The sequence below is a fragment of the Ruegeria sp. AF1 genome (assembly GCF_056542125.1).
Map to the genome: position 1 here is coordinate 1 of NZ_JBQFZG010000004.1, position 223,219 is coordinate 223,219.

A 223,219-nucleotide genomic window follows, 5' to 3' on the forward strand; every position below is an offset into this window, starting at 1 on the left:
GAAATCGCCCATACGCTGGGCTGGATCAACGACCACGACCTCGAAGCCCGCGCCCAAAGATTCGGCAAAAACGAATACGGAAAATACCTCAAAAACCTGCTCAACCAGTAGACTAAGCCAGCGGCATCTGCTTCGGTAAGGCGATCCCAGAAACTTCGTAAATTGAATAAAGAGGATTTCGTTCCTGATCCCGCAACTGAACATTATGGCTTTCACTGGCGGTAAGGTGTCTCGCGCGCTCTCCTGCGCTTGCCGGTGGATCGTCAATCATGATCTGTCGGACAAACCGGATCAAAACCAAACTGATCGGCATAAGAGAAGAGCCACTAAACACTAACAGATCCCGTTCAATTTTCGTGGAGCGGTTCAGTCTTGCTTTGCCCAGTCACAGCCGGAATCCTGAAGCCTGTTTACTTCACTGTATATGAGCTTCCGCGTCTTGGCGTACTATTCTGGATGCTTCTTGTTGAATGTCCTGGCCCACCGGCCCTTGGATTCGGGAAATAATTGCCAACATCAACCCAGCCCCCTTCGGAGATAGCCACAGCGGAGACTTTTTGAGAAACTGAAAACCACGATTAGACAGGGTGTAGGCTGGCAGGCAATACGCACAGGCGTAACGCGACACAGTTGTCAGGATAAAAGCAATACGATCGGAACGCCCATCTGCGCTGTGTGCGTCAAGGCTCAAAACTTGCTCTTTTACTGTATCCAAGGCAACGTCGCCGGGAATGATAAGTTCCCGCGCAACCCTATCGACTTCCTTGTCCGTCAGGGCTGCCAATTCGCGGTCAAGCGCATCAACCTCGCATGTGGCACGATGCGTATACCCATGCTTCAGAATCCATTGTGACAACCCAATTTCGCCACGGCGTACCGTTCTTGTTTTGTCATTTCGAATTTCGAGTTTTCGCCAGTACTTTACAAAATCTGGGTTTCTTAAGATGGCTGGACCAATACCAAGCGCATAAGAAGCATAGTGGAAATTTCGATGCGTCACTCGAAACTTCCACGTAATTTCCCGAAAATTCGCCGGATCGACCCGAGGCATCGCAAAATTGGATGTAGCAGCTGCGAAATCGACATTTAAATCGCGGGCGTCATCAAACCAACTGCGTTGCTGTGGGACCAACCATGCGGAATCATTTAAGAGCCAAAGCCGAGTCAGCTCTGGGAAACGATTGGCCACCTCCAGTACGCCATCCCGGTACCCGCCAAAATCATATCCGAAGTTTGGACGTTCTATAATCAGTGAAGCGTGAGGGGTAAGTTCAGCAAAATCTGTCGTGCTGAGCGGGAGATTGGATACGACGATTGGGGAAATACCTGCCTGAACCATCTGCTCCAAGGCATACAGATGGGAAGGCAAGACTCCCGTTTTAGGAAAGATAAGAAATATCCCGATTTCTGAACCAAATGAAATTGCGCCTGGAGAACGCTTCACTTGGCGAGACAACACCCAATCGTAATACCGGCGGAGATATACATGCCGCAGAAGTTCGGCGGGTAGGTGCATGAGCTTGCGACCCGCGCGCGCGAATTCTCGCTGAATTTTCCATACCGGTGGTAAATTCATCCACTCTCGTCCAATTGTCGTTTCGATTTCTGTTTCCAGCCAGATCCGCCTGTCACCAGCAGACCGAAAACAGCAGTGAAAAGCAACTTTATCACTCTTGATCTATGTCTCAGCTGATACTGATTGGTTTGGGTTGCCTCTAACACACGACCTTGGGTTTCAAAACCCCAAACAAGAAAGCGGGCAACGCTAACGGCGGTTTCGGACTTTTCCTTAGTTTGCAGGTTAACTATTTTGCGGAATTTGTACTTAGTTCCCGAGCGGTTGTAGACAATGTCGCGCCCCGCCAAGGCCTGCAAATGCCTTTCCAGCCAATGAGGGTACTAGTAGTCGTCTCGGCCCTCGCCAGATGCGTTTGCAGGTATAATAAATTTGGGTCGTAAAAAAACATCGGTCGCGAAGAAGTCGCTAATTGCCAGCTTGCCTTGGTGTCTGTGTTATAGGTTGGCCTTGTTACGGGCGGCGCGCCTGGCTGGGCTATGAGTTACAGTCGCCGCTGGTTACTTGCGAAAAGGTGGAGGGCTGGCGCAGATGTTACAACCACGAAGCATCAGCACGAGCATTCCTCGTCGAAGCCGATTAAAAATGTGAAAGTTCCGACGCGACCTGATGAAAATGCGGGACACTCTGATCTAGGTGGCGAAAGATTGCTTAACAGCTCAATATGGTGGGTTGCAACATGCCTCACCTTCTGGGACATAGGGCCGTTCCGGTTGAGTTTTGAGCCTTGAAATTTAGTTATTATAACGGTCTGCGCGGGAAAACATTAGGCTCCTACGACACCGGCAATGAATATCACGGAGACCCCAAATGCATAAAGTCACATTTGATACTGAGACTTCCTCTGCTCCAAACGCTGGTACGTGCTACGTGTGCGGTGCGACTGAGTTTGAACCCGTTCTGACCGTCTCAAAAGCGCAGTTCCTTAAAGATGACCTAACCCTGGTAAAGTGCAAATCTTGCGCCAGTGTGTATTTTTTGGGCGACGATCCCGTAGTTGGTTACGACTTTGAGGGCTTCAACGAAAACTATTGGTACAATTACGTACAGAATGGTGCGGGAATTTCGGCTATGTTGGAACCCCTGCTGGGGCTCGACAAACCGCGACAGGGATCCGTGTTGGATGTTGGTTGTGGTTTTGGCTTTGTGCCGCATTTTTGGCAGGAAATGGGTTACGGCGAAGCTGTAGGCCTCGAGACCAGCAGGTACGGCCAGATTGGTCGGGAAATGCTAGGTACCAATATCATTCACAAGTACTACAATGATGCCGAGGAAATTCGCGGTCGGAAGTTTGATTATGTCTTCAGTAGTGAAGTGATCGAACACGTGACACGCCCACGTGAGTTTCTGGATGAAATCAGTCAAGGCCTGTCGGATGATGGCGTTTTAGTTCTGACCACACCGAGTGCGACGACGATTACTCCGGACTGCGAACCGACAACACTGATCGCCACGCTGTCCCCGGGTTTTCACTATTTCATCGCGTCCCGAAGTGCGCTGGAAAACCTTCTGAAGAGCGTTGGCTTTAAACATGTCGTAGTAAGAGACGCCGGACACAGGTTGTTTGCCTGGGCGTCGCACGCGCCGTTACCCAAGATATCAGACGGATTCCGCGACTGGGATGTTTACTTGGAATACCTGGAGAAGCTTTCCAACCATCCGGACAAGCACATTGCCAGTGGTGGAATGTACCGTTTGTTCAAGGACAGCCTGAATCTTGGCCGGACGAAACAGGCTGAAAAAATCTATCCTCGCTTCGAGGCATTGTTGAAATCAGAATTCAATATCGACTTCATGGACGTCGCTGCGTCCGAAAACTGGCGCCGCAAGCGCACCGGTCTTGAAAATGAGACCTACCCTTCATGGATGGGATGTGCCTTTTATTTTGCTGGCTTGCATGCTCAAAACTGTGGCCTAAGCAAACAGGTTCAGTTTGAGTTGTTTTCCGCCGCTGTGGAAACTATGCACCAAGAGCTGGAATTAGCTGCGCAGTTTGCCGGAGAGCCGGCACACTTTCTTCCATTTGCACAAAAACGCCTGTCGGAACTTCAGAGCACTTTTAAAAATACGCCTCCCTTTGCCATTGAGGAGGTTGCCCCGATTGAGCCATTGGAAGACGCAGAAGTATGCATTCTTTCGATTTATGCACCTGACGGCAAAATACTCCCTACAACTCAAGCTTACATCAAATCGCTGGCTGCAAACGGCATTAAGGTTGTCGCAGGTGTTGCTCTGGAAGGAAAACCTGCGTCAATACTTGCCGCAAAAGATCAATCAACCGACACAGCGCAGCTAATCGTGGACGCGGTGGATCGGGAGTCACTGGATGGGTCTTCCCTCATCGTTTTTCGCCAGAATTCCGGCTACGACTTCGGCATGTGGGCAGATATCTTGCGTGAATGCCCGCATCTCTGGCGCTCCAAACGGCTGTTTTTTGCAAATGACAGCGTCTTTGTTATCCCCAAACTCTTTGGTCCGATGATCCGGAAGATCCGAGAGTCTGAGGCCGACTTTGTCGCGTTGACTGACTGTAGCCTGCCCAAACCACACACCCAGAGCTACTTCTTTGCCTTGCAAAACAATGCGCAGAAGTCTGAAAAGCTGAGACGTTTCTGGGATCGCGTTGAGAATTTGAGGAACAAGTCGGACGTAATCGAAAACTACGAAATCAACCTCGGAGAGGTCGTAGCCGCCGATCCCGACCTCAGATCTGCAACGCTGTTTGGGTGCGATACTCTATTCGGATCGGCCCCTGTCGATCAGCTCCGGAAGTGGAATCCGTGCCATTTCTTCTGGGACCGTCTTGTCGAAAGTGGATTTCCGTTTGTAAAGGCTGAGCTTCTGCGGGACAATCCGATGAAGCTGCCTCTCGACACAGTGTATGATTTGTTGGAGCACTTTGGCGCTGACGTTACCATGTTCAAGGACAGCATCAAAACCTCGCGGAAAATTCGGTCTCCGCGCAGGGGTTCTTCTAAAAACAACACAGGAACGGGTTTCTATAGCTTGTTGCGCGAACTGAATCGTGCCCGCCTCAAAGTGAGAAAGCGGAGGCTTGCTGAGAAAGGTAAATCTTCCTAAAGGTCAGACGACCGGGAGATTCCTCCAGTCTTATCAAACTCCGAGATGTAAATGAACGGATAAGCATTGGAACCGCGTGTTACGATTATCAGTGTAACCTATAACAGCGCCAGCACTCTTCCTCAGATGCTGGCGTCGGTACCCGATGGTGTTCCGATAGTGTTGGTCGACAATGGTTCAGGCGATTTAGAAGAGCTAAAGCGGCTTGCACAACTCAAGAACGCCAAACTCATTCTAAACGACCAAAACATGGGTTTTGGAGTAGGGTGTAACCAGGGTGCAGCCGGGGTAGAGACCGAATACTTGCTGTTTTTGAATCCGGACGCGCGCTTAACGAGCGGCAGCTTGGAGAAGTTGCTGGCCGGTGCAGACCGTCACAAAACTGCTTCAGCGTTCAACCCCGCATTTACTCAAAAGTCTGGCAAAGGATTGCTGAAACGATCCAGTGTCTTGCTACCACGTAATAAGTGGTTGCGCGGGATTGAAACCGATACTGATTTACAGGTTCCGATATTGTCTGGCGCAGCGCTGCTTGTGCGCCAGTCGGCGTTCGAAAAGGTCGGTGGATTCGATGCAAATATCTTCTTGTACCACGAAGATGACGACATCTGTCTGCGTTTGAATGAACAAGTGGGGCCTTTGATATTCCTTCCCGACGCGGAAGTGACCCATATTGGTGGAGAATCTTCTCCCAAGAACCCAAAGATAGCTGCGATCAAAGCCTGGCACATGGGTCGCTCACGTGTTTACACAGCGCGCAAACACAAACGCCCGGCTCCTTTTTTGAATGCATTGATAAGTGCTTTGCTGCAGGTGGCTTCTCCTCTGGTTTTGTTTTCAAAACGAAAACGCGCCAAACAGGTGGCTTTTCTACGAGCTGTATGGTCAACGCGGAACTTGTCTTCATCGACTTCGGGCAAACAGCACGAGTAAAAACACACGGCTTTTTTCAAGCTTTCCGGCCCCCAACGGACCTCTGACATTGGGGTTTGACTGTTTTGCAGACAACCGGCCTGAGTCTGCATAAAACAGTCGGCGTGGTATTTCTCTAAATCCACACATTTATCTTGAATACGAGGTAATGTAAGATTTTTCTGTTGTATTTGGGTGGTTTTGTGGGATTACTGTGGAAACTTGTGGTGGAATTTGAGGACCCCGATGCAGCAAGACTCACTTCAGACAAAAAGTGAGTGTCAAAGGCTTTTGTTTGGGCTTTACCCAAACCGACGCCGACAAGGGGCTTTCTAACTTATCGCCTCCAATACCCGCGCTTCATCGCTAAACAGGATAGAATCGAATGCTGAATCCAAGGACCTCACAGACCGACGAAAGCGCCGACCTGCTGTCTCATGCGGTAAAGATAGCTGACCTGGCCAGCGAAGCAGCGCGGGGGTATTTTCGTGGCGCGCTGGGGGTCGAGTTCAAATCGGATGAAAGCCCGGTGACACAGGCCGACAAGGGTGTTGAATCCCAGGTTCGCGCCTATCTTGAACAGTATTTCCCCGATCACGGCGTCTTTGGAGAAGAACATGGGTTCAAAGGGCAGGATTGCCGCGAGGTTTGGATCATCGACCCGATCGATGGAACCCGGTCATTCCTGTCAGGTCATCCGCTGTTTGGATTTCTGTTGGGGCATCTGGTTGACGGCAAACCCGATATCGGCGTGATCGGCATGCCGGCGATAAATGAAGTGTTTACCGGCGTTTTTGGCCAGGGCGCCACGTTGAATGGCCATGCGATCACGACTTCGGCCCAAACGCGGCTGGATCAGTCCATTCTTTTTGTAAACGAAGGGGACAAGATCTATCGCGATCATCCGGCGTTATTCGACAGGCTGATGCAATCTGGACAGACCAGACGGTTCGCCTATGATTGCTACCCCCATGCCCTGCTGGCGGCGGGTCATGTGGATGCTGTGATCGACTATGATCTACAGCCCTATGATTACCTGCCAGTGCTGGCCGTGGTTGAAGCTGCGGGTGGGGTGATGACAGATTGGCAGGGTCAGCCGCTTGACTTGAATTCTGACGGCCGGGTGATTTCAGCGGCTACACCCGAGCTGCACGGGGAAATGTTGGACTTGGTGAACGGGTAGGATCATGGCGATAGTAAGCTTTCTCATCAGCCTGGCCGGAGCCACGATGCTGCTGCTTTACGCAGTGCGGATGGTCCGCACAGGGATCGAGCGCAGCTATGGGGCTTCGTTCCAGCGCCTCATGACAGGCCAAAGCCATTACGCGCAGGCGTCAATGGTCGGCATTGTGATGGCGGTGGTTCTGCAAAGCTCGGCAGCGGTTGCCCTTTTGACATCGGGTTTTGCTGCTGGGGGGTTCCTGACCTTTCCCACCGGCCTTGCAATCGTGCTGGGCGCTGATCTCGGTTCGGCGCTGATTATTCAGGTGTTGTCATTCCAGCTGGGTTGGCTGATACCTTTGCTTCTGGCGGTTGGCGGGTATCTGTTTGTCAAGACCGAGGCCAAGAGGCCCCGGCAATTGGGGCGCATCCTGATGGGGATTGCGTTCATCTTGATTTCATTGCGCTTTTTGCGCGAAGCCATGGACCCGATCCGGGACAGTGCCTTTTTGCCTGCCGTCGCCGAGTATCTGGCACGCGACTATATTACAGCGTTTCTGGTCGGCGGCGCGCTGGCCTTTGTCATGCATTCCTCGGTCGCGGCAATCCTGATGTGTGTGACGCTGGTCCAGATTGGTGCGATTCCGTTTGCCGCCGGGCTGTCGCTGGTATTGGGGGCCAATTTCGGTTCAGCCTTCATACCTGTTTGGCTGAGCCGGGGGATGGAGATGCCTGCCAGGCGCATACCTTTTGCCAACCTAGCCTTGCGCGGCAGCTGGGCGATAGTCACCCTTTTCGCGGCGACTGCGGCACTGCGTGCCGGTGTTCTGGGGGATTTGCAGGGCGGTCAGATGCTGGTCAATGCGCACCTGGCATTCAATGCCTCGTTGCTGGTGCTGGCGCTGCCCTTCTGCGGGCGATTGCGCGCGCCGTTCGAGCAGTTTTTTCCGGACCCGAAATCTGCGAACGCGCTGGCCCAGGCAGGTCGCCCGGCCAGCGCGCTGGATGTGCGCACCGCCGGCAGCCCCTCCCAGGCGCTGTCCAGCCTCAAGCGTGAACTGCTGCGGATGAGCGATCTGGTCGAGTCGATGTTCCGCCCGTCACTGGAATTGTACCGCAGCGGCGACAAGGACCAGATACGCGCCGTAAGGGACATGGACGAAGATGTGAACGACTGCCTGTCGGGTATTCGAAAATTCGTGGCCGCCATTCCCGAGGAGACATTCGGAAAGCAGAACGCAAAAGTGGCACGCGACCTGATGGAATACGCAATCCGTCTGGAAACTGCGGGCGACGTTGTTGCCAAGCGGTTGACTGTTCTGGCGGGCGACATGCGGAAGAAAGGTGCTTCATTTTCAAAAGACGGCTGGTCGGAACTGGTTGAGATGCACGAAGGCATCCTCGCCAACCTCAAACTGGCCTCAAACGTTCTGATCTCGGACGATCTGGAAAGCGCCCGTCTGCTGAGCCTTGAGAAAACCGAAATCAAACGGGCCGAGCGTGACAGCCGCAAACGCCACCTCAAACGCTTGCAGCACGGCAGTACGGAAAGCTTTGAGACCAGCGATATCCACCTGGAAACCCTGCGCGCGTTCCGGGAATTCAACAGCCACATCGCTGCGGTGGCCTATCCGATCCTGTATCGAAACGGGCAATTGCTGGAAACACGCCTGATCGAAGAAATGCCGCGCAAAGAGCAGGGCGAGGACACAGAGGTCTAGGCTATCGGTACCGGCAAAGGTCGGTTTCGTAGGGGTACGGTCTGTTACAGATTGTACCCGCTCAGGCCGGTTTCTGCCGCTTTTGCGCGTGCCGTGCTGGACGCGGGATTAGAATAAGGTAGCGTGTCGGCACTTGTTTCCGGGGGCTATCCGTGCTGCGTTTCTTAATCTTCATTCTGTGTCCGGTCGTGCTGGCGGCCTGCGTCGACCGGACGGTATCCGAAACGGTCCCATCTGCATTGAAAATCGGAACTCCCGAAACGGTTTTTGCGGCCACCACACGTGCGCGCGAGCCCGATGGCGCGTATGGATTCCGCCGCGCAGAACGCCTGCAATTTCTGGAAACGACCGTGTCGATACCACCGGGCCGTTCACCGGGAAGCCTTAAATTTTCATACGCAAACCCTGACCCGAGAAAGCAGTTCGTACTGGCAGAGGTCGATCAGCTAAGCGGGCCGCAACAGTTGAAGGACAGGCTGAGTGGGGCTGACGAAGTCACGATTTTTGTGCATGGCTATAACTCCACTCAGACAGAGACATTGTTCAGGGCTGCTCAGCTGTCACATGATATCGGTATTCCCGGTCAAATCCTTGTCTATTCATGGCCCAGCCGCGCGACAGGCTATGGTTATGCCTATGATCTGGACAGCATGTTGTTTGCCCGTGATGGGCTGGAGGAAACCATTCGTCTTCTCAAGTCGATGGGGGTCAGGCGGGTGGCCCTTGTGGCGCATTCAATGGGCGGCGCGCTGGCTATGGAGATGATACGGCAAACCGAACTGAAACAGCCGGGCTGGGCAAAGCGAAATCTGGAAGGTGTTATTCTGATCTCTCCCGATCTGGACGTGGATGTTTTTCGGTCGCAGATGAACAGTATCGACAATCCTCCTGATCCTTTTGTCGTGATGGTGTCCAAGAAAGATAAGATCCTGAACATTTCAGGTCGGCTGAGGGGAACCGCCGATGGTGAAAGGCTGGGCAATATCGGATCGGCCGAGAAACTGTCCGAATATCCGATTGAAATCGTGGATACGACTGCCTTCAACAGCGATGCGGAATCTTCCCATTTTGTGGCCGCCACTTCTCCGGCCCTGTTGACTATCCTCCGCTCCGTGCGCCGGGTCAGCGAAACCTTTGGGCGCGATGACCGGCGCGGAATCGACATCCTCGTACCGCCAAGCCAGCGCAATCCTGTTGGCGCAACAGAAATCGTGCTGACTGAAACCGGCCAGGCCCAGGTGAGCAATCCGTGACGCGGGTTTCCCTGCACCGGTTTCTTGTGGACAACGCGACCTGGCTTGCGACCGGCGTTCTGCTGACATTTCTGTCCAGTTTCGGGCAAACCTTTTTCATCTCGGTCTTTGCTGGTGAAATCCGCTCTGAATATGGCCTCAGCCACGGCGCATGGGGTGGGCTGTACACGTTAGGCACGACCCTGTCTGCAATCGTGATGATCTGGGCTGGGGGGTTGACGGATATCTTCCGCGTACGGGTATTGGGCCCAGTTGTGTTGGCGGGACTGGCGTTGGCCGCCATTGCAATGGCGCTGAACACCTGGCTGCTGCTGTTACCACTGGTGATCTTTCTGCTGCGGTTATTTGGGCAGGGGATGAGCACGCATCTCGCCGTGGTCGCAATGGCCCGCTGGTTCACGGTTACGCGGGGCAAAGCACTTTCCATCGCGTCCACCGGCTATGCGCTTGGCGAGGCGCTGTTGCCGCTGATTTTTGTTGGCGCCATGGTCTATCTGGATTGGCGCTGGCTGTGGGTTGCCGCGGCGGGCATCACGGCGCTGGGTATTCCGGTTCTGATGCGGCTGCTGCGAGAAGAGAGAACTCCACAAAGCCTCGCCAACGCGTTTTCAGCATCGGGAATGCAGGGAAAACACTGGACCCGGCGGGACGCTCTGTTCCATCCTTTGTTCTGGTTTATGGTGCCATCAGTGCTTGGGCCATCCGCATTCATCACCGCATTTTTTTTCCATCAGGTTTTTCTGGCTGATGTGAAGGGTTGGCAGCATATCCAACTGGTGGCTCTATTCCCGATCTTTACCGGAATATCTCTGTTTTCCATGTTTGTCGCAGGCTGGGCGCTGGATAAATGGGGGACCGCCCGGATCATGCCCTACTACCAGCTTCCGATCGCACTTGGGTTCGTCATTCTGGGCACAACCAATTCGATCAGCGGCGCGACCCTGGGGCTGGTCTTCCTGGCTTTGACCGTTGGAGCAAACAGCACATTGCCCAGCGCATTCTGGGCCGAATTCTACGGAACCCGGCATATCGGTGCGATCAAGGCGATGGCCGCGGCTGTCATGGTGCTGGGATCGGCCATCGGCCCCGGCCTGACCGGCGTTCTGATTGACCTTGGCGTTTCGCTGAACACACAGTTCATCTGGGTTGGGGTGTTCTTCGTGCTGGTTTGCGTTCTGGTCCGAACAGGTATTTCCCGCGCCCGTCGGGATTTTTAGCGCATTCGCCTGAGATAGACGTAATAAGCACCCTCGCCGCCATGACTGATATGCGCGGGGTTGATCTGCATCACCGCCTGCGCCAACGGCGGTATGGACAGCCAATGCGGCACTTGATTGCGTAATACGCCACGCGGCGTCGGGATTGGGCCGGGTTCGTCGCGGTCCTTGCCCTTGCCGGTTACCACCAGAACCAGTCGTTTACCTTGTGCCTGCGCGCTCAGGATAAAACGGATCAACGCAGGATGGGCCGTATCAACCCGCATACCGTGAAGATCCAGCTTGCCTTCGGGCTTTAGCTTACCGCGCTTCATCCGGCCAAAAGCCTTGATATCCATCTGAACAGGCGCGGCACGCAGCGCGTCCGTCAACGATGGTTTCAGATCGTTTGGCTTCGAGTTCGGCTGAAGGTTCTGACCAAGCTCAAACACCTCAAACCGGGGTTTTGGTGTTTTTCTGGGCCTGGGTTTCGGCAGGGTGGTCGGATGGACGGTCTGAGGACAGTCCGGATGCAGACGCTCGGCCTGTTTGGTGACCTTGCGCCAAAGCTCGATCTCATCGGTTGTCAGTTTGCGCCGGGTCATCAGAATTCATCCGGCAACAGGGCATAGGCGCGCTGAATAGGCAACAACAGAACCATCCGACCCGGATCTTTCAGCCTGCCCGCAGCCTGTCCGGCTTCTTCACCGGTACCGAAAAAGATGTCCGCCCGTTGCGCACCTTTGATGGCCGCGCCTGTGTCCTGCGCGATCATTAGCCGTCGCAACGGGTTTTCACCGTCCTTTTCCACCCAGACAGGTGCGCCCAATGGTGTATAGGTGGGGTCCGCCGCAATCGAGCGCATTGTCGTGATCGACCGGTTCATCGCCCCCAAAGGTCCAAATTCGGGGGCAACGCGTGAAACTTCGCGAAAAAACACGTATGACGGGTTGTGAAACAGCAACTCGGCACCGGCCTCGGGGTTCTTGCGCACCCAGGCGCGGATCATCTGGGCGCTGACCTCATGCGCACCCAGAACCCCGCGTCGCACCAACTCGACACCGATCGACCGATAGGGGTGACCATTCGCACCACCATATCCAACCCGCAGCGCACCGCCATCCGACAATCGAATACGCCCCGAGCCCTGAATTTGCAGAAAGAACAGCTCAACTGGGTCGTCGACCCAGGCAATCTCTAGCCCGCGGCCCTGCATCACATCGCCGGTCAGGATGTCACGACGGCTCAGCCATGGTCCTTCCGCACGGGCTTCGGGCGGCATCTTGTAGATCGGGTATTTGAAACGGTCTGTCCGGGTGCGCGCGCCGTCAAGCTCGGGTTCAAAATAGCCGGTAAACAGGCCCTCTTTGTCATCCTCGACCAGAACAGGGCGGAAGAATAACTCGAAAAAGGCGCGGGCAGCATCCGGTTCATATGTTCTGGCCACACCACACAAGGCGCGCCAATCCGGGTCATCCAGATCACCGCACGTGTTCAGAAAAACGGAAAGGGCCGAGCCGTGGTCGTCCTCCGCCCAGCCCTGCAGATCGTCAAACGACAGAATGGATCGCGTTGCCTCGGCTCCGGCAGCACTGGCGGTGGTCATTGCGCCCACCAGTAAAAGCGACCGAAGCGTTGCAATCATGCGTCCGTGGCGACAAGCAGCCAGTTCGGATCGTCCTTGCCCATGACACGGGCAAAGGTCCAGCTGTCCTTCTGGCGCTTCACGGTATTCGGGTTGCCTTCGACGATGTCGCCTCCGCGATCGCGCACGACCGAGGTCAGCTCTCCCACGAACTTCATCGTGATTTCGGCCTGGTTTGAGTCCTTGTCGAATTTCACATCCGTCAGGGTAGTTTCCCGCACGCCGATGAATTCGGCCTCGATGGTCAGGCCCTGATCTTCACGTGCTGCCACGACCGAAACGAAAGTCTCGAACACTTCTTCCGACAGGAAAGGCTGGATTTCATCCAGATTGCCCCTTTCAAACCCCATCACGATCATCTCATACGCACCGCGCGCACCCTGAACGAACTCGCCGACCGAGAAGCCGGGCTCGACACGTTTCATTGCAGCCAGGGTTTGCGCCTGTTCGCTGTCTTCGGCGACATGGTCGGTAATGTCATGATCCGGGCCGCCATCGATCACCTCGAAACCGCGGCGCGATTTATGGGCTTCGGGCTGTTGCTGCACAGGCGGTTTTTCAAAGCCTTCACGCGTGCCCAATACGCTTTTGAGGCGCAGGATCAGGAAAATGGCAATTCCGGCCAGGACCAGGAGCTGGATCATAGGGTTGTCGCTCATTTCATTCTCTTTTCAACGCCGCGACTTTGTATACACGGCCTCATGCCACTATGTAGGTGACAGTGAGTGGCAAGTCCACAGCCCGGCCTAAGGGAAAGGATAACGCAAATGTATCTGTTCTTGGCATTTTTGTTGGTGCCCATAATCGAAATCGCGCTGTTTATTCAGGTTGGTGGTTTGATTGGGTTGTGGCCGACACTTGCCATCGTAGTGCTGACCGCGGTTCTGGGCACGGTTTTGGTGCGGACACAAGGTCGCATGGCGCTTGGACAGCTGCAACGGTCCTTTGCCGAATTGGACGATCCGACCGAACCCCTGGCCCATGGGGCAATGATCCTGTTGTCGGGCGCTTTGTTGCTAACACCGGGCTTTTTCACTGATGCCGTTGGTTTTGCGTTGTTAGTTCCCGGTATCCGCGTCGCCGTTTTCCGGTACCTGAAATCCAAGGTTACAGTAACCCAGTTCCAGATGGGGCCGGGCCCCGGATATCAAACCCGGGGGAACCCTTTCGATCAGGGCGATATCATCGATGGGGAATTCACCGAAGTTCGGCCAAAAAAAGACCCCTCGAAGCCTTCGAAATGGGTGGAAGGCCCCCACCAGCATTGAGGTGCCGCGCCCAACTTGCTAAGCAGTGGCGAATTTCATTTTTGGAGTAGATCCATGGCCGAAGAAAACGCTGCAGAAAACACTGCGGCCCAAGCCGCCCCGCAGGTTCAGATGCGTGTTCTGGGGCAGTTCATCCGTGATATGTCCTTTGAAAACGTGATGGCGCAAAAGGGCGTTTCCGGAGACGTACAACCGGAAATCGCCGTTCAGGTGAATCTGGATGCCAAAAAACGCGCGGCGGACCATCAGTTCGAAGTTTCGATCAAGCTGAACCTGACATCCAAAGCCAAAGGCATGGATGACATCTTGTTCCTGTGTGAACTGGACTATTGCGGAATGTTCCACGTGGAAGGTGTGCCGGAAGATCAGCTGCACCCGTTCCTGATGATCGAGTGCCCGCGCATGTTGTTCCCGTTCCTGCGCCGCATCGTCAGCGATATCACCCGCGATGGCGGCTTCCCGCCGGTCAACTTGGACAATATCGATTTCGTAGCGCTCTATCGCAACGAGTTGATGCGCCGTCAGGCCGAACAGGCCCAAAAAGCCGACGCGTAAGGTTTTGACCTGCGCCTGTCCGGATCAGGCGCGGGTCCACAAGGCGTTCTCGCCCAGTTTTTCCACGAAAGCTTCATGTGCTGCGCGTTCATCCTCGGTGATCCGGGATGGCAATGGTGTGCTGCGCGGTGTAGCTCGCCAATCATCGCTGCCACCGTCCGCAGAAGATGTGGATGTCGACAGACCAAAATCCGGCTGCCGCCCACCGATCAATTCCAGGTAAACCTCGGCCAGAATTTCCGAGTCGAGCAACGCGCCGTGCAACACACGGTTCGAGTTGTCGATATTGAAGCGACGGCACAGCGCATCCAGTGACGCTGGCGAACCGGGGAACCGTTTACGGGCAATTGCCAGTGTATCCAACGCCTGCTCCATGGGGATAAGCGGGGCACCCATCCATTTCAGCTCGGCATTCAGGAACTTCATGTCGAATGAGGCGTTGTGGATCACCAACCGCGCATCGCCAACAAATTCGCGAAATCCATGGCCAACCTTTGCAAAGACCGGCTTGTCTTTCAGAGTCACTTCGCCCTTTTCAGGCGGGCGCGGGGTTTCCAGCAGATCGGGACCTATACCATGCACGCCAAACGCCTCTTCCGGCATCGAGCGTTCGGGGTTGATATAGACGTGGTAGGTTTCACCGGTGGCAACGTGGTTCCACAGCTCAACGGCGCCGATTTCCACGATCCGATCTCCGCTTTCGGGATCAAACCCGGTGGTTTCGGTATCCAGTACAATCTCACGCATGTGCCATCCCCGCCCGTATCTGCTTGACCACATCCTGCACCTGCGCGCGGGCGTGGTCCAGAGTATCGGTCACGATCACAAAATCCGACCGCGCGCATTTTTCATCGTTCGACATCTGCTTGGCGCGGATCTGCTCGAACTGCGCCTCGGTCATTGTACCCCGTTCCATAACGCGCCGCTTTTGGACTTCGGCTGGGACCGAAACGCAGGCCACTGCGTCCATTGCTGCATCAGCGCCCGTTTCAAACAAAAGCGGAATATCGAACACCAGGATGTCGCTTGTAGCGCTTTCGCGAAATTCCGCACGATCAGCAGCGACAAGTGGATGCACAATCGCCTCAATCGCTTTCAACGTGGCCGGGTCATTCGCGATGATCCGTTTCAACGCGTCGCGGCTGACCACCCCATCAAGTATCGCATCGGGAAAGGCTGCCCGCATTGGTTCAACCGCTGCTCCACCAATGGCATACAGCCGATGCACCGCCGCATCCGCATCCCACAATGCGCAACCTTCTTCGACAAACACCTGTGCCGTGGTGCTTTTCCCCATACCGATTGAGCCTGTCAGGCCAAGCGCAAAACTCATGCCAGGGCCGCCGCGCGCGTATCCGCGTCTACTTCGGGGCGAACACCAAACCAGCGTTCAAACCCGGGAACGGCCTGATGCAGCAACATCCCAAGACCATCGACTGTGGTGCATCCGGCCTCCTCGGCGGTTTGCAACAGGCGGGTTTTCAACGGGGCATAGACCAGGTCCGTTACCACGGCACCGGGTTGCAACCCGTCCAACGGCACGCGCAGCTCTGGCTGGCCCTGCATCCCCAGTGAAGTCGTATTGACCACCAGTTCGGCGTTTTCAATGACATTTCCCGCCTGAACCCAATCGACCACGCGAATGCGTTGGCCGAACTCTTCCTTCAGATGATCCGCGCGGGCGCGCGTCCGGTTGGTCAGCAGGATTTCCGGCACCCCGGCATCAGACAAAGCCTGCAAAACGGCACGGGCAGCGCCCCCGGCACCAAACACAACCGCCGGGCCATCTTTCGCATTCCAGTCAGGTGCGCCATTGCGCAGGTTCTCCATAAACCCGTACCCGTCGGTGTTATCTGCGTGGATCGAACCATCAGTTCGGAACACCAGCGTATTTGCGGCACCAATCACCGTTGCGCGGTCGGAAACGTGATCTGCGATCTTCAGCGCAGCTTCTTTGTGCGGAACGGTCACGTTGGCCCCGACAAAGCCCGCTTTGGGCAGGGTTCGCAGCACAGTCTCCAGATCAGCAGAGGCGACGTCCATCGGGATATAATGCCCGACAAGCCCATAGGTCTTTAACCAATGCCCGTGCAGCTTGGGTGAACGCGAATGCCCGATGGGGTGCCCGATCACTCCGGCTAAAGGAACCCGGTTGTCTGTCATTGCTCGATCACCCCTTTGACAGCCAGAAAGTTGAGAAGCTCTAACAGAGGTATACCCAAAACGTTAAAATAGTCGCCGTCAATGGTGGCGAACAGGCGGACGCCTTCTTCTTCCAGCTTGTAGGCTCCGACGGCATGGCGAATGCTGTCCCAGTTCCGCGCAACATAGTCTTTCAGGTAGGCATCAGAACTGGCCCGCATACGCAAACGCACCTGCCCCACATGCCGCCAGATCGGCTCACCATCCTGATAGATCACAGCAGCGGACAAAAGCATGTGCCGCTTGCCGCGCATATCTTTCAGTTGGGCCAACGCCTGTTCCGGGGTTTCGGGCTTTGACAGCAGCTGCCCTTCGAAATCCAGCACCTGATCGCAACCGATCACCATGGCGTCAGGTTTTTTGTCACTAACCTTACGCGCTTTGATCTCAGCCAGCGTATCCGCAATATCGCGTGGTGAGGCATCCTCTGCCAGCAACGCCCGTTTGACCGTCTCTTCATCCACGCGCGCAGTTTGAACCGCAAACGGCACACCTGCGTTCCTTAGCAGTTGCGCGCGAATAACAGATCCTGAAGCCAGAAGAATGGGGACAGACATGTGGAAAACCCCGTGTGCAAATCGATGAGAGTTCTGGGGTGTTTTGTATGGTTTTCCGGTTGACACGCAACCCCGGGAATTTTGTGGCAAAGATCCCCGAGTCGCTCAAATCTCATCCTGTCGGGATAAGGATAACTCTAACTCGTGGGATAACAGATGTATCCAGCGATACCCATCGGGTTATCCACAGACCAGATTTACCTGATCCAACTTAAATAATTGATTTATATATATAATTTGTACTATCAACAGAATCTGTGGGAACCTCAGGTATTTTGTCCCCTTGGGGAAAACGCTAGGGTAATAATAATAATCCACGGATATTTAGCACCCTACAAAACCATCATCCTTTTTCTTTTCTTATTTTTTTATTAGGGAGAGTTCCGAACAACGTTCGGAGCCGGCATGACAGACCTTCTTTTCACGATTTACCCGTGGGTGAAGTCATTACATATCATGGCCGTGATCTCATGGATGGCGGGCTTGTTCTATCTGCCCAGACTGTTTGTTTATCACGTCGAAAAAGCGCAGGCCGTAGAGGGCGCGCAAGACATCTTCTTTGAAATGGAAGACAAGCTGCTGCGGGTGATCATGCGCCCCGCGATGGTTGTGACCTGGTTATGCGGACTGATCATGGTGTTCACACCGGGGATCGTCGGATGGGATTTCGCATGGCCCTGGGTTAAAGGCGCGGGCGTGATCGCGATGACCTGGTTCCACCATTGGCTTATGGCCCGAAGAAAGGATTTTCTGGCAGGCCAGAATAAGCTCACTGGGCGGCAATATCGCATGATGAACGAGGTTCCGACCATTCTGATGGTTACCATCGTTCTGGCGGTCATTCTGAAGTTCTGAACGCCTATTTGACTCCGAACGACGCTGCGCTTATGTAGATTACAACACGCCCGTCCGGGCGGCGTATTTTCCGTACTGAAATTCCACTTCAAGCCGCGTTTTCAGCGGTGAAGGTATGTATCATGTCCAATGAATCCCTGAATCTGGCCGACCTGAAAGCCAAAAGCCCCAAAGACCTTCTGGCAATGGCCGAAGAGCTGGAGATCGAAAACGCCTCGACCATGCGCAAAGGCGAGATGATGTTCCAGATTCTCCGCGAACGTGCCGATGATGGCTGGACCGTCGGCGGTGATGGCGTACTGGAAGTGCTACAGGATGGGTTCGGCTTTCTGCGCTCGCCCGAGGCAAACTATCTGCCGGGTCCTGACGATATCTATGTCTCGCCCGACATGATCCGTCTGCACTCACTGCGGACTGGGGACACGGTCGAGGGCGAGATCAAGGCGCCGGACGAGAGTGAGCGTTATTTCGCGCTGACAAATGTCACCATGATCAACTTTGAAGATCCCGAGAAGGCCAAGCACAAGATCCTGTTCGACAACCTGACGCCTCTGTACCCGGATGAGCGTCTGAAGATGGAAATCGAAGATCCCACCATCAAGGATAAGTCCGCGCGCGTGATCGATCTGGTTGCGCCGATCGGTAAAGGTCAGCGTTCGCTGATCGTGGCACCGCCGCGGACTGGTAAAACCGTGATCCTGCAGAACATCGCGCATTCGATCGAACAGAACCATCCGGAGTGTTACCTGATCGTCCTGCTGATCGACGAACGCCCGGAAGAAGTGACCGACATGCAGCGCTCGGTTAAGGGTGAGGTTGTGTCGTCAACCTTCGATGAGCCCGCAACGCGTCACGTGGCCGTGTCGGAGATGGTCATTGAAAAGGCCAAGCGCCTGGTCGAACATAAACGAGATGTTGTTATTCTACTCGACTCAATCACAAGACTTGGTAGGGCTTTTAACACCGTTGTACCATCCTCGGGCAAGGTTCTGACCGGTGGTGTGGACGCAAACGCGCTGCAGCGGCCCAAGCGTTTCTTCGGCGCGGCCCGGAACATCGAAGAGGGCGGATCGCTGACCATCATCGCCACGGCGCTGATCGATACCGGCAGCCGGATGGACGAGGTGATCTTTGAAGAATTCAAAGGTACTGGTAACTCGGAAATCGTTTTGGACCGCAAGATTGCAGACAAACGCGTGTTCCCGGCGATCGACATCCTCAAATCCGGTACACGGAAAGAGGACCTGCTGGTCGACAAGGGCGATCTGGCCAAAACCTTCGTTCTGCGCCGTATCCTCAATCCGATGGGCACCACCGACGCAATCGAGTTCCTGTTGTCGAAGTTGAAACAGACGAAGACAAACGGCGAGTTCTTCGATTCAATGAACACCTGACACAGGTCTTAAGCGACGCGAGGCCTACGAATGGATACGATATTCGCCTTGGCCAGCGCGCAAGGCAAAGCAGGGGTGGCGGTCATTCGCCTCTCTGGCCCCGAAGCGCATTCCGCAGCTGCATGTCTGAGCGGCGCGGAACTGCCCAAGCGGGGAATAGTCTTGCGCACCCTGCGGGATCAGGACGGATCACGTCTGGATGATGGTCTGGTTCTGACCTTTCAGGCACCGGCAAGTTTCACCGGGGAAGACGTGGCAGAACTTCAGATCCATGGCAGCACGGCCTCGGTCAATGCGGTTCTGCGCTGTTTGTCGAACACCGATGGGCTGCGGCTGGCGGACCCGGGTGAATTCACACGCCGGGCCCTTGAAAATGGCAAGATGGATCTGACACAGGTCGAAGGCCTGGCAGACCTGATTGATGCGGAAACCGAGGCACAGCGTAAGCAGGCCCAGACCATTCTTGCCGGTGAGCTTGGCACGCTGGCCGAGCGCTGGCGGCGCGATCTGATCCGCGCGGCATCGTTGCTGGAAGCCGTCATCGATTTCGCTGATGAAGACGTCCCCACCGACGTCACGCAGGAAGTCCGCGATTTGACAAGCGGCGTTCTGGCAGATCTTCGTCGAGAAGCAGATGGGGTGAAGATTGCCGAGCGTATTCGTACCGGATTTGAAGTGGCTATTGTTGGTCTTCCCAATGCAGGAAAATCAACCCTGTTGAACGCGCTTGCAGGACGTGAAGCCGCAATTACCTCGGAATTCGCAGGCACAACCCGGGATGTGATTGAGGTTCGTATGGATCTGGCTGGCTTGCCGGTGACATTGCTGGATACGGCCGGGTTGCGGGAAACCGAAGATCACGTCGAGAATCTTGGGATCGAGCTGGCTCGAAAACGGGCAGAAGCGGCAGACTTGCGTGTTTTTCTGACCGAAGTCCCGGAAGAGCTGGATGTAGCTGTGCAGGATGGCGATATCCATGTTCTGCCCAAAGCAGACCTGCGGGAAGATAAGAGTGAAGGTGTTTCAGGAAAGACAGGACAGGGGATTAATGCGCTTGTCGACCAGATTTCGTGGGTCTTGAGTGAAAGAACCACAACACATGGTATAGCCACGCGTGAACGCCATCGCGCTGCGATGAACAAGGCATCGGCTTCACTTGTTGCTGCGATCACGGTTCTGGAATCAGGCCCGGACCTGTATGATATCGCTGCGGAGGAGTTAAGGACTGCCATACGGGCGCTTGAATCTCTGGTCGGCAGAATTGATGTCGAGACACTGTTGGATGAAATCTTCTCCAGCTTTTGTTTAGGAAAATAAGGATTGTTTCACGTGAAACATTCAAACTTTGATGTCATCGTGGTTGGGGCCGGTCATGCCGGTACGGAAGCCGCGCACGCCGCTGCCAGGATGGGTGCGAAAACCGCTTTGGTGACATTATCTGCGACCGATATCGGCGTCATGTCCTGCAACCCGGCTATCGGTGGGTTGGGGAAGGGACATCTGGTTCGAGAGATTGACGCGCTGGACGGTGTAATGGGTCGCGTCGCTGACCAGGCTGGTATTCAGTTTCGACTGTTGAACCGGCGAAAAGGTCCGGCTGTTCAGGGTCCCAGAACGCAGGCTGACCGCGCCCTTTATCGTGCGGCAATGCAAAACGAAATCAGCAACCAGGAAAACCTGTCCATTATCGTTGGGGAGGTTGTAGACTTCCTGATGGACGGACTCCATGTCGCCGGTGTCCTGCTTGGAGATGGGTCGGAAGTGCATGCCAAAGCCGTTGTTCTGACTTCCGGAACCTTCCTGCGCGGCGTCATCCATATCGGCGACGTGTCACGGGCTGGTGGGCGGATGGGAGATCGCCCGTCGATAAAACTGGCCGAGAGGTTGGATAGCTATAACCTTCCGCTGGGACGCTTGAAAACCGGCACACCGCCGCGTCTGGATGGGCGCACTATCGACTGGTCAGGTTTGGAAAGACAGGACGGGGATGAGGACCCGACCTTGTTTTCTTTCCTGTCAACATCGGTTGTCGCGCCTCAGATTTCCTGCGGTATTACACATACCAATGCCAAGACGCATGAGATCATCGAAGCAAACCTCTCAAAATCGGCGATGTATGGGGGCCATATCGATGGCATAGGTCCAAGATATTGCCCTTCGATCGAAGATAAGATTGTTCGCTTTGCAGATAAGGACTCGCATCAGGTTTTTCTTGAGCCCGAAGGCGTCAATGATCACACGATTTATCCCAACGGTATTTCAACGTCACTGCCTCAGGACGTGCAATTGGAATACGTTCGGTCGATCAAAGGGCTTGAAAAGGCGGACATTCTTCAACCGGGCTATGCGATCGAATATGATTATGTGGACCCACGTGTCTTAACCGCGTCCTTGTCGCTACCCGACGTTCCGGGACTATATCTGGCAGGGCAGATCAACGGAACCACAGGATATGAGGAAGCTGCGGCACAAGGGATGGTTGCTGGCCTTAACGCGGCGCTGGACGTACAGGGCCGCGAACCGGTCATTTTCACCAGATCAGACAGCTATATCGGCGTGATGATAGACGACCTGACGACACGTGGTGTGGCAGAGCCTTATCGAATGTTCACCTCCAGGGCCGAGTTCCGACTGTCTCTGCGTGCAGATAATGCAGATCAACGGTTGACGCCGATTGGGTTGGAACTTGGCTGTGTCGGAGAGGGGCGTCAGGCGCATTTTGAGAAGAAAATGAGCCAGCTTGATGCAGCGAAATCCAAGCTGACCGCTCGCACATACACACCCAAGGAAGTTCTTTCAGCCGGGATCAACGTCAACCAGGATGGAAACCGCCGAGATGGAATGGCGATTCTGGCATTTCCGGATACATCTTTCGAGGACTTGTTTCCCTTGATACCAGATCTACAAGATGTAGACGTGGCGATCCGGCTTCAAATCGAACGTGACGCACTTTATGCGAACTATATCGACCGGCAAAAGCGCGATGTTGAGGCTATGAAGCGGGATGAATCCTATGTTATCCCGCGTGAATTTGACTATTTTGGCCTGGACGGGCTGTCTTCTGAGATGAAGCAGAAACTGTCACAGGCCAAACCGTCGAACATAGCGCAAGCAAGCCGAGTCGAAGGCGTTACACCGGCTGCGCTCACCCTTGTCCTGGCGAAATTGCGCCGCGATCAACGAGCGCGTCAGGCATGATGGCCGATTTTTCCAAGTTTGATGGCTTGAATGTTTCACGTGAAACATTCGAACGTCTGAAAATCTATGTTGATCTGGTGAACCGCTGGAATCCCAGGATAAATCTTGTTTCACGCAATAGTCTGGAATTCATGTGGGATCGGCATATTCTGGATTCTGTCCAAGTTTTTCGATGCGCTGAAACGTTTGAAACCTGGGTGGACCTTGGCAGTGGCGGCGGGTTCCCCGGAATGGTATGCGCCATTATTGCTGCCAAGGAAGCTCCGACCGCCAGTTTCTCTCTGGTGGAAAGCGACCAGAGAAAATCGGCTTTTCTGCGTAACGTCGCCCGTGAATGTGGCGTGTCGTGTAAAGTGATTTCTAAGCGGATCGAGGTGGTTGAACCCCTGGGCGCAAACATCGTTTCGGCGCGCGCGCTGGCGGATCTGCGTACATTGTTATCATTCTGTGACAGGCATTTAGGTGAAAACGGGACCGCGCTGTTGCCCAAAGGTGCAAACTGGAAAAAAGAGCTGGATGAGGCGCGTGAGGAATGGAATTTCGATGCTGAGGCCATTACAAGTTTAACTGAACCTCAGGCCGTTATCCTTAAGATCAAAGGAGTATCACGTGGTTGATCTGTCTCGACCGTCCGGACCCCGGATAATTGCGGTTGCCAATCAGAAGGGCGGAGTAGGGAAAACAACCACAGCAATCAACCTAGCGGCAGGGTTGGCCGAAGCTGGCTGCAGGGTATTGGTGGTTGACCTCGATCCACAAGGGAATGCATCAACCGGTTTAGGGGTCGAAGATCGGGATTGGACCACTTATGATCTCATCCTGGATGACGCGCCCTTGGAGGCAGTGGTTCAGGAGACGGAGATCAAAAACCTTCTGGTTGTCCCTGCAACGGTTGACTTGAGCTCGGCAGATATCGAGCTGATTTCCAACGAAAAACGCAGCTATTTGCTGCACGATGCGCTGCGTCAGACGGCAGTGGACGCGTTTGAGCTGGATTTCATCCTGATAGATTGCCCGCCGTCACTGAACCTCTTGACCGTAAATGCGATGGTTGCCGCCCATTCTGTCCTTGTGCCGCTGCAAAGTGAGTTCTTTGCGTTGGAGGGTCTTTCGCAATTGATGTTGACGATCCGGGAGGTCCGGCAAACCGCGAATCCAGACCTGAGAATCGAAGGTGTTGTGTTAACCATGTATGACAACCGCAACAACTTGTCCCGCCAGGTCGAAAAGGATGCGCGTGACAATCTGGGTGAGATGGTTTTTAAAACAAAGATACCCAGGAATGTGCGGGTCAGCGAGGCGCCATCCTATGCGCTGCCGGTATTGCAGTATGACTCGGGATCACTTGGTGCGATGGCGTATCGGCATCTGGCCCGTGAGATCATGCATAAGAACAACAAAACCGCAGCATGAGCGGTGGTGAGGAGGCCGACATGAGCACCAGGAAAGCGAAATCCAGAGGGTTGGGCCGGGGATTGTCCGCACTCATGGCGGATGTTAATCCGGAAGCGGGCAACCGGGTATCATCTGACGCGCGCAGACCTGATCTGAAAGTTCCGATCGAAAAGCTGAAGGCAAACCCAAATCAGCCGCGACGCACGTTTCAACCCGAACAACTGGATGAGCTTGCCGCGTCGGTCCGGGAAAAAGGTATTATCCAACCCTTGATCGTACGTCCGGCGGGGGCCGGAGAATATGAAATCGTCGCTGGTGAACGCAGGTGGCGGGCGGCTCAGATGGCGCAGCTGCACGAGATCCCAGTGATCGTGCGTGAGTTTGATGATACCGAAGTACTGGAAGTTGCAATTATCGAAAACATCCAGCGTGCTGACCTGAACGCGGTGGAAGAGGCCGCCGGCTACAGGCAGTTGATGGATCGCTTTGGGCACACGCAAGAAAAGCTTGCCGAGGCATTGGGGAAAAGCCGCAGCCACATTGCGAACCTGTTGCGGCTTTTGTCTCTGCCAATAGACGTACAAACACTTGTTATTGAAGGGAAATTATCGGCCGGCCATGCGCGTGCGCTGATTACGGCGGAAAACCCCTCGGAATTGGCAAAACAGATCGTCAAGGATGGCCTGTCTGTGCGTGCAACCGAAGCGTTGGTCAAGAAACAACAGCAAGGCGACACTCCACGACCTGCTTCCAGATCCAGGAATCTGGATGCTGGAAAAGATGCTGATACGCGCGCGCTGGAAAAAGACCTGTCCGCTATTTTGGCTATGAAAGTCTCAATCAATCACAAGGCGGGAACGGAATCCGGTCAGGTTGTTCTGACATATGAAAACCTGGATCAGCTTGACGATCTTTGTGCAAAGCTCAGCCGTTAGGGCGCGTCCAGATAAATATCAGGACGCCACCCAGAACAATGATCTGAATGATCAGCACGAAGGGCGGAACGGATAGTAGCAAAGACACCCCGAAAACGGCGGCGACCGAAAAGGTTGCTGCCTTTTTTGCGGCCGGGCGTATTGCGCCCGAACTCTGCCAATCCAGTATCATTGGCCCGAAAATCCGGTGCGACAGTAGCCAGTTATGCAACCGTGAAGAGGATCGCGCAAAGAAAAACGCTGCCAGCAACAAAAACGGAACCGTTGGAAGAAGAGGCAGAACAACCCCAATCGCGGCCATCGCAACGCAAAGCAATCCCAGCCCCGCCCAAAGATACTGCATATTCAGCCCATTAATTCCCGGATTACAGCATTCAGCACGGCGCGCCCCGCTGGTGTTGCTCTGAGTCTGTTGTTTTCACGTTCAATCATATTAATGCCGACCAGATGGTCCACGGTTTCGTCAGAAAGTGGACAGCCTGACAGGGCCTCCCACCTATCTACATCTAGTCCTTCTGAGATCCTCATGCCCATCATAAGGTATTCGTTCGCCTGATCTTCAGGCGAAAGGACGTAGCGTTTCTTTTCTCCGTCACCCTTCGTGGCGGCGTCAAGCCAACGCTGCGGGTTCAGATGGGTTTCGGTCGCGTGTCTTTCACCACCCACCGTTATTCGCCCATGAGCACCGGGACCAATGCCGACATAGTCCCCGTAACGCCAATAGACCAGATTGTGCTGCGACTCTGCACCGGGGCGGGCGTGGTTGGACACCTCATAGGCGGGCAGGCCGTGTTTCTCGCAAATCTCTTGTGTTGCAAGGTACATGTCGGCCGCACTGTCATCTTCGGGCAAGCCGCGCAGTTTTCCGACAGCATAACGATCGCCAAAAGCCGTGCCTTCTTCGATTGTCAGCTGATACAGCGACAGGTGATCCACGGCCATGGACAGAGCTTCGTTCAACTCGGCCCGCCAGGCGTCCAACGTTTGGTGTTGCCTGGCATAGATCAGGTCAAAGCTCACCCGTTCAAAACAATCACGGGCGATGTCAAAAGCAGCGCGGGCCTCGGCCAAAGTGTGAATTCGCCCCAAGCGGCGCAGGTCTTCGTCGTTGAGCGCCTGCACGCCCATCGATATCCGGTTGACGCCTGCATCACGATAGGCCGCGAACCGCCCGGCCTCGACTGATCCGGGATTTGCCTCCAGCGTGATTTCCATGGTGTTGGAGGGGTGCCAGAGCGCACGGGCCTCACCGATCACGGCGGCAACGATTTCCGGGTCCATCAAAGACGGGGTTCCACCGCCGAAAAAGATCGTGTTCAGCACCCGATCCGGGGTTTCGGCAGCCGAGCGCCGCAATTCGCTTAGATAGGCGTCAAGCCATTGTTTTTGATCAATGTTTCTGGAAACATGGCTGTTGAAGTCGCAATAGGGGCACTTGGCCTCGCAAAAAGGCCAATGCACGTAAAGGCCAAAGCCTCCGTTGCGCCAATCATCCGCCAAAGCAGCCTTTCACGAACTTCTCAACCGCGCGTCCGCGATGGCTGATCTTGTTCTTTTCCCAGCGATCCATCTCGGCAAAGGTAATGTCGTACCCTTCGGGAACAAACATCGGATCATAGCCGAATCCACCTTCGCCGCGGATGGGCCAGACAAGATGACCGGGGGCAACACCTTCAAACACTTCATCGTGCCCATCAGGCCAGGCCAGCACCAGTGTGCTGCGGAATTGCGCGGTGCGGGGGTGGGGGGCGCTCTTTGCCTCAAGCTCATTATGGGCGCGGGTCATCGCCATCAGGAAGTCGCGACCGTTGCCGGTTTCGGCCCAATCAGCGGTATAAACACCCGGCGCGCCGTCCAGCGCGTCGATTGTGATTCCAGAATCGTCTGACAGGGCGGGCAGCCCGGTGGCCTTTGCGGCGGCGTGGGCCTTGATCCGGGCGTTGCCGACAAAGGTGTCCTCGGTCTCTTCCGGTTCAGGCAGGTCCATGTCCGCCGCACCCACAACCGTCACGCCAAAAGGTTCGAGGAGATGCGCCATCTCCTCAAGCTTGCCTTTGTTGTGGGTCGCAACCAGAAGCCTGTCGCTGTCAAACTTACGGGTCATGTGGTGGCGGCTTTCTGGGCTGCGGCCAGCTCGGCAACACCTTTTTCCGCAAGATCCATCAGCTGATCCATCTGGGCACGGCTGAATACAGAACCTTCGGCGCTCATCTGGACCTCGATCAGTTTGCCTGACCCGGTCATGATAAAGTTGCCGTCGACACCGGCCTCGCTGTCTTCGGGATAGTCGAGATCCAGAACAGGCTGGCCCGCATAGATACCGCAGGACACGGCGGCGACCGGATCAACCAGCGGATCTGAAATCACGTCACCTGCCTTCATCAGTTTGTTGACGGCCAATCGCAGAGCAACCCAGCCGCCGGTGATTGAGGCACAGCGGGTGCCGCCATCGGCCTGGATCACATCGCAATCAACGGTGATCTGACGTTCGCCAAGTGCAACCCGGTCGACGCCGGCCCGCAGGGCGCGACCGATCAGGCGCTGAATTTCCACCGTACGGCCACCTTGCTTGCCCGAGGCCGCTTCACGCCGCATCCGGGTGTTGGTGGCGCGGGGCAGCATACCGTATTCGGCGGTGACCCAGCCAAGCCCCGAACCCTTAATGAAAGGGGGTACCCGATCTTCGATCGTGGCGGTGCACAGCACATGGGTATCGCCCATCTTGATCAGGCAGGAACCTTCGGCATGTTTGGTGAACCCCGTTTCGATTGAAACGGTGCGCATTTCACTTAAGTCTCTTCCAGAGTGTCGCATGGGAAATCCTTTGTTTGCTGGGTTGGGGATACCGCCCCGCAGCGTTACGATGCAACCCCGATTGACCTTTCATTTGCCTGCTATTTAATGATGAACCAGCAGGGGAAAACGCATGAGTGAAGCGAGCAAAATTCTGGACGAGATGAACGACCGGTCGCGCGAGGTGTTCCGGCTGATCGTTGAAAGTTATCTGGAAAGCGGAGAGCCGGTCGGAAGCCGAACCCTGACGCGCAGCCTGTCGGAAAAGGTCAGTGCCGCAACCGTGCGCAATGTGATGCAGGACCTGGAGTTTCTGGGTCTTCTGGACAGCCCGCATATCAGCGCGGGTCGGGTACCGACGCAGCAAGGACTGCGTATGTTCGTGGACGGTTTACTTGAGGTTGGCGATCTGGGCGTCGACGACAAGCAAAAACTGGAAGAAACATTAGGCTCTAACGCGGGCGATGTTGGCGGAATGCTGGATCGGGTCGGGTCAGCTTTGTCACACCTGACGCAAGGTGCGTCGCTGGTCCTGACACCAAAGCATGAAGCAGAAATCAAGCATATCGAGTTTGTTTCCTTGGGGCATGACAAGGCATTGGTGGTTCTGGTCTTTTCGGACGGCCATGTCGAAAATCGTCTGTTCACACCACCACCCGGCCAGACGCCCAGTTCGATGCGCGAGGCCGCGAATTTTCTGAATGCTCTGATCGAGGGGCGCACGCTTAGCGAAGTACGCCGTCAGATGCAGAAACAGATTCAGGCGCGCAAGCAGGAAATCGATGTATTGGCGCGCGAGCTGGTCGAAAGCGGGCTGGCCGCTTGGGACGGAGACGGAGCCGACTCGGCCCGTCTGATCGTGCGGGGACGGGCGAATCTGTTGAACGAACCCGGCCAGGCCGGAGAGCTGGAGCGTATTCGCAGCCTGTTTGATGATCTGGAACGCAAGCGCGACATCGCGGATTTCCTTGAATTGACGGAAAGCGGCGAGGGTGTGCGCATTTTTATTGGGTCTGAGAACAAACTTTTCTCACTTTCGGGTTCCTCTTTGGTGGTGTCTCCATATATGAACGCTGATCGAAAGATAATCGGTGCGGTCGGGGTCATCGGGCCCACGCGTCTGAATTATGGACGGATCGTGCCGATCGTGGATTATACGGCGCAACTGGTCGGCAAGCTGATATCCGACCGGAGCTAGAGGGTAAGAGATGGCAGAGCCCAAGAACGAAGATTTTCTGGACGATATCATGGCGGCAGAAGCGGAAGAGCTGGCCGAGGAGTTTGCTGAGATCAGTGACGAGGCGCTCGAGCTGGACGAGCTGCGCGCCGAGCGGGATGAGTATAAAGACAAATTCATGCGCGCGCTTGCCGATGCCGAGAACGCACGCAAACGTGGCGACAAGGCGCGCCGCGATGCCGAGCAGTATGGCGGTTCCAAGCTGGCCCGTGATATGCTGCCCGTTTACGACAACATGAAGCGCGCACTTGAGGCCGCGACTGACGAGCAGAAAGAGGTCGCCGCCGGGCTGCTGGAGGGCGTCGAACTGACCATGCGTGCCCTGAAGGATGTGTTCCAGAAACACGGGATCGAAGTGATTACGCCCCAGGTTGGCGACCGGTTTGATCCGAATGTGCACGAAGCAATGTTCGAGGCCCCGGTGCCGGGCACGCGGGCAGGGGACATCATTCAGGTGTCTGCCGAGGGTTTCATGCTGCACGACCGCCTGTTGCGTCCGGCTCAAGTCGGGGTCTCTTCAACGCCAGCAAGCTGATTGGCTTTTCAAAGCCAAGCCTTCGGCGAGAGTATTTTTGAAAAGATGAAGGGCGGTCAGGATCTGGCCGCCTCTTTCAGTTTGTAGATCAGATCCAGCGCTTCGCGCGGGGTCAGTTCGTCGGGCAGGACACCCTCCAATATCTTGGTCACTGGCGAAGTTTTCGGTGCGGGTGGGGGTGGCGGCGCGGCTACAGAGAACAGCGGCAGGTCATCAATCAGCGCTTTTTGCTTGCCGCCTTCGCGTTCGGTTTTTTCAAGCTGGTCCAGAACCATCCGGGCACGTTCGACAACAGAAGCGGGTAAACCGGCTAGTTGCGCAACCTGCACCCCATAAGACCGGTCAGCCGCGCCCTTGTGAACCTCGTGCAGGAAGATGACTTCGCCATCCCACTCTTTGACCGCTACGGTGGCGTTATCGACACCTTCGAGTTTACCGGCCAAAGCCGTAAGCTCATGATAATGCGTGGCAAACAAAGCGCGACATTTGTTGGCCGCGTGCAGGTGTTCCAATGTGGCCCAGGCGATGGACAGGCCGTCATAGGTGGCGGTACCACGGCCGATTTCGTCCAGGATCACCAATGCACGGTCATCGGCCTGATTCAGGATGGCGGCGGTTTCCACCATTTCGACCATGAACGTCGACCGCCCCCGCGCCAGATCGTCCGAGGCTCCTACGCGGCTGAACAGCTGACTGACGACGCCAATATGCGCCTCTTCGGCCGGGACATAGCTGCCCATTTGGGCAAGCAGTGCGATCAGGGCGTTCTGGCGCAGAAAGGTTGATTTACCGGCCATGTTCGGACCCGTCAGTAACCATATAGCCGCACCGTCTTGGACACTCAGATCGCAATCATTGGAAATGAATGCACCGCCACTTTGCTGCCGGAGGGCGTGTTCCACAACCGGATGGCGACCACCCTGCACATTGAATGCGCGAGAGCCGTCAACCTTTGGGCGGCACCAGTTTTCACCCCGTGCAAGATCAGCCAAGGCGGTCGTCAAGTCCAGTTCGGCAAGCCCGCGGGCGGCCTGATTCAATCGGGCAGCGAGGTCCAGTATTGTGCTAGAAAGCCTTTGATAGAGCCGCTTTTCAATCTCCAGCGCCAAATTTCCGGCGTTCAGGATACGAGTTTCGATCTCGGACAGTTCGACGGTTGTAAACCGCACCTGGTTGGCTGTCGTCTGGCGATGAATATAGGCTTCGCTAAAGGGTGGGTTCAGCATCTTTTCGGCATGGGTGGCCGTGGTTTCGATGAAATAGCCCAGCACGTTGTTGTGCTTGATTTTCAGCGAGGTGATGCCGGTGTGTTCGACGTATTTTCGTTGAAACCCGGCGATAACGGACCGGCCTTCGTCGCGCAGGGTGCGGGCCTCGTCCAATTCAGTATCAAAACCTGGCGCGATAAAGCCTCCGTCGCGGGTCAGAAGCGGGGGTTCGGCCACCAGCGCTTCGTCCAGCAAAGTCAGCAAGTCATCGAAACCAACAAGGTTCTGAAGCGCGGTCGCCAGCAACACAGGCAAATCCTGATCGGTGCAGATTTCGGCAATCGTGGCCGCCTGTGTCAGCCCGTTGCGTATGGCTGTCAGGTCACGAGGTCCGCCGCGCTCGAGTGACAAACGCGACAGGGCGCGGTCCAGATCCGGGGTTTTGCGCAAGGCTTCGCGCAGATCAGACGCGATCAAGCTGTCACCAGCGGTGAAACTGACTGCGTCAAGCCGGGCATGGATCACATCCAGATTTCGAGAAGGGCTTGAAAGCCGCTGTTCCAGCAATCGCGCGCCGCCGGGGGTAACGGTCCGGTCAACGACAGAAAGAAGCGATCCTGCGCGCCCGCCAGATAGGGAACGGGTCAGCTCAAGGTTTCGACGCGTTGCAGCGTCGATCTGAACGACCCGATCCTCAGATTCTTTCAGCGGCGTTTGCAGCAGGGGCAGTTTGCCCTTTTGCGTAATCTCCAGATAGTCGATCAGCGCGCCCATCGCGGACACTTCGGCGCGGCCGAAATTGCCGAACGCGTCCAAGGCACCCACGTGAAACAGCCCGCAGATGCGCTTTTCCGCCGCCGTGCTGTCGAAACTGGCGCGCCCGACCGGCGTCAGTGAAATCCCCAGATCAAGCAGCGTTTCGTTCAGCTTTTCCTGCGTTCCATCGGCCACGATCAGTTCGGAGGGCGCAAGCCGGGCAAGCTCGGGGCTGAGCCGGACCGAGGTCAGTGGCATCACGTGAAACGCGCCCGTCGAAATATCGGCCCAGGCAAGCGCGGCGTCGTCCCGGACCTCGGCATAGGCAGCCAGAAAGTTGTGTCGGCGCGCCTCAAGCAACGCATCCTCGGTCAGTGTTCCGGGCGTGACGAGTCGCACGACATCACGTTTTACGACCGATTTAGAGCCTCTTTTCTTTGCTTCAGCCGGGCTTTCCAACTGTTCACAGACCGCAACGCGAAAGCCCTTGCGGATCAGGGTCAAAAGGTACCCTTCGGCCGAATGCACCGGCACGCCACACATCGGGATGTCTTCGTCATTGTGCTTGCCGCGCTTGGTCAGCGCGATATCCAGCGCCTCAGCAGCGTTGACGGCATCCTCGAAAAACATCTCGTAGAAATCACCCATGCGATAAAACAGCAGGGCATTCGGGTGGGCCTCTTTGATTTCGAGGTATTGCGCCATCATTGGCGTGACTGTGGACAAAAGCGGCCCCCTTTTGGCGTATTCCGGGCGCGACCTTACAAATCCCGCATCTTCTGTAAAAGCCGAAAACTCATTCTCGTTGAGGCGGGCGTTCTCCTGCGCTATGAGGCGTCAGCCCTGAAGTCATGGAAACGACATTTAAGATGCCCAAAGCGAAGATCACCAAAGAAGAGGCATTGGCCTTTCACCTGGACCCCACCCCCGGCAAGTGGGAGGTGCAGGCCACCGTCCCCATGACAACGCAGCGAGATCTGTCGCTGGCCTACAGCCCGGGTGTGGCCGTTCCCTGCGAGGCTATCGCGGAAAACCCGGAAACGGCCTATGATTATACCAACAAGGGCAACCTGGTGGCCGTAATCTCGAACGGGACGGCGGTGTTGGGCCTTGGTAACCTCGGCGCGCTGGGCTCGAAACCGGTGATGGAAGGCAAATCGGTCCTGTTCAAACGGTTCGCCGACGTGAACTCGATCGATATCGAGCTGGACACCGAAGACCCGGACGAATTCTGCCGTGCAGTGCGTCTGATGGGGCCAACCTTTGGCGGCATCAATCTGGAAGACATCAAGGCGCCCGAGTGTTTCATCATCGAACAGCGACTGAAGGAAGAGATGGACATCCCCGTCTTTCACGATGACCAGCACGGCACGGCCGTGATCTGTGCGGCGGGCCTGCTGAACGCGCTGCATATCTCGGGCAAGAAGATCGAGGACGTGAAAATCGTTCTGAATGGCGCAGGTGCCGCGGGGATTGCCTGTATCGAACTGCTCAAGGCAATGGGCGCGCGGCATGAAAACTGCATTGTCTGCGATACCAAGGGCGTGATCTATCAGGGCCGGACAGAGGGCATGAACCAGTGGAAATCGGCCCACGCGATCACAACCGACTTGCGCACATTGGAAGACGCGATGAAGGGGGCGGATGTGTTCCTGGGCGTTTCGGTGAAAGGCGCGGTCACGCAGGATATGGTTGCCAGCATGGCCGACAATCCTGTCATCTTTGCGATGGCCAACCCCGACCCCGAGATTACTCCAGAAGAAGCGCACGAGGTTCGCGTGGATGCGATCGTTGCCACCGGGCGCAGCGATTATCCAAACCAGGTGAATAACGTTCTGGGCTTCCCCTACCTGTTCCGAGGCGCGTTGGACATTCACGCCCGCGCCATCAATGATGAGATGAAGATCGCCTGCGCCCACGCACTTGCCAATCTGGCGCGCGAGGATGTGCCGGATGAGGTCGCCATGGCCTATGGCAAGTCGCTGACCTTTGGGCGTGACTATATCATCCCTACTCCGTTCGACCCGCGTTTGATCCACCGTATCCCGCCGGCCGTTGCAAGGGCGGGGATGGACACCGGTGCCGCGCGCCGTCCGATCATCGACATGGACGCGTATGAGCTGAGTCTGAAATCCCGGATGGACCCGACCGCCAGCATCCTGCGCGGTTTGAACGCCCGTGCGCGTCAGGCGCAAAGCCGCATGATTTTCGCCGAGGGCGACGATCCCCGGGTATTGCGCGCAGCGGTCATGTATCAGCGGTCAGGTTTCGGCAAGGCGCTTGTGGTGGGTCGGCCAGACGATGTTAAGGCCAAACTGGAAGCCACGGGCCTGGGCGACGCTGTACGCGAAATCGAGGTCGTGAATGCCGCCAATACCACGCATCTCGAAACCTATTCGAACTTCCTGTATCAGCGCTTGCAGCGTAAGGGATTTGACCGCAAAGATATTCACCGTCTGGCCGCACGGGACCGGCATGTGTTTTCGTCGCTGATGCTGGCCCATGGGCATGGTGATGGTCTGGTCACCGGCGCAACCCGCAAGTCTGCGCATGTGCTCGACCGGATCAACCATGTGTTTGATGCCGATGCCGCCAATGGTGCCGCCGGTGTGACAGCTTTGCTGCATAAAGGCCGGATTGTCCTGATTGGCGACACACTGGTGCATGAATGGCCTGACGAAAACGATCTGGCGAATATTGCCGAACGTTCGGCCGCAGTTGCCCGGCATATGGGGTTGGAGCCCCGCGTGGCTTTTGTCAGCTTCTCAACTTTTGGCTATCCGGTGTCAGAACGTGCTGAAAAGATGCACCGGGCCCCGGCTGTGCTGGATCGGCGCGGCGTTGACTTTGAATACGAGGGTGAAATGACGGTGGACGTTGCCCTGAACGTCGAACAGCAAACGGCCTATCCGTTCTCGCGCCTGACCGGTCCGGCGAATATCCTGATCGTTCCGGCCCGGCATTCGGCATCAATCTCGACCAAGCTGATGCAGGAAATGGGTGGAGCCACCGTGATTGGCCCGATCCTGTCAGGCATCGACAAGCCGATCCAGATCTGCTCGACCGTCTCGACCGCGAACGATATTCTGAATATGGCCATTCTGGCCTCTTGCGACATCGGATAAATCATGACGATCTGGAATCTCGGCTCGATCAACGCGGATATGGTCTATGACCTGCCGCATCTGCCTGCGCCGGGGGAAACCCTGGCCGCCCGTCGGCTGGATCGGTTTCTGGGCGGCAAGGGGGCCAACATGTCGGTGGCCGCTGCGCGTGCGGGATCACGCGTCAGCCATATAGGTGCCGTGGGGCCCGATGGGCGCTGGGCCAAGGATCGACTAACAGAATATGGTGTGGATACACGCCATATCTCTGAGGTGGATGTTCCCACGGGCCACGCCATCATTGCGGTGGATGCCGAGGGTGAAAACCTGATTATCCTGTATCCCGGCGCCAATCACGCATTGGAACCCGCCCATCTGGGGCAGGTGCTGGCCTCGGCAAACACCGGTGATCTGCTGATCTTGCAGAATGAAACCAATGCCCAGGTCGAAGCGGCGCAGCTGGGGCGCAAGCTTGGCTTGACCGTCTGTTATGCCGCAGCCCCGTTTCAGGCACAGGCCGTTCAGGGCGTTCTGCCTTTTCTGGATTTTCTGATCCTGAATGAGGTGGAGGCCGAGCAACTGCGTCAGGAAACCGGTCTGAGCATCGCCGATCTGCCTGTTCGGCATGTCATCGTTACCCTCGGCTCAAAAGGCGCGAGGTACTTGCAGCAGGGCAACGATCCGGTCGAGTTTCCCGCGCATAAGGTGCGGGCGGTGGATACCACAGGGGCAGGCGACACCTTCACCGGCTATGTGCTGGCAGGCATGGATCGCGGAATGCCAATGGAACAGGCCATATTGCAGGCAAACCGCGCCGCAGCTCTGATGGTCATGCGGCACGGAACGGCGGATGTCATTCCCGATCTGAAAGAAGTGCGTGACGCATCCTTTGACTAGGACCCTGCAAATGGCGCTTCCCCGCCCCAAAGCTGCTTGACGCGCGCGTCACGACCACAGGCTTTGCGATACGCTTTGTAGGCGTTGTGCTGACGCTTTGGTCCAAAGCGGGTAAGGACCAGTTTGTTGCCTTTGTAATAATTCTGATGATACGCCTCGGCGGGGTAAAAGGGTCCTGCGCTCAGAACCGGGGTGACAATGGTCTGCCCCAGCGCTTGCTGCGCGTCTGTTTTGGCTTGTTCCGCCAGCGCCTTTTCTCCTGTGTTAGAGACGAATATCGCGGTTCGATAGCTTTCGCCCCGGTCGCAGAACTGGCCACCGGCGTCTGTCGGGTCAACCGACCGGAAATACATGCTCAGCAACGATGCGCGAGAAACCCGCGCCGGATCGAACGTGATCTGAACCGCCTCGTAATGGCCGGTCCCCCCTTTTGAAACCTGATCATATGTCGGGTCCGCAGATGTCCCGCCGGTGTACCCCGACACCGCATCGATAACGCCGGGCACGGATTCGAAATCGGATTCCACGCACCAGAAACACCCTCCGGCCACCGTCAGCGTTTCGGTTCCTGCAGCCGGGGCAGGCAGCGCGCGCAACAGGGCAGCCAATGCAATCAGTGTAAACAGAAGGGCTGGTCTGACGGTTTCGAAATAAGCAGTCCGCATCATGTCAGGTCTCCTTTTAAGATGAGATTGACGCGGGTTCGACCGCCTTGCAATTGCCTGTCATGCAATGTCACGCGCTGGTGAGACGAGTTTATCGTCTGCGATCACCTGTATACGGCTCATTTGATGGGTGGGCGAAACCTCCGCTCATTTGCAACAGATCATGCGCGACAGGTATCCCGATGCGGAACTGCGATACACCGCGGGTGGAACCGCCAGTCTGGCTGGACTCGGACCAAAGGCCAGCTTTGCGGCAAATTCAGCCCAGCAGTTGCCCCAGCTTCATCGCAACACCCATATTGCCCGAGATCTTGAGCTTGCCCAAAGCAACGCCGGTCATCGGGTTCAGCTTTCCGGTCAGCAGCTTGGTCAGGTTTTCCTGCGAGATGCGGATTGTGCAATCCGTGTCCCGGTCCTGCGTCGATGCCTGATTGTCCGCCAGAACAATCACACCGTCCGCGCCGCAATCGAATTTGAGCGAACCGTCAAAGCTTTTGCCGTTCAGCCCTTTTTGAATTCCATCGGCGATGTCCTGAAGCATTCGGGATCCTTTCACGGTTTCCGAATGCGTAATGCGTCAGGTGCCGAACAGGCAAGGCTGACCCAACTGGAACTTCTGATCACGATGCGCCGAGGATCTGAACCGTCCGGTCACAAGGCTTACCGCCATAGAAGGCGTCCAGAACAGCACGAAACTCGGGCGGAGCATCTGCCACAGACGAAAACAATGTCATCGAAGATCGCAGCTTTTTCGCGTCAATCCCGCCCAGAATGTCGCTGGCATCGCGTCCTGCGTGCAGCAACATCAGCGAGGCCGCCTGCCTAAGCCGGTCGCGCAGTTCCGGGTGGTTCAGATAGCGTGTCGCCTCGTCCAGATCTTCAATGCCGTAGAGCTGTGCCATATGGGATTGGCCTAGCTCGGCCAGTTGCGGAAACACGAACCACATCCAGTGGCTGGTTTTCTGCCCCTGTTCAAGTTCGCGCAGGACATCGGCCCAAACCGTGTCCTGCGCCTCGATGAACATGTCGAGTTCGTCGTCGCTATCGTCTTCGTCGATCACTTGGACAGGCGCTTGTTGCGCGCAGCCAGCAGTTTCAGACGCAGCGCATTCAGTTGGATAAAGCCTGCCGCATCTTTCTGATCGTACGCACCTGCATCCTCTTCGAAGGTCACATGCGCCTCAGAGTACAGCGAATGATCCGACCAGCGACCCACGGTCGAGGCCAGACCTTTGTACAGCTTCACGCGAACGGTGCCGGTGACATGCTCTTGCGACCTGTCGATGGCGGCTTGCAGCATCTCGCGCTCGGGGCTGTACCAGAAACCGTTATAGATGAGTTCCGCATATTGCGGCATCAGCTGGTCTTTCAGATGCATCGCGCCACGGTCCATGGTGATGGATTCAATGCCACGGTGCGCTTCCAGCAGGATGGTGCCGCCGGGTGTCTCGTAGATACCGCGCGACTTCATGCCTACAAAACGGCCTTCGACCAGGTCCAGACGGCCAATACCGTGCTTGCCGCCGTATTCGTTCAGCTTGGTCAGGATCGTAGCCGGGCTCATCGCCTCGCCGTTGATGCTGACCGCGTCGCCTTTTTCAAAGCCGATCTCGATGAACTCAGGCTCGTTCGGGGCGTCCTCGGGGTGGACGGTTCGCTGATAGACATAGTCGGGCGCCATATCGGCAGGGTCTTCCAGAACCTTGCCCTCGGATGAGGTATGCAGCAGGTTCGCATCGACCGAGAACGGCGCCTCACCCCGTTTGTCCTTGGCAATCGGAATCTGGTTCTGCTCGGCAAACTCCAGCAGCTTGGTACGGCTGGTCAGATCCCATTCACGCCAGGGGGCGATCACCTTGATGTCTGGGTTCAGCGCATATGCTGCCAGTTCGAACCGGACCTGGTCATTGCCTTTGCCGGTTGCACCATGGGCGACGGCATCAGCACCAGTTTCGTCAGCGATCTCAATCAGGCGTTTCGAGATTAGCGGCCGCGCGATCGAGGTGCCCAGCAGGTACAGACCTTCATATTGCGCATTGGCACGGAACATCGGGAAGACGAAATCGCGGACGAATTCCTCGCGGATATCCTCGATATAGATGTTCTCGGGCTTGATCCCCAGCAATTCGGCCTTTTGGCGCGCGGGCTCCAGCTCCTCGCCCTGACCCAGATCGGCAGTGAAGGTCACGACCTCACAGCCATACTCGGTCTGCAGCCATTTCAGAATGATCGAGGTATCAAGGCCACCGGAATAGGCCAGAACAACTTTCTTGGGCGCGGACATCTGACTTCCCTTTATGCGTAGAACGATTGGCCCCTAGCGGGTTTTGGACGCGGGGGCAAGTTGTGAGGATTGACGCAGTACCTGAAATGGGGTGAAACGGGTGCAGAGAATAACAAGCATTGGTTGAAGGGGCGGTTTAAAATGTTGGGATGGCAGATTTTCTTGCATTCTGTGCGGATGGTATTTGGAAACATCAAGCAGGTGCTACAGATAACGGTTGGCCCTGCTCTAATTGCGACAATCATCATCGTGGGCGTGTTTTTGGCGCTTGGTATTCCGCTTGAGGCGCTTGAAGACAACACAGGCGCGTTGCCGCCAGGTGCAACCGCAGGTTCAGCCTTTGTCTTTGTGGTCGTTTTACTGGCGGTAATGTCCGTTACCATGTTCTGGATCGCGGTGTCATGGCACCGCTTCATCCTGATGGAAGAATATCCCACGGGAATACTCCCGACATTCCGCTTCGACAGGATTCTGGCCTATTTCGGTCGCTTTCTGATGTTGGGAATTTTGATGGTGATCGCGTATATCCCCATGGGTTTGGTCGCTGCTGCACAAGGCGAAGGTCTTGCGGGGCTTTGGTTCATTCTGATGATTGTTTACACTGTTTTTCTGGTCGTGTGCTTCTATCGCCTGTCAATTATTCTGCCCGCAGCGGCGATAGGAAATCCCATATCGCTCGGTGAGGCTTGGAACAACACATCCGGGGTCAGTGGTGCAATCTTGTTGCTGCTACTCGTCGCCCTCCTATTCCAGATTCTGGTGCAGCTGGCTTTCACCGCCTTGGCAATAATACCGGTTCTGGGCGTTTTGCTGACCGTGTTCTTTGGCACGCTCATTCTGCCGATGATCAACGTCAGCATCCTGACTACGATGTACGGCGTCTTCATCGAAAAACGCCAACTCTCCTGAGCGGCGTACACATATGTATTCCTTGCCCTTGTCGTACTGATGCGGCAGTGAAGCGGTCATGACCGACTTCATGACCCGCGCCCGAGCCGCCGAAAAGGCGATGCGCTCTGTCTTCCCGGCAACGCCGTTGCAGCGCAATGCCCACCTGTCCGAACGTTATGGGGCGGATATCTGGCTCAAGCGCGAAGACCTGAGCCCGGTGCGCTCCTACAAGATCCGCGGTGCGTTCAACGCAATGCGCAAGCAGCAGGGGCAGGACCTGTTCGTCTGTGCCAGCGCGGGCAATCACGCGCAGGGCGTGGCCTTCATGTGCAAGCATCTGGGCGTCCGGGGCGTGATCTTCATGCCGGTCACGACGCCTCAGCAGAAGATCCAGAAAACCCGCATTTTTGGCGGGGATAACGTCGAGATTCATCTGATCGGTGACTATTTCGATGACACGCTTGCTGCCGCTCAGGCGTGGTGCGTACAGCAGGGCGGGTATTTCCTGTCGCCTTTTGACGATGCCGATGTGATCGAAGGGCAAGCCTCGCTGGCGGTTGAAATCGAAAGGCAGATGGGTGGTGCGCCCGATCACGTTGTGCTTCCCGTGGGCGGAGGCGGCATGTCCGCCGGCGTGGCCACATGGTTCGGGGACCGCACCCATTGCCTGTTCGTCGAACCGGCCGGAGGGGCCTGTCTGCGCGCAGCCCTGGCAGCAGGACATCCTGTTTCGCTGGATCGAGTAGATACCTTTGTCGATGGCGCGGCAGTCGGGCGGATCGGTGAAAAGCCGTTCGAGTTGTTGAAATCACGTCACCTGTCGGACGTTCTGGTCCTGTCCGAGGACCGTATCTGCACCACCATGATTGAGATGCTGAATGTCGAAGGCATCGTGCTGGAACCTGCGGGGGCGCTGGCGATCGAGGCAGTAGGCGATATCCAAAGTTTTGTGCGTGGAAAGACCGTGGTCTGCCTGACATCCGGCGGCAATTTCGATTTCGAACGCTTGCCCGAGGTCAAGGAACGTGCGCAGCGGTATTCCGGTGTGAAAAAGTACTTCATCCTGCGCCTGCCGCAGCGACCCGGTGCCCTGAAGGAGTTCCTGAATATTCTCGGCCCCGAGGATGATATCGCGCGGTTTGAATACATGAAGAAATCGGCGCGCAATTTCGGTTCGGTTCTGATCGGGATCGAAACCCGCAAGCCCGAAAACTTCATGCGCCTGTTTGCCCATCTGGATGATGCCGGGTTCACCTATACCGACATCACCGAGGACGAGACGCTGGCACAGTTCGTGATCTAGCTCAGGTTCTTGTTCAGCTCAGCTTCAAACATGGTTTTCGAGCTGTTGAAAGCCGCCAAAAGCGCCGGCAGATCAACCTCGGCCCCTTGCCCTGCTGCGGCCTGCCGTTCCCCATCCTGGCAGAGTTTCGAGAATTGATCGAACCCCAGGCTCAACGCGCTTCCTTTCAGGAAATGCAGGTTCTGTTCCAGCTCGGCCCAGTTGGTATCGCGGCGCAGGCGGGTGATCACGTCCTGCACCTCTTCCAGAAATATCTCCACCACCTCATCGAATTCCTCGGGGCCGACTTCATCCCGCAACTGCCTGACTCTGGCCCAGTGGATCATCCTATACACCAGCTAATGAATGGTCATGGTTCTGAATAGACGCGTCCGGTAAAAAGCAGGTTAACGGGGCCACGCTTCGGCAATCGTCACTCTTCACCGGATGTTAAATCAGTCGGCGATAGGTTCGCCATAAGTGACGAAACTCATCAGAGCAGAGGGTAAATGGTGCCGGGGGCGAGTCTTGAGGAAACCAGAACTGATCTGGATTTCGGCGCGATCCGCACGGTGCTGGTGGTGGATGACAGCCGCCTGCAACGGCGCATTCTGGTGGCCTCGCTCAGGAAATGGGGGTTCGAGGTGATCGAGGCCGATACAGGCCATGCCGCTTTGGCGCTTTGTGTCGATAATCCGCCCGATCTTGTGCTGAGCGACTGGGTCATGCCGGGGATGAGCGGCCTTGAATTCTGCTGTGCCTTTCGGGCCTTGGAAACGGATCAATACAGCTATTTCATCCTTCTGACATCCAAAAGCGAAAAGCAGGAAGTCGCGCGCGGTCTGGATGCCGGGGCCGACGATTTTCTGATCAAGCCGCTTGAGGCGGACGAACTGCGCGCCCGGATTTCAGCTGGTGCGCGCATTCTGGACATGCAGCGCGAGCTCTCCCAGAAAAACCGCCTGATCGAATCCGCGCTCAAGGAACTCAGGCTTGCGCATGACGCGATCGACAAGGACCTGATGCAGGCGCGGAAAATTCAGGAATCGCTGGTTCCCGAACTGACCCGGACATTCGGCAAATCGCGGGTCAGTCTGTTGCTGAAACCCTGTGGTCATATCGGCGGTGATCTGGTGGGGATGTTCTCGCCCGGGGTGAACCGGCTAGGGTTCTACAGCATCGACGTATCCGGGCATGGTATCACCTCGGCCATGATGACGGCGCGATTGGGGGGATATCTGTCCAGCAAGCATTTCGATCAGAACGTCGCGATGGAGCGGAGGTTCGACAAGTTTTTCGCACTTCTGCCACCAGAACATGTGGCTGAAACGCTCAATTCCCGGCTGATGGCCGATGAAGGTATCGAAGAGTATTTTACGATGGTCTATGCCATCGTCGACCTGCGCAACGGGCATCTGAAGATGGTGCAGGCCGGGCATCCGCATCCCCTGCTGCTGCGGCAGGGTAGCCGCGCTGAGTTTCTTGGTGACGGAGGCTTGCCCATAGGATTGATCGAAGATGCGAGCTTTCAACAAATCGAAACGCAGATGCAGCCCGGCGACAAGCTGCTTTTGTACTCGGACGGGTTTACCGAATGCCAACTGGCTGGTGGCGGTTTGTTGGACGAAGACGGTTTGCGTCAGATGGCCCAACAGAGCATCTCGGAAAGGGGCGGGTCAGAGTTTCTGGACGACTTGTTCTGGCGTTTGACGCAAGTGATGTCACCGAAAGACGGTATCGGAGACGACGTCTCGGCCGTCTTCTTTGAATATAACGGACCTTAAAGCGAGCCGAGGTGTATTTCGGCAAAATGCCGGTCACCGTCATTTCCCAGTAAACCGACGGCGTCGGCGGTTTCCATCCACAACGCTTCGTGAAACGCCTCGGTCGGCGGTCCTATGCGGCGTACGGGGCGGGCGCGATAGATTAGGCAGACCTTCTCGGCCCACAGGTCGTATTCCGGCATATAGGTGAAGCGTCGAAAGGCGCCAATCCGTCGGGGTGCAGCAATAAGCCACCCGGTTTCTTCAAAGACTTCACGATGCAGGGCGGTAACAGGTGATTCGCCCGGATCAATACCCCCGCCGGGCAATTGCAGGTCGGGTCCGGGTTCTGTCTGGCAGGTCAGCAAAAGGTGACTTCTGCGGGGCAAAAGTGCGTAAACACCGACCCGTCGCGTGTATTTCCGCCCCGGCTCTGGGGTTTCACCGAACCGCCTGATCATGTATGGCCCCTTAAAACCTAATCTGTTCGACCTATATGGTGCCGGTATGCCAACCTGTGGCGCGTAAGGAAACCCCATGTCTCTTGGAACGAAAATCGCGTGGGACGATACCGTCCTGCCCTTTCAACTCGATGTATCGGATATGCGTGGCCGTGTGGCTCGTCTGGATGGTGTGCTGGATGGCATCCTGAAGCAGCATGACTACCCCGAACAGGTCGAGGCGCTGGTGGCCGAGATGGCCCTGCTGACCGCATTGATCGGGCAGACGGTTGCGCTGCGCTGGAAGCTGTCGTTGCAGGTGCAGTCCAAGGGGCCGGTGCGCATGATTGCGACCGACTATTACGCACCCAAGACCGAAGGCCAGCCTGCGCAGATCCGGGCCTATGCCAGCTTTGACCGTGACCGGCTCACCGATACGGCCCCCTTCGATCAGGTGGGCGAAGGGTATTTTGCCATCATGATAGATCAGGGCAAAGGCACGCAGCCCTATCAGGGCATCACTCCGCTGACCGGAGCCTCTCTCAGCGCCTGCGCCGAGGCCTATTTTGCGCAGTCCGAACAGCTGCCAACCCGGTTCTCGCTGAGCTTTGGCAAATCGACCGAGCCCGGCGTGAATGAACACTGGCGTGCCGGTGGTATCATGTTGCAGCATATGCCCAAAGCCTCGCCATTCGCCGCCTCGGGGGAAGGCAATGGCGAGATTCTGACCGCCAGCGATCTGGTCGACGGCGAAGAGGGCGAAAACTGGGGCCGGGTCAATATCCTGCTGGACACAGTCGAGGATCTTGAGTTGATCGGTCCTTCAATTGCGCCGACTGAATTGTTGGTCCGGCTATTCCACGAAGAACAGCCACGGGTCTATGATGCGCAGTCCGTGCAGTTTGGCTGCACCTGCTCCGAAGACCGGGTGCGGCAGAGCCTGTCGATCTATTCGGCAAAGGACCTCGAAAAGATGACGACGCCCGAAGGTCAGGTCACTGCCGATTGCCAGTTCTGCGGAGCACATTACGTGCTCGATCCGTCAACAGTTGGCTTTGAAGCCGAAGACCGCAAGGGTGCTTGACCCGATTGAACAGATCCGGACGGCGCTGCGCCGTCCCGGTCACGGGTCCAGCGACTTTGACCTGAACCCGGACACTTCCCTGCCGCCCGGGCGTCGCCTGCGCCCGGCGGGGGTTCTGGTTGCAATCTCGCTTGCAGATGACACCCCTCGGGTGATTCTGACGAAACGGTCCTCGGCCCTCAAACACCACCCGGGTCAGATCGCGTTCCCCGGCGGCAAACAGGATGAAGGGGATGCAGATGTCACGGCTACGGCCCTGCGCGAAGCACAGGAAGAGATTGGTCTTCCCGCGGATCTTCCAGAAATTCTGGGTTACCTGCCGACGCATGAAACAGTCACCTCTTTCACGGTTACACCCGTGGTGGCCGTTCTTCGAAAGGGATTCCAACCTGTTCCGGAACCCGGCGAAGTCGACGAAGTCTTTTCGACCCCCCTTGCGCATCTCTTGAATCCCAAGAACTATCTGGTTGAATCTCGCCGCTGGCGTGGCCAGAAACGCAGATATTACACAGTTCCGTACGGCCCTTATTACATATGGGGCGCGACGGCCCGCATATTGCGCGGGCTTGCTGCACGGGTGAATGAATGATGCAGATTGAAGAACTTTGGGTCAGCGAACCGGCGACCCAAAAGGTATGCGCCGCCCTGACCTCATCCGGGGCGCAAGCGCTTTTTGTGGGCGGGTGCGTGCGCAATGCGCTGCTGGGCGCGCCGGTGTCGGATATCGACATTGCCACTGACGCCCGGCCTGAACAGGTTGTCGAGATGGCGCAGGCAGCGGGCCTCAAGGCCATCCCCACCGGTATCGACCATGGCACGATTACAGTGGTCAGCGCCGGTATCCCGCACGAGATCACCACTTTCCGGCGTGACGTCGAAACTGATGGCCGCCGCGCCGTCATCGCCTTTTCCGATAACGTCGAAGAAGATGCCGCGCGGCGCGACTTTACCATGAATGCGCTTTATGCACTGCCAGATGGCACCGTGTTAGACCCCCTTGGCGGGCTTCCCGACCTTCAGGCCCGGCGCGTGCGGTTCATCGGCGAGGCCCAAGATCGCATTCGCGAAGACTATTTGCGGTCACTGCGCTATTTCCGGTTTCACGCTTGGTATGGTGACCCGGATGCCGGTTTCGACCCGGACGCGCTGGCTGCCATTGGTGCCAATCTTGATGGGCTGACCTCGTTGTCGCGGGAACGCGTCGGGGCCGAACTGCTGAAACTGCTGGGCGCGCCTGATCCGGCCCCGGCCATTGCGACGATGCGCAGCACCGGCGTATTGGCGCAATTGCTGCCGGGCGCGGATGACCGGTCGCTGGCACCGCTGGTCGCTTTGGAAAATGCGGCAGGTGCCGAGCCGAACCCCCTGCGTCGTCTGGCGGCTATCGCGACGCCCGATGATGCCGCAACCCTGCGCCTGAGCCGTTCGCAACTGCAACGCCTGACCGGAATGCGGACCGAAGCGCAGTCAACCACCAGCGTGGCTGAACTGGGCTATCGGTATGGTGACGAAGGCGGTTTGAACAAAACCCTTTTGCGGTGCGCCTTCTTTGAACAACCCTGGTCCGAAAACTTCAGACAGGACCTGCACGCAGGTGCAGCCGCGCGTTTCCCGATACAGGCCAAGGACCTGATCCCCGGGTTCACCGGCCCGGCGCTGGGCCAGAAACTGGCCGAGCTTGAAAGCCTCTGGATCGCGTCGGGTTTTGAGCTGTCACGCGAAGACTTGCTTGCAAGCTGATGTTTAGTCTCAAAAGGGGATGACAACTTTTGCCCATTGTGGTTAGGTGCGCCCGTCATATGGATGGAGGAATGCGAATGTATTACGGGATCTGGTTCGGCTAAAGCCGGGACACTTGCCCCGTAAAGGGTGGTGTTCAGGCGCCATCTGTCTTCGCACGTCTTTTTCTCTGCTCAATCGGAGCACACTCCATGTTTCGCTATTTCGAAAACCTTGTTGACCCTTTTGTCGCCTATCATGAGGCTGACACGCCGCCGACCCGGCTGTGGCCGTTCCTGCTGGACTATTCGCGCCCGTTCTACCGGGTCTTTGTCTGGGCTGCGCTGATTTCCATTATCGTCGCCGGTGTCGAGATCGGGTTGATCTATTATATGGGTCGTGTCGTCGACCTGTTGGGCGGTACCCCAACCGAGGTTTGGCAGAACCACGGGACCGAGCTGCTGTTGATCGCGGCCTTTGTCCTGTTTCTGCGCCCTTTGTTGCATCTGGTCGACGTACTGATCCTGAACAACACGATCCTGCCGAACTTTGGCACTCTGATCCGATGGCGCGCCCATAAACACGTTCTGCGTCAGTCGGTTGGCTGGTTCGAAAACGATTTTGCAGGGCGAATTGCCAACCGGATCATGCAGACACCGCCCGCAGCGGGTGAGGTGATCTTTCAGGTCTTTGACGCGATTTCCTTTTCACTGGCCTACCTGGTCGGTGCGGCGATCCTGCTTTATGTAGCGGATGCGCGCCTGTTGATCCCGCTGCTGATCTGGTTTGTGTTCTACGCGATGCTGGTGCGCTGGACGGTTCACCGTGTCGGGCCGGCCTCCAAGGCGGCCTCCGATGCGCGGTCAACTGTTACCGGCCGCGTCGTGGACAGCTATACCAACATTCATTCCGTCAAGATGTTCGCCCATGGCCCGCAAGAGCTGGACTATGCCCGCGAAGCAATCGAGGAAACCCGCCGGACATTCCAGATCGAGATGCGGATTTTCACCATCATGGATGCGGTTCTGGTTACCCTGAACGGGGTGCTGATCGTGGGTGTCGTGGGCTGGGCAATTGCCTTGTGGATGCAGGGTTCCGCTTCGGTCGGCGTCGTCGCGGCAGCAACCGCACTGACCCTGCGCCTGAACGCCATGACCGGATGGATCATGTGGGCGTTGACCAGCTTTTTCCGCCAGCTTGGTATCGTGGCTGAGGGGATGGAGACCATTGCCCAACCCATCGATCTGCTTGACGCGCGCGAGGCCAAACCCCTGCGGTTGACCAGGGGTGAGATCCAGATCCGCAATCTCTCGCACCATTACGGGCGCGAGGCCGGTGGGCTTGACCACATCAACCTGACCATTCAGCCCGGCGAAAAAGTCGGTCTCATTGGGCGGTCGGGTGCCGGGAAATCGACTCTGGTAAAGCTGCTTTTGCGGTTTTATGACGTCGAACGCGGTGCCATTCTGATTGATGATCAGAACATAGCGGATGTCACACAGGACAGTCTGCGCAGCCATATCGGCATGGTCCAGCAAGATAGTGCGTTGCTGCATCGCTCTGTGCGTGACAACATCCTTTACGGTCGTCCGGACGCGACCGAGGCGCAGATGATTGCCGCAGCCAAACAGGCCGAAGCGCACGCGTTCATCCTTGACCTGCAAGACCCGCAGGGGCGCACCGGGTATGATGCGCATGTGGGTGAGCGGGGCGTAAAGCTGTCTGGTGGTCAGCGGCAGCGGGTAACGCTGGCCCGGGTGATCCTGAAGGACGCGCCAATCCTCTTGCTGGACGAGGCGACATCGGCGCTGGATTCCGAGGTCGAAGCATCAATTCAGGAAACGCTCTACGGAATGATGCAGGGCAAGACCGTGATCGCAATCGCCCACCGTCTCAGCACCATTGCGCAGATGGATCGCATTCTGGTGATGGACGGGGGCCGCATCGTCGAAGAGGGCGCGCATTCTGATCTATTGGCGCAGGGTGGCCTTTACGCGCAGTTCTGGGCGCGGCAATCTGGCGGCTTCATGAACCCGGAGGCCGCTGAATGAAGATTGCCGATCTCATCTATCCGTTCAGGACCACAGAAACGCCCCCGCCGCAGACATTGGGGGCGTTCATTCGCTGGAGCCTTTCGGGCGCGTGGCCCATGCTGTTTGTCGCCGCGTTCTTTTCGGCCCTGGCTGGCGCGATGGAGGCTGGAACAGCGTGGATTCTGGGGCGTGTGATCGATGTGGCAACATCCAGCGGGCCCGAGCATTTCATGACCGCCGGGAATATGTGGATGATCTTTGGGGCGGTGGTGTTCTTCATGCTGCTGCGCCCGATCCTGTTTGGGCTGTCTTCGATTTCGAACAACTATATCGTGATGCCCAACATCACGCCTTTGGTGCTGGCCAAGCTGAACCGCTGGACGCTGGGCCAGTCTGTCACCTATTTCGACGATGATTTCGCCGGGCGCATTGCCCAGAAACAGATGCAGACGTCGAACGCCATGGCCTCGGTCGTGTCCGAAACGATCAGTGCGATTGTGTTTGCGTTGGCGTCGCTAGCGGGCTCTTTGCTTTTGTTAGGGTCTATTCATCCTTTGGTGATGCTGCCCTTTGCAGCCTGGCTGGTGGTCTATTTCCTTCTGGTGCGCTGGTACCTGCCGCGTATTCGCATACGCTCGGCTGCACGTGCAGGGGCGCGGGCGATGGTTTCGGGGCAGGTGGTCGACACGATCACCAACATCAAAACCGTCAAGCTTTTTGCGCACTCGGATTTCGAAGATCAGGCCGCGCGGCACTCGATGGTCGAGCTGCGGAAAAAATCACTGGCGTTCGGCAAGCTGTCGGCCAGTTTCCGGTTCGTCCTGATGGCGCTTGCCGGCATTCTGCCTGTTCTCCTGCTGGGGGCGACGCTGTGGTTATGGCAGTTCGGAATGGCAACCGCCGGTGACATCGTTGCCGCTGGCGCGGTGTCGGTTCGGATTTCGCAGATGACCGGATGGGTCAGCTTCACGTTGATGGGGCTCTATGCCAATGTGGGTGAGATCGAAAACGGGATGAAGACGCTGGCCAGACGGGACAGGGTCGAGGATGCGCGCAGCGCGAAAGATCTTGATGTAACCGAAGGATCCATCTCGTTCGAAGATGTCAGTTTTGCTTACGGCCGGGACGTCGGCGGTGTTACGGACCTGACGCTCACCGTGCAACCGGGCGAAAAGCTGGGAATTGTCGGTGCCTCAGGGGCGGGCAAATCAACACTCGTTTCGCTTCTTCTTAGGCTCTATGACAGGGAAAACGGCGCTATTTGCATCGATGGGCAGGACGTGTCGCAAGTCACGCAGGACAGTTTGCGCCGCCAGATCGGCATGGTCACGCAGGAAACGGCGATGTTCAACAGGTCCGCCCGCGAAAACATCCTCTATGGCCGCCCGGACGCGTCCGAGGCCGAGTTGATCAAGGCCGCAATCAAGGCCGAAGCGCATGACTTCATCCTGAGCCTCAAGGACGCCCAGGGCCGTACCGGCTATGACGCTCATCTGGGCGAGAGAGGTGTAAAGCTCAGCGGTGGTCAAAGGCAACGGATCGCCCTTGCACGCGCTATTCTTAAGGACGCACCCATTCTGGTTCTGGACGAGGCAACCTCAGCCCTTGATTCCGAGGTCGAGGCGTCGATTCAATCGGCGCTTCACCGGGTGATGCAGGGCAAAACCGTTCTGGCCATCGCCCACAGATTGTCAACGCTCAGCGAGATGGACCGGATCATCGTTCTGGATCAGGGGCAAATCGTGGAAACCGGAACCCACGAAGACCTTTTGGATCAGGGCGGGCTTTACGCTCGGTTCTGGCATCGGCAATCTGGTGGCTTCATTCAGGCAGAAGCTGCCGAATAAGGGTTTTGTTGCACCCAAAGCCCGGATATCAGGCCCCTCATGACGCAGAAATACACAATCACCCGGCTTGGCCATCAGGGCGACGGCATCGCTGATGGGCCCGTTTATGCCCCGCGCACCCTTCCGGGTGAGGTTGTCAGCGGCACCCTTGTTGATCAGGTGCTGACCGATATCCGCGTCGAGGTGCCGTCTGATGACCGGGTAAAGGCCCCGTGTCGCCATTACAAAGCCTGCGGTGGCTGTCAGTTGCAACACGCCTCTGATGCGTTTGTCGCCGACTGGAAGCTGAGCATTGTCCGCAACGCCCTGTCCGCGCAGGGGGTTGAGGCGCCGATGCGTCCGATACACACATCTCCCGAACACTCACGCCGACGCGCCACGATTGCCGTCAGGCGGACCAAGAAAGGCACATTGGCCGGGTTCCATGGACGTGCATCGGATACGATCACCGAAATCCCGGACTGCCGTTTGCTTGACCCGGCCCTGATCGCCGCAATTTCCGTGGCCGAGGCGCTGGCGGTTCTGGGCGGCAGCCGCAAGGGCGTCTTGGCCGTCACGCTCACCCTGTCCGAAGGCGGGCTGGATGTGGCCGTCAAGGGCGGCAAGCCCTTGGATGGGCCGCTGGAGCTGGCACTGGCGCAAGAAACCGAAAAACACGGTCTAGCGCGGCTCAGCTGGGATGGTGAAGTGATCGCCATGCGCCACGCTCCGGTTCAGCGCTTTGGGGCCGCCGTCGTCACGCCGCCGCCCGGTGCCTTCCTTCAGGCGACCAAAGACGGAGAACAGGCTCTATTACAGGCCGTTTCCGAGGCGGCGCAGGGTGCGAAACGAATTGTTGACCTGTTTGCGGGCAGCGGCACATTCTCATTGCCGCTGGCGGAAAAAGCCGAGGTTCACGCGGTAGAAGGTGCGGCAGACATGGTGCAGGCACTGGATCAGGGCTGGCGCAGGGCGCAAAGTCTGAAACGCGTGACGACCGAGGCCCGCGACCTGTTCCGTCGTCCGTTGATGCCGGATGAACTGAAATCGTTTGACGCAATCGTACTGGACCCGCCCCGCGCCGGTGCCGAGGCGCAGGTGGCCGAGCTGGCACAGGCCAGACGCCCGGTGATTGCCTATGTCTCGTGCAACCCCGTCACCTTCGCGCGCGATGCAAAAATATTGGTTAACGCTGGCTATACCCTTGAATGGGTGCAGGTCGTTGACCAGTTTCGATGGTCGTCACATACGGAACTTGCTGCGCGGTTTACCCTGAACGCCGCATCTTGATCAGACAGGAGAAAGCGACCCATGGGTTTCAGACAGCGTTTGCTGAACATCATCGAAGCGCCTGCATTCGGGCAATTCATAACGGCTGTCATCATCTTTAACGCAGTGCTTTTAGGGATGGAGACGTCGCCGACCCTGATGGAAGCCGCCGGGCCGCTGATCGTGATGCTGGACAAGCTGTGCCTTGCGATCTTTGTGGCGGAAATTACCATGAAACTGATCGCGACTGGGCGCAGGTTTTTCACAAACGGCTGGAACAATTTCGATTTCCTGATCGTCGGCATTGCGCTTGTTCCCAGCGCCGGAGGCCTGTCCGTTCTGCGAGCCCTGCGAATCCTGCGGGTATTGCGCGTGATTTCCGTTGCGCCAAGACTGCGCCGGGTGGTTGAAGGGTTCATCTCGGCCCTGCCGGGAATGGCCAGTGTGTTCCTGCTGATGGCAATTCTGTTCTATATCGGTGCCGTGATCTCGACCAAGCTGTTCTCGGCAACCTTCCCGGATTGGTTCGGCGATCTTGGCCGGTCAGCCTATACACTGTTTCAGATCATGACGCTGGAAAGCTGGTCGATGGGGATCGTCCGCCCGGTGATGGAGGTTTATCCCTATGCCTGGCTGTTCTTCGTCCCCTTCATCATGGTCACCACCTTTGCGGTGGTGAACCTATTGGTGGGTCTGATCGTAAATTCCATGCAGGACGCGCACCATGCAGAGGATGAGGTCAAAACTGATGCGTATCGTGATGAGGTTCTGGAACGCTTGGAGAGCATCGAGCGGCATCTGACCGAAAACTTGAACATCAAAAAGTGATTTCAGTTTTCGCATTTTTTGGCATAATAAGCCCCAAAAAACAAAGCAGGCAGTGAAACATGGATCGTCGAGCATTCGGATTGGGGGCGATGGCAACGCTGGGCCTTTCGGCTTGTGCATCAGCCCGACCAAATTTTCTGACTTATGATGGGCCCGAGGTCACCTCGCTGGTGGTCAACAAGGGCGCGCGCAAACTTTATTTGTTGCACCACGAAAAAGTCCTCAAGGAATATGATGTGGATTTGGGGTTTGCGCCGCAGGGCACAAAAACCAAACGCGGAGACGGCCGCACGCCCGAAGGAAGTTACCTGATCGATCGGCACAACCCCAACAGCCGGTATCACCTGTCTATCGGGATATCGTATCCCAACTCTCAGGACATCGCCAAGGCCAAGGCTGAGGGAGTTGATCCGGGTGGGGACATCTTCATTCACGGGCAGCCAAATCTGCGATCCGAGTTCAAACGCGCCAAGAAAACTCCGGATTGGACCGCGGGATGCATCGCGGTCAAGAATGACGAGATCGAAGAAATCTATGCGATGGTCAACCGAGGGACGCTGATCACTCTGCGCCCTTAGGGGGCACAGGCGCCCACGCTGCAATCCCGAATGTTTCATAGTCGTGCTGGTAGACCTCGGATGCCAGCGCTTCAAGCTGTTCGTCATAGATCTGATCCAGCGTATACGGAACATCTTGCGCGCACGGGCCGGGAACCGGCGGATTGGGGTGGCCTGTTGAGCGGGCCAGATCCGGCAGAGCCGTGATCAGCTCCTCTTCCCGCAGAATCACGTCGGGCATCAGAAAGCTGGCAATGCCATCCAGCGTGCGGGACTGGCTGCACCACGTCCCGTCAACGCGGATCGGCGTCTGACCGTTGAGGTTCATGCGCAGGAACCCGAGGAACGCCAGAAATGCATCCCGATGCTGTTCGACCGAGTAATTGTTGTCGCGTACCTGCCCGGGGATTGGCAGGTCGAGGCGGTTGCGCAGATAATTGCGGACCATCTTGTAACTGCCCGGCCCGGTATCCAGAATGTACTGGCAGAACGCCGAATGCGCCCGTGCCAACGGGTGGCGCAACACGGTGAACTTTCGGTGTCCGGGGTGGTCTTGCATCCAGACGCGGATTTCCTTGCGGTTCCGGTTTGTGACCAGATCGTCCGTAGAACAGCCATCCAGGCTGGCCATCCATTGCGCAATAACAGGCTCTATGCCGCCGCGAATGGGCAAATACATCAATGCTGATCTGGCTGCGGCGACGTATTGCGGCACCGCCGCGCCCCGGTTTGGTTCGAAACGGGCGGGCTGGTGCAATCCGAACCTGTCCAGCTTGGACAGGGCGTCTTGCATCTCATCGGGGTTGGTGACTTTCGATACGGCAGGAGCCGGGTTTTGCGGTTTCAGAGTATCGTCAAGTTTGCTCAGCCGCGCCTCAACCCCCAGCCATGCGGCCAGACCGTTCAGAACGTCCAACTCGGCCAGGTCGTCATAGGTAATGAAAAAGGCAGTCTGACCGGTCTTCTGTAAATGCCGCCGCAACATGTGCTGGTGGCTGTGGACCTGATCCAGATACTCAGAAAACTCGGCCCCGTCGAACGCAACCTGTGCATCGACGCGGCGCTTCACGTTCTTCAGCTGCCATTGCTGCGTGGCGCGCGCGATCTTCAGGGACAGAAAACTGTCCAGCGGATTGCGCGTGAGAATGATCTTGGCACAGCGCGGATCGTTCAGCACTGGCTTCAGAATGCGTGGATCGTGGTCCTGGAAATACCGAAAACCGTTCAAGTCGCCCGGTGCCGAACGGATTGCCGTCAACAGCCGCATCGGATCTGCATCGCGGTCTTCCAGCGACAGACCCAGAAGGGTATCGGATTTCAGGTTGCCGGCAAAATGCGGGTTGAAGGCTTCGCCGTGGCAGGAAACCCCGTCCAGCGCGTTCAGATTGGCCTCAAGCAGGTTCGACCCTGTGCGCATGGCAGCCAGAACAACGAAGTAGTCAAAATTGGCTGGCATGGATGATTACTGCACCAGATAGGGTTTGCGATAGGGTTTCGTCTGACGGCCGAACACATCGTCCGAAGGAAAATCGCCCATCAGGTAAGGGTGCATTCCCTGGTTCTTGAGGTTTTGCAGGAACTTCCCGAACCCGGACAGATCGACCATGGTGGGCACTTCGGTCAGGTGGCTGGCCTGATGCGCGCCAATCTCGTCCAGGATTGTCTGCAAGGGCTCCATCGGTGCTTCAATGAAATCGGCCAGAGACCAGCTGCGCATCCGCGCTTTGGTCCAGACCGAGGTCAGTACCTCAAGCTGTTTGGTTTCGATCTGTTGCAGACGCGCGGCCTCGCACCGGATATCCGAAAAATTCAGGTTCGACCGGAATAGCGGAATCGCCCAGGCCCCGGTGATGACCGAGATTTGCGCATTCTTGTCCCGCGCCAGAAACCAATTGATGTCCTGCGTGTCGCGGGGGCTGAACTGGAAACACTGGCGTTCGCCGCGTGTGTTCCAGATCAGATTCGACAGAAAGGCCGTCGGATTGTAATCGCGCAGCAAAGCACAATCGCTAAGCGCACCGTTTGTGATGGTTTCACCCTTTGCAAATTCCGCACGCTCGGGTCCAAACAGATGCCCGTGCACGCGTGTGCCAGTGGCCGCGGCCAGCCAATCTTCGAAATCTTCAAACAGTTCGGAAAAGCCCTGAAATACGGAATAGGGTGACGAGGTAAGGCCGTTTTCACTGCCGTGCCGGGGAAACCGGCTTTGCATGTAAAGCCCGTCACGCCCCCGTGTCCGCCGCTCGACCGCCTTGGAAAACACGCGGTCAATCTTGCCGGGATTGGGTTCTGCCGGTTTCATCGCACTGGCCTGATCGGTCAGAAACGCCTGATACAGCCGTTCCGCACGGGGCCAGATCTTGCGGGCAACAAAACAGTCTGATCGCCGCAGCAATTGCAGATGATCGTCGTAAAAAATGTGCGGTCGGCCCTGATAGTCGAACTTGGACAGGGTCAGGGATCGGCTCTCGATATGTGTAGAATACAGCCGCGCCAATGTCTGGAAATAGCTTTCATCCGGAATCCACACATGGCGGAAGTAGCTGTCATATTGTTTGCGCTTGGGGTCCTGTAGAATGGCAGACAGTGTTTGACGGGTCAGGCACCACCACTGGCTGCCCATATGCGGGACGAGACCGTCGGGGATTTTCCTGCGAAACCCGACCGCGCGCTGAAGCTTTACATATGCGTCGAACAATCCGCGCTGTTTTCGCCAGGAAAACGGGAACCGTAGCGTAAACCTCTCATGATCCAACCCGCCGATTGTCCAACTGACATCAGACGTTGTCGCGCTTTCGATGAAATCGACACGAGGCCGGTCGGCCAGGTAATCGATCAGCTCCTGAACCGGGCGCAGCGGCAGGCAGGCCCCCGACGACAGGAATATGTGGCGCGTTTCCGGAAACCGCTCCAGCATCAGTTCGGACGCGCTTTGTGAAGCAGCAACGATGCCCCACCCGCCCCAGTCGCATTGATGCCGGTCAGAAAATGCGATCCGGGGGTTGTCGGAACAGGACGCGACGCATCGCGCAAATTCTTCACCGGGCACCTTGCGATCCACATGGATCACAACCGGGCATCCGGCAGCGGTCCAATGGCGCGCGACCTGTTCGGCCCGGTCCAGCGAGGTATGAACCAGCATGACGATGCCCAGACCGCTCATGCCCAGTTTCCTTTTGACATCAGGCCCAGAATCTCAAGCTGCCGCCAGTTGATATAGGCCTCAGACCATTCGCACCAGAATACGGGCTTGTCTTCAAGCTGTGCGGCATAGGCCTTGTATTCGCCAGAACCGCTATAGTGCTGGCTGCGCTGCAATTCTTCGCGTGCCTTGTCGCCAAGGGTGTCGATCAGCTTGGCATGAAGCAACGAACCGCTGGCCTTTTCCCCACCCCATTCGTCGTAAACCTGATTCAGTCCGCGCGGCAAAAGCGAGTGGGTCGAGCTGACATAGACATACCGCCGATCCCATTTGACCAGCGGGATCTTGTTCAGTGCCGGGGCTTTGGATGGCTTGTCGCGAAAGAACACCCGCGCCCGCGCGCCCCCCTGAATCCACAGGTTCTTGTAATCGGGGTTCTTGGTGATCGTGTAATTCCCCGGATCGAACCACCGTGCGATTTCAAAGGGATCCTGCCCCTCGCGATAGGTTTCGGCATCGACAGGCCCTTCGGGATACATGTCGATCAGCATGGTGCCAAAGCTGCGCACGGCGCTTCCGTCCAGCCAGTCTGTCAAGGCGCGGATCGGGCGGGTGTCGCAGAAGGGGTAGATAAAAAACTCATCCGGGTCGACGCTCAGAACCCAATGTCCATGCGCGTATTTGCGCAATAGGTAATTCGACCAGTCAAGACCATAGCTTGCACGTTTGTAGCTGCTTGTTGTCCGCCAGACCGATACATCGGCCTGCTCTTTCAGGAATTCGAAACTGCCGTCATCGCTGTCATTGTCGATGAACAGAAAATGGTCGATGCCCAGTTTGCGGTAATATTCCAGAAAGTAGGGCAGGCGAATTTTCTCGTTTCGCACAACGCTCATCAACAGGATATCGTCACGGCGGATGGCAGACGTGTTGGTGCTGGCGGGCTTAAGTTCGCGCCGACGTCTGAGGCAGCGCAGAATACGGCGCTTGCGCCGCAATCTCATCTTGTATGAATCAAACAGGCTCACGCGACTGCCCAACCTTTATTATGACGCGAGCTTTCCCCGAACCTGCCGTGACCGCTGGTGCGACAGGACATTGTGGGTTTATGCCACTTCTACCTCTTCTGAGGCAACTTTTTTAAACCCCGGAAATGGTAAAGGTGCCGTTGATCCCCCTCGATTTGTTTTCAACGCCAGCCGCCGTCGCGCATCAGCCCCATTTCCAGCAACTGCGACCAGCCGGTATAGCGCACCGATTGCGGGGTCCACATGTCTGGTTGATTGAGTATCTGATCGTAATACGCGCCGAACTGGTTCGGGTCATGAAAATGCTGGCGGCGCAGCATTTCAGTTTTGGATTTTTCAATAATGTCCGGTAGAAATTTCGTGTGCAGCAGCACGCCGGACGGGGTGTCGCCGCCCGGCCCGTCATACTCTGCGTTCAGACGACGGGGCAGGGCGGAATGGCACGAGTTTACATAGGCATAGCGCCGCGACCACCGCATGAGCGGGATCTTGTTCAGCGTCGGGGATCGCTGCTGCGCTTGGGCAAAAAACACCCGCTCGCGTGCGCCGCCCTGAACCCACAGGTTTCCCATCGGGCTTTGCCGCTGCGCACGATACGGGCCTGCGTCAAACCAGTTCAGCACCTTGATCGGATCCGTTTCCGGGTCATAGGTTTGGTCGCCCAACGGCCCCTTTGGATACAGATCCAGCATCAAAGCGCCAAACCCGGCCCGCCCCTGCCGGTCCAGCCATTCTGTGAGCTCATGCAGAGATTGGCGGTCGTGCCGGGCATAAACCAGCAGCTCATCCGCGTCGACCATCAGGCACCAGTGGCCATGGCCGTATCGCATCTGTAGCCAGCTCAGCCAGTCCAGCCCAAAGCGTGATCCGCGATAGCTGGACCGGGTCTGCCAAAGGGAAACATCCGGTTGCCCTTGCAGGTATTCAGCCGAGCCGTCATCGCTGCCGTTGTCGACGATCAGAAAATGGTTCACGCCCAGCTGGCGATAGTGACGGAAGAACCAGGGCAGGCGGGTGATTTCATTCCGCAAGGTGGTAAAGGCCAGAATGTCGTTGCCCCGTATCCTGCTTGTCTGATCTTTCAGGCAGGTCAGTTGATGTCGGCTGCGCATCGAGCGCCAAAGAAGGCGTCGCCGTTTCCAGCGCAACCGGTATTCCTGTCGCCAACCGATATCAGGGAGTGTCTGAACCGTATTGGACGTCACCGGGGCCTCATTTCTCGTAGTGGCCGTTCTGATGCCAGCGCCAGGCATCCGCAATCATCGTCTCTAACGTTGACCTTTTCGGCTTCCATCCCAGTTCGGTTTGGGCGCGGACAGAGCCGGAAACCAGCTTGGTGCAATCGCCCGCCCGACGGGCACCGACCGAATACGGCACCGGGCGGTTGGTGACGGACTTGGAATGCTCGATCACCTCAAGCACGGAAAACCCCGAGCCGGTGCCCAGATTGAAAACACGGCTTTCTTTACCCTGCTCCAGCCAACCCAGCCCCAGAACATGCGCGTCGACCAGATCACAGACATGGACATAATCGCGGATACATGTGCCGTCGGGCGTATCGTAATCGGTGCCAAAAACGGTCAAACCCTCGCGCTTGCCTTCAATCGCATCCAGCATCAGGGGGATCAGATGGGTTTCAGGCCGGTGAAACTCGCCCACTTCGCCCTCGGGATCGGCGCCAGCAACGTTGAAATACCGGAAAATGACATGGCGCAGCCCATGGGCCGCTTCGAAGTCCCTCAGGATATCCTCGATTGCGCGCTTCGATGCACCATAGGCATTTAGCGGGTGTTGGGCGGTGGTCTCGTCAAGCACCACATTGTCATGCTCGCCATAGGTGGCGCATGTGGACGAGAACACGAAATCCAGACAGCCCGCCGCAACCGCAGCCTCGATCAGCGTCAACGATCCGGTGACATTGTTCGACCAGTACAACCCTGGCTGCCGCATCGCGTCGCCCACCTGGCTGAGCGCCGCAAAATGCATCACCGCAACCGGCTTGTGTTTGGCAAATATCTCGTCCAGACGTGCCCGGTCCAACAGGTCGCCCTGTTCAAACGGACCGTATTTCACCGCATCCTGCCAGCCGGTGACCAGATTGTCATAGGCCACGGGAACATAGCCCGCCTGCGCAAGCGCCTTGCAGGCATGCGACCCGATATATCCGGCACCACCGGTCACGAGGATTGGTTTCATGAAGCGTCCTTTGGAACCAGATTGCCTGTCATCAAGATATGGAAACCTCGGGGCGTCATGGCAAAACCAGCTATTCCAGCCCCATCGCCGCCATCATCTCTTCGATCTTGGGTACGTCCTGCGGGTTGTTCAGCTCCCAGAACTGACGGCCCTTGGCGTCAACCTCGACGCACAGAACCTTGCGGCCATTTTCCATGAACCTAAGCTGTTCAAGACCTTCCAGTTTTTCCAGAGGGCCCGTTGGCCAGCCCGGATAGGCCGCCAACGCATCAGGTCGATAGGCATAGACGCCAACATGGTGAAACACCGGTGTGGGTTCATCCCCGCCATAGGTCTCCGAGGTGAAAGGCACGACCTCTTTCGAGAAATACATCGCGCAGTTATCGCGCCCGAACACGGCGGTTGTTCCGCCAACGCGGCCATGTTTGCGGTCGTTCAGAAGGCTGTTCAAGGCGTCCCCGTCGCAGCGCAAGACCGGTGTGGCCACGCCAGCGTCGGGTGCCGCGCGCAGCCCTGCGATCAGATCCTCGACAAACCAATGCGGTGTCAGGGGTGCATCGCCCTGAAGGTTGACCACGATGTCATAGCCGCTGCCCAGAACCTTGTACGCCTCGGCGCAGCGTTCGGTGCCGTTCTGGCAATTTTCCGAGGTCATCACCACCTCGGCGCCAAAGCCTTCGGACAGCTCGCGGATGCGGTCGTCATCGGTTGCGACCACAACCCGGTCCACGCCCGCGACAGAAGTGGCTGCTCGCCAGGACCGTTCGATCAGTGTCATCGAAACGCCGGTCGCGCCGGTCAGCGGCACCAATGGCTTGCCCGGATAGCGGGTCGAGGCATAGCGGGCGGGGATGGCGATCAGAACTGACATCAGGCCTCCTTCAGCTTAACACCCGGAGCGTACGCGATAAAAAACGGGTTCGCATAGCCCTCTTTGCCATAGAGAAGCGGCGAGTGATCGTCAAACCGCACAACCCGGCCTCCGGCCCCGGCCAGTACCGCGTGCCCTGCCGCCGTGTCCCATTCCATCGTGCGCCCGACCCGCGGATAAAGATCCGCCTCGCCTGTCGCAACCAGACAGAACTTGAGCGACGATCCCGCGCTTTTGCTGTCCTTGACCTGATACTTGTTGATGTAATCCTCGGTGGCCTGATCCCGGTGCGACTTTGAAGCCACGACCAAAAGCGCGGAATTGTCCGGGTTAGAGACTGATATTGGCGTCAGGGTGCCGGGCGCATCCTTGTCAAACGCGCCTGTTTCCTCGACCGCCTGACCATCGGCCTGCGTGTAGAACATGCGGCCCCGCGCCGGGGCGTAAACCACACCCCGTGTCGGCGTTCCGTTCTCGACCAGCGCGATGTTGACGGTGAAATCGCCACGGCGGTTGATGAATTCCTTGGTGCCATCCAGCGGATCGACAATCAGAAAGGTATCCCCTTTTTCGGAATGCGAGGCGGCCTGTTCTTCGGTGATCAGCAGGATATCGGGGAATGCCTGACGCAACCCGGCTGAAATCAGCGCATCGGCTGCCTCATCCGCTTCGGTCACAGGGCTGGAGTCTGATTTGACTTTGACGTCGAAATCGTCTGCCTCATAGATTTCCATGATCTTGTCGCCGGCCTCAAGGGCCAGACGCCGGATGACGGGAATAAGCGCGTCGTAGGTCACAAAAATGCTCCGTTCCTGTGGTTTGTTGATCCAAACTCGTGACCGACTTATGATGCGACGGTTACCGAACGGCAAGATATTCATGCCAGGTTAGGGACGACGAGGCAGGAAAGACCCTTTAAGTGTTCTATTACAAGCGCAATCAAACGCTGCTGGGCGGTGCACTGACGACTGCGGAACTGGTGTTCCACGCGGTGGTCCGGAACGTGCGCGCGCAGCATCCGAATGCGGTGATCGCGATTATGCTCAACGTTGTGCAATTGCTGGTGATGATGGTCACCTTCTATCTACTGATGTCGCTGATGGGCCGGGGCGGGGTCGCCAGGATCAGGGGCGAATTTCTGCTGTATGTCCTGTCGGGTGTGTTCCCGTTCATGTTGCACATACAATCGATCGGCGCGATTTCCGGGGTTGGATCCTCCAATAACCCGATGATGCTGCATTCGCCGATGAACGTGATGGTCACGATTCTCGCGGCGGCCTTCAGCACTTTCTATAAGTTCCTGCTGGCCATGTTCATCATCCTGTTCGTCTACAGTGTCGCGGTTGCTCCGCTTGAGGTGCAGAACCCCGGCGGCGCCTTCGCAATGCTGGTGCTGGCCTGGTTTACCGGCTGCGCGGTGGGGCTTGTGTTTATGGCGTTGAAACCGTGGGCCCCGACGACCGTTTCGATGCTAACCAATATATATCGCCGTCTGAACATGGTGTTTTCCGGTAAGATGTTCATTGCGAACGCATTGGGTGGCGGGCTGTTGATGATGTTTGCCTGGAACCCGCTGTTTCATATCATCGACCAGACCCGCGGGTTCGTGTTCCGCAACTATTATCCAAGAAACACCAGCTGGGAATACGCGGCCTGGGTTGGAATCGCCCTGTTGATGATCGGCCTTATGGGTGAATTCTTTACCCGTCAGCACGTCTCAAAAAGCTGGAATGCACGCCGCTAACGCGCCACCCGCAGCGTAAGATTTATGCGCCCGCCTTTGGGCAACAGGCGCGAGGATCCGAACCTGATCCGATCCACGCCGTGATATGCCAGCCGCGCCGGACCGCCCATGACGACCACATCCCCCGAGCTCAGCCAGATCGACTCGGTCTTGCCGCCGCGCGTCGTGCTGCCAATCCGAAACAAGGCATCGTCGCCCAGCGAAACCGACAGGACGGGCCATGAAAAATCTGCCTCGTCCTTGTCCTGGTGCAGGCCCATTTTTGCGCCTTCCCCGTAGTAGTTGATCAAACAGCAATCGGGCGCTCGCTCGGTGCTGACCAGATCGCGCCAGATATCCAGAATGGCGGCGGGGATTTCCGGCCAGTCACCACCTTTGGGGTGCTGATCCTGATACCGGTACCCGGCCTTGTCGGTCACCCAACCCAGATCGCCGGCCGAGGTCATCCGAACCGACATCTCCTTGCCCGAGGGGGTAACAGGCCGGAACAGGGGCGCAGCTTTCAGAATCGGGCGCAAATCCGCGATCACCCGCGACTGGGCCGCAGGATCAAGATAACCTTTCCTGATATCGAACCCCCGCAAAACCAATCGCGCCATTCCGGAAACCCCAATCCTTTCCAATTCCTTGCCAAAAAAGGCATCAGAATCCCTAAAACCTGCGTTCTACGGTGCTTGCAGGCCTCAGGTCTCGCCCTTATATACGCCGGGACGCGCGATGGTAGTGCTGTCGCGCACATCAGATCGGGGGCGGGATGCCGTAACGGGTCCTGTCGTCGAGACATCGCCTTGAAGAGAAAGGGATTGCAAAAATGGGAAAAGTAATCGGGATTGACCTCGGGACCACAAACTCGTGCGTGGCCATCATGGACGGTTCGCAGCCGAAGGTTATCGAAAACGCCGAAGGGGCGCGGACCACGCCCTCGATCGTCGCCTTCACTGAAGATGAGCGACTGGTCGGTCAGCCTGCAAAGCGTCAGGCGGTCACCAACCCCGACAACACGATCTTTGGCGTCAAGCGTCTGATCGGTCGTCGTGTGGATGATGCCGAAGTCGAAAAAGACAAGAAAATGGTGCCTTATACCATCGTTGATGGTGGCAATGGCGACGCATGGGTTCAGGCCCGCGGTGAAAAATACTCCCCAAGCCAGATTTCGGCCTTCACTCTGGGTAAGATGAAGGAAACCGCGGAAAGCTATCTGGGTGAGGAAGTCACGCAGGCGGTCATCACCGTTCCGGCATACTTCAACGACGCACAGCGTCAGGCCACCAAAGACGCCGGTAAAATCGCCGGTCTGGAAGTGCTGCGGATCATCAACGAACCGACAGCTGCCGCGCTGGCCTACGGTCTGGACAAGCAGGAAACCCAAACCATCGCGGTTTATGACCTTGGTGGCGGTACCTTCGACGTGACCATTCTGGAAATCGACGACGGCCTGTTCGAAGTCAAATCGACCAACGGTGACACTTTCCTGGGTGGTGAAGACTTTGACATGCGCATCGTCAACTACCTGGCGGATGAGTTCAAAAAGGAACACGGTGTCGATCTGTCTGCTGACAAGATGGCCCTTCAGCGTCTGAAAGAAGCCGCGGAAAAAGCCAAGATCGAACTCAGCTCGACCTCGCAGACCGAAATCAACCAGCCGTTCATCTCGATGGGTTCGAACGGTCAGCCGCTGCACATGGTCATGAAACTGACCCGTGCCAAGCTGGAATCTCTGGTCGGCGACCTGATCAAGAAGTCGATGAAACCGTGCCAGGCTGCTCTGAAAGACGCCGGTCTGTCGGCTGCTGACGTGGACGAAGTTGTTCTGGTCGGTGGTATGACCCGGATGCCGAAAGTGATCGAAGAAGTCACCAAGTTCTTCGGCAAAGAGCCGCACAAGGGTGTGAACCCGGACGAAGTGGTTGCCATGGGCGCCGCCATTCAGGCCGGTGTTCTTCAGGGCGACGTCAAGGACGTGGTTCTGCTGGACGTGACCCCGCTGTCGCTGGGCATCGAGACGCTGGGTGGCGTGTTCACTCGCCTGATCGACCGCAACACCACGATCCCGACGAAAAAGTCTCAGGTCTTCTCGACTGCCGAGGACAACCAGAACGCCGTGACCATCCGCGTGTTCCAGGGCGAACGTGAAATGGCTGCGGACAACAAGATCCTGGGTCAGTTCAACCTCGAAGACATCCCGCCCGCACCGCGCGGCATGCCCCAGATCGAGGTGACCTTCGACATCGACGCCAACGGCATTGTCTCGGTTTCGGCCAAGGACAAAGGCACCGGCAAAGAACAGAAGATCACCATCCAGGCATCGGGCGGTCTGTCCGACGAAGACATCGAAAAGATGGTAAAGGACGCCGAAGAGAACGCGGAAGCCGACAAGGAACGCCGCGAGCTAGTCGACGCCAAGAACCAGGCGGAAAGTCTCATCCACTCGACCGAAAAGTCGATGGAAGAGCATGCCGATAAAGTCGACCCGACCACGATCGAAGCCATCGAACTGGCCATCGCCGCACTCAAGGACGAGCTGGAAACCAACAATGCCGACAAGATCAAGTCTGGCATCCAGAATGTCACCGAAGCAGCGATGAAGCTGGGTGAGGCCATCTACAAGGCGCAGTCCGAAGAGGCCGAGGACGAGCCTGTCGCAGCGGATGCCGCACATGGTGATGACGATATCGTCGATGCCGAGTTTGAAGATCTGGACGACGAAAAGCGTAACTAACGGGTAACCGGGCCAATGTGGGCCGGTCCGGATGCCGGGCCGGCCTATTTACGTTGAGGCAGAAGGAAATACTGATGTCAAAACGCGACTATTACGAAGTGCTCGGTGTGTCCAAGGGCGCTTCGGCGGATGAGATCAAGAAAGGTTTTCGCACGAAAGCCAAAGAGTTGCATCCGGACCGCAACAAGGACAACCCGGATGCCGAGGCGCAGTTCAAGGAAGCCAACGAGGCTTATGACGTGCTGCGCGATGCCGATAAAAAGGCGGCCTATGATCGCTTTGGCCATGCCGCATTTGAAAACGGCATGGGCGGCGGTGGTCGGCCTGGCGGCGGCTTTGGGCAGGGCGATTTCTCCAGCGCGTTCTCGGATGTATTCGACGATTTGTTCGGCGATTTCATGGGCGGGCAACGTGGTGGTGGCGGCCGACGCGCCGCGCGCGGCTCTGACCTGCGCTATAACCTGCGCGTATCGCTGGAAGAGGCGTTCTCGGGCCAGCAGAAAACCATCAATGTACCTACAGCCGTGGCTTGTTCCTCCTGCGAAGGAACCGGTGCAGAAGGCGGGGTCGAGCCGACAACCTGCCCCACCTGTTCCGGTATGGGTAAGGTGCGGGCGCAACAGGGCTTCTTTACGGTCGAACGAACTTGCCCCACCTGTTCGGGTCTGGGTCAGATCATCAAGAACCCATGCAAATCCTGTAAGGGTGCAGGCCGCGTCGAAAAAGATCGCGCTTTGTCGGTCAACATCCCTGCCGGTGTCGAAACCGGCACCCGTATTCGACTGGCGGGTGAAGGCGAGGCCGGAATGCGTGGTGGCCCTCCGGGCGACCTCTACATCTTTGTGGAAGTGTCTGATCACAAGTTGTTCGAACGCGACAGCGTAAACCTTTATTGCCGTGTACCGGTCAGCATGGCCAAGGCCGCGCTGGGCGGATCGATCGAGGTTCCGACAATCGATGGCGGGCGTGGGCGGGTGCAGATCCCGGCTGGCAGCCAGTCGGGTCGGCAAATGCGTCTTCGCGGCAAAGGCATGCCCGCATTGCGCGGCGGCGGTGTTGGCGACATGTTCATCGAACTGGCGGTTGAAACCCCGGTCAACTTGACCACCCGCCAGAAAGAACTTCTGCGCGAGTTTGATGACCTGGGCGAAGACAACCACCCGGAATCAAAAAGCTTTTTCTCATCCGTCAAATCCTTCTGGGACGGTATGAAAAGCTGACAACCAGGGTTACCCGGGGGCTCTGCCCCCGCCGCCCGTTCCGGGCGCCTCCCCCGGGATATTTCCAGCCAGATGAAGCAGGGATCCGTTATTCATCTGGCTCTAAATATCCCGGAGCGCGAGGCAGAGCCTCGCAAAACACTCCCTAAAGACACTCAATTGGCCTTATCAGATGACCAAAAGTGGCAATGCATTTGCCAAATTGGGTCTTGATTCCGACCGTCGACCCTGAAATTGTCCACGACAACCGTTGGGGTGCCCGTATCAGGGCTGAGAGGCGCAGCCGCGCTAACCCATCGAACCTGATCCGGGCAATTCCGGCGTAGGGAACGGTCTTATGAACACAGACGTTTTCCTTACCTCGTTGCCCAAAAAAGATGGAGCGACGAAATGGCGGCAATTGCCCTGACCATTGCTGGGTCTGACAGTGGCGGAGGCGCCGGGATTCAGGCCGATCTGAAAGCGATGTCCGCGTTGGGTGTATTCGGCGCAAGCGTCATTACCGCCATTACAGCGCAGAACACGCAAGCCGTCACTGCGGTGCATGGGGTTCCTCTGGATGTCATTGCTGCTCAAATCGACGCGGTGCTGAGTGATCTGGACGTGAAGGCCATTAAGATCGGTATGCTTGCCACGCCAGAGATCATTCACGCAGTGGCTCGAGGTCTGGAAACGTTCAAGGGCCCCATAATTCTTGATCCCGTCATGATCGCAAAATCCGGAGATGCCTTGCTGGCGCAGGAAGCGGTCCGGACGCTGCGCGAAGTGATGGTGCCAGCAGCGACTGTGCTGACACCCAATCTGCCCGAAGCGGCGTGTTTGCTGGATGCGACACCGGCGCAATCACCGGACGAGATGGCCGCACAAGGCCAGGCCCTGTGTGATCTGGGCGCAGGTGCGGTTTTGATGAAGGGCGGGCATGGGTCCGGCGATGTCTGCCACGATCTGCTGGTCGACCCCTCAGGTATCGTGGCCGCGTTTCAGGCCCCGCGTCAGAACACGAAGAACACCCACGGAACCGGATGCACCCTGTCGTCATCGATCGCCGCCGGACTGGCCAGGGGCCTGCCGCTGAGGGATGCGGTCGCGCAGGCGCATGATTATCTCCAAGGGGCCATCGCGCGGGCGGATGAGCTGAAGATTGGTGCCGGGCACGGCCCTGTGCACCACTTCCATCGGATCTGGCCCGCGTGACGCTCTGGTCGGTCATAGGTGCAGGCGTTGCGGGTCTGGCCGTGGCCAGTGAGCTTGTGTCACGCGGCGCAAGGGTGCAGGTTTTTGATCCGGGCGGCCCGCCCGGCCCGCATGGGTGTTCCTGGTGGGCCGGTGGGATGCTGGCGCCGTGGTGTGAATATGAAAATGCGGAAGAACCGGTTCTGCGGCTGGGGCAGGAAGCCATTGAATGGTGGGTGCAGCGAACGCAGGTAAACAGAAGTGGAACCCTTGTTGTTGCCAACGCACGTGACCTGCCCGACCTGCGTCGGTTTGCACGCAGGACCGAAGGGTTCAGCGAGTTTGATCGCGCGAAAATAATCAAATTAGAGCCTGATCTGAGCAAGTTTAGCAAAGCTCTGTATTTTGAAAACGAAGCGCACCTTGATCCTCGCCAGGCATTGCGCGATCTGCATCGTCACCTGCAAGGCGCAGGCGTGGAATTCCACCGAAAGCTGGCTCCGGCGCAACTGGACAACGCCATTGACTGCCGGGGCCTGCACGCGCGCGAATATCTGCATGACCTACGCGGCGTGAAGGGTGAAATGCTGGTTCTCCGCTGCCCCGATGTGAACCTTTCGCGCCCGGTGCGGCTGTTGCATCCGCGGATGCCGCTCTACATCGTTCCGCGCGGGGACGGCGTCTACATGCTGGGTGCAACCATGATCGAATCCGAGGACAGCAGCCGCATCACCGCCCGCTCGATGCTGGAACTGCTCAGCGCGGCCTATGCCGTGAACCCGGCCTTTGGCGAGGCCGAGGTGCTGGAGATCGGTGTCGACCTGCGCCCCGCTTTTCCGGACAACCTGCCGCGTATCCGGCGCTTGGGTCGGACAATCTATGCCAATGGGCTGTATCGCCATGGCTATCTGCTGGCCCCTGCATTGGCGCGGGGTGTCGCTGATCTGGCATTGGACAACACACATTCGGAGATGGTCGATGAAGATCGTGCTTAACGGCGAGACGCGGGACGTGCGCGCTGAAACCCTGTCGGATCTGTTGCTGGAATGCGGCTTCTCGGGCCGTGTGGCCACCGCAGTGAACGAAGATTTCGTGCCGTCAAGCCTGCGCATTGCGCACAAACTGACCGATGGCGACCGGATCGAAGTTGTCGCGCCGATGCAGGGGGGCTGAGGATGAGAACGTTCTACGGCATCGAGTTGCCGAACCCGCTGATGCTGGGCACCGCCCAATATCCCAGCCCCGCCATTCTGGAACAGGCCTTTCGTGAAAGCGGTGCGGCGGTTGCCACGGTATCGCTGCGGCGGGAATCCGGCGCAGGGCAGACATTCTGGCAGATGATCCGCGAGCTTGGTGTCCTGATCATGCCAAATACGGCTGGCTGTCATACGGTGAAAGAGGCGGTGACCACAGCCCATATGGCGCGCGAAGTGTTTGACACCAAATGGATCAAGCTGGAACTGATTGGCCACACCGACAGTTTGCAGCCGGATGTGTTCCAGCTGGTCGAGGCTGCGCGAATCCTGACCGAAGACGGGTTTGAGGTGTTTCCCTACACCACCGATGATCTGATCGTGGGCGAACGCCTGCTGGACGCGGGGTGCGAAGTGCTGATGCCGTGGGGCGCGCCTATCGGGTCTGGGCGTGGGCTGAACAACGAATACGCCCTGCGGTCGATGCGGGCCGAGTTCCCTGACACGCCGCTGGTGGTGGATGCCGGGATCGGCCTGCCCAGCCACGCGGCCCACGCGATGGAACTGGGCTATGATGCCGTTCTGCTGAACACAGCTGTGGCCCGTGCCGGTGATCCCGTTCTAATGGCCAAGGCGATGGCGCAGGCAATCCATGCCGGACAACTGGCCCATCAGGCAGACCCGATCGAGGCGCGTGATATGGCCGAACCTTCGACCCCCGTTGTCGGAAAGGCCTTCCTGTCATGACGCTGGACCGTTTCTATCCGATCTTCGATCACTCGGACTGGCTGCGGCGGATGCTGCCCCTGGGTGTCAAACTGGTGCAGCTGCGTATCAAGGATCAGCCGGTTGAGGTGGTGCGCGATCAGATTGCCGCCTCGCGTGATCTGTGCCGCGACTACGGGGCGGTTCTGGTGATCAACGATTACTGGCAGCAGGCCATCGATCTGGGTTGTGACTGGGTTCATCTGGGGCAAGAGGATCTGGATGATGCGGACCTGAAAGCCATGCGAAAAGCGGGTCTAAAGCTGGGTGTTTCCACTCATGACGATGATGAGCTTGAGCGGGTTCTGGCCATGGATCCTGATTACGTGGCGCTGGGCCCGGTCTATCCGACCATCCTGAAAAAGATGAAATGGCATCAGCAGGGCCTGCCCCGCGTGACAGAATGGAAGGCGCGGGTTGGGGACATTCCTCTGGTCGGTATTGGCGGCATGAGCGTCGAGCGCGCAGCAGGGGTGCTGGCAGCAGGGGCCGACATTGTCTCGGCTGTCACGGACATCACGCTGAACGCCGACCCCGAAGCGCGGGTGCGTGCTTGGATCGAGGTCACGAGATGAGCCGCTATGCCCGCCAGACTCTGCTGCCCGAGGTTGGGGCCGAAGGACAGGCCCGCCTGACTGCGGCCCGTGTTCTGGTGGTCGGCGCAGGTGGTCTAGCCGCGCCGTTGCTGCCGCAATTGGCCGGGGCCGGGGTGGGGCATATCACAATTGTCGATGGTGACATCGTCGATCTGTCGAACCTGCATCGCCAGACATTATTTTCAGAAGAAGATTGCGGGCTGTCAAAGGCCGAACGCGCCGCTGACCGATGCCGTGCGTTGAACGCCGAAATCGACGTGATTTCCAGGAAACAGGCTCTAACAGGGAAAAATGCACCCGATCTGGTGTCGCAGGCGGATATTATCCTGGATTGTGCCGACAGCTATGCGGTCAGTTATATGCTGTCGGATACCTGTCTGGCACAAGGCAAGCCGCTGATCAGCGCCTCGGTGCTGGGGCTTTCAGGTTATGCAGGCGGCTTCTGTGGCAGCGCGCCTTCTCTGCGTGCCGTTTTCCCCGATGCACCGGAAAGTGGCGCAAGCTGCGCCACGGCGGGTGTTCTGGGTCCCGTTGTCGGTGTGATCGGGTCCATGCAGGCGCAGATGGCGCTGAGCCTGATCTTGCGGCTTGACCCATCTCCCCTAGGGCAGATGGTGCAATATGATGCGCGAACCCTGCGCAGCACCGGGTTTCGTTTTGATGACGCGCCGGAACCGTCAAGCTGTTTCCGCTTTCTCTCCGCCAGTCAGTTGAGGGAGACAGACCAGATTATCGAACTGCGTGACCCGAACGAAGCTCCGGTTCCGGCTCACCCGAATGCAACGCGCATTTCACCCGAAGAAATACAAAAAATAGACCCAAACAAGGGGCAACGCCTCGCCCTTTGCTGTGCCACCGGGCTGCGCGCATGGCGCGCTGCCGAGAAAATCCAACCGATTTGGCCGGGCGAGATTGTCCTCGTCGCGGCCTCAGCCTCCTGAGAAAAGGAAACGTGAGATATGAAAAAGCTGATGACAGCCCTTGCCCTTCTGGCCGCCGCGCCGGCCTGGGCCGAAGACAAGATGACCGTCCTGCTGGACTGGTTCATCAACCCCGACCACGGGCCCATCATCGTGGCACAGGAAAATGGCTATTTCGCCGAGCAGGGGTTGCAGGTCGAAGTCGTTGCCCCCGCCGACCCATCCGCACCGCCGCGTCTGGTGGCTGCCGGTCAGGCGGATCTGGCGGTATCCTATCAGCCGCAACTGCATTTGCAGATCCACGAAGGGCTGCCGCTGAAACGGGTCGGCACGCTGGTCGCGACGCCCCTGAACTGCCTGCTGGTTCTGAAAGACGGCCCGATCAAATCGCCCGGTCACCTCAAAGGCAAGAAAATCGGCTTTTCCGTCGCCGGTGTGGAAGAGGCCATTCTCAGCACCGTGCTTGGCAAATACGACGTCGCGCTGGATGATGTTGAGATGATCAACGTGAATTTCTCGCTCTCACCCTCGCTGATGACCGGTCAGGTGGATGCGGTGATCGGCGCCTATCGCAACTTCGAGCTGAACCAGATGGATATCGAAGGTCGCCCCGGCACCTGTTTCTATATCGAGGAAGAAGGCGTGCCGTCTTATGACGAACTGATCTATGTCGCCAACCCCGATACGATGGACAAAGACAAGATCGCCCGTTTCCTGGCCGCGACCGAAAAAGCGACTCAGTACATCGTCAACAACCCGGAAAAAAGCTGGGAGGTCTTCTCAGCCACTTCACCCGAACTGCAGGACGAGCTGAATGCACGCGCATGGGTCGACACGCTGCCGCGCTTTGCCCTGCGTCCCGCCGGGTTTGACGCTGGCCGTTATGCCCGGTTCGAGGCATTCCTGAACGACAGCGGCATGATCGACACCGTCCTGCCCGTCAGTGACATTGCCATCGACGTAACCGCGCAATGAGCGATTATGGCAAAGCCTTTGCGCTGATGCGCGATGCGGCGCAGGGGCCGTGGCGGGATTACACCCGCCACGCTTTTGTCGAAGCCCTGAAAGACGGCACCCTGCCACGCCCGGCGTTCCTGCACTATCTGCGTCAGGATTACGTGTTCCTGATCCATTTTGCGCGCGCCTGGGCGCTGGCCGTGGTGAAATCGGAAACACATGCTGAAATGCTGGCAGCGTCGCGTACCGTGAACGGCCTGATCAGCGAAGAGATGAAGCTGCATATCGGTATTTGCGAAGCAGAAGGCATTTCGCAGTCCGATCTGTTTGCAACGCCGGAACGGCCCGAGAATCTGGCCTATACCCGCTTTGTTCTCGAGGCGGGCTATAGCGGTGATCTGCTGGATCTTCTGGCAGCACTTGCACCCTGCGTCATGGGATATGGTGAGATAGGCACCCGCCTGGCTGAGGAGGCAACATCAACGACCTACCGTGGCTGGATCGATACCTACGCGGACGAGGGCTACCAGAGCGCCTGCACCGCCGTGGGCGAATTGCTGGATTCGGCTCTAACAAGGCGGATTGGGGCGGATTTCCAAACGTCGCCTCGCTGGGATCGTCTGTGCAGGACGTTCCGCACGGCCACGGAGTTGGAAGTCAATTTCTGGCAGATGGGTCTGACCCCATGACCCCGGCGCCCGATCTGACCATCAGCGGCACAGCCATGATCGATGGCGCGACTCTGTTCGCGCCGCTGACCCTGACGCTTGACGCAGGGGCGTGGACCTGTCTGCTGGGTGGATCGGGTGTTGGCAAAACCACGGTTTTGCGGCTGATTGCCGGGCTGGAAACCGGGGCTGAATTCACGGGCCGGATCACCGCCAGCGATGGCCAGTCGGTTTCAGACCGGGTTGCTTATATGGCGCAGGACGACCTGTTGCTGCCTTGGGCGAGTGTTGCGCAAAACGTCTCACTGGGCGCGCGGCTGCGGGGCGAGAAAGTTGACGTTGACCGGCGTGACCGCCTGATCGAACGGATGCGGTTGCAGGACCATATGACCAAGAAACCGCCCGAGCTTTCGGGCGGGCAGCGTCAGCGCGTGGCACTGGCCCGCACCTTGATGGAAGACCGGCCGATTGTGTTGCTGGATGAACCCTTTTCAGCCCTTGATGCCCGAACCCGTGCCGATATGCAGGATCTGGCCGCCGAGGCGCTGCGGGGCCGCACTGTCCTTCTGGTAACCCACGATCCGGGCGAGGCCGCGCGTCTGGGGCAATCCATCGTCGTCATGACACAGCACGGGCTGACGCCGTGCGATCCGCCGGTTGCTCCAGCCCCGCGCAGCGTGGACGATCTGCAGACGCTGGAAACACAAGGCGCGCTTTTGCGGCTGCTGCGGGAGGGCGGGGTATGAAGTCCCTCTCTGTTCTGGCAGCAACCCTGTTTGCCATTGCCATCTGGCAGGGGATCGTGACCCTGACCGGATTGCCAAAGTTCATCCTGCCCGGCCCCGTGGTGGTTGCCGAGACCTGGTGGCAGAACCGCTGGCTGATTGCCGAACACACCTGGATCACAGCCATTGAGGTCATTATCGGCCTTGCCTGCGGCACGCTGCTTGGCGTTGTCACTGCATTGCAGCTGGCCAATTCCCGCGTCGCACGAGTTTTGGTGCAGCCAATGCTGGTGTTCACGCAGGCCCTGCCGGTCTTTGCACTGGCCCCGTTGCTGACCCTGTGGCTGGGTTATGGCCTGTTGTCCAAGGTCGCGATGGCGGTCCTGATCATCTATTTCCCGATCACGTCGTCCTTTTTTGACGGTTTGATGCGGACACCGCAGGGGTATCTGGACCTTGCACGCACGATGCAGGCCAGCAAGCGCACTGTGTTGTGGCACATCCGTATCCCTGCGGCGTTGCCGTCTCTGGCCTCGGGGATGCGGCTGGCGGCGGTGTATGCGCCGATCGGTGCCGTGATCGGTGAATGGGTCGGTTCATCGCAAGGTCTGGGATATCTGATGCTGCTGGCCAATGGCCGTGCCAAGACGGACCTGATGTTTGCGGCGATGCTGACGCTGGGCGTATTTTCGATCCTTCTGCACATGATTGTCCGCCGCGCCACCGCGCGTATGGCAGGAGAGGCTCATTAACCTTTCGGAAAGTGATTCTGCGTCAGGGTAAACGCATGACACAGGACGCCTTTGCCGAAGCCCCCATGCTGTTTGATACGGACGAAGCGCCAGCGCAGCCGCTGCCGAATGGTCGGTTACCCTCCTACATCAAAGACCATCGCAAGCGGCTGCGCGAACGGTTCATGGCGGGCGGATCCGCAGCGATCCCGGATTATGAGTTGCTGGAACTGGTTTTGTTCCGGTCCATCCCTCGGCAGGATGTGAAACCATTGGCGCGGGCATTGATGAATGCCTTTGGCGATTTCAACCGTGTGTTGACAGCACCCGAAGAACGGCTGCGGCAGATCAAGGGCGTTGGTGATACGGTCATCACCGATTTGAAAATCCTCGAAGCCTGCGCGCATCGGATGGCACGGGCGCGGGTGATGCAACGACACGTAATATCCAGCTGGGACGCGCTGCTGGATTATTGCCACACGACAATGGCGCATCGCGAGACCGAGCAATTTCGCGTTTTCTATCTGGATCGCAAGAACGTCCTGATCGCGGATGAGGAACAGGCCAAAGGCACCGTGGATCACGTGCCGGTCTATCCGCGCGAAGTGGCGAAACGGGCGTTGGAACTGAATGCCTCGGCCCTGATATTGGTGCACAACCATCCTTCGGGCGATCCAACGCCGTCACAGTCAGATATCGACATGACCAACCGCATTCAGGATGCCTGCTCCGCCCTGGGGCTGACCCTGCATGACCACCTGATCATCGGCAAATCGACCGAGCTCAGCTTTCGTTCCGAAGGGTATCTCTAGCGGCTACTGCACCCAAATCTCGACCCGCCGGTTGACCTTGCGACCCCATTCGGTGTCATCGCAGGCCATGGGCATCGCTTCACCAAATCCTTCGGCGGTGACCGTGATACTATCAGGGATCGGGGCTTCAAGCGCGGCGATAACCGCGTTTCGCACGGTTTGCGCGCGCCGTAGGGCGATGCGGGCATTTGAAACGGCACCCCCGTCCCCATCGCTGAAGCCTGCAAACACCACCTTGCGCGCCTGCAACGTACCCGCGTCCAGCATTTGCGCCAGTTGCTGAATATTGGCGCGCGACTGCGCGTCCGGGCGGGACGATCCGGGTTCGAACCGGACCGACAGGGACAGGCGCGACAGCGGGCGCAAGGTTTCGATCATGCGCTGCAACTCCTCCAGTCCGACCTCAGTTCCGCCGGTGACGACCGCATTGGCAAGCCGGTCCCCCTGCACGCCAACCGGCAGGGTTTCAGCAGATTGATCCACATATCCTGCGTCACGTATCGCCACCTGTGCCTCGGGGCTTTGGCTATAGGCCAGAAACTGTCGCGCAATCCGGGGCAGGCGGCGTTCCGGCAGATACAGGAACATGGGCATATTCAGCGGGTAATCTTCGGTCTTGATTGACTGGCGGGTCGCGGCCAGAGGATGCCCGCACCCGCCAGTCAAAGGCACAGCGCGGGTGCCATGGGCCGATGCCTTGCTGGCGATACCGATGGAAAACGGATCCTTTGCCACAGCCGCGGTCAGGTCATGTATGCGATTGTGGCGGATCGCCGTATCGGTCAGCACCACACCGGCGGTTTTCAGAACCTGATCCTCGACCGCCTGCGCCAGACCCGACCCGGCCTCTGGCACATGCAGTGCAATAGGGGCATCCGGCCCACCCAGCTGCGCCCAGTTGCTGACCTCGCCGGACAGAATGCGGGCCAGATCCGCGAGCGAAACCTGTCGCATCACGCTGTCGGGGGCCACGACCGGGACCATGGCATCCAGTGCAATGACCCGTGATCGCCGCGAGCGTTTCAGATCACCCAACCCCGCAGCTTCGGCAGCCTCCCGCTCGGCCTCGCGCATCTCGCGCAGGGCCATCACGATATCCGCCCGGTCTGCGATCAGGTCGCTGAACCCGCGATCCGTTGTGCCCACGTCAAAGAAAAACCGCGCAAGCGGCGCCGACCGGCCTGCCTGATGCAACTCGTAAACAAAGGTGTCCTCATCCACGCGGGCGGGGGTCGCGGTCAGGTCTTCCTGACGGGCAAAGCCGATGATCAGGGCGGGCAGCACCGTTTCGGCCATCACCGATGATCCGGAAAACTGCACTTCGGCGACGAAATCGATCAGGTTGGGGCAGGCGGGTCCCTCGCATGTGACGCCGGAACCATCCACGGTCAACGTCCCGAATTGCGTATCGACGCGATAAAACTCACCGTCAAAGCTCAGCAGATTGCCTGTCACTTCGACCTTGCCATCATGCGAGGTCAACGTGATGTCCTGCCCAAAAGCACCGGTCGCCACCGTCACGGAAAACAGCGCAGCCACCGCCACACGGAAAAATGTCATAAGAGGTTCAAGCCTGCCTGCGGATTACTTTGCCGCGATTGTCAGGTCTGAGAGCAGATTATTCAACACCAGAAACTCGCCCGAGCGCGAACAATCCGGCAAGGTCACGGACATGTCGCGCGACCGCAGGCGGCGGTCCGACAACAGCTCCAGCGACTGCACGTTCAGCGTGTGGCCGCAGTTTGCATCGGTCACTTCGGCCTCGACGGTCAGGTCAATCGTGCCCGACTGATCCGAAGTGCTGGCCGGGAAAGAATACACTTCGACATTCTGAGTAATCCCGGAATCGGATTGACCCAAGCGCATAACCTTACCGGCGCCTTCGGCAGATGCGTCATCCCAGACATGGCCATCCGCGCCATAGCTGGCGCCAAATTCCAGCGCGTGAATCTGCAACTCGGTATCACCCTGCCATTGCAGGACAACACGATCAAAACCGGCGATTTCGGGGACATGAGTGGTGGCGACGGTGCCTGTTTCATCTTCGAAGGAAAACAGGAAAATCGCATATTCCGAAAGGGCCGGGATCGTCATATCCAGCGCGCCGCTGGCGTCAGTCATCTGGCTAACAGTGAGGCCGCTATGGTGAATTTCAATCTGCTCATTCTTGTGGCACGGCGCTTTCAGCGACAGGTGCGCCAAGGCACCGGGCGCTGCGGTCGCGTGCGCGCTGATCCTGCAATTCGATGTTCTGGGGACAGCGGGTACAGCGCGGGGTGCCGGTGTGACATTGACCGGATCGGCATCTGATACTGTAGCCGACGTCAGCACGATACCGTCCAGCCCCGACAGAATCGAAGACTGATCGGCAACGGAGGCCACATCAACACCGCCCTGCGCGCGGTTCTGCTGCGCAGCCGGTCCGTTCTGCATCAGATAGCCTATGCCCAAGGCACAAGCGACCGTTCCGCACATGGTTACGTAGTTGCGAACTACAAACAAGACACCCTCCCCAGTTGAAGGAGCAGCTTGCACTCTCGCCACCAATCGCGGCCAATTTGTGGCCGCGAGACGGACTCATTGTGATGAAAGGGTGTTAACGTTAGGTCAATCTGCCGTGGCAGTGTTTGAACTTCTTTCCGGATCCGCAGGGGCACAGGTCGTTTCGCGACGGGTTACCCCAGGTTGACGGATCGCCCTCATCAAACCCCGGCAGGGCATCGCCTGACGCCGCCGCTTCGGCCTTGGCCTCGGCTTGGCTTGCGGCTTTGTCCACGGCCTGTTGTGCCTGCGCCTGTTGCGCCGCCATCTGCGCCAGCATTTCCTTCTGCTCTTCTTCGGTCAGTGGCCGCACGCGCGACAATTGCTGTGTCACGGTTTCCCGCAAACCGTCCAGCATGGTTTCGAACAGCTGGAAGCTTTCGTTTTTGTATTCGTTCAGCGGATCGCGCTGGGCATAGCCGCGGAAACCCACGACCGAGCGCAAGTGTTCCAGCGTCAGCAGATGCTCGCGCCATTTGGCATCGATGGTCTGCAACAGCACCTGCTTTTCGATGTTGCGCATGTTTTCGGGACCAAAGGCAACCGCCTTCTGGGCCATCATCTCATCTGCGGCCTTAACCAAGCGCTCCCGCACTTGCTCATCATCCACGCCTTCTTCGGCAGCCCAGTCCTGAACCGGGGCGTCGATGGTCAGCTTGTCCTTGATCGCCGCATGCAGACCGTCGGTATCCCACTGATCCGCATAGGATTTCGGCGGCATGTATTCGTCAATGAGATCGTCAATCACCTGCTCGCGCATATCCGAGACGATCTCGGACAGGTCATTGGCCGACATGATTTCGCGGCGCTGGCTAAAGATCACCTTGCGCTGATCGTTCATCACGTCGTCGAATTTCAGAACGTTCTTGCGCATGTCGAAGTTGCGGCCCTCGACCTTGGACTGCGCGCGTTCCAGCGACTTGTTCACCCAGGGGTGAATGATTGCCTCGCCTTCTTTCATGCCCAGCGTGGTCAGCACCTTGTCCAGCCGTTCCGAGCCAAAGATGCGCATCAGGTCGTCTTCAAGGCTCAGGTAGAACACGGTACGGCCCGGATCGCCCTGACGGCCCGAACGGCCGCGCAGCTGGTTGTCGATGCGGCGACTTTCGTGGCGTTCGGACGCCATCACATAAAGGCCTCCTGCGGCCAGAACCTTTTCTTTTTCTTCCGCGTGGCGTGCTTCTTCTGCGGCACGCAGGTCTGACGGATCAGCCTCGGGGTTGTCCGCCATCGCTTGCAGCACCTTCATTTCGACATTGCCGCCCAGCTGAATGTCTGTACCGCGACCGGCCATGTTGGTGGCGATGGTCACCGCGCCCAGACGGCCGGCATCGGCAACGATCTGCGCCTCCTGCTCGTGCTGGCGGGCGTTCAGAACATTATGCGCGATGCCTTCCTTGGTTAGCATCTGGCTCAGCAGTTCCGATTTCTCGATCGAGGTCGTGCCCAGCAGGACCGGCTGGCCCGTTTCCTGCGCCTTCTTGGTTTCTTCGATCATCGCGCCGTATTTTTCCATGGCGGTGCGATAGACCTGATCGTCCTCGTCCACACGGGCAATCGGCTTGTTGGTCGGAACCTCGACCACGCCCAGGCCGTAAATCTCGGCAAATTCCTCGGCCTCGGTCAGGGCGGTCCCGGTCATGCCGCCCAGCTTTTCGTATAGGCGGAAATAGTTCTGGAAGGTCACGCTGGCCAGCGTCACGTTCTCGGGCTGAATCTGCACGTTTTCCTTGGCTTCGATGGCCTGGTGCAGACCCTCGGACAGGCGGCGGCCCGGCATCATGCGGCCGGTAAACTCGTCGATCAGAACGACATTGCCGTCGCGCACGATGTAATCCTTGTCGCGCTGGAACAGCTTGTGCGCGCGCAGACCCTGATTCACGTGATGCACAACGGTCGTGCTTTCCGGGTCATACAGCGAATGGCCTTCGGGAATCAAACCGGCAGCCAACAGCTGCTGCTCCAGAAACTCGTTGCCCTCATCCGTGAAGGTCACGTTGCGGGCCTTTTCGTCCAACGTGTAGTGTTCGTCGGTCAGGCTCGGGATCAGCGCATCGATGGCTGTATACAGGTTCGAGCGGTCCTGTGCCGGGCCCGAGATGATCAGCGGCGTCCGCGCCTCGTCGATCAGGATCGAATCGACCTCGTCCACGATCGCGAAATTGTGGTGCTTCTGGTAAACCTGCTCCAGATCGGCCTTCATGTTGTCGCGCAGATAGTCAAAACCCAGCTCGTTGTTGGTGGCATAGGTGATGTCGCATTTATAGGCGGCCAGTTTCTCTGCATCGGGCTGGCCCGACCAGATCACGCCGGTGGTCATGCCCACGGCAGCAAACACCTTGCCCATCCATTCCGCGTCGCGCTTGGCCAGGTATTCGTTCACCGTGACCACATGCACGCCCTTGCCGGTCAGCGCGTTCAGATACGCCGGGAAGGTCGCGACCAGTGTCTTGCCCTCACCCGTCTTCATTTCCGAGATGTTGCCCTGATGCAGGAACACACCGCCCATCAGCTGCACGTCAAAGGCGCGCAGCCCCAGCGCGCGGCGGGCACCTTCGCGCACGTTGGCAAAGGCTTCGGGCAGCAGATCGTCAAGGCTTTCGCCATCCAGCGCGCGTTTGCGCAGGTCTTCTGTCTTGTCGATCAGGTCCTGATCGGACAGCTTCTCGAACTCGGGTTCCAGCGCGTTGATCTTTTCGATCAGGGGGCGGGTCGCCTTGATCTTGCGGTCGTTCGGTGTTCCGAACACCTTTTTGGCGAGCGTTCCGAGTCCCAGCATGTTCACTCCAGCGGATCTGTTCTTGTCTTGGTTTTTGACAGGCTTGCCCACCTTGCGCGCAACCCATAGATACGGGGGGTGAAAGGCGGCCCTGTCCAAGGCTTCAAAGCGATGTAAGCGGCAGGTTCCAGAGTGTCAACGCTGCGCCCTGCCGCGGCAAGGAAATAGGATGATTCAATGCCCAAAGGCCTCACTTTTCTGCCATCGCTGGCTCTGACCGCCATGATGGCCTTGCCGCTGGCCGCCGAAACCCAGCCGGATGCATCCACCGTGGTGGCGCGTGTGAACGGGGATGAGATCACTTTGGGTCACGTGATCGCAACCGTTGCCGCCCTGCCGCCGCAATACCAGCAGGCCGAAGATGATGTATTGTTCGACTTCGTACTGGAACAGCTGATCCAGCAGCAATTGCTGGGGCAACAGCAGGATGGGCTGAACAAACTGAACACGCTGCGGCTGAAAAATGAAGAACGCTCACTTCTGGCGGTTCAGACCGTCACAGCCCTGACCGATACCGTTGTCACGGACGAGGCCATTCAGGCAGCCTACGACGCGCAGTACAACGATTTCGCGGGTGAGGACGAATTCGATGCCAGCCACATTCTGGTCGAGACCGAAGAACAGGCCAACGACCTTAAGGCGCAGCTTGATGACGGCGCCGATTTCGCCGAGCTCGCGCGCGAGCACTCCACCGGTCCGTCCGGTCCCAATGGCGGCGCGCTGGGCTGGTTCGGCAAGGGCCAGATGGTACCGGAGTTCGAAACAGCCGTGGTCGCGCTTGAAAAAGGGCAGGTGTCCGATCCGGTTCAGACGCAGTTTGGCTGGCATGTGGTCAAGCTGAACGACAAGCGCAAAACCGAAGCGCCCGCGCTGGACGCCGTGCGCGAAGAGCTTGCACAAACCGTTCAGCAGGACGCCATTCAGGCGCGCATCGATGAACTGACACAGCAGGCCCAGATCGACCGCCCCGCTCTGGAAGGTGCCGGACCCGAAGTCCTGCGCCAGCTGGACCTGATTCAGGAGTAACCCCCGTGGCCAAGATCACCAAGGTTTCGCCGCTGGCGCCAGCGTCCTTCCCTGATTTGCCTGCAATTGACGGTGTGCGGTTTGCCACCGTCGCGGCGGGCGTGCGATATCAGGGCCGCACCGATGTCATGCTGGCCGTGCTGGACCCGGGCACATCTGTGGCCGGGGTCTTTACCCGTTCGGCCACACGGGCGGCACCGGTTCTGGATTGTCAGGACAAGATCGGCGGGCCCAGTGACGGCCCGGCGGCGATCCTGGTGAACTCGGGCAATGCCAATGCCTTTACCGGGCATTATGGTCAGACCTCGGTGGCCGAAGTAACGCAGGCCGTCTCGAAGGCGACTGGTGTTCCGGTCGAGCGGGTCTTTACCTCCTCAACCGGCGTGATTGGTGAGCCGCTGGCTCATGACCGCATCATTGCCAAGCTTGAAACGCTGAAGGCGGGTCTCAGCCGTCACGCGATCGAAGACGCTGCACGCGCGATCATGACCACGGACACCTTCCCGAAAGGGGCCGTGGCGCAGGTCGAAATTGATGGCAAAACAGTCTCTATTGCGGGGATTGCAAAGGGTTCGGGCATGATTGCGCCAGATATGGCGACGATGCTGGTCTATATCTTCACCGACGCGCAGGTCGAACAATCAGCGTTGCAGGCGATGCTGAGCGCGCAGACAGACCGGACGTTCAACTGCATCACCGTGGACAGCGATACATCCACCTCGGACAGCCTGCTGCTGTGCGCCACCGGCGCTTCGGGTGTGGACGCCACCGGCAACGCGGCTTTCGCCGAGGCGTTGGAAGCCGTGATGCTGGATCTGGCCCAGCAAGTGGTGCGCGATGGCGAAGGTGCCACGAAATTCGTCGAAATCCGCGTAAAAGGGGCCGCAACAGACGCTGACGCCAAGATCCACGGCCTTGCCATCGCCAACTCTCCGCTGGTCAAAACCGCCATCGCGGGCGAAGACCCGAACTGGGGTCGTATCGTCATGGCCATCGGTAAATCCGGTGCCGCGGCGGACCGCGACCTGCTGAGCATTTCCTTCGGCGACATCCTTGTGGCCGAAAAAGGCTGGGTCAGCCCCGATTACAGCGAAGACGCAGCTGCCGCTTATATGAAAGGTCAGGATCTGGTCATCGCCGTTGATCTGGGCCTGGGCGAAGGCAATTCCACCGTCTGGACCTGCGATCTGACGCACGGATATATCGAGATCAACGCGGATTACCGCTCGTGAAAACCGTGTTGGTCTCTGCTGTCGCCCTGATCGACATCGAGGGCCGGGTGCTGTTGGCCCAACGCCCCGAGGGCAAATCCATGGCCGGTCTTTGGGAGTTTCCCGGCGGCAAGATCGAGCCCGGCGAAACCCCCGAGGCCGCCCTGATCCGCGAATTGCACGAGGAACTGGGCATCGACACCTGGGCCTCGTGCCTTGCCCCCCTGACCTTCGCCAGCCACAGCTATGATGATTTCCACCTGCTGATGCCTCTGTTCGCCTGCCGCAAATGGCAGGGCATCCCACAGTCGAAAGAGGGGCAGGCGCTGAAATGGGTCCGCGCAAATGACCTGCGCAATTACCCCATGCCGGCCGCGGATGTGCCCCTGATCCCGATCCTGCGGGATTGGTTGTAGGGGCTCAAAAGGCGTCAGGCGCTAACGGCCCGAATTTCGGCTTGGCGGATTTATTTGCCGATTTGTGGTAGTGTTCGAGTGCTTTCTCAATGGTGAAGGAGTACCTCGTTATGATTGCAAGTCGAGTTGGAAAGCTTTGGGGGTCCAGGATTGCTTTGATTTTGGCCTTATTTGTTTTGGCGGTTCATAGTGCCAAAGCAGATGATGCGAAGACTGCGATAACGGTCATGATCGAAGAACAGGCCCGAATTGACCGCTACGTCGAACTCGATTTTGCACGGCAAGATCTTTTGTTTCACCAGACGAGCACGATCCTGGCCCTATACGGTGATTACAACTCCTACACCAAATCGGACGGCACTCAGGCCAATGGCTCTGACATGACGCGATTCAGAAATCGGGTCACTGAATACGTGCCTGCTGCCATCGTGGATTTCCGCCGAAAGTCCCAAAGAGACAAAACAATTTCAGAGGATGAGGCAAGCAAGGCGGAAGCCGCCGAAGCCTTGATGGAAGAGATGCTTTTGGCCGCAGGTGAAATCATTGAACTTTGCGACGCCAACAAGCCCTATGAGGCAAGTCTCGTTTACCGCGATAAGACAATGCCCTTGAACACGAAACTTTTGGGGTTGCTGTACACGTTGCGCTCAACATCTGTTGGTCGTTTTAAAAATGCAGCATTAAAAGCTAAGTATCAGTAACCGCGCCAACCTGCCGAAGGTCGAATTCTGTTTGCCGGTCCGGCGTCCCTGCTGCACACAGGACCTGTTTGGTACGGTAATTGCGTGGTACGAACGGGTTCCTCGTAACAGTCTGCATTTGTACATATTGTACAAAACGTAACATCACCCTTCTGCACCTGTTACAATTCGTAAGAATTGAGAAAACATCAGGCAAAACTTGACGCTGATCGTGCGGGTGTCCCAAATCGGGGCACTGGCATCCGGGGGCTTTCCCGGATCCGCCATTTCCGGCTTAGAGGAGGCCGGATGGGGAGGAGAAAAAGATTGGCTCAGACGCAGTCTGGCGCCGAAGGGTTGCACTCCCTTCCGGCGCTTCTACACCGCAACGCGACCCAGTTCGGGGATGCCCCGGCCTATCGGGAAAAAGAATTTGGGATCTGGCAATGCTGGACCTGGGCTGAAGCGGCCAAGGAAGTTCGTGCTCTCGCCCTTGGATTTCTTGAAATTGGCGTTGAGCGCGGTGACCACATTGCCGTGGTCGGACGCAACCGGCCAGCGCATTACTGGACCATGGTCGCGGCACAGATGGTCGGTGCAATTCCGGTGCCTCTGTATCAGGACGCAGTCGCCGAAGAGATGACCTATGTGATGGAACATTGCGGCGCGAAATATGTCGTCTGCGGTGATCAGGAACAGGTCGACAAGGTCATCGAAATTCAGGAAAAAGTGCACCAGATCAAGCACATCCTCTATACCGACAAGCGGGGGATGCGGAAATACGACCACAGTCAGATGAACGCGCTGGAAGACCTCATGGCCGAAGGTCAGGCAGGACATCAGCGGTTTGATGCAGAGCTGGACAAGCGCATCTCTGAGATCACCTATAACGACACCTGCGTCATGCTCTATACCTCGGGCACAACGGGCAAGCCCAAGGGGGTGGTTCTGTCGAACCGCAACGTGATCGAAAGCGCCAAGAATTCAGCGATCTTCGACCATCTGACCCGCGATGAAGATATCCTCTCCTACCTTCCGATGGCATGGGTTGGGGATTTCATCTTTTCCATCGGTCAGGCCTATTGGTGCGGGTTCTGCGTGAACTGCCCGGAAAGCGCCGACACGATGATGACCGATCTGCGCGAAATAGGGCCAACCTATTTCTTCGCCCCGCCGCGCGTGTTTGAAAGCCAACTGACCAATGTGATGATCCGGATGGAGGATGCGAGCAAGCTGAAGCAGCGCATGTTCCATCACTTCATGGCGCATGCCAAAAAGGTGGGCGGCAAGTTGCTGGATGGCAAACCCGTCGGCTTTGGCGACCGGATGAAATACGCGCTGGGTAACCTGTTGGTCTATGGGCCGCTCAAGGATACGCTGGGCTATGGCCGGTTCCGGGTTGGCTATACAGCGGGTGAAGCGATCGGACCGGAAATCTTTGATTTCTATCGATCTTTGGGCATTAACCTGAAACAGCTTTACGGTCAGACCGAAGCAACCGTGTTCATCACCGTGCAGCCGGATGGTGAGGTTCGGGCCGATACGGTTGGCGTGCCCGCGCCGGATGTTGAGATCAAGATCGACGACAAGGGCGAGATCCACTACCGCTCGCCCGGCGTGTTTGTCGAATATTACAACAACCCGGATTCCACGGCATCAACCAAAGATGCCGAAGGCTGGGTGGCAACGGGTGATGCCGGGTTCATCGAGGAAAGCTCGGGCCATCTGCGGATCATCGACCGGGCCAAGGACGTGGGCAAAATGGCCGACGGGTCCATGTTCGCGCCGAAATATGTCGAGAACAAGCTGAAGTTCTACCCCGATATTCTCGAGGTCGTTCTGTTCGGAAACGGCAAGGATCGCTGTGTGGCCTTCATCAATATTGACCTGACGGCGGTCGGCAACTGGGCGGAACGCAACAACGTGGCCTATGCGTCCTATCAGGAACTGGCGGGCCATCCGCGTGTGTTAGAGACGATCAAGGCGCATGTGGAAGAGGTCAACAAATCGGTAGCAGCTGATGAAATGCTGTCCGGTTGCCAGGTGCATCGCTTTGTGGTGCTGCACAAGGAACTGGATGCTGATGATGGTGAGATGACCCGCACCCGGAAAGTTCGGCGCGGGTTTGTCGAAGAGAAGTTCCACGACATCATTGCGGCGCTTTACGACGGGTCCGAAAGCGTCTCGACCACGACCGAAGTGACCTATGAGGATGGGCGCAAGGGATCGATTAGCGCGACGCTGAAAATCGTGGACGCGCCGGTTGTACCGGTTGCGCAGCACAAGGTGGCAGCGGAATGAGGGCCGCCACAGCACCGCGCGACCTGCGGCCATCGCCCTGTCCGCCATCCCGTTTTTGCGCAAGTCAGGGAGTGACTGATGCTGGATAACGCCGAAGGATATGTCACCGAAGACGGTCGCAAGATCGGCGGCGTGGTGATGGAGATGAAGAACATCACTCTGCGCTTTGGCGGCGTCGTGGCGATCAAGGATATCTCGTTCGATATTCGCGAGGGTGAGATTCGCGCCATCATCGGGCCGAACGGGGCCGGAAAATCATCGATGCTGAACGTCATCTCGGGGTTCTATGTCCCGCAGGAGGGCGAGGTCTGGTTCCACGGATCAAAACGCCCAGCGATGCGGCCCTTTGAGGTGGCGCAGCAGGGGATCGCGCGGACGTTCCAGAACATCGCCCTGTTCGAGGGGATGAGCGTTTTGGACAACGTCATGACAGGGCGTTTGAATTTCATGCAGACCAACATCCTCCAGCAGGCCTGGTGGAAGGGAAAGGCCGAGGCGGAAGAGGTTGAAAACCGTGAGGCGGTCGAGAAGATTATCGATTTCCTTGAAATCCAGCACATCCGAAAAACGCCCGTGTCGCGCCTTCCATACGGGTTGAAAAAGCGGGTGGAACTTGCGCGTGCTCTGGCGGCAGAACCAAAGCTCTTGCTGCTGGATGAACCGATGGCGGGCATGAACGTTGAAGAGAAAGAGGACATGAGCCGCTTTATCCTCGACGTGAATGACGAATTCGGCACCACCATCGCCCTGATCGAACACGATATGGGCGTGGTGATGGACCTGAGCGACCGCGTGGTCGTGATGGATTACGGCAAGAAGATTGGTGACGGCACGCCCGACGAGGTGCGCAACAATCAGGAAGTCATCGACGCCTATCTGGGAGTCAGCCATGACTGAGACCAAAGCAGATATCCGGGGAGGCACATATGCCTGAGCAGTTAATCTTTGCCACGGAGGTCATCCTTAACGGTCTGATGGCCGGGGTGCTTTATGCGCTGGTCGCGCTGGGCTTTGTGCTGATCTACAAGGCGTCGGGAATTTTCAATTACGCGCAAGGGGTTATGGCCCTGTTTGCGGCGATGACACTGGTCGGGATCATGAACGGGCAAGTGCCTTTCGCGCATTTGATCAACGCGACCTTCGGCACACATGTCTATAACTTCGGCTGGACCATCCCCGCCCTGTTGGCGATCATCCTGACAATGGGCGTGATGGTTCTGTTGGCCTGGTGTGTGCAGCGCTTTGTCATGCGGCATCTGGTTGGGCAGGAGCCGATCATCCTGTTCATGGCCACGATCGGTCTGGCCTATTTCCTTGAAGGCGTGGCCGACCTGATGTGGGGATCCGAGATCAAGACGCTGGATGTGGGTCTGCCCCAGGGCATCAACCTGTGGATCGACGAGGTCACCTTTAACATCTTCGGCTATGGTTTCTTCATCGACAACCTCGACATCGTGGCAACCGTGATCGCGGCGCTTCTGGTGGCGGCGCTGGTGGCCTTTAGCCAGTACACAAAGCAGGGGCGGGCCATGCGCGCTGTGGCGGATGACCATCAGGCGGCACTTTCGGTCGGGATCTCGCTCAACTTCATCTGGGTCATGGTCTGGTCGGTGGCCGGATTCGTGGCGCTGGTCGCGGGGATCATGTGGGGCACAAAATCGGGCGTACAGTTCTCGCTGTCACTGATCGCACTCAAGGCGCTGCCGGTGTTGATGCTGGGCGGGTTCACCTCGATCCCCGGTGCCATCGTCGGCGGACTGATCATCGGTGTGGGCGAGAAACTGTTCGAATTCTCGATTGGCCCGCTGGTCGGCGGCGCGACCGAGAACTGGTTCGCCTATGTGCTGGCGCTGATCTTTCTGGTGTTTAGACCACAGGGTCTGTTCGGCGAGAAGATCATCGAGAGGGTGTAACGCATGACCAAACTCATCGCCATCATCAACGTGATCGCATGGGCGGGGTTCTGGGCCTTTGGATATATCGCGCTGACCTCGAATGACCTGACAGACAGCCAGTTGACGATTGCCGCGATCCTGGCCTTTGCCGGGCTGATCATGGGCGTTCTGGCCTACCTGAAACTCGTGCGCGCCTCTGAGGCGAGCGGATATGCCAAAGGGTCCAGCCAGCTGGACGCCGCGACCCGTAACCGGGCGCAGGAAGAATGGGGAAAGTAACAGATGTTCTATCGTGAGGCCGGAGATTTCAAAACCTCCTACGTGGATGACAGCCAGACTTTCCCGATCAAGTTCGACCGGTACCGGTACTATGTCGTTCTGGCGGTGGCGTTTGGGATCATTCCGTTCATCATCAACGACTATTGGGCAAACGCCCTGCTGCTGCCCTTTCTGATCTATGCCATCGCGGCGATCGGATTGAACATACTTGTGGGCTATTGCGGGCAGGTCAGCCTTGGTACAGGCGGTTTCATGGCGGTGGGTGCTTATGCCTGCTACAAGTTGATGACCGCATTTCCAGACGTCAGCATGTTCATTCATGTCCTGCTGGCTGGTGGCATTACCGCGATTGTAGGCGTTTTGTTTGGCCTGCCTTCCCTGCGGATCAAGGGGTTCTATCTGGCGGTGGCCACGCTTGCGGCACAGTTCTTTCTGGTCTGGCTCTTCAACCGGGTGCCGTGGTTCTACAACTACTCGGCCTCGGGCCAGATCAACGCGCCGGAACGTGATGTGTTCGGCATTATCATCTCGGGTCCGAACGCCCCGGCCTGGGCGACATACCTGTTCTGCCTGATCTTCCTGGCCTTCAGCGCCATCATTGCGCGCAACCTGACCCGTGGCACGACCGGGCGGACATGGATGGCGATCCGCGACATGGATATCGCCGCCGAAATCATCGGGGTGAACCCGCTGAAAGCCAAGATCAGCGCTTTCGCTGTCAGCTCGTTCTTTGTGGGCATCGCAGGCGCCTTGTTCTTTGCCGTTTATCTCGGCGCGGTCGAGGTGGGCGAAGCATTCGGCATTCAGAAGTCATTCCTGGTGCTGTTCATGGTGATTATCGGCGGATTAGGATCGATTTTCGGGTCTTTTGCCGGGGCGGCCTTCCTGGTGCTGCTGCCGGTTCTGCTCAAACTGGTTGGCGTCGATCTTCTGGGTTGGCCGACCGATATCGTTGCCCATCTTCAGCTGGTGATCGTGGGCGCGCTGATCATCATGTTCCTTATCCTGGAACCCCACGGTCTTGCACAGTTGTGGCGCGTGGCGAAAGAGAAACTCAGACTCTGGCCGTTCCCGCACTGAGGGCTGGCCCAATCATAAAGACGGGTGATCAAGCCCGAACTCAATATCGGATCAATCAAGGGAGGAGACACCCGATGAACAAGAAACTGGCAACTGTGGCGCTGAGCGCCCTGATGGCGGCAGGACCTGCGATGGCGGATCTTGTGTTCCCGTCGCTCAGCTATCGAACCGGGCCCTATGCGGCTGGTGGTATTCCATTCGCGGACGGTTACGCCGACTATTTCACGCTTCTGAACGAGCGGGACGGTGGCATTGGCGGTGTACCAGCAAACGTGATCGAATGCGAAACCGGGTATAACACCGAAAAAGGCGTGGAATGCTATGAATCCACCAAAGGTGAAGGCGCGCTGGTGTATCAGCCGCTGTCGACCGGTATCACCTATCAGCTGATCCCCAAAGTGACCGCCGACGGCATTCCTCTGCACACGATGGGGTATGGCCGGACCTCGGCTGCGAACGGCAAAGTGTTCAGCCATGTGTTCAACTATCCGGCCAACTACTGGAACGGTGCGTCCGGTGCGATCAACTATCTGCTGGATGAAAATGGCGGTGACCTGAGCGGCAAGAAGATTGCGCTGGTCTATCACAACTCGGCCTATGGCAAGGAACCGATCCGGACGCTGGAAACTCTGGCTGAAAAGCATGGGTATGAGCTGTCCTTGCTGCCGGTTGATCACCCGGGCCAGGAGCAGAAGTCGCAATGGCTGCAAATTCGCCGCGAAAAGCCTGACTATGTCATCATGTGGGGCTGGGGCGTCATGAACCAGGTTGCGGTTCAGGAAGCGGCCAACATCCGTTTCCCGATGGAAAACTTCATCGGTGTCTGGTGGTCTGGCGCGGAATTCGACGTTCAGCCTGCTGGGGAAAAAGCGACCGGTTACAAGGCGCTGACCTTTACTGGCCTTGGCATGGACTATCCTGTCTATGACGACCTGAAAAAGTACGTCGTTGACTCGGGCAAGGCTGCAGGTGCCGGCGATCAGCTGGGTACAGTTCAGTACAACCGTGGTCTTTATGCCGCCATGCTGGCAGCCGAGGCTGTGAAAACGGCGCAGGCGATGCACGGAACCGCTGATATCGACGCATCGATGATGCGCGATGGCATGGAAGCATTGGAAATGACCAACGCCAAGATGGAAGCTCTTGGCATGTCCGGGTTCGGCCCTGAATTCTCGGTTTCCTGCGAAAATCACGGCGGCCCAGGCCTTGTCGGTGTTGTTCAGTGGGATGCGGCGACTGGCGCCTGGAACCCGGTACAGGACTTCAAACCGACAGATGCCGAAGTTATCGGCGCGTTGATCGATGAAGATTCCGGTGCCTACGCAACCGAAAACAGCATCTCGCCACGTTGCGAGTAAGGCATGTTGCGCCACGGATGTGATCCGGGGCGTTCAGACAACCGGAGCGGCGGGTCGCCTGCCGCTCCTCACGAACAGCCCCGGAACGGGCAGGCATGAGGAAACGCGCTGATGCTGGATGCGGCACAAACCACTGACGTGCAGGCGGAAACCCTGCTTGAGGTCAATAATATCGAGGTGATCTACAACCACGTGATCCTCGTGTTGAAAGGCGTCAGCCTGAACGTTCCAAAGGGCGGCATCACAGCACTGCTGGGCGGCAATGGCGCGGGCAAGACAACCACGCTCAAGGCCGTTTCGAACCTGCTGCATTCCGAACGCGGAGAAGTCACCAAAGGTTCGATCAAGTATCGCGGCCAGAACGTGCATGAAAGCGATCCGGCCGATCTGGTTGAAAAGGGTGTCATTCAGGTGATGGAAGGCCGCCACTGTTTCGAGCACTTGACCGTCGAGGAAAACTTGCTGACCGGCGCATATACTCGAAAAGACGGGGCTGCTGCGGTCCAGCGGGATCTTGAGATGGTTTACGCATATTTTCCCCGGCTCAAGGAACGCCGCCGGTCGCAGGCAGGCTATACATCGGGTGGGGAACAGCAGATGGTTGCCATGGGGCGGGCGTTGATGTCGCGGCCCGAGACGATTTTGCTGGACGAACCCTCAATGGGGCTTGCTCCGCAGCTGGTCGAAGAGATTTTCAGTATCGTGAAGGACCTCAACGAAAAAGAGGGCGTGTCCTTTCTGCTGGCAGAGCAGAACACCAACGTCGCCCTGCGCTTTGCACATTATGGTTACATTCTTGAATCCGGGCGTGTCGTGATGGATGGCCCGGCAGCCGACCTGCGCGAAAACCCGGATGTGAAAGAGTTCTACCTGGGTATGTCCGATGAGGGCCGCAAAAGCTTTCGCGATGTGCGGTCCTATCGTCGTCGCAAAAGGTGGCTGTGAGCGGATGGAGGATATGGCGATGACCTATTTCGACGCACTCGAAACACGCTCGACAGACGAACGCGCCTCGGATCAGGCCAGGGCACTAGTGGAGCAGATTAAACGCGCGATGTCGGCCCCTGGATTTGCGTCGCATTTGTCAGAATCAGACACTAATAAGGTAATGTCAGCAGAAGATTTGCCGACATTGCCCGTTCTGCGGAAATCGGATCTGACCCGAGCACAAGCCAAACGCCCCCCGTTTGGCGGATTTACGGTAAAACCGGCGCGGCATTTCCATCATGTGTTCCAGTCACCCGGACCGATCTATGAGCCGGGCAGCACTGATCACGACTGGTGGCGCATGGGCCGTTTCCTGAATGCTGCGGGTGTTGGCGCAGGGGACATCGTCCAGAACTGTTTTGGGTATCACCTGACCCCGGCCGGTATGATTTTTGAAAACGGCGCACGCGCTGTTGGCGCGGCTGTTCTGCCCGCAGGAACCGGACAAACCGAGTTGCAGGTGACTGCCGCCCGCGACGTTGGCTGTACGGCCTATGCAGGCACGCCGGATTACCTGAAAGTCATTCTGGACAAAGCCGACGAGATGGGCGTTTCACTGCATTTCTCGAAAGCCGCCGTTGGCGGAGGCGCTTTGTTCCCGTCTTTGCGACAGGAATATGCCGATCGGGGTATCTCGTGCCTGCAATGTTACGCGACAGCGGATCTGGGCAATATTGCTTATGAAAGCGCCGCGATCGACGGGATGATCATCGACGAGCACGTGATTGTCGAGATTGTTACACCGGGAACCGGAACTCCGGTGGCGCCGGGTGAGGTGGGTGAGGTCGTGGTAACCTCACTCAACCCCGATTACCCGCTGATCCGCTTTGCGACGGGCGACCTGTCCGCCGTGATGCCGGGAATTTCTCCTTGCGGTCGCACGAACACCCGGATCAAGGGTTGGATGGGGCGTGCAGATCAGACAACCAAGATCAAAGGTATGTTCGTGCGTCCGGAACAGGTTGCCGCTTTGGTCGACAAGCATGAAGAGATCGTCAAGGCTCGAGTCATTGCCACCCGTCAGGGCGAGATGGATTCGATGACTGTCCAGATCGAAAGCACAGGCGGGGATGATACGGCATATGCCAGATCGGTGGCCGAAGTGCTGAAACTGAAAGGCGCAATCGAAGTCGTCGCCCCCGGCTCGCTGCCCAAAGACGGGCTGGTGATTGAGGATCAGCGCGTCTACGAATAGCAGTGAAAATCAGGTCTGCGGCAGTTTGTGTCGCAGATTTGTTGACCGACGCACTGGTGTTTCCGAGCATTTTGGTCGATTAAAGGCAGACCCTAAGCCTTTGCCAATCAAAAGCCGGGATGATGGCCCAGATCGACTATTCAGAAAACGGATCACGCAATCGCGGTGTACGCGGCACACGGCTGTTGGCCGCTGTCGCCTATCTTGTGGCTGCCGCGTGCCTGCTGCCCATGGTGGCCGTGGTCTTGGCAGCGGTGACCGGCGGAACAGATACGATCTCGCACCTGATGGACACGGTGTTGCCCGGCTATACCGTGACGACCCTGATCCTTGTGGTTCTGGTTGCGTCGGGTACGTTCAGTATCGGCACGGGCGCTGCCTGGTTGGTGACGATGACCCGCTTTCCCGGTGTCAGGATCCTTGAGATCGCGCTGGTCTTGCCGTTGGCCTTTCCTGCGTATGTGCTCGCCTATGCGTACACCTTTATTCTGGATCATCCGGGTATTGTTCAAAGCACCTTGCGAGATGTAACGGGCTGGGGGCCGCGCGACTACTGGTTCCCTGAAATCCGCTCGACCGGGGGCGCGGCGGTGATGCTGATTCTGGTGCTTTACCCCTATGTCTACCTGCTGGCACGGGCTGCGTTCCTGCAACAAAGTGCTACGGCGTTTCTGGCGGCGCGGGCGCTGGGCAACAACCCATGGCTGGCGTTTCGGCGCGTCTCGCTGCCGATGGCGCGCCCGGCAATCGCCGGTGGCGTGCTTCTGGCCATCATGGAAACCATCGCCGATTTCGGAACCGTGTCGTATTTCGGTGTGCAGACCTTTGCGACCGGGATCTACACCAGCTGGTTTTCCATGGCCGACCGAGCGGCGGCGGCGCAGCTGGCGTGGTGCCTGCTTGTCTTTGCACTGATCATGGCTGTGGCCGAGCGCACCCAACGCGGTAAGGCAAAATACTATCAGGCAGGAAAGAAACATGCTGCCCAACCGGCGGAAGATCTGACCGGTCTTCGCGCCGTCGCGGCATTCTTGTTATGTACGATACCCGTTATCTTCGGGTTTCTGCTGCCCGTTATCATACTGGTCGAGATGGGTTTGGAATCGGAACAGAACCTGCTGTCGCGGCGCTATATCGGTTTCATCCAGAACTCGCTGACCCTTGCCGGCACGGCCGCGGTCGTCACTGTCTTTGCGGCGATCTGTGTCGGGTTCTTTCAACGTCTGAGACCCGGGCGCGCGTCGTCTGCGACGGCCTACATGGCGCGGCTGGGATATGCCGTGCCCGGTGGCGTCATCGCAGTCGGCTTGATTGTACCTTTCGCCAGCTTTGACAACGCGCTGGATGCCTGGATGCGGCAGACCTTCGATGTATCGACTGGGTTGTTGGTTACAGGCTCGATTTGGTTGCTGGTTGCCGCTTACATGGTGCGATTCCTTGCTGCCGCGCTCAGCGCATATGAAGGGGGGCAAAGCACGGTTCATGCCAATATGGATGCCGCGGCCCGGTCGTTGGGGCAAACACCGCTGGGAACATTGCGGCGCGTTCACCTGCCCATTCTGACACCGTCGCTGCTGACTGCGCTGTTGATCGTCTTTGTGGACGTAATGAAGGAATTGCCTGCCACCCTGATCATGCGCCCGTTCAACTTCGACACACTGGCCGTACAGGCATACAGGCTTGCCTCGGATGAGAGGCTTGAGGGTGCCGCCGTGCCCTCACTGGTCATTCTGGCAGTCGGCCTGCTGCCGGTAATCCTGATCTGCCGTCAGGTTGGTCGGCGGTAACACTTGTGTTGTAAATGCCGGACAACCGCGCATCAGGCTTGATTCAAACATAATTTCCGGCAAGGCTGGCGGTATGAACATGCAGCCTCCCAACCGGTTTGCGGCAAGCGCAGCGCAGATGCCCGTGGCCTTTGACCGGCACGAGATGTCGCAAATCCTGTCCGTTTATGGACGGATGGTCGCCGCCGGAGAGTGGCGGGACTATGGTATCTCAAACCTGCGCGACATGGCGGTGTTCTCGATCTTCCGGCGCACTGCTGAGCACCCGATCTACCGCGTCGAAAAGCACCCGCGCCTGAAATCCCGGCAGGGGATGTACTCTGTCATCGGTATGGATGGCCGCATCCTGAAACGCGGCCACGATCTGCGAGCCGTCCTGCGGGTGCTGGAGCGCAAACTCATCCGGGCCGTAAACCCGGATTAGAGCCTTTTTTGCGCTGTAACAGGCCCGTCGCCCTGATCCTGAATGCGTTGAATCGCCCGGTCCATCGGCTCGTACACAACCGCCATATGGCTGGCGTTCGCATGCAAAATCATGTTGTCGCCCAAAACCCAGGCCACGTGCCCTTTCCAGAACAGCAAATCCCCGCGCTGCGCAGGTGTTCCAGCAGACAGGGCAGCGCCCAAGGCTTGTTCCTGATCGCCGCTGTCGCCGGGGCAGGGAATACCGCAGGCCAACAACGCGGCCTGAACAAGCCCTGAACAATCGATGCCGAACCGGCTGTTGCCGCCCCACAGATAGGGCGTACCCAGGAACAACTCGGCCACGGCAACCGGATCGTGCGGTTTTTCTGCAATAGGGGCCATGTGAACCTTTGGGACAAAACCCAATTCGGTCTGCACAAACCGATCCGTTTCGGCAGTCGCGTGGATTTTACTTCCGAAACTCAGAGACACGAGATCGCGGCTTTTGATATCAGGGGTCAAGTATGCATGTGTTGCGGGCGCATTGATCCAATGCGTTGCAGGTATATCCTCGGACAGGTGGTCTGTTTCCAGCCAACCAGCATATCCGTCTTTTTCTGCGACGATCCTGCTCCACCCGCCGTGGTTTTCTTTGACGTGAACTGTGTCTCCCAGCAGCAATTGACGATCACGCGGCCCGTCAGGAGCACGCAACAGGTCGACGACCGGTTTGGATACGCGGCGCTTGGTCATAATCCCAATACCTCCGGTAATGCCGCCAGCACAGCGCGTGATCCCTGACCCAGACCGCCTTTTGTGCGGCCGGGTTCATTGCTGGGTTGCCATGCGTAAATGTCAAAATGGATATAGCGGCTGGACCCTACGAACCGGCGCAAAAACAGCGCGGCGGTGATAGACCCGGCAAACCCGCCCGAAGGGGCATTGTCCAGATCGGCAATGCCGGGTTCGATCATCGCCTCGTAGGGTGTGTGAAACGGCATTCTCCAGACCGGATCGGCAGACGTTTTGGCCGCTTGTGCCAAGGCCATCGCGCAGCTTTCGTCGTCGGTGTAAAACGGTGCCAGATCAGGGCCCACGGCCACGCGCGCCGCACCGGTCAGCGTCGCCATCGAGATCACCAGATCGGGATTCCCCTCATCCGCCAAAGTCAGCACATCAGCCAGAACCAGACGCCCTTCCGCGTCGGTGTTGTTGATTTCAACGGTCAGGCCCTTGCGTGACGTCAGGATATCACCGGGGCGAAAGGCATTGCCTGAGACTGCGTTTTCAACGGCCGGGATCAGAATCCGCAGTTGCAGGGGAAGGTCCAGCGCCATGATCATCCGGGCCAGTCCCAGCACATTGGCCGCGCCGCCCATGTCTTTTTTCATCAGGCCCATGGAAGCGCCCGGTTTCAAATTCAGCCCGCCGGTGTCGAAACATACACCTTTGCCCACTAGTGTCAGTCTGGGGCCACTGGTGCCCCAGTTCAACTCGATCAGCCGGGGGGCCTGCGCCGCGGCCCGTCCTACTGTGTGAATCATGGGAAAATTCTGATCCAGCAGCGCATGGCCGGTGATCACCTTGCAAGACGCGCCGAACTCATTCGCCAGAACCTCGACCGCTTGCTGCAACTGATCCGGTCCCATGTCCGAAGTGGGCGTGTTGACCAGATCGCGCGTCAGAGCCTCGGCATTTGCCATGGCCTCGATACGGGCGGCGTTGATGCCATCAGGTGCAATCAATGCCGCTGACCCTCCGGTCTGGGACGCGTATCGATCGAAGACATAGCCAGTCATCAGCCAGCCAAGACACTCCATCTCCAAAAGATCCGCAGGAATGCCCGAAGCAATGCCGTAAGTGCCTTCCGGCAGCGCCATGGCCGCTGCGGCAAGGGGGAACCGTTTGCGCGCACGTTTTTCTTCGGTTCCGTAACCAGCCAGCGCGAATTCAATTGCGCCGTTCGTTGCCGGCACAAGCAGGGCCTGCCCCAGAGCGCCGGAAAACCCGTTTGCTGCGACCCAGGACTGCACGCGCTCAGGCTGATCCAGAAGCCAGCCGTCCAAATCCGGCTGCGCGATCACATGAAGCGGTACGGAAGGGTCAGAGGATGGGGCGAAGGACAGAGTCATGGGCGCCTCGGCAGATTGTTTCTGTGCACAGACTAGCCGCGCATAATCTGCCCGCAACCCCTGTCAGACGGAAAGGTTCTGTTGGTCCCAGACGGCTGTCAACGACCGCTCACCAACGCGGATCAGACGTCCCAGCGTCGCGCCCGCTGCTACCGCGTCACCGGCATCGACGGCCTGCGCTACGTCACCTGCAACCCTGGCCAGAACCGTCATCCCGACCTGTTCGGAAATCGCGACCAGCGACCTTGCGCATTTGCGCAGGTCGGCCCACTTGCGCTGACGCCAAAAGCGTTCGCAGTTCGACAGGCGCACTGCCAGTTCTTCGATGGTGCGGCACAGCACATCCAGCGCGTTCTTGTCGCCCAGTTGACGGTAAAGGCCACTTAATTGATCCGAATCCAGACGGACGGATTCCTTGTGTTCAAGCGTGATTATTTTTTCCACCACATTCACCCTAATTCTGACGCCCCCACGGCGCAGGTTTGATACTGGTGGCAAATTCCTTTGCAAAACCTTGCAGAGAAATCGGATAATTGCTCGAATTTTCCTAGAATTCGGTTTAGAGGATCGATCAGCGACAAGAACGGGGACACCGTAATGGAATTTGCCAAACCTTTGCCGAGCTATCTGGTCACGCGGTATCACGGCTGGAAAGCGACCACGTATTCGGAAAACCAGGTCTGGTTCAAGCGGCTGGCAGATGAAGGGCAGCGGCCCCGGGCGATGGTGATCTCCTGCTGCGACAGCCGGGTCCATGTGACTTCGATGTTCGGTGCGGATCAGGGCGATTTCTTTATCCACCGCAATATCGCCAATCTGGTGCCTCCCTATGCGCCGGACGGCGATCATCACGGTACCAGCGCAGCAATCGAGTATGCCGTCACTTCTCTCAAGGTTGCGCATCTGATGGTTCTTGGCCATTCGCAATGCGGTGGCGTTCAGGGCTGTATCGACATGTGCAAGGGTCAGGCGCCGCAACTGGATGCAAAAGAAAGCTTTGTCGGCCGCTGGATGGACATTCTGAAACCAAAATTCGAACTTGTCGCTGATATCGAAGACAGCCTCGAACAAGCCCGACAGCTGGAACGCCAATCGGTTGTCGCGTCGCTTGAAAACCTGATGACGTTCCCGTTTATCTCGTCAGCGGTCGAACAGGGCACTCTGAGCCTGCACGGGTTGTGGACCGATATCGGCGCTGGCGGGTTAGAGAGTTACGATCCCATACAGAAGAAATTCGTTCCGGTCTGACGACAGTTCATAGTGAATAAACGATGAGGAATACGGCTCTGATTCAGAGCCGTTATTTCGTATACTCCATTCATGACGTTTGAATTTGGAGCTTGCTATGAAGATGCTTAAGCGATTTCTCGCAGGGTTGTGCCTCCTTGTTTTACTGTTCATCGCAGTCTCTTACGTGTTGCCCGGCAAGGCGGAAGTGTCCCGCAGCATCACCATCGACGCCCCGGCCGCAGTGATCTTTCCGTTTGTGAATTCCATGCAAGCGACTGAGAAATGGTCCCCCTGGCTGTCACGCGATCCGGAGACGAAACTAAGCTACAGTGGCCCCGATGAAGGTGTCGGCAACAAGTTGAACTGGAGCTCTGATCACGCACAGGTTGGCAGCGGTACGCAGGAAATCGTCGAAAGCGTGGAAAATCAACTGGTCAAAACAGATCTGGACTTTGGGCAGATGGGCACGGCCTCGGCTTCGTTCACACTGAAACCCGATGGTGACGCAACCATCGTGACTTGGGGGTTCGAATCCGATCTGGGGCTCAATCCCATGTCCCGCTGGATGGGGTTGATGATGGATAAATGGGTTGGCGGCGATTACGAGCGCGGGTTGAATAATCTGAAAGTGCTGATCGAAAATAACACCTAGACCCTTCTTGAGATCGCAACATGCGTTCTGGTTTGCCCACCAAGGCAGCGGGGACCTCGCGGATCAATCCAAACGAAACCGCGCGAATTTGCCGAAGTGGTCGGATCCCATGAAGGGGCGCAGTTCGACTGTTCCGGTTGTTCCTTTTGGGAACAAAAGGTTGTCGATTGGCAAGGGTAGGTGCCAGCTGCCAAGATTATGCGTATTCAGGACAGCCCCAAAACTCTGGTTGTCGGCTGCCGCTGCGATCCGCCGGACGCTTGCGCCCCATGGAACCATGTTGAAATCCCCGGCAATCAGAACCGGGCCATCCAGATCCGCAATGCGTTCTGCAATGATCCGGCTTTGGGTTGATTGGTCGTAAGGAAAAGGCCAGCTCAGGTGGATCGATACGATCCAGACCAAAGACCCGTCCGGGGCTTCGACTTGTATTCCGACAAGACCATGACCTTTCAGGCAGAACCCGGACCCTTCGACAATCGGCAAAGTTGTCAGGATGGCAACGTTTTGTTCGGAACGAAACTCACAGATCACCTTTTCGGGGTAATGCTCGAACAGGTTGCTCATGTATTCGCGGTTGTGACTTGAGACTTCCTGCAACGTCACGATCTGAGCATGGGATGCTATGATGTCGTCGGCCAGCGAATACCGCGGCCACGCCCTGCTCATGAGGTTCTTTTGATACAGGGTCAGACACGGACCGTCGCAGTCCTTGGGCGGGGCGGCGAAACTGGTTGCGATTGATCCGACAGCAACAGCGGCAAAGGCCAGGGTCACCAAAGCAAGGTATCCGGCGCGCATATACAGCAGGATCGCGGCACACGGCAAAAGCAGAACGCCGGCTTGCGGGCGGAAAAGCGCAAAGGAATCTCCCACCGCCAGGAATTGCCCAGAAAAGCCGATGAGGATAAGCCCGACCAGAATGCCTGCACATCCAATGATCAGGTATTTTCCAATTCTGCGTTTGGTCGAAATTCCCATACTATACCTCTGATGCCCTGTGCAGGGCACCACCTGTTGTCTGTTCTGGCCCATCCGTCGCGTTCAGGTCCGTGCTTAGCTGGCAAGCACGCCTGAATTTGTCAACAGGTCGGCAATTTGGATTGCCGTCAGCGCTCTGCCGAAGCTTGGGGTCCAGTCGGTGCCTTGATGGGTGCGGCTGATGAAATAGACGGCAAAAGCCGAGCGTCTTTGGAAACTACCTCAGGTCCATCCCCTCAGGCCAATTCAATTCAAGGTTCAAGGTGATGTTTGCCTTTTGATCGGGGGCAATATCCATCTCCCAAGCCAGAATTCCGCGTTGGTTGTCCACATTCTCTTCATTCGGGCGTGGATTGGCGTTCCACGTGATTTCCAGATCGTCCTGCTCGGAATATGGAACCCGGTCCAAAAGGCGCAACGGCCAGGTTTGGTCCGTCAGGTTTTCAATGCTGATTTCAGCCTGTTCGACCCGTTGATTGGACCGCGAAATAATCCCGGTGTCACCGCTGCTGCGGTTCAGGATCTGTCGGGAAAGTGTCAGACCATGGATGGGGCCAAACCCCATCTCGATTTCTTCCCGAGGACCAATTTCCTGCGAGTCTCCGGCAGCAACCAGAACATCGTCTACAAACCACCGTGCGGCAGCAGACTCCAGAAGCCTTTGATCCATTGGGTTGGTGAACCGAGCGGTCCGATACGCCGTGTCATCGCGCCAGGGCACGCCAAGCGCAAAAACCTCGGCAGATTGGGTGATTGCGTCCAATGCGACCTCGGTAATCTCATAACCAGTGGAAACCGAGATGAGATTTGGCAAAGTGTAAGTGATGCCGGTGCCTTCTACTGACGAGGTCAATATCGTGCCAATGGATGTCTCTTCTACCACAACAGGTGCCTCGACAACCGCTTCTGCCAATTTCCCGAAATTTCCCTGTTCTGGTTGCGGTGGCGGTGTTTCGCGTATCCAATGTCGTAATGAAGGCAGCCATGATGCAGCGTTCTGTCCAGTTGGGGCAATGGTCGACACATGCATCGTAACATCGCGCCAGTTTTCACCGGTGTCCTGCGTGATCAGGAGGTTGCGGTCGATCCGAACTGTGGGCGCGTCGCCTGTTGCCAAATGAAACTCGTATCCCGGCGACCATTCTGCGGCATAGGAGTCGATGTACGACACGGTCAAAGCACCTTTTGTTGATGTTTCGGCGGTCACGTCGACGGCAACGAAAACATGGTCATCAGCTTCGGGGATCAGTGCAGCCAGATCAGCTTGAGCAATCAACAAATCTTCTTCCAGCTGTTCCAGTTGCCGCTCGACACCTCGGGCTTCGATTTCAGCCGTTTGGGCTTCTTGCTCGGCGCGCAGAGATTCCTCGGCAATCATGCGGGTGATCTCACGCAGCGTGTTTGGGTCGGCAGGCAGACCTTCATTCTGTCCCAATTGACCAAGAAACAATAAGGATTGGCGTGCAGCCTCGGCGCGAAGACGGGTGGCTTTCGCCTTGTCAGTGACAGCAGTGATCTGATCTTCTATTGCTTCGATCCGGTCCTCGGCCTGCATTACAGCTTCGCTTTTGCGGTCCTGTACCGGAAGGTTTTCAAAGCGCCGGAGCAACGCGGTTTGTGTCAGGCCTTCGGTCAGAATCTGAATTGAAAACAACTGATTTTCGTCACGTGCGGGAATGCCCTGCAAGATCAGACGATGGTTGCCAGCAGGAATTTCGTAGACCCCTGTGCGGATTATGTCGGCTCCTCTGGGGTAAACCGTGACCTCACTGACTTTGGTGTCGATCAAAAATGTTTCAGCATGCAGGACGGTGGGCGCAAGGGCCAGAAGGTAAATCAGGGGTCTCATAATCACTCGCGGAAATCAGGTGTTATATTCCCGCAAAGGTTGCAGCCCGGATGGACGACTGCAAGCACAAAAAAGGGCCGCCTGCAAAGGGCGACCCTTGGGGGTTTTCAGCTTCGCGAGCCTTCAGCCCTTTTTCAGGACTTCCCGGCCCAGCAGTTCGGCGATCTGAACCGCGTTCAGGGCGGCACCCTTGCGCAGGTTGTCGCTGACGCACCACAGGTTCAGACCGTTTTCGATGGTCGAATCCTGGCGGATGCGGCTGATGAATGTGGCAAAGTCGCCTGCGCACTCGATGGGCGAGACGTAGCCACCGGCTTCGCGCTTGTCGATCACCATGATGCCCGGCGCTTCGCGCAGGATATCGCGGGCTTCGTCTTCGTCCAGAAATTCCTCGAACTCGATATTCACGGCCTCGGAATGGCCGACGAAGACCGGAACGCGGACGCAGGTTGCGGTGACCTTGATCGACGGATCGACGATCTTCTTGGTCTCGACAACCATCTTCCACTCTTCCTTGGTCGAGCCGTCTTCCATGAAGACGTCGATCTGCGGAATGACGTTGAAGGCGATCTGTTTCTGGAACTTCTTCGGAGCGACTTCGGTGGTTGGGTTGTAGACGGCCTTGGTCTGATCCCAAAGCTCATCCATACCTTCCTTGCCGGCACCCGAAACCGACTGATAGGTCGACACAACAACGCGCTTGATCTTGGCGCGGTCATGCAGCGGCTTCAGCGCGACAACCATCTGCGCGGTCGAGCAGTTGGGGTTGGCGATTATGTTCTTGTTTTTGTAGTCGTGGATCGCCTGCGGGTTACATTCCGGCACGATCAGCGGAATCTCCGGGTCATAGCGATAGAGCGACGAGTTATCAATCACCACGCAACCCGCCGCCGCCGCTTTTGGAGCGTAGACTTTGGTCGCCTCGGAACCCACGGCAAACAGCGCCATGTCCCAGCCGGTGAAATCGAACGTGTCCAGATCTTTGGTCGTAAGGGTCTTGTCGCCAAAGCTTACTTCGGTACCCAGCGAGCGACGGCTTGCCAGGGCGGCAAGTTCATCAACCGGGAACTGGCGTTCAGCCAGAATGTTCAGCATTTCGCGGCCCACATTACCCGTGGCGCCGACGACTACGACGCGATAGCCCATTTCATGTCTCCAAAGTTAAGGACGCGCGTTCATAGCCGCGTTGCGGCGAAGAAAAAAGGTCTATCAGCGGGGTTTTCAACGACTGATGCCGAATTCAAACGGTTCAATCGTTCAAAAGTCGTTCATAAAGCGCAACCAGCGTCTTTGCCTCGCCCTGAATGTCAAAATTCTGCTCGACATGGGCGCGGGATGCCTGGCCCGCTTGTGACAGGGAATCATTGCTTTTCAGCATTAGGGCAATCGCCTCGACCAAGGCAGGAACATCATCGGGGGTCACCACCTTGCCAAAGGATGGATCAGTAATGATTTCGGAAAACGCGCCGACATCTGTGGCCACGACCGGAACACCGCAGGCCATTGCTTCGAGAGGGGTCAAACCAAATCCCTCCCACCTTTGTGGCGCAACAAACAGGTCCAGGACCTGATACCATTCAGCAATCTGATCTACGGTCACCTCGGGCTTGAAAAGGATGCGATCAGACAAGCCAGCTTTGGCGACTTTAGTCTTCAGTTCGGCCAGAAAAGCGGTGTGTTTCTCGGTTGCCCGGCCCATGACGATGCCTGACACTGTTTCGAACCGTCCGCACACGTCAATCATGGCGTCGACAAAGGCATCCGTGCCTTTTTGGTGTCGGATACGGCCATAACACCCCAACAGTACCCCATCCGGCAGCCCCAGTCGGGCACGGACAGTGGCCTTGTCTGAAGGTGGAACAAAGTCCTGGAGGTTAATGCCATGCATTACCACCTGTGAGTCTCGCTCAAGATACCCTGCGGTTTTGCGCGAGGTTGCAACGACAGCATCCATCTTGCCGATCAGCCATTTGGTATAGCCTGTGTGCGGCCTTTGGGACGCGCTTGTGAACAGCATTTTGAGTTTCAACCGGAACACATTGCGCAGGATGAGCCCCAGCAACATCTCGGTGTTGCGGCGTGCGTGCCAGACCCGCCTTTTACGACGCGACAGGAAAGGCAGTCGACCCAGCGGGATGTGCGGAGTGTCGGCGGGCAGACCCGGACCAGTGGCGGCGATATCGATCCATTGCGCTTGCAGCGGAACCAGCCTTGCTATGGTCGCCGTTACGCCCGAAAGTCTGCGTTTCAGATTTGGGGCTATGACAACGGGGTCGTTCAACGGACTCTCCTGATGGCTGCGTCAATCCACACTATCCCGGCTGAATAGATAGATCACGCAACCAATGGCAAGGGTAACCGCAAAAAACCCGAATATTGCTGTGTACGGCACGGTTGATCCGTCTTGCACGGTGGCTGCGTGAATACGCCCGGTGACGAATTGAGCAATGCCAACGCCGCCGATGCCGAAAAGATTCAGCAATGTCACACCACGCCCCACCAGATGCGCAGGCACGAAGGCCCGGCCATGAGCCATGATGACCGGAAAGCTGGCACCGGTAAAGCCGATCACGGCCATCAGCAGGACGGACAGCCATATTGCATTATCAATCCACAGGCAGAGCAGGCCCAGCGCAACTGAACCCAAAGCGTTGCCAGCGAAAACCACCCATTTCCGGGTGCCAAAAATACGGTCCAGTGGTCCGTAGACAAAAGTGCCCGCAATCATGGCCGAGCCCATGATCAGCGTTGCGGTGCCGATCTGAGTGGAACTGAGGTCGAAAACGTCATTCAGGTACGGCCCGGCCCACAGCCCGCGCAGCGCTGCAGCGGGGGCGTAAGCAACCAGCATCAGGGGCAGGATCAGCCACAAGGCAGGCTCCTTCAGCAGATCCAGCAGCGATCCCTTGTGTTCTGTTTCGACCTTCGCAGGGTCGTGAACAGTCAGCCAAAGGCCCAATGCGATTGCGGCGGACACCGCGGCAAGCCCGACCATCGTACCGCGCCACCCCATCCATTCCACGGCAAGCGCGGTTGGATAAGAAGCCACCAGATTTCCAACGGACCCTGCGCCCAGCATCACGGCCGCTAATGTAGCAAACCGCGCCGGAGGGTATTCGCGTGCAAAGATATAGTAGGAGGCCATAAGGACCGGAGAGCACCCGACACCGATCAGGCCCATGGCTATGCTGATGTGCAGGGGCGTTGTTGCGGCTGCGAAAACCGCCGCCCCACCTGCCCCGCCCACCAGAAGCAGCGCGGCGGACGTGAGGCGGGGCCCAATCCTGTCCAGCGCCCATCCGACCGGGATCTGCATGACGGCGAACACGATAAACCAAAGACCGGAAGCAAAGGCCAGATCTTCGGGCGCGGCACTAATGTCACGCTCCAGATCCAGGCTGAGAACCGCAAGGAAAGCACGGAAAAACTGGCTGAGCACATAGCCCAGGCATAAAACCACCAAACCTGCCTGCATATTCAGCCCTTTCCTGCTCGTCCGAGGGAAATGCTTGGCACGCCGTGATGCAACGCACAAGCCTGTGTATATTGTTTCAAAGTTAGGACATGGCTCGCCTTACGGCTATCTTTGTCAAAACACTGATTCCGAGGGGGAGCATGAAAGACCTCCAGTCCGCATTTTACGAAAACCTTCCCTTGCAGCGCGATTTTACCCGTCTGGCAGACCCCGCGCAGTTTTCAAAACTGCCCGATGATTGGGTTCTGGGTGTTGCTGACATTGTCGATTCAACGGGCGAAATCGCGCGGGGCCGGTACAAGACCGTCAATACTGTCGGCGCTGCGGTAATTTCGGCCATGATCAACGCAATGGACGGCGCGTTGTTTCCATATGTCTTTGGCGGCGATGGGGCGGGGTTTGCTGTCCCGCCCGGAAAAGCTGAAACCGCCCGGACTACGCTGGCGGATTTGCGGCGCTGGGCAGATGAAGAATTCTCCATGCCTTTGCGGGCAGCGCTGGTGTCGGTGGCTGATATTCGCAAAGCGGGTAAGGATCTGCGCGTTGCGCGCTATGCACCCTCTACCGGAGTGGATTACGCCATGTTTTCCGGTGGTGGTCTGGCCTGGGCCGAGGCCGTGATGAAAGCCGGGCAAAATATGGTTACACCCGCCGGGCCGGGTGCGCAGCCGGATCTGACAGGCCTGTCTTGCAGGTGGTCCAACAGCCCGGCCCGTCACGGTCAGATCGTTTCGCTGGTCGTACAGCCCACACCGTCAGCAACCGAACGGGACTTTGCCGATCTTGCGCAATCCGTCCTGTCCGCGTCGGAAACACTGGATCGTGCAGGCCATCCAGTGTCGGAAAAGGGTCCGCCCATAGCGTGGCCTCCACCCGGCCTTGACATCGACGCTCATGTGTCGCGCAACGGGCGTCATGTGATTATGCACAAACTCGTCCTGCTGGTTCAGAACCTGTTGATCGCGGTACTGTTCAAAACTGGCCTGCGGATGGGACGCTTTGAGCCGGACCATTACAGACATATGGTCAGCAGTAATGCCGATTACCGAAAGTTTGATGACGGGCTGAAAATGACGCTCGACTGCGATCCGGACACGTTGCGCCAAATCGAACACCTGCTTGAAGAGGCGCGTCGCCGGGGGAAAATCAGATACGGTTTGCACGCACAGGACGAGGCGATGATGACATGTATCGTCCCCTCGGCCATGCGGGATGACCATGTGCATTTTGTTGATGGAGCCTCGGGCGGCTATGCGCAGGCCGCTGCGGCCATGCGCAGTTGACTGTTTAGGATGGTTTCCATTGCCCGGCCAGCGCGCGAGCCGCCTGCGCCAGCAGCATCACATCTATGCCGACCGCCAGAAATTGTGCGCCCATGTCCAGATAAGTCTGACGTGCTTCGTCATTGGTGGCAAGGATGCCCGGCGCTCTGCCTGCGGCCTTGATCCGGGCCAGGGCGTCCGCGATGACCTCGCGCACCTCGGGTGCGGCGCTGTTGCCCTTGTACCCCATGTCGGTTGACAGATCAGCAGGGCCAATGAAAACGCCATCCACACCTTCGACTTGAAGAATATCATCCAACGCGGCCAATCCGGCGCGGGTTTCCACCTGCAACAACAGGCAGATTTCCTGATCTGCGGTCTGGATATAGTCGCTTGTCGACCCAAACATCGTGGCGCGCGATGCCGCTGCACCAACACCCCGCACCCCGTCCGGCGGATAACGGCAGGCACGGACCAAGTCCTGCGCCTGAGCGGCGCTTTCGACAATCGGAACCAGTACTGTTTGGGCGCCAGCATCCAGAACCATCTTGATCAGCCAGGTCTCTCCGACAGGAACCCGCACAACGGGATGAGATGCGCTGCTGGCCAAAGCTGTCAGCTGATCCCGGATCGAGCGGATATCATTTGGTGCGTGTTCACCATCGATCACCAGCCAATCGAAACCCGCGGTTCCCATGATCTCGGCGGTGACGGATTCAGCAAAGCTCATCCAGCAGCCAACCTGCAGTTTGCCCTGTATTAGAGCCTGTTTGAATGCGTTTTGTGGGGCTGCCATGCTGAAACCTCATATTTCGACCGCAGGGGGTGAGAAGGACAAGAAGCGGATGTCGATGGCATCTTCAACGGTCGTTTTGAATTGTCCAGCCCGAAATCGGCCCGCATGACGGTGCAAATTCGGGTGCGGGCGCTGCTGCTGCGTGTCGGGTTGCTTGCTTATATCCCGGATTTCGGTGATAATTTTCTTATGACCGACGATCTCCCTCTGACGTCGCGATCTTTGCCCATTGCGCTTTTGCGGGCGCGGGAAAAGGTTATGGGACCCATTCGAGCAATGCTGGCTGACGCTGGCGTCACGGAACAGCAGTGGCGGGTGTTGCGGGTGTTGAACGAAGAAGGCCCACAAGAGCCGACCCACATCGCCGATCGCGCCTGCCTGTTGCTGCCAAGCCTGACGCGCATTCTTCAGAAGTTGGAGAACCGTGGACTGATCACGCGGCGCAGCCATCCGGCTGACCGACGGCGTCAGGTTGTTGAGATCAATACAAAAGGGGTTCAGATCATTCGTGCCAATCTGGCTGCAAGCACGGCCCAGGCGGAACGTATTCGATCTCAGCTTGGACCGGACAAGCATGAGTTACTGCTGGATCTGCTGAACGAGTTGAAGGACCTCGACTCCTGATTTTTGGCACTGTATCCGATGTCGTTGGTAGTGACCCCGCCGGAAACTGTAGGGGGAGTCTCCGACGGGGCGGCCAGACCCGGACTGGTCGTTGGTGCCTGGCCCAAGACCGGTTACGTCAAACCTGACGGTCCGGCCTGTGCTTCGGAGTATACGAAAAGCCTGAAATGTGGCTCTGAACAGGGTCTTTTTGGCCCATGGGGGAGGGGCCTAGCACCTATACTCTCCGAAACTGGTTTAGGCAGTTGCCGATCGGTAGATGGGTCAGCGTATGGTTTGTCGACGTCACTTTGGTGGAATGCTTTACCAAAGCTGCTGTTCTGAATTTTGACGCCGCACCGAAATCGGCACGGGCCTGACTACCTGAGGATTTAGCCCGGCTTTTGACTGAGCCAAGAGTTGTTTCGATCTGTTTGTTTACTGGTGAGACCATAAAAACTGATGAAACCAATTTTTGACACGGCGTCAGTCATTCAGGTCAGAATTGAGCCGTTTCACGCTGAAACACCTCCTCGAGATTGGCGAAATACAGCGTGTTTTCCGGGCTTGCTGGCGGGTTTGGCAGACGTAATATGGAAGTTACGCAACCTTCAGGGATTATCATGCCAAACAGCCTGTTTTCGCTTCCGGACCCGATCACCATCCCCGTTGTCGGCGCGGCGGCCGGATATCCCATTGGACGGATCTTCTGTGTCGGTCGAAATTATGCTGCCCATGCCGCAGAAATGGGGAATGAGGTGGATCGCGAGGCACCTTTCTATTTCACTAAATCCGCCCCGAACGCTGTACTCTCAGGTGCGACGGTTCCTTATCCTGCCGGGACCGAAAATTACCACCATGAGATGGAATTGGCATTGGCCATTGGAAAACCCGTGTTTCGCGCCACCAGTGCGCAGGCGTGGGATGCCATTTTTGCCTATGGCTGCGCCCTGGATATGACGCGCCGTGATCTGCAAATCCGCGAGCGCAACAAGCAGCGGCCCTGGGATCTGGGAAAGGACGTCGAAAACGGAGCGGTCTTTGCGCCGTTGACACCAGCTGCCGACTGGACCCCGGAGGATGACAAGCGCATTCGGCTAAGCGTAAACGGAGAGTTGCGCCAGAACGCGACCCTGGAGGAGCTGATCTGGAAGATCGACGAGATTGTCATGCACCTGTCCGGCTTTTACCACCTGCGCCCCGGTGACCTAATCCTGACCGGTACGCCGGCTGGCGTTGGTCCAGTCGTTGCAGGGGATGTTCTGACAGGTGAGATTGATGGGCTGGAACCGATCAAATTGTCCCTGTCCGACGCAGAATAGACCCTATTTAGGGTCTTTCAGCCAGTCCTTGGCGAAAGTCACATGTTCCACACCGGCCAGTCGCCGCACCCGGTCCAGCTCGGCGTTCAGGCGTCGGGTACGGGCATCTGACCAGCGCACACCGCGCTCGGGCCAGAGCGCTTTGACATGCAGCAGGTCACGATCGCGGTGGGCCTTCATATCGATACGGCCAATCATACGGTCGCCCTCGAGCAAAGGAAAAACGTAGTATCCATAGGTTCGTTTGGCCTCGGGGACGAAAACCTCGATGCGGTAGTGAAAGCCGAACAGCCGCTCGGCCCGGCTGCGGTCGCGCAGCATAGGGTCAAACGGGCTGAGCACGCGAATGCGGCCTGGCGGCTGCGGTACTTCGGTCGTCAGATTTGGGCGTGCGAATGCCTTGCGCAAGCGCCCATCGGCGCAGGTGACCTCGATTTCTTCAATATCGCCACATTCCAGCGACGCCGCGCACCAGTCTTTTGCCTCAGCCGCGCTGACGGTGTCCCAGAAAGCCGCCAACTCTCCGGATGTTGCAAATCCAAGCCGGTCCAATGCGGCGTTGCACAGCCAATCCACGGTCGCTTCGGCATCACAGGGCGTGTTTCCGGGGCAGAGCTGTGTTTCAATCACGCGCTCTGTCAGATCATAGCGTTTCTGGAACCCATCCCGACCGACGACGGTCAGGGCACCCGAGCGCCACAGATACTCCAACGCGGTTTTCGATGGGTGCCAGTCCCACCACCCGCCCGAACCCTTCTTTTCATCCTTGCCAACATCCGAGGACGACACCGCCCCATGGTCGCGGATGTGTTGCAGGACTGTGTCAAACTGCTGTTCGAACCCATCCCGCCGCCAGTTCTTCCACCGCGCCTTCAACATATCCGCATCCCGCTGAAAGCGCAGATGCCAATGCTGATAGAATTTCATCGGAATCACCGCCGCATCGTGCGTCCAATGCTCGAAAAGCGCGTTATCCCTTTCATAGAGCCTTTTTAGGTCGGCGCTGCGATAGGCGGGCCTGCGCGAGAACAGGATCATGTCATGGGCACGGGCAACGGTGTTGATGCTATCAAGCTGAACAAATCCAAGCCGGTGGATCAGATCCAGAAGCGCGGAACCTTTGGCCGAGCCTGAGGGTTGTTCACCCAATACGTGCCGGTCCATGAAGATCGCCCGGGCCGTCCGGTTGTCGAGCCTTTTCAGGGATGTGTTCATCGCCGTTTCAGCGTGTCACCATAACTGATCGTGGGGGTCAGAGTAACGCGTGTCTCGATCTCGGTATCAGGATTTTCCAGACGTTCGGCGATGATCTGGGCGGCTTGACGGCCGATTTCCAGACGACAGGCGTCCATCGTCGCGAGTTTTCGCGGCAAGCCCTGCAAAAGCTCGACATTGTTGAACCCGGCCAAGCCGATCTGTCCCGGAATATCGATACCCTGTTCCAGCAGGTACAGCAGGCCACCGGCCCCGATCATATCGTTCGAGTAATACAGGAAATCCAGCTCGGGTGAGCGTTCCAGCATGGCTTGGGTCATCTCGCGCCCTTTGGCCAGGGCCGATCCACCGGAATAGAACTCGCGATCCTCGATCTCGATCCCGTGCTTGCCAAGAACTTCGGTAAAGCCTTCGAACCGCTTTCGTGCGCGGTGATCCAGTGGCATCTTGGTGCCCATGAAACCGATATGCTGATACCCGGCCTTCAGGATTGCCTGTGCCATTTCGCGCCCCGCGCGGCGGTGTGAGATCCCCACCATCGCATCCACCGGCTTGCCATCCGTGTCCATGATCTCGACCACCGGAATACCTGCCGAATCCAGCATGGCGCGCGCGGCCTCGGTATGTTCAAGCCCCGCAATGATCACGCCGGAAGGCCGCCACGAGAGCATCTCGTACAGCACTTTCTCCTCTTTCTCGGGCAGATAATCGGTTACCCCGACCACCGGTTGCAATTCGGTGTCTTCCAACACCTGATTGATGCCTGTCATCACCTCGGGGAAGACCATATTCGAAAGCGAAGGGATGATCACCGCGATCAGATTAACCCGGCTGGACGCCAATGCGCCCGCGATCTTGTTGGGGACATAGCCAAGCTCCTTGGCGGCGGCCAGAACGCGGGTGCGGGTGGCGTCAGACACATCCCCCCGGTTACGCAGAACCCGGCTTACCGTCATCTCGGATACTCCGGAAGCCTCGGACACATCACGAAGGGTAAGCGGGCGTTTGGTTTCACTGTTCACGGGAGGCACCTGCGTTGTTGTTTTGTCCGATGGTAGCGTGAACAGGTCGGCGTGTACAACAATTGTGCAAAGGCGATGACAACCCGGAAAATCCCGGTTACAGAGAGCCTGACAAGGCCCCGTGGCTCAACTGGATAGAGCAGCCCCCTCCTAAGGGGCAGGTTGCAGGTTCGAATCCTGCCGGGGTCACCAAAAATACCGTATTGTTTAACAGATACCGGGTTTCCGCGGCCAGTGGCGCCGTCATGATTTGCTAAGCTTTGCGAGGTCATATGCCGAAACATATAAAATTCTCGCTAATCGTTCTTCAATAACCTTGCGCAGCCCCTCTGATCAGAACGCCACCGATCATGGCAAGAGCGATCCAGTCCGTGAGATATCGTTCGAAATGGTCACGTCAGTGCTTCGGAGGTTTGATCCGTCAGTTTGCCTGAAGTCAACGCAGCAAGGGCCACCATCACGGTCGCGGTCCCGAGGACCAGTGGCAATCCTCCGATCTGGTAGGTCAGGCCTGATAGAACCGTGCCGATCAGCCGTCCTGTTGCATTTGCCATGTAATAAAATCCGACATCCATTGTCACACGTTCGGACCGGGTGAAAGCCAGGATCAGATAGGAATGCAGCGATGAATTCACCGCAAAGATTGCTCCGAAGATCAGCAGCCCAGCCACAAGCGTTGTGGTTAGCCAGGTTTCAGGCCCATGTGACAGCGAAACGGCCAATGTTAGAGTCGCAGGAACGCAGAAAAGGGCACTCGCCCAACTGCGCGCCGCGCGGATCAAATCGCCTTCGGTTCGATCCGCCGCACGAAGGATCTTTGGCGCGTAGGCCTGCACTGCGCCATAGAGGATGACCCACACCGCCATGAATGTTCCGATCATGAAGAACGCGGAACGGTTGCCGTCCTCGGTGCCATCCGACAGGACGGCGTAGAAATAGATCGGGATGCCGACCACGAACCAGACATCGCGCGCACCGAACAGAAAGACCCGCGCCGCGGACAGCCAGTTCACATTGGCGGATTTTGACAATACTTCCGAGAATTTCGCCCCTTTTCGCCCCTTCGGCAGGCCCGCTGGCATGAACAGGATAACTGCGAACAGGATCAGTGCCAGAACCGCCGCCATGACCAGGATTGCCGCCATGAATCCCAACGTGGCCAGCATGGCCGCGCCCAACAGGAAACCCAGCCCTTTGACGGCATTTTTTGATCCGGTCAGCGCAGCGACCCACCGAAACAACCCTCCGCCCTCGGCCGGGGCCAGTAATTTGACTGATGATTTCGACGACATCTTGGCCAGATCCTTGGCCACTCCGCTTGCCCCCTGTACCATCATCACAAAGCTGACCGAGGCGGTAACGGTCCAGTGCGGATCAAGCTGTGTCATGGCAAGCAACGCCACCACCTGCAGCCCCAATCCTGCATAAAGGGTGGACGTCAACCCGAACCGGGCGGCAATCCAGCCTGCGGCCAGGTTGGTGACGATCCCAGCAATCTCATAAAGCACAAACAGATAGGCCAGCTGAACCGGTGAGAATCCCATGGTGTGAAAGTGCAGCAGCACCAACATCCTGAGCGCCCCGTCAGTCAGCATGAAGGCCCAATAAGCCGCCGTGACCGCGACATAAGCCGACAGTCCTTCGGGCCGCTGGGTCACAGCGAGGACCCGACCATCAGCGCCACATCCACCAAGCGGTGCGCATAGCCCATCTCATTGTCGTACCACGCATAGATTTTCACCTGTGTCCCGTTTGTCACCATGGTCGAGGGCGCATCGACAATCGAGGAGCGTTTGTCATTGGTGTAATCGGTAGATACCAGAGGGCGGGTTTCATAACCCAGAATATCCTTCAGGTCACCCTCAGCCGCCGCTTTAAAGAGGGCGTTGACCTCGTCAACCGTGGTGGCCCGCTCAACTTCGAATACGCAATCGGTCAGCGAGGCGTTCAAAAGCGGCACCCTGACGGCGTGACCGTTCAGACGCTCCTTGAGTTCCGGATAGATCAGTGTGATGGCGGTGGCCGAACCGGTGGTCGTCGGGATCAGTGAGTTGAGGGCCGACCGTGCGCGCCGCAAGTCCTTTGCGGGCCGATCAACGATTGTTTGCGTGTTGGTCACGTCATGGATCGTAGTCATCGACCCGTGGCGGATACCCAGATTCTCGTGGATCACCTTGACCACCGGCGCCAGGCAATTCGTTGTGCAAGAGGCCGCTGTCACAATTTTATGGGTCGCGGGGTCATATGTGCTTTCATTCACTCCAACAACGATATTTGCCGTCGGGCCGTCTTTGACCGGGGCAGAGACGACGACTTTCTTTACCCCGGCATCAAAATATGGGGCCAGCTTGGCCTCGGTCTTGAACACGCCCGTACAGTCGATCACGACATCAACGCCATCCAGCGGCAGGGTGTTCAGGTCTTTCGTGCCGATGAACGGCAGGCGGGTTCCATTCACAGTGATGCTGTCGGCATCAAAGCTGAATTCTGCATCCCAACGCCCGTGTACCGTGTCGAACTCCAACAGATGCGCGTGCATCTGGGGGTCGCCGAAGGCATCGTTGATCCAGGCAATCTTTGCGCCCCGTTCCAACAAGGGCTTCAGGGCCAGTTTCCCCATTCGGCCAAGGCCGTTCACAGCGTAAGTCGTCATGGCGCATCCTCAAGTGGCGACCGCGCGATTTCATCAACGGCGGATTGCAGTGCGATCCGGTCCAGGCTTTCAACCGGCAGCGATGTAAAGGCTTGAACCCGACGCTTCAGCGCGCCGTACGCGTTTTGAAAGGCCAGGCTTTTCTCGGCATCGGTGCCTTCTGCCTTGACCGGATCCGCCATGCCCCAGTGACCGCTGATCGGCTGGCCTTCCCACGCGGGGCATTCTTCGTTCGCAGCCTGATTGCAGACCGTAAAGACGAAATCCATTTCAGGTGCGCCCGGTCGCGAGAACTCGGATACATTCTTGGAGCGGAGCGCCGATGTATCATGCCCCTTGTCTTGCAGAACCCGAATTGCAAACGGGTTGAGTTCGGAAAACGGTCGTATGCCGGCCGAATACACATTGAACCGATCCCCGCCGATATCCCGCAAAAGGGATTCGGCAAAGATCGACCGGGCAGAATTACCCACGCAAATGAACAACACATTGAACTTTCGATCAGCCATGGTTTCGCGCCCTTTGGCCAAGGGCATGCAAAGATCGGGTCGGCCACGGCAGCAATCCACGAGCAGGAAATCGAACATGTGCTGCACGTTCTTCATCTCAATCGAATAGAGCAGTGACGTCCCGGATCGTTCCTGCTTGACCAGCCCGGATCGCTGCAACGCGTTGAGATAGTTCGACAAGGTGCTGGACTTGATCCCCAGTTCCGACGCCAGTTCCCCCGCTGGAACAGTGTCAGGATACCGTCGCATCAACATGCGAAATACGGTGATACGTTGCGGGTGGCCAAGGATGGCCAGCTGGTCGGTTATCTCTTCCATCATATTTCATGAAATATAGAATAATAAACTTAGAGTCAAAACTACTCATGCGTCGTTACAAAAATTTCACAAACTGGAAGCTCGCCCCATTGGATTGATCATTGGCCCAATACGTCGACGACAACCTCTGGTGAAAAGGGGGGAAAGGCCCGAACGGACATAACTGGTCTTGCAGGCTTTAGGCTGACAGTTTAAATGGGCCATCTCATCCGGTAGAGGCCAGTTCCGGATGACTCAAGGCGCCGCTGTAGCTCAGCTGGTAGAGCACGTCATTCGTAATGATGGGGTCGGGGGTTCGAGTCCCTTCAGCGGCACCACAAGTTTCAGTATCCACTCATTGGAGTAAACCCTCCGACCTCCAGTCGGACCTGCTTCAGCGCGGAGAATCGTGTTATGATCTTACCCTCTGGAAAATGAGCCGCAGCCGGTTCGAAGGCTCATTTTCCAGAGGGTAAGGTCATGTAGTATGACACTGGCAAGCACTGTGTTTTCTATCACTGCTACCATATCGTCTGGTCGACCAAGTATCGCTACTAGGTGCTGACCGGTGCGGTGCGCTTGCGGGTGCGCGCCATCATCCGTTGGGTCTGCCACGAGAACGAGGTCGACATCTTGCGCGGGGTGTTGTCGAGCAATCCCGTGCATTTGTTCGTGTCGGTGCCGCCGAAGATTGCCATCTCGGGTCCGGTGCGCAAGATGAAGGGCCGTTCGTCTCACAAGGTGCAACGGGAACTTCCCGCCCTGCGCAGCCGCTACTGGGGTCGCCGGTTCTGGGGCAGGAGGTATTTCTCAACCACCAACGGTGCCATCACCGAAGACATCGTGCTGCAATACCTCGAAAACCATATCGCCGATCCTACCGACGCCAGTCGGTGGTCGTTCAGTCCTAACATTATATGAATTGAGGGTAAGTGTTTGGTATTATGCCTTAGCTCAGACAATCACTTTGATCGCTTCCTGTGCGCCCACGCCGAACACCCGTTTGTATCGCTCGATCTGATCCGCAGGGCCCATTGCCTTTTCCGGATTGTCCGACAGCTTTACCGTCGGGCGTCCGTTTGCGGATACGGCTTTGCAGACCAGTGAGAACGGTGCCAGCGCGTCATGAGGGACCAGTCCGCGGAAATCGTTGGTCAGCAAGGTACCCCAGCCGAAAGATACTTTGGTGCGGTCCGCAAACTGTGCATGCAATTCCTGAATACTGCCTACGTCCAACCCGTCCGAGAAAATGATCCGTTTTTGGGTCGGGTCCTCTCCGCGCGCTTTCCACCAGTCGATGGCCACCTCGGCGGCGGTAGCCGGGTCGCCGCTGTCGATACGAATACCGGTCCAGCCCGCCAGCCAGTCGGGCGCGTTGTCCAGAAAGCCCTTGGTGCCGTAGGTATCGGGCAGGATGATGCGCAGATTGCCGTCATGTTCGTCGTGCCAATCGCTGAGAACGTCATAAGGGGCCTGCGCCAGTTCGGCATCGGTGTCGGCCAACGCGGAATAGACCATCGGCAGCTCATGCGCGTTGGTGCCGATGGCCTCAACCTCACGCCGCATCGCGATCAGGCAGTTCGATGTCCCAGTAAACGCGGGGCCGAGCCCTTCTATCATCGCCTGCACACACCAGTCCTGCCACAGGAAGGAATGCCGTCGCCGCGTGCCAAAATCCGCGATGCCCAAACCGTTGATCGTACTCAGCTTCTCGATCTTTTCCCACACGCGGGTCATCGCGCGGGCATAAAGCACCTGTAGCGCAAACCGGCGCATGTCGTTCAGCACCGCGCGCGACCGCAATTCCATCAATACCGCCAGCGCCGGAATTTCCCACAACATGACCTCGTGCCATTTGCCTTCGAAGGTCAGTTCGTACTGATCGCCTTTGCATTCAAGGTGGTAAGGCGGCAGGCGCATATTCTCGAACCATTCCATGAAATCGGAACGGAACATCTGGCGCTTTCCATAGAACATGTTGCCCCGCAGCCAGGTGCTTTCCCCCCGGCTGAGATTAAGCGAGCGGATATGATCCAGCTGTTCCCGCAACTCGCCTTCATCAATCAAACGGGCCAAAGGCACGTGATTCGACCGGTTGATCAGGGAAAACACCACGTTTGTTTGGGGCTTGTTTCGAAACACTGACTGGCACATCAGCAGTTTGTAGAAGTCTGTGTCGATTAAAGACCGGACAATCGGGTCAATCTTCCATTTATGATTGTAGACACGGGTCGCGATGTCGACCATGGGGAACTCCTGCGATTTCCGTAGTTAGATCAATCGATTTCGGGAATGGCAAGAGTCGCTGATTTGGTGACAATGCCAGCATGACGTCACATTACGGGCTTATTGTGCAGTGTCTTCGCCGGTTAGTGAGAAAAGGGGATGGTAAGACGAAACTGAGTTTGTGAATGGGTCTCGAGTACGATTTTGACATTGTTAATGTAGCACTGAACGATTTCGACCCCGAAAAGCTGGGGTCAGCCTCTGATGTGGAACGCCAGGTGTGTGCGGTGTTTCGCGACATCAGAACAGCCGATGCGCTACGGGGAACATCGCCGAAAATCCGCAAGATTTTCCTGGATGCGGGGTTCAGCCTCGAGTCGCGGAACAGCGGCATCGTGCCCGGTGTGTTTCCGGCCGAAGATCAGGTGGACCGGGTCAGGATTCTGCGTTCTCTGTTTGAGAACATAAAATCGCGCGGCGTTCAGGGGGAGTATTGCGGCGAGTTCAACCTGTGGGACTTTCTGCATTACATACGGATGGCACAGCCCATGGCCGGGATCGTGCGTACGCGTCAGGTGCGCAAACCGCTGCCACCGCCACAGCAGCCCGTTTCGGCACGTCGGCGTTCTATTTCGGGGCGTATCGGGCTGGCGTTCGGGCTGGCCGTTATTCTGTTTGTGACGATCAAGCTGCTGGCAGCTGCCGGGGCGACACCTTAGGCCAGCGTAACACCGGCATCGCGCATGGCCTGTTTTGCGGCAGCCAGCGATCCGTCCATGTCAATCGCGCGGCAGGCATCCATCCGGACTGTGATATCAAATCCCAACCGGGCAGCGTCTACAGCCGAATAGTGAACGCAGAAATCGGTCGCCAATCCAACCAGTGTCAAACGGGTGATGCCTCGGGTTTCAAGATAGCCTTTCAGGCCTGTTGGCGTCTGATGGTCGTTTTCGAAAAACGCCGAGTAGCTGTCGATGCCACTGCGAAACCCCTTGCGCAGGATCAAATCGCCATCGGTGCGCAACTCGGGGTGAAACGCGGCACCTTTTGAGCCCTGAACGCAATGGTCCGGCCACAGCACCTGCGGGCCATAGGGCATGTCGATCAACTCCAACGGGCTTTTGCCATTGTGCGTGCTGGCGAACGAAGAATGCCCCGCCGGATGCCAGTCCTGCGTCAGGATCACGGCGTCAAACTCCTCCATCATGGCGTTGATCGGCGCGACGATTTCATCTCCTCCGGCCACTGCCAAGGCACCGCCGGGGCAAAAGTCGTTCTGGACATCAATGACAAGCAGGGCATGGGTCATGGCGGCCTCCGTATAACTGCCTTATCGGTAGGGGGCTGGGCGCGGGGCGTCAATGCAATCCCTTGCGACTCCGGGTTTGCGAGGGTAGATCGCGCATATGTACACGATCGCTGCCCTCTATCACTTTACCCGATTCCCGGACCCTGTCGCGCTGCGCGAACCGTTGCTTGATCTGTGCCGCGCGCAGTCCGTCACGGGAACGCTATTGCTGGCGCAAGAAGGCATCAATGGCACCATCGCAGGCCCACGCGCCGGGATCGATGCGGTTCTTGCGCATATCCGGGCTCTGCCCGGTTGCTCGGATCTGGAGTGGAAAGAGGCGTCCTCGGACCATCCGCCTTTCGGCAAGATGAAAGTGCGGCTGAAGAAAGAGATTGTGACCATGGGTCAGCCGGATGTCGATCCGCGCGCCCGTGTCGGCAACTATGTCGATCCGCAGGACTGGAACGATCTGATCCGTTCGGACGATGTCGTGGTGATCGACACCCGCAATGACTACGAAGTGGCGATCGGCACGTTTGAAGGCGCAATAGACCCTGAAACAGCCAGTTTCCGCGAATTTCCGGCCTGGTGGGAGGCGAACAAAGATCGCTTTCACAACAAGCGCGTTGCCATGTTCTGCACCGGCGGTATCCGGTGCGAGAAGTCCACCAATTACCTGCTGGGGCAGGGGGTCGAGGATGTCTATCACCTCAAAGGTGGTATCCTGCGCTATCTTGAAGAGATGCCATCCGAAGACAGCTCGTGGCAGGGTGACTGCTTTGTGTTCGACAACCGCGTCTCGGTTGGCCACGGCCTTGTTGAAGGGCCGCACAAGCTGTGCCATGGCTGCCGTCGCCCGATCCTGCCCGAGGATATGAAACGCCCCGAATATGAACATGGCGTGTCCTGTCACCAATGCATCGACGAGACCTCCGAGGCTGACAAGATGCGCTTTCGTGAACGGCAAAAGCAGATAGTGCTTGCGCGCAAGCGGGGCGAGCCGCATTTGCGGCAGGACTGAAAGCGGGTTGCAGGCCCTTGCTTTAGGTCGGATGATCACCGTCAGACTAGGCTGAGAGGGCGTTCATGCACCGCAAACCCACAACTCTGGAAGAATGGAAATCGACCCTGATTGCTGCATTGGGGCTGGTTCTGACAAGTTTTCTTGCCTGGTTCGGGCTATCGCGTCTTAACGAAACCGCTGCGGGTGACATGATCGGAACAATCGCGTCGGTTGGCCTGCTGATCTGGCTGGTGTCGCAATCCTGGTATTACATGACCCAGGTTACATCGCCGCGACGGCTTTTGTTCCTGATGGGTGTGTCATTCATCCAGGTCGTCCCGTTCCTGTTCGCCGCCGTCTACGGAGCTTTTGGGTACAACGATAATTGTGTGGTCGGGGCGCAGGGTCCGGGGGATGTCCTGTATTTCTCATATGTCACCTTCACCACGGTCGGGTATGGCGACATGTCCCCGACCGGCCTGTGCCGCGGGCTTGCCGTGTCCGAGGCTGTGACCGGTTACATTCTGCTGGGAATGTTTGTTGCGGCTGCGGTTGCGCTATATACCCGCAATCATGCGCCAGAAGACCCTAAATAAGGGTTATCTGTTGTGGTCAATCCAGCGGGACATCATTTTCTTGTCTCGAAAACACTCGGACGGGATCGGGCGACGCTTGCTGCGTGAAATCCGTTCAGCGAACGCCACCTGCTTGCCCGTCGGGTAATTGTCGAATTGCGAGGTGCCACATGATTTGTGGGCCGAAATCCAGTCGGACAACAATCGCCTGTCACGTTGAACTTCGACCGGGATCTCAAGCGCTGATTTCTCGGCAATGGCGCGCGCATATCGCATCTGCCGGTCTGTTACCGGAAGCAGGTGGTAGTCATTGTTTGGCCCGTTCAGGGCGGCGTGGCGCATGTGCTGGGTCATCGGTTTGTCCTCTGACTATGTGGAACATATATAGAACATTAACCAAAGAATTTCAAGATTTGTGCGCGGTGGCAGGCGTGACCTTGCCGCTTGGATGATTTTATTGACTGGCCAGTCAATAACCATTAGGGCCGATTCAAAATGACCAAATGCCCCGCCCGGACGGGGTCGAGCGAAAAGGACACGGTATGAAGTTTCAGCCCAAGGCCAGCCATTTCATCGACGGCACCTATGTCGAGGATACCGATGGCGCGGCCATTGACGTGATCTACCCCGCTACCGGCGAGGTGATTGCCCGTCTGCATTCGGCGACACCGGCGATTGTAGAAAAGGCTCTGAACAGCGCGAAAACCGCTCAGGCAGCTTGGGCCGCACTGACCGGAACAGAACGCGGCCGCATTCTGCGCCGCGCGGCCGACATTATGCGCGACCGCAACTACGACCTGTCGGTTCTGGAAACCCATGACACCGGCAAACCGATTCAGGAAACCACGGTGGCAGATGCCACATCGGGTGCAGATGCGCTGGAATATTTCGGCGGGTTGGCCGCCTCTCTGACCGGCGAGCATATTCCGCTGGGCGGTGGAGATTTCGTCTACACCATCCTTCAGGCGCTGGGCGTTTGCGTGGGCATCGGTGCGTGGAACTATCCCACGCAGATTGCCTGCTGGAAAGGTGCCCCGGCGCTGGCCTGCGGCAACACAATGGTCTTCAAGCCTTCGGAAACCACGCCCCTTTCGGCATTGAAAGTGGCCGAAATTCTGGTCGAAGCCGGCGCACCCAAGGGTGTCTACAACGTGATTCAGGGCTATGGCGACGTGGGGGCCGCACTGGTCACCGATCCGCGTGTAGCCAAGGTCTCGCTGACCGGATCGGTGCCGACAGGCCGCAAGGTCTATGCCGCGGCAGCTGACGGCATGAAGCACGTCACCATGGAGCTGGGCGGCAAATCTCCGATGATCGTCTTTGAGGATGCCGACATCGAAAACGCGGTGTCCGGCGCGATCCTTGGCAACTTCTATTCATCGGGCCAGGTCTGCTCCAACGGTACCCGCGTCTTTGTGCAAAAAGGGATCAAGGATGCCTTCCTGAAACGCCTGTCCGAACGTCTGGCCAATGCCAAAATCGGCGATCCGATGGACGAGGACGTCAGCTTTGGCCCGATGGTCAGCGAAAACCAGTTGAACATCGCGCTGAGCTATGTCGACAAAGCCAGGGCCGAGGGCGCAAGGCTGGTGTTCGGCGGCAACCGGATCGAAGGCGACGGTTTCTACATGCAACCAACCGTTTTTGCGGATGTGAACGATGACATGACCATCGCGCGCGAGGAAATCTTTGGCCCCGTCATGTCGGTGCTGGATTTCGACACGGAATCCGAGGTCATGGCCCGTGCCAATGACACCGAATTTGGTCTGGCTGCAGGCGTCTTCACCAATGACCTGACCCGCGCGCACCGTGTTGTGGCCGGGTTCGAGGCGGGGACCTGTTATATCAACACCTATAACCTTGCCCCGGTCGAGGCCCCGTTCGGGGGATCGAAAATGTCGGGTGTCGGACGCGAGAATTCGAAGCTTGCGATCAACCATTTTTCGGAAATGAAAACAGTCTACGTGTCCATGAACGGCGTCGAAGCCCCTTACTAGGGTCTCTTCTTCATACGTTTTCCTCTGTTCCCGACATTTGGCGTCGGGAACAGAGTACAAGCCCGCCCTTACCTGTGGCTGACTTTCCTGTACCGGCCCCGCCCGACAGGAGAGCTCTCATGACGCATAACCCGCAGACAAATACATTTTCCAGGGTTGCCGATTTCACGCTGACCCGCGCGGCCTCGGACATGCCCGAAAGCGCACTAGAGGCCGCGGCGCTGATGATGCTCGACACGATGGGGATCCTGATCGCATCCGGCCCGATGCAGGCAGGTGTGATCGCTCGGGACACGGCAGCGTTGCTTTATGCCAGCTCCGATCCTGCTTATGGCGCACGGATGCTGTTCGATGGTCGTACCGTCAGCATGGCAGGTGCTGCCTATGCCGCCGCTACGCAAACCGACAATCTGGATGGTCACGACGGATATAACCCCACCAAGGGCCATATCGGGGTGGTCGTATTGCCAGCGCTGTCCGCACTGGCCGAACATTGCCCGAACCTGACCGGACCCGAGGCTTTGGCAGCGGTCGTCACCGGGTACGAGGTGGCCGGGCGCGCGGGCCTGTCACTGCACGCCAGTGTCAGCGACTACCACACATCCGGTGCCTGGAACGCGCTGGGCGTGGTCGCGATGGCGGCGCGCCTGCGCGGATTGTCTGCCGACCAGATGCGGCAGGCGATGGGGATCGCCGAATATCACGGGCCACGCAGCCAGATGATGCGCGAGATTGCCAACCCGACAATGCTGCATGACGGGTCGGGCTGGGGCGCGATGGTGGGGCTTTCCGCCGCTGTTCTGGCTGAACGCGGCTTTACCGGCGCGCCCGCCATCACCATCGAGGCGGAAGAGGCCAAACCCTACTGGGATGATCTGGGCACCTTCTGGCAGGTCGAACATCAATATGTAAAACCCTATCCGATCTGTCGCTGGGCCCATGCCGCGATTGATGGCGTGCGCGCTGTCATGATCGCGCATGACCTGACCAGCGCGCAGATCGAAACAGTGCATATCAACAGCTTTCATCAGGCGGCCTGTCTTTTTGCGGGGCTGCCCGAAACAACTTCGCAAGCGCAGTATTCCCTGCCATTTGCCGTGGCAGTTCAGGCCGTTTACGGGCGCATCGGCGTTGAACATATCTCAAGGTCTGGCCTGTCTGATCCCGCGGTCGCCAATCTGATGTCCCGCATCACGGTCGCGGAAAGCGAACACCACAGCGTCCGGTTTCCTGAAGGGCGCTGGGCAGATGTCACGATCACAACAACGGATGGCCGTGTTCTGAAATCCGGGGATATTCATGCCCGCGGCGGCCCCGAGGCCCCCATGACACGGGACGACGTCATCGCCAAATACATGCAGTTTGCAGCCCCTGTGCTTGGGGAAGTACGTGCCGACCGCATCCGTCGTGTAATACTTGGCTGGCCGGACAAAAGCGTGCGGTATGCAGACCTGACACCGCTGATTTTTGATCCGCCAGAACCGTGAACCGCGCCCCGTCCTGCCTGCATCGATCCGGGCAATTGGTTCGGTCGGTTGGGAAACCTCACTCCACCCTGACCGTGTTCAGCATTTCGACGATCCTCTGCCGCGTTGCCTGACTGTCCTCCAGTAGGCTTCCCGCATCAGCCAGCGGCTTGCCTGACACGCGAACCGGCGGGGCCAAAAGGGCCTCCGCAGTTTGGTTGAGGCTTGCGTATTTTCCGTCAGATGGCCCCGATCTTTTCCCCGGCAACCCGGCCAGCCATAGGTATCGGTTCGCCTCGTCCTGTTGCCCGCGGCTCTGCATGAGTTCGGCCACTGCGGCGTAGTCCTGCACCTTGTCCAACGCCTGCGCCCGCAGGACGAGCGCCTCATCCGAGGTATCATTGGCCAGCTCAAGCATGGCCTGTTGCGGGCGGTCCGACAACAACGCCGCACGGGCGCGCAAACGGGCGCGCTCTGATCGCCGGGCCTGATCTTCAGGCCTGTTTGTCAGCGCAACGGCCTGATCGGCAAAGCCAAGCACGGCCAAGCGTTCGGCCAGTGCAATCGCGGTATCCGTGGACAGCGCCGCCATGCGATCCGACTGCTGCACCAGCGTAACCTGACGCAAAAAGGTAAGGTCGTCTGATCGCTCTGCCAGCAATTGCAGGTGACGGTTGAAAGCGCTGTTGCTGTCCGGGCCGTCTGGCAAAGACTGGATCACATCGAATGCGCTGTCGAAATCCTGACTCAGACCCAGGGCAATCGCATGGGCGCGGTTCATCATCGGGCCCAGTTCGGATCGCCGGAATTCGATCGCGTAAGACGCGGCCAGTTCAAGTTCCCTTGAAGACACGGTCTTGCGGTCTGACCACCGATTTTCCACCAGCCGGGCCAAAGCCAAAGGCGCTTCGGTCTTTGTCCCGGCCGAGGTCGCGACCTCGGTCAGCAGGGCCTCTTCAAGGGCGCCGTTGCCTTCGGCTTCGGCGACACCAGCCCGGGCCAGCGTGGCGTTCGGGGACGGGTTCTGTTCAACCCGGTCGACCGAACGCATGATCCTGCGCGCGGCCTCCAGTTCGTGCGTGTCTGTTAGGATATCCGAAAGCCGCGCGCCAAGATGGCGGCGAAGATGCTCTGGCAGCTTTGCAAAGCTGTGCTCGATGGCTTCAAGATGTGCGTCGGATGCCAGCTGACCTTCGGACAGCACGGCCCAAAGTGCAACGTCGCTGTTGCACCGTTGCTGGCCCCTGAACGGATTTGGCTCCTGTGCTGGCCGCTCATCCACCAGCCGTGCAATCCCTTCAACTTGCCCAGCCTCATCCGATGGGGTGTTCAATAACTGCAAAACCTTTTGCGCCTCGGCCCCAAAACCGTGATAGGCATAGAGCTTTGCCAGTTCCAGCGCGCTTTCCGTGTCAAGACGGTCGAACTCTTTGTACAGGGCTGTGCGCAGGGCAGACACCTGCTCTGGAAACGGGAGCGTCCCGGACCATGCCGTGAACCCCAGTTCAGCCGTCGAGATACAAACCGGGTTGTTGTCGATCTGCTGCAACCCAGAGTTCAGAATGTCCTGCAGATTATCCAGAACCGAGGTCACGCGGATGTTCGACGCCAATCCGGGTAGCGGCGTCACGGCCTCGGACGAGGCAGAACGGCGCGGTCCGACAGGTGCCAGATTCAGGTCCAGCAGCTCACGATCCGCCCCTTGCACCAGACGGGTCGACAACTGATCCCTGATCCCTTGCGTCTTCCCGGTCAAAAGCGGCAGGTCCAGCTGGGAAAGAAGCTTGTGTTCCGGGGGGGCAGGTTTCGGCGCTGCCGGATTTTTTCGGATCGGCGGAGGGATATCCGCAAGCAATGGCGGCAGGGCTATAGCTGGCGCAATGTCCAGAACGATCATCGAGTTTCGAAACAGGAACGCCGACGCCGTGCAGTCGCACCCGAATTCCAGCTCAAGCGCACCACCGGGTTGCGTCTGCGACAGCGCGGCCAGCCGATCTGATGTCAACCGCCCGAACACCGAACCCGTCCGAAATGTGACACCCTTCAGGTCAATTGCCAGCTTGGCGCCGTTCTTGCGTTGGCTCAGAACCCAGCCCGTATCCGGTGGAACGGTGAAAACCAGCCGGGTGTAGCCGTCATGTTCACCGGACCGCACAGTCACCTCTTCAGAGGTTGCGGCCGTTGCAAGCGTGATCAATGCTGCAACCAGTATCGCGGTTTGCCTCATGCCGCGGCCCGTTTGAGCTCTTTCAACGCATCCTCAAGCTCAGAGAAACCAGGGCGGTTGTGCGTTGGTGTGTTCTGGCGTCCGACCTCAATGCACATGGCAGCATTGTGGTTGTGCAGGTTTGCAACCAGAACTTCCTTGATCAACTGATAGAAGTGGTTGTCTTCCTCGACAACGGATTTCAGCTTGGCCGCAAAGGGACCAACCAGACCGTAGGCCAGAAAGACACCCAGAAACGTACCCACAAGGGCGCCGCCGATCAGTTTGCCCAGAACTTCCGGTGGCTGATCAATGGACCCCATTGTCTTGATTACCCCCAGAACGGCGGCGACAATTCCAAGTGCGGGCAGGCCGTCGGCCACGGTTTGCAAGGCGTGGCTCGAATGCAGGGCATGGTGGAAATTCGCTTCCATCCGTTTCTCCAGAACCTCTTCGACCTGATGCGGATCGTCGTAATTCATCGCCGCGGACCGCATCGTGTCGCAAATCAGATCAACCGCTTCCTTGTCGGCCTGAATTCTGGGGTAGGACGAAAACAGGTCCGAGCTGCCGGGGTCTTCTATGTGCTGTTCCACCTCTACCGGATTGGCGCGGGTAATGCGGATGAGGGAAAACAGCAGGCACAACAGGTCGCGATAATCCTCGGGCTTCCATTTCGGGCCTTTAAAGACCTTCCCCATGTCCTTGATCGTGTGTTTCACGCCGCCGATGTCGTTGCTGATCAAAAAGGCACCAACAGCGGCACCACCGATCATCATCATTTCAAACGGAAGCGACTTTAGAATGATGGTCATCTTGCCGCCAGCGGCCAGATAGCCGCCGAAGACCATCACGAAAATGACGACAATTCCAACAATTCCAATCATCTGAGATCTCCGGCTATGTGTGTTGCAACCGCGGGGAACACGGGCGACTATTCCTGAGGGGCCGAGGCGTTTCGGCCCGCCATGACAACGCTGATCGTATAGGCCGCTTCGGGGCTGAGCCCCGCCAGAACCCCGGCTGCCGCATCCGGTGACATGCGTGACAGAAACCCGGCGGCAAAGGTCGGGTCCATGGTTTCGAACAGCGCAGCCGCGTCTTTCGGCTTCATGTTCTGATAGACATCGGTCAGGCGCGTCAGGTCGTTTTCCGCCGCCCTGTCCGCCAGCGCCAGAGTGGTGCGCAACGACTCCTCGGCCTCCTCAAGCGCGGCCATGCGCATCTCGATAGCCTGACCCGCGATTTCCAGAGCGTTTTCCCGCTCGCGCAGCATGTCTTCCTTTTGTTTGACACGCTCTTCCCGGCGCAGAAGCTCGGTCAGCAGAACCTGCATGTCACGGGTGTCGGACGGGGCGGGTTCATCGTGTTCCGCCTCAGGTTTGGCTGGTTTGGCAAAGGCGGGTCCGGCTTCCAGTCCGATGCGGATAGCGGCCGAGCCGATCATCAGCAATGAGATCACGGCAAGCACCCCTCCGCGGGGCCGCGCGTTGGGAGTGTTGATCCGCGGGCGGCTCATGCCTGCGCCTCGCCTTGCTTGCGGTCATGCCGGAAGAACATCAGCCCCTCAGGTGCGCGTGCCTGTTCTTGGGGCGCAGCGGCTTCGCTGGCCTGCGGCTCGGGTTTGCCTTCGTGCTTCACGCTCTCCTGAACTTCGGTGATGGTACTTGTCTCTGAAACCTCTGCCTCGGGTTGGGGATCAGCGTCTTTTTCGGGCACGACGTCGTGCATTGACGCCATCATGAGTTCCAGCCGCTGTGCCACCGCTTCGGCGCGCCCCGTCAGTGCCCTAAGCTGATCGCCCGACTGATCAGAGGCGTTGCGCGCATCATCCAGAGATTTCCGCAGCTCTTCCGCTTGGGTCGACAGCACCGCCACCGCGCCGCCGACGCCCTTTTCAAGATCGGCAAAACGCTTGAGACGGCGCGACAGAACAAGACAATACAGACCCGCACCCATGGCGCCGGCGACCAGCAAAATATCTGCAATCAGCTCCAATTTCGCCTCCTAGTTCAGAACAAATTCCATCACCAGCACATCGCGCACGCGACCTTCGCCAACGACAATCTCGATACGGCGCAGCAGGTGGCCCCGGATACGCATCAACGCCAGTGAATCCTCAAGATCCTTCAATTCGACGGCCCGCAGATACCCGTTCAGGACATCCATGATTCGCGGTCGCATTTTTTCCACGTCAGTCATGTACAGGGCGTTAACCTCAAGCTGTGCGTGAAACTTCAGATGCCGCGCGCCGCCGGAATTCACCGAAACGATCACCGGCGGCAAATCGAGAAAGGCAACATCCGCCAATGCCTTGGCCGGTTCTTCTTTTTCCACGTCATGGCTTTCCGCCTTCTCGGCCTTGTTCCCCAGCGGCAGCAGCCCGGACGAGGTCAGGAAATACCCACCGACGGCACCGGAGATGGCCAGAATCACCCCGACGATGATCCCTTTTTTTCCCTTCTTTTCCGGGGTTTCCGCCTGTTCAGCCGTTGCGTCGGTCATGACGTCCTCATTCCTGTGATCCGCCCAGTCATAACCTTGCAGGGACTAACCGATTGTTAAGGGCAATCGTCCAAACAGAGGACGCGCCGGGCAGAATGTCGGCGAGTCGGAGGTGAGCGTGCAGCAGATCGGAACTGTCTGGGCAAGTTTGGACAGGCGTAAACAAATCTTCGTTGCCGGTGCTGTTGTGCTGGTGTTTCTGGGGATCCTCGGGATGTCGCGCCTTGCGACGGCACCGTCGATGACCTTGCTTTACGCGGGTCTGGAAAGCAGTGCCGCCGGGGACATCGTGCGTGCGCTGGATCAGCGTGGCGTGACCTACGAGATTCGGGGCGGATCAATTTACGTCTCTGGCGCACAACGGGACGAGCTGCGGATGACTTTGGCCAGCGAAGGACTGCCGGCCAACGGCAACAAGGGCTATGAACTGCTGGATTCGCTGAACGGCTTCGGCACCACATCCCAAATGTTCGATGCTGCCTACTGGCGCGCGAAAGAGGGGGAACTGGCGCGCACGATCGTGGGCAGCCCGCATGTCAGCCAGGCCCGCGTTCATATCGCCAACGGCTCTGCCAATCCGTTTCAGCGCAGCGTCGCACCGACGGCTTCGGTCTATCTGGTGCCCTCGGGGGGCGATATCACAGGCGATCAGGCCAAGGCCATCCGGTTTCTTGTCGCCTCTGCCGTCAGCGGGCTGACACCCGAGAGTGTGACTGTGATCGATTCGAACGGGTCCGTGATTGGCGGGCAGGACACCGCCGTGGCCGCCGACACGGCGGATGACAAGGCGCGGCAGCTGCGGGAACGGGTTCTGCGTCTGGTCGAGGCGCGAGTTGGCACGGGGAATGCCGTAGTCGAGGTCAGCGTCGATACTGAAACCAGGACAGAATCCCTGCGTGAGCGGCGCTTTGACCCCAAGGGCAGGGTGGCTATCAGCACGGATGTCGAGGAACGCTCCGACAGCGCGCGCAACCAGTCAGCCGATGTCACGGTGGCCTCAAACCTGCCCGACGGCGATGGTGCGGGGGGGGACGAATCGAATTCGACCGCGACCCAGACACGTGAGCGGGTGAATTACGAGGTTTCCGAAACCGAGCTGGAAGTGCACACCGCCCCCGGTGCGATCAAACGCCTGACGGTTGCCGTTCTGGTCAACGGAACGCGGGCGCTGGATGCTTCGGGCGCTGAATCCTTCACGCCGCTGCCGCAAACAGAACTCGACGCACTTGAGGAACTGGTGGCCTCGGCTGTGGGATTTGACGCCGCGCGCGGGGACGTCATCACGCTGAAATCACTGGATTTACCAGTGGTCACGCCGCAAGGCACGCTGGTTTCCTCTTCGCTTTGGCAAAACATCCATCTGGACGCCATGTCACTGATTCAGATGGCAGCGCTGGCGCTGGTGTCACTGGTGCTGGCGTTGTTCGTGATCCGTCCAATCCTGATGAAACCCGCGATGGTCCCGGCGCTGTTGCCGGCCGCGGAGGGAGGGGCACCGGCCCCGTCGGTCCTGACCGGTGAAATCGCGGCGGACGGAACGGCAGAGTTCACGCCGCTGCCCCAACAAGGGGCCGTTCCCGTGCTTGGGGTCAGTGCCATCGGGGATCCGGTTGATCGGTTGCGCGCAATGATCGGCGACAAGCAGGAAGAAACGGTCGAGATCCTGCGCAGCTGGCTTGAAGAAGGTGAGGAGCGCGTGTGATGTCCATCGCTCATCTGCTTGAGGATTTCACCACCCGGACCAGCGCCGAAGCCGTTCTTTACCTGGACGAGGAAACGCTGGAGGAACAACGCCTTGCCGCGTTCGAAAACGGGTACGCCGCCGGTTGGGAAGACGCCGCGCAGGCGCAGGAACAGAACCGCGACCGCGTTTCGGCCGAACTGGCGGGATCGCTCGAGGATATGTCCTTCACCTATCACGAGGCGCTTACCCGGATGACATTGTCTCTGGAACCGATGTTCGAAAGCCTGGTTCAGACCGTATTGCCTGACATGGTCGAACGCGGGTTGGCCGCCCGGATCGTCGAACAGCTTTGCGAAATGGCGCGCACGGAAATCGAACAACCGATGCAGATCATGGTGCCGGAAGGGTGCGCGCAAGCGGTGCAATCCCTGCTGCCGCAGACCCTGCACTCCGCACCGCGCGTCATCGAAGACCCTGGCCTGGCCCCCGGACAGGCGCGATTGCAGGTCGGCACAAGCCGGCGCGAGATTGATTGCGCGACCCTGCTGTCCACCATTGCACAGGCATTTGACGCATACGTCTTTGAGGCAAGAAAGGCTTTGTCCAATGAATGACACCCAGTTCCCGAAAACCGAAAAACCCAATCCTTTCGAAACTGTTCCGATTGAAGTGACCGTTTCGGTAGGTCGCGCCCGCCCGTTGATCCGGGATTTGCTGAACATGGGTGAAAACGCGGTTCTGACTCTGGACAAGCGGATCGAAGACCCGGTCGACCTGTATGTCGGGGATCAGCTGGTGGCGCGCGGGGTGCTTGAGGAGATGGAGGGCGATCAGGCGGGGCAGCTGGCCGTGCGCCTGACCGAGATTGCGGATCTGCAAAACGGAATCGGCTGATGCGCTATGTGATCTGGCTGGGTCTGGCTGTAGTGGTGTCCCTGCCGTCGATGGCGGCGGCTCAGGATGTGACCCTGTCGCTGGGCGAAGGCGGTTCGATCTCGGCCCGCACCATCCAGCTGATCCTGTTGATCACGGTGCTCAGCGTTGCTCCGGGTCTGGCGATCATGATCACCTGTTTCCCGTTTCTGATCACCGTGCTGTCGATCCTGCGGCAGGGTGTTGGCCTTCAGCAATCACCGCCGAATATGCTTTTGGTCAGTCTTGCGCTGTTTCTGACCTATTTCATCATGGACCCTGTGTTCACCGAGGCCTGGACCGCGGGAATACGCCCGATGATGGAAGAAACCATGGCGGTCGAGCCCGCGCTGGAACGCGCGTTAGAGCCGTTTCGCACCTTCATGGCGAACCGGCTGGATTCAGATACGTTTTATGCAATGGCGGCCCTGCGCCCCGGCGGTGACGCGATCGAGCTGTCAGCTCAGGCCCCGTTATCGGTGTTGATGCCCTGTTTCATGCTGTCCGAGATCGCGCGCGCCTTTCAGATCGGGTTCCTGATCTTCCTGCCCTTTCTGATCATTGATCTTGTGGTTGCAGCGGTATTGATGTCGATGGGCATGATGATGGTGCCACCTGCCATCGTGTCTTTGCCGTTCAAGCTGGCGTTTTTCGTAATCGCTGACGGGTGGGCTTTGATCGCAGGCGCGTTGGTTCGCAGCTACATGCCGTAAATCTGTCAGGCACGCGCATCACGAGAAAGGGTCAGGCAGACCCGACCCTCTTGAACTTCCAAAAACACGAGCTGTCCGGCACACTTTTGTGCCGGAAACGGCTTAACCCGTCTTTTTCAGGTCCGAGATCAGTTGATTCAGATTGCCTTTGCGGGCGTCCAGCATCGCGCCGATTTCGGTTCGCTCGGTCAGCAACAGATTCACGCCTTCGATGAACATGTTGTAGAACTTGTCCCGACCTGATTTGTCGGAAACAAGGAACGTTACGTCGAACGGGGCTGATCCGCGCAGCTTGACCAACGTGCGAACCTCGTACCCGGCTTTGATCTTGCGGGCATTGCGAACATCGACCTCACCGCCGATAAATTCACGAAAACGGCGACCGTATTTACGCGAGATATAGCCCTGAAATGCAGCGGTGAACTGTTTCAGCTGGGTCGGGCTGGCTGTGCGGGCGTCCGCACCCAACGCATAGCGCGCCATGATCGGCACATCAGCATATTGAACAAAGATCTTTTCGAAATCGCGCAGCATCGCTTTTTCGGATTTACCCGACTCGATCACCCGGTTGATGTCGGAAACCACGTTGGTCACAAGCGCCTTGGCGGCGGCCTCGGTCTGGGCAAAGGCAGGTACGGGCAGCACTGCCAGCGCAAGCCCGGCTGCGATAAAATGGCGACGGTTCAACGCGTTATTCAGCATAGGGGTCCTCATAGGGGTCAAGATAGGGGTCCCTGACCGGGTCCGTCCCGGTTTCGGCATAGGGGTCAGAATACAAGTCCAGATAGGCGTCTTCGTCATCTCTTGCCAGTTCGAAGCGGCGGTTTTGCAGATAGATCAGGCGAGCCTGCGCATAGCTGTCGGCACTTTCGTAAAGAATGGAATCGACAGTATCCGAGAACCGACCCCGATCCCCCATGCGCCGCACAATTTCGGCGTAGACGCCAAGATTGTCGGCGGGGCGGGTCGGGCTGAAATTGATCGGATTCGAGAACAGGTTGACCACAACCCCGATCGCATCCCTTTGGGTCGACGGGCCATAGAACGGTAGCTCGACATAAGCGCCTTCGCCAACCCCCCAGACATGCAAGGTCTCACCGAAATCAGTGTCAACGGGTGGCAGGTTCAGCTCATCAGCGGGCGAGGACAAGCCAAAGCCGCCGACGGTCATGTTGATCACAAAGCGCAGCAGAGCATTGCCCATCTGTTTTGGATTGCCCTGAAGCAGGTAGTCAACTGCCTGACCGGGCAGCGAGATGTTTTCGGCAAAAGTGCTGAAACTGGTGACCATCGGGTCAGGAACGATTTTGACATACCCTTTCGAGGCCGGCCGGAACAGGAACCGGTCAACACCCAGATTAAACTTGTGAATTCCCCGGTTCGCATTTTCGTACGGATCAAACACGTCGCTGCGCAAGGCACCCTCTGGCGGCGTTGTTGCGCAAGCGGACACAAGGGCCATGACCGACAGTAAAACAAGGTGTTTCAGGCGAAATCTGCTCGACACGATCTTTGTTTCTCCTAAATGGCCCCGGCACATGCGCCCGCCGGACATTCAATCAATAATCCACCAAAATCCACGTGCCGGGGTGGCACAAGTTGCAGTCACATAGTCGTTTCAAGTCTTAAATGAAACACCTTGCGTGTAACCTGTTCATCACGGTGGGGTAAAGTGACCGTCGATCAACAGTGAGTTTTCAGTAAAGATACGCTCAGATCGCAGGAAGGCCGAAATTTGCCGGTTTCCGTCTTTCCCAATCCGTGCTTCCCGGTTAGCGTCCCGCTGAGTTGAAATTAGGGAAGGACCCTCGCAATGAGCATCGCTGCAAAACTGGAAAGCCTCGGTGTAACGCTGGAAGACGCGCCCGCGCCTGCGGCCAACTATGTGCCTTTCGTGCGTGTCGGCAACATCCTTTATGTATCTGGCCAGATCTCGAAGACTGATAAGCTGATCACCGGAAAACTGGGCGATGACTTGGATGTCGAAGCCGGGGCTGCGGCAGCGCGTGTCTGCGCGATCAACCTGCTGGCACAGGTCAAGGCGGCTTGCGGCGGCGATATCGAAAAGCTGGTCCGCGTGATCAAGCTGACCGGATTCGTGAACTCGACCGCTGAATTCACGGCACAGCCGCAGGTGATCAACGGCGCGTCCGATTTTCTGGTCGAGGTGCTGGGCGATGCCGGTCGCCATTCGCGTTCCGCCGTCAGCGCGGCGTCGCTTCCGCTGGGTGTCGCGGTCGAGATCGAAGGCATTTTCGAAATCGAATGACGCCGCCCCTACCAGATGTGTTTTTGCAGGCCCCGTTTGCGCATCGGGCGCTGCACGACATTACCAAGAACCGCCCGGAAAACAGCCGGGCGGCCATTCGTGCCGCGATTGAAGCTGGCTACGGGATCGAGATCGATCTTCAACTGACATCGGATGACCAGGCAATGGTCTTTCACGATTATGACATGACCCGCCTGACCGGGCGGTCGGGGCCCATTCAGCAGGTCACGGCACTGGCCGCCTCTGGTACGCCGCTTCTGCATGGGGATGATGGCATTCCGACACTGGATGATGTGCTGGAAATTGTCGCGGGCCGGGTGCCGTTGCTGATCGAATTAAAGGATCAGGACGGGGCGATGGGCACGAAAGTGGGCGCGCTTGAACGCGACACCGCGCGCGCGTTGCAGGGCTACAAAGGCCCGGTGGCCTTGATGTCCTTCAATCCCAACTCGGTCGCTGAACTGGCGCGGCTTGCCCCGCATCTGCCGCGCGGGATCACGACCTGCGCGTATGAGCCCAGTGTCGAGCTTTTGCCGCAAAGCGTCTGCGATCACCTGCGCGATATCCCGGATTTCGACCGTGTCGGCGCCAGTTTCATCAGCCACGAAGCCGCGGACCTGTCGCGCCCCCGCGTGGCGGAACTAAAGGCGCGGGGCGTGCCGATCCTGTGTTGGACAATCCGGTCGCCCGAACAAGAGGCAGAAGCCCGCAAGGTTGCCGACAATGTGACCTTCGAAGGCTATTTGGCTGCGCATTCGACTTGAACCCCCTCCGTGCGGTCACAGATAAAGGACAGGCGCGGAGGACATATGGATCAGGCACAGATCGAGGTTCAGGTACTGGGCGCTCTGTCGCAGATTGCAGCGGCAGAGTGGGATGCCTGCGCCTGCCCCGAAGCTGCCGATGGCGGGCGGCCGCTTGATCCCTTTACCACACATCGCTTTTTGCTGGCGCTGGAAGACAGCGGCTCGGTCGGGCGTGGCACCGGCTGGCAGCCGCAATACCTGACGGCCTATCATGACGGGATGCTGATCGCGGCGGCCCCGATGTATGCCAAGTCGCACAGCCAGGGCGAATACATCTTCGATCACAGCTGGGCCCATGCCTATGAAAGCGCGGGCGGGCGGTATTACCCCAAACTGCAAATCGCGGTGCCGTTCACCCCGGCAACCGGGCGGCGGTTTCTGGTGCGTCCGGGCTATGAACGGATCGGTATGTCGGCGCTGGTTCAGGGGGCGGTGCAGCTTGCGGCTGACAACCGGGTTTCGTCCCTTCACGCGACCTTCTGTACCGAGGATGAAGCATTGGCTGGCGAACAGATGGGTCTGATGCTGCGCCGATCGCAGCAGTTTCACTGGCTGAACGATAACTATTCGGATTTCGACGGCTTTCTGAGCGCGCTGTCGTCGCGCAAGCGCAAGACTATCCGGAAAGAACGTGCGCAGGCCTGTGGTTTTGGTGGTGAGATCCGCACTCTGACCGGTGACCAGCTGCGCCCCGAACATTGGGACGCGTTCTGGCGGTTCTACCAGGACACCGGATCGCGCAAATGGGGCTCACCCTACCTGACGCGGCGGTTCTTTGATATTGCACAGGATACGATGGCAGATGACATGGCCCTTGTGCTGGCCGAACGGAATGGATTTCCCATTGCGGGTGCGTTGAACTATATCGGCCGTGAAACCCTTTTTGGGCGTTATTGGGGTTGCATCGAACATCATGCCTGCCTGCATTTCGAACTGTGCTATTATAGGGCAATCGACTTTGCCATTGCCCACGGGCTGACCCGGGTCGAGGCAGGTGCACAGGGCGAACACAAGCTGGCGCGAGGGTACCTGCCAACACGCACGCATAGCTTGCATTGGGTAGGCGATCCGGGTTTTGCCGATGCGGTCAAGAAATATCTGGACGCCGAAGGCCACGCAGTGGAAGAAGAGATCGAGATTCTGACGGATTACGGCCCGTTCAGGAAATCGAACCCGGAGGAACAGCAATGACCGAACTCTTGTCGACCGAAACCCGTGGCCCGCTTCTGGATCCGCTGTTCAAAAACGGTTGGACCATGGTTGAAGGCCGCGATGCGATCACCAAGACCTTCATTTTCGACAATTTTGTCCACGCCTTCGGCTGGATGACACAGGTGGCAATCTGGGCCGAGAAGTGGAACCATCACCCCGAATGGTTCAATGTCTACCGCACGGTCGAGGTCGTCTTGTCCACCCATGATGTGGGCGGCCTGTCGTCGCTGGATGCTAAGCTGGCCCGCAAGATGGACAGTCTGTGCTAGCGATCGTTGCGGCCTGACCCTTCACCGCCAGCCAGCGATGCGGCAGTGCCCATCTGCCGGAACTCGACAGGCGTGACAGTGCCGTCGCTGACATCAATCGCCCTTGGAATACCCGTGGTCTTGTTTCCGATCTGCCGCACGCTGCGCGCGACCGGGTTGATATCCAGACACTTGTTTTCATAACAGGTCAGGCCAGACAGGTTGATCTGTATGCGGGCCTGCCCGTCCGGGCCTGTCACCAACGGGGCCTGCGGCACGTCACAGGCTGCAACCAGCCCCAGCGCCGTCACCCCAAGCCATTTGTTCATCCCAAACTCCTGCTGTTAATCAAGCTGACCATTCCCATCCTGATCGGCGGACAGGAAATCCTCGCCCATCTGGGTGTCAAATTCTGGTCTTGAGATCACGTTGTCGCCGTTTCGGTCAGCGCTGCGGAACAGTTTGATGTCCATGAACGGTTTGGCCTCGGCCTGACCCAAAGTGCCGTTCCTGTCTTCGTCCATCGTCTGAAAGGCGTAATCCGAGAAAGCATCGAACTCGTCTTTGGACAGGAACCCGTCATTGTTGGCGTCGATGGCCTTCAACTCGTTTTCGTGCAGTTCAGCCACGCTTTCGGCGTGACCCGAACCGGCCAAAGCCACCATGAACATCACTAGGCTTAGCTGTTTCATATCGACCTCCTCAGCACGCGAATCTTTGACCTTCGATGCCGCCAGCGGCAGCGCCCGCTGCGGTCAGGATCGTCTTGCCTGATCCGCCACCAAACTGGTTGCCGATTGCGCCCCCGATCAGCGCCCCGCCCAACGTTCCGCCCAGACAGGCGATTTCGTGCTGGCGTGCAGCTTGCTGTTGCGGAGTTGGGGCCGGTCCACAGGCCGCCAAAAGGGCCGCGCCGGACAGTACTATGTAGAACGCGTTAAGTTTCATGAAAAAACTCCCCGTGTGAATACGCCAAGTATTCGCGCTCTGGGGCGGTGCTACAAGTTAATTTGGCGGCGAAAGGCCCCGGTCGGACCGGGGCCGATCAAAATCAGATCACATCCAACAGGCCTTCACCGGCGGAAATCTCGCAGGCGCCGGGGTTTTCTTCCATATTTAGCACCGTGACCGTGCCATCCTCGACCAGCATTGCATACCGCTTGGACCGCGCGAAAAGCCCCACGGGCGGCGCGTCGAAATCCATGCCGATGGCCTTGGTGAACTCTGCCGCTGCGTCCGACACCATGGTCAGCCCCGCCTCGGTCGCGCCCGTGGATTGCCCCCACGCCTGCATCACAAACGGATCATTGACCGAAAGGCACAGGATCTCGTCCACGCCCTTGGCGTCAAACTGTTTCTTCGTGCGGATGAAACTGGGCACATGGGCGGTCGTGCAGGTGCCGGTATAAGCCCCCGGCACGGCAAAGATCACCACCTTGCGGCCTTTGGTCTTGTCTGAAATCCGCACCTCTTCCGGCCCGTTCGCGCCCATCTGAATCAGCGTTGCTTCGGGCAGGGTATCTCCTGTTGAAATCATTATTCAGCTCCTGTCGTTTGGATTTGCAGAAATGTGCTTAGCCGCAATATAGGTGGTCTGAACACGGTGACCACTTGAAAACTACGGGGTAGGCAAAGCATGAACCATATTGTCGTGATCGGCGCGGGGCAGGCAGGCGCCTCTTTGGTGGCTCGTCTGCGCAAGGACGGGTTTGCGGGTGAGATCACTCTGATCGGGGCCGAGCCGCATCTGCCCTATCAACGCCCACCCCTGTCCAAAGCCTATCTGCTGGGCGAGATGGAGCTTGAGCGTCTGTTCCTGCGGCCCGAAAGTTTTTACACGGAAAACAACATCACCCTGCGTTTGGGTCAGCGCGTCACCGGTATCGACCCCAAGGCCAAAACGGTCACCCTGGGGGATGAGGTTATCTCATACGACGAACTGGCGCTGACCACCGGGTCTGACCCGCGCCGCCTGCCCGCAGCGATTGGTGGCGATCTGGACGGTGTGCATGTGGTGCGCGATCTGGCCCATATCGACGAGATGGAGCCCAAAGTGACCGAAGGCGCCCGCGCGCTGATCGTGGGCGGCGGGTATATCGGCCTCGAAGCTGCCGCCGTATGTGCCAAGCGCGGCATCAAGGTCACTCTGGTCGAGATGGCCGACCGTATCCTGCAACGTGTCGCAGCGCCCGAGACCAGCGACTATTTCCGCGCGTTGCACAGTGCATACGGCGCAGACATCCGCGAAGGCGTCGGGTTGGATCATCTGATCGGCGAAAACGGCAAGGTCACCGGCGCGGTTCTGACTGACGGAACAAAGCTGGACGTTGATTTCGTTGTGGTTGGCGTCGGCATTGCACCCGCAACCCAACTGGCGGAGATGGCGGGGCTGGACCTGGACAACGGCATCAGAACCGACGCCCATGGCCGCACGTCCGACCCGTCGATCTGGGCGGCTGGCGATTGCGCCTCCTTTCCCCATGGCGAAGGCCGCATCCGTCTGGAAAGCGTCCCCAATGCCATTGATCAGGCCGAGATCGTGGCCCAGAACATGTTGGGTGCGGCCAAGGACTATGTGGCAACCCCGTGGTTCTGGTCGGATCAATACGAGGTCAAGCTTCAGATCGCGGGTCTGAACACCGGATATGACCGCGTGGTGACCCGGCAGGGCGACGGGCAGACCGTGTCCTTCTGGTATTACAACGGGGATAAACTGATTGCGGTCGACGCGATGAACGATCCGCGCGCCTATATGGTCGGCAAACGCCTGATCGAAATGGGAAAAACGGCCGACCCGGCTGTCGTGGCCGACCCTGATGCAGACCTTAAATCGCTGCTCAAGGCATGAGGATCATCGCCGGAGAGTTCCGCGGTCGCGCCCTGACCCCCGTCGGCAAAGGCGATGCGGGCGCACATCTGCGCCCGACCACCGACCGGGTGCGCGAAAGCCTGTTCAACGTGCTGGCCCATCAGATCGATTTCGACGGCCTGCGCGTGCTGGACCTGTTTGCTGGCACCGGGGCGCTTGGGCTCGAAGCGCTGTCACGCGGTGCGGCGCATGTCACCTTCGTCGATGACGGGCGCGTGGCCCAGGGTTTGATCCGCAAGAATATCGACCTGACCCGCAGTGCCGGGCGCACCGACCTGATCCGCCGCGATGCAACCCGGTTGGGCGAAAATCCGGACGCGCCCTACGATCTGATCTTTCTGGACCCGCCCTATGGCAAGGCCATGGGACAGAAAGCCATCGCCGCGCTGGCCAATGGCTGGATCGCGGATGATGTGCTGCTGGTTTGGGAAGAAAACTCACGGATGCAGGCCCCGGCCGGGTTCACGTTGCACGACAGTCGCAAATATGGCGACACGTATATCTCATTGATGCGGAACGGTGATCAGAGTGCATGATCTGGTCATTTTCGATTGCGATGGCGTTCTGGTCGACAGCGAGGTGATCTCGAACCAGGTGTTGGCGGACAATCTGGCGGGCTATGGCCTGCACCTGACCTTGCCCGAATGCATGTCCCTGTTTGTGGGCGGAACCATGGTCGGGGTGTGCGACAAGGCGCGTGCGATGGGCGCAGACCTGCCCGAAGATTGGATTGATCAGGTCTATGCCGAAACCTACGACCGCCTGCGCGCCGGTGTGCCTTTGGTGCCGGGTGTCGCGGACCTGCTTGCGGCGCTGGATCAGCGGGGCATCTCCTATTGCGTGGCCTCAAACGGCAGCCCGGACAAGATGCAGATCACGCTCGGCCAGAACGGGCTCTGGGACCGGTTCAAAGATGTGATGTTCTCGGCCCATGTGCTTGGCACCGGCAAGCCTGATCCAAAGATGTTCCAACTGGCGGCGGAACATTTTGGCGCACAGGCCCCCGTGGTTATCGAAGACAGCCACAATGGTGTTACAGCTGCAATCCGGGCCAATATGCGCTGTCTGGCCTACGCGCCGCATGGCGGTGGTGACAGGCTGGCCGATCTGGGGGCCGAGGTGATCACGGATATGTCTCAGGCACACCCGCTGTTGCGACTTTGACCCCCAACTGTGCTATGGTGCAGCCATGGACCATGCTCTGACACCCTTTGCCTGGAAAATCTCCCGCGACGCCGAGGTCACCACGAAACCTGACCGCAAACCCCTGCGTGCGCCGGTGTTCATTCACGACGCGGTTACCCCTTGGGGGGCTGAGACGATGTTGCTGAAGCTCCTGCGCGAACAGGCCGCCGATCAGGACGAATAGGTCGGGTGAAACTTGCCGCCCGGTGATAGGGTAAAGATATCGACCCCATTCGCCGTTACGCCTACCGAATGCTCGAACTGTGCCGACAGCGACTTGTCGCGGGTCACGGCGGTCCAGTCGTCGGCCAGCGTCTTGGTTTCGGGACGGCCCAGATTGACCATCGGCTCGATGGTAAAGAACATGCCTTCCTCAAGAACCGCGCCGGTGCCGGGACGGCCATAATGCAGCACATTCGGCGGCGCGTGGAACACGCGGCCCAGACCGTGCCCGCAAAAGTCGCGAACAACACTCATCCGGTGCGCTTCGACATAGGCCTGAATGGCATGGCCGATATCGCCGAACGTGTTGCCCGGCTTGACCATTTCGATACCCTTGAACAGTGCGTCATGGGTCACCTGAATCAGACGCTCGGCCTTGCGCGGCAGCTTGCCCGCCACATACATGCGCGAGGTGTCACCGAACCAGCCATCCACGATGACGGTCACATCGATGTTCAGGATATCGCCTTCCTTCAACTTCTTGTCACCGGGAATACCGTGGCAGACCACATGGTTCACACTGATGCAGCTGGCGTGCTCATACCCCTTATAGCCGATCGTGGCCGAGGTCGCGCCCGCATCCTCGACCATCTGCGTGATCAGCCCGTCAAGCGCACCCGTGGTCTGACCGGGAAAGACGTGCGCGGCAATATCGTCCAGTATCCGCGCCGCCAGAGCGCCCGCCGCGTGCATCCCGGCAAAATCACCCTGTTCATAGATGCGAATACCGTCCTTGGTCAGGCGGCCACGATGCTCTTTCATCGACGCAAAGCTCCAAATGTTACGCGCGGCACTTCTTTTACGCTGCTTGTGCAGAAAGTACCAGAGGGCGTCAGGTTGCGGGTGTCAGATGGGGCAAAAAGCAGCAAGTTCAAGCATCGGCTGACCGAGGGGTGTTTTGATTGTTGGCATCGGCGTTTCGTGACGCAGAAAACCCTCGCATTCACAGCGATGGGTCATCGGTAGCGCCGCGAGGTTCCCGCTTGCGGGCATTCAGCCGTGCAGATTTCTACAAAATCTGAACAATTCTTTGCTGCATCCAGGAACAACCAACAACAGCTGCGCCAGATTTTTTACCGAAGAGAAGGGCGGTTCCTGCGTAAGGAGCGTACTGTAAGCCTCGGTTCGCAATACACGCGTTGGAAAGGATGGCTACGGTGAGATTACGCATTCTACCTTGATGACACCTACGAGAACATCGTTTTGATGAGGAGTGTCGTAGTCGAACTGGGCAGCTCCAAACTCGGTTCCTATCCCTGGCCAATGCCGCGAATTGCTGCTTTGGCGACCTGCTCAAATATTGATCGGTCGCTAGAAGCGGAGGCGACAATCATGCCGCCCTCCAAGGCCGCGACGATGAGGCCTGCGGTATCGTCGGCATTCTTGACCCCGTGCTTGGTGAATAGGTTTTCTAACCATGCCTTGTTCATCTCGAAGAAGGCTTTTGTGCGTTTGTTGACGTTTTCGGGCAGCCCAATGGCTTCGGCGCCCATGACGGCGCAAAGGCATATGGACTCGTTCAGCACCAGCGCACCGGAATAGAGCGCCACGAAACCTTCCAATGCAGAATGCAGATCGTTCAGGTCAATCTTGTCCAGTTCTGCCTTGAATTGCTCGGCGTAGCGGGTGACGAGAGCCTCCCCGAGATCCGGTTTGGTGGGGAAATGGTAGTGTACGCTGGCACTTTTGATTCCCACATCGTTGGCCAGGTCACGGAAACTCATCTCCGAAAAGCCCGCACTGCGCACGCGTTTCTCGGCGGCGATAAGAATTTTTTCTTTCATTGTCAGTGGCATGACTACCTCCAATCTACCGATTGATAGATAAACGTTGACAGCCCAGGAATCAACTTCTAACTGTTATCTACCTAGTGATAGATAGGTATTCATGAAAGGAACACGCTGATGGCTACTGGAAACAAACAAAAACGCGTCTTGCTGGTCATGTCGTCCGTTGACGAGATGGGCATCTCGGGCAAGCAAACCGGCACCTGGTTCGAAGAGGTCGCAACCCCGTATTACGTCCTGACGGAAGCGGGCTATGAGGTTGTTTTTGCCTCGCCCAAAGGCGGCAACGCACCCATTGACCTGCTGTCGATGAAGGCTCCGTTCACTACCGAAAACACTGACCGCTTCTTCAACGATCCGGTGGCCATGTTCGCGGTACAGAATACCCGCAAACTGCGTGAGATCGACTATTCGACCTTCGATGCGCTCTTCATTCCGGGCGGCTATGGCCTGATCTGGGACCTGGCTTCTGACAGCTATGCCATCAAGATGATCCGGGAGTTCTACGAATCCGACCGGCCTGTCGCGATGGTCTGCCACGCGCCGGCCATACTGCGGGATGTCAAGAAGTCAGACGGCAGCTACCTGGTTGAGGGCCTCAGCCTGACCGGCTTCAAGAACGACGAAGACAACGAGATCGAGCTTCTGCATCACCTTCTGTTCTCGCTTGAAGACGAGTTGAAACGTCGTGGCGCCACCTACGTCAGCAAGGCCAACTGGGAAGCCAACGTGGTCGAAGATGGCGCCCTGATGACTGGCCAGAGCCCGGCGTCGGCACCCCCACTCGCGGAAGCGCTCAAGCAGCGTCTTGCTGCCTGACGCAAATCGCCGGGGCGGGCAATTGTCCGCCCTGGCAACCCGAAACGGAGAAGACCATGCCCACCAAGCTTCAACCCATCGACAGTGTCGAGATTCTTGTTCTCATCGACAACCGGACGGACAGCCTGTCCAGCGTGCCCGTGGGGTTCACCCATGAGTGGGACAATCTCCACAACGCCGGGATGGAGCAGATCTCGGGTGCCGGTCAATGTTGTGCAAATCACGGCCTGGCGTTGATCATCACAGCCCGGCGCGGCGAGACGGAACATACATTGCTCTTTGACGCCGGGCCGGTCGATTTTGCCGTCGAATACAACGCGTCGCGGCTTGGAGCATCCTTTGGCACCATCGACGCGATCGCTCTGTCGCATGGCCATTGGGATCATGCGGGCGGTATTCCAGCGGCCATCGATCTGATCCGCAAGGACGGCCGGACCGGCGAGTTACCGGTTTATCTGCATCCCGGAATGTTCCGAAAACGTGCTTTTCCGCTTTCGTCAGGAGAACTGATCGAAATACAAGAAATCGCCACACCCGAAGAACTGGCTGCGCAGGGCGCAACACCCGTTGTCACGGATCAACCGGTCAGCGTGTTGGACGATATGTTCTATATTTCGGGCGAAATTCCCCGTGTCACGGATTACGAGGTCGGGTTTCCGGGCCATGTCCGCCGCACCGAAGACGGCGCGGGTTGGGAAGACGACCCGCTGCTCATGGACGAACGCTATGTCGCGGTGAATATTGCGGGCAAAGGTCTGGTGGTGTTTTCTGCCTGTTCACATGCGGGTATCGTCAACGTCCTTCATGCCGCTCAGCGCGATTTTCCCGGCGTGCCGATCCATTGCCTGACCGGCGGCTTTCACCTTGCCGGTGGCAATGAAAAGATCATCGACCAGACCGTCGCCGACTTTGCGCAATTCGACGTCGACCTGATCATGCCCGGCCACTGTACCGGGTGGCGTGCGACGAACGCACTGGAACGCCGGTACGGCAAGCGGGTCGTGCCAATCGGCGTCGGCATGAAGTTCAACCTTTGAGAAAAGGACAAGAAGATGGAATTCAACGCAAACTTTGATGAACGTGCGGTTGTCCATTCGGAAAATGAACCGTGGATCGCCTCACCTATGAAAGGTGTCGACCGTCGGATGCTGGATAGGATCGGCGATGAGGTTGCACGGGCAACAACGATTGTTCGCTATGCACCGGGCAGCGCCTTTTCGGCCCATACACATACAGGGGGCGAAGAGTTTCTGGTGCTGGATGGGGTCTTTCAGGACGAACACGGGGATTTTCCCGTTGGCACCTATGTGCGCAATCCGCCGACCACGTCGCATACGCCAAGCGCGGCGGACGGGGCAACGATCCTGGTCAAGCTTTGGCAGTTCGACCCGGAGGACCGCACACAGCTGACAATCGACACAAACGCGCAGGACCCGCGCCCGGTTGCAGATGGCATATCCGAAATCCCGCTCTTTGAGGATTCCCGTGAACGGGTCCGGATCGAGGTCTGGGACGCATCGGCACATGTAAACGTGACCGGGCACAAGGGGTTCGAGGCACTGGTGATCGACGGCAGCTTCACCGAAGGCGGAGAGGTCTTCCAGAAGAACTCATGGCTGCGTCTGCCACCGGGTATGGCGCTCAACGCCACGGCCGGGTCGGAAGGTGCCCGTCTTTGGATCAAATCCGACCACCTGGCGCAACCGCCAATCATCCCGACCCAAGGATAGGACAATGGACAAACCTCTCGCGATCGTCGCCGGTGCCGGCCCCGGCCTTGGACAGACGCTGGTCACGTCATTTGCTCAGAACGGATATACGGCCTTTGGCCTGAACCGGACCGTGCCGCAAGGCGCCAGTACCACGCTGGCTGTCGATCTGACCGAACAGCGCTGGAGCAGGGCAAAACTCCGGGACATGATCTGCACCCATGGCCCGCCCAAGCTTGTGGTCCACAACACGGCGAACCTTGTCATCTCGCTCTTCGAGGAGACAAGCACGGATGACTTCGAGGCGACCTGGCGTTCCATGGTCCTGTCAGCGGTCATTATGGCGCAAGGTGTTTTGCCCGCGATGGCCGACACCGGGGGCGGCACCTTCATCGTGTCTGGCGCCACGGCCAGCCTGCGCGGTGGCAAGAACTTCTCGGCTTTCGCTTCGGCCAAGGCAGGTCTGCGGGCATTGACCCAGTCTCTGGCCCGGGAATATGGACCCAAAGGTGTGCACGTCGTGCATGTGATCCTTGACGGGATCGTCGATACAAAAGCCAGCCGGGATCTGCACAGCATGGATCCGTCGCGGATGATGCAACCGGCAGATATCGCAGACACCTATCTCGCGCTCGCCAGCCAGCCAAGATCCACCTGGACTCACGAACTGGATCTCAGACCCATGGGGGAGACATTCTGATGCAAACGGATATTCTCATCGTTGGCGGCGGCCTGTCTGGCCTCGCCCTCGCGGACCACCTGACGCAAAGGGGTGCAGATTTCCTTCTGGTCGAGGCGCAGAACCGCCTCGGCGGTCGCATCCTGACCAAAGAGCTGTCGGGTGGAAAATTCGACCTTGGTCCGGCATGGTTCTGGCCTGGCCAGCCGCGTATGGCCACCCTGGCGCAGCGCTTCGACATCCCGGTCTTCGAACAGTATTCAACCGGGGATCAGATGTTTCAGGACCAGTCCGGCGCTGTCCAACGCGCCCGCGGCTATGCGTCGATGCAAGGATCCTACCGGCTGGCCGGAGGCATGGGTGCCCTGACCGGCGCGCTTGCCGGATCGCTGGGTGCAGGGCGTATCCTGACACATACCAGACTCAGATCGGTCCGGCATTCTCCCGGCAAGATCACCGCATTTCTCGACCATGACGGCGGACCTTATTCTGCCGAAGCCAGACAGATCATGCTGGCCATCCCGCCGCGGGTGATTGCGGATACCGTCAATTTTGAACCAGCGCTGGATGCGGATCAGATCCAAGCCTTGAAAAACATCCCGACCTGGATGGCCGGGCAAGCCAAGATTCTCGCGGTTTACGATGAGCCCCATTGGCGCAACGCTGGGCTTTCAGGTGACGCGATGAGCCACCGCGGCCCCATGGTCGAAATTCATGATGCCTCCCCCATGAAGGGAGGACCTTATGCACTGTTCGGATTCGTCGGATACCCCGCCGATATGCGCGCGACACACAAAGAAGCCATGATGGACCAGGCCTTGGCGCAACTCACGGCCATGTTTGGCCCCAAGATGGCGCAACCCCTTGATCTGGAACTGCAGGATTGGGCAACAATCGCGGAAATCTCCCGCATGCAGGATCATGTTCCGGCTCGCTTCCACCCAAGCTACGGCTTGCCTTCGATCCTTAACAGCCTTGCAGCACGAGGTGTCCATCTCTGCTCAACCGAAACCGCGCACGGGTTCGGCGGATATCTTGAAGGCGCTCTGGAGGCCGCTGAGAAAGCTGCAAAACTCGCGACTCACTCAATGGAAACCAAGGTCTGACCGACATTTGACTGTCACCCTTTGTCCTGGATGGATCATTGATCTGCACGATTTCTACCGTCGCCCAAATAGAAACTGGTTCACCGCGCCACATGCAACTTTTCGACCATTTCGCTTGGACGTCTGACGTGTTGCACGGCCCCGATCGCTGTGCGAATGAGTTTTGGGCGGCGGCATCACTCACAAGCCATCTCTTTATCCGTTATTTTCGCGCCTTTGCTATTAAGCAAACCATATCCAGCAAGAGCGATGCACCGGCCAAAGCTGTAATCTCTGCATGATCGTACGGAGGGGAGACTTCGACGAGATCGGCCCCGACAAGGTTGACCCCGTCGAGCTTGCGTACCAAAGACTGCCCTTGATAGGTAGACAGTCCTCCGCATACCGGCGTTCCGGTTCCGGGCGCGAATGCCGGATCAAGCGCGTCAATATCGAAGGTCAGGTAAGCAGGCCGGTCTCCTACTGTCTCTTTGATGCGCGCAACCGTTGCATCAATCCCGTTCTCGTGAACCCAATTTGCGTCGAGTACCGTGAACCCGTGAGTCTTTTCATTCAGCGTGCGCATGCCTGCCTGCACTGACGTCTCAGGGGATATGATGCCTTCGACAGTGGCATGGTAGAACATTGAACCATGGTCGATCCGCTTTGGGTGTTCTTCCCATGTATCCGAATGGGCATCAATCTGGATCAGCGAAATGGGGCCGTGGCGTTCTGCCTGCGCCTTCAGGATCGGATAGGTGACCGAGTGATCTCCACCCATCGTCAGAAGAAAGGCACCGGATTTCAGGATTTCCCGCGCTTGGTCCTGAATTTGCAGTGCAATCTGCTCTGGAAAGCCTGGGTCGATATCACAATCGCCGTAATCAACCATGTTCAGGATTTCGAAGGGATCAAATCCCCAGGGCCAGGGCCCACCATCCCAGGCGAGGTTGGTCGATACAGCACGAATGGCACGTGGCCCGAACCTGCATCCCGGGCGATTGGTCACAGAGAGATCATAGGGAACGCCCCACGTGACCATATCCGCGCGCTCCAGATTGCGGCAATATTGTCGCCGGAACAGACTTGTCGCACCGCTAAAGGTCGGCTCATACCCCATGCCCATTTCGTTTTGCGCCAGAAAGGCGCGGTCGGTTGAAGTCACCATTGTTGGCTCCGTTCATTTTGATGATTGCTGCCCGAGTGGCGGGGTATTGCAATTCTTTCCCGCCTTTGCCGGGCTTGGCAGGGTTCAGGTGCCGGATTTTACATTCGTCCAAAGACGGTTGCGATTGCGCAGCGTTTTCGCGCCGACACTCAGATCAGGGAAGAGGCGTTTCAATGTCGCCTCATCCGGGTAGATTCCCGGATCAGTCAGAATGGCTTCATCTACGAACGTATCTGCTGCGGAATTCGCATTCGCAAAATAGACGTAGTTGGACACTCCTGCGATGACATCAGGCCGCAGCATGTAGTCAATGAATCGATATGCCTCATCCGCCCGTGTTGAATCCACCGGGATGGACATGAGGTCGATCCACATCAAAGTGCCTTCGCTGGGAATTGTATACAGAATTTCGACACCATTGCCGGACTCCATGGCGCGGGCCTGAGCTATGCCGGCATCACCACTGTACATCACTGCCAAACAGGCATCTCCACCGGGCAAGTCTGTAGATGCTTTCTGGTTGTGAAAATAACGAATGGACGGCGTGACGGCCTCGAAGAGGTCCTGAACCCTGTCGAGATCGGCGGGGTCATCGGAGTACGGGTCAGCCCCGAGATAGTTCAGCGCCACTGAGACCATTTCTACCGGTGAGTCCAGCACGGCAATCCCACAGTCGGCAAGCTTGGCGGCGATCTGAGGATCAAAAAGAACGTCCCAGGATGTGATGACATCCGTGCCCAGTCGCTCTTTGATCATGGTTGGATTGTAGGCAAGCCCTACTGTGCCCCAAGTGTAAGGTACGCCCAATTGCCGGGCACCGGGTATACTGTCGAGCGACGCCAGAATTTTCGGATTGAGATTGCCGTAGTTGCTCAGGCGCGCGGGGTCGATCGGATGCAACGCCCCGGCCTGAAACTCTCGTTGCGCATTGGACGCGGCGGGGAAAACGACATCGTAACCTGACGCCCCTGTCAGCAGCTTGGTTTCCAGAACTTCGTTTGAATCGTAATAGTCCAGGCTGACATGTGTGCCGGTCTCCTTTTCGTAGTCCGAAACTGTCGTTTCACCAAAGTAATCAGCCCAATTGTAGATTGAGAGGTCTTCGGCTGAAGCCGGAAAAGCGATCGCGAGGTTTGAGGCAATGGCAACAGCCGAAAGGCCAAAATGCGGTTTCATTGTTTCTCCTCCTTGTTGCAGGATTCCGCCCTGAATTTTCACGTCCGGAGAGGCTTTGGTGACGAGGCACAGTCAGCACCCCGGGCGAGCGTTCTGACATCAACAATGGAATCGAATGGCCATCACTGTAAATTTGCGGTAGGATATATATCTTTAGTTATAGGAATTGGCTATGTTACCAGATAGCGGCGACATCTCGGCGGCCAAGTGGGATGAGACCTACGCAATCTTGTTGGAGCGGTTGGAAACAGACTTCTTCCCAACAGCTCTGAGGAAGATGTTGGAACTGCATGTCAGTTTTGAATCGATGATCCTCACGCGCTATCAGGATCAAGCACCACCTGTCTCGCTCTATCACGATCTCGACGACGTGCAGGCGGCCATATCAATTCAGTTTTATGCAACCGGCCCATACCTGCTGGATCCGTTTTCGCAAGCGTGTAGATCGGGAAAAGAACCCGGCGCTTACCGTCTGGCCGATTTAGTCAATGAGGCGTTCTTTCGTTCAGAGTACTACCGGACCTTTTATCGCAAGGTTCGGATCAGCGATGAGTTGGGGGTGCTGATAAGGCTAATCAGCGGGGACTGGGTCGTAATATCCCTGTCGCGAGGCGCCCGTCAGCCCCGGTTTACCCCTGAGGATGTCGCGAAGATCAATTCCATCCATAAGACCCTGTCGGCCGCCGTGATCCGAAACTGGAACCTGAGGGGTGCCGAAAGACAACCGGAGGCCCTGAATCAGGTTGAGGAACGGTTGGCCACTTTTGGTGCGGACAGGTTAAGCCCAAGAGAAGCCGAGGTCGTGCGCCTTGTTTTGCAAGGCCACTCAGCCGGCTCTGCTTCCGCATTTCTCGGGATCACCGAAGGTACAGTCAAAGTGCATAGACACAACGCCTACTCCAAGCTGGGCGTCAGTTCACAGGCAGAGTTGTTTTCCGCAGCCACTCGATATCTGGCATCAAAGCCATCTTAACTTGGGAAATCCGTAGAACTTTCTTGTGAATGCGGCCAGGGCCGAGATTCACAAGGTGTTCTGGGTGCTGCGGGTGCAACCCACATTGCCGGCATTCGCTACGGGCGCAAAATCAGGACCTGGGCGAACTGACGGTTTTACGGGCTTTGAGGACGTGTTTGCCAGCACAATCCGTTTTCAGCGCCGCTATTCTGGCATCCCTGCCCGTCGAAGCGCCTCAAAATAACGTTCAGCGCCTTCTGAACCACCATAATCCACGTTGCTACGCCACCTCGAGATCGTTTCGCTAGGTTCCAATTGCAGCATCTGCATCAAAGCTGCAGACGCTTTTTCAGTTTCCCCAAGCATTGCGTGTGCAGCAGCTCTCGTGCTGTGAAGAGCGGCATAATCCTTTGAGAACCGCATACCTGCTTCTGCATAGGCGATGGCATCACGGTCTCGGCCGAGCATTACGCAAGAAGTGGCGGCACCTCCTGAAGCGCCCACGAAAACAGCCCCATACCGGCCCAAGCGAAGCGCCGTTTGAAAGCAGCTTAGTGCCATTTCAGGAAACCCAGCCCAATTATACCCCCACCCCATAAACAAATGAAGGCGGGCATCTAACGGTGCTCTTTTCTGGATTTGTTCAAGCGCCACGGACAACTTATCTGCATCCCCGTCCACATTATAGTCAGCCACGGCGACACTCAGATCAAGCGTTGGGTTTTGACCTGCCATGCGTCGCCCGGCCTCAATCCAAGATGGCAGTTTCTCGTAGTAGGTCGACAGTTCGCAACGCAGATTGTAAGTCCTCGCGCCATTCATTGTCCAAATAGCTTCGGCATAGGCGGCCGTGAGAGTTGGTTTGGCTTCAATCGCCTTGGCTTGATACGATAACGTTTCTTCGTAGCTGTCGATCCCGGCACCAGACCAAGCGATCATACCCTTCAGGACGCATTGCTCGGCAGTTAGTTCGTTTTCAGGCAGTACCGAAAGCTTTGCGGTCTCAAACTCGATCAAGGTTCCGCTTACGGCGTCCAACAGCTTTTCTACCACCTCATCTTGCCAATCGAAGATGGCTTCGACCACCCCATCGAACTTCTCGGTCCAGATTTCAGAATCAGAAGGATCATGTAAGCGGGCTTCCAGACGCAATCGATCCCCGTATCCACGTAGCACGCTACGAAGCGCATATCCCTTTGATGGTTCCGTCGAGGATACCGCTGCATTCAACCAGTTGATTGTTCGAAAATAGGAACCGAAATCCGAAGTCAGAGCTGCGGCCATTTCCTTTAGTTCAACGCGTTGGTCGCGGCATGAGACGGGATAAATGGAGAGCCTTGGCAAGTTCGTTTCAGCGAAAGAAACTGCTCTATGCGTGGGTGCCACGTACAGTCCATGATGCATCCAGACATCTAGGCTGCGCTCGATGTTCTTAAGCTTCTTCTTCCCGACAGATTCGAAAGCAGCCGCCAGAGTGCGGTCAAGGTTCAAGTGTACTGGTTCAGAAATAGCGATGCCGCCGGATGGAGCAATGCTCTCAAGCCGCGCAGCAATGTTTACACCGTCACCCAGTATGTCGTCGGCTTTTTCTGTAATATCCCCAACATGAACGCCGATCCGCACTTTCATTAACGGGTGCTCAGCCAATTGTTCCTGTATCTGAATTGCTGCAGTCACAGCTTGTGCCGCACTGTCAAATCGAACCAACCAACCATCGCCCACGCTTTTCACGATCCGACCTGATTGGCCCACTATTGTTGGAGTGACGATATCGGTTTCCAGATGATCGAGCATTTGCAGTGTTGCTTGCTCATCGTTATGCATGAGTGCCGAATACCCGACGACATCAGCGGCCAGTATTGCCGCCAACTTTCGTTGCAAATGTAGTCCATTGTTCGACATGCACTCGACAATAGTTGATAAGCCTCTTCAGACCAACTTGCTAAAGACGATGTCCACTCTGGGCGCCTCGCACCCGTTCAGAGCCATCAGACACCAAACCGGGTTTCACTCGTGTCAACCCAAACCCCATCCGGTGATATCCGCGTCCCGCAAATCATCCGCTCTACGCCCATAGCCTGTGCGGCCTCGAACGCTGCTGCATAGGACGGGTCGATATCCGCGGCCAGCGCGAACCGGTCGCAATCGGTGCGTTGCACCAGGTACAGCATGATCGCCCGGTGCCCCTGCGCTGTCATCTGCGCCAGCTCGCCCAGATGTTTGGTGCCGCGGGCGGTGACGCTGTCGGGGAACTCGGCCAGACCGGGCTGACGGGAAAGGGTCACGCTTTTGACCTCGACATAGGCATCTGGCAGGCCGGGGCCGCTCAGCAGGAAGTCGATACGGCTGTTTTGCCCGTATTTCACTTCGGGCCGGACGGTTTCATAAGCGGCCAGCTCGGGGATCTCGCGCGCCTCAAGTGCTGCCCGCAAGGCCCGGTTCGGGACGGAAGTATCGACCCCGGTGAAATGCCCGTTTTCGTGATCCACCAGCCGCCACCCGAATTTCAGCTTTTTCTTAGGGTCGTCGTTGGGCTCAAGCCAGATTAACTGGCCCGGCTCGGCCAGCCCCATCATGGATCCCGGATTGGCGCAATGGGCGGTGACTTCGCGCCCGTCGTCCAGCCTGCAATCGGCCAGAAAGCGTTTGTAGCGACGGATCAGGCGGGCGGGGATAAGAGGGGTTCCAAAACGCATGTCTCACGGCCTATACCTGCCCCTGAAGACGATCAAGAGGAGTCCGCGCCATGGCCAATCCAACCGCAGCAATGCTGGTGATCGGGGATGAAATCCTGTCGGGCCGCACCCGCGATGCAAACATGCATTATCTGGCGCAGGAGCTGGCAAAACACGGCATTGATCTGAAAGAGGTTCGCATCGTCAGCGATGACGCCCCCGCCATCGAAGCGGCGGTCAAAGCGCTGTCTGACAGCCACGACACCGTCTTTACCAGCGGCGGCATTGGCCCGACCCATGACGATATCACCGCCGATTGCATTGCGCGCGCCTTCGACACCCCGATTGACGTTCGCGACGACGCGCGCGCGCTGTTGCAGGCGCATTACGACAGATCCGGGCTGGAACTGAACGCCGCCCGCCTGCGCATGGCGCGTATCCCGGATGGCGCGACATTGATCGACAATCCGGTCTCGACGGCGCCGGGTTTCACCCTGAAGAACGTGCATGTGATGGCCGGGGTGCCGCTGGTGTTTCAGGCTATGGTCGCCAGCGTCCTGCCCACGCTGACCGGTGGCAGCCCCTTGTTGTCGCAAACCCTGCGCGTGGACCGGGGCGAAGGCGATATCGCCGCAAACCTGTCTGCGCTGGCCGAGGATTTCAGCGATCTGTCCATCGGTTGCTATCCGTTTCAGATCAACGGGGCCTTTGGGGCCAACGTGGTGGTGCGCGGCACCGATGGCAGCCGGATTGACGCGGCCATGACCCGTCTGGCGAAAGAGCTTGCGCTTTGAGCGGCGACTGGGCTGACATCGTCGACGGCACATGGCCTGCCGCGCGGTATCGCAGGCTGGGGCCGTTTCAGCTGCGCGAAGGGCAGGGCGGTGGCTCGCGTGTTTCTGCGGCCAATGCACTGGCCCCGGCCAGCGATGCCGATATCGACGCGGCCGAGGCCGCGATGCAGGCCATGGGGCAGAAATCCATCTTCTGCCTGCGTCCGGGGGATGAGGCGCTGGATGCAAAGCTGGCGCAACGGGGATATGACATCCTTGATCCGGTCAACATCTATACGTGCCCCGTCTCTCACCTCACCGATCAGCCGATCCCTCCGGTCATGGTGTTTTCGGTCTGGGAGCCGCTTGAAATCATGCGCGAAATCTGGGCGGCCGGTGGGATCGGGCCCGAACGTCTGGCGGTGATGGAGCGCGCGAAGGGTCCCAAAACCGGTTTGCTTCTGCGCCACAACGACCAACCCAGCGGTGCAGCCTTCGTAGCAATGCATGACGATGTCGCGATGCTTCATGCGCTTGAAATCCTGCCCGCGCACCGCCGTCAGGGGCTGGGTCAGTGGACCATGCGCGCCGCGGCGATTTGGGCAGGTGACAACGGCGCACAAAGCCTCAGTGTGATCTGCACCAAGGCCAATGAAGGTGCCAATGGTCTCTATCGCGCCCTCGGGATGGAGATCGCCAGCGAATACCATTACCGTCACCTTGTCTGAGCAAAAGGGGTCGCCATGACACAGAAAGACATGCCCACCGCGCTGAACCTGCCCATGGTCGATCCGCTGCCGCCGGAAACGCAGAAATATTTCGATATCTGTGTCGAAAAGCTGGGCATGGTGCCGAATGTGCTAAAGGCAAACGCCTTCAACATCGACAAGCTGAACACGTTCACGGCTATGTATAACGATCTGATGCTGGCCGACAGCGGCCTGTCCAAGCTGGAGCGCGAGATGATTGCCGTGGTCGTTTCGTCGATCAACAAGTGCTTCTACTGTCTGGTCGCGCATGGTGCCGCGGTGCGGCAGCTTTCGGGCAACCCGCAACTGGGTGAGATGCTGGTGATGAATTACCGTGTTGCACCGATCGAGCCCCGGCAGCGCGCGATGCTGGACTTTGCCGCCAAAATGACAACCGCCAGCGCCGAGATCGAAGAACCCGACCGCCAGAAACTGCGCGATGCAGGCTTTACCGACCGCGATATCTGGGACATTGCCAATGTTGCCGGGTTCTTCAACATGTCCAACCGGGTGGCCAGCGCCACGGCAATGGTGCCCAACCCCGAGTATCACGCGCAGTTTCGATGATCCGGTCAGCCGCCCTCATTGCCACGCTTTTTGCGGGGCCGGTTCTGGCGCAGGACCTGACCCTGCCAGCCAGCGCCCGCCAGATCAGCGACCGCACCTCGCCGTTGGACAGCTATGACCTGCCAACGGGGCCTTTTGCGAATGGCGCGGTGCCTGCTGACACCCTCGAAGGCCGGGTTGAACGCTACACGTGGCGGCTTCAGGCGGGCTCCAGCACAACCCTCCAGCTACTGGCCCCGCTGCGCGACCAGATCGAGGCGCAGGGCTACAAGATTCTGTTCGAATGTGATGCCCGCGCCTGTGGCGGGTTCGACTTCCGCTTTGGCACCGAAGTGGTACCGACCCCGGATATGTATGTCGCCATTCAGGATTACCGTTTCCTGTCGGCCACCAAGGGGTCTGTTGCCCTCAGCCTGCTGGTCAGCCGCAACCCCCCGGACGGGTATGTCCAGATGATCCGCGTCACGCCCCAGAAAGCACCGGACCCTGTTCCGGTCGTGATCGAACAGGCTGTCGAGGGGTCGGGCGGGCTGCTCGAAGCACTGGCAACATCGGGTCACGTGATACTGGACGATCTGCATTTCCCAACCGGTGAGGTTGCGCTGGACGAGGGGACTTATGCCTCTCTGACCCTGCTGGCCGGATATCTGGCCGAAAATCCCAAGATGCGCCTGGCGCTGGTGGGGCACACCGATGACACCGGCGCGTTGCAGGCCAATATTGCGGTCAGCAAAAGTCGGGCCGAGTCCGTCCGCACCCGTCTGATTGATGCGCATGGCGTGGCCGCCGACCGGATTGAGGCACAGGGCGTCGGCTATCTGTCCCCGCTCACATCGAACGCAACCCCCGAAGGGCGAGAGCTGAACCGCCGGGTCGAGGCGGTCTTGCTCGTCAACTGACCCACCACAGGTACAGCGGCAATCCGACCGTGATGTTGAACGGAAAGGACACACCCAGCGACAGGGTCAGATAAATCCCGGCCTCGGCCTTTGGCAGTGCGATTTTCATGGCGGCCGGAACCGCGATATAAGACGCCGAGGCCGACAGCACCATGAATAGGAACAGGCTGCCTTGCGGCAATCCGATTACCGCACCGACGGCCCAGGCCATCAGCGCGCCGATCAGGGGCATCAATACGCCAAAGGCGAACAGGCCAACCGACAGTTTGTCGCGATTGCTGATCAGGCTACGCCCCGCCGAAAGGCCCATATCCAGCAGGAACAAGCACAGGATGCCGGTGAAAGGCGTGACGATGAAAGGCGCGATCATCTGCATGCCGTCACCCCCGGTAATGGCCCCGATCAGGAACGCCCCGGTCAGCAGCACAATTGATCCATTGGCCAGCAGATCACGCCACAGCTTGTCATCCTTGACGCCATTTCCGCCGGTCTTGTGCGCCAGCCACAGCGCCGACAGAATGGCCGGTACCTCCATCGCTGCCGCCACCGCTACCATGAACCCGTCATGGGCAAGACCTACCAGATCCAGCAGACTGGTGGCGGTGACAAAGGTGACAATCGAAATCGACCCGTAATGCCCTGCGACCGCCGCAGCGTTCAACGCATCCAGCCGTGTCATCATCCTCAGCAGGGCAAAGGCCACGAAGGGGATGGTAAAGGACAGGGCCACTCCGCCCAGCAGGGTCAGGAACAGTTGCAAATGGATGCCGTGCGCGGCCAGGCTGGCACCGCCTTTGAACCCGATGGCCAACAGCAGGTAGAGCGACATGAACTTGGCCGCTCCGGCCGGGATAGACAAATCGCTGCGCACAAAAGCGGCCAAAAGCCCTAGGGCAAAAAACAAAATGGTGGGCACCAGCAGGTTGCTAGACAGCGTCTCGATCACTCCGGGCATACTTGACTCCTGATCCCTCGTTTCAGGGCTAGGTGCCTTGCAAAATTGATTTCGCCAAATACTATCTTTTTAAGTTTAATATAGTTTCAGGTTATGAAATGCGTCCAACCCTGCGCCAATTGGAATACATCGTCACGGTCAGCCGCCTCGGACGGTTCAGTTTGGCCGCCGAAGTGCTGAATGTCAGCCAACCCAGCCTGTCGGCGCAAATTGCGACCGTAGAACAAGAGCTTGGCGTTCGGATCTTTGACCGCAATCGCGGCGGAATTCAGGTGACCACAAAGGGGGAAGAGTTCATTTCGCGCGCGCAAAGGATCCTTGCCGAGGTCAAGGACCTGCGCCACGCCATGACCAACGATATGCCCGTTGGCGGAAGGTTGCGGTTAGGCGTTTTGCCTTCGATCGGGCCATACCTGTTGCCGCAAGCCATCAAAGAGGTGCACCGCCTGCGCCCCGGATTACGCATTGTCGTGCGCGAGGAAAACACCCGCGATCTGGAACAGGGCCTGAAATCCGGTCGATTTGACCTGATCCTGTCAACGCCCGAGGATCACCCCAATACCGTGCAGCACCGCTTGTTCAACGAACCCCTCTGGGTCGCGGTGGCCGTTGACGACGTTCTGGCGCAGGACCCACAGGGCGTCAGTGCCGCCGACTTGCAGAACCGGCTGTTCCTGACCCTTGACCAAAGCCACCGCCTGTCGCGCATCGTCTATGCGCTGGCAGCGGAATGCGGCGGCGTGGTTTCGGATGAATATGAAGGCACGACGCTTGATTCCATTGTTCTGATGGCGGCTTCGGGGGTTGGGGTTGCGGTTCTGCCTGATCTTTATGCTCGCAGACAGGGGATCTACCGCGACGAGGTGCGCCTGCGACCGCTGTCCATTCCCAATGCCAATCGCGATATCGCATTGCTGGCGCGCAATGCCGAAACGCCGCCGCCGGGCCAGAACGTATTGATGGAAAGCCTGCGCTCTTCCGCGCGATCCATTGGTCTGACGGTGATCGGTTCATAAAAAAAGGCCCGCACTTTGACATGCGGGCCAAAGGTTGGTCTTCAGGGAGAAACTACCAATCCATCGGGCTTTTGTCTTCGAACGCATCGACCAGGAAATCGATGAAGGCCCGGACTTTGGGTTGTGTGAAGCGGCCGGGCGGGTAAACGGCGTAAATACCTTGTACCTCGTCCGGCAGGGACGGCATGGCATCGACAACCTGCCCCGATTTCAACGCCTCGGCATAAAGATAGCTGGGCAGATACGCGATCCCCAGCCCCGAAATGGCCGCGTTCAGCAGCGACTGTCCGTCATTCACGCTCAGCCAGCCCGCGGTGCGCACCTGACGCTTTTCACCGGACGGTGCGGTCAGCTTCCAGACATTGCCTGACGACTGGCTGGAATAGTGCAGCAACTTGTGTTCGTTCAGATCGTCGATCTTCTGCGGGCGCCCGAACCGTTCGATATAGCTGGGCGCGGCAACCATGCGTTTGACCGTTTCGGTCAACTTGCGGGCGCGCAACGTGCTGTCTTCCAACTCGCCGATGCGCACGGCCACGTCAAATCCTTCGGAAATCAGTTCGACATAGCGGTTGTTCAGAACCATGTTCACGGTGATGTCGGGGTAGACGGCCAGGAAATCGGACAGGACCGGCGACAGGTGATTGACGCCGAAATCCGTGGCAACGCTGATGCGCAGCAGACCGGACGGGGCCGATTGCATCGATGTGACCAGCGAATCCGCTTCACCCGCATCATTCAGAACGCGACGTGCGCGGTCATAATAGGCCAGGCCGATTTCCGTCGGCGACACCCGGCGCGTGGTGCGGTTCAGCAACCGGGCCCCCAGACGCGCTTCGAGGCTCGAGACGTGTTTGGACACGGCCGATTTGGAGATGCCCATCTTCTTGGCCGCATCGGTGAAGCCACCCTGGTCCACCACATTGGCGAAGGCTTCCATTTCGGTCAGTCGGTCCATACTCGTTCCCCAGATATTGATTTCCAACCCGACTATCGCTCTGAATCTGGGCGGAATCGGGGCATACATGGGATAATATCAGGGATTTGAATCGGATCGTTTGCGTATGAGAAACGCGGAAACAGTAGTTTCCAAACCGGTCCTGAACCCTGCGATACTGCGTTTTCCGCGCAATTATGCGTTTCTGTTCATCTTAGAATGGCATTTTTGTGACCACAGACGGGGTCAAGAAATCCGTTTTCACCATCGCCGTCCTTGCCTGCCGAAGGGTGCCGTTCTAGCCCGCGACCACGTGATCCGCCGTCCGACGGTGAAGACGTGGATCAGGCGGAGTTTTGCAACGGCCTTTGGCGCTCTGGGTGCAAAACTCGCGCTGTCCGACTGGGAAACGTTAAACCCTGCGATCAGAATTCCGCTGCCAGCCGCGTGCCCTGATTGATCGCGCGCTTGGCGTCCAGTTCGGCGGCGACATCCGCACCCCCGATCACATGGGGGGTGATGCCCCGCTCGATCAGCGCGTCCGCCAGTGACCGTTCGGACACCTGACCGGCACACAGCACGATGGTGTCGGCCGCGATCACCGTCGGGTCCGCGCGCTCTTCGCCAAAGCTGACATGCAAGCCGTCATCGTCGATGCGCTCATAATTCACGCCACCCACGAAATTGACGTTCTTCATCTTCAGTGTTGCCCGGTGAATCCAGCCTGTGGTTTTGCCAAGACCTTTGCCGTGCGCCTGTTTCTTGCGCTGCAACAAGGTGACCTGACGCGCGGGGGCGCTGGGTTGCGGACCTTCGGGCGCTAACCCTGCGCGGTGTTCAGCCGGGTCCGTCACGCCCCATTCCTTCATCCACAGTGGCAGGTCGGTCGTGGCGCTGTGACCCTCTTCCAGCAGATACTCGGACACATCAAAGCCGATGCCACCGGCCCCGATCACGGCAGCAGACTTGCCAACCTCGGCCTTGCCGCGCAGCACGTCGATGTAACTCAGCACGTTGTTCCGATCCTGCCCCGGTATCTGCGGATCACGCGGTCTTACGCCGGTGGCGATGACTACCTCGTCAAAGCCGGTCAGGTCATCTGCGCCAACCTCACGGTTCAGTTCCACCTTCACGCCCAGATCATCCATCATGGTGCGGTACCAGTCGACCAGTCCCCAGAATTCTTCTTTCCCCGGCACCTGCTTGGCCATGTTCAGCTGCCCGCCGACCTCATCAGCGCGGTCGAACAGGGTGACGTCGTGACCGCGCTGGGCCGCGATCATTGCGGTCGACAGACCGGCAGGGCCTGCACCCACAATGGCAATGGATTTGCGCGTTTTTGCCGGTTCAATCACCAGTTCGGTCTCATGACAGGCGCGCGGGTTCACGAGGCATGAGGTCAGCTTGCCACTGAACGTGTGATCCAGACAGGCCTGATTGCAGGCAATGCAAGGCGCGATCTTTGCCGCCTGATCTGAAATCGCCTTGTTGACGAAATCTGCATCCGCCAGCATCGGGCGGGCCAGCGAGACCATGTCGGCGCAACCGGTCGACAGAACCTCTTCGGCCACCTCGGGCGTGTTGATCCGGTTTGATGTGATCACCGGTATCCCCACCTTGCCCATCAGCTTCTTGGTCACCCAGGCAAAGGCCGCACGCGGCACGCTGGTGGCAATTGTAGGAATCCGCGCCTCGTGCCAGCCGATCCCGGTATTGATGATCGTGGCCCCGGCCTTTTCGATCTCCTGCGCCAGTTGAACCACCTCGTCATGGGTCGAGCCGTTGGGGACCAGATCGATCATCGACAGCCGGTAGATGATGATGAAATCGGTGCCCACCGCCTCACGCGTGCGGCGCACGACCTCTATCGGCAGACGCATCCGGTTCTCATAAGACCCGCCCCAGCGGTCGGTGCGCTTGTTGGTATGGGTCACAAGGAACTGGTTCAGGAAGTACCCCTCGGACCCCATGATCTCGACCCCGTCATAGCCCGCCTTTTGCGCCAGTACGGCGGCGTTGACGATATCGCTGATCTGCTTCTCGATGCCCTCTTCATCCAGCTCAGTGGGCGGGAACGGAGTGATCGGCGATTTCACCGGGCTGGGGGCCACGCATTTCGGCCCATAGGCATAGCGCCCCGCGTGCAGGATCTGCATCGCGATCTTGCCGCCCGCTTCATGTACGCGCTGCGTCACGATGGAATGGTGCGCCACGTCCTTGTCGCTCACCATCATCGAGGCCCCCGGCAGGACCGAGCCTTCAAGGTTCGGACCTATCCCGCCTGTCACCATCAAGGCTACGCCACCCCGCGCCCGATCCGCATAGAACTCGGCCACCCGGTTCCAGTCGCCGGTCTCCTCAAGCCCCGTATGCATCGAGCCCATCAGCACGCGGTTTTTCAACGTGGTAAAGCCCAGATCCAGCGGGGCCAGCATATTCGGGTACGCAGTCATGGCGGAACTCTCCCTCCTGAATTTGCCCGCTAGATTGACGTTCGCGTCAACTTTGTCACGCGAAACCCCACGTCACCCTCTTTGCTGTAGCGCCGGTGATTGCTAGAGGTGGGCGAAACAACCCGATGAGGCCGCGCATGACCCCCGAAGAAATCGCCAAACTGCCCTATCGCCCCTGCGTCGGGCTGATGCTGATGAATGCCGAGGGCAAGATTTTCGTGGGACAGCGCAACGACCGCCACGCGGACGCCTGGCAAATGCCGCAGGGCGGTGTGGACAAGGGCGAAGACCCCCGCGTCGCGGCCCTGCGCGAGCTGTGGGAAGAAACCGGGGTCACAGCTGATCTGGTCGAAGTCATCGCCGAAACCGAGGGCTGGCTGCCCTATGACCTGCCCCATGACATCGTGCCCCACATCTGGAAAGGACGCTATCGCGGGCAGGAACAGAAATGGTTCCTGCTGCGCTTCACCGGCGCCGACGATCAGATCAACATCGAAACCGACCACCCGGAATTCACCCGCTGGAAATGGCAGGAGCCCGACCGGCTGATCGCCGAAATCGTGCCCTTCAAGCGCGATGTGTATGAGCGCGTGGTCGAGGCTTTTTCCGACTATCTAAACGAACTCTGATCGCTAGGGATGCTTTTCAGGTTGTTCCGCTAAGCGGGACGAAACGGACACGCAACAATACACAAAACTGCGCACTCCCATTGGAGCCACGTTCAAAACCAAGATGGGTAGCACTGCATCAAGTACTGAACGTCCAATTCACTTTGAAATGCTTCAGGGTGGCTTTGCATCATTTCTTGAATGAACTCCCGTCGTTGTCGTGTCGCTTCATGGGTGTTCTCGCAGCACCGCGAAGGATCAGGGGTACGTTCAAACAGTTTGTGCAACAATCTGAAAGGTTTCCAAGTATCGAGTTGTGGGGTGATGTGCAAAGTCATCGTTAGCCACCTTAGTTCATGGGTTCTCCATTCAGGTTATTGGCCAGCATTACCTTCTGGTATCGTGCTTGAATTTGTGCTGTTCTGCATAAATGCAGAGCGAGAATTGGAACTGGTCCGATGTACGCGTTTTTCTGATGGTCGTCAGAGAGGGGTCGACGCTGGCCGCTTCTCGCAAACTCGGCATGGCCCAACCTACTGTGGCTAGGCGTATCGATGCATTGGAACATGCAGCCGGACTAGTTCTGTTCGAGCGTGACACCAGAGGCTTCAAACTCACGAAAAACGGACTCAATCTCGTCAAGAGCGCCGAGACGCTCGAAGCCGCAGCAAATATGTTTGCCAGAAATGCAGGTGAATTGGCAGCAACAAAACCCATTCGTATCACTGCATATTCAGCGAACTTCTCGCCGCGAATGGTCGATATTGTCAATGAATTTTCAGCAAGTAACCCCGGCATAGCGTTTGAGTTCTTGCCTTCAGTGAGAGCTCTGGACCTGATGGCAGGTGAAGCAGATATAGCGCTACGATTGGTGCGGACTGAACCTGACCAAAATTTGATTTCAAGGAAGATTAGCGACGCGAAGTGGTCGCTGTTTGGTGGGAAAAGTTATGAGCAGGAATTTGGATTACCCACCTCATCTCAGGATTTGAAAGGCCACAGGTTCGTCACGTTCCAAAGAGGGGACGTCCCCAACGTTTTTCACCATTGGTTAGTTGAACGCATTGAGCCCCAGCAGATTGTGGCGACCTATAGCGAACTGGACTTAATGCATTCGGCGATCAGGGCGGGTCAAGGGTTGGGAATAAGCAACGTGAAGTTGCTTGAGCCGGACAAAACCCTCATCAGGTGCTTCGACGAGATCGAGGAGCTGTCAGCGCCACATTTGTTGTTGGTTTCACCAGATGCCTACCGACGACCTGAAGTTAGAGCCTTCGTCAAATATTTCGCACCTCGCTATGCGGTAATTTTTAAGGAACAAGCCACCTAAGGCTGAATGAAGCTGCAGCCGACAAGATTGCGAGTTCCCTTCTGAGATGAGAGTTGACGTGGTCCACCTTGGACTCAAAGCAACCCTTCTTCCCGCAACAATTCCAGCATATCCGCCTCGGGTCTCGGGCCGATATGGCTGATAACCTCGCGGGCACAGACGTTGCCGATCCTGGCACAGGTCTCGTAGTCGCGTCCGGTGGCCATTCCGTACAGGAACCCCGCAGCGAACTGGTCACCGGCACCTGTTGCATCTACAGGGACAATCTTCTTGACCGGCACGTCGATGCGTGAGCCTCCGTTCAGGACGGTCACCCCGTCACCCGATCGCGTGCAAACCACCAGCGGGCAAATCTCGGCGGTCTTGATCAGCGCCTCTTCCAGATCGTCGGTTTCAAACAGCGATTTGATTTCGGCCTCGTTGCCGATGACGAAATCCAGCTCATTCTCGATCAGCAGCAGGAAATCGACCCGGTGCCGTTCCACGCAGAACGGGTCGGAAATGGCGATCCCGGTCTTGCCGCCGCCCCTGTGGCAGGCGCGCGCGGCCTCAAGAAACGCGGCCTTTCCCTTTTCCTTGTCGAACAGATAGCCCTCAAGGAACATGATCTGGCTGCTTCCGGCGACCTCATCGGGCACGTCATGCGACGACAGTTCCGAGGAGATGCCCAGATAGGTGTTCATCGACCGCTCGCCATCGGGCGAGACAAAGATCATCGAGCGCGAGGTCGGCAATTCCCCGCCCGGAACAGGCGGGTTCACGAAATCGACGCCATCTTCGTTCATCGCATCCGCATAGAACCGGCCCAGCGCGTCGTCATGCACCCGCCCGATAAAGGCGGCATCCAACCCCAGCGCACCCGCGCCCGCAATCGTGTTGGCAACAGACCCGCCCGGCGTCTGTACCCGGCCCTCCATCGAGGCATACAGCAGCTCGCCGCGCTCCTGCTCGATCAGCTGCATGATGCCCTTTTCAATGCCCATCAGTTCCAGGAAACTGTCATCGGCCTGCGAGATCACGTCCACAACGGCATTTCCGATACCGGTCAGCTGGTAGGTTTTCATAATGTCTTGTCCTCGAATTGACAGAGATCACGGATGATGCAGGTCGGGCATTGCGGCTTGCGCGCCTTGCAATGGTACCGGCCATGCAGGATCAGCCAGTGATGCGCATGGAGTTGAAAATCGGCGGGGATGTTGTCTTCGATGGCGCGCTCGACCGCGTCCACGTCCTTGCCAGGGCAGATGCCGGTGCGGTTGCCGACGCGAAAGATATGCGTGTCCACAGCCTGCGCCGGCTGCCGCCACCACATGTTCAGCACAACGTTGGCGGTCTTGCGCCCGACACCCGGCAGCGATTGCAGCGCTGCACGGGAATTTGGGACTTCACCGCCATAGTCTTCGACCAGAATACGGCTCAGCTTGATGACGTTCTTGGCCTTCTGGCGGAACAGTCCGATGGTCTTGATATGCTCGATCAGGCCCTCCTCGCCCAGATCCAGCATCTTTTGCGGCGTATCGGCGATCTTGAACAATTCGCGCGTGGCCTTGTTGACCCCCGCATCGGTTGCCTGCGCCGACAGCGCCACGGCCACGACCAGCGTGTAGACATTCACATGCTCAAGCTCACCCTTGGGTTCGGGGTCGGCCTCCTGAAAGCGCGTAAAGATCTCGCGGATCGTATGATAGTCGAGTTGCTTTGCCATCCGGGCCTTAATGCCGCCCGAGGGGCCGCGACACAAGCCCAAAGCCAATGCGCAAGTTCCGGGTCGCGGCAGCGTGTCGCGCGCGCTATGGTTTGTGCCAGACAATGAGGTGCAACCATGAACGTCCAGGCCCCCGAAAGCGGATACCACTATAACGTCATGCGCCGGGCAATCGACCTGATTGATCAGGGCGGTGAAACCCTCAGCCTCGATGAGTTGGCCCGCCAGATGGATATGAGCCCAGCGCATTTCCAGCGCCTGTTCTCGCGTTGGACTGGTGTGTCGCCAAAACGGTATCAGCAATACCTTACGCTGGGCCATGCAAAGGCGCTGCTGCGCGAACGGTTCACCACGCTTGAAACCGCCCATAATGTCGGCCTGTCCGGCAGTGGCCGCCTGCATGATCTGTTCCTGAAATGGGAATCCATGAGCCCCGGCGAATACGCCCGCAAGGGCACGGGTCTGACGATCTACTGGGGCTGGTTTGAATGCCCCTTTGGTCCCGCGCTGGTCATGGGCACCGACAAGGGGATCTGCGGCATCGCCTTCGGGGCCGAAACCGGAGAGAAGGCGGCGATGGAGGATATGGTCTCGCGCTGGCCCAACGCGGATTATGTCGAAGATACCATGCGTCTGCGCCCCTGGGTTCTCAGCGCTTTCGGCACGGCCCGCGACCGGTTAGAGCCGACGCCGCTCTACCTGATCGGCTCGCCCTTGCAGATCAAGGTATGGGAAGCACTGATGCACATCCCGTCGGGGCAGGTGACGACCTATTCCGAGATCGCGCAGCGCGTGGGTTCGCCGCAGGCCGTGCGCGCCGTGGGCACGGCGGTCGGGCGAAACCCGGTCAGTTGGCTGATCCCGTGTCACCGCGCCCTGCGCAAATCAGGGGGGTTGGGCGGCTATCACTGGGGTCTGCCGGTCAAAAGGGCCATGCTGGCCTATGAGGCGGCGCAGGCCGACGCCTGATTGACAGAAGGCCCGACCGCTGCCAAAAAGCAACGCAGGTTCGGGTCCCCTGCCGTTCGCGGCCATAGGCTTTGGTGAAACCCGGTTGAACAAACATCTGTTGCCCTTTCCCGGCGCGCGGATGGTAATGCGAACCCCGTCCTAAACTCGCGCCCGTTCAAGGAAACGAGGCAAAACATGACACTGTCACAAGACATCGCTCCGCTGGAGGAGCTGAAAGAACAGGCCAAACGCCTGCGACGGAAACTGCACGACACCGGCGTTCAGCTGTCGCACGGTCAGGCGCTGGAACTGGTGGCTCATCAACATGGGGTGCGCGACTGGAACACATTGCACGCGATGGCGGGCAACCGGATGCGCTTGCGCGTGGGCGACCGGGTCGAAGGTCGATACCTGGGCCAGCCGTTCACGGCGGAAATTCGTGGTCTGACAATGCTGGGGGACGGTGCACACCGCCGGGTGACCCTACAGTTCGACACGCCTGTCGATGTGGTCCGGTTCGACAGTTTCTCGGCCTATCGCCAGCGCGTGACTGGAGAGATTGGCTGGGACGGTCGTTCCCGTCGCCATACGTCCGACGGGGAACCCCAGCTAGTGGTGCGGCCTGTCTGACATAATAAGGGCGAGGCAACCGCGTTGCCCCGCCCTCTCATCTTGCATTGCGCTGGGTGGATTATTCAGCCGCCCAGCCGCCGACGGATTTGACTTCCAGAAAGTCTTCCAGCCCCCAAACGCCACCTTCGCGCCCGTTGCCGGATTGCTTCATCCCACCAAACGGAGAGCCCGCGCTGCGCGACTGGCCGTTCATCTCGACCATGCCCGACCGCAGAACCCGCGCCATGCGGTTGGCGCGCGCCTTGTCCTGCGTCTGCACATAATTGGTCAGGCCATAAGGCGTGTCATTGGCGATCTCGACAGCCTCTTCCTCGGTGTCGAACGGGATCATGGTCAGGACGGGGCCAAAGATTTCCTCGCGCGCGATGGTCATCTGGTTGTTGGCATCGGCAAAGACCGTGGGGCGGACATAATAGCCCTTGTTCAGCCCCTCAGGGCGTCCGGTGCCGCCCGCGACCAGCCGCGCCCCTTCGTCGATACCTTTCTGGATCAGGTCCTGAATCTTGGTCCATTGAACCTCATTCACGACGGGTCCGATATGGCGGCCCTCGTCCGCGGCATTGCCCACCGTGACCTTGCTGGCGACCTCGGCGGCGATCTCAACGGCCTGATCATAGATCGGGCGCTGCACCAGCATCCGGCTGGGGGCATTACAGCTTTGGCCGGTGTTGTTCATCATATGCAGCACGCCGCGTTTGACAGCCTTTTCATCGGCATCGGCAAAGACCACATTGGCGCCTTTGCCGCCCAGCTCCAGATGCACTTTCTTGAGCGTTTCCGCCGCGTTCTTCGAAATTGCCGTACCCGCACGGGTCGAGCCGGTAAAGCTGACCATATCCACGTCGGGATGACCCGACAGCTGCGAGCCAACGCCCGGGCCATCGCCGTTCACCAGATTGAAGACACCGGGCGGGAACCCTGCCTCGTCCATCATCTCGGCAAAGATCATCGCATTCAGCGGGCTTTGCTCGGATGGTTTCAGAACCATCGTGCAGCCCGCAATCGCCGCCGCACCGACCTTGAGCGTGACCTGGTTCATCGGCCAGTTCCAGGGCGTGATCAATGCGGCCACGCCAACCGCCTCATAGATGATCCGGTCATTCGGGGCGTGATCCCCCAGAGGGCGTTCAAACTGAAACGCCTTGGCCGCGCGGATGAAGTTCTGCAAATGCCATGTGCCTGCACCAACCTGCTGGCTGCGCGACATGTCAATCGGCGCACCCATTTCCAGCGACATGGCCTGCGCCAGATCTTCCGCGCGGGTCTGGTAGATGTCGATCAGCTTCTCGACCAGTGCGATGCGGGTCTCCACCGGCGTTGCCATCCAGCCCGGCAGGGCGGCCTTGGCGGCGGCAACCGCCGCATCCGTGTCGGCCTGCCCACCCAGCGAGATCACCGCGCACGGCTCCTCGGTCGAGGGGTTGATGACCTCGAAATCATTGGGTTGCGACGGCGCGACCCATTGACCATTGATATAGAAATTCCGCTTTTCGATCATCCTGAGCCCTCCTGTCGGTTCAGCTAGAATCCGGCTGTTCGCCGACACTCTGTCACCCAAGCGAAGAGGGGGCAATAGATAATTTGATCAAATTATTTTTCCAGTGAAACCGGCGAATTCCTTGGCCGCGACCACGATGAAAGGTTTAACCTTCGCACAAAGTGATTAGGTTTCAGGCAATCGACTCGGATTTTCAACAGGAAAGGAAGTAGCCATGGGTTTGCGCATCAACGATACGGTCCCGAACTTCACCGCAGAAACAGATCAGGGCACCATTCAGTTTCACGACTGGATTGGCGACAGCTGGGCCATTCTGTTCTCGCACCCCAAGGATTTCACGCCTGTCTGCACCACCGAATTCTCGGCCGTCGCGCAGCTGAACGACGAATGGGCCGCGCGCAACACCAAGGTGATCGGCGTGTCGGTTGACGGTGTTGAAGACCACAAGAAATGGAAGAAGGACATCGAGGAATACGGCAAGGCCAATCCCAGTTTCCCGATCATCGCTGATGACGGTCTGGCCGTGTCGAAAGCCTTCGACATGCTGCCTGCCGAAGCTTACCTGCCCGATGGCCGCACCCCGGCTGACAGCGCCACCGTGCGGTCGGTCTTTATTATCGGCCCGGACAAGCAGCTGAAACTGTCGATGACCTATCCGATGACCGTGGGTCGCAACTTTGCGGAAATCCTGCGCGCGCTGGATGGGTTGCAGATGTCGTCGAAAGGTGTCGCAACGCCTGCCAACTGGGTGCCGGGTGAAGACGTGATCATCCCACCCTCTGTGTCGAACGAAGACGCCAAGGCCAAATTCGGCGCGTTCGAGACGATCTTCCCCTATCTGCGCAAGACCAAAGCGCCGTCCTGAGGCGGTTCCCGGGTCAGGGGGGCTGTCTGCCCCCCCATCGCGCCTGCCGGCACGATTCCCCCCGAGGATATTTGGGGCCAGATGAAGCAGGCAGGGGCAGGATGACCTGAGAGAAACCTGCCCCTAGACCTCAGAACTTGTACCGAAGCCCGAAATTGACACTGAACGTATCCAGATCGTCTTCGACAATGCCGGTCAACGCGCCGTTCGGGGCCAGTCGCCGCGACGAGACGTCAAAGGCGCGGGCATAGCGGGCGTCGACGGTAAAGGCGGTTGACGGGTTGATCTCGTAAGCCACACCGGCGATCAGCTGCGCGGCAAAGGTGGTGTCGCTGTCATCCAGTACCACACCCGGCCCATAGGCAAAATCCAGATCCGAATAGGTGGCCCCCAGACCAAACCCGGCATAGGGCGTCAGCGCACCCGCCTGTTTGAAATCAAACAGCACATTGGCAAACAATGAGGTCTGCGTGACATCGCCCGAGATATTGCCCTCGGCCCCCGGCCCGTTGCCCGAGAAGTTCACACCATCCACGTCGCTGTCGCGGTAAGACAGCTCCAGCTCAATCCGCGTGCCGAACCTGTCATTGGACCATTGCGGGATCTCCTTGCCGATGGCCACGCCCAGACCGAAACCCGCGTCGAACTCCGTGTCGACCGATTGTGGCGTGCCGCCGATCGTGCCCGCGAAATCGCTGTCCTGCAGCTGGCTGTACCCGACAAAGCCCTGAATATAGGCGCCGTCGCCCAGGCTCTGCGCGGCAAGCGCCGTCGCGCTGACGGCGAGGGCCGTTGAGGTAAGTAAAACGTGCTTGATCATGATTGTCTCCGTTGCTCCAAAACTCTGCTTGGCTTCGATGTGGGCGGGCTTGGCGGAAAGGAAAGGCGCGGGGTTATCACTTCGTTTCACAGGGTTTTGGACGCGCGTGAATGAATAGATCCGGGGCTGGGCAGGCCCGTTCATCTGCCGTCTCATGGCCCTCAGGTTCTGGTTCGGGGCAATTTGTGATAAGATGTTCCGGGGCAAAACTCAGGCATAAGACCAATCACCTCGGGCTGTCGGACTGTACTTAGCGGGAGAAGACCATGGCTTTTACAGATTGGTATGTTGAAGGAGAGAGTTTCGGGAACTGCAATTGCGGCTATGCCTGCCCCTGCCAGTTCGAAGAGTTGCCGACCCATGGCGATTGCCGGGGGTTCGAAGTGCTTGAGGTGACCAAAGGGCATTTCGGCGACACCGACCTCAGCGGGACCAAGGCCGCGCTGATCTATGCCTGGCCGGGGCCGATCTTTGAAGGCGGCGGCGAGATGCAGGTGATCGTCGATCCCGCAGCAACCCCGGCACAGCGCGACGCGCTGGAAAAGGTCTTTCACGGCGAAGAAACCGAAGAAATGGCGACGCATTGGTACGTGTTCAGGGCAATGTGCGAGACGGTCCATGACACGCTCTACCTGCCGATCGAATTCGAGATGGACCTCGAAGAACGCACGGCCAGCGTTACCGTTGGTGATGTCCTGAAATCCACCGGACAGCCGATCCAGGCCCCACATGGCGGCGGCGCGCATCGGGTGCGCATCGATATCCCCGGCGGAATCGAGTTTTCCATTGCCGAGATCGGCAGCGCCTCGACCCGCTCTGATGCCGCGATCAAGCTGGACCTGAAGGACAGCTATGGCCAGTGGCATCTACTGAAACACGGCCCCGGCGGGGTTGCCCACTGATCGGCACCCCTGTCAGGCGGCGTGCGCAGATGTGTTCGGGACCGATGACCAGCAGGGCAGCGTCAGATCCGCCTTCAGCACCCGAACCTCAAAGGGTTTCAGCACCGGCAACGCGGTTGATCCATAGCCACCGGCACCGCAGGCCAGATCCGGGAACAGGGTAAACAGCTCGCGCCTTGTGGCCGGTGCCATCGCGCCCAATGTCGTGTCACCGGGATAGAAGGATTCGGACCAGATGCCTTCGACGTTTACCAGCTCATGCCGGTCAAAAAGGATATGGACATACTCGACCCCTTGCGCGGGCAGCTCCTGAACAATTGTCCGCCCATTGATCAGCCCCTTGGCCGGGGCCAGCATCGCGGTCTCGCAATGCATCAGCTCCATCATCGCCGAGGTGACGGCGATCCGGTGTTGTGGCGAGACGACCAGATCACGGCTTGGGCTGTTTGTCCCGAAACACCCCGCCATGATCCGTACCGGGCAGAGATGAGGGTCCTGCTGCAACTCCTGCGCTGACAAGCGACGCCTGCCGATCCAGCGCACCGGGCGGGTATGGCCCTTGGCGGTGACAACCGGGTCGCCGGGGTTCAGCGTCTCGACCCGGCGCAGCCCGACGGGCGTCCGGATCAGGGACCCGGCGGTGAAACACACGAAAGACGGCAAGGTCTGATAGGTGGTTGGCGCTGCCGTCCCGCCAAAGCTGGTCCCCGAGATGGTATCGTTCAACTGTGCCTGACCCGAGGTGACGATGATGTAGCGCGGGTTCGAGAACTGAACCAGAATGAAGGTGACAGGCGCCCCGTTCACCGTTCCCGAATAGCTTTCGAAGGTGCTGAAATTCTGGCTTGTCCCGGAAAAACCGGGCAGGGCCGACAGGTCAAGCTGCGCGCTGTCAGGGTCAGGATCCTGCAACAGGGCGTCATTGTCGGTGATATCAACGGAATATGCGGCGGTTATGTCGACGCTTTTATTGCTGTAGGGGTCTGCGCTGATTTCGAAAACGGTAATCGAGGCCACGGTCGAAAAGCATCCCTGAATGCAACATGATCATCCTTATGGTTGAGTAAATACACGCATGAAGTGTTAACATTTGATTTACCAAGCCACGGGACACCCGGTGTTCTTGACCGCACGTACAAAAAAAGCCCCGGTCGAAACCGGGGCCTTTCGCATTCAATCTAAGGGTTGGCAGATTACTCGGCGCTTTCCTCTTTCTTTTCTTTCTTCTCGGGAACGATCTCTTCACCGGTTTCCTGATCGACCACTTTCATCGACAGGCGGACCTTGCCGCGATCGTCAAAGCCCAGCAGCTTGACCTTCACTTCCTGACCTTCCTTCAGAACATCCGACGGATGGTTCAGGCGGCGGTTTTCGATTTGGGACACGTGGACCAGACCGTCCCGCTTGCCAAAGAAGTTCACGAAGGCACCGAAATCGACAATCTTGACCACCTTGCCGGTATAGACCTGACCTTCTTCCGGCTCGGCCACGATCGACCAGATCATGTCATAAGCCTTCTTGATCGATTCCCCATCGGGCGATGCGATCTTGATGACGCCATCGTCGTTGATGTCGACCTTGGCACCCGAAACCTCGACGATCTCGCGGATGACCTTGCCGCCCGAACCGATCACTTCACGGATCTTGTCGGTCGGGATGTTCATGGTTTCGATACGCGGTGCGTGGACCGAGAACTCGTTGGTCTCGGACAGGGCTTTGCCCATCTCGCCCAGAATGTGCATCCGACCGTCCTTGGCCTGTGCCAGGGCGGTTTCCATGATCTGAGGTGTGATGCCCGCGACCTTGATGTCCATCTGAAGCGAGGTGATGCCGTTTGCAGTACCCGCAACCTTGAAGTCCATATCGCCCAGGTGGTCTTCGTCACCCAGGATGTCGGTCAGAACTGCGTAAGACCCGTCATCTTCCAGGATCAGGCCCATGGCCACACCGGCAACCGGGGCTTTCAGCGGAACACCCGCATCCATCATCGACAGCGAACCGCCGCAGACTGACGCCATCGAGCTGGAGCCGTTGGATTCGGTGATCTCGGACACCACGCGGATGGTATAGGGGAAGTCGGTCGGCGCAGGCAGAACCGCCTGAAGTGCGCGCCATGCCAGCTTGCCGTGGCCGATTTCGCGACGGCCGGGCGAACCCACGCGGCCCACTTCACCAACCGAATAGGGGGGGAAGTTGTAATGCAGCAGGAAGTTCGATTTGAAGTTGCCGTGCAGCGCGTCGATGAACTGCTCATCGTCGCCGGTGCCCAGCGTGGTCACGGCCAGCGCCTGGGTTTCACCGCGGGTGAACAGGGCAGAGCCGTGGGTGCGCGGCAGCAATGAGGTTTCGGCTTCGATGGCGCGAACATCGGTGGTCGATCGACCGTCGATGCGCTTGCCGCCCTTGACGACGTCACCGCGCAGAATGCCGGCTTCCAGCTTTTTCATCGCCGAACCAAGGTTGGCGTCTTCCAGCTGTTCCTCGGTCAGCGCTTCCTTGATCGTTTCACGGGCAGCGGCAACAGCGGCGGTGCGCTCCTGCTTGTCGGTGATCGCGAACGCGGCGCGCATCTGCTCTTCACCGGCAGCCGACACGGCGGTGTAGAGCTCCGAGTAATCGGGTGCGACGAATTCGAACGGCTCTTTCGCGGCGTCTTCGGCCAGCGAAATGATCAGGTCGATGACCGGCTGGATCTGCTCATGCGCAAAGTTCACCGCACCCAGCATTTCGGCCTCGGACAGCTCATAGGCTTCCGATTCAACCATCATCACGGCGTCTTTGGTACCGGCAACAACCAGATCCAGACGCTGTTCAGGGTTCAGGCGCAGGTCCTGCATGTCGTCCACGGTCGGGTTCAGGACGTATTCGCCATCCACGAATCCAACGCGGGCACCGGCGATCGGGCCCATGAACGGCGCGCCGGAAATGGTCAGCGCAGCCGACGCGGCGATCATTGCAACGATGTCGGGATCATTGACCAGATCGTGGCTCAGCACGGTGCACATCACCAGAACTTCGTTTTTGAAACCGTCAACGAACAGCGGGCGGATCGGACGGTCGATCAGACGCGCGGTCAGCGTCTCTTTCTCGGTCGGGCGCGCCTCGCGCTTGAAGAAGCCACCCGGAACCTTACCGGCGGCATAATATTTCTCTTGGTAATGTACGGTCAGCGGGAAAAAGTCCTGACCGGGTTTTTGGCTCTTGGCAAAGGTCACGTTGGCCATGACGCTGGTTTCGCCCAGCGTGGCAATCACGGTGCCGTCGGCCTGACGGGCAACCTTGCCGGTTTCCAGTGTCAGCGTCTCCTCGCCCCACTGCATCGATTTCTTCGTTACATCAAACATATGCGTATCCTAGAACGGAGCACTCCCGCCCCTGCGGGTCTCCGGTTTTGCATGGCGGCCCCATTGCCGCCGACCCCATTTATCTTCCGTTCGAGTGCCGGGGTCAGGGCACAACGTCTCAGATACCGCGCGCATACATGAGAATGCGTTGGAAGGAAAGCGAAACCGAAAAAGCTGGCCGGATCATGCTGAGGCAGGCCCTGACCCCTCGCAGCGCGATACAAGGCACAGGGGCCGCATGATGGTGCGATGCGTGCCATTGCCCCGTCCGGGAAATGGCCTGACAGAACCGGATCACTGCGCTAACCTCACTTTCATTGGGGGTGCGAATGAAAAGACGGCTTACGACAGTGCTGGCGGCTGACGTTGTCGGGTACTCGGCGCTTATGGATCAGGACCGGCAGGGTACACTTGCAGCACTGAAATCGTTCCGTGACGACACGCTCACTGCCCTGCTGGAAACCCACAACGGCACATTGATCAAAAGCATGGGGGATGGCTGGATCGCCGAATTCCGGTCAACGTCCGACGCGTCGGATTTTGCGATTGCCCTGCAATCCTGCGACAAGCCCGAAGGGCTGCGGCTGCGCATCGGTATTCACACGGGTGAGGTCATCACGGAAGGCGAAGACATTTTCGGTGATGGCATCAATGTCGCTGCCCGGCTCGAAGCATTGGCCAAACCCGACCAGATCCTGATCTCGGACACGGCGCATCACAGCCTTGACCGGGGCGATGCGGCCCTGTTCGACGGCGGCGGGCAGGCCGAGCTGAAGAACATCACGCGCCGCGTTGGTGTCTGGTGCTGGCCAAAGGGTTCAACCGCCCATCTTGCTACACCCGCCGACACCCGTCCGGGGATCGCCGTTCTGCCCTTCGACAACATGTCCGGCGACCCCGAGCAAGAGTTCTTTGCCGACGGCATAACCGAAGACATCATCACGGAACTGTCGCGCTTTCGCTGGCTGATGGTCGTGGCCCGCAACTCGTCCTTCATTTTCAAGGGAAAAACGACGGATATCCGACAGGTCGGCCTGACGCTCGGGGTTCGGTATGTGCTGGAAGGGTCCGTCCGACGCGCCGGACAGCGTGTCCGGATCACCGGGCAGTTGATTGATGCGGAAAATGGCAGCCACCTGTGGGCCGATCGCTTTGACGGGGTGCTGGACGATATCTTCGACCTTCAGGACAAGGTCACGCAAGAGGTCGTCACGGCGATCGAGCCATCGCTGCGCCACGCCGAAACGAACCGGTCCCGCGCCAAGCCGACAGAAAATCTTGAAGCCTATGAACTCTACCTTCAGGCGCTGTCGCGTTTTCATCTGCTGACAGATGACGCCAATCGCGAAGCCATCCGGCTGACAACGCTGGCGCTGGACCGCGACCCGGATTACGCCGCTGCCGCAGGGTTGCTCGCCTGGCTGCATATTCAGCGGCTTGTGCAGGGGCTTGATCCCATCGGCGAAGGACCCAGGGCCGCCATCAGCGCCGCAGAACGCGTTCTCATGAGCGACCGCTCCGACGGCATTGCCATGGCTTATGCGGCGCATTCAATCTCGATGCTGGCCCGCGACCTGCCGCGTGCGCGTGCGGCGTTCAAACAGGCGCTGGCCGAAAACCCCAATGCTGCAAGCGTCCACATGCTCGCCTCCATCAACCTGTGCATGTTGAACCGACCGGATGAGGCATTGGACCACGCAACACATGCCATTGAACTCAGCCCGAAAGACCCGATGCGTCATGCGGCACATATCGCCCGGGCAAGTGCACTGTTTCAGCTGTGCCGGTATGACGAGGCCGCCGCCGCAGCGCGTGACGCTCTGGCCGTTCGGTCCGGATTTGTCATGAGCCACCTGATGCTTATTGCCGCCTTGGGTCAAATGTCGGATGCCGCAGCGGCGCAGGCGGCGATAAGCGACCTGCAAGCGTTGCGCCCGGATATCACCGCTTCCTCGGATCAGACCAGGCTGCCGATCTTTACCGTTCCGGCCTGTTCCGAAAGCTGGCGCGAAGGGTGGAAAAAGGCCGGTCTTCCCGAATAACGGCTGATCTACAGACACGCGTCCTGCTGCTGCCACGAAACGCCGCGCGCGCCCCGGCTGGCGGCGTCCGGGGGGGGCGACTGGCTGTTCAAGTGTGATGTTCACCACAGAGAGAATTCAAAACTCGTCTATTGTGCAGGCTTATTGTGTCAAAGTTAAAGAAAGTAGGTTTACCCATGAAGCTCCATTCCGCCTCTGGTATTTCATTCAACCCTGATGTGTTCGACGAGTCATTCATCGAGATGCTCGACAAGCTCCCCGAGGACGCGGTGGAGGACATCGACCTTGATGCAGGCCCCAAGATGCCGCTGATGACAGCTCCTGCCGCCGAACCAAGCGCGGCGGACGTGGCCGCGATCATGGAAAGCGCATGGGAAGAGCTTTATGCCTCAGACGAAGGGGCCGATATCCGCGCGCTACCGGCCGACCAGCAGGCGCAGATCAAGGCGCGTTTCCTGTCTCCCGACCCGATACCCGAGGCCGAAGCCGCCACGGTTCCCGTCGATGCCGCGCCGTTCTCGGTGCATGAAACTGCGGACAGCTTGATCCTGATGCAGGGGGACACGCCGCTTTTGGGGGCTCCGCTGGGCACCAGCAGGAAAAAGCGCAAGAAGGCCGCGCTGAACACCTTTATCGGGGCCGCCGCCAAGGCGTTTGCCGATATCATCACGATGGCCATGGCCGCGCTGGGGGTTTATCAGGCGCTCGGAACCAAGACGGTGACACGGGCCGGGGCCGGGATTGCCGTCAAATGCAGCGGCCCGATCAGCCGCCACGCCGGTGCAATCGCCAAGGCCGGAACGGCGGGCAGCGATCTGGCCATGATGAAGGCCATGCTGGGCGTCGCCAAGGCGTCCGTCGGGTTCACCAAACTTGCGGGCATCGTTCTGACCGACATGAGCGGCCTTGAAAAAGCCGCTGCGATTGCCACCTGCGTCGGCGGCATGACACTGGCCGTCGCCTCGGCAAGCGGGTCGTTCTGGCTGTCGATGCTGGCGATGGTAACCGCGGTTGCGATGTTCGTGATCGACACCGCCTTGGCGGTCGATACCTACAAAAAGTGGCAGGCAATCTGACCCGGAATCAAAGACGCCCGCCAATTGGGCGGGCGTACAAATCTTACAAACCGGGGTTCAGAACCGGTACAAAACGTAACAATTACGTTTAGCGGCGGATGCCCAGCTTTTTGATCAGGTCCTGGTAGCGCGCCTCTTCCTTGCCCTTCAGGTAGTCCAGCAGCTTACGGCGCTGAGCAACCATTTTCAGCAGACCACGACGACCGTGGTTGTCTTTCTTGTGGGTCTTGAAGTGCTCGGTCAGGGTGTTGATGCGCGAGGTCAGGATAGCAACCTGAACTTCAGGCGAACCGGTGTCGCCTTCTTTGGTTGCGAATTCTTGCATGACGCGTGTTTTTTCAGCGGCAGTGATCGACATCGGGGTCTCCTTTTAAGGTTTGAGTTGATGGCGCAGGCCGGGATGTCGTCCAGCACAGGCCCATGGAGAAGACCGCACCGATTCCGATGCGGATGGGCGCGTATAAGCGCATTTGACCCAAATGGCAAAGGGTTTCTGTGGGCTCAGATCATCTGACCGTATTGCGCCAACTGGGCTTCGGTGATCAGCTGAATGTCGGCCGCTGTCATCCCTTCGGCACCATATACCTGCGCAACTTCCTGGCCATCTATGAAAACCCTTGTCAGGTTGGCGTTTTCGGCGTCGACCTCAACCTCGATTGCCGGGTCGGTCTCATCCTCCCACGTCACCAGCAGCTTGTCTTCACCGGGTTGAAAACCCATCACGGTCACCTGATCGTCGCCGGGGTTCAGCACGATATCATCGGCCCCGGCTCCGCCCGTCACCACGTCTTTGCCGCCTGCCAGAATGGTATCGTCACCCGCACCGCCGTTCAGGAAATCCCTTTCGGCGGCACCTTCTTCGATCCCGAAAACAAAGTCGTTTCCGTCCCCGCCAAAGACAGTATCCTCACCTTCGCCACCGTTCAGAACATCATCCCCGAACCCGCCCTGCAACGCATCATCCCCTGCGCCGCCGTCCAGCCTGTCGTCGCCCTGACCGCCAAACAGTTCGTCCTCACCCGCACCGCCATCCAGAGTGTCGTCACCAAAGTGACCGTAAAGGGCGTCATCCCCGTCATCTCCGAACAAAAGGTCGCCATCCGCCTCACCGTGCAGGATGTCATTTCCCTGCCCGCCCGATATTTCATCCGCGCCGTCGCCCCCGTGCAGAACGTCGTTGCCCTTGGCACCGTTTATCGTGTCGTCCCCGCCGTAGCCGTTGATCTGATCGACACCGTTCTGCCCGGTAATCACGTCCGAACCATCGCCACCGGCAATCACGAGATCGCCTTCAAATTCCGAGATCACAGTCCCGGTGGAGGGTGCCTCGCCACTGTCCGGCGAAGGTTCGGTGTTAGCGTTTTCCGGGTCTTCGACACCTTCACCGATGACCAGAAACTCACCGGTATCAACCTCAGCCGATGGCTCACCTTCCGGGTTTTCATCCGGCGTGTCGTCCTCTTCGATCAGAAAATCGCTCATCGCGTAAGCAGCGCCGCCGATGGCGGCCAGTCCAAGCAATCCGGCCAGAAACATTGAACCCCTCCGAAAGCATGATGCTCCGAGGGTGGAGTATCCCATGTCGCCCGTCACCAGGTCAAAGGTAAACCTTTGAAATGGTTAATCTTTTGTCACCAGACCTCAGGCTGACGCGTGTATGCGATATAAAGCGGATGTTTGGGATGACCGTCTTTGGTCAGGCCCAGATGGAACAGCGATTGGCCGGTGCCTCGCAACAGGGTTTCCACCGCAGGGCCGCGTCCCAGATGCGCGCCGTGCGTACCCCAGGCCGCGATGACCTGATCGGCCCATCGCACACCGTCAAGAATGGCCGCGTCGTTCCCGGGCCCGACCGGATCGGCGGCAGCCCGCATCTTGCGCGGGTCGGTATCGCGCCAGGCAAAGATGTTCGTGACCTGAAACGCGCCGAACCCAAGCGCGCGTGCGCGCCGTTCACAGCGTTCCACCGTCGGGTCGTTCTGCACCTCGGTCGCGGTTGACGGGTTCAGCATCACAAACAGCGCCTTGCGCCCTTCAGGGTCCCAGATGCGGGTCAGGCTATAGCGGTATTTCTCGCAATCGGAATAGATGGCGGTCGAGGGCGCGTCGCCCTTGGTGTGGGAACGGGTGATCATGCCCTTCGCCTAACACGGCTCTCAGTCGACGAACACCCGGCTAGGGTGCAATTCACCGGATTTATAGATGCCTACAGCCACGGCCTTGCCGTCGAACGATGCCCAGGCCTCGTCGCCATATTCAACGTCCCCAGCCAGAACCATGCCCGGATTGCCATTGCGCAGACGGGTTGCCCCCTCGGCAGTGCATTTCAGTTCGGGCAGGTCGGACAGGCCGGTTTCCAGCGGGTGCAGATATTCGTCCAGCGCGGTTGTTTTCGCCATTTCGTCAATCTGCTCGATGCTTAACCCGTCCTCGGCCTCGAAGGGGCCGGACCAGATGCGGCGCAGTTCCTTGACGTGGGCGTGACAACCCAGCGCCTCGCCCAGATCGCGGGCAATCGAGCGTACATAGCCGCCTTTGCCGCAGGTCATTTCCAGCAGCACGTGATCTTCGTCGGGGCGGTCGACAAGGATCAGTTCCTCGACCCAGAGGGGGCGGGCGGTCAGCTCCACGTCCTCACCATCGCGGGCCAGTTTATAGGCGCGCTGGCCGTCGATCTTCACCGCCGAGAATTTGGGCGGCACCTGCATGATATCGCCCAGAAACCGGGTCAGCGCCTGCTTGATATCGTCATCCGAGGGGCGCGTATCGCTTTGCGCGATTACTTCGCCCTCGGCATCGTCCGTGTTGGTGGCCTGCCCCAGGCGCACAGTGAAGGTATAGGCTTTCAACGCATCGGTGATATAGGGAACGGTCTTGGTTGCCTCACCCAAGGCAATTGCCAGAACGCCGGTCGCCTCGGGATCCAGCGTGCCCGCATGGCCCGCCTTTTTGGCATCCATCGCCCAACGCACCTTGTTGACCACGGCGGTCGAGGTCATGCCCGCGGGCTTGTCCACCACCAGCCAGCCGGAAATGTCGCGACCCTTGCGTTTACGTCCCATCATGCACCTTGAATCTTGCTAAGGCGCGCGAGTTAACGGATCACTCTGCCGCTGTCAATTTGCGGGCATTTCTTCGACTACGCCGACAATAGGCCCCAGCGAGAATCCCAGATCCGAGCGGTTGCTGGCCCGCTCATACATCCGCGAGATATTGCCGTCGAAAAACAGCGCGTTTGGTGTGCCAAGCACATCGCGGAACAGACGCCCGAATTCGTGGAAGGTGACATAATCTTCCGAGATCGCAAACACCGCTCGCGTACCATCGGAACTGGTGCCGACCCCATTGCGAACATAAAGCGAGGTCGAATCGGGCAGGAAGCGCGGGTGCAGTTCTCCGTCGATCACCAGCATTGGACCGGATTGGGTAGCAAAGCGGCAGGTGGGGGCCTGATCCACGTAATCAAGCGTTTCAAACACATCCGCCCGACCCTTGCGGATGCAGAACACGCCATTGGGCAGCAACCCGAAATTGCCGGGGCCGGGGTTGGCGATCACACGCATCTGTTCCTGCCCGTCCTCGACATAGTGGCCAACGGGTGAACGGTCGTCGTGATACATGCCCGCGTTCATTGCAAAAGCCAGCCGTTTGCCTTCCGGGGCCAACACTTCGTTGACCGCCGAAAAATGCCCCAATACCTGACCGTCTTCGCCGTTCAGAAACAGCCGCAGATCTTCATTGGCGGCATCGACGTTGCAAACCGTATAACGTTTGTCCTCATGGGTCAGCTTTTCACAAGTGACCGCGCTTGCCTGCGCGGCCCAAAGAAGCGTCGCCAATGTGACAAACGTGCGGATCACTCGTCCAGATCGCGGCGCACCGCGTCCTGTTCGAACATGCGGCGGGTGTCGTCCAGACGGTCAAACGTGTCATCCAGCCGAAAGCGCAGATCGGGCGCGAATTTCAGGCCGACTTTCTTGCCGACCATGCGCCGCAGCTCACCCTTGTTGCGGGCCAGAAGTTCGATCACGTCCTCCTGCCCTCTGCCGCCAAGGGGCAGCACATAGGCGGTGGCGATCTTCAGATCGGGCGAGGTACGCACCTCACCCACGGTGATCGACATGCGATTCAGGTCGGGGTCGTGGACATCTCCGCGCGCCAGAACTTCGGACAGGGTGCGGCGGATCAGTTCGCCGACACGCAGCTGCCGTTGGGACGGGCCGGGGCCATCATGGAATTTGTTCTTTGCCATAATCCCCGATCTAAGCGCAAAGCGGGGCTTTGCCAAGCGGGCGCGAACCGGGTAGGAGGCTTTGAGCCGACTTAACGAAAAGGACCAGCGCAATGACCCATATTCCGGGGATCGTCATCACAGGGGCTTCGGGCCGTATGGGGCAGATGCTGATCAAGACCGTGACGGACAGCGATCAGGCGCGTCTGGTCGGCGTGGTCGAACGCAAGGACCATGACTGGATCGGTCAGGATGTGGGCACGGTCATGGGCGGGCAGGCACTGGGCGTCACCGTCACCGACGATCCGCTGGAAGCCTTTGCGCAGGCGCAGGCAGTGATCGACTTCACCGCGCCCGAGGCGACACTGGACTTCGCTGCGCTGGCGGCGCAGGCGCGCTGTGTGCATGTGATCGGCACCACCGGCATGTCTGACGAACAGATCGCAGCACTGGAACCCGCGTCGCGCCATGCGGTGATCGTACGAGCCGGAAACATGAGCCTTGGCGTCAACCTTCTGGTGCAATTGACCAAAAAGGTCGCAGCTGCGCTGGATGAGGATTTCGATATCGAGATCATCGAAGGTCACCACCATCACAAGGTAGATGCACCTTCGGGCACCGCCTTGATGCTGGGAGAGGCCGCAGCCGAAGGGCGTGGCGTTGAGTTGTCGGACGTGTCCGACCGGGGTCGGGACGGCATCACCGGCGCGCGCAAGCGTGGAGATATCGGTTTTCACGCTATTCGCGGCGGCGACATCGTGGGGGAACATGATGTCCTGTTCGCCGCCCCCGGAGAACGCATCGTCCTGCGCCATCTGGCCACCGACCGCGCCATCTTTGCCCGCGGCGCGTTGAAAGCGGCGCTGTGGGGGCAGGGCAAATCCCCCGGTCAATATGACATGGTGGATGTGCTTGGGCTGTAAGCCATAGACGGGCCGCTCGACGGCGTTACACTCGGGCGTATGCGGAACCTGACATCACGTGTGATGACCGGATTGGTGCTGGTCCTGTTCTATCTGACCCTGCTGCCCTTCGTCGCGCAGGGGTTTGACATGATCGGCGTCGGGCTGTCTGAGAGCGCGGCACAGAAAAGCTACTTGTTTGCCTATGACCAGAGTGTCGCTAATGCGGCGATGATGTTGCATATCCTTGCCGGAACGGTGTTGGTGGCTCTTGTGCCGCTGCAACTGCTGAAAGGGCTTCGGCTGAAATACAATCGGTTTCACCGCGGCTTGGGTGTGGCTCTGATTGCGTCGGCTTTGATCACCGGACTGGCAGGAATGACCTATATCCCCCTGCGGGGAACGATCGGTGGACCGATGATGTCTGCAGCGTTTTTCTTGTATGGGCTCTGCCTGTTCACTGCAGCTCTGATGGTGGCGCGCATGGCTATATTCGCGGATCGTGCTGGCCATTGGGCATGGGGTCTGCGGCTGTTCTGGCTGGCGCTGGGGTCGTGGCTCTACCGTGTGCATTATACGGTTTGGTATCTGTTGACCGGCGGGTTGGGGTCAGAGCCTGATTTCTCGGGCCCTTTCGATTTGGTTCAGAACTTCGCATTCTTCGTACCGTACCTGCTGGCTACGCAGATTTGGATCGCGCGTAGCCGATCTGCTCATCGGGGGGCTCTGATCACAAATCCCTGATTTTGTCGGCGCGCAGCGGGCAGGCGAGGTAGACGCCAAATTCCTGACCGATATCAGCGCTGACGCGGGCGTGCACCGCACCCTGCCGATCGAGGAACCGCTGGTTGTCTTCAACCGGGAATATCCCCTCGTGCCAGATACCGGGATGGATATACAGCCCGCGCGAACCGTCGCACCAGAACGCCACCACCTTTTCTGGTGTCAGGTTGTCGCCGGGCAATGCAGCAGGAATGATGAAGGGCTTGTTGTCGAGCGGCCAGAACATCTGCCCGCCATCCGGGTGGTAGTTCATGTGCCACAGCAGCACCTGATCGCGGGGCGCTGTTTGGCGACTTGTCTGTGCCTGCTGCGGATCGGTGGACCAGCCGAGGACATAGTGGCCATTGACCGCTTCGTTCTCGCCATAAAGTACGTCGCCCTTCCACTCACCACGAAAGGTGCCTTCGACCCAGCCGCCTTCGTCGCCGGTGCCTTCATCGATCGGCCGCCACCCCTGTTGTGGCCAGCGGGTGATCTCGATCTCGAACCCTTCGGGATCATCGACCAGACACCCATAGCCTTTGACCGAGGCGTCCGTCGCGCGGATCAGGGGAACCTCGTGCCAGGGCAGCGAGGGTTTGGTGCGGGCTTCAAAGATGTATTCCGGGGCGTTCATGCGGCCTCCATGTGCTTGTCGACCATACGCTGCACCATCGGCGCAAAATGTGCAAAATCCGGGGTTTCCATATCCGCGCGTTTGCCGGCCTCATCCAGATAGCGGACCTGAATGATCTCCTTCAGGTTCGGGTTGGCTTCGAACGCGGCAACTTCTTCGGCGCTCATCGGACCACCTTGCAGTTCCAACGTGTGAACCGACGCCGCGGACAGGCGATTGAAATACTCGGGTTTGGTGGCACACAGATACCGCTTGGCTGCCACGTGATAGCGGCAGCAATCGGTGATGACCGAGGGGAAGAACTGCTCCAGTACCTCGGCGCCCGCGTCCTCATGATGACGGTCTTCGGTGTCATCCGGGTGGTAGGTGCCGAACTCGGATGTGAAATGGCCGATGTCGTGCAGCAAGGCGCCCACGATGATTTCCTCGGGCATCCCGTTCTGCTCGGCAATGGTTGCGCCTTGCAGCATGTGCTGGGCCATGGTGACAGGCTCGCCCAGATACTCTTCACCGCCGCGGCGTTCGAAAATGCTCCCGATGAAAGCAACGATATTGTCCCGGTTCAGGGTCGAGAAATCAGGTTTCATTCTGCCGCCTCCGGCTGCGCCATCTCCATCGCCGCCAGTGTGGACAGCAACCCGTCCTTGTCGGCGTAACATCCCTGCAACCAGCGCGATCCGGCCCCGGAATAGCCAAGCCGCGCGTGCAGGACGCGGGTGTTGTCGACGATAAAGCTTTCCCCCGGTTCCAGTTTGAACGACACGCCCATCGCCGGATCGTCGATGATATCCCCCAATTGGCGATAGGCGGCGTAATAAGCCTCCATCTTGTCAAACGGCACATCCACAAAGGGGGCGGAAGAGCGGTTGTTGAAGCGGATGCCGATCAACTCGCCATCCGGTGACAACTCGATCATCGGGCGGCGCGACCGCAGGCAGACCCCGTCCGAGCCCTTGTACTCGAACCGCGCCGGATATCCGGCCAGCAGGGCAAAGCCTTCGGGGTTTGCGTCACGCAGTTTTTCGATGGCGCGGAAGCCGTCAACAACGATGGACTCCCCACCTTCAGCCGAGTTTTCCAGACAATAGAGGATTTGCAAGGTCGGCACCGGGTCGCGATAGGGGTTGTCGGTATGCGCCTGAAGGCCAAGCCCGGTATAGGCAAGGTTTGTCGGGTTCACCTCGGTCCGCACCTCGAAATAGGGGCCATAATTGGTTTCGCGGACATAGCCGAACAGGTCAGCGACCTTCAGCAGCGATTCAGGCTCGGTCGGGCCGCCGGTCAGCTTGGCAAAGCCGAACTCGGCCACAGCGGCCAGCCAATTGCGCTTGGCCGCCGGGCTGGCATGGACCTCGTTCCAATCGCCGCTGGGCGCGGCGATGCCACTTTCCCAGGTCGTGATGCCGGGGGCGATGCGACCCAGCGCAATGTCATGATCGCGGTCGTAGCTGTTTTCGGCCAACCAGTCCGCCGGGAAGGTAACGATTTTGCCCTCAGGCTGGAACGTGACTTGCAGGTCGCCCGCGACCACCTCGGCTGAACTGACCGAGATGTCGGCAGGAATATCGCCGATGGTTATCAGGCGCTGACCGTTGCCCGGCGCGCGGGTATCAGCGTCCAGCGCGTTGTCGCGCAGCCAGATGGCGTGGAAACGGGCCTTGGCCCCGGTGTCGAACGCGACTGTAACAATCGAGGTGTCGTGGGTGGCGGTGCGCAGCATTGGGGGTCTCCTGTTCGGCGCGAGCTTTGGTTGAGCAGATACGCCGTTCGTGGCATTACGACAATTAATCCTTATTTCGGCTGAGGCTTGGAAAAACTAATGGCTAAAAATAAGACCGGATTACCGCCGCTGGATTGGTTGCGTGTGTTCGAAGCCGCTGGGCGGCTTGGCGGGTTTTCGGCGGCTGCGAAAGAGTTCGGGTTGACGCAGGCCGCCGTCAGCCAAAGGATCGGCAATCTTGAGGCTTGGCTGGGCCGGTCCCTGTTTGTGCGCGAGGCGCGCGGCGTGTCACTGACGGTCGAAGGCGAAAGCTATCTGCCGCTGGTGCAGGACAGCCTGCTGGCGTTGGAACGCAACACTGAGGATCTGTTTGGAAAATCGCCACGCGAACTCAGGGTCGCCGGGTTGTCATCAAACATCCACGCCCTTGTTGTACCAGCCCTGCCTGTGTTCCGAAATCTGCGCCCCGAGGTGCGGGTGATGACCGACTCGGTTGCGCGCCGGTCGTCGCTGGATGAGGAACGCACCTGGCTGCAAATCCGCTATGGTCGCGGCGTGTGGACCGGGCGCGACGCGGCATTGATCGCGCGCGAGGTGCTGGTGCCGATGGCCGCGCCGGGCGTTGAATGGGGTGCCCCCCTGATCGATCTGCGCGGCGAGCGTCCGGGCTGGCGCGAGTGGAACCGGAAATACGGGCACGGGGACGTCGCGCCATCTCATGTCAGTTTCGATTCGATGGAACATGCTGTTTCGGCGGCAAGGCGCGGAATGGGGGTTGTGCTGGGCTCGGTTCCGCTGGCGTCCGGTGATCTAAAGGATGGCCGGTTGCGCAGGTTAGAGCTGCCAGAGCTGCAAACCAAGGACGGGTATTGGCTGACATGGCCCGAAGATAGGGCGCAGTCCAGGAAACAGCGCGCCCTGATCGATGATTTTCTGAAGGCGCTGCGCGGCTGAGGGCCTAGAAATCGATGGCGATGCCTTTCTTTTCCCAATCACCGTAACGGGCGGGGTCCAGCCCATCGCGCCCGCCCAGTTCCTTGGGCATTTCCCTGGCTTCGGCCTGGGCTTTTTGGCGGCGTTCTTCCGCTTCGGCCAGCGCGCGTTGGGCGGCGGGGGGCAGGTCTTTGCGGTCGTCACTCATGACATCGGGTTCCTTTCCGTGCATAGCCTTGATATACGCCCGCGTCCGCCAATGGCAATGCGGGCACAGGTCACATGAAGGCGGTACCATGACAAACAGCGCGACAGCAGCACGGCGCAGCGCAATCTATCTGTTGGATCAGGTTCTGGGTGAAGGCCGCCTGTTGTCTGAATGCCTGGCCGCGGGTGCTTTGGATCGGTTGGGGCCAGAGGATCGTGCGCGTGCCCAGCGGCTGGCCTCGGAAACCCTGCGCGGGCTGGAGCGCGCCGACCGTCTGCTGGACAATCACCTGAACCGAACACCCGCCCTGACCGTACACAACGCGCTGCGGCTGGGCGCGGTCGAGCTGTGCAACGGGGAAGCTGCGCATGGGGTGGTGAACTCCATGGTTGAAATCATCAGCCGCTCGCGCAAGCACGGGCGTCTGAAAGGCTTGGTGAATGCCGTTTTACGCAAGGTCGCGTCCGAGGGTCCCGAAGCATGGCCGAAAATGCGTGTCCCGCGCCTGCCGGAGTGGTTGCGAGATCCGCTGATCGCGGCGTGGGGTGCCGAAGCGGTGGCCGGAATGGAACAGGCGCATTTCGCGGGCGCACCGCTGGACCTTACCCTGAAGCCGGGGGCGGAAAGCCCTTCGGGCGAAAAGCTGCCTACCGGGTCTGTGCGTATTCAGGATGCCGGTCAGGTCTCGGCCTTGCCGGGATACAAGGCTGGGGATTGGTGGGTGCAGGACGCGGCAGCCGCGCTGCCGGTGCGTGTTCTGGCACCGATGGCGGGCGAAAAGGTGTTGGACCTTTGCGCGGCTCCGGGCGGCAAAACGATGCAACTTGCTGCGGCGGGGGCGGATGTGATGGCGCTGGATGTATCCGCGGCGCGCACCGAACGCGTGCGCGAAAACCTCGCCCGGACCGGGTTGCAGGCAGAGGTCATCGTGGGTGACGCGCTGGACCATCAGGGTCAGTACGACGCAATTTTGCTGGACGCACCCTGCTCGGCTACGGGTACGATCCGCAGGCATCCTGACTTGCCTTTTGCCAAGGATGGCTCGGAATTTGGCGGACTGATCGATTTGCAGGCGCAGATGCTGGCCCATGCGTGGACGCTGCTGAAACCCGGCGGGCGGCTGGTCTATTGCACCTGTTCGCTCTTGCCGGATGAGGGCGAGGTTCAGATCGAAGACGCGCTGGGCATGTATCCGGACATGCGTGTTGATCGCGCCGCTCTGAACTTACCCGGCATCGAAGACAACTGGATCACTGAGGAAGGCGGCCTGCGTCTGCGGCCCGACTACTGGCCCGATCGCGGGGGTATGGACGGGTTCTATATCGCCTGCCTGAACAAATCCGCCTGAGTGCACGCTTTTCGATGACTTGACGATCGGCGCGGTCTATCGTTGGGTCTCAAGCGCCAGCAGAGCGCAAGGGGCAGAGTAACACGCGCATGTCAAATTCGGACACCATGGCCAGTCGGTGGATGCGGTTGCAGAACCGTTTCTACGCGCGTCTCAGCCAACGGCAAAAGGCAGCTACGGGGTTTGTTGCGCAGCCCCAGCCGCGTACCGTTGGTTCGTTTGCGCGCGGGCGGCAGCTGGTTGCGGGGAATCTCTTGTTCGCCGGCTATCTGGTCGAGGCAGACGATACCGCGTTGTGGGATGTCATTGCCCCCAGCGCCGGCTTTGACGAGGAACGCCATGGTTTTGCATGGCTGGATGATCTGGCCGCTGTCGGTGATATGCGCGCACGGGAAAAAGCGCAGCGCTGGGTCTGGGGCTGGATCGAGACGCATGGCCGCGGGCAGGGCCCGGGCTGGGTGCCTGACCTAACCGGGCGGCGGGTGATGCGCTGGATCAACCATGCGCTTTTTCTGCTGCGCGGGGCAGATGAAAAGCAAAGCAAACTGTTCTTTCGGTCTTTGGCGCAGCAAACATGGTTCCTGTCCAAACGCTGGCAGGCCGCGACGCCCGGGTTGCCGCGTTTCGAGGCGCTGGCCGGTCTTGTGCAAGCCGGATTGGCGCTGGAGGGGTTGGAGCAGATGGCCGATCCGGCCCTGCGGGCTTTGGCTGGTGAGTGTGACCGGCAGGTGGATGCGAAGGGCGGTATTCCAACACGCAACCCGGAAGAGCTGCTTGAGGTGTTCATGCTGCTCAGCTGGACGTCGGCGGCGCTGAGCGATCTTGGACGCGGCACACCTGTCGCGCAGGCCAAGGCGATCAAGCGGATCGCACCGACCTTGCGCAGTCTGCGCCATGCGGATGGCGCGCTGGCGCGGTTTCACGGTGGCGGGCGCGGGGTCGAAGGGCGGCTGGAACAGGCGCTTGCGCAAAGTGGCGTCAAGCACAAGGCGGCGACCGAACTGCCAATGGGCTATGCCCGCCTGGCCGCAGCACGCACCACGGTGATCGTGGATGCCAGCGCGCCGCCCTCCGGAGCGGCCTCATTCAACGCGCACGCATCCACGCTGGCGTTCGAGCTGACCTCGGGGCGTCGCCCTTTGATCGTGAATTGTGGATCGGGGGCCAGTTTCGGGCTGGATTGGCGCCGTGCCGGGCGTGCGACCCCATCTCACTCAACCCTGTGTCTGGACGGGTTCTCGAGCGCGCGGTTGGCCAACCCGTTGCCGGGCCGCGAAAGTCAGGCGCTGGTCGACGCGCCACAGGACGTTCCAGTCGATTTTGAAGATGCGTTCGAAGGCATCCGTTTCATGGCCGGGCATGACGGATATGTCAAAGTCTTCGGGCTGACCCACGCGCGCACATTCGAATTGCGCTTTGACGGGCGTGAGCTGACGGTCGAGGATATTCTGCTGACCGCAACCGACAAGGCCAAGCGTCAGTTCGACAGGGCGTTGGACGCCTCGGGCCTCAAGGGCATTGGCTATGACATCCGTTTTCATCTGCATCCTGACGTTGACGCGGTGCTGGATCTGGGCGGGGCGGCAGTGTCGATGGCGCTCAAAAGCGGCGAGATCTGGGTTTTCCGCCATGATGGCGTGGGAAAATTATCTGTCGAACCAAGTGTTTACCTTGAAAAAGGCCGTTTAAAGCCACGCGCGACAAAACAGATCGTTCTATCTGGCCGCGCAATGGAGTATGCGACGCGCATCCGGTGGACGCTGAGCAAGGCGCAGGATACAGCCTATGCCGTGCGCGATACGCACCGGGACGAGCCCAAGTTTGACTGACGCCAAAAGGACCTTTGGACCCATGACCGACCTTCATCCCGTGCGCCGCGCGTTGCTTTCCGTTTCCGACAAGACCGGGCTGATCGAGCTGGGCAAGGAGCTGTCCGAACGCGGGATCGAACTGTTGTCGACAGGCGGCACCGCCAAGGCGCTGCGCGATGCAGGGCTTGAGGTTCGCGATGTCAGCGAAATCACCGGGTTCCCCGAGATGATGGATGGCCGGGTCAAGACGCTGCACCCGATGGTGCATGGCGGGTTGCTGGCGCTGCGCGACAATGACACCCATGTTGCGGCGATGGAGGAACATGGCATCGGCGCCATCGACCTGCTGGTCGTAAACCTCTACCCGTTCGAGGCAACAGTCGCCAAGGGCGCGGGCTATGACGAATGTATCGAGAATATCGACATCGGCGGCCCGGCGATGATCCGCGCGGCCTCAAAAAACCATGCCTTTGTGAACGTGGTCGTGGATGTCGAGGATTATTCCTCCCTGCTGGATCAGCTGGAAGAAAACTATGGCAAGACATCCTATGGCTTCCGCCAGTGGCTGGCGCAAAAGGCCTATGCCCGAACAGCGGCCTATGACGCCGCTGTTTCGAACTGGATGGCGGATGCGCTGCAACTGGACGCTCCCAAGCGCCGCGCGTTTGCCGGTGAGTTGAAGCAGACCCTGCGGTATGGCGAAAACAGCCACCAGCAGGCAGCGTTCTACACGGACGGCACCAACCGCCCCGGTGTCGCCACCGCCGTACAGCATCAGGGCAAGGAACTGAGCTATAACAACATCAACGACACGGACGCGGCCTTTGAACTGGTGGCCGAGTTTGATCCAGCGACAGGCGCGGCTTGCGCCATCATCAAACACGCCAACCCTTGCGGTGTAGCCACAGGTGCCACCCTTCTCGAGGCGTACAAGGCGGCATTTGACTGCGACCGCACCTCGGCCTTTGGTGGCATTGTTGCGCTGAACCAGCCGTTGGATGCAGAAACAGCGCAAGAGATCACGGGCATCTTCACCGAGGTTGTGATTGCCCCCGGTGCCTCGGACGAGGCCAAGGCGATCTTTGCCGCCAAGAAAAACCTGCGCCTGCTGACGACCGAGGCGCTGCCGGATGTAACCGAAGGTGGCAAAACCGTCCGTCAGGTGGCTGGCGGGCTGTTGGTGCAGGATAAGGATAACGGCTTTATCGGCATGGACGACCTCAAGGTCGTGACCAAGAAAGCCCCGACTGACGCGCAGATGCGTGACCTGTTGTTCGCGTGGAAAGTGGCCAAACACGTCAAATCCAACGCCATCGTCTACGTCAAGGATGGCGCGACCGTGGGTGTTGGCGCGGGGCAGATGAGCCGAGTGGATTCGGCCCTGATCGCGGCCAAGAAAGCCGAACGCATGGCTGAAACGCTGGGCTTGCCGCAGCCGCTGACCATCGGTTCGGCCGTGGCATCGGATGCGTTTTTCCCCTTCCCCGACGGGTTGATGGAAGCCGCCGAAGCGGGCGCGACCTGCGTCATTCAGCCGGGCGGGTCCATGCGCGACGATGAAGTGATTGCCGCAGCCGATGAGGCCGGACTGGCGATGGTCTTCACCGGTATGCGTCATTTCCGTCACTGATGCGGTCACGCCTGCTTCTCTGGGCAGCCTTGGCCGCCTTTGCGATCGACCAGATCAGCAAATATCTGGTCGTTCACGTCCTGCGCGTGGCTGAACGGCCCGACGGTATCGATGTTCTGCCACCGCTGCTGGTGTTCAAATACGGCGAGAATCGAGGCATTAATTTCGGCCTGTTTCAGGGCGACTCTGAGGCCGCACGCTGGTTTCTGATCAGTGTGTCCGTGGTGATCTGTATCGGTGTTCTTGTCTGGCTTGGTCGTTCGACGCGTTCGAAATTCATGTTGCTCTGTGGCGGCCTTCTGATCGGCGGAGCGCTTGCGAATGTGATCGACCGGCTCCTCTATGGGTTTGTACTGGATTTCCTGAACATGTCCTGCTGTGGCATCAACAACCCGTTTGTGTTCAACTTGGCGGATGTGTTCATATTCGCCGGAGCGCTGGGGCTGGTTTTGTTTGACGGCAAAAAGCCCTCGTGACGCGCGGAATGATTTGCGATAAAAGCGCCTGAAACAGGCTGGAGACACCAATGCGGATGCCGCGCGCCATATTTGTTCTGACAGTTGCCGCTGCGGTCGCGGCATGTTCGAATCCCGGACTGCGGGATCTGGCGCCTCCGGGACAGGGCCCGGATGAATTTTCGGTATTGCCAGTCAAGCCGCTGACCCAGCCTCAGGATTACGCGTTTCTGCCTGCACCCACGCCGGGTGGTGGGAATCTGACAGACCCGACCCCCAAAGCCGATTTGGTGGTCGCGCTGGGTGGTAATGCCGCCGCCCTGAACCCCAACGCTGGTGTGCCGTCGTCGGATGCGGCGCTTGTGACGGCGTCCAGCCGTTATGGCGTGTCACCCGATACGCGGCAGGTGGTCGAAGCCGAGGACGCCGCATTCCGCAAACGTCGAGGCCGCTGGACCGGTCTGCGCCTGTTCCCTGTCGACCGCTATAATCAGGTCTACGAACGCCAGTCGATCGATCCGTATTCGGAAACCGAAGCCGCCCGCCGGGCCGGGGTCGAGACTCCAACCTCGCCGCCGAATGAATAATTCTTAACTTTCCGTCATCGGGCTTGAACCCGGGCCGCACCACCGTAGTTTGAATGACAGAAACGAAACGGAGGATGCCCCATGGTTCGGGCCCTTGCCTTGTCGGCTGCCCTGATCGCCACCACACCGGCTTTTGCCGAGGGTGGGAAAGAAGCGGTCACCACATTCACTTTGGACAACGGCATGGATGTCGTCGTGGTGGAAGACCACCGCGCGCCTGTTGTGCAGCACATGGTCTGGTACCGCGCCGGATCGGCGGATGAGCCGATCGGGTCGTCGGGTGTCGCGCATTTTCTTGAACACCTGCTGTTCAAGGGCACAGATACTTTGGCACCGGGCGAATTCTCGGCCACCGTCGCGGCCAATGGCGGCAACGACAACGCGTTCACTTCGTATGATTACACTGCCTATTTCCAGCGCGTCGCTGCCGACCGGCTTGAGCTGATGATGCGCATGGAATCGGACCGGATGCGGAACATTCGCCTGAGCGAAGAAGATATCGTGACCGAGCGCGATGTGATCCTTGAAGAACGCAACCAGCGCACCGAGAACAACCCGCGCGCCCTGTTCGGCGAACAGATGAGCGCAGCACAATACCTCAATCACCGTTATGGCGTGCCGATCATCGGCTGGAAGCACGAGATGGAAGAACTGGAACTGGAAGACGCGCTGTCATTCTACCAGACCCACTACGCGCCCAATAACGCCATTCTGGTTGTCACCGGAGACGTTGATCCCGCCGAGGTCCGCACTCTGGCCGATCAGTATTACGGTGTGATTCCCGCCAATGCGGATTTGCCGGAACGGGTCCGGTCGCAGGAACCCCCGCAAACCGCCGAACGCCGTCTGACTTTTAAGGACCCTCGCGTGGCGCAGCCCTACGTCCAGCGCAGTTACCTGGCGCCGGAACGCGATCCGGGCGATCAGGAAAAGGCGGCAGCCCTGTTTCTGTTGGCGGAACTTCTGGGGGGCAGCACGACCTCTTACCTGAACGAAAAGCTGCAATTCGATCAGAAAATGGCTGTTTATACCGGGGCGTTCTATCGTGACGTCTCGCTGGACGACACAACATTCGACCTGCTGGTCGTTCCCGCCGAAGGGGTTTCCCTGCAAGAGGCCGAGGATGCCATGGACCAGGCCGTGGCCGATTTCATTGCCGAAGGTGTCGACGAGGACGATCTGAACCGCATCAAGATGCAGTTGCGGGCCGCGCAGACCTATGCACGGGACAATGTGGACGGGATCGGCAACCGCTATGGGCGCGCTCTGACCAGCGGCCTGACAATACAGGACGTGCAGGCATGGCCTGATATCCTTCAGACCGTGACCGGAGACGAAATCATCGCCGCCGCCCGCGACGTTCTGCAACCCAAGGCGTCGGTCACCGGCTGGCTGATGCGCGATGATGAGGTGACGCAATGAAACGGTTTCTCGCAACGCTGATTACCTGTCTGGTTGCTCTGCCCGCTTTGGCCGAGATCGAGATCGAGGAAGTAACCTCGCCCGGCGGGATCACCGCATGGCTTGTCGAGGATCACTCGATCCCGTTTACCGCGCTTGAGCTGCGCTTCCGTGGCGGTACGTCGCTGGACGACCCGGACAAGCGCGGCGCGGTCTATCTGATGAGCGGGCTGATCGAGGAAGGGTCCGGCGAAATGGACGCGCGGACCTATGCGCGCGAGCTTGAGGCGCTGGCCGCATCGTTCCGCTATAACGCCGGTGACGACACGGTTTCGATTTCCGCACGTTTTCTGACCGAAAACCGGGATGAGGTTTCCGACCTGCTGCGTGAGACGATTCACGAACCGCGCTTTGATCAGGACGCGGTTGACCGTGTGCGCGCGCAAATCCTGTCCGGGCTGCGATCAGATCAGACCGACCCGAACGAGATTGCAGGCCGCAACTTTGCCCAGATGGCCTATGGCGATCACCCTTACGGTTCCGAAGGCAAGGGCACGATCGAAAGTGTCTCGGCGCTGACACGGGATGATGTGGTTACGGCGTATGAAAGCGTTTTTGCCAAGGATCGCCTTTATGTGGGGGCCGTCGGCGATATAACGGCCGAAGAACTGGGCGCATTGCTTGACACGTTGCTCGCCGACCTGCCGGAAACGGGCAAGCCCATCCCGGGCAAGGCCAACGTGACCATCCCCGGCGGGATCAGTGTTGTCGAGTTTGACACCCCGCAATCCGTGGCGCTGTTTGGCCATGCCGGAATAGATCGGGACGATCCTGATTTCTTTGCCGCCTATATCCTGAACCACATCCTTGGCGGTGGCGGGTTCGAAAGCCGTCTGATGCAGGAGGTGCGCGAAAAGCGTGGCCTGACCTATGGGGTTGGAACCTATCTTGTGCCCAAGGATCTGGCCTCGGTTTACCTGGGGTCGGTGTCATCGGCCAATGACCGCATTGCCGAGGCGATAGAGGTTATTCGAAACGAATGGGCGCGCGCCGCCACCGAAGGGGTGACGCAGAAGGAACTGGACGATGCCAAAACCTATCTGACCGGCGCTTATCCGCTGCGCTTTGACGGCAACGGACAGATTGCCGGGATCATGGTGGGGATGCAGATGGAGGGATTGCCCATCGACTATATCGCCACCCGCAATGACAAGGTGAACGCGGTCACACTGGAAGACGTGAACCGCGTTGCATCCGAACTGTTGGACCCGGACGGCCTGCATTTCACTGTTGTTGGAAAGCCGGTCGGTCTGGAAACTACCAACTGAACTGCAAGGGGTGAGTTGCGGCTCACCTCTTTTTCATACTCCGCAGCATATCGCCCATCATCTGCCCGAACTTGCCCGATCCGCGCTGATAGAGTGCCCCGTCCACGGCCAGAACCGTGCCGCTGATATAACTGGCCAGATCCGAGCTGAGGAACAGGCAGGCATTGGCCACGTCCTGCGGCTGACCCCAGCGGCCCAACGGCACGTCCCGGCGAAGTTCTTCGTGGGCGTTTTGGGTGGGCGCAAGGCGTCTCGCACCTTCGGTGCCTTCGATGAACCCCGGCACAACCGAATTCACCCTTATCCCCTCGACACCCCATTCCATTGACAAGGTGCGGGTGATCTGGTCGACTCCCGCCTTGGCGGCGCAGACATGGGACTGGCCCTCATACGGCAGATAGGATTGCGGGGCCGAGATATTGATGATGCTGGCACCGGGGCGTTTGAGGAACGGATAGGCCCCCTTCATCACGTGGATCGTGCCCATCAAGTCGATATCGATCACGGTCTTGAACGCGTTGACTGACATTTCGGATGCCAGCGCCGGGAAATTGCCCGCCGCGCCCGAGATCAGCACATCGAAATCCCCGAAGGCGTCATGGAACTGCTTCAGTCCCGCCGCCACAGCGTCGGCATCGCGCACATCAAACGCAGCCCCAATCGAATCCTGTGCGCCCGCGGCCTTCAGCGCAGCGATGGTGTCATCGACCTTTTCCTGCGACCGGCTGGCCACGGCCAGTTTGGCGCCCGAGGCCGCAAAAGCCTCGGCAATGCCGCGATTGATACCGCTGGTTCCGCCAATCACGATGACGGTTTTTCCTGAGAAATCCATTTAGGCCTCCCTTGGCAGGGAGCCCTACTCGCCGTAGGGCACCCAGATGTTTTTCACTTCGGTTGCAGCCTGAAGGAAGCGGCGGGAATGGTCCATGCTCCAATCAAATGCCGTCGCGTTATTGACCCAGGTCCGTTTCAGGTTCCCGGCTGAAACGACCTCGATCTCTTTCGACAGGTCAGTGGACGAGAACGACCAGACAGCGTCGACATTCAGATGCGAGGCCAGCGGTTTCGCCAGCTCGGCATGACTACCGGTCAGGATGTTGACCACACCAGCGGGCACGTCCGAAGTCTCAAGGATCTGGTAGAAATCCGTCGCTGCAAGCGGGTAGGGCTCGCTGGCCACCAGAACCGTCCGGTTGCCCATCGCAATCGCAGGCGCCATAGCCGAGACCAGACCCAGCAGCGGTGCCTCATCCGCGCAAAGCGCGCCGATCACGCCAACGGGTTCCTTCATGGCGATGGCCACGCCCCGGATCGGAACGCCATGCACCTGACCGTCATATTTGTCGGCCCATGCCGCGGCAGTAAACAGGCGCTGGATCGAGGCCTCAACTTCTTTCGCGCCGTCTTTCCTGCCGGTCATGGCGTCGATCCGCGCCGCGAATTCATCGGCGCGGGCCGAAAGGTTTTCTCCGATGTAATACAGGATCTGGGCCCGCAGATGGCCGGTGGTCCTGGACCACCCTTTGGCACCTGCCGCAGCCTCGACCGCGTTGCGGACGTCCTTGCGGTTGGCAAGACCCACATGGCCCAGCAGGCCGGACTTGCCCCAAATCGGTTTCGAATAACCACCATCGGGCCGCGCCTGCTTGCCGCCGACATACATCTTGGCGGTGCGGTCGATGGGGTCGACCGGGCCCCCTTCGCCCATGGCTGCCTCGACCTTTGCCAGCGGCTTGGCCTTGCCCTTGGGTTTGGTATAGGCGGCCAGCCCTTCCCAGCCGCCTTCGCGGCCAAAGCCGCTTTCGCGGACCCCACCGAACCCGGCAGCAGCGTCAAACAGATTGGTGGCGTTCACCCAAACCACGCCCGCAACCAGCTTGGGCGCAATATCCAGCGCAAGGTTCACATTCTCGGTCCAGACGGTCGCCGCCAGACCATACCGGGTGTTGTTGGCCAGCTCGACCGCCTCTTCCGGTGTGCGGAAGGTCGAAGACACCAGAACCGGACCAAAGATCTCTTCCTGCATCAACGGGTCCGAGGTCTCGAGCCCCGAGATCAGTGTTGGCGGGTAGTAGCAGCCGTTTGCGGGAAGATCGCAGGCGGCTTGGTGCACACGGCCCGCAGTGTTGCTTTCGACCATTCCTTTGATGGTCTGCAACTGAACCGGGTCTACAACCGCGCCCACGTCGATGCATTTATCCAGCGGATTGCCGACGCGCAGCGTGTCCATCCGGGCGCGCAGCTTGTCGTGGAAACGGTCGGCGATGCCTTCCTGCACCAGCAGGCGCGAGCCCGCACAACAGACCTGACCCTGATTGAACCAGATCGCATCCACCAGCCCTTCGATGGCAGAGTCGATATCGGCGTCATCAAAGACGATGTAAGCGGATTTGCCACCCAGTTCCAATGTCAGTTCCTTGCCTGACCCGGCGGTGGCCTCACGGATGCGACGGCCCACAACGGTCGAGCCGGTAAAGGCAATCTTGTCCACGTCCGAGGCCACGATCATCTCACCCACGGCACCGTCTCCGGTGACGATGTTGACGACACCTTTCGGCAGACCGGCCTGTGTGCAGATATCGGCAAACAACAGCGCCGTCAGCGAGGTATATTCAGCCGGTTTCAGAACCACCGTATTCCCCATCGCCAGCGCAGGCGCGATCTTCCACGCCAACATCAGCAAGGGGAAGTTCCACGGAATGATCTGACCGCACACACCCAGCGCTTCGGCGTCGGGCAGCTCGCTTTCCATCAGCTGCGCCATGCCGGCGTGATAATAGAAATGCCGCTGCGCGAGCGGAATATCGATGTCACGCGATTCCCGGATCGGTTTGCCGTTGTCGAGGCTTTCCAGTACCGCAAACAAACGCGAATGCTTTTGCAGCAGGCGCGCAATTGCATAGAGATACCGCGCACGGCCCGCGCCGCCCAGTTTCTCCCAATTCGGCTGAGCCTTGCGCGCGGCGGCTACAGCGGCGTCCACGTCGGCCTGCTTGGCCTGCGTCAGTTTCGCCAGAACCTCCCCGGTCGCAGGGTTGCGGCTGTCAAACCCTTTGCCAGGCTTGGTGAACGCACCATCGATATAGTGTCCGAACTTGTCGCCTTGATCGACCAGCCAGGCCAGCGCCTCGGCGGCGCTTTCGGGGGCGGGGCCGTATTCCATGGTCTCAAAAATCTCTTTGACTGTCATGACTTCATCTTTTCCCAAATACTCACTGTCCAGACATATCCACGGGCTCAGCCCATCGAATGCCTGTAACCAGCCGAATAGGCTCCGGTCACATAGTGTTCCAACTGCCGCTCGATATCGCCCAGCAACGACGAGGCGCCAAAGCGGAACAGATCCGGTTCCAGCCAGCGGTCGCCCAGTTCGTCCTTGATCAGCGACAGATAAACCAGCGCGTCCTTGGCTTTCGAAATACCACCCGCAGGTTTATACCCGACCCGGTATCCGGTGCGGTCATAGTAATCGCGGATCGCGCGGATCATTACCAGCGACACGGGCAGGGTGGCGTTGACGCTTTCCTTGCCTGTCGAGGTCTTGATGAAATCCGCCCCGGCCATCATGCAGACCAGCGAGGCGCGCGCGACATTGCGCAAGCTGCCCAATTCTCCGGTCGCAAGAATGGCTTTGACATGGGCATCGCCACAAGCCACGCGGAACGCCTTCATCTCATCATACAGGGCCTGCCAGTCACCTGACAGCACATGACGGCGCGAGATCACGATGTCGATTTCCTCGGCCCCGGCTTTCACGCTTTCCTCGATCTCGGCCACGCGCAGATGGAACGGGGACAGGCCGGCGGGAAAGCCGGTGGACACAGCAGCGACCGGAATGCCAGTGCCTTTCAAGGCGTCCACAGCGGTTTCGATCATATCGTGATAGACGCAAACCGCCCCTGTCGTGATCGGCGGCATGTCCAGAGCCTGAAGAACCGAAGGCGCAACCGGCTGACGGGCCTTCGCACACAAGCGGCGCACACGGCCCACCGTATCATCGCCCGACAGCGTGGTCAGGTCGATCATCGTGATGGCTTTCAGCAGCCACGCAGCCTGATATTCCTTCTTGACCGAACGGCGGCCCGGCAATGTGGCCGCACGGCGTTCAATCGCGGAAGTATTGGCCTGAACGGCGCGCACCCAGTCCAGATCCAGTTCCATTCCGGGGTTCCGGGGTTCGGTTACTTGCGGCAGATGCGCGGTGCGCACGGGGCTTTCTGAGCTCTGCGTATCCATGGTTACGTCCTTTGGGAGGTTTGCGACAAAATCGCACGGGTGGCTCGGGAATGGAAGGCGTTCCGGCGCAATGATCGAATATTTTTGACCATTTGGACAAATAACAGAGGTTTTCTTGCGAATAATTCTCATTAGCGTTGACTTAGTTGCGAATGGTTCTCATATTTGATCCAACGCGCATCCAAATCGAGGTTGGAAATGATTCGTCGGCATTACCTTGCACTTTTGGCTCTGGCCCTTTCGGTGCCAGCCATGGCGTTTGCCGGGGCACCGCTGAAAGTGGTGGCCACAACGGGCATGATTGCAGATGCGGCGCGTCAGGTCGGTGGTGATCTGGTTGAGGTCAGAGGGCTTATGGGCCCCGGCGTTGATCCCCATGCCTATCGCCAGACGCGCAGCGATATTGTGGCGATGACCCGAGCAGACCTGGTTCTGTGGCACGGCCTGTATCTCGAAGCGCAAATGGAAGACTTCTTTCATGATCTTGAGCGGAAACGGACCGTTATTGCGGTTGCAGAAGGCGTAGACAAGTCCAGGCTGCGCGCGCACGACAATTATGCCGACAAGTATGATCCGCATCTATGGATGACGCCCGTGCTGTGGCGCGAGGTTGTTGTGGAGGTGCAGCGCGCCCTGACCGAGGCACGCCCCGAAGCAGCCGAGGTTTTTGCCGCGAATGCACAAGCCCATCTGGCCGACATAGACCGTCTGACGGCCTATGCCGAGAATATCCTGTCCACCGTACCGGATCACAACAAGGTTCTGGTCACCGCCCACGACGCCTTTGGTTATTTCGGTGAAAGTTTCGGGTTCGAGGTTCTGGGCATTCAGGGCATCTCGACCCAATCCGAGGCGGGCCTGAACCGGATCGGAGAGCTGGTTGACCTGTTGGTTGATCGCAGGATCACGGCGGTCTTCGTCGAAAGCTCGGTTTCTGACCGGTCGATCCGCGCGCTGATCGAAGGGGCCGCAGCCAAAGGGCACGAGGTGAAGGTCGGGGGCGAGTTGTTCTCGGATGCCATGGGCGAGGATGGCACCTATGAAGGCACTTATATCGGGATGCTGGACCACAATATCACCGTTATCGCAGGCGCATTGGGCGGAGAAGTTCCCGATCGCGGCATGAACGGCAAACTGTCAGCGGGGTTCTGAGAGATGCTGGGGCTGATCAGCAACGAAGGTGTGACGGTCCAGGAACAAAACCTGGATAACAGCCCTCTGGCTGTGCGGGGGCTGACGGTTTCCTACGGACAGAAACCTGCGGTCTTTTCGGTTGATATGACGGTTACGCCCGGCGCGATGACCGCCATTATCGGGCCAAACGGCGCTGGAAAATCAACGCTGCTCAAGGCGGCGCTGGGCATCGTTACGCCATTGTCGGGGCAGGTGACAGTATTTGGTCAGCCGCTGAATTCGCAACGCGCACGTGTCGCCTATGTTCCCCAACGTGCCAGTGTGGACTGGGATTTCCCGACACGGGTGATCGACGTGGTTCTGATGGGTCTGTCGCGTGAACTGGGCCTGTTGGGCCGCTTGCGCGCGCGCCACAAGGCCCGTGCGATGGATTGCCTGAACCGTGTCGGAATGCGCGATTTCGCGGATCGCCAGATTGGCCAGCTGTCCGGTGGCCAGCAACAGCGTGTGTTTCTGGCTCGTGCTCTGGCTCAGGATGCTGATCTGTATCTACTGGACGAGCCGTTTGCCGGTGTCGACGCCGCCACCGAAAAAGCCATCATCGCGGTGCTGAAATCACTGAAAGAGGCCAGTAAGACAGTCGTTGTCGTGCATCACGATCTGGCCACCGTGACCGACTATTTCGACCACGTTTTCCTGATCAACACCCGCAAGGTGGCCGAGGGTTCAGTGGCCGAGGCTTTCACTGCGGAAACGCTGCAATCGGCCTATGGTGGCAGGTTGGCAACGGCCCAGATCGATCAGATTTCACGCGCGCTGGGATAACTCATGCTTTGGGATGCTCTGACCCTTCAGCTTGGCTATAACGCCACGCTGGTAGCCATCGGTGCGACATTGCTGGGCGTGTCGGCGGGCGTAACGGGGACATTCCTGTTTCTGCGCAAGCGCGCCCTTGTCAGCGACGCAATCAGCCATGCAACCCTGCCGGGCGTCTGTATCGCATTCATGGTGCTGGTCGCTCTGGGCGGGGACGGGCGCAACCTGCCGGGCCTGCTGGTTGGGTCCGCAATTTCAGCCTGGGTTGGTCTGTTGTGCATGAACTGGCTGACACGGCGTACCCGCCTGGCTGAGGACGCCGCGATCGGTGCGATCCTGTCTGTGTTCTTCGGCTTTGGGATCGTGCTGCTGACGGTCATCCAAACCATGGGGGTTGGCCGTCAGGCCGGGCTGGAAGGTTTCCTGTTGGGTTCGACCGCCGGAATGCTGTGGGCCGATGCGGTGATCATCGCACTTGGTGGCGCCTTGACCTTGGCTCTGGTGCTGATCATCCGCCGTCCGATGACCCTTGTCGCATTCGACCCCGAATATGCAGCGGCGCGCGGGTTGCCGGTGCATCGTATCGATCTGGCCATGATGGGGCTGGTCATGGCCGTGACCGTGGTCGGCCTGAAAATCGTCGGCCTGATCCTGATCGTGGCTTTACTGATCATTCCGGCAGTGACCGCCCGGTTCTGGTCTGACCGCTCGGAACGCGTTGTTCTGTTGGCCGGGCTGGCCGGTGGTCTGGCCGGATATATCGGCGCTGCCATATCCGCATCTGCGCCCAATCTTCCAACCGGCCCGATTATCGTGCTGGTCAGCTTTGCCTTTTTCCTCGCCTCCCTCTTCTTCGCCCCGATGCGCGGCGTTCTGGCGGCAGTGCTGCGGCATCTGCGGTTTCAGCGCCGAGTGCATATTCGTCAGGGGCTTCTGGCGATGGCGCAAGGGCAGAAGATCTATGAGCCCCTGACCTTGCGTTTGCTGCGGCGTGCCGGGCTGGTCCGGGCGGATGGCGTGGCGACGGACACCGGCAAGGCCCGCGCGGCCAAAGCCCTGCGGGATGAAAAGCGATGGGAAATCGTGCGTGCCGATCAGGCGCACGAGGCGACAGCTGCGCTCTATGACGGGTTGCGCGATATCGAAACCGTTCTGACACGGGACCAGATTGATGAGATCGACCGCCAGATTGGCGGACCGCAAGGGATACCGGCATGAGTGGTGAAGAATTCGTCCCGCTGTCTCTGACGCCGCTGCTGATCGGAACATTTGCGGCCATCGCCTGTGCCTTGCCCGGCAACTTTCTTGTGTTGCGAAAACAGGCGCTGATCGGCGATGCGATCAGCCATGTAGTGCTGCCGGGTATCGTTGTCGCGTTCCTGCTGACAGGGGCCATATCCACCTGGCCGATGATGTTGGGCGCGGCCGGGGCCGCGGTTCTGGCCGTGGTCCTGATCGAGGCGATTCGCCGACTGGGGCAGATCGAACCCGGGGCCGCCATGGGCGTGGTTTTTACCACCATGTTCGCGGCAGGCGTCCTGCTGCTTGAGCAGACGGATACGTCAACCGTGCATCTGGATGTGGAACATGCGCTTTACGGCAATCTCGAAAGCCTGATCTGGCTGGACGCGACCGGGTGGTCCTCGCTGCTGGACGCTCAGGCCCTTGCCGGATTGCCCCCGGAACTGCCCCGTATTGCGCTGACACTGGTGGGTGTGATGCTGTTTACATGGCTGTTCTGGCGACCGCTGAAAATATCCACCTTTGACGAAGGTTTCGCCCGCACGATTGGTATTCGCACGGGACTTCTGGGCATGGCGCTCGTCATCACTGCCGCTATCGCGGCGGTTGCCGCTTTTGACGCGGTAGGCTCGATCATCGTGATCGCGATGTTTATCTGCCCTCCGGCAGCCGCGCGGATGCTGACCAACCGGCTTGAGGCGCAGATTGGCTGGAGCGTCGTGATCGCTATAACCTCTGCCGTGACAGGGTATGTGCTGGCAGGATACGGGCCCCTGTGGCTGGGCGCAGCGGATGCGGTCAGTGCGGCAGGGATGATCGCAACGATGTCCGGGCTGATCCTGGCGCTGGCGGCCATGTTTGGCCCATGCCGCACACGTGTTGGTGTTCAGACATCAGCCTGAGACGGCATTTTCCTGCCGCAGATGCCCGAGCGTCATCGGCCAAACTCTGCCCAGATGCCGTTAAGGTTAATCTTAAGCAGATTTTTGGGAAGTCTCATGCTAGAGGGCTGCCCATTGACTAGCTGAACACACCACTCACTTTGGTACGCCCGGATGGTACGGAATGGGATTCATTCACAGCTATCCGGGTGCCCCTTTCCGAACAGAAGACATGCTCAAACCGGTGGTAGAATCGTGCGCGGTTGTGCTAGGTCTAGGGGTATGGCGCAGACAAACCCCAATATCAGCGAAAATCGCCCCGTGATCAGACAGCTTGACGATGCTGCGATCAACCGTATTGCGGCGGGTGAAGTGGTGGAACGCCCGGCCTCGGCCGTCAAGGAACTGGTCGAGAATGCACTGGATGCCGGGGCCACGCGTGTAGCCGTCGAAATCGCCGACGGGGGAAAGACGCTGATCCGCGTGACCGACGATGGGTGCGGTATCCCGGCTGAAGATTTGCCGCTTGCCCTGTCGCGCCATGCCACATCAAAGATCGACGGATCGGATCTGCTGAATATCCACACCTTCGGGTTTCGAGGCGAAGCCTTGCCTTCGTTGGGGGCTGTCGGACGCCTGACCATAACCAGCCGTGCGCCGGGTCTGGATGCGGCGCAGATCCATGTCGCGGGTGGCAAGATGGGTTCGGTCAAGCCTGCCGCCCTGCGCGCGGGCACGGTGGTCGAGCTGCGCGATCTGTTCTTCGCCACCCCCGCCCGGCTGAAATTCATGCGCACCGATCGGGCCGAGGCGCAGGCGATCACGGACATGGTGAAGCGGCTGGCGATGGCTGAGCCATCCGTCACATTTACCCTGCGCGATGTCTCGGGCGGTGGCGTAGGCCGCGTGATCTTCCGCGCGGATCGCGAGAATGGCGACCTGTTTGACGCCTTGCACGCCCGTCTTGCCCGTGTGATCGGGCGCGAGTTTGCTGAGAATGCGCTGCGGGTCGATGCCTCGCGCGACGGCCTCAGGCTTTTTGGCTATGCGGCCCTGCCGACCTATTCCCGTGGCGCTGCGGTGGCGCAGTACCTTTTTGTCAACGGGCGTCCCGTGCGCGACAAGATGCTGACCGGCGCTTTACGGGCGGCTTATTTCGATTTCCTAAGCCGGGACCGTCACCCGGCTGCGGCATTGTTCATCGACTGCGACCCGACATTGGTTGACGTGAACGTTCACCCTGCCAAGTCCGAGGTCCGGTTCCGCGATCCCGGCGTTGCGCGCGGGCTTATCGTATCCAGCCTGCGCCACGCATTGGCAGAGGCCGGGCATCGCGCGTCCTCGACCGTGGCCAATGCGACCTTGGGTGCAATGCGACCGGAACCCGCGCAGTCTGCACCAGCGCGGGTCTATCAGATGGATCGCCCGTCGCCTGCAGCGCGCCAGGCTGCGTACCGGGCACAGGCTCCGGGTTTTGCGGAACTGGCGCATGATTACAGCGGCAGCATTGTCGATCCGATCCCGGTTGCACCCGCTTCGCAGGGTCAGGAGCCTGATGCCCAGAATCTTCCACTGGGCGCCGCGCGCGGACAGGTGCATGAAAACTACATCATCGCCCAGACTGCCGATGGAATGGTGATCGTTGATCAGCACGCCGCGCATGAACGGCTGGTCTATGAAAAGCTGAAAACACAGATGGCCAAGACGGGCGTTGCGGCGCAGGCGCTTTTGATCCCTGAGATTGTTGAGTTGTCCGAAGGTGACTGCGCCCGTCTGATGGCTGTCTGTGATGACCTGTCCCGTTTGGGGCTGACCATCGAACCCTTTGGCGGAGGCGCCATTGCCGTGCGCGAAACCCCGGCCATTCTGGGCGAGGTCGATGCGCGCGCGATGATCCTGGATATCCTCGACGAACTGGCCGAACAGGGCGAAAGCCAGATGGTGCAGGCAAGGATCGAGGCGATTCTCAGCCGGGTTGCCTGCCACGGCTCGGTTCGGTCCGGCCGCCGTATGCGGGCCGAGGAAATGAACGCGCTGCTGCGCGAGATGGAGGCGACGCCGCATTCCGGCCAGTGCAATCACGGGCGACCAACATATGTGGAACTGAAGCTAAGCGACATCGAACGCCTGTTCGGGCGCAGTTGATCCATTGGCCACTGCAGGTTAGTAAGAATAAAACAAGAACATTCGAGGCGACATGATCAAGATTGCAGGAACAGAATATGCACTGGATGACCCGGTTGTTCTTATCGTGGGCGGAACAGTTGCGCTGATCCTGCTACTGCTGTTCCTGTCGTTGCGCGCCGCTAATCGCTCGGCCCGGATGGCGGAACCGCTGGCGCGGCAGATGGCGCTTCTGGGTCAGCATGTGCAGCAGCTGGGGCAGGGGCAGGAACAGTTGCGCGGCGGCTTGCAGCATGTTTCGGACACGCAAGCCAACGCGCAGGTACAGGTGATCCAGACGGTCGAGGCACGCTTGTCCTCGGTCCAGCAGCAGATGAATGACCGGCTGGCGGATAACGCGATGAAATCGGCCCGCGCGCTGGCCGAGATGCAGGAACGGATGAAGGAAACCCTGCACGGTTCGTCAAAACAGACGGCGACATCACTGACGCAGCTGCAGGAACGTCTGGCCGCCATCGACAAGGCGCAGGACAATATCACGAAACTTTCGGGCGATGTTCTCAGCCTTCAGGATATCCTGTCGAACAAGCAGCGGCGCGGGATGTTTGGTGAGATTCAGCTGAACGATATCGTGTCCAAGGCACTGCCCGCGGACAGCTATTCGCTGCAAGCCACCTTGTCGAACGGCAGGCGCGCGGATTGCCTGGTGCATCTGCCTAACCCGCCTGGCCCGATCGTGATTGACGCGAAATTCCCGCTTGAGGATTTCGAAGCACTTGCCGCCGCGCAGACCAAGGCAGATGTTGAAAGATGCCTGCGGGCTTTTGGCGCTGCCGTGAAAGTGCATATCAAGGCCATTTCCGAGAAATACATCCTCGAAGGGGAAACCGCTGACGGTGCCCTGATGTTTGTCCCGTCCGAAGCGATCTATGCCGAGCTGCACGCCCGCCTGCCCGATGTGGTGCGCGAAGGGTTCTCCGCACGGGTCTGGATCGTCTCTCCCACCACCTGCATGGCCACGCTGAACACGATGCGGGCGATCCTTAAAGATGCGCGCATGCGTGAACAGGCCGGTGCGATCCGCAAAGAACTGGGATTGCTGCACAAGGATGTGGACCGTCTGGGTGACCGCGTTTCAAACCTCGACCGTCACTTCGGTCAGGCGGCCAAGGATATCTCGGAAATCAAGATCAGTGCCGAAAAGGCCGGCCGCCGGGCGCAGCGGTTGGATAATTTCGACTTCGAAGAAATCGCGCCCGATACTGAAACAGAGGTTGTACCTCTGGCGCGTCACGAAGGCTGAGGATCCTGTTGAAAAACTGAACCGGCACCGGGCCGGTTCTGATGGGCCAGCGCCTGCAAGCGTTCAGATACGCAGAAAGGGCTGGAACAGGCGCGGCATCAGCTTGTTGAATTTCAGCGGCGCATCCGTAACCGCCAGACAAATGCAGTCTTCCGAGATATCCGCCACAGGCGTATGTTCAAGATCCTCGTCAGCGATCTCGACATCGCCGCGGGCAAAGCGGTCAACCTCGTCCGAGAAAGCCCCTTGCAGAACCATTGTCAGCTCCATGCCGTTATGGCCATGATCCGGTACGGCGGCACCGGCTGGGATGAACAGCAATCGGGCGGTGGCGTCTTTAGTGGTCGGCAGGATCGCCTGTTTGACGCCCATGCCAATCGGCCTCCAGCGGATGTCCTTGACTGTTCCACCCACGTAATCCTGCAACGGGGCCGGCAGAACTGCACATCCCGGGCGAACGGGCTTGGGCGCCGGAGCACCCTTGGCGATCAAAGCCATCGTGGCCGCCAGAGAGGTTTCGCTCATGCTGACTGCCTCACTCTGCTTGTCAAGAACTTGCCCGCCAACGGCGTCATAGCTTTCTGCGCGCGCACGGCAGTGGTCGCATAGGGACAGATGCGTGGCGACCATCAGATCGAAGGCTTCGGGCAGGTTGCCTGCGGCATAGGCCATCAGCAGGTCATCTATCAGGTGATGTTTGATCAACTTGTTCATCTTACTCATCTCAATTCATCGCGTGGCGCAAGCGATCCAGCGCCAGCCGTATCCGTGACTTGATTGTTCCCAGTGGCAATCCGGTTTGTGACGCTATTTCCCGGTGACTCAGGTCGCCGAAATACGCCTTCTCGATCAGGTCCCGCTGCGCATCCGGTAACGCCTGCAAGGCGGTGCGCAGTTGCGCGGTTTCCTGTTGCAGCGCGATGACGTCATCCTGATCGGGCTCTGCCTCGGGACCCCAACCCAGATCCTCGGGTTCAGGACGGCGTTGCTTGCGCAGCACGTCAATGCGCTTGTTCCGTGCGATGGTGAACACCCACGTGGCCACAGTGGCACGCGTCGGATCGAACAGGTGGGCCTTGTGCCACAAGGTCGCCATCACCTCTTGCGCGCACTCTTCTGCCATGGCGGCATCAGCCCCTGACTTCATCAGAAAGGCCTTGATACGCGGCGCGAAGTGCTGGAACAGATCGGCAAATGCCGCCTGATCCTGCGCATCCCGGATGCGTCTGACGTGGTCCACCCATTCGGCCCTGGTCTCGCGCTTGCCGTTGATGTCGTTCACCCGCCTACCCTTGATGTGTTTGTTGATGCGCCAAGGTTGAGGGGCGGGTGTTTCAACCGCTGGTCCGTCCAAGGTCGCTGTATTGGTCTGGGTAAACATAACCACATTACGGCGCACGCCCCAAGCCGGATCACTTTATCGGGACATTTTGTTCGCGGCGCTGATCCGCCTGTTTGTTCAAGATCAAAGACGCAGGCCGCTGTCGGTGGTTGTGATGGCGTAACAACCGCGAACACGAGGAGTGGAAGAGATGTTGGAAATCTCGGCAAGAAAAGTCGCCCAGGTCGCCATGATGGGCCGCGAACTGAACCGGGCCGAGGGCGAATTGCGGGCGTTCATCGACCGCATGAGCGAAGACGAGCAGGCCGAACTGGTTGCCATCATGTGGATCGGGCGCGAGAGCTTTTTCGCGGAAGATCTGGCCGAGGCCATCGCCACCGCCAAGTCCGAGGCTTCGACCCCCTGTGCAGACTACCTGATCGGAACACCGCACATGTCTGACCACCTTGAGAATGGTCTGGACGCACTGGGAATATCTGCGGAAGACGTAGAAAACGATCTGATGTAGGCCCTTCGGCGGCATCACCCAAAAACAGACTTGTGCGTTGGTCGCCAGCGTCGGATACCAAGGCCAACGCGCCTTCCGCTGCGCGGGCACTCCTGTAAGTGAGGAACAGGTAGGGCAGACCGGTCGCGAATAGCTGCACGCGTCATCTCAACAAACTTTAATGATTCCGACTGGCGGCCTTAACGGTGGCCTCCCTTATTTGAAGCTATCACAACCAAGCAACTCAAATATTGGAGGAACCAGCAATGACCCATGCACAGACGATTGACACTCATAAGGGCCTCTTGGACGGCCTCTTTGCCAAATATGCCGACGCAAAAGTTTAACATTTCCGACGCCAGATTTTCTCAAAAACCGTTCGGAAGCTGGAAAAGCTCAGCGACAAGCAGCTGAACGATATCGGCATTCCCCGCGACCAGATCCGTCGGCGTGCTTATCACAGCGTGTATCACAACGCACCCTACCAGCAGTGACCCGAAAGTTTCGCAACCCTTGCGTGAGGTAATCAGTATGTTTGACTTTATCCCCTCGACCAATCAACCGACCCCGGCCGCCAGCGCCTTGTTGCTGTTTGATCGCGCCATGCGCATTCGAGCCATCAGCCCGGATATCGTTCGGGCCGCCCAGCATCTGAACGGCCTGACCGACCATCAGCTGGCAGAGCTTGGCATCAACCGCAGCGATGTCGAAGACACCATCGAGCGCTATATTTGAAGATACCTTCAGAGGAATCCAGACGAGTTTACCATGCCTGAAGAAGAACAATGAAAGCCATTCCAGAAACTCTGGAATGGCTTTTTTCGTGCGATCAGGCCGTATGATCCACGATCTGCAAGTGCTGGGCCAACCTGTCGATCTCGGCCATCCAGCCCTGTACCAGTTTTGGGTCGCTCGGGGCTGCGTGAACGCCTGCCGGGATGGCGCGGTTCAAAACGGCCTCGACGGCAAGTGAAACCGGGATCGATACCAGACGCGCCATTGCTGTGCCGCGCTCATCGCCCCAGGCGTCCATGACATAGGTCTTGTGCCAGACAGGAACGCCGTCTTTCTCGGCTTTCAGTCCAACACACAGCACAACGCGGTCGGGCTCACCTTCGTCATAGGCGTTTTCGCTCCAGAACTGGTCAGACATCTCTTTCAGACGCGCATCCCCTTCCGGGCCCGACAGGGTTTCGATTTCACGGAACACATCCGACCACGCATCCGCCCAACCGTTCAGGCGCAGGGTGCCGCGGACGAATTCTCTGACTGGCCAGTGATCCTCGAACTGGTACTGCGCCTTGAACGGGATCGAGTCGCGGTTGGGATAGACCTCGAAACTTTCCGGCGTTGGCAGCGGCGCGATATAGCTGCTGATCGCATCCCACGGACGGGCAACGTCCAGCGGGGCATAGTCGCGGATCGACTTCGACGGCGACCGCAGCGCCTTGAGCACACCCAACGGCGACCAGCTGAACTTGTAGCGGAACGGGTTCGGGATCTTGGGAATGCCACCGCAATACGAAATAAAGCTCAGGTGGTTTTGCGGATCGAACGCATCCGAGGCGCGATAGTCATCGACCAGTGCATGGGCCATCAGGTGGTCGATGCCCGGATCCAGACCAACTTCGTTGACCAGCGCCACACCGGCCTCGCGCGCCTTGTCGTCCAGTGCGCGCATTTCGGGCGCGATATACGATGACGACACGAAATTGGCCTGTTTCGCAATCGCCAGTTCTGCCAGTGGTACGTGCCAGTCGCCCGGCAGCATGGACACGATCACGTCGCCCTTCTCAAGCACACCACCCAGAGCGTCGATGTCGAAGGCGCGAATATCGTTGGTCAGGTCCCCAACCTCGGCCCTGGCTTTTTCGACCGTCCGGTTCCAGACAGTGACCTTGTGACCGCCCTCGATCAGACGGCGCAGGCCGGGGATGGCCGACAGGCCGGTGCCACACCAGTGAATCGTCATCGCTCAGATCCCTTCGATATGTGTTTTGTAAGTTGCTTCTGCCCGACCCCAGACGCCGCTGTCCAGATCGGTCAGGGTCAGAAGCGACGGCAAAAGCTGTGCCGCATAATCTTCCGAACTTTCGACCGGCAGCATCGACGGCAGGTTATCGATGGCCATCACGTCCATCACCGGATCGGTTGCCACGCGCAAAGCGGGCGCGTCCCATGTGGTTGCACGGTCATAGACCGGCACCGGGTTGTAATCACTGTCCGGGTCGCAGGCGACATCGCCGATAGCGGTCAGGGTGCGCGGGGCAGTCAACGCCTCACGCGGAACAAAGACCGGGGTTCCGGGGCGCGCGAAGATGCAGTTCAGGAACAGGTCGTGGTCCAGAATTTCCGGAAACGGTCCGCCGCTGGCGGTTTCCGCCATGTCCCATTTGGTGACGTCGACGCCCATCGCGTCGCACAGGTCTGCGGCCCCCGTACCCACGCGACCCAGTGCACCGATCACGATGGCGCGGGGGCGTGGGGCTCCGGTGGCGTCCAACTCGGCCAGCAATTCAGCGTTCAGAACGTCTTTGCCTGCATATACTCCAACCGGCGGGCATGCGTCGCCCCGTTGCTGTGCCGCCCACGTCTTGAGCGTTACCGCAGCACCGGCATACCCGGCCCAGTAACCAAAGGCGGCAACGCGGCGGCCATCTTCGCTCACCAGATATTCCAGATCATAAAGCGTACCGCCCCCGGCCTTGAACCGCTCCAGCAGCGCACGACCCGAATGCTGGCCCTTATAGGCATGGCCGAACATGATGTGGCGATGGGGCAGGGGGGTGCCATCTTCGGGCAGTTCCTTGAGGCCAAAGATGATCGCGTCCAGCGGGGCCTCGGGCCACGAATTCTCAGCCGCGATTGCACAGCCAGCGTCCTTGTAGCCATCAATCGGAATGGCGCGGACATAGCTTTCCTCAACCGTCACGCGGATACCTGCGGCGATCAGTGCTGCGGCTCCTTCGGGTGTCAGCCCCACCCGTTCCTCGTTCGGGCGCTGTTCCGCCCTGACCCAGAGATGTGTCATCTTACTTCCTTTTGTCAGAGCATCCCGGCAGCGCGCACCGCCTGAACCGAAGGCCGTGCCTCCATCGCCTCGCGGAAGGCGATGATCCTGGGAAAGGCCGAGACATCGACGCCGTCGCCTTCCAGCCAGCTGCAAACCACATAAAGATAGGCATCGGCCAGAGAGAACGCGTCCCCCAGAACAAACGGCCCGCGCAGCCCGTTTGACGAGATATAGTCGCAAGATGCAGTCATCGTCTGCGCGACCTTGTCCGTCATGTCTTTCCAGCTGGATTTCTTATCGGCCCAGCGATGCCCGCGCAGCTTGTGGGCGTGGTTCACATGCATGGTCGAGGCCAGATAGAACATCACCTCGCGCATGCGGGCGGCCATGACCGGATCAGCTGGCACCAACCCGGCCTCGGGTGCCTTGGCCGCAATATATTCCAGCAACGCGCCGGTCTCGGTCAGGATGCCGCCATCGACCACCAGCGCCGGAACGCGCCCCTTGGGATTGATCTGCTTGTAGGCCGGTTTTGTCTGTTCCCCATCGGCAAAGTCCAGCTTGATTGCTTCATAGTCCAGTCCGGCCTCTTCCAGAGCAATCGCAACAGCGACCGAGATGGTTCGGGGTGCGTAATAAAGCTGCATCGGGGATCTCCAATCTGCTTCCTACAGGTGGGTCTGCGCAAACTGCCGGTCAGGTGCTTCCAGATGCGGCACCGCATTGAACAGGACCGGGCTCAGCTGCGCGCCAATCGGGTGCAGACGATGCATCGACGTGTTCATGATGGCAAGGGCCACCCGCGCCATCGACGGGATGTCCAACCCCATCGCCTGCCGCACCACCATCGAGATCAACCCGCCCGAGGTCACGACGATGGCCGGTCCGCCCTCGGTCCCGATCTCGTGCAGCGCATCGCGGACGCGGGCTTCAAACGCCTCGAAGGTTTCCGGAGCGTTCTCGATCTTTCCGCTGGCCCAGGCCGCGAAGGTTTTGGGCAAGTGTTCGACAAATCCCTCTCGATCGGTCGGGATTTCGACGCCATGCTGTTCTTCGAATAACTGTGCAAGGGTGAAATACTCGATCTCGTTCAGCCGTGCGTCGTAGACAGAATCGGTCAATCCCATGCTGGCCACCGTCTCGGTGTGGCGGGTCAGGGTGCCACAATAGACGCGTGTATAGTGGCTGCGGGTGTCACGCAGATGCGCGCCCAGCCAGCGGGCCTGTTGATGGCCCAGATCGCTCAGCTTGTCATAGCTTGCTTCGTCGCGCGCTGTCGTGTTTGCCTGCCCGTGGCGCACCAATGTGATATGTGACATGTCGCTCCCTCTTGCGCCGAAGTCTTAGGGCAGGTTCCTTGCCGGGACCAGAGGGGTTTCTTGATCTCGCCGGAAAAACATTCGCAGCTGTCCGGTTTCTGGCTATGGTCGCCCTGACCAACTGCGCCCGGAGGGATTCATGGCCGTCGATCACACGCGTTTTCTGGATGATCTGCACAAGCTGCGTGAATTCGGTGCCTCGGGTGTGGGCAAAGGAGTCATCCGCCCGGCCTATTCAAAAGCGGATATCGCGGCGCGCCAATGGCTGGCGGACCGTATGGCCGACGCAGGTCTGACACCGCATTTCGACCCGGTCGGCAACCTGTTCGGGCTGGCGCCTGGCCGTTCTCTGCTCATGGGGTCGCATTCCGACAGCCAGCCCGAAGGCGGCTGGCTGGACGGCGCGCTCGGCGTGATTGCCGCGCTGGAGATCGCGCGGTCCAGCGACCAGCCGATCTCGGTCGTCAGTTTTCAGGACGAAGAAGGCCGGTTCGGTGTGACCACGGGCTCGGCGGTCTGGTCCGGCGGTCTGCCGCTGGACAAGGCCGATGTGTTGACCGACGGTTCTGGCGTCAGCTTTGGCGAAGCCCGATCTTCCATGGCGGACCTGTCGCAGGGTTTCGTCGATCCCGCGCGGTTCAGCGGCTTTGTCGAGATGCATATCGAACAGGGCCCCTCTCTGGACGCAGCGAACGAGCAGATCGGCGTCGTTACCGATATCGTCGGCATCCGGGACATGTCGATCACCTTCGAAGGGCAGCAGAATCACGCGGGCACCACGCCGATGCATTTGCGCCGCGATGCGTTTCAGGCGTTGTCACTGTTCAGCACGCGCCTCAACGAACGGTTTCGCAACGTGGTGACACCGCAAACCGTCTGGACCATCGGGCGGGTCGACCTTCACCCCAATGCGTCGTCCATCGTGCCGGGTCGGGCGCGGTTCTCGATGCAGTGGCGCGATGGCGATCCGGATCGGCTGTCGCGGATGGAGGAGATCATCCGTACCACAGCACAGGAAATAGCCAGCGAACAGGACATGGTGCTGACCTACGGCCCTTTGCTCGGGTTGGAACCCGTCACGATGGATCAGACCCTGCGCGTGGCGCTGGAACACGGTGCCGAACAGGTGGCCCCCGGCAGTTGGCGCAGGATGCCGTCGGGCGCGCTGCACGATGCCACAAACGTGTCGCGCCTGATGCCTGTTGCGATGCTGTTTGTGCCCTCAATCAACGGTATAAGCCACGATTTTGCCGAAGATACCGCCGAAAGCGATCTTGTGTCCGGGCTGAGGGTGCTGGATCTCGCAGTGCAGTCACTTGAAGGGCGGGTGCGATAAGGTGCGGGTAAAATACTGTTTTTACAGGCCATTGCGGTTGGTTTGTCTGGTGTTATCGTCGCGCTCGAAACTGTGATCAGCAAACCCTTGCAAAAGCCAAAAGACCAATGTTGCCTAACGGAAAAAAGTTTCCTATAGGAACGCTAAGGATGCATACGCCCGTATACAGACTTGTCCCACAGGCGGTACTCTGGTTCGCAAGTTGACCGGAATCGTTGCAAAATTGATAGCGTGGGGCAGACTGACGGGAATGCGTTCGAAACCGAAAGATACGAAAAGGTATCCAAGATGACCGAGATTAGACGCACGCCGTTGTATGGGCTTCACGTTGAGTTGGGCGGCAAGATGGTTGATTTTGCCGGGTGGGAGATGCCAGTTCAGTATCCGCTGGGGATCATGGGCGAGCATAAGCAGTGCCGCGAGAAGGCGGCGTTGTTTGATGTGTCGCATATGGGTCAGGTGATTTTGCGGGGCGAGAATGTGGGCGAGAAGCTGGAAGCTCTGTGTCCGCAGGCTTATGCGACGCTGAAGGAAGGCAAGGCGCGGTACGGGTTCTTCACCAATGCCGAAGGCGGGATCATGGATGACCTGATCGTGTCGAATGCGGGGGATCATTACTTTGTGGTCGTGAACGCGGCGCTGCGCCATCAGGACATTCCGCATATGCGCGACAATCTCGAAGGTGTCGAAGTGACCGAGATCTTCGACCGCGCGCTGGTGGCCGTGCAAGGTCCCAAGGCCGAGGATGTGGTGGGCGCGCTCTGCCCTGCGGCGCGCGACCTCAAGTTCATGGAAACCACGATTGCTGACATCCTGGGTGTCGAATGCCGCATCTCGCGGCTGGGATACACGGGTGAGGACGGGTACGAGATCTCGATCCCCGAAGACAAGGCGATCGAGATTACCCGGGCGTTCCTGGCGCATGAGGATTGCGAACCGGCGGGTCTGGGCGCGCGCGACAGCCTGCGGCTGGAGGCGGGTCTGTGCCTGTACGGCAATGACATTGACCAGAGCACCTCGCCGGTCGAGGCCAGCCTTGGCTGGGCGATGCAGAAACGCCGCAAGGAAGAAGGCGGCTTTCCGGGTGCGGAACGTGTGCAGCGCGAACTGGCCGAGGGGCCTGCGCGCAAGCTGGTGGGCATCAAGCCCGACGGCCGCGCGCCCGCGCGTCAGGGGGTCGAGGTGCAATGCCTTGAGGGCAACACCATCGGTCAGATCACCTCGGGCAGCTTTGGCCCCACGGTCGGCGGCCCGGTTGCAATGGGCTATGTGTCCGCGGGCCATGGCGAGCCGGGCGAGAAGGTCAACCTGATCATCCGGGGCAAGGCGCAACCGGCGCAGATCGTGGCGCTGCCCTTCGTCAAACAGAATTACAAGCGTTGAAGTCAGGAGAGAGACACCATGGCAACCTATTATTCCGAAGAGCATGAATGGCTGGCGGTCGAAGGCGACACGGCCACGCTGGGCATCACCAAACACGCGGCCGAGCAGCTGGGTGAGGTGGTCTTTGTCGAGCAGCAGGAAGTGGGCGACGAGTTCGACAAGGACAGCGAGATCGGCGTGATCGAATCCGTCAAGGCCGCCTCCGAGCTTTACGCGCCGGTTGATGGTGAGATTATCGAGGTGAACGAGGCGCTGGCCGACAATCCCGGCGCGCTGAACGACGACCCCGAAGGCGAGGCCTGGATCTACAAGATCAAGATCGCCGATGCCGCGCAGCTGGAAGATCTGATGGACGAAGCCGGCTACAAGGCCTTCATCGGCTAAATCCGGCCCGGAGCCCCAGAGACCGGGGCTCCCCGCTTCATCTTTTTCCAAATACTCCCGCCGGAGGCATCTGCCAGAGCGGCCGGGCGAGACATTCTTTGAGGAGCGCTGCAATGGCCTTCAAACTGACCGACTACGAAGCCTATGACTTCGCCAATCGCCGCCACATCGGGCCCAGCCCGACCGAGATGCGCGACATGCTGCAGGTGATCGGCTTCAAGACGCTGGACCAGCTGATCGACGCCACCGTCCCGCCCGCGATCCGGCAGAAGGAGCCGCTGGACTGGGGCCCGGCGATGACGGAACGCGATGCGCTCTTTCACATGAAGCAGGTGGCGGGCAAGAACAAGGTTCTGACCTCGCTGATCGGTCAGGGCTATTACGGCACCACCACCCCGGCGCCGATCCTGCGCAACATTCTGGAAAACCCGGCCTGGTACACGGCCTACACACCCTATCAGCCCGAGATCAGCCAGGGCCGGCTCGAAGCGCTGCTGAACTTCCAGACCATGGTCAGCGACCTGACCGGGCTCGATGTGGCCAACGCCTCGCTGCTGGACGAAGCCACTGCCGCAGCAGAAGCCATGGCAATGGCCAAGCGCGGCGGCCGGTCCAAGGCCAATAACGCGGCCTTCTTCGTCGACCGCAACTGCCATCCGCAGACCATCGCGGTCATCAAAACCCGCGCCGAGCCGCTGGGCATCGACGTGCAGGTGGGCGATCCCGATCAGCTGGATGCAGGTGCCGTCTTTGGTGCAATCTTCCAGTATCCGGGCACCCATGGCCATGTGCGCGACTTCACGAACGAGATCGCGGCGCTGCATGACCATAACGCCATCGCCGTTGTCGCCGCCGACATCCTGTCGCTGGCGCTGCTGAAATCCCCCGGCGAGATGGGCGCGGATATCGCCATCGGCTCGACCCAGCGCTTTGGCGTGCCGATGGGTTATGGCGGCCCGCACGCCGCGTATATGGCGACCACCGACAAGCTGAAGCGCTCGATGCCGGGCCGGATCATCGGGGTCAGCATCGACAGCCGCGGCAACAAGGCCTACCGCCTGGCGCTGCAGACCCGCGAGCAGCACATCCGCCGCGAAAAGGCGAACTCGAACGTCTGCACCGCGCAGGCGCTGCTGGCGGTCATTGCCTCGATGTATGCGGTCTATCACGGACCCGACGGCATCAAGGCGATCGCGCAATCGGTGCACCGCAAGACCTCGCGCCTGGCCGCCGGTCTGGAAGAGGCGGGCTTTGCGGTGGAACCCGAAGTGTTCTTCGACACCATCACGGTCGAGGTCGGCCACCTGCAGAACGTGGTGATGGAGGCCGCCGTGGCCCGTGGCGTCAACCTGCGCAAGGTCGGCGAGACCCGCGTGGGCATCAGCCTGGACGAACAGACCCGCCCCGAAACCATCGAGGCGGTCTGGGGTGCCTTCGGCATCGACCGCAAGGATGACAGCTCGAACAAGCAATACCGCCTGCCGGATTACGCGCTGCGCGAAAGCGAGTACCTGACCCACCCGATCTTCCACAAGAACCGGGCCGAGGCCGAGATCACCCGCTATATGCGCCGTCTGGCCGACCGCGATCTGGCGCTGGACCGGGCGATGATCCCGCTGGGCTCGTGCACCATGAAGCTGAACGCCACGATCGAGATGATCCCGGTCACCTGGCCCGAGTTCGGCAACCTGCATCCCTTCGTGCCCGAAGATCAGGCGCGGGGCTATCACGAGATGATTGCGGATCTGAACGACAAGCTGTGCCAGATCACCGGGTATGACGCGATCTCCCAGCAGCCCAACTCGGGCGCGCAGGGCGAATATGCGGGCCTTCTGACCATCCGCAACTATCACTTCGCCCGTGGCGAAGGGCAGCGCAATGTTTGCCTGATCCCGACCTCGGCCCATGGCACCAACCCGGCTTCGGCGCAGATGGTGGGCTGGCAGGTTGTGCCGGTGAAATCGGATGACAAGGGCAACATCGATCTGAATGACTTCCGCGAAAAGGCGGAAAAGCATTCGGACCATCTGGCCGCCTGCATGATCACCTACCCCTCGACCCATGGCGTGTTCGAGACCACCGTGCAGGAGGTCTGCCAGATCACCCATGATCACGGCGGTCAGGTCTATATCGACGGCGCCAACATGAACGCCATGGTCGGCCTGTCGCGCCCCGGTGACATTGGCGGCGATGTCAGCCACCTGAACCTGCACAAGACCTTCTGCATCCCGCATGGCGGTGGCGGCCCCGGCATGGGTCCGATCGGCGTCAAGGCGCATCTGGCCGAGCATCTGCCGGGCCACCCGGAATATGGCACCGCCGTGGGCCCGGTCTCGGCGGCCCCCTTCGGCTCGCCCTCGATCCTTCCCGTCTCATGGGCCTATGTGCTGCTGATGGGCGGTGCGGGGCTGACGCAGGCCACCAAGGTGGCGATCCTGAACGCCAACTACATCGCGGCGCGGCTCAAGGACGCCTATCCGATCCTCTACACATCGGAAACGGGCCGGGTGGCGCATGAATGCATCCTCGACACAAGGCCGCTGGACGAGGCGGCGCATGTCACCGTCGACGATGTGGCCAAGCGTCTGGTCGATTCAGGCTTCCACGCCCCCACGATGAGCTGGCCGGTGGCCGGAACCCTGATGGTCGAGCCCACCGAATCCGAACCCAAGGACGAGCTCGACCGTTTCTGCGACGCCATGCTCTCGATCCGCTCGGAAGCGCAGGACATCATCGACGGCAAGATCGACGCGGAAAACAACCCGCTGAAAAACGCCCCTCACACGGTGCGTGATCTGGTCGGCGACTGGGACCGCCCCTACACCCGCGAACAGGCCTGCTTCCCTCCGGGCTCCATGGGCGTCGACAAATACTGGTCCCCCGTCAACCGCGTCGACAACGCATACGGCGACCGAAACCTCGTCTGCACATGCCCACCCATGGACGCATACGAAGACGCCGCAGAGTAACACAACCCAACCCCGCCGAAACATCGGCGGGGTTTTTCGCCAATCGGAAACGCGTGTTCTGATTTGTGCCCGTTTCAGATGTCGTTTTTACCCGGGAAAGCGTCTTTTCCGCTTGCTGCAGGTGCGAGGGCCCCCTAGGTCTGTCCGTGGGACACCCCTCCCCAACGAGGGGCGTGTATCTGGAAGGGTAATACACATGACGATCGAACAACCGGCGACGCGGCCGGCAAATCCGCGTTTTTCTTCGGGCCCCTGTGCCAAACCCCCCACATTTGACCTGACAAAACTGGCTGATGCCGCATTGGGCCGGTCGCACCGCGCCGCTGTCGGCAAGGATAAGCTGAAGGCGGCCATCGAAGGCACGCGCGAGATTCTGGGCATTCCGGCGGATTACCGCATTGGCATCGTTCCCGCCTCGGACACCGGCGCGGTTGAAATGGCGCTGTGGTCTTTGCTGGGTGCGCGCAAGGTCGAGATGCTGGCCTGGGAAAGCTTTGGGTCCGGCTGGGTGACCGATGTGGTCAAGCAGCTGAAGATCGACGCCGAGGTGAAGACCGCGGATTACGGGCAGATCGTTGATCTGGCCTCGGTCGATTTCGCAAATGACGTGGTGTTCACGTGGAACGGCACAACCTCGGGTGTACGGGTACCCAATGGCGACTGGATTGCCGATGACCGCCAGGGCCTGACGATCTGCGATGCAACCTCGGCGGCCTTTGCGATGGATCTGCCCTGGGACAAGCTGGATGTAACAACCTTCAGCTGGCAGAAAGTGCTGGGCGGCGAAGCAGCCCACGGGATGCTGATCCTCAGCCCGCGTGCTGTTGAACGGCTGGAAAGCTATACCCCCGCATGGCCGCTGCCCAAGATTTTCCGCCTGACCAAGGGCGGCAAGCTGATCGAAGGCATCTTTACCGGGGCAACGATCAACACGCCGTCAATGCTGGCGGTCGAAGATTATCTGTTTGCACTGGACTGGGCCCGCTCGGTGGGCGGATTGCAGGGGCTGATCGCGCGTGCGGATGCCAATGCGGGTGCGGTACACGCGTTCTGCGACCAGAACGGCTGGATCGCAAACCTGGCAGAGGATGAGGCGACACGGTCGAACACTTCGGTCTGCCTGAAGTTCACCGACGCGCGTATTCAGGACGGTGCAGCCTTTGCCAAGGCGGTCGCCAAGCGACTTGAGGCCGAGAATATCGCACTTGATATCGGCGCTTATCGCGACGCGCCTGCGGGCCTGCGCATCTGGTGCGGCGGTACGGTTGAAACCTCGGATATTCAGGCGATGCTGCCCTGGCTGGCATGGGCCTTTGCGACCGAGATCAAAGCGCAGGCGCAGGCTGCCTGAGTTTCATGTGCCGGGCTGAAGCCCGGCCTACCCCATCACTGATGTAAGGCGGGCGTCAGCCCGCTACCCCCTGAAGAATTCAAAGGACCAACCAAAATGGCTCCCAAAGTACTCGTATCCGACAATCTCAGCGAAACCGCAGTGCAGATTTTCCGCGACCGTGGCATTGACGTGGATTTCATGCCCGAGCTGGGCAAAGACAAAGACAAGCTTGCCGAGGTGATCGGTCAATATGATGGCCTCGCCATCCGTTCGGCAACCAAGGTTACACCGACCCTTCTGGAAAAAGCCGACAGGCTGAAGGTCATCGGCCGCGCCGGGATCGGCACCGACAATGTCGACAAAGAGGCAGCCTCGAAAAAAGGGGTGATCGTGATGAACACACCCTTCGGCAACATGATCACCACCGCCGAACACGCCATCGCGATGATGTTCGCCGTGGCGCGGCAAATCCCCGAGGCCAGCACCTCGACCCATGCGGGCAAGTGGGAAAAGTCCAAGTTCATGGGGATCGAGCTGACCAACAAGACACTGGGCGTGATCGGTGCCGGTAACATTGGTGGCATCGTGTGCGAACGTGCGTTGGGCCTGAAGATGAAAGTCATCGCTTATGATCCTTATCTGGGCGAAGAGAAAGCGTCCAAGATGGGCGTCGAAAAGGTCGAGCTGGACGAACTGCTGGCGCGCGCCGATTTCATCACCCTGCATGTGCCGCTGACCGATCAGACCCGCAACATCCTGAGCCGCGAAAATCTGGCCAAAACCAAAAAGGGTGTACGGATCATCAACTGTGCCCGTGGCGGTCTGGTCGATGAAGTGGCTCTGGCCGAAATGCTGCAATCCGGTCATGTTGCCGGAGCGGCCTTTGACGTGTTCAGCGAAGAACCCGCCAAGGATAACGCGCTGTTCAACCTGCCCAACGTGGTCTGCACGCCCCATCTGGGCGCGGCGACCACCGAGGCGCAGGAGAACGTGGCCTTGCAGGTGGCTGAACAGATTTCGAACTACCTGCTGACGGGCGCGGTCGAGAACGCGCTGAACATGCCCAGCGTGACAGCGGAAGAAGCCAAGCTGATGGGGCCGTGGATCAAGCTGGCAGGTCATCTGGGCAGCTTCATCGGCCAGATGACGGATGAGCCGGTCAAGGCGATCAACATCCTCTATGACGGTGTGGCCGCTGAAATGAATCTGGCTGCGCTGAACTGTTCGGTGGTCGCGGGGATCATGAAAAAGTTCAACCCCGAGGTGAACATGGTCTCGGCCCCTGTGGTCGCGAAAGAGCGCGGGATCAAAATCTCGACCACCAATCAGGACAAGTCGGGTGTTTTTGATGGCTATATCAAGGTCACGGTCGTAACGGACAAGCGTGAACGGTCGATCGCGGGTACGGTGTTCAGCGATGGCAAGCCGCGCTTTATCCAGATCAAGGGCATCAACATCGATGCCGAGGTCGGCGCTCATATGCTGTACACCACCAACGAAGACGTGCCCGGCATCATCGGCACGCTGGGTCAGACCATGGGTGAAAACAACGTTAACATCGCCAATTTTACCCTCGGCCGCACAGAGGCTGGCGGCGAAGCGATTGCGTTGCTCTATGTCGACGAACCGGTCCCGGCCGAAGCACGGGCAAAGCTTGCCGAAACAGGCCTGTTCACGCAGATCAAACCGCTGGAATTCGACGTCGCCTGATCGCGGCTGTTGAGTTTAAGAAACAGTTCAGGACCCGGTTATACGAATACCCGGGTCCTTTCTTCTCTGATTTCGCAATCTGAGTCACAAGCGAGCTGACTCATACCGCCGGAGGATTCTATGACATTGCCAGTCTATGCCATTGGTGATCTGCACGGGCAGGTGGCCGAACTGGACCGCGCGCTGTCTCTGATCCAAAGCGATGGCGGCCCCGATGCGCAGATCGTGTTTCTTGGTGATTACGTGGATCGCGGCCCTGACAGTCGCGGGCTGATCGACCGCCTGATTGCCGGGCGTGATGCGGGTCGGAACTGGATCACTCTGCTGGGCAATCACGACCGCATGTTTGCCTGGTTCATGGAGGACACGCCGCGCCACGATCCGCATTTGTTGGTGGGATACCACTGGCTGCATGACAGGTTGGGCGGGGTCGACACCCTGCGCAGCTATGGGGTGGAATTCGAAGGTCAGATCCGCCTTGAAAACCTGCACCGTATGGCTCAGACAGCCGTGCCGAAGTCGCACCTGACCTTCCTGCGCGATCTGGTGGTGATGCATCAGACGCCCGAGATTGCCTTTGTTCATGCGGGTATCCGTCCGGGTGTGCCGCTGAATGAACAGCAGGCAAGTGATCTGATCTGGATCAGACAGGACTTCCACGACTACCACGGCCCGCATCCCAAACTGATCGTTCATGGTCACACGCCTGTGGATCAGGCGACGCATTATGGCAACCGGATCAATCTGGACACGGGGGCCGGATACGGACGCCCGACGGGCGTCGCTGTATTCGAGGGACAGAATTGCTGGGAACTGACCGAACAGGGTCGAACACTGTTGACGCCCTGACCGTCCCGCATGGGTATGACACTGGAGATTGGAATATGTACGTCGCCACTTTGCTGACCAACCCGGTTGCACCCTCGCTGGACCGTGCCCTGCCTGAATCGCTGCGCAACGCGTGGGGCGGTGGAGATGTCCTGTGGCTCAGCCCGGACGAGGCGGTCGAGTTTGAGCTGAGTGACATGCCCGCCAATCGCTGGGACGTTTGGGCTGATCTGCAAGGCATGGGCGTGGACCTGATTGTGCAGCCCGCACAGGGGAGGCGCAAAAAGATGCTGTTGGCCGATATGGACAGCACCATGATCCAGCAGGAATGCATTGACGAACTGGCGGATGAGGCTGGCGTCGGCGAAAGGGTCAAGGACATCACCGCCCGCGCCATGAACGGAGAGCTGGATTTCGAAGGTGCTCTGATCGAACGGGTTGGTCTGCTGAAGGATCTGGATGAAAGCGTCATTGGCAAAGTCCTGCGCGAACGGATCACCCTGATGCCCGGCGGACAGGCGTTGCTGGCAACAATGCGAGCCAACGGTGCCTATGCTGCACTGGTGTCCGGTGGCTTTACTGCCTTCACCGCGCGGGTGGCAGAGCTGCTGGGGTTCGATGAAAACCGCGCCAACACTCTGCTGGCCGCAGATGGCAAACTGACGGGCGATGTGGCGCGTCCCATATTGGGGCGGCAAGCCAAGATCGAGGCGCTTGAGCAGATTTCCACGCGTCTTGGGTTGTCCGAAAATGACGTGATCGCCGTGGGCGACGGGGCCAATGATCTGGGCATGCTGGAGCGGGCCGGAACCGGGGTTGCCCTTCACGCCAAGCCGTCGGTGGCCGCGAAATGTGACGTGCGGGTGAATCACGGCGATCTGACGGCACTGCTTTACCTGCAAGGGTACAGTCGCTTGGATTTTACCGAATCCTGACAGGGCTTTTCATTATTTAACATTTGTGTTAAATAGAGGTTATGAGCACGCTTCTGACCACCTTTTCCGCTTTGTCCGATGCCACCCGGTTCTCGATTGTCGAGCAGCTGATGGAGCAGGGCGAACTGCCCGCCGGTGACCTGATCGAAGGGCGCGGAATGTCCGGTGCTGCGATTTCGCGCCATCTGAAAGTGTTGCGCGAGGCAGGGTTGGTGCAGCAGCGCGTGCGGGGCACCCAACGGATGTACTCCATCCGGTCCGACGGGCTGCGGATGATTGCCGACTGGACGATCTCCAAACGGCAATTCTGGGAAAGCAGCCTCGATCGCCTCAGTGATATTATCGAAAGGGAGAAGTCATGGCCGATCTGAAACTGGAACGGGACTTCCCCGTCAGCCCAGAGGATCTGTTTGTATGGATCAGCGACGGCAGCCGGTTGTTGCAATGGTGGGGGCCCGAAGGGATGCACGTGCCTGAGCACAATCTGGATTTCTCGCGCACCGGCCCGTGGTATTCGGTCATGGAAAACGGCGAGGGTCAGCAATACAAGGTCTCGGGCCACGTCACGCATGTCGACCCGCCAAACTCGGTGGGGTTTACCTGGGGCTGGCATGACGATCAGGATCAGCGCGGGGCCGAAAGCCACGTCACCTTCACAGTCACAGCGACGGGCACAGGGTCACGCTTGGTTTTGGACCACCGCGAACTGGCCGATGCCGAAGCAGCCGCGAACCACAATCAGGGCTGGACGTCTTCGCTGCGCAAACTCGAAGCGAAGTGCAAATAAGGTTTCATCAGGGAGGAGCGATATGCCCCAGTATTTGTTTGTTTATCACGGGGGACACACCCCGACCGACCCCGCCGAGATTGAGGCGACCATGGCCGCTTGGGGCGCATGGTTTCAGGGTATGGCCGAAGCGTTAGAGATCCCCGGCAACCCGGTCGGACAGTCCTATACGGTCAGCAGCAGCGGGGTTGTCGACAATGGCGGCGCAAACCCGGCCTCGGGCTTTACCGTGATCAAGGCCGACAGTATCGAAGCCGCGACCGAGATGGCCAAGGGCTGTCCGATGGTCGTCAATGGCTCGGGCTCGGTCGAGGTGGCCGAGGTGCACGAGATCGAGATGTAGGGGCCTTAGCCGGGGAAACCCGGCGCAGGTTTGATCACGCCGCATTCCAGCCCCCGGCGGCTGTATTGCGGGGCGTTCATGAACTTGCGGGTGGCCGGGTGATCGGCCTCCAGCACACCGAGGCTCACCAGAATAGCGGCGATGGCGCATTCGCTGGCCCGCGTGGTGCCATCGGTGATCTTCAGCGCAACGCCCATGCGTTTTTCCGGGATGATGGCCACAAACACCGCCTCGGCCCCGGTCTTGATGGCAACACGCCCGTTCATGGCGCGCATCAGTTCGGTGCAGGCACGGGTCTCACCGGCTACCAGTTCCGGGTGTTT

The 223,219-nt window shown here is 58.6% G+C and carries 222 protein-coding genes, 2 tRNA genes, 1 pseudogene and 1 riboswitch (1 of these 226 cut by a window edge); of the genes and pseudogenes, 132 read left to right on the plus strand and 93 right to left on the minus strand.

All coding sequences use genetic code 11. The annotated features are described in order from the left end of the window. Positions 1–415: 415 nt before the first annotated feature. Positions 416–1,576 (minus strand): rhamnan synthesis F family protein, encoded by a 1,161-nt coding sequence (locus tag ACR0BK_RS08220; protein ID WP_480518255.1) that lies wholly within the window; start codon positions 1,574–1,576, stop codon positions 416–418. Between the two features lie 810 nt (positions 1,577–2,386). Here ACR0BK_RS08220 and ACR0BK_RS08225 point away from each other — a divergent pair. From ACR0BK_RS08225 to ACR0BK_RS08250, 6 genes are all read left to right on the plus strand, one after another. After that, the gene (locus ACR0BK_RS08225) at positions 2,387–4,657 is read left to right on the plus strand and encodes a methyltransferase domain-containing protein (RefSeq protein WP_480518253.1); all 2,271 of its coding nucleotides are present in this window, start codon (positions 2,387–2,389) and stop codon (positions 4,655–4,657) included. A gap of 66 nt (positions 4,658–4,723) precedes the next feature. Further along, a complete protein-coding gene (locus ACR0BK_RS08230; protein WP_480518251.1) occupies positions 4,724–5,590 on the plus strand; it encodes a glycosyltransferase family 2 protein in 867 nt (288 codons plus the stop codon). A 364-nt stretch (positions 5,591–5,954) separates the two neighbouring features. Continuing rightward, complete coding sequence (locus tag ACR0BK_RS08235) at positions 5,955–6,752, plus strand: inositol monophosphatase family protein (RefSeq protein ID WP_480554295.1); 798 nt, start codon at positions 5,955–5,957, stop codon at positions 6,750–6,752. A 4-nt stretch (positions 6,753–6,756) separates the two neighbouring features. Beyond that, positions 6,757–8,451 (plus strand): Na/Pi cotransporter family protein, encoded by a 1,695-nt coding sequence (locus ACR0BK_RS08240; RefSeq protein WP_480554296.1) that lies wholly within the window; start codon positions 6,757–6,759, stop codon positions 8,449–8,451. 152 nt (positions 8,452–8,603) lie between these two features. Continuing rightward, positions 8,604–9,704 carry an alpha/beta hydrolase gene (locus ACR0BK_RS08245; protein ID WP_480474404.1) on the plus strand — a complete coding sequence of 367 codons (1,101 nt, stop codon included), beginning with the start codon at positions 8,604–8,606 and terminating at the stop codon, positions 9,702–9,704. Continuing rightward, positions 9,701–10,921 carry an MFS transporter gene (locus ACR0BK_RS08250; RefSeq protein WP_480494034.1) on the plus strand — a complete coding sequence of 407 codons (1,221 nt, stop codon included), beginning with the start codon at positions 9,701–9,703 and terminating at the stop codon, positions 10,919–10,921. Before ACR0BK_RS08245 ends, ACR0BK_RS08250 begins: the two co-directional genes overlap by 4 nt. On the opposite strand, the gene ACR0BK_RS08255 is transcribed toward ACR0BK_RS08250, so the two are convergent. Genes ACR0BK_RS08255 through ACR0BK_RS08265 form a run of 3 tightly spaced genes read right to left on the minus strand, consistent with a single transcriptional unit; the run spans position 10,918 to position 13,204 of the window. Continuing rightward, a complete protein-coding gene (locus ACR0BK_RS08255; protein ID WP_480518245.1) occupies positions 10,918–11,505 on the minus strand; it encodes a Smr/MutS family protein in 588 nt (195 codons plus the stop codon). The genes ACR0BK_RS08250 and ACR0BK_RS08255 overlap by 4 nt on opposite strands. Beyond that, complete coding sequence (mltA, locus tag ACR0BK_RS08260) at positions 11,505–12,545, minus strand: murein transglycosylase A (RefSeq protein ID WP_480554297.1); 1,041 nt, start codon at positions 12,543–12,545, stop codon at positions 11,505–11,507. Before mltA ends, ACR0BK_RS08255 begins: the two co-directional genes overlap by 1 nt. Further along, positions 12,542–13,204, minus strand: coding sequence for a Tim44/TimA family putative adaptor protein (locus ACR0BK_RS08265; protein ID WP_480474400.1), 663 nt, complete (start codon positions 13,202–13,204; stop codon positions 12,542–12,544). The genes mltA and ACR0BK_RS08265 overlap by 4 nt, the downstream gene beginning before the upstream one ends. Positions 13,205–13,312: 108 nt before the next feature. Here ACR0BK_RS08265 and ACR0BK_RS08270 point away from each other — a divergent pair, with 108 nt between their 5' ends. Both ACR0BK_RS08270 and secB read left to right on the plus strand, forming a co-directional pair. Further along, positions 13,313–13,813 (plus strand): FxsA family protein, encoded by a 501-nt coding sequence (locus tag ACR0BK_RS08270; RefSeq protein WP_480554298.1) that lies wholly within the window; start codon positions 13,313–13,315, stop codon positions 13,811–13,813. Between the two features lie 54 nt (positions 13,814–13,867). Next, a complete protein-coding gene (gene secB / locus ACR0BK_RS08275; protein WP_209506872.1) occupies positions 13,868–14,368 on the plus strand; it encodes a protein-export chaperone SecB in 501 nt (166 codons plus the stop codon). Positions 14,369–14,392: 24 nt separating this feature from the next. Here secB and dnaQ read toward each other — a convergent pair whose 3' ends face one another. From dnaQ to ACR0BK_RS08295, 4 genes are read right to left on the minus strand one after another with little or no spacing between them, the layout of a single operon-like run. Further along, complete coding sequence (dnaQ, locus tag ACR0BK_RS08280) at positions 14,393–15,115, minus strand: DNA polymerase III subunit epsilon (RefSeq protein ID WP_480554299.1); 723 nt, start codon at positions 15,113–15,115, stop codon at positions 14,393–14,395. Beyond that, entirely contained in the window at positions 15,108–15,701 is a 594-nt protein-coding gene (gene coaE / locus ACR0BK_RS08285) for a dephospho-CoA kinase (protein WP_480554300.1), read from the minus strand. Before coaE ends, dnaQ begins: the two co-directional genes overlap by 8 nt. Next, a complete protein-coding gene (locus ACR0BK_RS08290; RefSeq protein ID WP_480518235.1) occupies positions 15,698–16,531 on the minus strand; it encodes a shikimate dehydrogenase in 834 nt (277 codons plus the stop codon). Before ACR0BK_RS08290 ends, coaE begins: the two co-directional genes overlap by 4 nt. After that, on the minus strand, positions 16,528–17,127 hold the full coding sequence (locus ACR0BK_RS08295; RefSeq protein ID WP_480554301.1) for a Maf family protein: 600 nt from the start codon (positions 17,125–17,127) through the stop codon (positions 16,528–16,530). The genes ACR0BK_RS08290 and ACR0BK_RS08295 overlap by 4 nt, the downstream gene beginning before the upstream one ends. A gap of 405 nt (positions 17,128–17,532) precedes the next feature. Between ACR0BK_RS08295 and ACR0BK_RS08300 the strand changes: the two genes are divergently transcribed. From ACR0BK_RS08300 to ACR0BK_RS08330, 7 genes are all read left to right on the plus strand, one after another. Continuing rightward, complete coding sequence (locus tag ACR0BK_RS08300) at positions 17,533–17,982, plus strand: CopD family protein (RefSeq protein ID WP_480554302.1); 450 nt, start codon at positions 17,533–17,535, stop codon at positions 17,980–17,982. Positions 17,983–18,104: 122 nt separating this feature from the next. Continuing rightward, entirely contained in the window at positions 18,105–19,376 is a 1,272-nt protein-coding gene (rho, locus tag ACR0BK_RS08305) for a transcription termination factor Rho (protein ID WP_480554303.1), read from the plus strand. A gap of 30 nt (positions 19,377–19,406) precedes the next feature. Further along, positions 19,407–20,693 (plus strand): tRNA uridine-5-carboxymethylaminomethyl(34) synthesis GTPase MnmE, encoded by a 1,287-nt coding sequence (gene mnmE, locus ACR0BK_RS08310; RefSeq protein ID WP_480554304.1) that lies wholly within the window; start codon positions 19,407–19,409, stop codon positions 20,691–20,693. Between the two features lie 12 nt (positions 20,694–20,705). Then, complete coding sequence (gene mnmG / locus ACR0BK_RS08315) at positions 20,706–22,574, plus strand: tRNA uridine-5-carboxymethylaminomethyl(34) synthesis enzyme MnmG (protein WP_480554305.1); 1,869 nt, start codon at positions 20,706–20,708, stop codon at positions 22,572–22,574. After that, positions 22,574–23,191 carry a 16S rRNA (guanine(527)-N(7))-methyltransferase RsmG gene (gene rsmG, locus ACR0BK_RS08320; protein ID WP_480554306.1) on the plus strand — a complete coding sequence of 206 codons (618 nt, stop codon included), beginning with the start codon at positions 22,574–22,576 and terminating at the stop codon, positions 23,189–23,191. The genes mnmG and rsmG overlap by 1 nt, the downstream gene beginning before the upstream one ends. Then, the gene (locus ACR0BK_RS08325; protein WP_480554307.1) at positions 23,184–23,987 is read left to right on the plus strand and encodes a ParA family protein; all 804 of its coding nucleotides are present in this window, start codon (positions 23,184–23,186) and stop codon (positions 23,985–23,987) included. The genes rsmG and ACR0BK_RS08325 overlap by 8 nt, the downstream gene beginning before the upstream one ends. Positions 23,988–24,007: 20 nt before the next feature. Then, complete coding sequence (locus ACR0BK_RS08330; protein WP_480554308.1) at positions 24,008–24,904, plus strand: ParB/RepB/Spo0J family partition protein; 897 nt, start codon at positions 24,008–24,010, stop codon at positions 24,902–24,904. On the opposite strand, the gene ACR0BK_RS08335 is transcribed toward ACR0BK_RS08330, so the two are convergent. From ACR0BK_RS08335 to rph, 4 genes are read right to left on the minus strand one after another with little or no spacing between them, the layout of a single operon-like run. Beyond that, entirely contained in the window at positions 24,894–25,247 is a 354-nt protein-coding gene (locus ACR0BK_RS08335; protein WP_480554309.1) for a YbaN family protein, read from the minus strand. The two genes, ACR0BK_RS08330 and ACR0BK_RS08335, sit on opposite strands and share 11 nt — an antisense overlap. A gap of 2 nt (positions 25,248–25,249) precedes the next feature. Then, a complete protein-coding gene (hemW, locus tag ACR0BK_RS08340; protein ID WP_480554310.1) occupies positions 25,250–26,404 on the minus strand; it encodes a radical SAM family heme chaperone HemW in 1,155 nt (384 codons plus the stop codon). Continuing rightward, positions 26,394–27,008, minus strand: coding sequence for an RdgB/HAM1 family non-canonical purine NTP pyrophosphatase (gene rdgB, locus ACR0BK_RS08345; RefSeq protein WP_480494023.1), 615 nt, complete (start codon positions 27,006–27,008; stop codon positions 26,394–26,396). The genes hemW and rdgB overlap by 11 nt, the downstream gene beginning before the upstream one ends. After that, entirely contained in the window at positions 27,005–27,718 is a 714-nt protein-coding gene (gene rph, locus ACR0BK_RS08350; protein ID WP_480554311.1) for a ribonuclease PH, read from the minus strand. Before rph ends, rdgB begins: the two co-directional genes overlap by 4 nt. Before the next feature lie 112 nt (positions 27,719–27,830). Here rph and hrcA point away from each other — a divergent pair, with 112 nt between their 5' ends. Together hrcA and ACR0BK_RS08360 are read left to right on the plus strand one after the other, a co-directional pair. Beyond that, positions 27,831–28,895, plus strand: a complete 1,065-nt coding sequence (gene hrcA / locus ACR0BK_RS08355) for a heat-inducible transcriptional repressor HrcA (protein ID WP_480494022.1) — start codon at positions 27,831–27,833, stop codon at positions 28,893–28,895. 10 nt (positions 28,896–28,905) lie between these two features. Then, a complete protein-coding gene (locus tag ACR0BK_RS08360) occupies positions 28,906–29,469 on the plus strand; it encodes a nucleotide exchange factor GrpE (RefSeq protein ID WP_480494021.1) in 564 nt (187 codons plus the stop codon). A gap of 56 nt (positions 29,470–29,525) precedes the next feature. Here the strand turns inward: ACR0BK_RS08360 and mutS are convergent, their stop codons facing one another. Continuing rightward, a complete protein-coding gene (gene mutS / locus ACR0BK_RS08365) occupies positions 29,526–32,141 on the minus strand; it encodes a DNA mismatch repair protein MutS (protein ID WP_480518267.1) in 2,616 nt (871 codons plus the stop codon). A 161-nt stretch (positions 32,142–32,302) separates the two neighbouring features. Here mutS and ACR0BK_RS08370 point away from each other — a divergent pair, with 161 nt between their 5' ends. After that, entirely contained in the window at positions 32,303–34,558 is a 2,256-nt protein-coding gene (locus ACR0BK_RS08370) for an NADP-dependent malic enzyme (RefSeq protein ID WP_480494020.1), read from the plus strand. A gap of 3 nt (positions 34,559–34,561) precedes the next feature. Further along, positions 34,562–35,434 (plus strand): ribokinase, encoded by an 873-nt coding sequence (locus ACR0BK_RS08375; protein WP_480554312.1) that lies wholly within the window; start codon positions 34,562–34,564, stop codon positions 35,432–35,434. Here ACR0BK_RS08375 and msrA read toward each other — a convergent pair. From msrA to ACR0BK_RS08395, 4 genes are all read right to left on the minus strand, one after another. Then, a complete protein-coding gene (gene msrA / locus ACR0BK_RS08380) occupies positions 35,431–36,102 on the minus strand; it encodes a peptide-methionine (S)-S-oxide reductase MsrA (protein WP_480554313.1) in 672 nt (223 codons plus the stop codon). The genes ACR0BK_RS08375 and msrA overlap by 4 nt on opposite strands. A 256-nt stretch (positions 36,103–36,358) precedes the next feature. Continuing rightward, entirely contained in the window at positions 36,359–36,640 is a 282-nt protein-coding gene (locus ACR0BK_RS08385) for an SCP2 sterol-binding domain-containing protein (protein ID WP_267363740.1), read from the minus strand. A gap of 79 nt (positions 36,641–36,719) precedes the next feature. Continuing rightward, positions 36,720–37,124, minus strand: coding sequence for a DUF1810 domain-containing protein (locus tag ACR0BK_RS08390; protein WP_480518265.1), 405 nt, complete (start codon positions 37,122–37,124; stop codon positions 36,720–36,722). Between the two features lie 32 nt (positions 37,125–37,156). Further along, positions 37,157–38,383, minus strand: a complete 1,227-nt coding sequence (locus ACR0BK_RS08395) for an argininosuccinate synthase (RefSeq protein ID WP_480518219.1) — start codon at positions 38,381–38,383, stop codon at positions 37,157–37,159. A 201-nt stretch (positions 38,384–38,584) separates the two neighbouring features. On the opposite strand from ACR0BK_RS08395, the gene ACR0BK_RS08400 reads away from it, so the two are divergent. Both ACR0BK_RS08400 and ilvA read left to right on the plus strand, forming a co-directional pair. Beyond that, the gene (locus ACR0BK_RS08400; protein WP_480554314.1) at positions 38,585–39,292 is read left to right on the plus strand and encodes a hypothetical protein; all 708 of its coding nucleotides are present in this window, start codon (positions 38,585–38,587) and stop codon (positions 39,290–39,292) included. Between the two features lie 58 nt (positions 39,293–39,350). Continuing rightward, a complete protein-coding gene (gene ilvA / locus ACR0BK_RS08405) occupies positions 39,351–40,577 on the plus strand; it encodes a threonine ammonia-lyase IlvA (protein ID WP_480554315.1) in 1,227 nt (408 codons plus the stop codon). Here the strand turns inward: ilvA and ACR0BK_RS08410 are convergent. Beyond that, positions 40,574–40,903, minus strand: a complete 330-nt coding sequence (locus ACR0BK_RS08410; protein WP_480554316.1) for an Hpt domain-containing protein — start codon at positions 40,901–40,903, stop codon at positions 40,574–40,576. The genes ilvA and ACR0BK_RS08410 overlap by 4 nt on opposite strands. A 162-nt stretch (positions 40,904–41,065) precedes the next feature. Here ACR0BK_RS08410 and ACR0BK_RS08415 point away from each other — a divergent pair, with 162 nt between their 5' ends. After that, the gene (locus ACR0BK_RS08415) at positions 41,066–42,340 is read left to right on the plus strand and encodes a PP2C family protein-serine/threonine phosphatase (RefSeq protein WP_480554317.1); all 1,275 of its coding nucleotides are present in this window, start codon (positions 41,066–41,068) and stop codon (positions 42,338–42,340) included. Here ACR0BK_RS08415 and ACR0BK_RS08420 read toward each other — a convergent pair. After that, positions 42,337–42,780, minus strand: a complete 444-nt coding sequence (locus ACR0BK_RS08420) for an NUDIX hydrolase (protein ID WP_480494015.1) — start codon at positions 42,778–42,780, stop codon at positions 42,337–42,339. The genes ACR0BK_RS08415 and ACR0BK_RS08420 overlap by 4 nt on opposite strands. A 76-nt stretch (positions 42,781–42,856) precedes the next feature. On the opposite strand from ACR0BK_RS08420, the gene hslO reads away from it, so the two are divergent. The 8 genes from hslO to ACR0BK_RS08460 all read left to right on the plus strand — a co-directional run bounded on the left by hslO (position 42,857) and on the right by ACR0BK_RS08460 (position 52,096). Further along, positions 42,857–43,843 (plus strand): Hsp33 family molecular chaperone HslO, encoded by a 987-nt coding sequence (gene hslO / locus ACR0BK_RS08425; RefSeq protein WP_480474375.1) that lies wholly within the window; start codon positions 42,857–42,859, stop codon positions 43,841–43,843. Further along, entirely contained in the window at positions 43,836–44,432 is a 597-nt protein-coding gene (locus ACR0BK_RS08430; RefSeq protein WP_480474374.1) for a CoA pyrophosphatase, read from the plus strand. The genes hslO and ACR0BK_RS08430 overlap by 8 nt, the downstream gene beginning before the upstream one ends. Then, positions 44,429–45,583 carry a CCA tRNA nucleotidyltransferase gene (locus ACR0BK_RS08435; protein ID WP_480474373.1) on the plus strand — a complete coding sequence of 385 codons (1,155 nt, stop codon included), beginning with the start codon at positions 44,429–44,431 and terminating at the stop codon, positions 45,581–45,583. Before ACR0BK_RS08430 ends, ACR0BK_RS08435 begins: the two co-directional genes overlap by 4 nt. Positions 45,584–45,774: 191 nt before the next feature. Beyond that, positions 45,775–47,613, plus strand: coding sequence for an ABC transporter ATP-binding protein (locus tag ACR0BK_RS08440; RefSeq protein WP_480554318.1), 1,839 nt, complete (start codon positions 45,775–45,777; stop codon positions 47,611–47,613). Further along, entirely contained in the window at positions 47,610–49,442 is a 1,833-nt protein-coding gene (locus ACR0BK_RS08445; protein WP_480518202.1) for an ABC transporter ATP-binding protein, read from the plus strand. The genes ACR0BK_RS08440 and ACR0BK_RS08445 overlap by 4 nt, the downstream gene beginning before the upstream one ends. A gap of 39 nt (positions 49,443–49,481) precedes the next feature. Next, entirely contained in the window at positions 49,482–50,711 is a 1,230-nt protein-coding gene (locus tag ACR0BK_RS08450; RefSeq protein ID WP_480518200.1) for a class I SAM-dependent RNA methyltransferase, read from the plus strand. Positions 50,712–50,732: 21 nt separating this feature from the next. Next, on the plus strand, positions 50,733–51,518 hold the full coding sequence (locus tag ACR0BK_RS08455) for an ion transporter (protein WP_480474369.1): 786 nt from the start codon (positions 50,733–50,735) through the stop codon (positions 51,516–51,518). A 59-nt stretch (positions 51,519–51,577) separates the two neighbouring features. Beyond that, positions 51,578–52,096: a L,D-transpeptidase family protein gene (locus tag ACR0BK_RS08460; protein WP_480474368.1), complete on the plus strand. Its 519-nt coding sequence runs from the start codon at positions 51,578–51,580 to the stop codon at positions 52,094–52,096. Here the strand turns inward: ACR0BK_RS08460 and ACR0BK_RS08465 are convergent. From ACR0BK_RS08465 to cysQ, 7 genes are all read right to left on the minus strand, one after another. Next, entirely contained in the window at positions 52,080–53,531 is a 1,452-nt protein-coding gene (locus tag ACR0BK_RS08465) for a nodulation protein NodH (RefSeq protein WP_480554319.1), read from the minus strand. The two genes, ACR0BK_RS08460 and ACR0BK_RS08465, sit on opposite strands and share 17 nt — an antisense overlap. Before the next feature lie 6 nt (positions 53,532–53,537). Next, the gene (locus ACR0BK_RS08470) at positions 53,538–55,238 is read right to left on the minus strand and encodes a DUF5927 domain-containing protein (RefSeq protein ID WP_480554320.1); all 1,701 of its coding nucleotides are present in this window, start codon (positions 55,236–55,238) and stop codon (positions 53,538–53,540) included. Next, positions 55,235–56,221, minus strand: coding sequence for a glycosyltransferase family 2 protein (locus ACR0BK_RS08475; protein WP_480482893.1), 987 nt, complete (start codon positions 56,219–56,221; stop codon positions 55,235–55,237). Before ACR0BK_RS08475 ends, ACR0BK_RS08470 begins: the two co-directional genes overlap by 4 nt. A 185-nt stretch (positions 56,222–56,406) precedes the next feature. Next, on the minus strand, positions 56,407–57,450 hold the full coding sequence (locus tag ACR0BK_RS08480) for a glycosyltransferase family 2 protein (protein ID WP_480554321.1): 1,044 nt from the start codon (positions 57,448–57,450) through the stop codon (positions 56,407–56,409). A gap of 7 nt (positions 57,451–57,457) precedes the next feature. Next, a complete protein-coding gene (gene galE, locus ACR0BK_RS08485; RefSeq protein WP_480554322.1) occupies positions 57,458–58,441 on the minus strand; it encodes a UDP-glucose 4-epimerase GalE in 984 nt (327 codons plus the stop codon). A 70-nt stretch (positions 58,442–58,511) separates the two neighbouring features. After that, positions 58,512–59,312: a 3-deoxy-manno-octulosonate cytidylyltransferase gene (locus ACR0BK_RS08490; RefSeq protein WP_480554323.1), complete on the minus strand. Its 801-nt coding sequence runs from the start codon at positions 59,310–59,312 to the stop codon at positions 58,512–58,514. Beyond that, on the minus strand, positions 59,312–60,109 hold the full coding sequence (gene cysQ / locus ACR0BK_RS08495) for a 3'(2'),5'-bisphosphate nucleotidase CysQ (protein WP_480554324.1): 798 nt from the start codon (positions 60,107–60,109) through the stop codon (positions 59,312–59,314). The genes ACR0BK_RS08490 and cysQ overlap by 1 nt, the downstream gene beginning before the upstream one ends. A gap of 122 nt (positions 60,110–60,231) precedes the next feature. Here cysQ and ACR0BK_RS08500 point away from each other — a divergent pair, with 122 nt between their 5' ends. Next, a complete protein-coding gene (locus ACR0BK_RS08500) occupies positions 60,232–61,056 on the plus strand; it encodes an ABC transporter permease (protein WP_480482477.1) in 825 nt (274 codons plus the stop codon). Here the strand turns inward: ACR0BK_RS08500 and ACR0BK_RS08505 are convergent. Further along, on the minus strand, positions 61,053–61,655 hold the full coding sequence (locus tag ACR0BK_RS08505; RefSeq protein WP_480554325.1) for an alpha-ketoglutarate-dependent dioxygenase AlkB family protein: 603 nt from the start codon (positions 61,653–61,655) through the stop codon (positions 61,053–61,055). The two genes, ACR0BK_RS08500 and ACR0BK_RS08505, sit on opposite strands and share 4 nt — an antisense overlap. 212 nt (positions 61,656–61,867) lie before the next feature. On the opposite strand from ACR0BK_RS08505, the gene dnaK reads away from it, so the two are divergent. The 13 genes from dnaK (at position 61,868) to radC (ending at position 73,535) form a co-directional block, all read left to right on the plus strand. Then, positions 61,868–63,775, plus strand: a complete 1,908-nt coding sequence (dnaK, locus tag ACR0BK_RS08510; protein WP_480474360.1) for a molecular chaperone DnaK — start codon at positions 61,868–61,870, stop codon at positions 63,773–63,775. Positions 63,776–63,849: 74 nt separating this feature from the next. Next, positions 63,850–64,995, plus strand: a complete 1,146-nt coding sequence (gene dnaJ / locus ACR0BK_RS08515) for a molecular chaperone DnaJ (RefSeq protein WP_480474359.1) — start codon at positions 63,850–63,852, stop codon at positions 64,993–64,995. Between the two features lie 241 nt (positions 64,996–65,236). Further along, positions 65,237–65,341: riboswitch (TPP riboswitch) on the plus strand. Positions 65,342–65,385: 44 nt separating this feature from the next. Then, positions 65,386–66,189: a bifunctional hydroxymethylpyrimidine kinase/phosphomethylpyrimidine kinase gene (thiD, locus tag ACR0BK_RS08520; RefSeq protein ID WP_480518182.1), complete on the plus strand. Its 804-nt coding sequence runs from the start codon at positions 65,386–65,388 to the stop codon at positions 66,187–66,189. Beyond that, a complete protein-coding gene (thiO, locus tag ACR0BK_RS08525; protein ID WP_480554326.1) occupies positions 66,186–67,163 on the plus strand; it encodes a glycine oxidase ThiO in 978 nt (325 codons plus the stop codon). The genes thiD and thiO overlap by 4 nt, the downstream gene beginning before the upstream one ends. Further along, entirely contained in the window at positions 67,147–67,341 is a 195-nt protein-coding gene (gene thiS, locus ACR0BK_RS08530; protein WP_480474356.1) for a sulfur carrier protein ThiS, read from the plus strand. The genes thiO and thiS overlap by 17 nt, the downstream gene beginning before the upstream one ends. Before the next feature lie 2 nt (positions 67,342–67,343). Further along, positions 67,344–68,108: a thiazole synthase gene (locus tag ACR0BK_RS08535; protein ID WP_480554327.1), complete on the plus strand. Its 765-nt coding sequence runs from the start codon at positions 67,344–67,346 to the stop codon at positions 68,106–68,108. Then, a complete protein-coding gene (locus ACR0BK_RS08540) occupies positions 68,105–68,701 on the plus strand; it encodes a thiamine phosphate synthase (RefSeq protein WP_480554328.1) in 597 nt (198 codons plus the stop codon). The genes ACR0BK_RS08535 and ACR0BK_RS08540 overlap by 4 nt, the downstream gene beginning before the upstream one ends. Further along, on the plus strand, positions 68,698–69,663 hold the full coding sequence (locus ACR0BK_RS08545; protein ID WP_480554329.1) for a HesA/MoeB/ThiF family protein: 966 nt from the start codon (positions 68,698–68,700) through the stop codon (positions 69,661–69,663). The genes ACR0BK_RS08540 and ACR0BK_RS08545 overlap by 4 nt, the downstream gene beginning before the upstream one ends. Positions 69,664–69,681: 18 nt before the next feature. Continuing rightward, positions 69,682–70,617 carry an ABC transporter substrate-binding protein gene (locus ACR0BK_RS08550; protein WP_480554330.1) on the plus strand — a complete coding sequence of 312 codons (936 nt, stop codon included), beginning with the start codon at positions 69,682–69,684 and terminating at the stop codon, positions 70,615–70,617. Then, entirely contained in the window at positions 70,614–71,288 is a 675-nt protein-coding gene (tenA, locus tag ACR0BK_RS08555) for a thiaminase II (protein WP_480518170.1), read from the plus strand. The genes ACR0BK_RS08550 and tenA overlap by 4 nt, the downstream gene beginning before the upstream one ends. Further along, positions 71,285–72,013, plus strand: a complete 729-nt coding sequence (locus ACR0BK_RS08560) for an ABC transporter ATP-binding protein (protein ID WP_480554331.1) — start codon at positions 71,285–71,287, stop codon at positions 72,011–72,013. Before tenA ends, ACR0BK_RS08560 begins: the two co-directional genes overlap by 4 nt. Then, positions 72,010–72,744 carry an ABC transporter permease gene (locus ACR0BK_RS08565; RefSeq protein ID WP_480518168.1) on the plus strand — a complete coding sequence of 245 codons (735 nt, stop codon included), beginning with the start codon at positions 72,010–72,012 and terminating at the stop codon, positions 72,742–72,744. The genes ACR0BK_RS08560 and ACR0BK_RS08565 overlap by 4 nt, the downstream gene beginning before the upstream one ends. A gap of 35 nt (positions 72,745–72,779) precedes the next feature. After that, complete coding sequence (radC, locus tag ACR0BK_RS08570) at positions 72,780–73,535, plus strand: RadC family protein (RefSeq protein ID WP_209506928.1); 756 nt, start codon at positions 72,780–72,782, stop codon at positions 73,533–73,535. A 3-nt stretch (positions 73,536–73,538) separates the two neighbouring features. Here the strand turns inward: radC and ACR0BK_RS08575 are convergent, their stop codons facing one another. From ACR0BK_RS08575 to secA, 3 genes are all read right to left on the minus strand, one after another. Then, entirely contained in the window at positions 73,539–75,095 is a 1,557-nt protein-coding gene (locus ACR0BK_RS08575) for a phosphate ABC transporter substrate-binding/OmpA family protein (protein WP_480554332.1), read from the minus strand. Between the two features lie 24 nt (positions 75,096–75,119). Beyond that, positions 75,120–76,037 carry a hypothetical protein gene (locus tag ACR0BK_RS08580; RefSeq protein WP_480554333.1) on the minus strand — a complete coding sequence of 306 codons (918 nt, stop codon included), beginning with the start codon at positions 76,035–76,037 and terminating at the stop codon, positions 75,120–75,122. A gap of 100 nt (positions 76,038–76,137) precedes the next feature. Then, positions 76,138–78,855, minus strand: coding sequence for a preprotein translocase subunit SecA (gene secA / locus ACR0BK_RS08585; protein ID WP_480554334.1), 2,718 nt, complete (start codon positions 78,853–78,855; stop codon positions 76,138–76,140). A gap of 177 nt (positions 78,856–79,032) precedes the next feature. Here secA and ACR0BK_RS08590 point away from each other — a divergent pair, with 177 nt between their 5' ends. The 14 genes from ACR0BK_RS08590 to ACR0BK_RS08655 all read left to right on the plus strand — a co-directional run bounded on the left by ACR0BK_RS08590 (position 79,033) and on the right by ACR0BK_RS08655 (position 93,494). Beyond that, positions 79,033–79,881, plus strand: a complete 849-nt coding sequence (locus ACR0BK_RS08590) for a peptidylprolyl isomerase (RefSeq protein ID WP_267363935.1) — start codon at positions 79,033–79,035, stop codon at positions 79,879–79,881. A 5-nt stretch (positions 79,882–79,886) separates the two neighbouring features. Then, entirely contained in the window at positions 79,887–81,113 is a 1,227-nt protein-coding gene (argJ, locus tag ACR0BK_RS08595) for a bifunctional glutamate N-acetyltransferase/amino-acid acetyltransferase ArgJ (RefSeq protein ID WP_480493997.1), read from the plus strand. Then, on the plus strand, positions 81,110–81,508 hold the full coding sequence (gene mutT, locus ACR0BK_RS08600; RefSeq protein WP_267363933.1) for an 8-oxo-dGTP diphosphatase MutT: 399 nt from the start codon (positions 81,110–81,112) through the stop codon (positions 81,506–81,508). Before argJ ends, mutT begins: the two co-directional genes overlap by 4 nt. An 89-nt stretch (positions 81,509–81,597) precedes the next feature. Next, complete coding sequence (locus tag ACR0BK_RS08605; RefSeq protein WP_480554335.1) at positions 81,598–82,209, plus strand: hypothetical protein; 612 nt, start codon at positions 81,598–81,600, stop codon at positions 82,207–82,209. A gap of 288 nt (positions 82,210–82,497) precedes the next feature. Next, positions 82,498–84,489, plus strand: a complete 1,992-nt coding sequence (locus ACR0BK_RS08610; RefSeq protein ID WP_480554336.1) for an AMP-binding protein — start codon at positions 82,498–82,500, stop codon at positions 84,487–84,489. A gap of 78 nt (positions 84,490–84,567) precedes the next feature. Next, positions 84,568–85,386: an ABC transporter ATP-binding protein gene (locus ACR0BK_RS08615; RefSeq protein WP_480474340.1), complete on the plus strand. Its 819-nt coding sequence runs from the start codon at positions 84,568–84,570 to the stop codon at positions 85,384–85,386. A gap of 29 nt (positions 85,387–85,415) precedes the next feature. After that, positions 85,416–86,402 (plus strand): branched-chain amino acid ABC transporter permease, encoded by a 987-nt coding sequence (locus tag ACR0BK_RS08620; protein WP_480474339.1) that lies wholly within the window; start codon positions 85,416–85,418, stop codon positions 86,400–86,402. A 3-nt stretch (positions 86,403–86,405) separates the two neighbouring features. Continuing rightward, a complete protein-coding gene (locus tag ACR0BK_RS08625; protein ID WP_209506939.1) occupies positions 86,406–86,663 on the plus strand; it encodes a hypothetical protein in 258 nt (85 codons plus the stop codon). A gap of 3 nt (positions 86,664–86,666) precedes the next feature. Further along, positions 86,667–87,743, plus strand: coding sequence for a branched-chain amino acid ABC transporter permease (locus ACR0BK_RS08630; protein WP_480554337.1), 1,077 nt, complete (start codon positions 86,667–86,669; stop codon positions 87,741–87,743). A 74-nt stretch (positions 87,744–87,817) separates the two neighbouring features. Then, positions 87,818–89,101, plus strand: coding sequence for an ABC transporter substrate-binding protein (locus ACR0BK_RS08635; RefSeq protein WP_480474335.1), 1,284 nt, complete (start codon positions 87,818–87,820; stop codon positions 89,099–89,101). Positions 89,102–89,212: 111 nt separating this feature from the next. After that, positions 89,213–90,046, plus strand: coding sequence for an ABC transporter ATP-binding protein (locus tag ACR0BK_RS08640; protein ID WP_480474334.1), 834 nt, complete (start codon positions 89,213–89,215; stop codon positions 90,044–90,046). Positions 90,047–90,065: 19 nt separating this feature from the next. Next, entirely contained in the window at positions 90,066–91,283 is a 1,218-nt protein-coding gene (locus tag ACR0BK_RS08645) for a phenylacetate--CoA ligase family protein (protein ID WP_480554338.1), read from the plus strand. A 122-nt stretch (positions 91,284–91,405) separates the two neighbouring features. Then, entirely contained in the window at positions 91,406–93,070 is a 1,665-nt protein-coding gene (locus tag ACR0BK_RS08650; protein ID WP_480554339.1) for an ABC transporter permease, read from the plus strand. A 73-nt stretch (positions 93,071–93,143) separates the two neighbouring features. Further along, entirely contained in the window at positions 93,144–93,494 is a 351-nt protein-coding gene (locus ACR0BK_RS08655; protein WP_480554340.1) for a DUF2794 domain-containing protein, read from the plus strand. On the opposite strand, the gene ACR0BK_RS08660 is transcribed toward ACR0BK_RS08655, so the two are convergent. From ACR0BK_RS08660 to ACR0BK_RS08670, 3 genes are all read right to left on the minus strand, one after another. Next, entirely contained in the window at positions 93,491–94,228 is a 738-nt protein-coding gene (locus tag ACR0BK_RS08660; protein WP_480554341.1) for a C40 family peptidase, read from the minus strand. The two genes, ACR0BK_RS08655 and ACR0BK_RS08660, sit on opposite strands and share 4 nt — an antisense overlap. Then, positions 94,225–95,607 carry a leucyl aminopeptidase family protein gene (locus ACR0BK_RS08665; protein ID WP_480554342.1) on the minus strand — a complete coding sequence of 461 codons (1,383 nt, stop codon included), beginning with the start codon at positions 95,605–95,607 and terminating at the stop codon, positions 94,225–94,227. Before ACR0BK_RS08665 ends, ACR0BK_RS08660 begins: the two co-directional genes overlap by 4 nt. A gap of 63 nt (positions 95,608–95,670) precedes the next feature. Then, positions 95,671–96,060, minus strand: a complete 390-nt coding sequence (locus tag ACR0BK_RS08670; RefSeq protein ID WP_480554433.1) for a hypothetical protein — start codon at positions 96,058–96,060, stop codon at positions 95,671–95,673. Positions 96,061–96,204: 144 nt separating this feature from the next. Here ACR0BK_RS08670 and ACR0BK_RS08675 point away from each other — a divergent pair, with 144 nt between their 5' ends. Beyond that, on the plus strand, positions 96,205–96,855 hold the full coding sequence (locus ACR0BK_RS08675; protein WP_480474329.1) for a carbonic anhydrase: 651 nt from the start codon (positions 96,205–96,207) through the stop codon (positions 96,853–96,855). A 97-nt stretch (positions 96,856–96,952) separates the two neighbouring features. Continuing rightward, positions 96,953–97,489: an SRPBCC family protein gene (locus ACR0BK_RS08680; RefSeq protein ID WP_480554343.1), complete on the plus strand. Its 537-nt coding sequence runs from the start codon at positions 96,953–96,955 to the stop codon at positions 97,487–97,489. A 63-nt stretch (positions 97,490–97,552) separates the two neighbouring features. Here ACR0BK_RS08680 and ACR0BK_RS08685 read toward each other — a convergent pair whose 3' ends face one another. The 5 genes from ACR0BK_RS08685 to ACR0BK_RS08705 all read right to left on the minus strand — a co-directional run bounded on the left by ACR0BK_RS08685 (position 97,553) and on the right by ACR0BK_RS08705 (position 103,794). Then, positions 97,553–98,470, minus strand: a complete 918-nt coding sequence (locus ACR0BK_RS08685; protein WP_480554344.1) for an endonuclease/exonuclease/phosphatase family protein — start codon at positions 98,468–98,470, stop codon at positions 97,553–97,555. A gap of 217 nt (positions 98,471–98,687) precedes the next feature. After that, positions 98,688–100,319 (minus strand): DUF4139 domain-containing protein, encoded by a 1,632-nt coding sequence (locus ACR0BK_RS08690; RefSeq protein WP_480554346.1) that lies wholly within the window; start codon positions 100,317–100,319, stop codon positions 98,688–98,690. 123 nt (positions 100,320–100,442) lie between these two features. Beyond that, positions 100,443–101,465 carry an aspartate-semialdehyde dehydrogenase gene (locus tag ACR0BK_RS08695; RefSeq protein WP_480474325.1) on the minus strand — a complete coding sequence of 341 codons (1,023 nt, stop codon included), beginning with the start codon at positions 101,463–101,465 and terminating at the stop codon, positions 100,443–100,445. Positions 101,466–101,568: 103 nt separating this feature from the next. Further along, a complete protein-coding gene (locus ACR0BK_RS08700; protein WP_480554347.1) occupies positions 101,569–102,600 on the minus strand; it encodes a glycosyltransferase family 4 protein in 1,032 nt (343 codons plus the stop codon). 21 nt (positions 102,601–102,621) lie between these two features. Beyond that, positions 102,622–103,794 (minus strand): MFS transporter, encoded by a 1,173-nt coding sequence (locus tag ACR0BK_RS08705; protein WP_480474323.1) that lies wholly within the window; start codon positions 103,792–103,794, stop codon positions 102,622–102,624. 140 nt (positions 103,795–103,934) lie between these two features. On the opposite strand from ACR0BK_RS08705, the gene ACR0BK_RS08710 reads away from it, so the two are divergent. Beyond that, entirely contained in the window at positions 103,935–105,077 is a 1,143-nt protein-coding gene (locus tag ACR0BK_RS08710; protein ID WP_480554348.1) for a DUF3095 domain-containing protein, read from the plus strand. 4 nt (positions 105,078–105,081) lie between these two features. On the opposite strand, the gene ACR0BK_RS08715 is transcribed toward ACR0BK_RS08710, so the two are convergent. Next, positions 105,082–105,852, minus strand: coding sequence for an HpcH/HpaI aldolase family protein (locus ACR0BK_RS08715; RefSeq protein ID WP_480554350.1), 771 nt, complete (start codon positions 105,850–105,852; stop codon positions 105,082–105,084). Between the two features lie 189 nt (positions 105,853–106,041). Here ACR0BK_RS08715 and hpaR point away from each other — a divergent pair, with 189 nt between their 5' ends. Together hpaR and ACR0BK_RS08725 are read left to right on the plus strand one after the other, a co-directional pair. Further along, positions 106,042–106,476 (plus strand): homoprotocatechuate degradation operon regulator HpaR, encoded by a 435-nt coding sequence (gene hpaR / locus ACR0BK_RS08720; RefSeq protein ID WP_480494048.1) that lies wholly within the window; start codon positions 106,042–106,044, stop codon positions 106,474–106,476. Positions 106,477–107,078: 602 nt separating this feature from the next. Beyond that, entirely contained in the window at positions 107,079–107,777 is a 699-nt protein-coding gene (locus ACR0BK_RS08725) for a fumarylacetoacetate hydrolase family protein (protein WP_480493991.1), read from the plus strand. Between the two features lie 3 nt (positions 107,778–107,780). On the opposite strand, the gene ACR0BK_RS08730 is transcribed toward ACR0BK_RS08725, so the two are convergent. Both ACR0BK_RS08730 and ACR0BK_RS08735 read right to left on the minus strand, forming a co-directional pair. Next, on the minus strand, positions 107,781–108,992 hold the full coding sequence (locus ACR0BK_RS08730) for a winged helix-turn-helix domain-containing protein (protein ID WP_480554351.1): 1,212 nt from the start codon (positions 108,990–108,992) through the stop codon (positions 107,781–107,783). Further along, on the minus strand, positions 108,989–110,014 hold the full coding sequence (locus tag ACR0BK_RS08735; RefSeq protein ID WP_267366879.1) for a LacI family DNA-binding transcriptional regulator: 1,026 nt from the start codon (positions 110,012–110,014) through the stop codon (positions 108,989–108,991). Before ACR0BK_RS08735 ends, ACR0BK_RS08730 begins: the two co-directional genes overlap by 4 nt. Before the next feature lie 115 nt (positions 110,015–110,129). Here ACR0BK_RS08735 and ACR0BK_RS08740 point away from each other — a divergent pair. After that, positions 110,130–110,206: transfer RNA gene (locus ACR0BK_RS08740), tRNA-Arg, on the plus strand. Positions 110,207–110,406: 200 nt separating this feature from the next. Here the strand turns inward: ACR0BK_RS08740 and arsJ are convergent. The 3 genes from arsJ to ACR0BK_RS08755 are packed head-to-tail and all read right to left on the minus strand — an operon-like array spanning position 110,407 to position 113,497. Beyond that, on the minus strand, positions 110,407–111,672 hold the full coding sequence (arsJ, locus tag ACR0BK_RS08745; RefSeq protein WP_480554352.1) for an organoarsenical effux MFS transporter ArsJ: 1,266 nt from the start codon (positions 111,670–111,672) through the stop codon (positions 110,407–110,409). After that, complete coding sequence (locus tag ACR0BK_RS08750; RefSeq protein WP_480554353.1) at positions 111,669–112,667, minus strand: ArsJ-associated glyceraldehyde-3-phosphate dehydrogenase; 999 nt, start codon at positions 112,665–112,667, stop codon at positions 111,669–111,671. Before ACR0BK_RS08750 ends, arsJ begins: the two co-directional genes overlap by 4 nt. Next, positions 112,664–113,497, minus strand: a complete 834-nt coding sequence (locus ACR0BK_RS08755) for an arsenate reductase/protein-tyrosine-phosphatase family protein (protein WP_480554355.1) — start codon at positions 113,495–113,497, stop codon at positions 112,664–112,666. Before ACR0BK_RS08755 ends, ACR0BK_RS08750 begins: the two co-directional genes overlap by 4 nt. A gap of 238 nt (positions 113,498–113,735) precedes the next feature. Between ACR0BK_RS08755 and ACR0BK_RS08760 the strand changes: the two genes are divergently transcribed. Together ACR0BK_RS08760 and tnpA are read left to right on the plus strand one after the other, a co-directional pair. After that, positions 113,736–113,811, plus strand: a tRNA-Thr gene (locus tag ACR0BK_RS08760). Positions 113,812–114,001: 190 nt separating this feature from the next. Continuing rightward, a pseudogene (tnpA, locus tag ACR0BK_RS08765) lies at positions 114,002–114,394 on the plus strand (IS200/IS605 family transposase). A gap of 33 nt (positions 114,395–114,427) precedes the next feature. Here tnpA and pncB read toward each other — a convergent pair. Continuing rightward, positions 114,428–115,720 (minus strand): nicotinate phosphoribosyltransferase, encoded by a 1,293-nt coding sequence (pncB, locus tag ACR0BK_RS08770; protein ID WP_480554357.1) that lies wholly within the window; start codon positions 115,718–115,720, stop codon positions 114,428–114,430. 164 nt (positions 115,721–115,884) lie between these two features. On the opposite strand from pncB, the gene ACR0BK_RS08775 reads away from it, so the two are divergent. Beyond that, the gene (locus ACR0BK_RS08775) at positions 115,885–116,418 is read left to right on the plus strand and encodes a hypothetical protein (protein WP_480554358.1); all 534 of its coding nucleotides are present in this window, start codon (positions 115,885–115,887) and stop codon (positions 116,416–116,418) included. On the opposite strand, the gene pncA is transcribed toward ACR0BK_RS08775, so the two are convergent. Continuing rightward, on the minus strand, positions 116,415–117,008 hold the full coding sequence (gene pncA / locus ACR0BK_RS08780; RefSeq protein WP_480554359.1) for a bifunctional nicotinamidase/pyrazinamidase: 594 nt from the start codon (positions 117,006–117,008) through the stop codon (positions 116,415–116,417). The two genes, ACR0BK_RS08775 and pncA, sit on opposite strands and share 4 nt — an antisense overlap. 97 nt (positions 117,009–117,105) lie before the next feature. On the opposite strand from pncA, the gene trhO reads away from it, so the two are divergent. Further along, positions 117,106–118,011 (plus strand): oxygen-dependent tRNA uridine(34) hydroxylase TrhO, encoded by a 906-nt coding sequence (trhO, locus tag ACR0BK_RS08785; RefSeq protein WP_480474312.1) that lies wholly within the window; start codon positions 117,106–117,108, stop codon positions 118,009–118,011. Positions 118,012–118,076: 65 nt separating this feature from the next. Beyond that, complete coding sequence (locus ACR0BK_RS08790; RefSeq protein WP_209505145.1) at positions 118,077–118,589, plus strand: potassium channel family protein; 513 nt, start codon at positions 118,077–118,079, stop codon at positions 118,587–118,589. A gap of 3 nt (positions 118,590–118,592) precedes the next feature. Here the strand turns inward: ACR0BK_RS08790 and ACR0BK_RS08795 are convergent, their stop codons facing one another. Then, the gene (locus tag ACR0BK_RS08795; protein ID WP_480518051.1) at positions 118,593–118,922 is read right to left on the minus strand and encodes a hypothetical protein; all 330 of its coding nucleotides are present in this window, start codon (positions 118,920–118,922) and stop codon (positions 118,593–118,595) included. 188 nt (positions 118,923–119,110) lie between these two features. Here ACR0BK_RS08795 and betB point away from each other — a divergent pair, with 188 nt between their 5' ends. Both betB and ACR0BK_RS08805 read left to right on the plus strand, forming a co-directional pair. Continuing rightward, positions 119,111–120,565 (plus strand): betaine-aldehyde dehydrogenase, encoded by a 1,455-nt coding sequence (gene betB / locus ACR0BK_RS08800; RefSeq protein WP_480554360.1) that lies wholly within the window; start codon positions 119,111–119,113, stop codon positions 120,563–120,565. Between the two features lie 119 nt (positions 120,566–120,684). Then, positions 120,685–122,052, plus strand: a complete 1,368-nt coding sequence (locus ACR0BK_RS08805; RefSeq protein WP_480554361.1) for an MmgE/PrpD family protein — start codon at positions 120,685–120,687, stop codon at positions 122,050–122,052. 58 nt (positions 122,053–122,110) lie between these two features. On the opposite strand, the gene ACR0BK_RS08810 is transcribed toward ACR0BK_RS08805, so the two are convergent. Genes ACR0BK_RS08810 through ACR0BK_RS08830 form a run of 5 tightly spaced genes read right to left on the minus strand, consistent with a single transcriptional unit; the run spans position 122,111 to position 126,742 of the window. Beyond that, a complete protein-coding gene (locus tag ACR0BK_RS08810; RefSeq protein WP_480554362.1) occupies positions 122,111–124,258 on the minus strand; it encodes a hypothetical protein in 2,148 nt (715 codons plus the stop codon). Beyond that, complete coding sequence (gene motA / locus ACR0BK_RS08815; RefSeq protein WP_480554363.1) at positions 124,255–125,124, minus strand: flagellar motor stator protein MotA; 870 nt, start codon at positions 125,122–125,124, stop codon at positions 124,255–124,257. The genes ACR0BK_RS08810 and motA overlap by 4 nt, the downstream gene beginning before the upstream one ends. A gap of 47 nt (positions 125,125–125,171) precedes the next feature. Continuing rightward, a complete protein-coding gene (locus ACR0BK_RS08820; RefSeq protein WP_480554364.1) occupies positions 125,172–125,756 on the minus strand; it encodes a MotE family protein in 585 nt (194 codons plus the stop codon). Beyond that, entirely contained in the window at positions 125,753–126,235 is a 483-nt protein-coding gene (locus ACR0BK_RS08825; protein WP_480554365.1) for a hypothetical protein, read from the minus strand. Before ACR0BK_RS08825 ends, ACR0BK_RS08820 begins: the two co-directional genes overlap by 4 nt. Before the next feature lie 9 nt (positions 126,236–126,244). Continuing rightward, positions 126,245–126,742 carry a flagellar basal body-associated FliL family protein gene (locus tag ACR0BK_RS08830; protein ID WP_480554366.1) on the minus strand — a complete coding sequence of 166 codons (498 nt, stop codon included), beginning with the start codon at positions 126,740–126,742 and terminating at the stop codon, positions 126,245–126,247. Between the two features lie 118 nt (positions 126,743–126,860). Between ACR0BK_RS08830 and fliF the strand changes: the two genes are divergently transcribed. Genes fliF through fliP form a run of 4 tightly spaced genes read left to right on the plus strand, consistent with a single transcriptional unit; the run spans position 126,861 to position 130,051 of the window. Further along, complete coding sequence (fliF, locus tag ACR0BK_RS08835) at positions 126,861–128,444, plus strand: flagellar basal-body MS-ring/collar protein FliF (RefSeq protein WP_480554368.1); 1,584 nt, start codon at positions 126,861–126,863, stop codon at positions 128,442–128,444. Beyond that, positions 128,444–129,040, plus strand: coding sequence for a FliH/SctL family protein (locus tag ACR0BK_RS08840; protein ID WP_480554369.1), 597 nt, complete (start codon positions 128,444–128,446; stop codon positions 129,038–129,040). Before fliF ends, ACR0BK_RS08840 begins: the two co-directional genes overlap by 1 nt. Beyond that, complete coding sequence (locus ACR0BK_RS08845; RefSeq protein ID WP_267364617.1) at positions 129,033–129,320, plus strand: FliM/FliN family flagellar motor C-terminal domain-containing protein; 288 nt, start codon at positions 129,033–129,035, stop codon at positions 129,318–129,320. Before ACR0BK_RS08840 ends, ACR0BK_RS08845 begins: the two co-directional genes overlap by 8 nt. After that, a complete protein-coding gene (fliP, locus tag ACR0BK_RS08850; RefSeq protein ID WP_480554370.1) occupies positions 129,320–130,051 on the plus strand; it encodes a flagellar type III secretion system pore protein FliP in 732 nt (243 codons plus the stop codon). The genes ACR0BK_RS08845 and fliP overlap by 1 nt, the downstream gene beginning before the upstream one ends. 102 nt (positions 130,052–130,153) lie before the next feature. On the opposite strand, the gene ACR0BK_RS08855 is transcribed toward fliP, so the two are convergent. Together ACR0BK_RS08855 and ACR0BK_RS08860 are read right to left on the minus strand one after the other, a co-directional pair. Beyond that, positions 130,154–130,753 (minus strand): MlaC/ttg2D family ABC transporter substrate-binding protein, encoded by a 600-nt coding sequence (locus ACR0BK_RS08855; RefSeq protein WP_480554371.1) that lies wholly within the window; start codon positions 130,751–130,753, stop codon positions 130,154–130,156. Continuing rightward, the gene (locus ACR0BK_RS08860) at positions 130,743–131,513 is read right to left on the minus strand and encodes an MlaA family lipoprotein (RefSeq protein WP_480476848.1); all 771 of its coding nucleotides are present in this window, start codon (positions 131,511–131,513) and stop codon (positions 130,743–130,745) included. Before ACR0BK_RS08860 ends, ACR0BK_RS08855 begins: the two co-directional genes overlap by 11 nt. A 351-nt stretch (positions 131,514–131,864) precedes the next feature. Between ACR0BK_RS08860 and ACR0BK_RS08865 the strand changes: the two genes are divergently transcribed. From ACR0BK_RS08865 to ACR0BK_RS08880, 4 genes are read left to right on the plus strand one after another with little or no spacing between them, the layout of a single operon-like run. Next, positions 131,865–132,320 (plus strand): RidA family protein, encoded by a 456-nt coding sequence (locus ACR0BK_RS08865; protein WP_480474299.1) that lies wholly within the window; start codon positions 131,865–131,867, stop codon positions 132,318–132,320. Then, positions 132,317–133,084 carry a glycerophosphodiester phosphodiesterase family protein gene (locus ACR0BK_RS08870; RefSeq protein ID WP_480554373.1) on the plus strand — a complete coding sequence of 256 codons (768 nt, stop codon included), beginning with the start codon at positions 132,317–132,319 and terminating at the stop codon, positions 133,082–133,084. Before ACR0BK_RS08865 ends, ACR0BK_RS08870 begins: the two co-directional genes overlap by 4 nt. A gap of 45 nt (positions 133,085–133,129) precedes the next feature. After that, entirely contained in the window at positions 133,130–134,317 is a 1,188-nt protein-coding gene (locus ACR0BK_RS08875; RefSeq protein WP_480554374.1) for a GNAT family N-acetyltransferase, read from the plus strand. Further along, positions 134,314–134,607, plus strand: coding sequence for a 4a-hydroxytetrahydrobiopterin dehydratase (locus tag ACR0BK_RS08880; RefSeq protein ID WP_209505128.1), 294 nt, complete (start codon positions 134,314–134,316; stop codon positions 134,605–134,607). Before ACR0BK_RS08875 ends, ACR0BK_RS08880 begins: the two co-directional genes overlap by 4 nt. On the opposite strand, the gene ACR0BK_RS08885 is transcribed toward ACR0BK_RS08880, so the two are convergent. The 4 genes from ACR0BK_RS08885 to ACR0BK_RS08900 form a co-directional block, all read right to left on the minus strand. Next, positions 134,604–134,915: a hypothetical protein gene (locus tag ACR0BK_RS08885; protein WP_480554376.1), complete on the minus strand. Its 312-nt coding sequence runs from the start codon at positions 134,913–134,915 to the stop codon at positions 134,604–134,606. The genes ACR0BK_RS08880 and ACR0BK_RS08885 overlap by 4 nt on opposite strands. Before the next feature lie 15 nt (positions 134,916–134,930). Continuing rightward, on the minus strand, positions 134,931–135,278 hold the full coding sequence (locus ACR0BK_RS08890) for an EF-hand domain-containing protein (RefSeq protein WP_480518025.1): 348 nt from the start codon (positions 135,276–135,278) through the stop codon (positions 134,931–134,933). A gap of 10 nt (positions 135,279–135,288) precedes the next feature. Further along, the gene (locus ACR0BK_RS08895; protein WP_480518023.1) at positions 135,289–135,534 is read right to left on the minus strand and encodes a glycine zipper 2TM domain-containing protein; all 246 of its coding nucleotides are present in this window, start codon (positions 135,532–135,534) and stop codon (positions 135,289–135,291) included. 103 nt (positions 135,535–135,637) lie between these two features. Further along, positions 135,638–136,123 carry a redoxin family protein gene (locus ACR0BK_RS08900; protein WP_480474293.1) on the minus strand — a complete coding sequence of 162 codons (486 nt, stop codon included), beginning with the start codon at positions 136,121–136,123 and terminating at the stop codon, positions 135,638–135,640. A 99-nt stretch (positions 136,124–136,222) separates the two neighbouring features. Here ACR0BK_RS08900 and ACR0BK_RS08905 point away from each other — a divergent pair, with 99 nt between their 5' ends. From ACR0BK_RS08905 to ACR0BK_RS08920, 4 genes are read left to right on the plus strand one after another with little or no spacing between them, the layout of a single operon-like run. Next, on the plus strand, positions 136,223–137,434 hold the full coding sequence (locus tag ACR0BK_RS08905) for an NAD(P)/FAD-dependent oxidoreductase (RefSeq protein ID WP_480554377.1): 1,212 nt from the start codon (positions 136,223–136,225) through the stop codon (positions 137,432–137,434). Next, positions 137,431–137,991 carry a 16S rRNA (guanine(966)-N(2))-methyltransferase RsmD gene (gene rsmD / locus ACR0BK_RS08910; RefSeq protein ID WP_480554378.1) on the plus strand — a complete coding sequence of 187 codons (561 nt, stop codon included), beginning with the start codon at positions 137,431–137,433 and terminating at the stop codon, positions 137,989–137,991. The genes ACR0BK_RS08905 and rsmD overlap by 4 nt, the downstream gene beginning before the upstream one ends. Beyond that, complete coding sequence (locus ACR0BK_RS08915; protein WP_480493967.1) at positions 137,984–138,619, plus strand: HAD family hydrolase; 636 nt, start codon at positions 137,984–137,986, stop codon at positions 138,617–138,619. The genes rsmD and ACR0BK_RS08915 overlap by 8 nt, the downstream gene beginning before the upstream one ends. 25 nt (positions 138,620–138,644) lie before the next feature. Further along, entirely contained in the window at positions 138,645–138,824 is a 180-nt protein-coding gene (locus tag ACR0BK_RS08920) for a hypothetical protein (protein WP_480493966.1), read from the plus strand. On the opposite strand, the gene map is transcribed toward ACR0BK_RS08920, so the two are convergent. Together map and ACR0BK_RS08930 are read right to left on the minus strand one after the other, a co-directional pair. Beyond that, positions 138,812–139,624 carry a type I methionyl aminopeptidase gene (gene map / locus ACR0BK_RS08925; protein WP_480518019.1) on the minus strand — a complete coding sequence of 271 codons (813 nt, stop codon included), beginning with the start codon at positions 139,622–139,624 and terminating at the stop codon, positions 138,812–138,814. The genes ACR0BK_RS08920 and map overlap by 13 nt on opposite strands. Positions 139,625–140,112: 488 nt before the next feature. Further along, on the minus strand, positions 140,113–140,658 hold the full coding sequence (locus ACR0BK_RS08930; protein WP_480554379.1) for a TetR/AcrR family transcriptional regulator: 546 nt from the start codon (positions 140,656–140,658) through the stop codon (positions 140,113–140,115). Between the two features lie 108 nt (positions 140,659–140,766). On the opposite strand from ACR0BK_RS08930, the gene ACR0BK_RS08935 reads away from it, so the two are divergent. The 5 genes from ACR0BK_RS08935 to ACR0BK_RS08955 are packed head-to-tail and all read left to right on the plus strand — an operon-like array spanning position 140,767 to position 144,962. After that, complete coding sequence (locus tag ACR0BK_RS08935; protein WP_480493964.1) at positions 140,767–141,468, plus strand: type 1 glutamine amidotransferase domain-containing protein; 702 nt, start codon at positions 140,767–140,769, stop codon at positions 141,466–141,468. 56 nt (positions 141,469–141,524) lie between these two features. Further along, the gene (locus tag ACR0BK_RS08940) at positions 141,525–142,505 is read left to right on the plus strand and encodes an MBL fold metallo-hydrolase (RefSeq protein ID WP_480554380.1); all 981 of its coding nucleotides are present in this window, start codon (positions 141,525–141,527) and stop codon (positions 142,503–142,505) included. A gap of 15 nt (positions 142,506–142,520) precedes the next feature. Continuing rightward, positions 142,521–143,198, plus strand: coding sequence for a cupin domain-containing protein (locus ACR0BK_RS08945; RefSeq protein WP_480518013.1), 678 nt, complete (start codon positions 142,521–142,523; stop codon positions 143,196–143,198). A 4-nt stretch (positions 143,199–143,202) separates the two neighbouring features. After that, positions 143,203–143,877: an SDR family NAD(P)-dependent oxidoreductase gene (locus tag ACR0BK_RS08950; RefSeq protein WP_480554382.1), complete on the plus strand. Its 675-nt coding sequence runs from the start codon at positions 143,203–143,205 to the stop codon at positions 143,875–143,877. Further along, positions 143,877–144,962 carry a flavin monoamine oxidase family protein gene (locus tag ACR0BK_RS08955; RefSeq protein ID WP_480554384.1) on the plus strand — a complete coding sequence of 362 codons (1,086 nt, stop codon included), beginning with the start codon at positions 143,877–143,879 and terminating at the stop codon, positions 144,960–144,962. The genes ACR0BK_RS08950 and ACR0BK_RS08955 overlap by 1 nt, the downstream gene beginning before the upstream one ends. Before the next feature lie 202 nt (positions 144,963–145,164). On the opposite strand, the gene speB is transcribed toward ACR0BK_RS08955, so the two are convergent. After that, entirely contained in the window at positions 145,165–146,109 is a 945-nt protein-coding gene (gene speB, locus ACR0BK_RS08960) for an agmatinase (protein ID WP_480474282.1), read from the minus strand. Between the two features lie 84 nt (positions 146,110–146,193). Beyond that, a complete protein-coding gene (locus ACR0BK_RS08965) occupies positions 146,194–147,285 on the minus strand; it encodes an extracellular solute-binding protein (protein WP_480554385.1) in 1,092 nt (363 codons plus the stop codon). A 172-nt stretch (positions 147,286–147,457) separates the two neighbouring features. On the opposite strand from ACR0BK_RS08965, the gene ACR0BK_RS08970 reads away from it, so the two are divergent. Then, on the plus strand, positions 147,458–148,258 hold the full coding sequence (locus tag ACR0BK_RS08970) for a helix-turn-helix transcriptional regulator (protein WP_480554387.1): 801 nt from the start codon (positions 147,458–147,460) through the stop codon (positions 148,256–148,258). Between the two features lie 186 nt (positions 148,259–148,444). Here ACR0BK_RS08970 and ACR0BK_RS08975 read toward each other — a convergent pair whose 3' ends face one another. Further along, complete coding sequence (locus ACR0BK_RS08975) at positions 148,445–150,142, minus strand: adenylate/guanylate cyclase domain-containing protein (protein WP_480493959.1); 1,698 nt, start codon at positions 150,140–150,142, stop codon at positions 148,445–148,447. An 86-nt stretch (positions 150,143–150,228) separates the two neighbouring features. Then, entirely contained in the window at positions 150,229–150,936 is a 708-nt protein-coding gene (sfsA, locus tag ACR0BK_RS08980) for a DNA/RNA nuclease SfsA (protein WP_480554388.1), read from the minus strand. 50 nt (positions 150,937–150,986) lie between these two features. Here sfsA and ACR0BK_RS08985 point away from each other — a divergent pair, with 50 nt between their 5' ends. The 4 genes from ACR0BK_RS08985 to ACR0BK_RS09000 are packed head-to-tail and all read left to right on the plus strand — an operon-like array spanning position 150,987 to position 153,903. After that, entirely contained in the window at positions 150,987–151,709 is a 723-nt protein-coding gene (locus ACR0BK_RS08985; RefSeq protein ID WP_480554389.1) for a competence/damage-inducible protein A, read from the plus strand. Continuing rightward, the gene (locus tag ACR0BK_RS08990; protein WP_480474276.1) at positions 151,706–152,416 is read left to right on the plus strand and encodes a GNAT family N-acetyltransferase; all 711 of its coding nucleotides are present in this window, start codon (positions 151,706–151,708) and stop codon (positions 152,414–152,416) included. Before ACR0BK_RS08985 ends, ACR0BK_RS08990 begins: the two co-directional genes overlap by 4 nt. A gap of 15 nt (positions 152,417–152,431) precedes the next feature. Further along, entirely contained in the window at positions 152,432–153,004 is a 573-nt protein-coding gene (locus tag ACR0BK_RS08995; RefSeq protein ID WP_480554390.1) for a peroxidase-related enzyme, read from the plus strand. Continuing rightward, complete coding sequence (locus ACR0BK_RS09000) at positions 153,001–153,903, plus strand: OmpA family protein (protein ID WP_480518000.1); 903 nt, start codon at positions 153,001–153,003, stop codon at positions 153,901–153,903. The genes ACR0BK_RS08995 and ACR0BK_RS09000 overlap by 4 nt, the downstream gene beginning before the upstream one ends. Here the strand turns inward: ACR0BK_RS09000 and ACR0BK_RS09005 are convergent. Next, on the minus strand, positions 153,896–154,858 hold the full coding sequence (locus tag ACR0BK_RS09005; protein WP_480474273.1) for a sodium-dependent bicarbonate transport family permease: 963 nt from the start codon (positions 154,856–154,858) through the stop codon (positions 153,896–153,898). The two genes, ACR0BK_RS09000 and ACR0BK_RS09005, sit on opposite strands and share 8 nt — an antisense overlap. A gap of 98 nt (positions 154,859–154,956) precedes the next feature. Here ACR0BK_RS09005 and ACR0BK_RS09010 point away from each other — a divergent pair, with 98 nt between their 5' ends. Continuing rightward, a complete protein-coding gene (locus ACR0BK_RS09010; protein ID WP_480474272.1) occupies positions 154,957–155,874 on the plus strand; it encodes a hydrogen peroxide-inducible genes activator in 918 nt (305 codons plus the stop codon). A gap of 52 nt (positions 155,875–155,926) precedes the next feature. Here the strand turns inward: ACR0BK_RS09010 and ACR0BK_RS09015 are convergent, their stop codons facing one another. After that, positions 155,927–156,832: a LysR family transcriptional regulator gene (locus tag ACR0BK_RS09015; RefSeq protein WP_480474271.1), complete on the minus strand. Its 906-nt coding sequence runs from the start codon at positions 156,830–156,832 to the stop codon at positions 155,927–155,929. Between the two features lie 404 nt (positions 156,833–157,236). Next, on the minus strand, positions 157,237–159,264 hold the full coding sequence (locus ACR0BK_RS09020; protein WP_480554392.1) for an FAD-dependent oxidoreductase: 2,028 nt from the start codon (positions 159,262–159,264) through the stop codon (positions 157,237–157,239). A 137-nt stretch (positions 159,265–159,401) separates the two neighbouring features. Here ACR0BK_RS09020 and ACR0BK_RS09025 point away from each other — a divergent pair, with 137 nt between their 5' ends. Continuing rightward, complete coding sequence (locus tag ACR0BK_RS09025) at positions 159,402–159,893, plus strand: RNA pyrophosphohydrolase (protein WP_480554394.1); 492 nt, start codon at positions 159,402–159,404, stop codon at positions 159,891–159,893. A 409-nt stretch (positions 159,894–160,302) separates the two neighbouring features. Next, the gene (locus ACR0BK_RS09030) at positions 160,303–161,202 is read left to right on the plus strand and encodes a LysR family transcriptional regulator (protein WP_480554395.1); all 900 of its coding nucleotides are present in this window, start codon (positions 160,303–160,305) and stop codon (positions 161,200–161,202) included. Between the two features lie 74 nt (positions 161,203–161,276). Here the strand turns inward: ACR0BK_RS09030 and ACR0BK_RS09035 are convergent, their stop codons facing one another. Both ACR0BK_RS09035 and nth read right to left on the minus strand, forming a co-directional pair. After that, positions 161,277–162,266, minus strand: a complete 990-nt coding sequence (locus ACR0BK_RS09035; protein WP_480517990.1) for an adenosine kinase — start codon at positions 162,264–162,266, stop codon at positions 161,277–161,279. Then, a complete protein-coding gene (nth, locus tag ACR0BK_RS09040; protein ID WP_209505105.1) occupies positions 162,263–162,907 on the minus strand; it encodes an endonuclease III in 645 nt (214 codons plus the stop codon). Before nth ends, ACR0BK_RS09035 begins: the two co-directional genes overlap by 4 nt. Before the next feature lie 117 nt (positions 162,908–163,024). On the opposite strand from nth, the gene ACR0BK_RS09045 reads away from it, so the two are divergent. Next, a complete protein-coding gene (locus ACR0BK_RS09045) occupies positions 163,025–163,876 on the plus strand; it encodes a bifunctional helix-turn-helix domain-containing protein/methylated-DNA--[protein]-cysteine S-methyltransferase (protein WP_480554397.1) in 852 nt (283 codons plus the stop codon). 177 nt (positions 163,877–164,053) lie between these two features. Next, complete coding sequence (locus ACR0BK_RS09050) at positions 164,054–164,488, plus strand: glyoxalase superfamily protein (protein ID WP_480474265.1); 435 nt, start codon at positions 164,054–164,056, stop codon at positions 164,486–164,488. Between the two features lie 61 nt (positions 164,489–164,549). Here the strand turns inward: ACR0BK_RS09050 and ACR0BK_RS09055 are convergent, their stop codons facing one another. After that, on the minus strand, positions 164,550–165,989 hold the full coding sequence (locus ACR0BK_RS09055) for an aldehyde dehydrogenase family protein (RefSeq protein ID WP_480474264.1): 1,440 nt from the start codon (positions 165,987–165,989) through the stop codon (positions 164,550–164,552). A 214-nt stretch (positions 165,990–166,203) separates the two neighbouring features. On the opposite strand from ACR0BK_RS09055, the gene ACR0BK_RS09060 reads away from it, so the two are divergent. Next, positions 166,204–166,854: a peroxiredoxin gene (locus tag ACR0BK_RS09060; RefSeq protein ID WP_480517988.1), complete on the plus strand. Its 651-nt coding sequence runs from the start codon at positions 166,204–166,206 to the stop codon at positions 166,852–166,854. Positions 166,855–166,984: 130 nt separating this feature from the next. On the opposite strand, the gene ACR0BK_RS09065 is transcribed toward ACR0BK_RS09060, so the two are convergent. Then, positions 166,985–167,674, minus strand: a complete 690-nt coding sequence (locus ACR0BK_RS09065) for an outer membrane protein (protein ID WP_480554398.1) — start codon at positions 167,672–167,674, stop codon at positions 166,985–166,987. Positions 167,675–167,940: 266 nt separating this feature from the next. On the opposite strand from ACR0BK_RS09065, the gene ACR0BK_RS09070 reads away from it, so the two are divergent. Beyond that, positions 167,941–168,576, plus strand: coding sequence for a DUF1326 domain-containing protein (locus tag ACR0BK_RS09070; RefSeq protein WP_480482813.1), 636 nt, complete (start codon positions 167,941–167,943; stop codon positions 168,574–168,576). Between the two features lie 12 nt (positions 168,577–168,588). Here the strand turns inward: ACR0BK_RS09070 and ACR0BK_RS09075 are convergent, their stop codons facing one another. Both ACR0BK_RS09075 and pnp read right to left on the minus strand, forming a co-directional pair. Next, the gene (locus ACR0BK_RS09075; RefSeq protein ID WP_480554399.1) at positions 168,589–169,593 is read right to left on the minus strand and encodes a Hint domain-containing protein; all 1,005 of its coding nucleotides are present in this window, start codon (positions 169,591–169,593) and stop codon (positions 168,589–168,591) included. A 176-nt stretch (positions 169,594–169,769) separates the two neighbouring features. Continuing rightward, the gene (gene pnp, locus ACR0BK_RS09080) at positions 169,770–171,920 is read right to left on the minus strand and encodes a polyribonucleotide nucleotidyltransferase (protein ID WP_480474259.1); all 2,151 of its coding nucleotides are present in this window, start codon (positions 171,918–171,920) and stop codon (positions 169,770–169,772) included. A 329-nt stretch (positions 171,921–172,249) separates the two neighbouring features. Here pnp and ACR0BK_RS09085 point away from each other — a divergent pair, with 329 nt between their 5' ends. Together ACR0BK_RS09085 and ACR0BK_RS09090 are read left to right on the plus strand one after the other, a co-directional pair. Continuing rightward, positions 172,250–173,962, plus strand: coding sequence for an adenylate/guanylate cyclase domain-containing protein (locus tag ACR0BK_RS09085; protein ID WP_480554401.1), 1,713 nt, complete (start codon positions 172,250–172,252; stop codon positions 173,960–173,962). Between the two features lie 176 nt (positions 173,963–174,138). Further along, positions 174,139–175,038, plus strand: coding sequence for a hypothetical protein (locus ACR0BK_RS09090; protein ID WP_480493945.1), 900 nt, complete (start codon positions 174,139–174,141; stop codon positions 175,036–175,038). An 88-nt stretch (positions 175,039–175,126) separates the two neighbouring features. On the opposite strand, the gene rpsO is transcribed toward ACR0BK_RS09090, so the two are convergent. The 6 genes from rpsO to rbfA all read right to left on the minus strand — a co-directional run bounded on the left by rpsO (position 175,127) and on the right by rbfA (position 179,290). After that, complete coding sequence (gene rpsO, locus ACR0BK_RS09095) at positions 175,127–175,396, minus strand: 30S ribosomal protein S15 (protein WP_480474255.1); 270 nt, start codon at positions 175,394–175,396, stop codon at positions 175,127–175,129. Between the two features lie 143 nt (positions 175,397–175,539). Beyond that, the gene (locus ACR0BK_RS09100; RefSeq protein ID WP_480554403.1) at positions 175,540–176,574 is read right to left on the minus strand and encodes a calcium-binding protein; all 1,035 of its coding nucleotides are present in this window, start codon (positions 176,572–176,574) and stop codon (positions 175,540–175,542) included. Positions 176,575–176,669: 95 nt separating this feature from the next. Further along, a complete protein-coding gene (locus tag ACR0BK_RS09105; RefSeq protein WP_480517980.1) occupies positions 176,670–177,173 on the minus strand; it encodes a DUF1643 domain-containing protein in 504 nt (167 codons plus the stop codon). A gap of 21 nt (positions 177,174–177,194) precedes the next feature. Next, a complete protein-coding gene (gene truB / locus ACR0BK_RS09110) occupies positions 177,195–178,100 on the minus strand; it encodes a tRNA pseudouridine(55) synthase TruB (RefSeq protein WP_480554434.1) in 906 nt (301 codons plus the stop codon). Between the two features lie 54 nt (positions 178,101–178,154). Beyond that, positions 178,155–178,898 (minus strand): phosphodiester glycosidase family protein, encoded by a 744-nt coding sequence (locus ACR0BK_RS09115; protein ID WP_480554404.1) that lies wholly within the window; start codon positions 178,896–178,898, stop codon positions 178,155–178,157. Then, complete coding sequence (gene rbfA, locus ACR0BK_RS09120; protein ID WP_209505090.1) at positions 178,895–179,290, minus strand: 30S ribosome-binding factor RbfA; 396 nt, start codon at positions 179,288–179,290, stop codon at positions 178,895–178,897. Before rbfA ends, ACR0BK_RS09115 begins: the two co-directional genes overlap by 4 nt. A 92-nt stretch (positions 179,291–179,382) precedes the next feature. On the opposite strand from rbfA, the gene dapB reads away from it, so the two are divergent. Both dapB and ACR0BK_RS09130 read left to right on the plus strand, forming a co-directional pair. After that, on the plus strand, positions 179,383–180,192 hold the full coding sequence (gene dapB, locus ACR0BK_RS09125) for a 4-hydroxy-tetrahydrodipicolinate reductase (RefSeq protein WP_480554405.1): 810 nt from the start codon (positions 179,383–179,385) through the stop codon (positions 180,190–180,192). A 39-nt stretch (positions 180,193–180,231) separates the two neighbouring features. Further along, a complete protein-coding gene (locus ACR0BK_RS09130; protein ID WP_480554406.1) occupies positions 180,232–180,915 on the plus strand; it encodes a DUF2306 domain-containing protein in 684 nt (227 codons plus the stop codon). On the opposite strand, the gene ACR0BK_RS09135 is transcribed toward ACR0BK_RS09130, so the two are convergent. The 3 genes from ACR0BK_RS09135 to tmpA are packed head-to-tail and all read right to left on the minus strand — an operon-like array spanning position 180,902 to position 183,290. Beyond that, positions 180,902–181,570 (minus strand): ureidoglycolate lyase, encoded by a 669-nt coding sequence (locus ACR0BK_RS09135; protein ID WP_480554407.1) that lies wholly within the window; start codon positions 181,568–181,570, stop codon positions 180,902–180,904. The genes ACR0BK_RS09130 and ACR0BK_RS09135 overlap by 14 nt on opposite strands. After that, entirely contained in the window at positions 181,567–182,157 is a 591-nt protein-coding gene (gene tmpB, locus ACR0BK_RS09140) for a (R)-1-hydroxy-2-trimethylaminoethylphosphonate oxygenase (protein WP_209505087.1), read from the minus strand. Before tmpB ends, ACR0BK_RS09135 begins: the two co-directional genes overlap by 4 nt. Continuing rightward, a complete protein-coding gene (tmpA, locus tag ACR0BK_RS09145; protein WP_480554408.1) occupies positions 182,154–183,290 on the minus strand; it encodes a 2-trimethylaminoethylphosphonate dioxygenase in 1,137 nt (378 codons plus the stop codon). Before tmpA ends, tmpB begins: the two co-directional genes overlap by 4 nt. A gap of 99 nt (positions 183,291–183,389) precedes the next feature. Here tmpA and ACR0BK_RS09150 point away from each other — a divergent pair, with 99 nt between their 5' ends. Continuing rightward, complete coding sequence (locus tag ACR0BK_RS09150; protein WP_480554409.1) at positions 183,390–184,244, plus strand: LysR family transcriptional regulator; 855 nt, start codon at positions 183,390–183,392, stop codon at positions 184,242–184,244. 4 nt (positions 184,245–184,248) lie between these two features. Here ACR0BK_RS09150 and ACR0BK_RS09155 read toward each other — a convergent pair whose 3' ends face one another. Beyond that, on the minus strand, positions 184,249–184,431 hold the full coding sequence (locus ACR0BK_RS09155; protein WP_209505084.1) for a DUF1674 domain-containing protein: 183 nt from the start codon (positions 184,429–184,431) through the stop codon (positions 184,249–184,251). A gap of 88 nt (positions 184,432–184,519) precedes the next feature. Between ACR0BK_RS09155 and ACR0BK_RS09160 the strand changes: the two genes are divergently transcribed. The 7 genes from ACR0BK_RS09160 (at position 184,520) to ACR0BK_RS09190 (ending at position 192,991) form a co-directional block, all read left to right on the plus strand. After that, positions 184,520–185,779 (plus strand): RsmB/NOP family class I SAM-dependent RNA methyltransferase, encoded by a 1,260-nt coding sequence (locus ACR0BK_RS09160; RefSeq protein WP_480554411.1) that lies wholly within the window; start codon positions 184,520–184,522, stop codon positions 185,777–185,779. An 89-nt stretch (positions 185,780–185,868) separates the two neighbouring features. Then, complete coding sequence (locus tag ACR0BK_RS09165; RefSeq protein ID WP_480554413.1) at positions 185,869–187,608, plus strand: heparinase II/III family protein; 1,740 nt, start codon at positions 185,869–185,871, stop codon at positions 187,606–187,608. Positions 187,609–187,630: 22 nt separating this feature from the next. Then, the gene (purH, locus tag ACR0BK_RS09170; protein ID WP_480554414.1) at positions 187,631–189,220 is read left to right on the plus strand and encodes a bifunctional phosphoribosylaminoimidazolecarboxamide formyltransferase/IMP cyclohydrolase; all 1,590 of its coding nucleotides are present in this window, start codon (positions 187,631–187,633) and stop codon (positions 189,218–189,220) included. Beyond that, the gene (lspA, locus tag ACR0BK_RS09175; protein ID WP_480474233.1) at positions 189,220–189,696 is read left to right on the plus strand and encodes a signal peptidase II; all 477 of its coding nucleotides are present in this window, start codon (positions 189,220–189,222) and stop codon (positions 189,694–189,696) included. The genes purH and lspA overlap by 1 nt, the downstream gene beginning before the upstream one ends. Positions 189,697–189,746: 50 nt before the next feature. Continuing rightward, a complete protein-coding gene (locus ACR0BK_RS09180) occupies positions 189,747–190,262 on the plus strand; it encodes a DUF3035 domain-containing protein (protein ID WP_480474232.1) in 516 nt (171 codons plus the stop codon). An 81-nt stretch (positions 190,263–190,343) separates the two neighbouring features. Beyond that, complete coding sequence (locus ACR0BK_RS09185) at positions 190,344–191,684, plus strand: M16 family metallopeptidase (protein WP_480554416.1); 1,341 nt, start codon at positions 190,344–190,346, stop codon at positions 191,682–191,684. Continuing rightward, positions 191,681–192,991 carry a M16 family metallopeptidase gene (locus ACR0BK_RS09190; protein WP_480517963.1) on the plus strand — a complete coding sequence of 437 codons (1,311 nt, stop codon included), beginning with the start codon at positions 191,681–191,683 and terminating at the stop codon, positions 192,989–192,991. The genes ACR0BK_RS09185 and ACR0BK_RS09190 overlap by 4 nt, the downstream gene beginning before the upstream one ends. 22 nt (positions 192,992–193,013) lie before the next feature. On the opposite strand, the gene ACR0BK_RS09195 is transcribed toward ACR0BK_RS09190, so the two are convergent. From ACR0BK_RS09195 to deoC, 3 genes are read right to left on the minus strand one after another with little or no spacing between them, the layout of a single operon-like run. After that, complete coding sequence (locus ACR0BK_RS09195; RefSeq protein WP_480554417.1) at positions 193,014–193,823, minus strand: SDR family oxidoreductase; 810 nt, start codon at positions 193,821–193,823, stop codon at positions 193,014–193,016. A 24-nt stretch (positions 193,824–193,847) separates the two neighbouring features. Next, positions 193,848–196,181 (minus strand): aldehyde dehydrogenase family protein, encoded by a 2,334-nt coding sequence (locus ACR0BK_RS09200; RefSeq protein WP_480554418.1) that lies wholly within the window; start codon positions 196,179–196,181, stop codon positions 193,848–193,850. Positions 196,182–196,228: 47 nt separating this feature from the next. Continuing rightward, positions 196,229–197,227, minus strand: a complete 999-nt coding sequence (gene deoC / locus ACR0BK_RS09205; RefSeq protein ID WP_480474226.1) for a deoxyribose-phosphate aldolase — start codon at positions 197,225–197,227, stop codon at positions 196,229–196,231. A gap of 198 nt (positions 197,228–197,425) precedes the next feature. Here deoC and ACR0BK_RS09210 point away from each other — a divergent pair, with 198 nt between their 5' ends. From ACR0BK_RS09210 to ACR0BK_RS09235, 6 genes are all read left to right on the plus strand, one after another. Beyond that, positions 197,426–198,379 (plus strand): metal ABC transporter solute-binding protein, Zn/Mn family, encoded by a 954-nt coding sequence (locus ACR0BK_RS09210; protein WP_480554420.1) that lies wholly within the window; start codon positions 197,426–197,428, stop codon positions 198,377–198,379. 3 nt (positions 198,380–198,382) lie between these two features. After that, positions 198,383–199,186 (plus strand): metal ABC transporter ATP-binding protein, encoded by an 804-nt coding sequence (locus ACR0BK_RS09215; RefSeq protein ID WP_480474224.1) that lies wholly within the window; start codon positions 198,383–198,385, stop codon positions 199,184–199,186. Positions 199,187–199,189: 3 nt separating this feature from the next. Continuing rightward, positions 199,190–200,395 carry a metal ABC transporter permease gene (locus ACR0BK_RS09220; protein WP_480493931.1) on the plus strand — a complete coding sequence of 402 codons (1,206 nt, stop codon included), beginning with the start codon at positions 199,190–199,192 and terminating at the stop codon, positions 200,393–200,395. Continuing rightward, positions 200,392–201,321 (plus strand): metal ABC transporter permease, encoded by a 930-nt coding sequence (locus ACR0BK_RS09225; RefSeq protein ID WP_480474222.1) that lies wholly within the window; start codon positions 200,392–200,394, stop codon positions 201,319–201,321. Before ACR0BK_RS09220 ends, ACR0BK_RS09225 begins: the two co-directional genes overlap by 4 nt. Before the next feature lie 261 nt (positions 201,322–201,582). Beyond that, complete coding sequence (mutL, locus tag ACR0BK_RS09230; RefSeq protein WP_480493930.1) at positions 201,583–203,445, plus strand: DNA mismatch repair endonuclease MutL; 1,863 nt, start codon at positions 201,583–201,585, stop codon at positions 203,443–203,445. Positions 203,446–203,497: 52 nt separating this feature from the next. Further along, positions 203,498–204,727: a DNA recombination protein RmuC gene (locus ACR0BK_RS09235; protein WP_480517951.1), complete on the plus strand. Its 1,230-nt coding sequence runs from the start codon at positions 203,498–203,500 to the stop codon at positions 204,725–204,727. A 63-nt stretch (positions 204,728–204,790) separates the two neighbouring features. On the opposite strand, the gene ACR0BK_RS09240 is transcribed toward ACR0BK_RS09235, so the two are convergent. After that, entirely contained in the window at positions 204,791–205,441 is a 651-nt protein-coding gene (locus ACR0BK_RS09240) for a ChrR family anti-sigma-E factor (RefSeq protein WP_480554421.1), read from the minus strand. 10 nt (positions 205,442–205,451) lie between these two features. Then, a complete protein-coding gene (locus tag ACR0BK_RS09245) occupies positions 205,452–206,108 on the minus strand; it encodes a sigma-70 family RNA polymerase sigma factor (protein ID WP_480517947.1) in 657 nt (218 codons plus the stop codon). A 151-nt stretch (positions 206,109–206,259) separates the two neighbouring features. Here ACR0BK_RS09245 and ACR0BK_RS09250 point away from each other — a divergent pair, with 151 nt between their 5' ends. The 3 genes from ACR0BK_RS09250 to ACR0BK_RS09260 all read left to right on the plus strand — a co-directional run bounded on the left by ACR0BK_RS09250 (position 206,260) and on the right by ACR0BK_RS09260 (position 207,291). Beyond that, positions 206,260–206,577 carry a DUF3775 domain-containing protein gene (locus ACR0BK_RS09250; RefSeq protein WP_209505065.1) on the plus strand — a complete coding sequence of 106 codons (318 nt, stop codon included), beginning with the start codon at positions 206,260–206,262 and terminating at the stop codon, positions 206,575–206,577. A 341-nt stretch (positions 206,578–206,918) separates the two neighbouring features. After that, entirely contained in the window at positions 206,919–207,050 is a 132-nt protein-coding gene (locus tag ACR0BK_RS09255) for a DUF1127 domain-containing protein (protein WP_480554435.1), read from the plus strand. A gap of 37 nt (positions 207,051–207,087) precedes the next feature. Beyond that, positions 207,088–207,291: a DUF1127 domain-containing protein gene (locus ACR0BK_RS09260; protein ID WP_480474216.1), complete on the plus strand. Its 204-nt coding sequence runs from the start codon at positions 207,088–207,090 to the stop codon at positions 207,289–207,291. A 94-nt stretch (positions 207,292–207,385) separates the two neighbouring features. Here the strand turns inward: ACR0BK_RS09260 and ACR0BK_RS09265 are convergent, their stop codons facing one another. From ACR0BK_RS09265 to ACR0BK_RS09280, 4 genes are read right to left on the minus strand one after another with little or no spacing between them, the layout of a single operon-like run. Continuing rightward, on the minus strand, positions 207,386–208,528 hold the full coding sequence (locus tag ACR0BK_RS09265) for a saccharopine dehydrogenase family protein (RefSeq protein WP_480554422.1): 1,143 nt from the start codon (positions 208,526–208,528) through the stop codon (positions 207,386–207,388). 3 nt (positions 208,529–208,531) lie between these two features. Then, positions 208,532–209,587: a saccharopine dehydrogenase gene (locus ACR0BK_RS09270; RefSeq protein WP_480489468.1), complete on the minus strand. Its 1,056-nt coding sequence runs from the start codon at positions 209,585–209,587 to the stop codon at positions 208,532–208,534. A gap of 14 nt (positions 209,588–209,601) precedes the next feature. After that, positions 209,602–210,216 carry a glutathione S-transferase family protein gene (locus ACR0BK_RS09275; RefSeq protein ID WP_480474213.1) on the minus strand — a complete coding sequence of 205 codons (615 nt, stop codon included), beginning with the start codon at positions 210,214–210,216 and terminating at the stop codon, positions 209,602–209,604. 21 nt (positions 210,217–210,237) lie between these two features. Continuing rightward, a complete protein-coding gene (locus ACR0BK_RS09280) occupies positions 210,238–210,888 on the minus strand; it encodes a histidine phosphatase family protein (protein WP_480554423.1) in 651 nt (216 codons plus the stop codon). Between the two features lie 139 nt (positions 210,889–211,027). Between ACR0BK_RS09280 and ACR0BK_RS09285 the strand changes: the two genes are divergently transcribed. The 11 genes from ACR0BK_RS09285 to ACR0BK_RS09335 all read left to right on the plus strand — a co-directional run bounded on the left by ACR0BK_RS09285 (position 211,028) and on the right by ACR0BK_RS09335 (position 222,896). Beyond that, the gene (locus ACR0BK_RS09285) at positions 211,028–212,224 is read left to right on the plus strand and encodes a Zn-dependent hydrolase (RefSeq protein ID WP_480554424.1); all 1,197 of its coding nucleotides are present in this window, start codon (positions 211,028–211,030) and stop codon (positions 212,222–212,224) included. A gap of 288 nt (positions 212,225–212,512) precedes the next feature. Continuing rightward, positions 212,513–213,607 (plus strand): glycine cleavage system aminomethyltransferase GcvT, encoded by a 1,095-nt coding sequence (gene gcvT, locus ACR0BK_RS09290; protein ID WP_480554425.1) that lies wholly within the window; start codon positions 212,513–212,515, stop codon positions 213,605–213,607. An 18-nt stretch (positions 213,608–213,625) separates the two neighbouring features. After that, positions 213,626–213,991, plus strand: coding sequence for a glycine cleavage system protein GcvH (gcvH, locus tag ACR0BK_RS09295; RefSeq protein WP_480474211.1), 366 nt, complete (start codon positions 213,626–213,628; stop codon positions 213,989–213,991). Between the two features lie 113 nt (positions 213,992–214,104). After that, complete coding sequence (gcvP, locus tag ACR0BK_RS09300) at positions 214,105–216,960, plus strand: aminomethyl-transferring glycine dehydrogenase (protein ID WP_480476842.1); 2,856 nt, start codon at positions 214,105–214,107, stop codon at positions 216,958–216,960. A 196-nt stretch (positions 216,961–217,156) separates the two neighbouring features. Then, on the plus strand, positions 217,157–218,311 hold the full coding sequence (locus tag ACR0BK_RS09305) for a phosphoserine transaminase (protein ID WP_480474210.1): 1,155 nt from the start codon (positions 217,157–217,159) through the stop codon (positions 218,309–218,311). Positions 218,312–218,407: 96 nt separating this feature from the next. Next, complete coding sequence (gene serA, locus ACR0BK_RS09310) at positions 218,408–220,003, plus strand: phosphoglycerate dehydrogenase (protein WP_480493919.1); 1,596 nt, start codon at positions 218,408–218,410, stop codon at positions 220,001–220,003. A 120-nt stretch (positions 220,004–220,123) separates the two neighbouring features. Then, positions 220,124–220,852 carry a metallophosphoesterase family protein gene (locus ACR0BK_RS09315; protein WP_480554426.1) on the plus strand — a complete coding sequence of 243 codons (729 nt, stop codon included), beginning with the start codon at positions 220,124–220,126 and terminating at the stop codon, positions 220,850–220,852. 35 nt (positions 220,853–220,887) lie between these two features. Beyond that, positions 220,888–221,766 (plus strand): phosphoserine phosphatase SerB, encoded by an 879-nt coding sequence (gene serB / locus ACR0BK_RS09320; protein WP_480554427.1) that lies wholly within the window; start codon positions 220,888–220,890, stop codon positions 221,764–221,766. A 41-nt stretch (positions 221,767–221,807) separates the two neighbouring features. Further along, the gene (locus ACR0BK_RS09325; protein WP_480554429.1) at positions 221,808–222,137 is read left to right on the plus strand and encodes an ArsR/SmtB family transcription factor; all 330 of its coding nucleotides are present in this window, start codon (positions 221,808–221,810) and stop codon (positions 222,135–222,137) included. Continuing rightward, the gene (locus ACR0BK_RS09330) at positions 222,125–222,553 is read left to right on the plus strand and encodes an SRPBCC family protein (RefSeq protein WP_480554430.1); all 429 of its coding nucleotides are present in this window, start codon (positions 222,125–222,127) and stop codon (positions 222,551–222,553) included. The genes ACR0BK_RS09325 and ACR0BK_RS09330 overlap by 13 nt, the downstream gene beginning before the upstream one ends. A 22-nt stretch (positions 222,554–222,575) precedes the next feature. Continuing rightward, positions 222,576–222,896, plus strand: coding sequence for a YciI family protein (locus ACR0BK_RS09335; RefSeq protein ID WP_267364302.1), 321 nt, complete (start codon positions 222,576–222,578; stop codon positions 222,894–222,896). Positions 222,897–222,901: 5 nt separating this feature from the next. On the opposite strand, the gene ACR0BK_RS09340 is transcribed toward ACR0BK_RS09335, so the two are convergent. Then, positions 222,902–223,219: the 3' portion of an asparaginase gene (locus tag ACR0BK_RS09340; protein ID WP_480554431.1), read on the minus strand. The gene runs 681 nt beyond the window's last position; the window shows 318 of its 999 coding nt (coding positions 682–999); its start codon lies off the right edge, out of view; the stop codon is at positions 222,902–222,904.

What these genes read in the sequence shown, in the direction of transcription:
- ACR0BK_RS08860 (WP_480476848.1), bottom strand. Translation starts at nt 131,513, where the DNA reads ATGGCCCTTGTGTCCGCTTGCGCAACAACGCCGCCAGAGGGTGCCTTG.
- ACR0BK_RS08360 (WP_480494021.1), top strand. Translation starts at nt 28,906, where the DNA reads ATGGCAGAGCCCAAGAACGAAGATTTTCTGGACGATATCATGGCGGCA.
- ACR0BK_RS09220 (WP_480493931.1), top strand. Translation starts at nt 199,190, where the DNA reads ATGCTTTGGGATGCTCTGACCCTTCAGCTTGGCTATAACGCCACGCTG.
- secA (WP_480554334.1), bottom strand. Translation starts at nt 78,855, where the DNA reads ATGCTGGGACTCGGAACGCTCGCCAAAAAGGTGTTCGGAACACCGAAC.
- ACR0BK_RS08920 (WP_480493966.1), top strand. Translation starts at nt 138,645, where the DNA reads ATGGACCATGCTCTGACACCCTTTGCCTGGAAAATCTCCCGCGACGCC.
- serB (WP_480554427.1), top strand. Translation starts at nt 220,888, where the DNA reads ATGTACGTCGCCACTTTGCTGACCAACCCGGTTGCACCCTCGCTGGAC.
- ACR0BK_RS09000 (WP_480518000.1), top strand. Translation starts at nt 153,001, where the DNA reads ATGATCCGGTCAGCCGCCCTCATTGCCACGCTTTTTGCGGGGCCGGTT.
- ACR0BK_RS08575 (WP_480554332.1), bottom strand. Translation starts at nt 75,095, where the DNA reads ATGACATTTTTCCGTGTGGCGGTGGCTGCGCTGTTTTCCGTGACGGTG.
- ACR0BK_RS08635 (WP_480474335.1), top strand. Translation starts at nt 87,818, where the DNA reads ATGAACAAGAAACTGGCAACTGTGGCGCTGAGCGCCCTGATGGCGGCA.
- ACR0BK_RS08475 (WP_480482893.1), bottom strand. Translation starts at nt 56,221, where the DNA reads ATGAGATTGCGGCGCAAGCGCCGTATTCTGCGCTGCCTCAGACGTCGG.
- hslO (WP_480474375.1), top strand. Translation starts at nt 42,857, where the DNA reads ATGTCTCTTGGAACGAAAATCGCGTGGGACGATACCGTCCTGCCCTTT.
- ACR0BK_RS08790 (WP_209505145.1), top strand. Translation starts at nt 118,077, where the DNA reads ATGCACCGCAAACCCACAACTCTGGAAGAATGGAAATCGACCCTGATT.
- ACR0BK_RS08625 (WP_209506939.1), top strand. Translation starts at nt 86,406, where the DNA reads ATGACCAAACTCATCGCCATCATCAACGTGATCGCATGGGCGGGGTTC.
- ACR0BK_RS08775 (WP_480554358.1), top strand. Translation starts at nt 115,885, where the DNA reads ATGGGTCTCGAGTACGATTTTGACATTGTTAATGTAGCACTGAACGAT.
- mutS (WP_480518267.1), bottom strand. Translation starts at nt 32,141, where the DNA reads ATGATGGCGCAATACCTCGAAATCAAAGAGGCCCACCCGAATGCCCTG.
- ACR0BK_RS09285 (WP_480554424.1), top strand. Translation starts at nt 211,028, where the DNA reads ATGGCCGTCGATCACACGCGTTTTCTGGATGATCTGCACAAGCTGCGT.
- ACR0BK_RS08685 (WP_480554344.1), bottom strand. Translation starts at nt 98,470, where the DNA reads ATGGGAATTTCGACCAAACGCAGAATTGGAAAATACCTGATCATTGGA.
- ACR0BK_RS09020 (WP_480554392.1), bottom strand. Translation starts at nt 159,264, where the DNA reads ATGACTGCGTACCCGAATATGCTGGCCCCGCTGGATCTGGGCTTTACC.
- nth (WP_209505105.1), bottom strand. Translation starts at nt 162,907, where the DNA reads ATGGCAAAGCAACTCGACTATCATACGATCCGCGAGATCTTTACGCGC.
- ACR0BK_RS08890 (WP_480518025.1), bottom strand. Translation starts at nt 135,278, where the DNA reads ATGAAACAGCTAAGCCTAGTGATGTTCATGGTGGCTTTGGCCGGTTCG.
- pnp (WP_480474259.1), bottom strand. Translation starts at nt 171,920, where the DNA reads ATGTTTGATGTAACGAAGAAATCGATGCAGTGGGGCGAGGAGACGCTG.
- ACR0BK_RS08845 (WP_267364617.1), top strand. Translation starts at nt 129,033, where the DNA reads ATGAATGACACCCAGTTCCCGAAAACCGAAAAACCCAATCCTTTCGAA.
- sfsA (WP_480554388.1), bottom strand. Translation starts at nt 150,936, where the DNA reads ATGCGTTTTGGAACCCCTCTTATCCCCGCCCGCCTGATCCGTCGCTAC.
- ACR0BK_RS08420 (WP_480494015.1), bottom strand. Translation starts at nt 42,780, where the DNA reads ATGATCAGGCGGTTCGGTGAAACCCCAGAGCCGGGGCGGAAATACACG.
- ACR0BK_RS08660 (WP_480554341.1), bottom strand. Translation starts at nt 94,228, where the DNA reads ATGACCAAGCGCCGCGTATCCAAACCGGTCGTCGACCTGTTGCGTGCT.
- ACR0BK_RS08435 (WP_480474373.1), top strand. Translation starts at nt 44,429, where the DNA reads ATGATGCAGATTGAAGAACTTTGGGTCAGCGAACCGGCGACCCAAAAG.
- ACR0BK_RS09090 (WP_480493945.1), top strand. Translation starts at nt 174,139, where the DNA reads ATGAAGCTCCATTCCGCCTCTGGTATTTCATTCAACCCTGATGTGTTC.
- mltA (WP_480554297.1), bottom strand. Translation starts at nt 12,545, where the DNA reads ATGATTGCAACGCTTCGGTCGCTTTTACTGGTGGGCGCAATGACCACC.
- ACR0BK_RS08940 (WP_480554380.1), top strand. Translation starts at nt 141,525, where the DNA reads ATGCCCACCAAGCTTCAACCCATCGACAGTGTCGAGATTCTTGTTCTC.
- ACR0BK_RS08545 (WP_480554329.1), top strand. Translation starts at nt 68,698, where the DNA reads ATGAGCCGCTATGCCCGCCAGACTCTGCTGCCCGAGGTTGGGGCCGAA.
- ACR0BK_RS09035 (WP_480517990.1), bottom strand. Translation starts at nt 162,266, where the DNA reads ATGAAAACCTACCAGCTGACCGGTATCGGAAATGCCGTTGTGGACGTG.
- tenA (WP_480518170.1), top strand. Translation starts at nt 70,614, where the DNA reads ATGAGCGATTATGGCAAAGCCTTTGCGCTGATGCGCGATGCGGCGCAG.
- ACR0BK_RS08295 (WP_480554301.1), bottom strand. Translation starts at nt 17,127, where the DNA reads ATGTCTGTCCCCATTCTTCTGGCTTCAGGATCTGTTATTCGCGCGCAA.
- lspA (WP_480474233.1), top strand. Translation starts at nt 189,220, where the DNA reads ATGCGGTCACGCCTGCTTCTCTGGGCAGCCTTGGCCGCCTTTGCGATC.
- ACR0BK_RS09200 (WP_480554418.1), bottom strand. Translation starts at nt 196,181, where the DNA reads ATGACAGTCAAAGAGATTTTTGAGACCATGGAATACGGCCCCGCCCCC.
- ACR0BK_RS08550 (WP_480554330.1), top strand. Translation starts at nt 69,682, where the DNA reads ATGAAAAAGCTGATGACAGCCCTTGCCCTTCTGGCCGCCGCGCCGGCC.
- ACR0BK_RS09280 (WP_480554423.1), bottom strand. Translation starts at nt 210,888, where the DNA reads ATGTCACATATCACATTGGTGCGCCACGGGCAGGCAAACACGACAGCG.
- dnaK (WP_480474360.1), top strand. Translation starts at nt 61,868, where the DNA reads ATGGGAAAAGTAATCGGGATTGACCTCGGGACCACAAACTCGTGCGTG.
- serA (WP_480493919.1), top strand. Translation starts at nt 218,408, where the DNA reads ATGGCTCCCAAAGTACTCGTATCCGACAATCTCAGCGAAACCGCAGTG.
- gcvH (WP_480474211.1), top strand. Translation starts at nt 213,626, where the DNA reads ATGGCAACCTATTATTCCGAAGAGCATGAATGGCTGGCGGTCGAAGGC.
- ACR0BK_RS08445 (WP_480518202.1), top strand. Translation starts at nt 47,610, where the DNA reads ATGAAGATTGCCGATCTCATCTATCCGTTCAGGACCACAGAAACGCCC.
- thiD (WP_480518182.1), top strand. Translation starts at nt 65,386, where the DNA reads ATGGCGGCAATTGCCCTGACCATTGCTGGGTCTGACAGTGGCGGAGGC.
- ACR0BK_RS09325 (WP_480554429.1), top strand. Translation starts at nt 221,808, where the DNA reads ATGAGCACGCTTCTGACCACCTTTTCCGCTTTGTCCGATGCCACCCGG.
- ACR0BK_RS09105 (WP_480517980.1), bottom strand. Translation starts at nt 177,173, where the DNA reads ATGATCACCCGTTCCCACACCAAGGGCGACGCGCCCTCGACCGCCATC.
- ACR0BK_RS09085 (WP_480554401.1), top strand. Translation starts at nt 172,250, where the DNA reads ATGAAAAGACGGCTTACGACAGTGCTGGCGGCTGACGTTGTCGGGTAC.
- ACR0BK_RS08535 (WP_480554327.1), top strand. Translation starts at nt 67,344, where the DNA reads ATGAGAACGTTCTACGGCATCGAGTTGCCGAACCCGCTGATGCTGGGC.
- ACR0BK_RS09235 (WP_480517951.1), top strand. Translation starts at nt 203,498, where the DNA reads ATGATCAAGATTGCAGGAACAGAATATGCACTGGATGACCCGGTTGTT.
- ACR0BK_RS08630 (WP_480554337.1), top strand. Translation starts at nt 86,667, where the DNA reads ATGTTCTATCGTGAGGCCGGAGATTTCAAAACCTCCTACGTGGATGAC.
- ACR0BK_RS08805 (WP_480554361.1), top strand. Translation starts at nt 120,685, where the DNA reads ATGACGCATAACCCGCAGACAAATACATTTTCCAGGGTTGCCGATTTC.
- ACR0BK_RS09225 (WP_480474222.1), top strand. Translation starts at nt 200,392, where the DNA reads ATGAGTGGTGAAGAATTCGTCCCGCTGTCTCTGACGCCGCTGCTGATC.
- ACR0BK_RS08875 (WP_480554374.1), top strand. Translation starts at nt 133,130, where the DNA reads ATGGATCAGGCACAGATCGAGGTTCAGGTACTGGGCGCTCTGTCGCAG.
- ACR0BK_RS08650 (WP_480554339.1), top strand. Translation starts at nt 91,406, where the DNA reads ATGGCCCAGATCGACTATTCAGAAAACGGATCACGCAATCGCGGTGTA.
- ACR0BK_RS08240 (WP_480554296.1), top strand. Translation starts at nt 6,757, where the DNA reads ATGGCGATAGTAAGCTTTCTCATCAGCCTGGCCGGAGCCACGATGCTG.
- tmpB (WP_209505087.1), bottom strand. Translation starts at nt 182,157, where the DNA reads ATGAAACCTGATTTCTCGACCCTGAACCGGGACAATATCGTTGCTTTC.
- ACR0BK_RS09015 (WP_480474271.1), bottom strand. Translation starts at nt 156,832, where the DNA reads ATGGACCGACTGACCGAAATGGAAGCCTTCGCCAATGTGGTGGACCAG.
- rho (WP_480554303.1), top strand. Translation starts at nt 18,105, where the DNA reads ATGTCCAATGAATCCCTGAATCTGGCCGACCTGAAAGCCAAAAGCCCC.
- rsmD (WP_480554378.1), top strand. Translation starts at nt 137,431, where the DNA reads ATGAGGATCATCGCCGGAGAGTTCCGCGGTCGCGCCCTGACCCCCGTC.
- ACR0BK_RS08710 (WP_480554348.1), top strand. Translation starts at nt 103,935, where the DNA reads ATGAAAGACCTCCAGTCCGCATTTTACGAAAACCTTCCCTTGCAGCGC.
- ACR0BK_RS09070 (WP_480482813.1), top strand. Translation starts at nt 167,941, where the DNA reads ATGGCTTTTACAGATTGGTATGTTGAAGGAGAGAGTTTCGGGAACTGC.
- ACR0BK_RS08930 (WP_480554379.1), bottom strand. Translation starts at nt 140,658, where the DNA reads ATGCCACTGACAATGAAAGAAAAAATTCTTATCGCCGCCGAGAAACGC.
- ACR0BK_RS08810 (WP_480554362.1), bottom strand. Translation starts at nt 124,258, where the DNA reads ATGAGGCAAACCGCGATACTGGTTGCAGCATTGATCACGCTTGCAACG.
- ACR0BK_RS08865 (WP_480474299.1), top strand. Translation starts at nt 131,865, where the DNA reads ATGAGCATCGCTGCAAAACTGGAAAGCCTCGGTGTAACGCTGGAAGAC.
- ACR0BK_RS08690 (WP_480554346.1), bottom strand. Translation starts at nt 100,319, where the DNA reads ATGAGACCCCTGATTTACCTTCTGGCCCTTGCGCCCACCGTCCTGCAT.
- ACR0BK_RS09100 (WP_480554403.1), bottom strand. Translation starts at nt 176,574, where the DNA reads ATGTTTCTGGCCGGATTGCTTGGACTGGCCGCCATCGGCGGCGCTGCT.
- ACR0BK_RS08640 (WP_480474334.1), top strand. Translation starts at nt 89,213, where the DNA reads ATGCTGGATGCGGCACAAACCACTGACGTGCAGGCGGAAACCCTGCTT.
- ACR0BK_RS09240 (WP_480554421.1), bottom strand. Translation starts at nt 205,441, where the DNA reads ATGAACAAGTTGATCAAACATCACCTGATAGATGACCTGCTGATGGCC.
- ACR0BK_RS08895 (WP_480518023.1), bottom strand. Translation starts at nt 135,534, where the DNA reads ATGAAACTTAACGCGTTCTACATAGTACTGTCCGGCGCGGCCCTTTTG.
- ACR0BK_RS09260 (WP_480474216.1), top strand. Translation starts at nt 207,088, where the DNA reads ATGTTTGACTTTATCCCCTCGACCAATCAACCGACCCCGGCCGCCAGC.
- ACR0BK_RS08730 (WP_480554351.1), bottom strand. Translation starts at nt 108,992, where the DNA reads ATGAACACATCCCTGAAAAGGCTCGACAACCGGACGGCCCGGGCGATC.
- ACR0BK_RS08750 (WP_480554353.1), bottom strand. Translation starts at nt 112,667, where the DNA reads ATGACGACTTACGCTGTGAACGGCCTTGGCCGAATGGGGAAACTGGCC.
- ACR0BK_RS08385 (WP_267363740.1), bottom strand. Translation starts at nt 36,640, where the DNA reads ATGCTTCAGGACATCGCCGATGGAATTCAAAAAGGGCTGAACGGCAAA.
- ACR0BK_RS08440 (WP_480554318.1), top strand. Translation starts at nt 45,775, where the DNA reads ATGTTTCGCTATTTCGAAAACCTTGTTGACCCTTTTGTCGCCTATCAT.
- ACR0BK_RS09010 (WP_480474272.1), top strand. Translation starts at nt 154,957, where the DNA reads ATGCGTCCAACCCTGCGCCAATTGGAATACATCGTCACGGTCAGCCGC.
- ACR0BK_RS08645 (WP_480554338.1), top strand. Translation starts at nt 90,066, where the DNA reads ATGACCTATTTCGACGCACTCGAAACACGCTCGACAGACGAACGCGCC.
- ACR0BK_RS08965 (WP_480554385.1), bottom strand. Translation starts at nt 147,285, where the DNA reads ATGAAACCGCATTTTGGCCTTTCGGCTGTTGCCATTGCCTCAAACCTC.
- ACR0BK_RS08955 (WP_480554384.1), top strand. Translation starts at nt 143,877, where the DNA reads ATGCAAACGGATATTCTCATCGTTGGCGGCGGCCTGTCTGGCCTCGCC.
- ACR0BK_RS08725 (WP_480493991.1), top strand. Translation starts at nt 107,079, where the DNA reads ATGCCAAACAGCCTGTTTTCGCTTCCGGACCCGATCACCATCCCCGTT.
- deoC (WP_480474226.1), bottom strand. Translation starts at nt 197,227, where the DNA reads ATGGATACGCAGAGCTCAGAAAGCCCCGTGCGCACCGCGCATCTGCCG.
- ACR0BK_RS08795 (WP_480518051.1), bottom strand. Translation starts at nt 118,922, where the DNA reads ATGACCCAGCACATGCGCCACGCCGCCCTGAACGGGCCAAACAATGAC.
- coaE (WP_480554300.1), bottom strand. Translation starts at nt 15,701, where the DNA reads ATGAGTTTTGCGCTTGGCCTGACAGGCTCAATCGGTATGGGGAAAAGC.
- motA (WP_480554363.1), bottom strand. Translation starts at nt 125,124, where the DNA reads ATGATTGGAATTGTTGGAATTGTCGTCATTTTCGTGATGGTCTTCGGC.
- ACR0BK_RS09030 (WP_480554395.1), top strand. Translation starts at nt 160,303, where the DNA reads ATGCAGAGCGAGAATTGGAACTGGTCCGATGTACGCGTTTTTCTGATG.
- ACR0BK_RS09265 (WP_480554422.1), bottom strand. Translation starts at nt 208,528, where the DNA reads ATGACGATTCACTGGTGTGGCACCGGCCTGTCGGCCATCCCCGGCCTG.
- ACR0BK_RS08290 (WP_480518235.1), bottom strand. Translation starts at nt 16,531, where the DNA reads ATGACAGACAACCGGGTTCCTTTAGCCGGAGTGATCGGGCACCCCATC.
- ACR0BK_RS08985 (WP_480554389.1), top strand. Translation starts at nt 150,987, where the DNA reads ATGGCCAATCCAACCGCAGCAATGCTGGTGATCGGGGATGAAATCCTG.
- ACR0BK_RS09185 (WP_480554416.1), top strand. Translation starts at nt 190,344, where the DNA reads ATGGTTCGGGCCCTTGCCTTGTCGGCTGCCCTGATCGCCACCACACCG.
- ACR0BK_RS08270 (WP_480554298.1), top strand. Translation starts at nt 13,313, where the DNA reads ATGTATCTGTTCTTGGCATTTTTGTTGGTGCCCATAATCGAAATCGCG.
- ACR0BK_RS08560 (WP_480554331.1), top strand. Translation starts at nt 71,285, where the DNA reads ATGACCCCGGCGCCCGATCTGACCATCAGCGGCACAGCCATGATCGAT.
- mutL (WP_480493930.1), top strand. Translation starts at nt 201,583, where the DNA reads ATGGCGCAGACAAACCCCAATATCAGCGAAAATCGCCCCGTGATCAGA.
- ACR0BK_RS09055 (WP_480474264.1), bottom strand. Translation starts at nt 165,989, where the DNA reads ATGATCGAAAAGCGGAATTTCTATATCAATGGTCAATGGGTCGCGCCG.
- ACR0BK_RS08335 (WP_480554309.1), bottom strand. Translation starts at nt 25,247, where the DNA reads ATGCAGTATCTTTGGGCGGGGCTGGGATTGCTTTGCGTTGCGATGGCC.
- ACR0BK_RS09195 (WP_480554417.1), bottom strand. Translation starts at nt 193,823, where the DNA reads ATGGATTTCTCAGGAAAAACCGTCATCGTGATTGGCGGAACCAGCGGT.
- ACR0BK_RS08675 (WP_480474329.1), top strand. Translation starts at nt 96,205, where the DNA reads ATGGAATTTGCCAAACCTTTGCCGAGCTATCTGGTCACGCGGTATCAC.
- tmpA (WP_480554408.1), bottom strand. Translation starts at nt 183,290, where the DNA reads ATGCTGCGCACCGCCACCCACGACACCTCGATTGTTACAGTCGCGTTC.
- ACR0BK_RS08855 (WP_480554371.1), bottom strand. Translation starts at nt 130,753, where the DNA reads ATGCTGAATAACGCGTTGAACCGTCGCCATTTTATCGCAGCCGGGCTT.
- ACR0BK_RS09330 (WP_480554430.1), top strand. Translation starts at nt 222,125, where the DNA reads ATGGCCGATCTGAAACTGGAACGGGACTTCCCCGTCAGCCCAGAGGAT.
- rsmG (WP_480554306.1), top strand. Translation starts at nt 22,574, where the DNA reads ATGGCCGATTTTTCCAAGTTTGATGGCTTGAATGTTTCACGTGAAACA.
- purH (WP_480554414.1), top strand. Translation starts at nt 187,631, where the DNA reads ATGACCGACCTTCATCCCGTGCGCCGCGCGTTGCTTTCCGTTTCCGAC.
- ACR0BK_RS09210 (WP_480554420.1), top strand. Translation starts at nt 197,426, where the DNA reads ATGATTCGTCGGCATTACCTTGCACTTTTGGCTCTGGCCCTTTCGGTG.
- ACR0BK_RS09060 (WP_480517988.1), top strand. Translation starts at nt 166,204, where the DNA reads ATGGGTTTGCGCATCAACGATACGGTCCCGAACTTCACCGCAGAAACA.
- ACR0BK_RS08375 (WP_480554312.1), top strand. Translation starts at nt 34,562, where the DNA reads ATGACGATCTGGAATCTCGGCTCGATCAACGCGGATATGGTCTATGAC.
- ACR0BK_RS08880 (WP_209505128.1), top strand. Translation starts at nt 134,314, where the DNA reads ATGACCGAACTCTTGTCGACCGAAACCCGTGGCCCGCTTCTGGATCCG.
- betB (WP_480554360.1), top strand. Translation starts at nt 119,111, where the DNA reads ATGAAGTTTCAGCCCAAGGCCAGCCATTTCATCGACGGCACCTATGTC.
- ilvA (WP_480554315.1), top strand. Translation starts at nt 39,351, where the DNA reads ATGACCGACTTCATGACCCGCGCCCGAGCCGCCGAAAAGGCGATGCGC.
- trhO (WP_480474312.1), top strand. Translation starts at nt 117,106, where the DNA reads ATGTACACGATCGCTGCCCTCTATCACTTTACCCGATTCCCGGACCCT.
- ACR0BK_RS08715 (WP_480554350.1), bottom strand. Translation starts at nt 105,852, where the DNA reads ATGGCAGCCCCACAAAACGCATTCAAACAGGCTCTAATACAGGGCAAA.
- ACR0BK_RS08565 (WP_480518168.1), top strand. Translation starts at nt 72,010, where the DNA reads ATGAAGTCCCTCTCTGTTCTGGCAGCAACCCTGTTTGCCATTGCCATC.
- ACR0BK_RS08220 (WP_480518255.1), bottom strand. Translation starts at nt 1,576, where the DNA reads ATGAATTTACCACCGGTATGGAAAATTCAGCGAGAATTCGCGCGCGCG.
- ACR0BK_RS09050 (WP_480474265.1), top strand. Translation starts at nt 164,054, where the DNA reads ATGACACTGTCACAAGACATCGCTCCGCTGGAGGAGCTGAAAGAACAG.
- ACR0BK_RS08950 (WP_480554382.1), top strand. Translation starts at nt 143,203, where the DNA reads ATGGACAAACCTCTCGCGATCGTCGCCGGTGCCGGCCCCGGCCTTGGA.
- hrcA (WP_480494022.1), top strand. Translation starts at nt 27,831, where the DNA reads ATGAGTGAAGCGAGCAAAATTCTGGACGAGATGAACGACCGGTCGCGC.
- ACR0BK_RS09215 (WP_480474224.1), top strand. Translation starts at nt 198,383, where the DNA reads ATGCTGGGGCTGATCAGCAACGAAGGTGTGACGGTCCAGGAACAAAAC.
- galE (WP_480554322.1), bottom strand. Translation starts at nt 58,441, where the DNA reads ATGAAACCAATCCTCGTGACCGGTGGTGCCGGATATATCGGGTCGCAT.
- ACR0BK_RS08490 (WP_480554323.1), bottom strand. Translation starts at nt 59,312, where the DNA reads ATGTCAGTTCTGATCGCCATCCCCGCCCGCTATGCCTCGACCCGCTAT.
- map (WP_480518019.1), bottom strand. Translation starts at nt 139,624, where the DNA reads ATGAAAGAGCATCGTGGCCGCCTGACCAAGGACGGTATTCGCATCTAT.
- rph (WP_480554311.1), bottom strand. Translation starts at nt 27,718, where the DNA reads ATGCGACACTCTGGAAGAGACTTAAGTGAAATGCGCACCGTTTCAATC.
- ACR0BK_RS09150 (WP_480554409.1), top strand. Translation starts at nt 183,390, where the DNA reads ATGGCTAAAAATAAGACCGGATTACCGCCGCTGGATTGGTTGCGTGTG.
- gcvP (WP_480476842.1), top strand. Translation starts at nt 214,105, where the DNA reads ATGGCCTTCAAACTGACCGACTACGAAGCCTATGACTTCGCCAATCGC.
- ACR0BK_RS09190 (WP_480517963.1), top strand. Translation starts at nt 191,681, where the DNA reads ATGAAACGGTTTCTCGCAACGCTGATTACCTGTCTGGTTGCTCTGCCC.
- ACR0BK_RS08885 (WP_480554376.1), bottom strand. Translation starts at nt 134,915, where the DNA reads ATGAACAAATGGCTTGGGGTGACGGCGCTGGGGCTGGTTGCAGCCTGT.
- ACR0BK_RS09270 (WP_480489468.1), bottom strand. Translation starts at nt 209,587, where the DNA reads ATGACACATCTCTGGGTCAGGGCGGAACAGCGCCCGAACGAGGAACGG.
- ACR0BK_RS08255 (WP_480518245.1), bottom strand. Translation starts at nt 11,505, where the DNA reads ATGACCCGGCGCAAACTGACAACCGATGAGATCGAGCTTTGGCGCAAG.
- ACR0BK_RS08840 (WP_480554369.1), top strand. Translation starts at nt 128,444, where the DNA reads ATGTCCATCGCTCATCTGCTTGAGGATTTCACCACCCGGACCAGCGCC.
- ACR0BK_RS08330 (WP_480554308.1), top strand. Translation starts at nt 24,008, where the DNA reads ATGAGCACCAGGAAAGCGAAATCCAGAGGGTTGGGCCGGGGATTGTCC.
- ACR0BK_RS08460 (WP_480474368.1), top strand. Translation starts at nt 51,578, where the DNA reads ATGGATCGTCGAGCATTCGGATTGGGGGCGATGGCAACGCTGGGCCTT.
- ACR0BK_RS08455 (WP_480474369.1), top strand. Translation starts at nt 50,733, where the DNA reads ATGGGTTTCAGACAGCGTTTGCTGAACATCATCGAAGCGCCTGCATTC.
- ACR0BK_RS08870 (WP_480554373.1), top strand. Translation starts at nt 132,317, where the DNA reads ATGACGCCGCCCCTACCAGATGTGTTTTTGCAGGCCCCGTTTGCGCAT.
- ACR0BK_RS08470 (WP_480554320.1), bottom strand. Translation starts at nt 55,238, where the DNA reads ATGAGCGGTCTGGGCATCGTCATGCTGGTTCATACCTCGCTGGACCGG.
- ACR0BK_RS08225 (WP_480518253.1), top strand. Translation starts at nt 2,387, where the DNA reads ATGCATAAAGTCACATTTGATACTGAGACTTCCTCTGCTCCAAACGCT.
- dnaJ (WP_480474359.1), top strand. Translation starts at nt 63,850, where the DNA reads ATGTCAAAACGCGACTATTACGAAGTGCTCGGTGTGTCCAAGGGCGCT.
- ACR0BK_RS08395 (WP_480518219.1), bottom strand. Translation starts at nt 38,383, where the DNA reads ATGTCCGCGCCCAAGAAAGTTGTTCTGGCCTATTCCGGTGGCCTTGAT.
- rdgB (WP_480494023.1), bottom strand. Translation starts at nt 27,008, where the DNA reads ATGACCCGTAAGTTTGACAGCGACAGGCTTCTGGTTGCGACCCACAAC.
- ACR0BK_RS08945 (WP_480518013.1), top strand. Translation starts at nt 142,521, where the DNA reads ATGGAATTCAACGCAAACTTTGATGAACGTGCGGTTGTCCATTCGGAA.
- ACR0BK_RS08905 (WP_480554377.1), top strand. Translation starts at nt 136,223, where the DNA reads ATGAACCATATTGTCGTGATCGGCGCGGGGCAGGCAGGCGCCTCTTTG.
- ACR0BK_RS08605 (WP_480554335.1), top strand. Translation starts at nt 81,598, where the DNA reads ATGGTGAAGGAGTACCTCGTTATGATTGCAAGTCGAGTTGGAAAGCTT.
- ACR0BK_RS09180 (WP_480474232.1), top strand. Translation starts at nt 189,747, where the DNA reads ATGCGGATGCCGCGCGCCATATTTGTTCTGACAGTTGCCGCTGCGGTC.
- ACR0BK_RS08680 (WP_480554343.1), top strand. Translation starts at nt 96,953, where the DNA reads ATGAAGATGCTTAAGCGATTTCTCGCAGGGTTGTGCCTCCTTGTTTTA.
- pncA (WP_480554359.1), bottom strand. Translation starts at nt 117,008, where the DNA reads ATGACCCATGCCCTGCTTGTCATTGATGTCCAGAACGACTTTTGCCCC.
- ACR0BK_RS08410 (WP_480554316.1), bottom strand. Translation starts at nt 40,903, where the DNA reads ATGATCCACTGGGCCAGAGTCAGGCAGTTGCGGGATGAAGTCGGCCCC.
- radC (WP_209506928.1), top strand. Translation starts at nt 72,780, where the DNA reads ATGACACAGGACGCCTTTGCCGAAGCCCCCATGCTGTTTGATACGGAC.
- ACR0BK_RS09155 (WP_209505084.1), bottom strand. Translation starts at nt 184,431, where the DNA reads ATGAGTGACGACCGCAAAGACCTGCCCCCCGCCGCCCAACGCGCGCTG.
- pncB (WP_480554357.1), bottom strand. Translation starts at nt 115,720, where the DNA reads ATGGTCGACATCGCGACCCGTGTCTACAATCATAAATGGAAGATTGAC.
- ACR0BK_RS08540 (WP_480554328.1), top strand. Translation starts at nt 68,105, where the DNA reads ATGACGCTGGACCGTTTCTATCCGATCTTCGATCACTCGGACTGGCTG.
- ACR0BK_RS09130 (WP_480554406.1), top strand. Translation starts at nt 180,232, where the DNA reads ATGCGGAACCTGACATCACGTGTGATGACCGGATTGGTGCTGGTCCTG.
- ACR0BK_RS09275 (WP_480474213.1), bottom strand. Translation starts at nt 210,216, where the DNA reads ATGCAGCTTTATTACGCACCCCGAACCATCTCGGTCGCTGTTGCGATT.
- ACR0BK_RS08695 (WP_480474325.1), bottom strand. Translation starts at nt 101,465, where the DNA reads ATGGGCTATCGCGTCGTAGTCGTCGGCGCCACGGGTAATGTGGGCCGC.
- ACR0BK_RS08620 (WP_480474339.1), top strand. Translation starts at nt 85,416, where the DNA reads ATGCCTGAGCAGTTAATCTTTGCCACGGAGGTCATCCTTAACGGTCTG.
- ACR0BK_RS08935 (WP_480493964.1), top strand. Translation starts at nt 140,767, where the DNA reads ATGGCTACTGGAAACAAACAAAAACGCGTCTTGCTGGTCATGTCGTCC.
- ACR0BK_RS08265 (WP_480474400.1), bottom strand. Translation starts at nt 13,204, where the DNA reads ATGAGCGACAACCCTATGATCCAGCTCCTGGTCCTGGCCGGAATTGCC.
- ACR0BK_RS09305 (WP_480474210.1), top strand. Translation starts at nt 217,157, where the DNA reads ATGACGATCGAACAACCGGCGACGCGGCCGGCAAATCCGCGTTTTTCT.
- dapB (WP_480554405.1), top strand. Translation starts at nt 179,383, where the DNA reads ATGACCCATATTCCGGGGATCGTCATCACAGGGGCTTCGGGCCGTATG.
- dnaQ (WP_480554299.1), bottom strand. Translation starts at nt 15,115, where the DNA reads ATGCGTGAGATTGTACTGGATACCGAAACCACCGGGTTTGATCCCGAA.
- ACR0BK_RS09005 (WP_480474273.1), bottom strand. Translation starts at nt 154,858, where the DNA reads ATGCCCGGAGTGATCGAGACGCTGTCTAGCAACCTGCTGGTGCCCACC.
- ACR0BK_RS08610 (WP_480554336.1), top strand. Translation starts at nt 82,498, where the DNA reads ATGGGGAGGAGAAAAAGATTGGCTCAGACGCAGTCTGGCGCCGAAGGG.
- mnmE (WP_480554304.1), top strand. Translation starts at nt 19,407, where the DNA reads ATGGATACGATATTCGCCTTGGCCAGCGCGCAAGGCAAAGCAGGGGTG.
- msrA (WP_480554313.1), bottom strand. Translation starts at nt 36,102, where the DNA reads ATGATGCGGACTGCTTATTTCGAAACCGTCAGACCAGCCCTTCTGTTT.
- ACR0BK_RS09315 (WP_480554426.1), top strand. Translation starts at nt 220,124, where the DNA reads ATGACATTGCCAGTCTATGCCATTGGTGATCTGCACGGGCAGGTGGCC.
- rbfA (WP_209505090.1), bottom strand. Translation starts at nt 179,290, where the DNA reads ATGGCAAAGAACAAATTCCATGATGGCCCCGGCCCGTCCCAACGGCAG.
- ACR0BK_RS09250 (WP_209505065.1), top strand. Translation starts at nt 206,260, where the DNA reads ATGTTGGAAATCTCGGCAAGAAAAGTCGCCCAGGTCGCCATGATGGGC.
- ACR0BK_RS09245 (WP_480517947.1), bottom strand. Translation starts at nt 206,108, where the DNA reads ATGTTTACCCAGACCAATACAGCGACCTTGGACGGACCAGCGGTTGAA.
- ACR0BK_RS08615 (WP_480474340.1), top strand. Translation starts at nt 84,568, where the DNA reads ATGCTGGATAACGCCGAAGGATATGTCACCGAAGACGGTCGCAAGATC.
- ACR0BK_RS09025 (WP_480554394.1), top strand. Translation starts at nt 159,402, where the DNA reads ATGACCCCCGAAGAAATCGCCAAACTGCCCTATCGCCCCTGCGTCGGG.
- thiS (WP_480474356.1), top strand. Translation starts at nt 67,147, where the DNA reads ATGAAGATCGTGCTTAACGGCGAGACGCGGGACGTGCGCGCTGAAACC.
- ACR0BK_RS08975 (WP_480493959.1), bottom strand. Translation starts at nt 150,142, where the DNA reads ATGTCGAACAATGGACTACATTTGCAACGAAAGTTGGCGGCAATACTG.
- ACR0BK_RS09160 (WP_480554411.1), top strand. Translation starts at nt 184,520, where the DNA reads ATGACAAACAGCGCGACAGCAGCACGGCGCAGCGCAATCTATCTGTTG.
- ACR0BK_RS09065 (WP_480554398.1), bottom strand. Translation starts at nt 167,674, where the DNA reads ATGATCAAGCACGTTTTACTTACCTCAACGGCCCTCGCCGTCAGCGCG.
- ACR0BK_RS08235 (WP_480554295.1), top strand. Translation starts at nt 5,955, where the DNA reads ATGCTGAATCCAAGGACCTCACAGACCGACGAAAGCGCCGACCTGCTG.
- ACR0BK_RS08590 (WP_267363935.1), top strand. Translation starts at nt 79,033, where the DNA reads ATGCCCAAAGGCCTCACTTTTCTGCCATCGCTGGCTCTGACCGCCATG.
- ACR0BK_RS08995 (WP_480554390.1), top strand. Translation starts at nt 152,432, where the DNA reads ATGACACAGAAAGACATGCCCACCGCGCTGAACCTGCCCATGGTCGAT.
- ACR0BK_RS08755 (WP_480554355.1), bottom strand. Translation starts at nt 113,497, where the DNA reads ATGATGGAAGAGATAACCGACCAGCTGGCCATCCTTGGCCACCCGCAA.
- ACR0BK_RS08370 (WP_480494020.1), top strand. Translation starts at nt 32,303, where the DNA reads ATGCCCAAAGCGAAGATCACCAAAGAAGAGGCATTGGCCTTTCACCTG.
- ACR0BK_RS08450 (WP_480518200.1), top strand. Translation starts at nt 49,482, where the DNA reads ATGACGCAGAAATACACAATCACCCGGCTTGGCCATCAGGGCGACGGC.
- ACR0BK_RS08300 (WP_480554302.1), top strand. Translation starts at nt 17,533, where the DNA reads ATGACAGACCTTCTTTTCACGATTTACCCGTGGGTGAAGTCATTACAT.
- rpsO (WP_480474255.1), bottom strand. Translation starts at nt 175,396, where the DNA reads ATGTCGATCACTGCCGCTGAAAAAACACGCGTCATGCAAGAATTCGCA.
- ACR0BK_RS08970 (WP_480554387.1), top strand. Translation starts at nt 147,458, where the DNA reads ATGTTACCAGATAGCGGCGACATCTCGGCGGCCAAGTGGGATGAGACC.
- gcvT (WP_480554425.1), top strand. Translation starts at nt 212,513, where the DNA reads ATGACCGAGATTAGACGCACGCCGTTGTATGGGCTTCACGTTGAGTTG.
- ACR0BK_RS09135 (WP_480554407.1), bottom strand. Translation starts at nt 181,570, where the DNA reads ATGAACGCCCCGGAATACATCTTTGAAGCCCGCACCAAACCCTCGCTG.
- ACR0BK_RS09165 (WP_480554413.1), top strand. Translation starts at nt 185,869, where the DNA reads ATGTCAAATTCGGACACCATGGCCAGTCGGTGGATGCGGTTGCAGAAC.
- ACR0BK_RS08830 (WP_480554366.1), bottom strand. Translation starts at nt 126,742, where the DNA reads ATGACCGACGCAACGGCTGAACAGGCGGAAACCCCGGAAAAGAAGGGA.
- ACR0BK_RS09335 (WP_267364302.1), top strand. Translation starts at nt 222,576, where the DNA reads ATGCCCCAGTATTTGTTTGTTTATCACGGGGGACACACCCCGACCGAC.
- truB (WP_480554434.1), bottom strand. Translation starts at nt 178,100, where the DNA reads ATGGGACGTAAACGCAAGGGTCGCGACATTTCCGGCTGGCTGGTGGTG.
- ACR0BK_RS08820 (WP_480554364.1), bottom strand. Translation starts at nt 125,756, where the DNA reads ATGAGCCGCCCGCGGATCAACACTCCCAACGCGCGGCCCCGCGGAGGG.
- ACR0BK_RS08655 (WP_480554340.1), top strand. Translation starts at nt 93,144, where the DNA reads ATGAACATGCAGCCTCCCAACCGGTTTGCGGCAAGCGCAGCGCAGATG.
- ACR0BK_RS08665 (WP_480554342.1), bottom strand. Translation starts at nt 95,607, where the DNA reads ATGACTCTGTCCTTCGCCCCATCCTCTGACCCTTCCGTACCGCTTCAT.
- ACR0BK_RS08900 (WP_480474293.1), bottom strand. Translation starts at nt 136,123, where the DNA reads ATGATTTCAACAGGAGATACCCTGCCCGAAGCAACGCTGATTCAGATG.
- ACR0BK_RS08505 (WP_480554325.1), bottom strand. Translation starts at nt 61,655, where the DNA reads ATGGCGCGATTGGTTTTGCGGGGGTTCGATATCAGGAAAGGTTATCTT.
- secB (WP_209506872.1), top strand. Translation starts at nt 13,868, where the DNA reads ATGGCCGAAGAAAACGCTGCAGAAAACACTGCGGCCCAAGCCGCCCCG.
- ACR0BK_RS08465 (WP_480554319.1), bottom strand. Translation starts at nt 53,531, where the DNA reads ATGCCAGCCAATTTTGACTACTTCGTTGTTCTGGCTGCCATGCGCACA.
- ACR0BK_RS08415 (WP_480554317.1), top strand. Translation starts at nt 41,066, where the DNA reads ATGGTGCCGGGGGCGAGTCTTGAGGAAACCAGAACTGATCTGGATTTC.
- speB (WP_480474282.1), bottom strand. Translation starts at nt 146,109, where the DNA reads ATGGTGACTTCAACCGACCGCGCCTTTCTGGCGCAAAACGAAATGGGC.
- ACR0BK_RS09045 (WP_480554397.1), top strand. Translation starts at nt 163,025, where the DNA reads ATGAACGTCCAGGCCCCCGAAAGCGGATACCACTATAACGTCATGCGC.
- ACR0BK_RS08705 (WP_480474323.1), bottom strand. Translation starts at nt 103,794, where the DNA reads ATGCAGGCAGGTTTGGTGGTTTTATGCCTGGGCTATGTGCTCAGCCAG.
- hpaR (WP_480494048.1), top strand. Translation starts at nt 106,042, where the DNA reads ATGACCGACGATCTCCCTCTGACGTCGCGATCTTTGCCCATTGCGCTT.
- fliP (WP_480554370.1), top strand. Translation starts at nt 129,320, where the DNA reads ATGCGCTATGTGATCTGGCTGGGTCTGGCTGTAGTGGTGTCCCTGCCG.
- ACR0BK_RS08390 (WP_480518265.1), bottom strand. Translation starts at nt 37,124, where the DNA reads ATGTTCATCGAGGCGCAGGACACGGTTTGGGCCGATGTCCTGCGCGAA.